The 223,955-nt window shown below is 65.2% G+C and carries 227 protein-coding genes, 2 tRNA genes, 3 pseudogenes, 1 riboswitch and 3 other annotated features (1 of these 236 cut by a window edge); of the genes and pseudogenes, 138 read left to right on the forward strand and 94 right to left on the reverse strand.

Features of this window, described 5'->3' with window-relative positions; all coding sequences use genetic code 11:
• On the reverse strand, positions 1–860 hold the 5' portion of the coding sequence (locus EJO69_RS10095) for a M3 family metallopeptidase (RefSeq protein ID WP_126041509.1). It extends 1,168 nt beyond the left edge of the window; 860 of the gene's 2,028 nt are visible here — the first part of the coding sequence; the start codon lies at positions 858–860; its stop codon lies off the left edge, out of view.
• 534 nt (positions 861–1,394) lie between these two features.
• Here EJO69_RS10095 and EJO69_RS10100 point away from each other — a divergent pair.
• Together EJO69_RS10100 and EJO69_RS10105 are read left to right on the forward strand one after the other, a co-directional pair.
• Positions 1,395–1,874, forward strand: coding sequence for a hypothetical protein (locus EJO69_RS10100; RefSeq protein ID WP_126041511.1), 480 nt, complete (start codon positions 1,395–1,397; stop codon positions 1,872–1,874).
• A gap of 133 nt (positions 1,875–2,007) precedes the next feature.
• Positions 2,008–2,337, forward strand: coding sequence for a hypothetical protein (locus EJO69_RS10105; RefSeq protein ID WP_126041513.1), 330 nt, complete (start codon positions 2,008–2,010; stop codon positions 2,335–2,337).
• Here the strand turns inward: EJO69_RS10105 and EJO69_RS10110 are convergent.
• On the reverse strand, positions 2,312–3,385 hold the full coding sequence (locus tag EJO69_RS10110) for an IS110 family RNA-guided transposase (RefSeq protein ID WP_126042269.1): 1,074 nt from the start codon (positions 3,383–3,385) through the stop codon (positions 2,312–2,314). The genes EJO69_RS10105 and EJO69_RS10110 overlap by 26 nt on opposite strands.
• 303 nt (positions 3,386–3,688) lie before the next feature.
• Here EJO69_RS10110 and EJO69_RS10115 point away from each other — a divergent pair, with 303 nt between their 5' ends.
• On the forward strand, positions 3,689–3,943 hold the full coding sequence (locus EJO69_RS10115; protein WP_126041515.1) for a hypothetical protein: 255 nt from the start codon (positions 3,689–3,691) through the stop codon (positions 3,941–3,943).
• Positions 3,944–3,980: 37 nt separating this feature from the next.
• On the opposite strand, the gene EJO69_RS10120 is transcribed toward EJO69_RS10115, so the two are convergent.
• Positions 3,981–4,706, reverse strand: a complete 726-nt coding sequence (locus EJO69_RS10120) for a hypothetical protein (protein ID WP_126041517.1) — start codon at positions 4,704–4,706, stop codon at positions 3,981–3,983.
• A 247-nt stretch (positions 4,707–4,953) separates the two neighbouring features.
• Positions 4,954–5,069, forward strand: a riboswitch (SAM riboswitch).
• 116 nt (positions 5,070–5,185) lie between these two features.
• On the opposite strand from EJO69_RS10120, the gene EJO69_RS10125 reads away from it, so the two are divergent.
• Entirely contained in the window at positions 5,186–5,473 is a 288-nt protein-coding gene (locus EJO69_RS10125; RefSeq protein ID WP_126041519.1) for a hypothetical protein, read from the forward strand.
• A gap of 257 nt (positions 5,474–5,730) precedes the next feature.
• Positions 5,731–6,171, forward strand: a complete 441-nt coding sequence (locus EJO69_RS10130; protein WP_126041521.1) for a DUF421 domain-containing protein — start codon at positions 5,731–5,733, stop codon at positions 6,169–6,171.
• 80 nt (positions 6,172–6,251) lie between these two features.
• On the opposite strand, the gene EJO69_RS12470 is transcribed toward EJO69_RS10130, so the two are convergent.
• Together EJO69_RS12470 and EJO69_RS10140 are read right to left on the reverse strand one after the other, a co-directional pair.
• Entirely contained in the window at positions 6,252–7,811 is a 1,560-nt protein-coding gene (locus EJO69_RS12470) for an FAD-dependent oxidoreductase (RefSeq protein WP_211331426.1), read from the reverse strand.
• Positions 7,808–8,986 (reverse strand): zinc-dependent alcohol dehydrogenase, encoded by a 1,179-nt coding sequence (locus EJO69_RS10140; protein ID WP_126041523.1) that lies wholly within the window; start codon positions 8,984–8,986, stop codon positions 7,808–7,810. The genes EJO69_RS12470 and EJO69_RS10140 overlap by 4 nt, the downstream gene beginning before the upstream one ends.
• Positions 8,987–9,352: 366 nt before the next feature.
• Here EJO69_RS10140 and EJO69_RS10145 point away from each other — a divergent pair, with 366 nt between their 5' ends.
• A complete protein-coding gene (locus EJO69_RS10145; protein ID WP_211331427.1) occupies positions 9,353–10,186 on the forward strand; it encodes a Cof-type HAD-IIB family hydrolase in 834 nt (277 codons plus the stop codon).
• Between the two features lie 147 nt (positions 10,187–10,333).
• On the opposite strand, the gene EJO69_RS10150 is transcribed toward EJO69_RS10145, so the two are convergent.
• On the reverse strand, positions 10,334–10,990 hold the full coding sequence (locus EJO69_RS10150; RefSeq protein ID WP_126041525.1) for a DUF4352 domain-containing protein: 657 nt from the start codon (positions 10,988–10,990) through the stop codon (positions 10,334–10,336).
• Positions 10,991–11,129: 139 nt separating this feature from the next.
• Between EJO69_RS10150 and EJO69_RS10155 the strand changes: the two genes are divergently transcribed.
• Both EJO69_RS10155 and EJO69_RS10160 read left to right on the forward strand, forming a co-directional pair.
• Positions 11,130–12,368: a sensor histidine kinase gene (locus EJO69_RS10155; RefSeq protein ID WP_164519944.1), complete on the forward strand. Its 1,239-nt coding sequence runs from the start codon at positions 11,130–11,132 to the stop codon at positions 12,366–12,368.
• 12 nt (positions 12,369–12,380) lie between these two features.
• The gene (locus EJO69_RS10160; protein ID WP_126041529.1) at positions 12,381–13,052 is read left to right on the forward strand and encodes a response regulator; all 672 of its coding nucleotides are present in this window, start codon (positions 12,381–12,383) and stop codon (positions 13,050–13,052) included.
• Between the two features lie 26 nt (positions 13,053–13,078).
• Here EJO69_RS10160 and EJO69_RS10165 read toward each other — a convergent pair whose 3' ends face one another.
• A complete protein-coding gene (locus EJO69_RS10165) occupies positions 13,079–13,435 on the reverse strand; it encodes a hypothetical protein (protein WP_126041531.1) in 357 nt (118 codons plus the stop codon).
• 146 nt (positions 13,436–13,581) lie between these two features.
• On the opposite strand from EJO69_RS10165, the gene EJO69_RS10170 reads away from it, so the two are divergent.
• Positions 13,582–14,628, forward strand: a complete 1,047-nt coding sequence (locus EJO69_RS10170; RefSeq protein ID WP_126041533.1) for an aldo/keto reductase — start codon at positions 13,582–13,584, stop codon at positions 14,626–14,628.
• 37 nt (positions 14,629–14,665) lie between these two features.
• Here EJO69_RS10170 and EJO69_RS10175 read toward each other — a convergent pair whose 3' ends face one another.
• Both EJO69_RS10175 and EJO69_RS10180 read right to left on the reverse strand, forming a co-directional pair.
• Entirely contained in the window at positions 14,666–15,877 is a 1,212-nt protein-coding gene (locus EJO69_RS10175) for a winged helix-turn-helix domain-containing protein (RefSeq protein ID WP_126041535.1), read from the reverse strand.
• A gap of 61 nt (positions 15,878–15,938) precedes the next feature.
• Positions 15,939–16,727 (reverse strand): trimeric intracellular cation channel family protein, encoded by a 789-nt coding sequence (locus EJO69_RS10180; protein ID WP_126041537.1) that lies wholly within the window; start codon positions 16,725–16,727, stop codon positions 15,939–15,941.
• Between the two features lie 568 nt (positions 16,728–17,295).
• On the opposite strand from EJO69_RS10180, the gene EJO69_RS10185 reads away from it, so the two are divergent.
• From EJO69_RS10185 to poxB, 9 genes are all read left to right on the forward strand, one after another.
• Positions 17,296–18,354, forward strand: a complete 1,059-nt coding sequence (locus EJO69_RS10185) for a YeeE/YedE family protein (protein WP_126041539.1) — start codon at positions 17,296–17,298, stop codon at positions 18,352–18,354.
• Between the two features lie 65 nt (positions 18,355–18,419).
• Positions 18,420–18,710, forward strand: coding sequence for a sulfurtransferase TusA family protein (locus EJO69_RS10190; RefSeq protein ID WP_211331428.1), 291 nt, complete (start codon positions 18,420–18,422; stop codon positions 18,708–18,710).
• 199 nt (positions 18,711–18,909) lie between these two features.
• Positions 18,910–19,950, forward strand: a complete 1,041-nt coding sequence (gene mvk, locus EJO69_RS10195) for a mevalonate kinase (RefSeq protein ID WP_126041541.1) — start codon at positions 18,910–18,912, stop codon at positions 19,948–19,950.
• Positions 19,947–20,921 carry a diphosphomevalonate decarboxylase gene (gene mvaD, locus EJO69_RS10200; RefSeq protein WP_170163117.1) on the forward strand — a complete coding sequence of 325 codons (975 nt, stop codon included), beginning with the start codon at positions 19,947–19,949 and terminating at the stop codon, positions 20,919–20,921. The genes mvk and mvaD overlap by 4 nt, the downstream gene beginning before the upstream one ends.
• A complete protein-coding gene (locus tag EJO69_RS10205; RefSeq protein ID WP_126041545.1) occupies positions 20,918–21,946 on the forward strand; it encodes a phosphomevalonate kinase in 1,029 nt (342 codons plus the stop codon). Before mvaD ends, EJO69_RS10205 begins: the two co-directional genes overlap by 4 nt.
• Positions 21,943–23,037 carry a type 2 isopentenyl-diphosphate Delta-isomerase gene (gene fni, locus EJO69_RS10210; protein ID WP_126041548.1) on the forward strand — a complete coding sequence of 365 codons (1,095 nt, stop codon included), beginning with the start codon at positions 21,943–21,945 and terminating at the stop codon, positions 23,035–23,037. The genes EJO69_RS10205 and fni overlap by 4 nt, the downstream gene beginning before the upstream one ends.
• Positions 23,034–24,119: a hydroxymethylglutaryl-CoA reductase gene (locus EJO69_RS10215; RefSeq protein ID WP_126041550.1), complete on the forward strand. Its 1,086-nt coding sequence runs from the start codon at positions 23,034–23,036 to the stop codon at positions 24,117–24,119. The genes fni and EJO69_RS10215 overlap by 4 nt, the downstream gene beginning before the upstream one ends.
• Complete coding sequence (locus EJO69_RS10220; RefSeq protein WP_126041552.1) at positions 24,116–25,267, forward strand: hydroxymethylglutaryl-CoA synthase; 1,152 nt, start codon at positions 24,116–24,118, stop codon at positions 25,265–25,267. Before EJO69_RS10215 ends, EJO69_RS10220 begins: the two co-directional genes overlap by 4 nt.
• A 234-nt stretch (positions 25,268–25,501) precedes the next feature.
• On the forward strand, positions 25,502–27,214 hold the full coding sequence (gene poxB, locus EJO69_RS10225; protein WP_126041553.1) for a ubiquinone-dependent pyruvate dehydrogenase: 1,713 nt from the start codon (positions 25,502–25,504) through the stop codon (positions 27,212–27,214).
• Positions 27,215–27,220: 6 nt separating this feature from the next.
• Here poxB and EJO69_RS10230 read toward each other — a convergent pair whose 3' ends face one another.
• Complete coding sequence (locus EJO69_RS10230; protein WP_126041555.1) at positions 27,221–28,189, reverse strand: NAD-dependent epimerase/dehydratase family protein; 969 nt, start codon at positions 28,187–28,189, stop codon at positions 27,221–27,223.
• A 468-nt stretch (positions 28,190–28,657) separates the two neighbouring features.
• Here EJO69_RS10230 and EJO69_RS10235 point away from each other — a divergent pair, with 468 nt between their 5' ends.
• Positions 28,658–29,539: an SDR family oxidoreductase gene (locus tag EJO69_RS10235; protein ID WP_126041557.1), complete on the forward strand. Its 882-nt coding sequence runs from the start codon at positions 28,658–28,660 to the stop codon at positions 29,537–29,539.
• Between the two features lie 118 nt (positions 29,540–29,657).
• Here the strand turns inward: EJO69_RS10235 and EJO69_RS10240 are convergent, their stop codons facing one another.
• The 3 genes from EJO69_RS10240 to EJO69_RS10250 all read right to left on the reverse strand — a co-directional run bounded on the left by EJO69_RS10240 (position 29,658) and on the right by EJO69_RS10250 (position 33,277).
• Positions 29,658–31,181 (reverse strand): xylulokinase, encoded by a 1,524-nt coding sequence (locus EJO69_RS10240; RefSeq protein WP_126041559.1) that lies wholly within the window; start codon positions 31,179–31,181, stop codon positions 29,658–29,660.
• 1 nt (position 31,182) lies between these two features.
• Complete coding sequence (gene deoC / locus EJO69_RS10245; RefSeq protein ID WP_126041561.1) at positions 31,183–31,878, reverse strand: deoxyribose-phosphate aldolase; 696 nt, start codon at positions 31,876–31,878, stop codon at positions 31,183–31,185.
• Positions 31,879–32,077: 199 nt separating this feature from the next.
• Positions 32,078–33,277, reverse strand: a complete 1,200-nt coding sequence (locus tag EJO69_RS10250; protein ID WP_126041563.1) for an AI-2E family transporter — start codon at positions 33,275–33,277, stop codon at positions 32,078–32,080.
• Between the two features lie 184 nt (positions 33,278–33,461).
• On the opposite strand from EJO69_RS10250, the gene EJO69_RS10255 reads away from it, so the two are divergent.
• The 5 genes from EJO69_RS10255 to EJO69_RS10275 all read left to right on the forward strand — a co-directional run bounded on the left by EJO69_RS10255 (position 33,462) and on the right by EJO69_RS10275 (position 39,204).
• Positions 33,462–34,379: a VOC family protein gene (locus tag EJO69_RS10255; RefSeq protein WP_126041565.1), complete on the forward strand. Its 918-nt coding sequence runs from the start codon at positions 33,462–33,464 to the stop codon at positions 34,377–34,379.
• Between the two features lie 370 nt (positions 34,380–34,749).
• On the forward strand, positions 34,750–35,973 hold the full coding sequence (locus EJO69_RS10260) for an arginine deiminase (RefSeq protein WP_126041567.1): 1,224 nt from the start codon (positions 34,750–34,752) through the stop codon (positions 35,971–35,973).
• A 35-nt stretch (positions 35,974–36,008) separates the two neighbouring features.
• On the forward strand, positions 36,009–37,013 hold the full coding sequence (gene argF / locus EJO69_RS10265; RefSeq protein WP_126041569.1) for an ornithine carbamoyltransferase: 1,005 nt from the start codon (positions 36,009–36,011) through the stop codon (positions 37,011–37,013).
• Position 37,014: 1 nt separating this feature from the next.
• Complete coding sequence (gene arcC / locus EJO69_RS10270) at positions 37,015–37,977, forward strand: carbamate kinase (protein WP_126041571.1); 963 nt, start codon at positions 37,015–37,017, stop codon at positions 37,975–37,977.
• 99 nt (positions 37,978–38,076) lie between these two features.
• Positions 38,077–39,204, forward strand: a complete 1,128-nt coding sequence (locus EJO69_RS10275) for a serine/threonine protein kinase (protein WP_126041573.1) — start codon at positions 38,077–38,079, stop codon at positions 39,202–39,204.
• Between the two features lie 271 nt (positions 39,205–39,475).
• On the opposite strand, the gene EJO69_RS10280 is transcribed toward EJO69_RS10275, so the two are convergent.
• The 4 genes from EJO69_RS10280 to arc are packed head-to-tail and all read right to left on the reverse strand — an operon-like array spanning position 39,476 to position 44,194.
• Complete coding sequence (locus EJO69_RS10280) at positions 39,476–40,870, reverse strand: proteasome accessory factor PafA2 family protein (protein ID WP_126041574.1); 1,395 nt, start codon at positions 40,868–40,870, stop codon at positions 39,476–39,478.
• On the reverse strand, positions 40,867–41,049 hold the full coding sequence (locus EJO69_RS10285; protein WP_126041576.1) for a ubiquitin-like protein Pup: 183 nt from the start codon (positions 41,047–41,049) through the stop codon (positions 40,867–40,869). Before EJO69_RS10285 ends, EJO69_RS10280 begins: the two co-directional genes overlap by 4 nt.
• Positions 41,046–42,647, reverse strand: a complete 1,602-nt coding sequence (dop, locus tag EJO69_RS10290) for a depupylase/deamidase Dop (RefSeq protein ID WP_126041578.1) — start codon at positions 42,645–42,647, stop codon at positions 41,046–41,048. Before dop ends, EJO69_RS10285 begins: the two co-directional genes overlap by 4 nt.
• Positions 42,644–44,194 carry a proteasome ATPase gene (arc, locus tag EJO69_RS10295; RefSeq protein WP_164519945.1) on the reverse strand — a complete coding sequence of 517 codons (1,551 nt, stop codon included), beginning with the start codon at positions 44,192–44,194 and terminating at the stop codon, positions 42,644–42,646. Before arc ends, dop begins: the two co-directional genes overlap by 4 nt.
• Positions 44,195–44,428: 234 nt before the next feature.
• On the opposite strand from arc, the gene EJO69_RS10300 reads away from it, so the two are divergent.
• Positions 44,429–45,013, forward strand: a complete 585-nt coding sequence (locus tag EJO69_RS10300; RefSeq protein WP_126041583.1) for a TetR/AcrR family transcriptional regulator — start codon at positions 44,429–44,431, stop codon at positions 45,011–45,013.
• Between the two features lie 148 nt (positions 45,014–45,161).
• Here the strand turns inward: EJO69_RS10300 and EJO69_RS10305 are convergent, their stop codons facing one another.
• A complete protein-coding gene (locus EJO69_RS10305; protein WP_126041586.1) occupies positions 45,162–45,809 on the reverse strand; it encodes an SDR family oxidoreductase in 648 nt (215 codons plus the stop codon).
• Between the two features lie 178 nt (positions 45,810–45,987).
• Here EJO69_RS10305 and EJO69_RS10310 point away from each other — a divergent pair, with 178 nt between their 5' ends.
• Together EJO69_RS10310 and EJO69_RS10315 are read left to right on the forward strand one after the other, a co-directional pair.
• Positions 45,988–47,163, forward strand: coding sequence for a glycosyltransferase (locus EJO69_RS10310; protein WP_126041588.1), 1,176 nt, complete (start codon positions 45,988–45,990; stop codon positions 47,161–47,163).
• Positions 47,160–47,918 carry a PIG-L family deacetylase gene (locus tag EJO69_RS10315; protein WP_164519946.1) on the forward strand — a complete coding sequence of 253 codons (759 nt, stop codon included), beginning with the start codon at positions 47,160–47,162 and terminating at the stop codon, positions 47,916–47,918. The genes EJO69_RS10310 and EJO69_RS10315 overlap by 4 nt, the downstream gene beginning before the upstream one ends.
• Positions 47,919–48,089: 171 nt before the next feature.
• On the opposite strand, the gene brnQ is transcribed toward EJO69_RS10315, so the two are convergent.
• From brnQ to EJO69_RS10330, 3 genes are all read right to left on the reverse strand, one after another.
• Positions 48,090–49,469 (reverse strand): branched-chain amino acid transport system II carrier protein, encoded by a 1,380-nt coding sequence (gene brnQ, locus EJO69_RS10320; protein WP_245993627.1) that lies wholly within the window; start codon positions 49,467–49,469, stop codon positions 48,090–48,092.
• 112 nt (positions 49,470–49,581) lie between these two features.
• Entirely contained in the window at positions 49,582–50,685 is a 1,104-nt protein-coding gene (locus EJO69_RS10325) for a cytochrome P450 (protein WP_126041594.1), read from the reverse strand.
• Between the two features lie 17 nt (positions 50,686–50,702).
• On the reverse strand, positions 50,703–50,957 hold the full coding sequence (locus EJO69_RS10330; RefSeq protein ID WP_126041596.1) for a DUF2249 domain-containing protein: 255 nt from the start codon (positions 50,955–50,957) through the stop codon (positions 50,703–50,705).
• Positions 50,958–51,087: 130 nt separating this feature from the next.
• Here EJO69_RS10330 and EJO69_RS10335 point away from each other — a divergent pair, with 130 nt between their 5' ends.
• The 4 genes from EJO69_RS10335 to EJO69_RS10350 all read left to right on the forward strand — a co-directional run bounded on the left by EJO69_RS10335 (position 51,088) and on the right by EJO69_RS10350 (position 55,292).
• Entirely contained in the window at positions 51,088–52,299 is a 1,212-nt protein-coding gene (locus EJO69_RS10335) for an amidohydrolase (RefSeq protein WP_126041598.1), read from the forward strand.
• A 126-nt stretch (positions 52,300–52,425) separates the two neighbouring features.
• Positions 52,426–52,854 carry a VOC family protein gene (locus EJO69_RS10340; protein ID WP_211331429.1) on the forward strand — a complete coding sequence of 143 codons (429 nt, stop codon included), beginning with the start codon at positions 52,426–52,428 and terminating at the stop codon, positions 52,852–52,854.
• A gap of 61 nt (positions 52,855–52,915) precedes the next feature.
• A complete protein-coding gene (locus tag EJO69_RS10345; RefSeq protein WP_164519947.1) occupies positions 52,916–54,448 on the forward strand; it encodes a succinic semialdehyde dehydrogenase in 1,533 nt (510 codons plus the stop codon).
• Between the two features lies 1 nt (position 54,449).
• Positions 54,450–55,292, forward strand: a complete 843-nt coding sequence (locus EJO69_RS10350) for an SDR family oxidoreductase (RefSeq protein ID WP_126041603.1) — start codon at positions 54,450–54,452, stop codon at positions 55,290–55,292.
• A gap of 185 nt (positions 55,293–55,477) precedes the next feature.
• Here the strand turns inward: EJO69_RS10350 and EJO69_RS10355 are convergent, their stop codons facing one another.
• Positions 55,478–57,442 carry a dolichyl-phosphate-mannose--protein mannosyltransferase gene (locus EJO69_RS10355; RefSeq protein ID WP_164519948.1) on the reverse strand — a complete coding sequence of 655 codons (1,965 nt, stop codon included), beginning with the start codon at positions 57,440–57,442 and terminating at the stop codon, positions 55,478–55,480.
• A 57-nt stretch (positions 57,443–57,499) separates the two neighbouring features.
• Here EJO69_RS10355 and rsmI point away from each other — a divergent pair, with 57 nt between their 5' ends.
• Entirely contained in the window at positions 57,500–58,339 is an 840-nt protein-coding gene (rsmI, locus tag EJO69_RS10360; RefSeq protein ID WP_245993629.1) for a 16S rRNA (cytidine(1402)-2'-O)-methyltransferase, read from the forward strand.
• Between the two features lie 225 nt (positions 58,340–58,564).
• Here rsmI and EJO69_RS10365 read toward each other — a convergent pair whose 3' ends face one another.
• Both EJO69_RS10365 and EJO69_RS10370 read right to left on the reverse strand, forming a co-directional pair.
• Positions 58,565–59,059 (reverse strand): hypothetical protein, encoded by a 495-nt coding sequence (locus EJO69_RS10365; RefSeq protein ID WP_211331431.1) that lies wholly within the window; start codon positions 59,057–59,059, stop codon positions 58,565–58,567.
• A gap of 201 nt (positions 59,060–59,260) precedes the next feature.
• Positions 59,261–59,884 (reverse strand): isochorismatase family protein, encoded by a 624-nt coding sequence (locus tag EJO69_RS10370; protein ID WP_126042532.1) that lies wholly within the window; start codon positions 59,882–59,884, stop codon positions 59,261–59,263.
• Between the two features lie 89 nt (positions 59,885–59,973).
• Here EJO69_RS10370 and metG point away from each other — a divergent pair, with 89 nt between their 5' ends.
• From metG to rsmA, 4 genes are all read left to right on the forward strand, one after another.
• Positions 59,974–61,764 carry a methionine--tRNA ligase gene (gene metG / locus EJO69_RS10375; protein WP_126041609.1) on the forward strand — a complete coding sequence of 597 codons (1,791 nt, stop codon included), beginning with the start codon at positions 59,974–59,976 and terminating at the stop codon, positions 61,762–61,764.
• Positions 61,761–62,696 carry a TatD family hydrolase gene (locus EJO69_RS10380; protein ID WP_126041611.1) on the forward strand — a complete coding sequence of 312 codons (936 nt, stop codon included), beginning with the start codon at positions 61,761–61,763 and terminating at the stop codon, positions 62,694–62,696. The genes metG and EJO69_RS10380 overlap by 4 nt, the downstream gene beginning before the upstream one ends.
• 160 nt (positions 62,697–62,856) lie before the next feature.
• On the forward strand, positions 62,857–63,933 hold the full coding sequence (locus EJO69_RS10385) for a resuscitation-promoting factor (RefSeq protein WP_126041613.1): 1,077 nt from the start codon (positions 62,857–62,859) through the stop codon (positions 63,931–63,933).
• Positions 63,920–64,783: a 16S rRNA (adenine(1518)-N(6)/adenine(1519)-N(6))-dimethyltransferase RsmA gene (rsmA, locus tag EJO69_RS10390; protein WP_211331570.1), complete on the forward strand. Its 864-nt coding sequence runs from the start codon at positions 63,920–63,922 to the stop codon at positions 64,781–64,783. The genes EJO69_RS10385 and rsmA overlap by 14 nt, the downstream gene beginning before the upstream one ends.
• Positions 64,784–64,793: 10 nt before the next feature.
• On the opposite strand, the gene EJO69_RS10395 is transcribed toward rsmA, so the two are convergent.
• Positions 64,794–65,114, reverse strand: a complete 321-nt coding sequence (locus tag EJO69_RS10395) for a hypothetical protein (RefSeq protein ID WP_126041617.1) — start codon at positions 65,112–65,114, stop codon at positions 64,794–64,796.
• Positions 65,115–65,152: 38 nt separating this feature from the next.
• Between EJO69_RS10395 and EJO69_RS12805 the strand changes: the two are divergent.
• The 3 genes and pseudogenes from EJO69_RS12805 to EJO69_RS10405 all read left to right on the forward strand — a co-directional run.
• Positions 65,153–65,263, forward strand: a pseudogene (locus tag EJO69_RS12805) (GHMP family kinase ATP-binding protein); the annotation flags it as partial.
• Positions 65,264–65,341: 78 nt separating this feature from the next.
• The gene (locus EJO69_RS10400) at positions 65,342–65,728 is read left to right on the forward strand and encodes a hypothetical protein (RefSeq protein ID WP_126041618.1); all 387 of its coding nucleotides are present in this window, start codon (positions 65,342–65,344) and stop codon (positions 65,726–65,728) included.
• On the forward strand, positions 65,728–67,530 hold the full coding sequence (locus EJO69_RS10405) for an ABC-F family ATP-binding cassette domain-containing protein (RefSeq protein WP_126041620.1): 1,803 nt from the start codon (positions 65,728–65,730) through the stop codon (positions 67,528–67,530). Before EJO69_RS10400 ends, EJO69_RS10405 begins: the two co-directional genes overlap by 1 nt.
• Before the next feature lie 4 nt (positions 67,531–67,534).
• Here EJO69_RS10405 and EJO69_RS10410 read toward each other — a convergent pair whose 3' ends face one another.
• From EJO69_RS10410 to EJO69_RS10420, 3 genes are read right to left on the reverse strand one after another with little or no spacing between them, the layout of a single operon-like run.
• Positions 67,535–68,638, reverse strand: coding sequence for a PQQ-binding-like beta-propeller repeat protein (locus EJO69_RS10410; protein WP_126041622.1), 1,104 nt, complete (start codon positions 68,636–68,638; stop codon positions 67,535–67,537).
• On the reverse strand, positions 68,635–69,570 hold the full coding sequence (locus tag EJO69_RS10415; RefSeq protein ID WP_126041624.1) for a cytochrome c biogenesis CcdA family protein: 936 nt from the start codon (positions 69,568–69,570) through the stop codon (positions 68,635–68,637). The genes EJO69_RS10410 and EJO69_RS10415 overlap by 4 nt, the downstream gene beginning before the upstream one ends.
• A gap of 2 nt (positions 69,571–69,572) precedes the next feature.
• On the reverse strand, positions 69,573–70,283 hold the full coding sequence (locus EJO69_RS10420; RefSeq protein WP_126041625.1) for a DsbA family protein: 711 nt from the start codon (positions 70,281–70,283) through the stop codon (positions 69,573–69,575).
• 76 nt (positions 70,284–70,359) lie between these two features.
• Here EJO69_RS10420 and EJO69_RS10425 point away from each other — a divergent pair, with 76 nt between their 5' ends.
• From EJO69_RS10425 to EJO69_RS10445, 5 genes are all read left to right on the forward strand, one after another.
• Positions 70,360–70,860, forward strand: coding sequence for a hypothetical protein (locus tag EJO69_RS10425; RefSeq protein ID WP_126041627.1), 501 nt, complete (start codon positions 70,360–70,362; stop codon positions 70,858–70,860).
• Positions 70,857–71,228 carry a BlaI/MecI/CopY family transcriptional regulator gene (locus tag EJO69_RS10430; protein ID WP_126041629.1) on the forward strand — a complete coding sequence of 124 codons (372 nt, stop codon included), beginning with the start codon at positions 70,857–70,859 and terminating at the stop codon, positions 71,226–71,228. Before EJO69_RS10425 ends, EJO69_RS10430 begins: the two co-directional genes overlap by 4 nt.
• A complete protein-coding gene (locus EJO69_RS10435; RefSeq protein WP_126041631.1) occupies positions 71,225–72,184 on the forward strand; it encodes a M56 family metallopeptidase in 960 nt (319 codons plus the stop codon). Before EJO69_RS10430 ends, EJO69_RS10435 begins: the two co-directional genes overlap by 4 nt.
• Before the next feature lie 31 nt (positions 72,185–72,215).
• Entirely contained in the window at positions 72,216–73,073 is an 858-nt protein-coding gene (locus EJO69_RS10440; RefSeq protein ID WP_126041633.1) for a GDSL-type esterase/lipase family protein, read from the forward strand.
• A 63-nt stretch (positions 73,074–73,136) separates the two neighbouring features.
• Positions 73,137–73,655, forward strand: a complete 519-nt coding sequence (locus EJO69_RS10445) for a MarR family winged helix-turn-helix transcriptional regulator (protein WP_126041634.1) — start codon at positions 73,137–73,139, stop codon at positions 73,653–73,655.
• A gap of 132 nt (positions 73,656–73,787) precedes the next feature.
• Here the strand turns inward: EJO69_RS10445 and EJO69_RS10450 are convergent, their stop codons facing one another.
• From EJO69_RS10450 to EJO69_RS10460, 3 genes are all read right to left on the reverse strand, one after another.
• On the reverse strand, positions 73,788–74,978 hold the full coding sequence (locus tag EJO69_RS10450; RefSeq protein WP_126041636.1) for an ABC transporter permease: 1,191 nt from the start codon (positions 74,976–74,978) through the stop codon (positions 73,788–73,790).
• Positions 74,975–75,892 carry an ABC transporter ATP-binding protein gene (locus EJO69_RS10455; protein WP_126041638.1) on the reverse strand — a complete coding sequence of 306 codons (918 nt, stop codon included), beginning with the start codon at positions 75,890–75,892 and terminating at the stop codon, positions 74,975–74,977. Before EJO69_RS10455 ends, EJO69_RS10450 begins: the two co-directional genes overlap by 4 nt.
• A gap of 170 nt (positions 75,893–76,062) precedes the next feature.
• Positions 76,063–76,758, reverse strand: a complete 696-nt coding sequence (locus EJO69_RS10460; RefSeq protein ID WP_245993631.1) for a TetR/AcrR family transcriptional regulator — start codon at positions 76,756–76,758, stop codon at positions 76,063–76,065.
• A gap of 78 nt (positions 76,759–76,836) precedes the next feature.
• On the opposite strand from EJO69_RS10460, the gene EJO69_RS10465 reads away from it, so the two are divergent.
• From EJO69_RS10465 to EJO69_RS10515, 11 genes are all read left to right on the forward strand, one after another.
• Positions 76,837–76,910, forward strand: a tRNA-Gln gene (locus EJO69_RS10465).
• Between the two features lie 69 nt (positions 76,911–76,979).
• Entirely contained in the window at positions 76,980–77,978 is a 999-nt protein-coding gene (locus EJO69_RS10470; protein WP_211331560.1) for an NTP transferase domain-containing protein, read from the forward strand.
• Positions 77,975–78,955 carry a ribose-phosphate diphosphokinase gene (locus EJO69_RS10475; protein WP_126041641.1) on the forward strand — a complete coding sequence of 327 codons (981 nt, stop codon included), beginning with the start codon at positions 77,975–77,977 and terminating at the stop codon, positions 78,953–78,955. The genes EJO69_RS10470 and EJO69_RS10475 overlap by 4 nt, the downstream gene beginning before the upstream one ends.
• A gap of 248 nt (positions 78,956–79,203) precedes the next feature.
• A complete protein-coding gene (locus EJO69_RS10480) occupies positions 79,204–79,824 on the forward strand; it encodes a 50S ribosomal protein L25/general stress protein Ctc (RefSeq protein WP_126041643.1) in 621 nt (206 codons plus the stop codon).
• A gap of 51 nt (positions 79,825–79,875) precedes the next feature.
• On the forward strand, positions 79,876–80,454 hold the full coding sequence (gene pth / locus EJO69_RS10485) for an aminoacyl-tRNA hydrolase (protein ID WP_126041645.1): 579 nt from the start codon (positions 79,876–79,878) through the stop codon (positions 80,452–80,454).
• The gene (mfd, locus tag EJO69_RS10490; RefSeq protein ID WP_126041647.1) at positions 80,454–84,020 is read left to right on the forward strand and encodes a transcription-repair coupling factor; all 3,567 of its coding nucleotides are present in this window, start codon (positions 80,454–80,456) and stop codon (positions 84,018–84,020) included. The genes pth and mfd overlap by 1 nt, the downstream gene beginning before the upstream one ends.
• A gap of 49 nt (positions 84,021–84,069) precedes the next feature.
• Positions 84,070–84,582, forward strand: coding sequence for a hypothetical protein (locus EJO69_RS10495; protein ID WP_126041649.1), 513 nt, complete (start codon positions 84,070–84,072; stop codon positions 84,580–84,582).
• A gap of 156 nt (positions 84,583–84,738) precedes the next feature.
• Entirely contained in the window at positions 84,739–86,019 is a 1,281-nt protein-coding gene (eno, locus tag EJO69_RS10500; protein ID WP_126041651.1) for a phosphopyruvate hydratase, read from the forward strand.
• A gap of 111 nt (positions 86,020–86,130) precedes the next feature.
• A complete protein-coding gene (locus EJO69_RS10505; RefSeq protein ID WP_126041653.1) occupies positions 86,131–86,730 on the forward strand; it encodes an FtsB family cell division protein in 600 nt (199 codons plus the stop codon).
• Positions 86,727–87,230 carry a DUF501 domain-containing protein gene (locus tag EJO69_RS10510; RefSeq protein WP_245993635.1) on the forward strand — a complete coding sequence of 168 codons (504 nt, stop codon included), beginning with the start codon at positions 86,727–86,729 and terminating at the stop codon, positions 87,228–87,230. Before EJO69_RS10505 ends, EJO69_RS10510 begins: the two co-directional genes overlap by 4 nt.
• A gap of 146 nt (positions 87,231–87,376) precedes the next feature.
• Positions 87,377–88,318 carry a Ppx/GppA phosphatase family protein gene (locus EJO69_RS10515; RefSeq protein ID WP_126041655.1) on the forward strand — a complete coding sequence of 314 codons (942 nt, stop codon included), beginning with the start codon at positions 87,377–87,379 and terminating at the stop codon, positions 88,316–88,318.
• 77 nt (positions 88,319–88,395) lie between these two features.
• Here EJO69_RS10515 and nhaA read toward each other — a convergent pair whose 3' ends face one another.
• Complete coding sequence (gene nhaA / locus EJO69_RS10520) at positions 88,396–89,730, reverse strand: Na+/H+ antiporter NhaA (RefSeq protein ID WP_245993636.1); 1,335 nt, start codon at positions 89,728–89,730, stop codon at positions 88,396–88,398.
• A 106-nt stretch (positions 89,731–89,836) separates the two neighbouring features.
• Between nhaA and EJO69_RS10525 the strand changes: the two genes are divergently transcribed.
• Positions 89,837–89,910: transfer RNA gene (locus tag EJO69_RS10525), tRNA-Leu, on the forward strand.
• A gap of 9 nt (positions 89,911–89,919) precedes the next feature.
• Here the strand turns inward: EJO69_RS10525 and EJO69_RS10530 are convergent.
• The 3 genes from EJO69_RS10530 to EJO69_RS10540 all read right to left on the reverse strand — a co-directional run bounded on the left by EJO69_RS10530 (position 89,920) and on the right by EJO69_RS10540 (position 92,402).
• On the reverse strand, positions 89,920–90,582 hold the full coding sequence (locus EJO69_RS10530; protein ID WP_126041659.1) for a DUF1801 domain-containing protein: 663 nt from the start codon (positions 90,580–90,582) through the stop codon (positions 89,920–89,922).
• 105 nt (positions 90,583–90,687) lie between these two features.
• Positions 90,688–91,881 carry a Dyp-type peroxidase gene (locus EJO69_RS10535; RefSeq protein ID WP_126041661.1) on the reverse strand — a complete coding sequence of 398 codons (1,194 nt, stop codon included), beginning with the start codon at positions 91,879–91,881 and terminating at the stop codon, positions 90,688–90,690.
• On the reverse strand, positions 91,878–92,402 hold the full coding sequence (locus EJO69_RS10540) for a copper chaperone PCu(A)C (protein WP_211331432.1): 525 nt from the start codon (positions 92,400–92,402) through the stop codon (positions 91,878–91,880). Before EJO69_RS10540 ends, EJO69_RS10535 begins: the two co-directional genes overlap by 4 nt.
• A gap of 308 nt (positions 92,403–92,710) precedes the next feature.
• Between EJO69_RS10540 and mbhE the strand changes: the two genes are divergently transcribed.
• The 7 genes from mbhE (at position 92,711) to EJO69_RS10575 (ending at position 99,407) form a co-directional block, all read left to right on the forward strand.
• A complete protein-coding gene (gene mbhE / locus EJO69_RS10545) occupies positions 92,711–95,485 on the forward strand; it encodes a hydrogen gas-evolving membrane-bound hydrogenase subunit E (RefSeq protein ID WP_126041663.1) in 2,775 nt (924 codons plus the stop codon).
• On the forward strand, positions 95,482–95,829 hold the full coding sequence (locus tag EJO69_RS10550; RefSeq protein WP_126041664.1) for a sodium:proton antiporter: 348 nt from the start codon (positions 95,482–95,484) through the stop codon (positions 95,827–95,829). Before mbhE ends, EJO69_RS10550 begins: the two co-directional genes overlap by 4 nt.
• Complete coding sequence (locus tag EJO69_RS10555) at positions 95,826–97,337, forward strand: monovalent cation/H+ antiporter subunit D family protein (protein ID WP_126041666.1); 1,512 nt, start codon at positions 95,826–95,828, stop codon at positions 97,335–97,337. Before EJO69_RS10550 ends, EJO69_RS10555 begins: the two co-directional genes overlap by 4 nt.
• A complete protein-coding gene (locus EJO69_RS10560; protein WP_126041668.1) occupies positions 97,334–97,702 on the forward strand; it encodes a Na+/H+ antiporter subunit E in 369 nt (122 codons plus the stop codon). The genes EJO69_RS10555 and EJO69_RS10560 overlap by 4 nt, the downstream gene beginning before the upstream one ends.
• A complete protein-coding gene (locus EJO69_RS10565) occupies positions 97,689–97,946 on the forward strand; it encodes a monovalent cation/H+ antiporter complex subunit F (protein WP_126041670.1) in 258 nt (85 codons plus the stop codon). The genes EJO69_RS10560 and EJO69_RS10565 overlap by 14 nt, the downstream gene beginning before the upstream one ends.
• Positions 97,943–98,266 (forward strand): cation:proton antiporter, encoded by a 324-nt coding sequence (locus EJO69_RS10570; RefSeq protein WP_126041672.1) that lies wholly within the window; start codon positions 97,943–97,945, stop codon positions 98,264–98,266. The genes EJO69_RS10565 and EJO69_RS10570 overlap by 4 nt, the downstream gene beginning before the upstream one ends.
• 199 nt (positions 98,267–98,465) lie before the next feature.
• On the forward strand, positions 98,466–99,407 hold the full coding sequence (locus EJO69_RS10575) for a Bax inhibitor-1/YccA family protein (protein WP_126041674.1): 942 nt from the start codon (positions 98,466–98,468) through the stop codon (positions 99,405–99,407).
• An 80-nt stretch (positions 99,408–99,487) separates the two neighbouring features.
• On the opposite strand, the gene EJO69_RS10580 is transcribed toward EJO69_RS10575, so the two are convergent.
• On the reverse strand, positions 99,488–99,892 hold the full coding sequence (locus tag EJO69_RS10580) for an FKBP-type peptidyl-prolyl cis-trans isomerase (protein WP_126041676.1): 405 nt from the start codon (positions 99,890–99,892) through the stop codon (positions 99,488–99,490).
• Positions 99,893–100,119: 227 nt separating this feature from the next.
• Complete coding sequence (gene msrA / locus EJO69_RS10585) at positions 100,120–100,764, reverse strand: peptide-methionine (S)-S-oxide reductase MsrA (RefSeq protein WP_126041678.1); 645 nt, start codon at positions 100,762–100,764, stop codon at positions 100,120–100,122.
• 147 nt (positions 100,765–100,911) lie between these two features.
• On the opposite strand from msrA, the gene EJO69_RS10590 reads away from it, so the two are divergent.
• Together EJO69_RS10590 and EJO69_RS10595 are read left to right on the forward strand one after the other, a co-directional pair.
• Positions 100,912–102,264: an AI-2E family transporter gene (locus tag EJO69_RS10590; protein ID WP_126041680.1), complete on the forward strand. Its 1,353-nt coding sequence runs from the start codon at positions 100,912–100,914 to the stop codon at positions 102,262–102,264.
• A gap of 10 nt (positions 102,265–102,274) precedes the next feature.
• A complete protein-coding gene (locus tag EJO69_RS10595; RefSeq protein WP_126041682.1) occupies positions 102,275–103,216 on the forward strand; it encodes a DUF1648 domain-containing protein in 942 nt (313 codons plus the stop codon).
• A 34-nt stretch (positions 103,217–103,250) separates the two neighbouring features.
• Here the strand turns inward: EJO69_RS10595 and EJO69_RS10600 are convergent, their stop codons facing one another.
• The 3 genes from EJO69_RS10600 to sqr are packed head-to-tail and all read right to left on the reverse strand — an operon-like array spanning position 103,251 to position 105,449.
• Positions 103,251–103,871: a DsrE/DsrF/DrsH-like family protein gene (locus EJO69_RS10600; protein WP_126041684.1), complete on the reverse strand. Its 621-nt coding sequence runs from the start codon at positions 103,869–103,871 to the stop codon at positions 103,251–103,253.
• Positions 103,872–103,892: 21 nt separating this feature from the next.
• Positions 103,893–104,207 (reverse strand): TusE/DsrC/DsvC family sulfur relay protein, encoded by a 315-nt coding sequence (locus tag EJO69_RS12620; RefSeq protein ID WP_126041686.1) that lies wholly within the window; start codon positions 104,205–104,207, stop codon positions 103,893–103,895.
• A 6-nt stretch (positions 104,208–104,213) separates the two neighbouring features.
• The gene (sqr, locus tag EJO69_RS10610; RefSeq protein WP_126041688.1) at positions 104,214–105,449 is read right to left on the reverse strand and encodes a type III sulfide quinone reductase, selenoprotein subtype; all 1,236 of its coding nucleotides are present in this window, start codon (positions 105,447–105,449) and stop codon (positions 104,214–104,216) included.
• 145 nt (positions 105,450–105,594) lie between these two features.
• On the opposite strand from sqr, the gene EJO69_RS10615 reads away from it, so the two are divergent.
• Entirely contained in the window at positions 105,595–105,906 is a 312-nt protein-coding gene (locus EJO69_RS10615) for a YqfO family protein (RefSeq protein ID WP_126041690.1), read from the forward strand.
• A gap of 145 nt (positions 105,907–106,051) precedes the next feature.
• Here EJO69_RS10615 and greA read toward each other — a convergent pair whose 3' ends face one another.
• The 3 genes from greA to EJO69_RS10630 form a co-directional block, all read right to left on the reverse strand.
• On the reverse strand, positions 106,052–106,534 hold the full coding sequence (greA, locus tag EJO69_RS10620) for a transcription elongation factor GreA (RefSeq protein ID WP_126041692.1): 483 nt from the start codon (positions 106,532–106,534) through the stop codon (positions 106,052–106,054).
• Between the two features lie 50 nt (positions 106,535–106,584).
• Positions 106,585–107,697, reverse strand: a complete 1,113-nt coding sequence (locus EJO69_RS10625; RefSeq protein WP_126037883.1) for an IS1249 family transposase — start codon at positions 107,695–107,697, stop codon at positions 106,585–106,587.
• A gap of 286 nt (positions 107,698–107,983) precedes the next feature.
• Entirely contained in the window at positions 107,984–108,376 is a 393-nt protein-coding gene (locus EJO69_RS10630; RefSeq protein WP_126041694.1) for a DUF4307 domain-containing protein, read from the reverse strand.
• Between the two features lie 91 nt (positions 108,377–108,467).
• Between EJO69_RS10630 and mca the strand changes: the two genes are divergently transcribed.
• Positions 108,468–109,331 (forward strand): mycothiol conjugate amidase Mca, encoded by an 864-nt coding sequence (gene mca, locus EJO69_RS10635; protein WP_245993638.1) that lies wholly within the window; start codon positions 108,468–108,470, stop codon positions 109,329–109,331.
• Positions 109,328–109,618, forward strand: coding sequence for a hypothetical protein (locus tag EJO69_RS10640; RefSeq protein ID WP_126041698.1), 291 nt, complete (start codon positions 109,328–109,330; stop codon positions 109,616–109,618). Before mca ends, EJO69_RS10640 begins: the two co-directional genes overlap by 4 nt.
• Here the strand turns inward: EJO69_RS10640 and EJO69_RS10645 are convergent.
• Entirely contained in the window at positions 109,547–110,800 is a 1,254-nt protein-coding gene (locus EJO69_RS10645) for a PPK2 family polyphosphate kinase (RefSeq protein ID WP_211331433.1), read from the reverse strand. The two genes, EJO69_RS10640 and EJO69_RS10645, sit on opposite strands and share 72 nt — an antisense overlap.
• 106 nt (positions 110,801–110,906) lie before the next feature.
• Positions 110,907–111,617: a PAQR family membrane homeostasis protein TrhA gene (gene trhA / locus EJO69_RS10650; protein ID WP_245993640.1), complete on the reverse strand. Its 711-nt coding sequence runs from the start codon at positions 111,615–111,617 to the stop codon at positions 110,907–110,909.
• Between the two features lie 63 nt (positions 111,618–111,680).
• On the opposite strand from trhA, the gene EJO69_RS10655 reads away from it, so the two are divergent.
• A complete protein-coding gene (locus EJO69_RS10655; RefSeq protein WP_126041701.1) occupies positions 111,681–112,442 on the forward strand; it encodes an isoprenyl transferase in 762 nt (253 codons plus the stop codon).
• 103 nt (positions 112,443–112,545) lie between these two features.
• Here EJO69_RS10655 and EJO69_RS10660 read toward each other — a convergent pair whose 3' ends face one another.
• The 3 genes from EJO69_RS10660 to xseA are packed head-to-tail and all read right to left on the reverse strand — an operon-like array spanning position 112,546 to position 114,978.
• The gene (locus tag EJO69_RS10660) at positions 112,546–113,493 is read right to left on the reverse strand and encodes a PfkB family carbohydrate kinase (protein ID WP_245993861.1); all 948 of its coding nucleotides are present in this window, start codon (positions 113,491–113,493) and stop codon (positions 112,546–112,548) included.
• 5 nt (positions 113,494–113,498) lie between these two features.
• The gene (locus tag EJO69_RS10665; protein ID WP_126041705.1) at positions 113,499–113,732 is read right to left on the reverse strand and encodes an exodeoxyribonuclease VII small subunit; all 234 of its coding nucleotides are present in this window, start codon (positions 113,730–113,732) and stop codon (positions 113,499–113,501) included.
• On the reverse strand, positions 113,713–114,978 hold the full coding sequence (gene xseA / locus EJO69_RS10670) for an exodeoxyribonuclease VII large subunit (RefSeq protein ID WP_126041707.1): 1,266 nt from the start codon (positions 114,976–114,978) through the stop codon (positions 113,713–113,715). The genes EJO69_RS10665 and xseA overlap by 20 nt, the downstream gene beginning before the upstream one ends.
• A 238-nt stretch (positions 114,979–115,216) precedes the next feature.
• Here xseA and EJO69_RS10675 point away from each other — a divergent pair, with 238 nt between their 5' ends.
• Positions 115,217–116,248, forward strand: coding sequence for a 4-hydroxy-3-methylbut-2-enyl diphosphate reductase (locus tag EJO69_RS10675; protein WP_245993863.1), 1,032 nt, complete (start codon positions 115,217–115,219; stop codon positions 116,246–116,248).
• Between the two features lie 3 nt (positions 116,249–116,251).
• Here the strand turns inward: EJO69_RS10675 and EJO69_RS10680 are convergent, their stop codons facing one another.
• A complete protein-coding gene (locus tag EJO69_RS10680; protein ID WP_126041710.1) occupies positions 116,252–117,412 on the reverse strand; it encodes a DNA recombination protein RmuC in 1,161 nt (386 codons plus the stop codon).
• 144 nt (positions 117,413–117,556) lie between these two features.
• On the opposite strand from EJO69_RS10680, the gene ychF reads away from it, so the two are divergent.
• The 5 genes from ychF to EJO69_RS10705 all read left to right on the forward strand — a co-directional run bounded on the left by ychF (position 117,557) and on the right by EJO69_RS10705 (position 122,828).
• Positions 117,557–118,654 (forward strand): redox-regulated ATPase YchF, encoded by a 1,098-nt coding sequence (ychF, locus tag EJO69_RS10685; RefSeq protein ID WP_126041712.1) that lies wholly within the window; start codon positions 117,557–117,559, stop codon positions 118,652–118,654.
• Complete coding sequence (locus EJO69_RS10690) at positions 118,651–119,535, forward strand: DUF6414 family protein (protein WP_126041714.1); 885 nt, start codon at positions 118,651–118,653, stop codon at positions 119,533–119,535. The genes ychF and EJO69_RS10690 overlap by 4 nt, the downstream gene beginning before the upstream one ends.
• 35 nt (positions 119,536–119,570) lie before the next feature.
• A protein-coding gene (locus tag EJO69_RS10695; protein WP_126042319.1) for an IS3 family transposase occupies positions 119,571–120,835 on the forward strand; the annotation gives its coding sequence in 2 pieces (ribosomal slippage) (positions 119,571–119,874 and positions 119,874–120,835; 1,266 coding nt in all).
• Positions 119,870–120,004, forward strand: a sequence feature (AL1L pseudoknot). Its footprint overlaps the gene before it by 135 nt.
• 71 nt (positions 120,836–120,906) lie before the next feature.
• A complete protein-coding gene (locus EJO69_RS10700; RefSeq protein ID WP_245993642.1) occupies positions 120,907–121,545 on the forward strand; it encodes an N-6 DNA methylase in 639 nt (212 codons plus the stop codon).
• Positions 121,542–122,828 carry an Eco57I restriction-modification methylase domain-containing protein gene (locus tag EJO69_RS10705; protein WP_126041718.1) on the forward strand — a complete coding sequence of 429 codons (1,287 nt, stop codon included), beginning with the start codon at positions 121,542–121,544 and terminating at the stop codon, positions 122,826–122,828. The genes EJO69_RS10700 and EJO69_RS10705 overlap by 4 nt, the downstream gene beginning before the upstream one ends.
• Here EJO69_RS10705 and EJO69_RS10710 read toward each other — a convergent pair.
• A pseudogene (locus tag EJO69_RS10710) lies at positions 122,818–123,813 on the reverse strand (IS256 family transposase); the annotation flags it as partial. The gene EJO69_RS10705 and the pseudogene EJO69_RS10710 sit on opposite strands and share 11 nt — an antisense overlap.
• A 57-nt stretch (positions 123,814–123,870) precedes the next feature.
• Here EJO69_RS10710 and istA (EJO69_RS10715) point away from each other — a divergent pair.
• Both istA (EJO69_RS10715) and istB (EJO69_RS10720) read left to right on the forward strand, forming a co-directional pair.
• On the forward strand, positions 123,871–125,076 hold the full coding sequence (istA, locus tag EJO69_RS10715) for an IS21 family transposase (RefSeq protein ID WP_126038218.1): 1,206 nt from the start codon (positions 123,871–123,873) through the stop codon (positions 125,074–125,076).
• Positions 125,077–125,826, forward strand: coding sequence for an IS21-like element helper ATPase IstB (istB, locus tag EJO69_RS10720; protein ID WP_126038216.1), 750 nt, complete (start codon positions 125,077–125,079; stop codon positions 125,824–125,826).
• A 54-nt stretch (positions 125,827–125,880) separates the two neighbouring features.
• On the opposite strand, the pseudogene EJO69_RS10725 reads toward istB (EJO69_RS10720), so the two are convergent.
• Positions 125,881–126,192 (reverse strand): annotated as a pseudogene (locus EJO69_RS10725) (transposase); the annotation flags it as partial.
• A gap of 166 nt (positions 126,193–126,358) precedes the next feature.
• Positions 126,359–127,623 (reverse strand): IS3 family transposase gene (locus tag EJO69_RS10730; RefSeq protein WP_126042319.1). Its coding sequence is split into 2 segments (ribosomal slippage): positions 126,359–127,320 and positions 127,320–127,623, totalling 1,266 coding nucleotides; the frame shifts between segments, so codons are not numbered across the junction.
• Positions 127,190–127,324, reverse strand: a sequence feature (AL1L pseudoknot). It overlaps the preceding gene by 135 nt.
• Before the next feature lie 467 nt (positions 127,624–128,090).
• Here EJO69_RS10730 and EJO69_RS10735 point away from each other — a divergent pair.
• From EJO69_RS10735 to EJO69_RS12385, 10 genes are all read left to right on the forward strand, one after another.
• Positions 128,091–128,972, forward strand: coding sequence for a GIY-YIG nuclease family protein (locus EJO69_RS10735; protein WP_211331434.1), 882 nt, complete (start codon positions 128,091–128,093; stop codon positions 128,970–128,972).
• Positions 128,973–129,076: 104 nt separating this feature from the next.
• On the forward strand, positions 129,077–130,636 hold the full coding sequence (gene istA, locus EJO69_RS10740) for an IS21 family transposase (RefSeq protein WP_126038612.1): 1,560 nt from the start codon (positions 129,077–129,079) through the stop codon (positions 130,634–130,636).
• On the forward strand, positions 130,633–131,382 hold the full coding sequence (locus tag EJO69_RS10745) for an ATP-binding protein (protein ID WP_126038609.1): 750 nt from the start codon (positions 130,633–130,635) through the stop codon (positions 131,380–131,382). Before istA (EJO69_RS10740) ends, EJO69_RS10745 begins: the two co-directional genes overlap by 4 nt.
• Positions 131,383–131,649: 267 nt before the next feature.
• Positions 131,650–133,227: a hypothetical protein gene (locus tag EJO69_RS10750; RefSeq protein WP_245993643.1), complete on the forward strand. Its 1,578-nt coding sequence runs from the start codon at positions 131,650–131,652 to the stop codon at positions 133,225–133,227.
• The gene (locus tag EJO69_RS10755; RefSeq protein WP_126041720.1) at positions 133,211–133,477 is read left to right on the forward strand and encodes a hypothetical protein; all 267 of its coding nucleotides are present in this window, start codon (positions 133,211–133,213) and stop codon (positions 133,475–133,477) included. The genes EJO69_RS10750 and EJO69_RS10755 overlap by 17 nt, the downstream gene beginning before the upstream one ends.
• Positions 133,478–133,553: 76 nt before the next feature.
• Positions 133,554–133,904, forward strand: coding sequence for a zinc ribbon domain-containing protein YjdM (locus tag EJO69_RS10760; RefSeq protein ID WP_126041721.1), 351 nt, complete (start codon positions 133,554–133,556; stop codon positions 133,902–133,904).
• A gap of 360 nt (positions 133,905–134,264) precedes the next feature.
• Positions 134,265–134,360 (forward strand): DUF933 domain-containing protein, encoded by a 96-nt coding sequence (locus EJO69_RS12810; protein WP_281272842.1) that lies wholly within the window; start codon positions 134,265–134,267, stop codon positions 134,358–134,360.
• 33 nt (positions 134,361–134,393) lie between these two features.
• On the forward strand, positions 134,394–134,675 hold the full coding sequence (locus tag EJO69_RS10770) for a type II toxin-antitoxin system RelE/ParE family toxin (protein ID WP_126041723.1): 282 nt from the start codon (positions 134,394–134,396) through the stop codon (positions 134,673–134,675).
• Positions 134,650–134,970, forward strand: coding sequence for a HigA family addiction module antitoxin (locus EJO69_RS10775; protein ID WP_126041725.1), 321 nt, complete (start codon positions 134,650–134,652; stop codon positions 134,968–134,970). The genes EJO69_RS10770 and EJO69_RS10775 overlap by 26 nt, the downstream gene beginning before the upstream one ends.
• Positions 134,967–135,134: a hypothetical protein gene (locus EJO69_RS12385; protein ID WP_164519949.1), complete on the forward strand. Its 168-nt coding sequence runs from the start codon at positions 134,967–134,969 to the stop codon at positions 135,132–135,134. The genes EJO69_RS10775 and EJO69_RS12385 overlap by 4 nt, the downstream gene beginning before the upstream one ends.
• A 197-nt stretch (positions 135,135–135,331) precedes the next feature.
• On the opposite strand, the gene EJO69_RS10780 is transcribed toward EJO69_RS12385, so the two are convergent.
• On the reverse strand, positions 135,332–136,306 hold the full coding sequence (locus tag EJO69_RS10780) for an IS481 family transposase (protein ID WP_126041727.1): 975 nt from the start codon (positions 136,304–136,306) through the stop codon (positions 135,332–135,334).
• Positions 136,307–136,655: 349 nt separating this feature from the next.
• On the opposite strand from EJO69_RS10780, the gene EJO69_RS10785 reads away from it, so the two are divergent.
• The 7 genes from EJO69_RS10785 (at position 136,656) to EJO69_RS10815 (ending at position 142,382) form a co-directional block, all read left to right on the forward strand.
• Positions 136,656–137,920 (forward strand): IS3 family transposase gene (locus tag EJO69_RS10785; RefSeq protein WP_126042319.1). Its coding sequence is split into 2 segments (ribosomal slippage): positions 136,656–136,959 and positions 136,959–137,920, totalling 1,266 coding nucleotides; the frame shifts between segments, so codons are not numbered across the junction.
• Positions 136,955–137,089, forward strand: a sequence feature (AL1L pseudoknot). It overlaps the preceding gene by 135 nt.
• Before the next feature lie 120 nt (positions 137,921–138,040).
• On the forward strand, positions 138,041–138,718 hold the full coding sequence (locus tag EJO69_RS10790; RefSeq protein WP_126041729.1) for an aminotransferase class IV: 678 nt from the start codon (positions 138,041–138,043) through the stop codon (positions 138,716–138,718).
• A complete protein-coding gene (locus EJO69_RS10795; protein ID WP_164519950.1) occupies positions 138,715–140,586 on the forward strand; it encodes a chorismate-binding protein in 1,872 nt (623 codons plus the stop codon). The genes EJO69_RS10790 and EJO69_RS10795 overlap by 4 nt, the downstream gene beginning before the upstream one ends.
• A 142-nt stretch (positions 140,587–140,728) precedes the next feature.
• On the forward strand, positions 140,729–140,980 hold the full coding sequence (locus EJO69_RS10800) for a type II toxin-antitoxin system Phd/YefM family antitoxin (protein WP_126041733.1): 252 nt from the start codon (positions 140,729–140,731) through the stop codon (positions 140,978–140,980).
• Positions 140,981–141,235 (forward strand): Txe/YoeB family addiction module toxin, encoded by a 255-nt coding sequence (locus EJO69_RS10805; protein ID WP_126041735.1) that lies wholly within the window; start codon positions 140,981–140,983, stop codon positions 141,233–141,235.
• A 147-nt stretch (positions 141,236–141,382) separates the two neighbouring features.
• On the forward strand, positions 141,383–141,823 hold the full coding sequence (locus EJO69_RS10810; RefSeq protein WP_126041736.1) for a YtoQ family protein: 441 nt from the start codon (positions 141,383–141,385) through the stop codon (positions 141,821–141,823).
• A gap of 199 nt (positions 141,824–142,022) precedes the next feature.
• Positions 142,023–142,382, forward strand: a complete 360-nt coding sequence (locus EJO69_RS10815; RefSeq protein WP_126041738.1) for a VOC family protein — start codon at positions 142,023–142,025, stop codon at positions 142,380–142,382.
• 35 nt (positions 142,383–142,417) lie between these two features.
• On the opposite strand, the gene EJO69_RS10820 is transcribed toward EJO69_RS10815, so the two are convergent.
• On the reverse strand, positions 142,418–143,770 hold the full coding sequence (locus EJO69_RS10820) for a dihydrolipoyl dehydrogenase family protein (RefSeq protein WP_126041740.1): 1,353 nt from the start codon (positions 143,768–143,770) through the stop codon (positions 142,418–142,420).
• Between the two features lie 302 nt (positions 143,771–144,072).
• Here EJO69_RS10820 and EJO69_RS10825 point away from each other — a divergent pair, with 302 nt between their 5' ends.
• Positions 144,073–144,843, forward strand: coding sequence for an isocitrate lyase/PEP mutase family protein (locus tag EJO69_RS10825; RefSeq protein WP_126041742.1), 771 nt, complete (start codon positions 144,073–144,075; stop codon positions 144,841–144,843).
• Positions 144,844–144,902: 59 nt separating this feature from the next.
• Here EJO69_RS10825 and EJO69_RS10830 read toward each other — a convergent pair whose 3' ends face one another.
• Positions 144,903–145,244 (reverse strand): cupin domain-containing protein, encoded by a 342-nt coding sequence (locus tag EJO69_RS10830; RefSeq protein ID WP_126041743.1) that lies wholly within the window; start codon positions 145,242–145,244, stop codon positions 144,903–144,905.
• A gap of 200 nt (positions 145,245–145,444) precedes the next feature.
• Between EJO69_RS10830 and EJO69_RS10835 the strand changes: the two genes are divergently transcribed.
• Positions 145,445–145,984 carry a DUF421 domain-containing protein gene (locus EJO69_RS10835; protein WP_126041745.1) on the forward strand — a complete coding sequence of 180 codons (540 nt, stop codon included), beginning with the start codon at positions 145,445–145,447 and terminating at the stop codon, positions 145,982–145,984.
• Positions 145,985–146,088: 104 nt separating this feature from the next.
• Here the strand turns inward: EJO69_RS10835 and arsM are convergent, their stop codons facing one another.
• Complete coding sequence (arsM, locus tag EJO69_RS10840; RefSeq protein WP_126041747.1) at positions 146,089–146,907, reverse strand: arsenite methyltransferase; 819 nt, start codon at positions 146,905–146,907, stop codon at positions 146,089–146,091.
• 80 nt (positions 146,908–146,987) lie between these two features.
• Here arsM and EJO69_RS10845 point away from each other — a divergent pair, with 80 nt between their 5' ends.
• The 3 genes from EJO69_RS10845 to EJO69_RS10855 all read left to right on the forward strand — a co-directional run bounded on the left by EJO69_RS10845 (position 146,988) and on the right by EJO69_RS10855 (position 148,890).
• Positions 146,988–147,341: an ArsR/SmtB family transcription factor gene (locus EJO69_RS10845; protein WP_126041748.1), complete on the forward strand. Its 354-nt coding sequence runs from the start codon at positions 146,988–146,990 to the stop codon at positions 147,339–147,341.
• A 172-nt stretch (positions 147,342–147,513) separates the two neighbouring features.
• Positions 147,514–148,281, forward strand: coding sequence for a heliorhodopsin HeR (gene heR / locus EJO69_RS10850; protein ID WP_126041750.1), 768 nt, complete (start codon positions 147,514–147,516; stop codon positions 148,279–148,281).
• Positions 148,282–148,425: 144 nt separating this feature from the next.
• Complete coding sequence (locus tag EJO69_RS10855; RefSeq protein ID WP_126041752.1) at positions 148,426–148,890, forward strand: ParB N-terminal domain-containing protein; 465 nt, start codon at positions 148,426–148,428, stop codon at positions 148,888–148,890.
• 125 nt (positions 148,891–149,015) lie between these two features.
• On the opposite strand, the gene EJO69_RS10860 is transcribed toward EJO69_RS10855, so the two are convergent.
• A complete protein-coding gene (locus EJO69_RS10860) occupies positions 149,016–149,744 on the reverse strand; it encodes a calcium:cation antiporter (protein ID WP_126041754.1) in 729 nt (242 codons plus the stop codon).
• Positions 149,745–149,899: 155 nt separating this feature from the next.
• Here EJO69_RS10860 and EJO69_RS10865 point away from each other — a divergent pair, with 155 nt between their 5' ends.
• Positions 149,900–151,180 (forward strand): IS256 family transposase, encoded by a 1,281-nt coding sequence (locus tag EJO69_RS10865; RefSeq protein ID WP_126042320.1) that lies wholly within the window; start codon positions 149,900–149,902, stop codon positions 151,178–151,180.
• On the opposite strand, the gene EJO69_RS10870 is transcribed toward EJO69_RS10865, so the two are convergent.
• Positions 151,170–151,553: a calcium:cation antiporter gene (locus EJO69_RS10870; RefSeq protein ID WP_126041756.1), complete on the reverse strand. Its 384-nt coding sequence runs from the start codon at positions 151,551–151,553 to the stop codon at positions 151,170–151,172. The genes EJO69_RS10865 and EJO69_RS10870 overlap by 11 nt on opposite strands.
• 149 nt (positions 151,554–151,702) lie before the next feature.
• Positions 151,703–152,191: a GNAT family N-acetyltransferase gene (locus EJO69_RS10875; RefSeq protein WP_126041758.1), complete on the reverse strand. Its 489-nt coding sequence runs from the start codon at positions 152,189–152,191 to the stop codon at positions 151,703–151,705.
• Between the two features lie 122 nt (positions 152,192–152,313).
• Here EJO69_RS10875 and EJO69_RS10880 point away from each other — a divergent pair, with 122 nt between their 5' ends.
• The 5 genes from EJO69_RS10880 to EJO69_RS10900 all read left to right on the forward strand — a co-directional run bounded on the left by EJO69_RS10880 (position 152,314) and on the right by EJO69_RS10900 (position 155,854).
• Positions 152,314–152,685, forward strand: a complete 372-nt coding sequence (locus EJO69_RS10880; RefSeq protein WP_126041760.1) for a carboxymuconolactone decarboxylase family protein — start codon at positions 152,314–152,316, stop codon at positions 152,683–152,685.
• 172 nt (positions 152,686–152,857) lie between these two features.
• On the forward strand, positions 152,858–154,078 hold the full coding sequence (locus EJO69_RS10885; RefSeq protein ID WP_126041762.1) for a cobalamin-independent methionine synthase II family protein: 1,221 nt from the start codon (positions 152,858–152,860) through the stop codon (positions 154,076–154,078).
• Between the two features lie 150 nt (positions 154,079–154,228).
• Complete coding sequence (locus EJO69_RS10890; RefSeq protein WP_126041764.1) at positions 154,229–154,510, forward strand: type II toxin-antitoxin system Phd/YefM family antitoxin; 282 nt, start codon at positions 154,229–154,231, stop codon at positions 154,508–154,510.
• Between the two features lie 2 nt (positions 154,511–154,512).
• On the forward strand, positions 154,513–154,914 hold the full coding sequence (locus tag EJO69_RS10895; RefSeq protein ID WP_211331435.1) for a type II toxin-antitoxin system VapC family toxin: 402 nt from the start codon (positions 154,513–154,515) through the stop codon (positions 154,912–154,914).
• A 112-nt stretch (positions 154,915–155,026) separates the two neighbouring features.
• Entirely contained in the window at positions 155,027–155,854 is an 828-nt protein-coding gene (locus tag EJO69_RS10900; protein WP_126041766.1) for a PhzF family phenazine biosynthesis protein, read from the forward strand.
• A 40-nt stretch (positions 155,855–155,894) separates the two neighbouring features.
• Here the strand turns inward: EJO69_RS10900 and EJO69_RS10905 are convergent, their stop codons facing one another.
• Both EJO69_RS10905 and EJO69_RS10910 read right to left on the reverse strand, forming a co-directional pair.
• Positions 155,895–157,175 carry an exonuclease domain-containing protein gene (locus EJO69_RS10905; RefSeq protein WP_126041768.1) on the reverse strand — a complete coding sequence of 427 codons (1,281 nt, stop codon included), beginning with the start codon at positions 157,173–157,175 and terminating at the stop codon, positions 155,895–155,897.
• Between the two features lie 151 nt (positions 157,176–157,326).
• Positions 157,327–157,680 carry a type 2 periplasmic-binding domain-containing protein gene (locus EJO69_RS10910; RefSeq protein WP_126041770.1) on the reverse strand — a complete coding sequence of 118 codons (354 nt, stop codon included), beginning with the start codon at positions 157,678–157,680 and terminating at the stop codon, positions 157,327–157,329.
• Here EJO69_RS10910 and EJO69_RS10915 point away from each other — a divergent pair, their 5' ends adjacent.
• The gene (locus EJO69_RS10915) at positions 157,681–158,304 is read left to right on the forward strand and encodes a glycerol-3-phosphate dehydrogenase C-terminal domain-containing protein (protein WP_126041772.1); all 624 of its coding nucleotides are present in this window, start codon (positions 157,681–157,683) and stop codon (positions 158,302–158,304) included. It abuts the gene before it with no gap.
• Positions 158,305–158,448: 144 nt separating this feature from the next.
• Here EJO69_RS10915 and EJO69_RS12480 read toward each other — a convergent pair whose 3' ends face one another.
• Both EJO69_RS12480 and EJO69_RS10920 read right to left on the reverse strand, forming a co-directional pair.
• Positions 158,449–158,610: a hypothetical protein gene (locus EJO69_RS12480; protein WP_211331436.1), complete on the reverse strand. Its 162-nt coding sequence runs from the start codon at positions 158,608–158,610 to the stop codon at positions 158,449–158,451.
• The gene (locus tag EJO69_RS10920; protein WP_211331437.1) at positions 158,607–159,152 is read right to left on the reverse strand and encodes an MBL fold metallo-hydrolase; all 546 of its coding nucleotides are present in this window, start codon (positions 159,150–159,152) and stop codon (positions 158,607–158,609) included. Before EJO69_RS10920 ends, EJO69_RS12480 begins: the two co-directional genes overlap by 4 nt.
• 71 nt (positions 159,153–159,223) lie before the next feature.
• Between EJO69_RS10920 and EJO69_RS10925 the strand changes: the two genes are divergently transcribed.
• Positions 159,224–159,772, forward strand: coding sequence for a TetR/AcrR family transcriptional regulator (locus EJO69_RS10925; RefSeq protein ID WP_126041774.1), 549 nt, complete (start codon positions 159,224–159,226; stop codon positions 159,770–159,772).
• A gap of 33 nt (positions 159,773–159,805) precedes the next feature.
• On the opposite strand, the gene EJO69_RS10930 is transcribed toward EJO69_RS10925, so the two are convergent.
• Positions 159,806–161,035, reverse strand: coding sequence for an NAD(P)/FAD-dependent oxidoreductase (locus tag EJO69_RS10930; RefSeq protein WP_164519951.1), 1,230 nt, complete (start codon positions 161,033–161,035; stop codon positions 159,806–159,808).
• 165 nt (positions 161,036–161,200) lie between these two features.
• Here EJO69_RS10930 and EJO69_RS10935 point away from each other — a divergent pair, with 165 nt between their 5' ends.
• The 3 genes from EJO69_RS10935 to EJO69_RS10945 are packed head-to-tail and all read left to right on the forward strand — an operon-like array spanning position 161,201 to position 165,012.
• Positions 161,201–162,850 (forward strand): ABC1 kinase family protein, encoded by a 1,650-nt coding sequence (locus tag EJO69_RS10935; RefSeq protein ID WP_126041778.1) that lies wholly within the window; start codon positions 161,201–161,203, stop codon positions 162,848–162,850.
• Between the two features lie 36 nt (positions 162,851–162,886).
• A complete protein-coding gene (locus tag EJO69_RS10940; protein ID WP_164519952.1) occupies positions 162,887–163,612 on the forward strand; it encodes a CPBP family intramembrane glutamic endopeptidase in 726 nt (241 codons plus the stop codon).
• The gene (locus EJO69_RS10945) at positions 163,606–165,012 is read left to right on the forward strand and encodes a tryptophan-rich sensory protein (RefSeq protein ID WP_126041782.1); all 1,407 of its coding nucleotides are present in this window, start codon (positions 163,606–163,608) and stop codon (positions 165,010–165,012) included. Before EJO69_RS10940 ends, EJO69_RS10945 begins: the two co-directional genes overlap by 7 nt.
• A 54-nt stretch (positions 165,013–165,066) precedes the next feature.
• Here the strand turns inward: EJO69_RS10945 and mcrC are convergent, their stop codons facing one another.
• A complete protein-coding gene (mcrC, locus tag EJO69_RS10950; RefSeq protein ID WP_211331438.1) occupies positions 165,067–166,179 on the reverse strand; it encodes a 5-methylcytosine-specific restriction endonuclease system specificity protein McrC in 1,113 nt (370 codons plus the stop codon).
• On the reverse strand, positions 166,146–167,801 hold the full coding sequence (locus EJO69_RS10955; RefSeq protein ID WP_126041783.1) for an McrB family protein: 1,656 nt from the start codon (positions 167,799–167,801) through the stop codon (positions 166,146–166,148). Before EJO69_RS10955 ends, mcrC begins: the two co-directional genes overlap by 34 nt.
• Positions 167,802–168,322: 521 nt before the next feature.
• Here EJO69_RS10955 and EJO69_RS12815 point away from each other — a divergent pair.
• From EJO69_RS12815 to EJO69_RS12820, 5 genes are all read left to right on the forward strand, one after another.
• Positions 168,323–168,547 carry a helix-turn-helix domain-containing protein gene (locus tag EJO69_RS12815; protein ID WP_126041785.1) on the forward strand — a complete coding sequence of 75 codons (225 nt, stop codon included), beginning with the start codon at positions 168,323–168,325 and terminating at the stop codon, positions 168,545–168,547.
• A 64-nt stretch (positions 168,548–168,611) separates the two neighbouring features.
• Entirely contained in the window at positions 168,612–169,817 is a 1,206-nt protein-coding gene (istA, locus tag EJO69_RS10965) for an IS21 family transposase (protein WP_126038218.1), read from the forward strand.
• Positions 169,818–170,567 carry an IS21-like element helper ATPase IstB gene (gene istB, locus EJO69_RS10970; RefSeq protein ID WP_126038216.1) on the forward strand — a complete coding sequence of 250 codons (750 nt, stop codon included), beginning with the start codon at positions 169,818–169,820 and terminating at the stop codon, positions 170,565–170,567.
• A 475-nt stretch (positions 170,568–171,042) separates the two neighbouring features.
• Positions 171,043–171,396, forward strand: a complete 354-nt coding sequence (locus EJO69_RS10980; protein ID WP_028708018.1) for a DsrE family protein — start codon at positions 171,043–171,045, stop codon at positions 171,394–171,396.
• 32 nt (positions 171,397–171,428) lie between these two features.
• Positions 171,429–171,743 carry an epoxide hydrolase N-terminal domain-containing protein gene (locus EJO69_RS12820; RefSeq protein ID WP_425454747.1) on the forward strand — a complete coding sequence of 105 codons (315 nt, stop codon included), beginning with the start codon at positions 171,429–171,431 and terminating at the stop codon, positions 171,741–171,743.
• Between the two features lie 563 nt (positions 171,744–172,306).
• Here the strand turns inward: EJO69_RS12820 and EJO69_RS10990 are convergent.
• Positions 172,307–172,978, reverse strand: coding sequence for a PIG-L deacetylase family protein (locus EJO69_RS10990; protein WP_126041789.1), 672 nt, complete (start codon positions 172,976–172,978; stop codon positions 172,307–172,309).
• 121 nt (positions 172,979–173,099) lie between these two features.
• Entirely contained in the window at positions 173,100–174,926 is a 1,827-nt protein-coding gene (locus EJO69_RS10995) for a BCCT family transporter (RefSeq protein ID WP_126041791.1), read from the reverse strand.
• A 162-nt stretch (positions 174,927–175,088) separates the two neighbouring features.
• On the opposite strand from EJO69_RS10995, the gene EJO69_RS11000 reads away from it, so the two are divergent.
• The 6 genes from EJO69_RS11000 to EJO69_RS11025 all read left to right on the forward strand — a co-directional run bounded on the left by EJO69_RS11000 (position 175,089) and on the right by EJO69_RS11025 (position 179,448).
• Positions 175,089–175,622: a GNAT family N-acetyltransferase gene (locus EJO69_RS11000; RefSeq protein WP_211331439.1), complete on the forward strand. Its 534-nt coding sequence runs from the start codon at positions 175,089–175,091 to the stop codon at positions 175,620–175,622.
• Entirely contained in the window at positions 175,615–175,932 is a 318-nt protein-coding gene (locus tag EJO69_RS11005; RefSeq protein WP_126041793.1) for a YchJ family protein, read from the forward strand. Before EJO69_RS11000 ends, EJO69_RS11005 begins: the two co-directional genes overlap by 8 nt.
• Positions 175,933–175,992: 60 nt before the next feature.
• Positions 175,993–176,565 carry a nitroreductase family protein gene (locus tag EJO69_RS11010; RefSeq protein ID WP_126041795.1) on the forward strand — a complete coding sequence of 191 codons (573 nt, stop codon included), beginning with the start codon at positions 175,993–175,995 and terminating at the stop codon, positions 176,563–176,565.
• 149 nt (positions 176,566–176,714) lie between these two features.
• Positions 176,715–177,305: a dihydrofolate reductase family protein gene (locus EJO69_RS11015; RefSeq protein WP_126041796.1), complete on the forward strand. Its 591-nt coding sequence runs from the start codon at positions 176,715–176,717 to the stop codon at positions 177,303–177,305.
• 106 nt (positions 177,306–177,411) lie between these two features.
• Positions 177,412–178,413, forward strand: coding sequence for a serine hydrolase domain-containing protein (locus EJO69_RS11020; RefSeq protein ID WP_126041798.1), 1,002 nt, complete (start codon positions 177,412–177,414; stop codon positions 178,411–178,413).
• 96 nt (positions 178,414–178,509) lie between these two features.
• Positions 178,510–179,448 carry a serine hydrolase domain-containing protein gene (locus EJO69_RS11025; protein WP_126041800.1) on the forward strand — a complete coding sequence of 313 codons (939 nt, stop codon included), beginning with the start codon at positions 178,510–178,512 and terminating at the stop codon, positions 179,446–179,448.
• 99 nt (positions 179,449–179,547) lie between these two features.
• Here the strand turns inward: EJO69_RS11025 and EJO69_RS11030 are convergent, their stop codons facing one another.
• The 4 genes from EJO69_RS11030 to EJO69_RS11045 all read right to left on the reverse strand — a co-directional run bounded on the left by EJO69_RS11030 (position 179,548) and on the right by EJO69_RS11045 (position 183,732).
• Positions 179,548–181,119, reverse strand: coding sequence for an FGGY-family carbohydrate kinase (locus tag EJO69_RS11030; protein ID WP_126041802.1), 1,572 nt, complete (start codon positions 181,117–181,119; stop codon positions 179,548–179,550).
• A 206-nt stretch (positions 181,120–181,325) separates the two neighbouring features.
• Positions 181,326–181,775: an OsmC family protein gene (locus tag EJO69_RS11035; RefSeq protein ID WP_126041804.1), complete on the reverse strand. Its 450-nt coding sequence runs from the start codon at positions 181,773–181,775 to the stop codon at positions 181,326–181,328.
• A gap of 118 nt (positions 181,776–181,893) precedes the next feature.
• A complete protein-coding gene (locus EJO69_RS11040; RefSeq protein WP_126041806.1) occupies positions 181,894–182,199 on the reverse strand; it encodes a hypothetical protein in 306 nt (101 codons plus the stop codon).
• 129 nt (positions 182,200–182,328) lie between these two features.
• Positions 182,329–183,732, reverse strand: coding sequence for a Na+/H+ antiporter family protein (locus EJO69_RS11045; protein ID WP_126041808.1), 1,404 nt, complete (start codon positions 183,730–183,732; stop codon positions 182,329–182,331).
• 280 nt (positions 183,733–184,012) lie between these two features.
• Between EJO69_RS11045 and EJO69_RS11050 the strand changes: the two genes are divergently transcribed.
• Complete coding sequence (locus tag EJO69_RS11050) at positions 184,013–184,609, forward strand: methyltransferase family protein (protein WP_245993646.1); 597 nt, start codon at positions 184,013–184,015, stop codon at positions 184,607–184,609.
• 97 nt (positions 184,610–184,706) lie between these two features.
• Positions 184,707–185,021, forward strand: coding sequence for a hypothetical protein (locus EJO69_RS11055; RefSeq protein ID WP_126041810.1), 315 nt, complete (start codon positions 184,707–184,709; stop codon positions 185,019–185,021).
• A gap of 10 nt (positions 185,022–185,031) precedes the next feature.
• On the opposite strand, the gene EJO69_RS11060 is transcribed toward EJO69_RS11055, so the two are convergent.
• The 6 genes from EJO69_RS11060 to EJO69_RS11085 all read right to left on the reverse strand — a co-directional run bounded on the left by EJO69_RS11060 (position 185,032) and on the right by EJO69_RS11085 (position 190,672).
• The gene (locus tag EJO69_RS11060; RefSeq protein ID WP_211331440.1) at positions 185,032–186,006 is read right to left on the reverse strand and encodes a tocopherol cyclase family protein; all 975 of its coding nucleotides are present in this window, start codon (positions 186,004–186,006) and stop codon (positions 185,032–185,034) included.
• A gap of 255 nt (positions 186,007–186,261) precedes the next feature.
• Complete coding sequence (locus tag EJO69_RS11065; protein WP_126042551.1) at positions 186,262–187,527, reverse strand: RidA family protein; 1,266 nt, start codon at positions 187,525–187,527, stop codon at positions 186,262–186,264.
• A 254-nt stretch (positions 187,528–187,781) separates the two neighbouring features.
• Positions 187,782–188,432, reverse strand: coding sequence for an NADPH-dependent F420 reductase (locus EJO69_RS11070; RefSeq protein ID WP_211331442.1), 651 nt, complete (start codon positions 188,430–188,432; stop codon positions 187,782–187,784).
• 104 nt (positions 188,433–188,536) lie between these two features.
• Positions 188,537–189,013 (reverse strand): GNAT family N-acetyltransferase, encoded by a 477-nt coding sequence (locus tag EJO69_RS11075; RefSeq protein ID WP_126041816.1) that lies wholly within the window; start codon positions 189,011–189,013, stop codon positions 188,537–188,539.
• A gap of 122 nt (positions 189,014–189,135) precedes the next feature.
• Positions 189,136–190,167 carry a pirin family protein gene (locus EJO69_RS11080; protein ID WP_126041818.1) on the reverse strand — a complete coding sequence of 344 codons (1,032 nt, stop codon included), beginning with the start codon at positions 190,165–190,167 and terminating at the stop codon, positions 189,136–189,138.
• Between the two features lie 43 nt (positions 190,168–190,210).
• Positions 190,211–190,672 carry an SRPBCC family protein gene (locus tag EJO69_RS11085; protein ID WP_126041820.1) on the reverse strand — a complete coding sequence of 154 codons (462 nt, stop codon included), beginning with the start codon at positions 190,670–190,672 and terminating at the stop codon, positions 190,211–190,213.
• 152 nt (positions 190,673–190,824) lie between these two features.
• Between EJO69_RS11085 and EJO69_RS11090 the strand changes: the two genes are divergently transcribed.
• Complete coding sequence (locus tag EJO69_RS11090; protein ID WP_126041822.1) at positions 190,825–192,216, forward strand: NAD-dependent malic enzyme; 1,392 nt, start codon at positions 190,825–190,827, stop codon at positions 192,214–192,216.
• A gap of 110 nt (positions 192,217–192,326) precedes the next feature.
• On the forward strand, positions 192,327–193,025 hold the full coding sequence (locus EJO69_RS11095) for a hypothetical protein (protein WP_211331443.1): 699 nt from the start codon (positions 192,327–192,329) through the stop codon (positions 193,023–193,025).
• On the opposite strand, the gene EJO69_RS11100 is transcribed toward EJO69_RS11095, so the two are convergent.
• Positions 193,013–193,678 carry a hypothetical protein gene (locus tag EJO69_RS11100; RefSeq protein ID WP_126041824.1) on the reverse strand — a complete coding sequence of 222 codons (666 nt, stop codon included), beginning with the start codon at positions 193,676–193,678 and terminating at the stop codon, positions 193,013–193,015. The two genes, EJO69_RS11095 and EJO69_RS11100, sit on opposite strands and share 13 nt — an antisense overlap.
• 128 nt (positions 193,679–193,806) lie before the next feature.
• Here EJO69_RS11100 and EJO69_RS11105 point away from each other — a divergent pair, with 128 nt between their 5' ends.
• From EJO69_RS11105 to EJO69_RS11120, 4 genes are all read left to right on the forward strand, one after another.
• The gene (locus EJO69_RS11105) at positions 193,807–194,331 is read left to right on the forward strand and encodes a DinB family protein (protein ID WP_126041826.1); all 525 of its coding nucleotides are present in this window, start codon (positions 193,807–193,809) and stop codon (positions 194,329–194,331) included.
• Positions 194,332–194,467: 136 nt separating this feature from the next.
• On the forward strand, positions 194,468–196,630 hold the full coding sequence (nrdD, locus tag EJO69_RS11110) for an anaerobic ribonucleoside-triphosphate reductase (protein ID WP_126041828.1): 2,163 nt from the start codon (positions 194,468–194,470) through the stop codon (positions 196,628–196,630).
• On the forward strand, positions 196,621–197,253 hold the full coding sequence (nrdG, locus tag EJO69_RS11115; RefSeq protein ID WP_211331444.1) for an anaerobic ribonucleoside-triphosphate reductase activating protein: 633 nt from the start codon (positions 196,621–196,623) through the stop codon (positions 197,251–197,253). Before nrdD ends, nrdG begins: the two co-directional genes overlap by 10 nt.
• 124 nt (positions 197,254–197,377) lie before the next feature.
• Positions 197,378–198,172, forward strand: coding sequence for a lysoplasmalogenase (locus EJO69_RS11120; RefSeq protein ID WP_164519954.1), 795 nt, complete (start codon positions 197,378–197,380; stop codon positions 198,170–198,172).
• An 85-nt stretch (positions 198,173–198,257) separates the two neighbouring features.
• Here the strand turns inward: EJO69_RS11120 and EJO69_RS11125 are convergent, their stop codons facing one another.
• From EJO69_RS11125 to EJO69_RS11145, 5 genes are all read right to left on the reverse strand, one after another.
• Positions 198,258–200,165, reverse strand: coding sequence for a heavy metal translocating P-type ATPase (locus EJO69_RS11125; RefSeq protein ID WP_126041832.1), 1,908 nt, complete (start codon positions 200,163–200,165; stop codon positions 198,258–198,260).
• A 221-nt stretch (positions 200,166–200,386) separates the two neighbouring features.
• Positions 200,387–201,028, reverse strand: a complete 642-nt coding sequence (locus tag EJO69_RS11130) for an NAD(P)-dependent oxidoreductase (protein WP_126041834.1) — start codon at positions 201,026–201,028, stop codon at positions 200,387–200,389.
• Positions 201,029–201,112: 84 nt separating this feature from the next.
• Positions 201,113–201,589 carry a VOC family protein gene (locus EJO69_RS11135; protein ID WP_126041836.1) on the reverse strand — a complete coding sequence of 159 codons (477 nt, stop codon included), beginning with the start codon at positions 201,587–201,589 and terminating at the stop codon, positions 201,113–201,115.
• 13 nt (positions 201,590–201,602) lie between these two features.
• Positions 201,603–202,103: a phosphoribosyltransferase gene (locus EJO69_RS11140; protein WP_126041837.1), complete on the reverse strand. Its 501-nt coding sequence runs from the start codon at positions 202,101–202,103 to the stop codon at positions 201,603–201,605.
• A gap of 69 nt (positions 202,104–202,172) precedes the next feature.
• Entirely contained in the window at positions 202,173–203,132 is a 960-nt protein-coding gene (locus EJO69_RS11145; RefSeq protein WP_126041839.1) for a diaminopimelate dehydrogenase, read from the reverse strand.
• A 190-nt stretch (positions 203,133–203,322) separates the two neighbouring features.
• On the opposite strand from EJO69_RS11145, the gene EJO69_RS11150 reads away from it, so the two are divergent.
• The 3 genes from EJO69_RS11150 (at position 203,323) to EJO69_RS11160 (ending at position 205,398) form a co-directional block, all read left to right on the forward strand.
• Positions 203,323–204,360, forward strand: coding sequence for an Atu2307/SP_0267 family LLM class monooxygenase (locus EJO69_RS11150; RefSeq protein WP_126041841.1), 1,038 nt, complete (start codon positions 203,323–203,325; stop codon positions 204,358–204,360).
• A gap of 73 nt (positions 204,361–204,433) precedes the next feature.
• On the forward strand, positions 204,434–205,078 hold the full coding sequence (locus tag EJO69_RS11155) for a PepSY domain-containing protein (RefSeq protein WP_126041843.1): 645 nt from the start codon (positions 204,434–204,436) through the stop codon (positions 205,076–205,078).
• Positions 205,078–205,398, forward strand: coding sequence for a GNAT family N-acetyltransferase (locus tag EJO69_RS11160; protein WP_126041845.1), 321 nt, complete (start codon positions 205,078–205,080; stop codon positions 205,396–205,398). The genes EJO69_RS11155 and EJO69_RS11160 overlap by 1 nt, the downstream gene beginning before the upstream one ends.
• Before the next feature lie 27 nt (positions 205,399–205,425).
• On the opposite strand, the gene EJO69_RS11165 is transcribed toward EJO69_RS11160, so the two are convergent.
• Together EJO69_RS11165 and gndA are read right to left on the reverse strand one after the other, a co-directional pair.
• On the reverse strand, positions 205,426–206,049 hold the full coding sequence (locus tag EJO69_RS11165; protein WP_126041847.1) for a DNA-3-methyladenine glycosylase I: 624 nt from the start codon (positions 206,047–206,049) through the stop codon (positions 205,426–205,428).
• A gap of 86 nt (positions 206,050–206,135) precedes the next feature.
• On the reverse strand, positions 206,136–207,572 hold the full coding sequence (gndA, locus tag EJO69_RS11170) for an NADP-dependent phosphogluconate dehydrogenase (protein WP_126041849.1): 1,437 nt from the start codon (positions 207,570–207,572) through the stop codon (positions 206,136–206,138).
• Between the two features lie 183 nt (positions 207,573–207,755).
• Here gndA and EJO69_RS11175 point away from each other — a divergent pair, with 183 nt between their 5' ends.
• Positions 207,756–208,433 carry a hypothetical protein gene (locus EJO69_RS11175; protein ID WP_126041851.1) on the forward strand — a complete coding sequence of 226 codons (678 nt, stop codon included), beginning with the start codon at positions 207,756–207,758 and terminating at the stop codon, positions 208,431–208,433.
• A 51-nt stretch (positions 208,434–208,484) separates the two neighbouring features.
• On the opposite strand, the gene EJO69_RS11180 is transcribed toward EJO69_RS11175, so the two are convergent.
• From EJO69_RS11180 to EJO69_RS11205, 6 genes are all read right to left on the reverse strand, one after another.
• Positions 208,485–210,695, reverse strand: coding sequence for an NADP-dependent isocitrate dehydrogenase (locus tag EJO69_RS11180; protein WP_126041853.1), 2,211 nt, complete (start codon positions 210,693–210,695; stop codon positions 208,485–208,487).
• Between the two features lie 132 nt (positions 210,696–210,827).
• Positions 210,828–211,898, reverse strand: a complete 1,071-nt coding sequence (locus EJO69_RS11185; protein WP_126041854.1) for a DUF808 domain-containing protein — start codon at positions 211,896–211,898, stop codon at positions 210,828–210,830.
• A 145-nt stretch (positions 211,899–212,043) separates the two neighbouring features.
• Complete coding sequence (locus tag EJO69_RS11190; protein ID WP_126041856.1) at positions 212,044–212,928, reverse strand: patatin-like phospholipase family protein; 885 nt, start codon at positions 212,926–212,928, stop codon at positions 212,044–212,046.
• Positions 212,929–212,986: 58 nt separating this feature from the next.
• On the reverse strand, positions 212,987–213,814 hold the full coding sequence (locus tag EJO69_RS12390) for a pseudouridine synthase (RefSeq protein ID WP_164519955.1): 828 nt from the start codon (positions 213,812–213,814) through the stop codon (positions 212,987–212,989).
• Positions 213,801–216,392, reverse strand: coding sequence for an AAA family ATPase (locus tag EJO69_RS11200; protein ID WP_126041860.1), 2,592 nt, complete (start codon positions 216,390–216,392; stop codon positions 213,801–213,803). The genes EJO69_RS12390 and EJO69_RS11200 overlap by 14 nt, the downstream gene beginning before the upstream one ends.
• Positions 216,389–217,519: a metallophosphoesterase family protein gene (locus EJO69_RS11205; protein WP_126041862.1), complete on the reverse strand. Its 1,131-nt coding sequence runs from the start codon at positions 217,517–217,519 to the stop codon at positions 216,389–216,391. The genes EJO69_RS11200 and EJO69_RS11205 overlap by 4 nt, the downstream gene beginning before the upstream one ends.
• A gap of 100 nt (positions 217,520–217,619) precedes the next feature.
• Here EJO69_RS11205 and tpx point away from each other — a divergent pair, with 100 nt between their 5' ends.
• Complete coding sequence (gene tpx, locus EJO69_RS11210) at positions 217,620–218,120, forward strand: thiol peroxidase (protein WP_126041864.1); 501 nt, start codon at positions 217,620–217,622, stop codon at positions 218,118–218,120.
• Positions 218,121–218,217: 97 nt separating this feature from the next.
• Positions 218,218–219,219 carry a patatin-like phospholipase family protein gene (locus tag EJO69_RS11215; protein WP_126041866.1) on the forward strand — a complete coding sequence of 334 codons (1,002 nt, stop codon included), beginning with the start codon at positions 218,218–218,220 and terminating at the stop codon, positions 219,217–219,219.
• Positions 219,220–219,322: 103 nt separating this feature from the next.
• On the opposite strand, the gene zupT is transcribed toward EJO69_RS11215, so the two are convergent.
• The gene (zupT, locus tag EJO69_RS11220; protein WP_126041868.1) at positions 219,323–220,126 is read right to left on the reverse strand and encodes a zinc transporter ZupT; all 804 of its coding nucleotides are present in this window, start codon (positions 220,124–220,126) and stop codon (positions 219,323–219,325) included.
• A gap of 111 nt (positions 220,127–220,237) precedes the next feature.
• Between zupT and EJO69_RS11225 the strand changes: the two genes are divergently transcribed.
• Both EJO69_RS11225 and EJO69_RS11230 read left to right on the forward strand, forming a co-directional pair.
• Positions 220,238–221,089, forward strand: coding sequence for a ketopantoate reductase family protein (locus EJO69_RS11225; RefSeq protein WP_126041870.1), 852 nt, complete (start codon positions 220,238–220,240; stop codon positions 221,087–221,089).
• Complete coding sequence (locus EJO69_RS11230; RefSeq protein WP_126041872.1) at positions 221,086–221,673, forward strand: GNAT family N-acetyltransferase; 588 nt, start codon at positions 221,086–221,088, stop codon at positions 221,671–221,673. The genes EJO69_RS11225 and EJO69_RS11230 overlap by 4 nt, the downstream gene beginning before the upstream one ends.
• Positions 221,674–221,758: 85 nt before the next feature.
• Here EJO69_RS11230 and EJO69_RS11235 read toward each other — a convergent pair whose 3' ends face one another.
• The gene (locus EJO69_RS11235; protein WP_126041874.1) at positions 221,759–222,301 is read right to left on the reverse strand and encodes a YceI family protein; all 543 of its coding nucleotides are present in this window, start codon (positions 222,299–222,301) and stop codon (positions 221,759–221,761) included.
• Between the two features lie 216 nt (positions 222,302–222,517).
• Between EJO69_RS11235 and EJO69_RS11240 the strand changes: the two genes are divergently transcribed.
• Positions 222,518–223,753 carry a M18 family aminopeptidase gene (locus tag EJO69_RS11240; RefSeq protein ID WP_126041876.1) on the forward strand — a complete coding sequence of 412 codons (1,236 nt, stop codon included), beginning with the start codon at positions 222,518–222,520 and terminating at the stop codon, positions 223,751–223,753.
• The last annotated feature ends 202 nt before the right edge of the window (positions 223,754–223,955 follow it).

Below are 223,955 nucleotides of genomic sequence, written 5' to 3' on the forward strand. Positions count from 1 at the left end.
ATGATGTTCTGAGAGTCGCCCGCCATGCCCTTCATCGCCACCACCTGGGCGTGATGGGGCTGGCCGAGGAGGGCGGCACGTTCGGCCCGCAGCTTGGCGATATCGACGACCAGCTGACGGGAGTCGGACGATTCGAAGTCGCCAAGGCCGCGCCTCGTCGACGCATCGAGGAGTGCCCGCCGGGTGGCGGGATTCGTGAGCTCCGCCTGGAGAGGCTGGTTGGTGAAATTGAGGAGACGAATGCGGAATGTGCCGTCCTCCTGCTCAAAGCTCGCGATCTGCTCGTCGCTCAGCCCTGCCAGTTCGTCGCGCGAGTCAACGATGAGCGCGTTGTCTTCCATCGCCTTCGTGGCGCGCTGGCTGAAAAGGATCTCGAGGCTCGACAGCTGGGAGTCGATCGCCTTCAGCTTCGCCTGTTCCGTCTCGGACAGGTCGATGCCCTTGAGGCGGAACTTCTTGAGAGTGTCCTCGACGAAGTAACGCGTCTCCTCATCAGCCTCGCTCAGGTCGACTGCCTCGAAGCGCTCGAACATGCGACGGTCGAGCCAGAAGGCATTTGTGTGCGCAGAGAGCTCCGGGCCGAGTGTGGCTTGGATCTGCTCGAGCTCGAGGCCGCCCATCGACGAGAAGAGCGTGAATGCCGGGGCGAGCGCGCGATTGATGACGTCGTTCGACTTGTCGACAGCCACGACGGTGTTCTCAACCGTGGCGGGCTCAGGGTTGGTCGCAATCCGCTCCCACTGCGCCCGCTGATCTTCCATGGCCGAGCGGGCCGCGGGGAGGATGTGCTCGGGCTTGATCGCAGCCCAGTTGGGCACTCCGTATGGAAGGGCAGAGGGGGTGAGGAGAGGATTCGTCATGCATCGATGCTAGGCCAGACTGCGCGGGTAGAGGCAACTCGGCGCTCCAGGTTTGGTCCCGGCGAGGTGCCGGGGGGCCGAATCATGCAGCTTCCTCCGCATGGGCTTGGCGCAGCCAGCACACATTCTGTCCGACCTGCCTGCTCTACTAGTAGATAGGGAGCAAATCGCTCCGCGGCAGGACACGAGTCCTGCCGAACTCGCGTCACCACCGCGCCTCTGAGAAATCGGCCGCTCCGCCATGCCAGCTGGATTGAGCCGTTGCAGAGGACATCTAAGTCGCTCGCTGCCTCCCGCCATGGAACCGGCGATCTGCAGCGCGCTATACCCATCTCGTTCGGGCTCCGCCGGCTTCGGCCGTTCGGGCCCCGTCGGCCGTCTTGTGGCGGTCAACCTTCACGCCTAGATACCACTCCAAATTCTTACTCAGTCACCGACAGCAGGGTGGCAGCTCCGCAGAGCTGCCACCCTGCACCTCTCTCAACCCTCGGCCCGGGTCCCCACCCGGGCTTTCACCTACCCAAGGAAGATGTCATGTTTGAGGACGACCGCGCCGATGAGCGCGACATGCAGGACCAGAATGAGTGCCAGCCGGAGCCTGGCGAGAGCGCTGAGTGCGAGCGGCAGTCGGCGGTTCGGCTTCCACGCGAGATCGCTTACGACAGCGGCATCGACCACTGCCTGCTCCAGGGCGGCGCCCACAGCACGAGTATCGAGCAGATCCAGAAGGCGCTCGCCGGGGAGTGGGAGACCGTCATCATCGCCCGGTGGGAATGGGAGCACATCGAGTTCGCCGACAGCAATGGCTTTCGGAGGCTCTGGAGCCACAGTCCGGGCATGCTGGAGGGTCTGGTCCAGGGGGTGACCATGGGTCACGATGTTCAGTGGTCTGCCGAGCATGAGCTGCTGAAGCTGGAGATCGGAGATCTCGCCTACTTTGTAGGGCTGAGCGAGGGCCCTATCACGCCCTGCGAACGGCCTGTCGAGCCCTCCGAATCGGCCGGGGCCGCGTAGCACCTCGAGTCGCGCTTTCCTGTCCAAGGACTACGCTGTCTCTCACCCCAACCGGGGTGCATCTCCTTCGCATCGGTTCAGACGGCCGAGCTCAGCCGTCTGAACCGACGCGATGATCTGAAGGATGGGGATCATGAAACCGATTGCGCGAGACCGGCCTCCTCAGCCGCCCGCCTCGATGTTCGATGACGTCGCCCACGACAGCGATCATCCGTGGCGCAGGTGGGCTCGCATCGGTGTGCTGTCGGGCTTCGTCCTCATCGTGCTCGCCGGTCTCGTCGGCCTGTTCGACCTCGGAGGCAGTAAGCAGGCCGAGCTGGGGGAGACGCGGGTGGACGTCGACTTCCCGATGTCGACCAGGGCGGGCATGGATCTCAGGGTCGCTGTCGCGATCACGAGCGATGAGCCGCTGCCCGACACGGACGCCCTTCTAAGTGTCAAGCAGCAATCTGCGTCTGATTGATTACCTGGGTTCTGGTTTTGAGCGCGTAGAACATTTCCCGTGCGAGGTATCGTTTCACGCACCTGAGGGCTTCCATTTTGGAGTGCCCTTCGGAGAGTTTCTTCGCCACATAGTCCTGGGTTCTCGGGTCGGTTCTGAGTCTGCCGATCGCGATGATGTGCAGGGCAGAGTTGGCTTGCCGGTCACCACCCCTGTTGAGCCGGTGACGGTGTGTTTTGCCTGATGATGCCGGGATCGGGCTCGCCCCACACAATGCTGCGAACGCGGCTTCTGAAGTCAGCCGGTCGGGGTTGTCTCCCGCAGTGATCAGCAGCTGAGCTGCAGACTCATAGCCGACCGCTGGTTTTTTGATGAGGTCTGGGGCGAGATGATCAACAATGTTTTTGATCATGACATCAAGATCAGCGATCTCATCAGTGAGTTCCAGGTACCTACGTGCAAGGGATTTCAAAGCGATCTTGTACGCGCCAGTGACATCGCGATACTTCGTGAGATCTGGTCGCCATGCGGCTAGGGTGCGGATGAGTTTCATGCGAGTCAGGGTGCGCAGCTGGTCACGGAGTTCGTCTGGTGCTGACACGATGTTCATGCGGATCATCTGTAACGCGACTCGTCTGGCAGCGACCGCAGTTTTACGGGACACTTTCAACACCCGTAGGGATTCAACCAGCCCGTCACGGGTTTTCGGGGTCACGGCACGCACCCGGGCATAGGCTGCGTGAGCAGCATTCTCTGCATCGAGGGTGTCGTCTTTGCCTTTGCGCCTTCGGAGGGCTTGGTCGGGGCCGGTGACTTCGAGTACTTCGATATCTTGTGCGTGGAGGTAGCGCAACAGGCCCGCCCCATAGGTGCCGGTGCATTCCACCCCGATCCTGGCGATCTGTCCGAAGGAGCGTAACCAGTGCACGAGCAGCTTGTACCCATGCCTGGTCGTAGGAAAGAATTCGGTTGCGAGTACCCGGTCGTGCTGATCAACTACCGCAGCAACATGCAGGTCTTTGTGGGTGTCTACGCCACCAACGACAGTGATGAAAGGTTGTGAGGTCATGAGGTTTCTCCAATCGATGTGCATTGTTTGTGGTGCTTTCGTATCGACCGGTAACCTGGACAAGACAGTAAAGAGAAAAGGTGTTCAGGCCCTTCTTGAGTCACATGATCACGGCGAGGCGAAAGCCTCGCCGTGAGTGTTCTCGAATGGTCGACAGGTCCGGGGAAAGACACGCTGGTCGATCAGAGTGTGAGTCAGAACCTTTCGGGAACACTCACGGCACCTGACCGACTGTTCAGGGGTCGATCGCTGTGTGGGTCAAACCATTCGAGAAGATCAGGCACTTCTATTCTTACTATCCGAATGGAGATCGACCGAGAGTATCTCGCGATGTTCGAGGATCTGCTCTTCGTCCCGGAGGCTCTCGATCAGTCAGCACTCGACAACGAGATCATGCGCCTCGAGTACGAGGTGCCTGACGGGATAAGCGAGGTCTATCTGACGATCGAGGGCCGTGCCGGCGATCAGTGGGAGCCGAGGACCGAGGGGACTCTCCGCCTCTATGTATCCGACGGGTCAGAGACCTCGATCGACATCGCGACATGGCGGCTGCCCTGATGGAGAACGTTCCGCATGGGGGAACCGCGTTAGCTCTCTAGGTTGCGCGTTTCCGGAGAGCGGGTCCACGAGGCTCAGAGCTCAGCTGCCACAGCTTTCCGCCAACAAGCACCGCGAACACCGACCACGGCAGGAGAGACAGCAGGGCGACGACGAGGCCAGCCGTGCCGAAGTTTGACGGGATCGCCATGAGCACCGCGGCCGCACCGCCCCACAGCGCAGTCGCACGGCTGAATACTCCGCTCTGATAAACGAGGACGCTGAAGATCAGCAGGGCTGCGAAGTTGAGGAGGTAGTAGATGTCGAAGGCCGTGCCAGTCCATGTGGCCAGCATTCCCTCTCCCGTTGCAAGAAGTGCGACTTGGTGAGCCGGCTCTGCCTGAACGTAGAGGTTCGACAGCTCGAGCATCTCGACTGGCCGGAGCGACGCCATGTACGCCGCCATCCCCAAGCCGCCCACCGATAGAGCGATAGTCACAGCGGAGCGGCTGTCGGGCCACAGCACGACTCCGAGCGCGAGGTAGAGGAGGAGGGTCAGAAGGTTGCTGAGCGGATAGAGGACATCGAGAGCAATCAATCCGCGGAGCGGATTCTCCTGAAGGAGGGTGAACAGCTCGCGCGCTGTGTCGGGCGGCGGCCACACGAAATACAGTGCGATCTGAAGGATGATGAGTATGACGCTGGCGATGGCGGCCCATGCTCCTGTTCTGAGGAGGCCGGACCACTGCCGGATGTCAGCGGGAGGGGAATCGGTCGTGTTCATTGCCGCGCCTTCCGAAGGCCGTCGCGTTTCAGTGGAGCGCGTCGCAATATCTTCGCACCCCTGCTCGCCAATGTAGTCCTCCTAATCGGACTACCGCAGGGGACCTCTGGCCCCACATCGCGCACGCCTAAGAAACGGACCTTCATCAAGGCCTCTGCTTCTGTCAGGGCGTCGGGAACGGCGATGAGGTGGGCAGCGATCCCGATCGCAGATTTTTGTCCGAGGTGATCTCTACTGTGGGAGGCACGATCAAGAAGTTCGACGTCAAGCCTCTCAGCTCGTCGACTGGCAACCGCGTATCGCACACGGTGCCACTGAGGGAAGATCGGCCCCCGAGCGATCGCTCGGGTGGAAGCAAGCGATATAAGGACATGTCCATGACGGAGTTCAGCCCCCACACTGGGGACCCCATTCAGCCCCATCCCGAGAACATGACATCACCGGAACAGCGGTGCATTGATCATTCGTGGGGCCACACCATGCACTTCATTCGGGCACGGCTCTGCCGGGAGGGCGGCGACCGGGTACCGGCACGTATTCTCAAAGTCGATGGTCACTACATTGAGTTCGCGACCGATGCAGGGACCTTCCGCAGGTGGAACCACAGCCCGTTTGAACTCCAGAAGAAGACCGATTTCGCTCTAATCGATCCGGAGCTGCCTGTGCTGTGGTCGCCGAAGTACCGGATGCTCACGATCGAACACCCTCGGTTCCGCGATCTCATTGGACTGGACGAGGGCGACGTGACGCCCTGCCATTTCATCTGACTGAAGTGGCTGTGCTCTGCCTGCTGCAGCTCAATAGGCAGGGCACAGTTGCGATGGCTGTGTGCGACGTCCTGCTGCTCCTCGGCTCTCAACGCGAAGGCCAGTCACGGCAGGGCTATGCTGTACGTCACGTCCTGGCGCCGCCCGAATCTCTCTTAGCGGCTCACGACAGGTCGTGGCGGCGGTGGGCGAAGATCGGCGTACTCGTCCTCGCCGGCGGCAAAGAGACGGACCTTTGAGACACGGAGGCTGGCCTGATGGATATCGTCCTGCGCGCGGGAATCGCGTTCATTCTTCTCTGGTTGCTGACGAAGGCAACGGGTCGGGCCACGCTCGGCGAGCTGAGCTCCTTCGACCTCCTCATCTTCATCACGATGGGGGATCTCATCCAGCAGGGAATCACGGGCGAGGACCGCACCCTCACGGGTGGTCTCATGGCCGTGGCGACCTTCGCGATCCTCGCGGTCCTGTTCAACTTCGTCGTCACAAGGTGGCCGAAGGCCAGCCGCGCCATCGAAGGGCCACCGATCATCCTTGTCGCCGACGGCAAGGCCCGCACCAATGCCATGCGGCACCAACGCGTCTCCGTCACCGAGATCCTCAGTGCCGCCCGTCAGTCGGGCTTCGAGAGGCTCGAGGACATCCGCCTCGCCGTGCTCGAACAGGACGGCAAGATCTCGTTCTTCGCCCGTGAGTAATCGAAGGGCTCCTGACCGGGAAAAGCCAGACAGCACAAAGGCGGCCCGGCCCGTCACCGGGCCGGGCCGCAACTACGTGCTCAGAGCCTCTCGAGGTCCGTCGTTGCTGGGCCCTCGATGAGCGTGCCATCGGCTTCGAAGCGCGAGCCGTGCAGCGGGCAGTCCCACGACTTCTCCGCATCGTTCCACGCGAGGATCCCCTTCATGTGCGGGCACACGAGGCTGACGCGGCAGGGCACTCCGTCGACGATCGATTCGCCGACGGGCGTTCTGCCAACGTGGCCGGTCCGCGGCGCGCCAGCCTCGGCCTCGACCCTCGTCGAATCGACTGACGCGCTGCCATCCGCCGCCACTCCAGGTGTGGAGGGGTGGGCGGCGGACCCTGCTGGCTCTTCGCTCAAATCTGACTTCACCGCCTTGAGCGCGGCCTTCGCCTGCGTCTTCGGCATGTCAGAGAGTGTCTTGACAGCTCCCTTGACGGTTCCGAGTGTGCCGGGCGTGCCGAAGATGTGCGGGTCGGGCCTGCCGAGGACGATGTCGACGACCTGCTGTGCGGCCGCGGGAGCACTTGTCAGCCCCCACTTGCTGTAGCCGCCCGCGAAGTGGACGCGTCCCTCGCCCCACGGCATGGTCTTTGCCATGGGAACCATCGTGGCCGGGTGGTAGTCCTGCGCGGACCATGAGTGCGTGAGTGTCGCGCCGGGGAAGTGCTTCTCGGTCCACTCCGCGATCTCATCGAGCTGCGCCTGGGTGCTGTCGGGCATGCCGGTGCGGTGCCCGTTCCCGCCGACAAGAAGGTAGCGGGTGCCCTCGACCTGCGCTGTGCGCAGGGAGCGGGTCGGCGATTCGACGGAGATGAGCATCCCATCCGGTGCCGGTCCGTCGTACTCGAACGAGCACAGGTAGGAGCGCTGCGGTGAAAGCTCGACCGTTGTCTTGCCCTTGTCGAGGATCGGCGTCGCCGTGGCCAGGACGACGTGATCGCCGGTGACGATGCCGTCCGGCGTCTCGACCTCGATGCGGCGATCGGTGGAGTCGTAGTCGAGGCTGACGACCCGGCACCTGTCGACGATCGTGCCGCCCGCAGCGTCGAGCGCCCCCGCGAGACCCTCGAGAAGATCAACCGGGTTGAGCTGGAGCTGGTCCTGCAGCTCGACGGCGCTGTAGACGCTGAACGGGGCGATGATCGTGTCGTGGAGGACCGTCGACAGGCCGAGCTCCCGGGCGATCTCGTGTTCCTTGACGACATCCTTGACGCCCTTCTCACTGCGCGCGAAGGTCCACGCGCTCGGGCGCTGGACGTCGATGCCCTGCTGATCGCAGAACTCGATGAGCCAGTTGAGGCCCTTTCGGTTACCGGCAAGGTAGTCGCCCGCCAGTGTCTTGTCGGCGATCGTCGAGATCTGTGAGAGCCGGTTGCCCTGGAGGAGGGTCGCCTTCGCGGTCGTCGCGCCACTGGCGCCCGCCCCCACGGTTCGGGACTCGATGACGAGGGTGCTCTGGCCCTCGCGGGCGAGGAGCAGGGCTGTCATGAGGCCGGTGAAACCGGCTCCGACGACGACCGTGTCGTAGTGCGCGGCGGGCGTGAGCCGCTCGGTCGGGTAGCTGCGCTCCTGCGCTCGCCACAGTGAGGTGCTCATGATCGCGGATCCAGGACGACTTTGATGCAGCCGTCCTCCTTCTTCTGGAACTTTTCATACATGGCGGGAGCCTCCACGAGCGGGACGCGGTGGGTGACGAGATCCTCGGTGCCGAGCGGGTCGTCGGGGTCCTCGACGAGCGGGAGGAGCTCATCGATCCACGAGTGGACGTTGGCCTGGCCCATGCGGAGCTGAATCTGCTTGTCGAACATCGTGAGCATCGGCATCGGGTCCATCTCACCCCCGTAGACGCCGCTGAGGGAGATGGTCCCGCCGCGGCGGACGAGGTCGATGGCACCGTAGAGCGCGGCGAGGCGATCGACGCCTGCCTTCTCCATCATCTTCCGCCCCACGACATCGGGAAGGGCCCCGACTGCCTGGTGCGCCGCCCACCCGACGGGGGAGCCGTGCGACTCCATGCCGACGGCGTCGACGACTGCATCCGGCCCGCGACCCTCCGTCAGGTCGCGGATCTCATCGTTGATCTCCTTCGAGTAGTCGAAGGTTGCGATGCCGTGGCGCTCGGCCATGGCCCTGCGCTCGGGCACGGGGTCGATCGCGAAGACATTGGCGCCGCGGTGGGCTCCGATCCTCGCCGCCATTTGGCCGATCGGGCCGAGACCGTAGACCGCGAGAGTGTCGCCCTCCTTGACATCGGCATAGACCACTCCCTGCCAGGCGGTGGGGATGACGTCGCTGAGGAAGAGATAGCGGTGGTCGTCGAGATCATCGCCGACCGTGATCGCGCCGAAGTCCGCATGCGGGACGCGGAGGTACTCGGCCTGAGCTCCGGGGACCGAGCCGTAGAGCCGCGAGTAGCCGAACAGTGCTGCGCCCGAGCCGTACTTGCGGACCTGCGTCGTCTCGCACTGGGTGACGAGGCCTCTCTCGCACATCCAGCACGCCCCGCAGGCGATGGGGAAGGGAACGACGATGCGCTGGCCGACGGACAGACCCGAGTCCGGCCCCGCCTCAACGACGCGGCCCATGGGTTCGTGACCGATGATGTCGCCCTTGTCCATGAACGGTCCGAGAACCTCGTAGAGATGGAGGTCGGATCCGCAGATCGCTGTTGATGTCACCTCGACGATCGCGTCGGTCGGCTCCTCGAGAATAGGATCCGGGACGTCCTCGACGCTGACCTGTCTTTTTCCCTGCCAGGTAAGAGCTTTCACTGCATCTCCTCTTCCCGAAGCTCCAAGGACTGGTCCTGGAGCTCCGAATTGGACTGGCCCTCATCTTCACGCCGACCCATGTGGCGCACAACTCATGAGAGCTGGTAGGGGAGGGTTGCGCGCACCATTCTCCGGACACGCCCCCAGGCGCGGCCCTCTAGTCGTTCCCCTGAAAGCCGCGCCAGGTCAACGCTCCAGGGCTGGCCCGGAGACTCGAGCAGCACGGATTCGTCGATTCTCACGACTGCGAGCACGTCCAGGCTTGCTCCAGGTCCGATGGAGGCTCCGCCCCGAGACGAAGGTCCTGATTCGGGTCGGTCGGGGATACTGGGGGAGGCCGTGCAACTTAACAGGAGTGAAGAAGACGTGAAGGCAGAGCTGTGGTCGACGATCGAATCGGGTAGCCACGATGTCAGGCTGGTCGTGTGCGACATGGATGGAACGCTGCTGGACGACAAGGGGGCCGTACCGGAAACGTTCTGGTCCCTCGTCGATGAGATGGACAGGCGCGGCATCGTCTTCGCGCCAGCCAGTGGCCGGCAGTACGCGACGCTCGCGCGGATGTTCGAGGCCCACGATTCGGTCCGCACCTTCATCGCCGACAACGGCACGAAGGTCATCCAGGATGGAGAGGCTGTCTCCCTCACGCCGATCGAGCGGGACACCGCCGTGCGCGTCATCGACGATGTGCGCCGGGCGACCCACCGGGATCTCGGCCTCGTCGTCGGCGGTGCCGAGCGAGCCTACGTCGAGCGGAAGGACGATCGCTTCGTCAACGAGGCGGCCCGCTACAACATCGACCTCGAGATCGTCGATGACCTCAAGGACGTCGACGATCATTTCCTCAAGATGGCGACGTTCGACTTCGACGGCGTCGAGGGCATCGTCGATGACGTGTTCCCGGGTGATTGGGACGGTGCCCAGGTCGTCGTCTCCGCGACCCACTGGATCGATGTCATGTCGAACCGCGCCAACAAGGGTACCGCTGTCGTCGATCTGCAGAAGCATCTCGACGTCACCCCCGCCCAGACGGTCGTCTTCGGCGACTTCCTCAACGATCTCGAGATGATCCAGCAGGCCGAGCTGTCCTTCGCCATGGAGAATGCCCACCAGGGCATCCTCGACGCCGCCCGCTACATTGCGCCGAGCAACAGTGAGCACGGTGTCGTCACCGTGCTCAAGCACATGCTCAACCTCTGAGGAACAGCCGGCAGTAAAGAAGGCGAACCAAGAACGAAGCAGCGCCCGACCATCGGTCGGGCGCTGCCCCCGCTCAAGAATGCGGCGAGCGGGGCTGGGGGATGACTGCGGCGCGAAGAGAGGCTCTACTGATCGCGCCGCGGCCACCTAGTTGAGGGAGACGACGATCGGGTCCCCGAAGAACTCGTCCGAGTCGAGCTCGAGGGCCACCGGGCTCGCATCGGCCGGGATGTCGAACAGGAGCACGCCGTCCATGGAGACGCCGGGGTTGATCTTCTCGAAGCTGAACGTGTTGTCGTCGAGGTAGATCGAGTCGCTCGAGGTTGAATGCTTGCGGCCCTGCTCGTCGACGAGCACCTGGTCGCTGTCGAAGAAGTACTCCGCCTCATTCGAGGTGTTGAGGACCGTGACGCGAACGAGGACGAACTGCCCCGACGGCTCGGCATTGAGGTACTCGCTGCCGACAGCGGCCACTGATGCCTCGACTCCGTGGACTGTCACGTCGAAGTTGCCGGTATTGACTGTTGATCCAATGCCCGCGGAGGGTGCCGACTCGTCGGCGGGCTCCTCGGCGGCCTCGTCTTCCGCCGGCTCCTCCTCGACGGCGTTCTCTGCCTCTGCCGCCCCATCATCCGCGCCAGCATCAACAGCCGGTGCCGTTGTCCTGGTCTCGGCCGCGGAGTCGTCTCCGCCGCCGAAGGCGGTGGCGAGGAATCCGATGACGACGAGGACGAGAAGTGCGGTGAGGATCTTGTGCCGGGCGAACCAGCTCTTCTGCTTCTCGACGGTGGGTGCGCTTGCCATGGTGTCTCCTAGTTGTTCGGCTGGCTTTCTGCTCTTCAGGCTAGGAGGGGGCTGCCGGGATGCGGATCGGCCGATCGGTCAGTCTCTGCCAACCGATCGGATGATCATGGTCCGGAGCGGGCCGACCTATCATTCCCTTATGGATAGAGGAACGTGGACGAGCCGCAGCCGCTCGGCTCTTCGGCAGTGGGCGATCACTGTGAGCGCCGCCTTCGTCGTCCTCCTCAGCGTAGGAACAGCGCTCGGGGCCATGACCGAAGCCGACGTGCCCGGGTGGGCGGAGGGCCTCATCTATGGGTATGGGCTCCTCTCCCTCGCCGCCGGCGTCTGGTGCGTCCGCCTCATCCACACCCGTGACCGCGACATCCGTCGATCCACCCTCCTGCTCGGGGTGCTGCAGACTGCCCTACCGGTCGGCCCGGTCATGGGATTCGCGCTGCCCCGCTTCATCCGGACCCAGCCGGAGAGGGAGGCCGCCACTGCCTCAGCCCTCTACGGAGCCAGCCTCATCCTCGTCCTGTGGCGGGACATGCTCGGGCAGACGACGGGCACCTCGATGGTGCGGACCTTCGCGGGCGGGGAGTCCGACCAGGCTGTGACCGTCGGGCCGCTCAGCCTCATCACGATCTACCTCCTCACCCTCCTCATCCCCATCGGCATCGGCCTCTACCAACGCTCGAAGGAGCGTCTCGCGGGCGCCGAGGAGGAGCTGGCGGCAACCGGGCAGACGGCCGCCGACATGTCGACCCGGCTCAGCCGCAAGGAGGAGCGGGAGATGATCGCCCGCGAAATCCACGACAGGATCGGACATCGGCTCTCACTTGTCGCGCTCTATGCGGGTGGGCTGGAGATGACGGGGGAGGATGCGGAGGTCAACGGCCGCCTGCGCCAGGTCCGCCGCTCCGCGCAGGAGGCGATCGACGACCTCCAGGACCTCATCCGGATCATGCGGGACCCGACCAGCGGCGAGTTCGTCCCCGAGTCGCATTCCCTTGCCGACCTCGCGGAGGTCATCGAGAGCGTGCTCGGCGCAGGACACCAGGTGAGCTCGACGGTCATGATCGACGATCCGGCCTCCGCGCCGGAGCTGCTGACCAGCGCCGCCTTCCGCATCGTCCAAGAGCTGCTGACGAACTCCATCAAGCACGCCCCGAACTCCCCGGTCAGGGTCAGGGTCGTCGGCGGCCCAGGGGAGGGGCTGTCGATCACCGTTGTCAACGGCATCGAACATGATGCTGGGGCGAGCGCACGGGCGGGCGGGCTCGTCGGCGTCCAGGAGCGCGCCGAGGCGCTGGGCGGCTGGACGGAGGTCGCCCGCGACGCGGGCGAATTCAGGGTCCGGGCCTGGATGCCATGGGGGTCGGACACCGCCCGCTGATAGCATCCTTCCATGATGGAAGAGCCGCCGATCAGGGTCCTCGTGGTCGATGATCACCCCATCGTCATCAACGGACTGACTCAGGTCATCGAAGGCGGCGGCAAGGGTCGAATCATCGTCAGCGGCACAGCCGCCAATGGTCTTGAGGCCATCGACGCCGTCAAGCGGGATCGACCCGACGTCGTCCTCATGGACATCGACATGCCGAAGCTCGATGGCATCGAGGCGACGAGGCGGATCATGCAGATGTCGGACCCGCCCGAGGTCATTGTCATCACCGCACTCGATCACGACGATCAGTCACTGCGTGCCGGCGCCGCCGGGGCGAGCGGCTTCCTCCTCAAGTCGGAGGACCCCCAGCGCCTGGCCGCCGCCATCGAGGACGTCTTCCGTGGCAACGGTGCGCTCTCGCCGCGGATTGCCAAACAGATGCTGATCAGCCTCGGGCGGGCCTCCGCCAACTCTGCCGTTCGCGAGGCTCGCCAGTTGTGCGCCCAGCTGACCGAGCGTGAGCAGGATGTGGCTGGCCTCGTTGCCGAGGGTCTCGGCAACCGGGAAATCGGCGAGCGTCTTTTCCTGTCCGAATCGACGGTCAAGACGCACCTATCCGGCATTCAGCAGAAGTTCGGGGTCGACAACCGCGTGCTCGTCGCCGTCACCTTCACCCTCGCGCGGCTCGCCTGACGGGCGAGGCGCTCGCGGTCCTCTCGCTATTCGGTGTCGTCCGTCGATCTGTGCCGGTCGCGCCTGCTCTCCTCGATCCTGCGCTCGAGGTGCCAGCGCGTGATCTGGGCGAGCAGCCATCCCGTATCGCTGTAGGCACCTACATACCTGCCCGAGACTTTCTCGACCCAGGCGCCGTCCTCGCTGCCGTAGATCGTGTAGACCCAGGCCTCCTCGTCGTGGCTGAAGACGAATGCCGAGGACGACTCGGTGGTGTGGATGAGAGAGAACTCCATCCCCCGCTCATCTGCCTCTCGCCACAGGTCCGGGAATCGCAGCCAATATTTTTCTATGGCCCTCGGAAAAGCGAGGAACTCACCATCGAAACCAAGAAACGTGTCCATTGACCTCCTGAAATGGTCCCTCCATCCTAGTGGCGGCGCCTGGCAGAAAATGGCGGGGAATGGCCGCTTGCACGGCATGAGGGCGCAGTCATGACGAACCTCGCGGTGTTCCAGCGACGCCTGAAACCATGTGCGAACATGAGGGCATGATTCCGTTCTCACCGTCACCTGACCGCTACAACGAGATCCCGTTCCGGCCCTGCGGGGAATCGGGCCTGCAGCTGCCCGCCATCGCCCTCGGCCTCTGGCACAACTTCGGCGATGATCGCCCGTTCCAGACTCAGCGCGATATCGTCCGCCGCGCCTTCGATCTGGGCGTATTCCACTTCGATCTCGCCAACAACTACGGCCCGCCCGCGGGCAGTGCCGAGGAGAACTTCGGCCGGATCCTCCAGAAGGACCTCCTGCCGTTCCGGCACGAGCTCATCCTCTCGACGAAGGCCGGCTGGAACATGTGGGAGGGGCCGCACGGCTTCGGCGGCTCCCGCAAGTACCTCCTCACGTCCCTCGATGAGTCCCTCAAGCGGCTCGGCACCGACCACGTCGATATCTTCTACCACCACCGGCCCGACCCGGATACGCCGGTCGAGGAGTCGATGCTGGCGCTCCACCACGCCGTGACGTCTGGCAGGGCGCTCTACGCCGGCATCTCCTCCTACTCGGCCGAGGCGACGAAGGAGGCCGCCGCGATCATGCGCGATCTCGGCACCCCGCTCGTCATTCACCAGCCCTCCTATTCGATGCTCAACCGGTGGATCGAAGAGGGCAGTCCGTCCCTCCTCGAGGCGGCGGCGGATGAGGGGATGGGAGTCATCGGGTTCTCGGCGCTCGCCCAGGGCCTGCTCACCGAGAAATACCTCGATGGTGTCCCCGAGGATTCACGGCTCGCGTCCGGCAAGGTCAGCAGGAAGTTCTTCACCGACGAGGTCCTCGGCCATGTCCGCGCCCTCACCGACATCGCCGATGGTCGCGGGCAGACCCTGGCTCAGATGGCGATCGCCTGGGTCCTCCGGGACCAGGGGAGGGCGTCGCTGACGACCGCCCTCATCGGCGCCTCCTCGGTCGGCCAGCTCGAGGACTCCGTCAAGGCCGTTGAGAACCTCGACTTCACGGATGAGGAGCTCGCCGCCATTGACGAGCATGCCGTCGAGTCCGGCATCAACCAGTGGTGGGGCGCCACCGCGTCGCGTTAGAGAATCGGGGTTGGCCGGCGGTTCCGGCCAACCCCTCCTACATGAGCGCCCTCAGTCCCGCCATCGCGTCCCCCGGCCCGTCCGTGGCCTCGATAGTGGTGGCGCCGAGCCAGCCCGCGAGCCGCTGAATCTCGCCCGCCAGCGCCCGGTCCGTTTCAAGACCCTTGCCGTTCGGCTCATACCAGGCTCCCTGCACGAGGAGTCTCGAGCCCTTCCGATCGAGTGATAGGTCCACTCGCGCGGGGATCGTCCCGTTGTGGAGGAGCGGCAGCGAGTAGTAGCCGCGGGTCCGCTTCGGGGCGGGCGTGTAGATCCCGATCCGGTAGTCGAGGTCGAAGAGTGCGTGGGCGCGCCTGCGCTCGAAGATGAGGGGGTCGAAGGGCGAGAGGAGGGTCGTGCCGTGCACCGCACGGGGGATCCTCGCCCCCGCATCCATGACCGCGTCCTTCATCCCCTCCACCTCGACCGGGACTGCCCGTCCCTCGGCGACCAGGTCGGCCAGGACGGGACGCACCTTCCCGATCGGCAGGCGAAAGAAGTCGGCGATTCCCGCAGGAGTGCCGATCCCGACCTTCGTCAGGGAGATCTCGGTGAGCTCGCGGATCGCAGTCTCCCGATCCGGCGGTTCGCCCGCCGCGCTCGCCGGAAGCATCCGCTCGCGGGCGCCGTAGATCCGGTGGAAGTGGTGGGTTCGGCCAGCGCTTGCGAGGATGTCGTGATCGAAGAGGTTCTCGAGCATGACCTTGACGGCGCTCCGCGACCAGTCGAACCCGGTGGCGAGGCCGACGAGGTCCGCCTCCTCGGGGGTGAGGTCCTGCGTCGCGAGCCAGGCGCCGACCTGCTGGGCGGTCGCGGTCCTCGTCCTCAGGTGGGCGGTGATCCGCTGCGCGAGCCGGTCGGCGCCGGGATGATCCTCGATGCCATCGCCCGACCAGCGCCGCCGGAAGCCGGCAAGCAGCCGGTGGGTGCCGGGCGGAACGAAGCAGGCCTCATGGCCCCACTGCTCGAAGACGAGGCGGGGAGGCTTCGAGCCGGCCTCGTCGAGGAGGCTCGTCTCGTAGGGTCCGTGCCGTGAATAGAGGGGGAGATAGTGGGCACGGACGAGGACGTTGACCGTGTCGATCTGCAGCACCCCCATCTTCCGCACCATGGCGGCGATGTCGGCGCGGGTGACCGCCGGGGTCTGGCGGTCGAGGCGCTGAGCGCGCACGGCAAGATTGCGGGCCTGTGTCTGGCTGAGTCGGCGCATGGATCCCTTTCCTCCGGAGTCCACGCTAGCGGGTGCGGCCTGTCTGTGCGCCGTTGACGCGTCAGTCCTTCGGCGACTCCGCCGAGAGCGGGCTGTCGGCCGATTCCGCGGCAGGAGCGTCGCCGCGCGCGGCCTTCTTGGCCCTGCGGCGCTTCGCGAACGGGTTGGACAGGCCGTAGCTGCGACGTGTCGACGTCCTCGGGAAGTGCCAGATCTTGTTCCGCTCGAGGCGCGGCGGCTGGTTCTCCTGGTAGTCGAAGACGGGCAGGCTCCACTTGAAGTAGATGGCGAGGATGCGGACGAAGAAGACGGTGAGAAGGGTCGTGATGACGGTGATGTCCTCGGAGATGCCGAGTTCCTTGAAGCCGAGGTAGACGATGACGCCGAGCGGGACGACGGAGGCGTACAGCTCCTTGTGGAAGACGAGCGGGATCCGGTTGCAGAGGAGGTCGCGGAGGATGCCGCCCATGACGCCGGTGATGAGGCCGGCGACGAGTGCGACGACGAAGCCGTATCCCATCTCGAGCGCAATGCGGATGCCGAACACCGTGAAGACGGCCAGGCCCACCGAGTCGAGGACGAGGAAGAGGACTCGGAAGTACTTCATGAGGGGCGAGGTGAGGACGGTGATGATCGCCGCGACCGTGACGATGACGAGATAGTGCGGGTTCTCGACCCACACGAGGGGGTAATGCCCGAGCAGCATGTCGCGCACCGAGCCGCCGCCGAGCGCCGTCACGCAGGCGACCATCGTGACGCCGAACATGTCCATCTTCTGTCGGCCCGCCGCGAGGGCGCCGGTCATCGCCTCGGCGGTGATTCCAATGATGAAGAGGACAGTGAGCAGCATGCGATCCCTGAAGATGAAAGGAGAGGACCGTCGATGGGCGGCCCTATCCAGTGTATGGAGCGCAGGGGCGCGCTTCCAGAGATGCGGAGCACGCTGACGGCGCTGCCGGGGGCCGCCGACCTGCGGCGTTCCGGCGGCTCGTATCCTTCGTGCCCTGCCTTGCCCTGTCCGCATACGCCCTGGCAGTGGGAGAGCGACATAGTTCAAGTCCGACATGTCGGACAGTGAGATTGCTTGCTCGTGCGGGTGGATGTTGATACCTTCACAGCATCGCTCATCTGCGATCAATCGAACTCGAGGACAAACTATGGTGTCATTCCTCCGCATCCACGCCGCTGCTGCCGCTGAGCAGGCCGCGTGTATGTGTTGTTCGATCTGCTGCCGAATGATCTGACAGCTCGACCGCGCTCCTGAGAGCGCCGGATCTTCGGCCCAGCTGTTCACGCTGGGGCCGACCTGTGCCCGCGTGACGCCTGCCGTGACGGCGCTTCTCTCTGCCCTCTGAGGGCTCAACGACGGCTCATCCATGGCCTCGCCCTACCCAAAAACACCCAAAGAAGAGAGAACTATGCTCATCTCCGGCCTCATCCTCGGCCTTATCCTCGGATTCATCTTCCAACGCGGACGCTTCTGCGTGACCGGCGCCTTCCGTGATGTGTGGATCAGCGGATCGACCCGCTGGCTCACAGCCTTCCTCGTTGCGATCGCCATCCAGGCCGTCCTCGTCAACGCGATGATCGCGGGCGGTCTCATCAGCCCCGGCATCCCCACCCTTGCGCTCGCGGCCGTCGTCGGCGGCTCGTTCCTGTTCGGCCTCGGCATCGTCCTCGCGGGCGGATGCGCGACGGGCACGTACTACCGCTCCGGCGAGGGCCTCATCGGCTCGTGGATCGCGCTCGGCTTCTACGCCTTCACGGCCGCGGTCATGAAGTACGGCTTCGGCGCCGATTTCACGGCGAGCCAGCGCAATGAGACGCAGGATGCGACGACGATCCATGGGACGCTCGGCGTCTCGGTCTGGGTCCTCGTCCTTGGCTTTGTCGCCCTCGTCGGCTACCTCCTCATCAACCAGGCACGCCGCGCCAGGACCCCGCTCGCGACACTGCCGCCGACGAGGACCGGACTCGCGCACGTCCTCTTCGAGAAGAAGTGGACACCGAACTTCACGGCGGTTCTCCTCGGACTCTTCGCCGCGCTCGCCTACCCGCTGTCGCAGGCGACGGGCCGGAACGCCGGCCTCGGCATCACCACCCCGTCGGCGAACATCGTCCAGTTCCTCATGACAGGCGACGGGGCACTCATCGACTGGGGCGTCCTCTTCGTCCTCGGCCTCATCCCCGGCTCCTACATCGCCGCGAAGGCCTCAGGGGAGTTCAGGCTCCGTGCGCCGGACGCGCGGACGACGGTGCGCGCCACCTACGGTGGCATCCTCATGGGGGTCGGCGCCTCCCTCGCCGGCGGCTGCACGATCGGCAACTCGCTCGTCCAGACCGCGCTCTTCTCCTGGCAGGGCTGGATCGCGCTCCTCTTCACCTTCCTCGGGGTCGGTGCCGGAGTGAAGCTGTTCATCAGCACTCACCGCCGCCCCGGAGCAGAGGCGGTCGCCATCTCCTCCGCCACCGTCTGACCCCATCCCTCCACATCAGAACGCACCCACACCAACCCAGCAGCACGCTGAAAGAGAGACAGACCATGGGATTCCTCAAACTGCCGAAGCCGATTCCGCCCGCGCCCGCCCCGATCGAGACAGGGCCGGGGGTGAAGTACCTCCTCGACACGCTCGGCCAGGTGTGCCCCTTCCCCCTCGTCGAGGCGAAGAGGGCCATCACACCCCTCAAGAGCGGCGACGAGCTGCAGATCGACTTCGACTGCACCCAGGCGACCGACTCCATCCCCGCGTGGGCGGCCGATAACGGGCACGAGGTGACCGACTTCCGCCAGCTCGACGAGGCCTCCTGGACCATCACGGTCAAGAAGGCGTAGCGTATCGAGGCAGGGGCGGGCGGCCGAATGGCCGCCCGCCCCTGCCTCCTGCCGCCGCTCAACATCACATGTGGGGTGGGTTACCCAGCTGAGAGCGAAGCCCGTAGTCGGGCTAGGGTCTTTTGTGTAACTTTGAGTGATTACACATCGAGCAGAGCGAGCCGGCGGGTCCAGGCCAGTCGGGTTGCGTGAAGTGAGCATGCACCTACCTGATTCGAACGACGTCAACGTCGAGATCGCGCCGGCGGCAGAATCTGCCCTCGGCGGCGAGCCGTCCCTTCGCCACCTTCTCCGTTCGCCCGCGCATGGCGGGCTCGGCAGCGCCCACGGCAAGGCCATCCTCATGGGCGAGCATTCGGTCGTCTACGGGGCCCCCGCCATCGCCCTCCCGCTCGTCGACCTCCAGACGACGGCGAGCGTCCGCGAGGCGGACCACGGGTCGATCAGCTCCGATCTCTACACGGGCCCCCTCGAGGGCGCGCCCGCGAGACTCCAGCCCGTCATCACCGCCCTCCGCGCCACGGTCGACCGCGTCGGCCTCAGCTTCGACAGCTTCGAGATCGTCATCTCCTCGACCATCCCGCTCGAGCGCGGGCTCGGCTCCTCCGCTGCCGTGGCCGCCGCCATGGTGCGGGCCGTGAGCAATGCCGCCGGTGTAGCACTTTCCCCCGAGGAGACCTTCGAGCTCGTCCAGGTTGCCGAGCATGTCGCCCACGGCACGTCCTCGGGCCTCGATGCTCATGCCGTCCGCTCGCTCTCGCCGCTCCGCTTCCAGGCGGGCATCCCCACCCCGGTGCGGGTGGGTGCACCCATGGCCTTCGTCATCGCCGACTCCGGCACCTCCGGCTCCACCTCGGCCGCCGTCGGCGGTGTGCGGATGCTCAGGAAGACCCGGCCCGCCCTCGTCGAGGGGATCATCGAGTCCCTCGCCGGCCTTGCCGAGTCCGCCATCGCCGCACTCGGTGCGGGAGATGCCAATGCACTCGGTGCAACCATGCTCTCCGGCCACGAGCACCTCGCCCGACTCGGCGTCTCCGCCCCCGCGCTCGATGCCCTCGTGGCCGCCGCCGCGGACGGCGGCGCCTACGGCGCGAAGCTGACCGGCTCGGGGCTGGGGGGATGCGTGCTCGCGCTCGTCGATCCGGATCAAGCCGATGCCGTCAGCGACGCGATGATGGCGGCCGGCGCCGCCCAGACACTGAGGACGACCCTTCCGGGCGGACAGAAGGAGACTGCGTGACCACTGCTCGTGCCTACCCGAACATTGCCCTCGTCAAGTACTGGGGCAAGGCCGACGAGACCCTCATCCTGCCCGCTGCCGGGTCGCTGTCGATGACACTTGACGATTATCCGACGACGACGACGGTCACCCTCGACGACGGGGAGGACGAATTCCGGCTCAACGGCGAGGAGCAGCTCGGCCGGTCGGCCGACCGCGTGACCGCCTTCCTCGAGCTCGTCCGCGGCCACGCCCGCGTCGCGGGCCTCGACACGGCCCACTACTCGGCCCGCGTCGTCTCCGTCAATGAGGGCCCGACGGCGGCCGGCATGGCCTCCTCCGCCTCCGGCTTCGCCGCGCTCGCGGTCGCCGCCAGCGCCGCCTACGGGCTCGACCTCGACACGAAGGAGCTCAGCCGGCTCGCCCGTCGCGGATCGGGTTCCGCCAGCCGTTCCCTCATCGACCGCTTCGCCGTGTGGCACGCCGGGGACGATGAGGATTCCTTCGCCGAGCAGATCGATGCTCCGGACATGGCGATGATCTCCGTGCCGGTCTCGACCGGTAAGAAGGCCGTCTCCTCAAGGAACGGCATGGTCGCCACCCAGGAGACGTCCCCGTTCTATGACGCGTGGGTGTCCTCGACGGAGGTCACGCTGCGCGAGATGATCGCCGCCTGCGCGGCGGGCGACGTCACGAGGATCGGCGAGCTGTCTGAGAACCACGCGATTCGGATGCACGCGGTCATCGCCGCCTCCCAGCCCTCGATCCGCTACCTCACCCCCGCGTCAATCGCGGTCTTCGATGAGATCGCCGCCCTTCGGGCCGAGGGCATCGAAGCCTATGCGACGGCGGATGCGGGGCCGAACGTCTTCGCGATCACGCGCCCCGAGCTCGCAGAGACCGTCTCGGCCAGGCTCGCGCCGCTCGCGACCGGTGAGGCCAAGATCCTCGGGCCCGGCCCCGGTGCCCGCCTGATCGGGGACGGCGAGTGATCACAACCCGCGCCCCGGGCAAGCTCTACATCGCCGGCGAGTACGCCGTGGTCGAGCCCGGGCATCCCGCCATCCTCGTCGCCGTCGACCGCCACATCACGGTCACCCTCACAGAGTCCGACGGCGTGGGGTGCATCGCCTCCTCCGGCAGGCGCACGGTCACGTGGCACCGCGAGGCGGACGGCACCATGGTGATGAAGCGCCACAGCTACGTCACCCGCGCCATCGAGGTTGTCGACCGGCTGCGTGCCGAGCGCGGGATCCCACCGCTCACCTTCGATCTCACGATCGACTCGGAGCTCGAGGAGGGCGGGCGGAAGCTCGGCCTCGGCTCCTCCGCCGCTGTCGTCGTCGCCGTCATCGAGGCGGTGACCGAGCTGTATGGTCTCGGGCTGTCCCCGATCGACCGCATCAAGCTCGCGATCCTCGCGACCGTCGCGCGGTCACCGCGTGCCTCTGGCGGCGACATCGCCGCCTCGACCCTCGGCGGCTGGATCCTCTACCGCTCGCCCGACCGCGCCGTGCTCGCACGTGAGCGGACGGTGACGGCGGCGATGGAGTCCGCCGGCTGGCAGGGATTCGACGTGCGCGCCCTTCCGGCGCCGACCCTTGACCTCATGGTCGGCTGGACCGGCACCCCGGCCTCGACACAGTCCCTCGTCGACGCGGTCGAGCAGGCGGGACCTGCCGACTTCGACGCGTTCCTCGCCGACTCTGACCGAATCGTCCACTCGCTCGCCGGCGCACTCGAGTCTGGGGATCACGCCGGCGTGCAGAGCGCCGTGCGTGAGGCTCGTCAGAACCTGGCTCGGCTCCAGGAGTCAACCGGCATTGCCATCGAGACCGATCGCCTCGCAGCGCTGTGCGACATCGCGGTGGCCCACGGCGCCGCCGCGAAGCCGTCCGGCGCGGGTGGCGGTGACTGCGGCATCGCCCTCGGCACCTTCGATCGGGGTCTGCTGTCGGAGTGGGAGTCCGCGGGCATCGTGCCGCTGGATCTGCATGTACAGGAGGGAGCCGCATGAGCGCGGACCGCAAGGACGACCACATCCGCCTCGCCGCGGGGCAGCAGGATGATCCTGTGCGCCGCCGCGGCTATGACGACGTCGAGATCATCCACCATGCCCTGGCCGGGATCGACCGCGATCGCGTCGACCTCAGCGTGGCCGTGGGCCCGTGGACCTTCCCGGCACCGTTCTACATCAACGGGATGACGGGCGGGACGGACACGGCGCTCGCGATCAACCGCGCTCTCGCCGCGGCCGCGGCCCGCACGGGTATCCCCATGGCCTCCGGCTCGGTCGGCATCGCCCTCGACCACCCCGAGGCGGCGAGCAGCTTCACCGTCATCCGCGACGAGAATCCGACCGGCCTTGTCTTCGCCAACATCGGTGCGGGCAGGAGTGTCGATGACGCGAAGCGGGCGGTCGACCTGCTCAGCGCTGACGGCCTCCAGCTCCACCTCAACTCGGTCCAGGAGACGGTCATGCCCGAGGGCTCTCGCGAGTTCTCCTCGTGGCTCGGGCTGATCGAGGACATCGTCGCCGGCCTCGACGTGCCCGTCATCGTCAAAGAGGTCGGCTTCGGCCTCTCGGCCGCGACCCTCGGCCGGCTGAGGGACGCGGGCGTGCGGATCGCCGATGTCGCGGGCTCGGGCGGAACCGACTTCGCGAAGATCGAGAACGATCGTCGCGGCGGCGGTCATGACGACTACTCCTACCTCAACGGGTACGGCAGCTCGGCGGTCCAGTGCCTGCTCGATGCGCGGACGGAGGACTTCGTCGGCCCTGACTCGGCCCCTGATTTCACCGTCCTCGCCTCCGGGGGTGTGCGCCACCCCTTCGACGTCGTCAAGGCCCTTGCGCTCGGTGCGCGGGCCGTCGGCGTCGCCGGCACCTTCCTCAAAGTCGCCCTCGACGAGGGCCCGGATGGGATGGTCACCGCCCTCGAGACCTGGCAGGCCAGGCTCGGGGAGATGATGGCGATGCTGGGGGCGCAGACCCCCGGCGCACTGGAACACACCGATCTATTGATCCGTGGCGAGTCCGGGGAGTTCGCGCGGCTGCGCGGCCTCGATCCGGCCACGCTCGCCGTGCGAAGCCGGGAGGCGAGATGAGCACCTATTCGGAGACGACAGTCACGGCGATCCCGACCCGCTGGGTTGGGCCCATCCGGTTCTCCGGGGCGGTCAACGGGGAGTTCGACGTCCCCCTCGCCACCTACGAGACCCCGCTGTGGCCGTCGGTGGGCCGCGGTGCCAAGGTATCCCGCCAGGTCGAGGACGGCATCGTCGCCACCGTCGTGGGGGATTGGATGACGCGCTCGGTCCTCTTCACGGCGGCGAGCGCCGCCGACGCCCACCGGGCCTCCCTCGTCATCCAGAGCCGCTTCGATGATCTCCAGGAGGTCGTCGCCCGCGGCTCGCGCTTCGCGAAGCTCGTTGAGATCCACCCCGAGATCGTCGGAAGCCTGCTCTTCATCCGTTTCGCCTACACGACCGGGGACGCGTCCGGCCACAACATGGCGACGGCCGCCTCGGATGCTCTCATGACCGAGATCATCTCGTGGGGCCTCGGGCTCGGCTACGGCTCGATCTCGGGTAACTTCTGCTCGGACAAGAAGGCGACCGCCGTCAACGGGGTGCTCGGCCGCGGCCGCAGCGTCCAGGCCGACATCCTCATCCCCCACGACATCGTCGCCGCGACCCTCAAGACGTCCGCGGAGCGGGTGACCGAGCTCGTCGTCCGCAAGAACTATGTCGGCTCGACCATCGCGGGCGCGCTGCGCTCCGCGAACGCGCACTTCGCAAACATGCTCCTCGCGTTCTACCTGGCGACGGGTCAGGATGCGGCGAACATCGTCGAGGGCTCCCAGGGCTTCACCTACGCCGAGAACCGCCCCGAGGGGCTCTACTTCGGATGTTCACTCCCGCACCTCATCGTCGGCACGGTCGGCAACGGCAAGCACCTCGCCCACGTCAATGAGGCGATGGAGAGGCTCGGCCTGCGCGAGGAGCGCGAGCCGGGCGAGAACAGCAGGCGCCTCGCCGCCCTCATCGCCGGCACCGTCCTCTGCGGCGAACTGTCCCTGCTGGCAGCACAGACCAACCCGGGCGAGCTCATGGCCGCCCACGTGTCCCTTGAACGGGGCGCGGACCACAGCTCCGCACGGAGCTCGATGGAAGGAGATCCGTCATGAGCATCGGCATCCACGACCTCGATGTCGCGACAGCCCACTACGTCCTCGACCTGGACGAGATGGCCCGCGCGCTCGGCGTCGACCCCGCCAAGTACGAGAAGGGGCTCGGCCAGGACGAGTTTTCCGTGCCCGCCCCCGACGAGGACATCGTGACGATGGCGGCGGAGGCCGCCTCGCGCGTGCTGAGCCGCAACGACCCGTCGAAGATCCGCTCGGTCCTTTTTGCGACCGAGACCGGCATCGACCAGTCGAAGGCCGCGGGCGTCTTCGTCCACGGACTGCTCGGATTGCCGAACACCGTCCGCACCGTCGAGTTCAAGCAGGCCTGCTACTCGGGCACGGCCGCCCTCCAGGCCGCCGTCAACCAGGTGGCCCGCTACCCCGAGGACCAGGTCCTCGTCATCGCCTCCGATGTTGCCCGCTACGCGGTCGACTCCGGAGGTGAGCCCACGCAGGGCGCGGGCGCGGTCGCGATGCTCATCACGGCCAACCCGAACCTCGTCGTCATCGAGCCCGGCTCGGGCGTCTACACGTCCGATGTCAATGACTTCTGGCGCCCCAACGACTCCTCGACCCCTTTCGTCGAGGGGAAGCTGTCCCTCGACGCGTACATGGATGCGAACGTCGGGGCGTGGGACGATCTCGCCGCCCAGCGCGGCCTCGCCGTCACCGACATCGACCGCTTCATGCACCACCAGCCGTTCACGAAGATGGCGAGGAAGGCCCATGCCCGGCTCGCCGAGCACACGGGCGTCGCGCTGGGAGATGACCTCATCGAGGACTCGATGGCCTACAACCGCCGCATCGGCAACTCCTACACGGCCTCCCTCTACTTCGGTCTCGCAGCCCAGCTGCACGCGGAGGGCGACCTCGCCGGCAAGCGCCTCGGACTCTTCTCCTACGGGTCCGGATCTGTCGCGGAGTTCTTCACCGCCGTGGTCCAGGACGGCTACTCCGACCACATCCACCCCGAGAACGTGGCCGCGTCCCTCGACCGCCGCGTCCCGCTCACCTTCGAGCAGTACCGGGAGCTGCACGCCGGCTACATCGGCGAGTCCGACAACGTCGAGACGCCCGTCGTCACGAAGGCGCCGTTCCGGTTCACCGGCATCGTCGACCGTGTCCGCCAGTACGAGGCCCGCGGCTGATCTGCTGAACCTCCCTGAGCCCCGGCCCCACGGCCGGGGCTCAGCTGTCCCCGCAGGGCAGCCGCATGCGTGCCCGAGTCGATCGAGGTGTGCTGGAGTACTCAACCGCCTCCGCAGGCCCCGGGTGGTGCCCTTCCTTGGAGTTGCATGGACGGGGTTGGCGCTGAGCGGCTCAGTGCTGTCTTTCCGCTGGTCAACGCCCTAGGTTGGGTGGTCCAGGATGAAGGAGAGAACATGGCGACCATTGCAGAGTTCATCGTCGAGACTCTGTCGACGAGCGGAGTGGAGCGCGTGTATGGACTGTCGGGAGACTCGCTCAACGGTTTCACCGACGCTGTCAGGCAGAGCGGGCTCGACTGGGTCCATGTGCGTCACGAGGAGGCCGCGGCCTTCGCGGCGTCGGCGGAGGCGGCGATGACGGGGGAGATCGCGGTGTGCGCAGGTTCCTGCGGCCCCGGCAACCTTCACCTCATCAACGGCCTCTATGACGCTCAGCGATCCCGGGTGCCGGTCCTTGCGCTCGCGGCCCACATCCCGTCCTCCGAGATCGGCTCCGGCTACTTCCAGGAGACCCACCCGCAGGCGATCTTCGCCGAGTGCAGCGTCTACGTCGAACACGTGTCGAGCGCGGAGCAGATGCCGAGGCTGTTGCGCATCGCCATGCGCGAGGCGCTGACGAAGCGCGGCGTCGCTGTGCTCGTCATCTCCGGCGATCTTCTCCTCACCGAGATCGAGGCTGAGGCCGAGGAGATCAGGCACCAGCAGTCCCTCCTCTACCCGGACTCGAGCAGCCTCGCCCGTGCGGCCGAGGCGCTCAACGCGGGGGAGAGGGTGACGATCCTGGCCGGCGCGGGGGCCGCGGGCGCCCACGACGAGCTGATCGCGGCTGCGGAGCGCCTCAAGGCGCCGGTCGTTCACGCTCTGCGCGGCAAGGAGAACGTCGAGTACGACAACCCGCATGACGTGGGGATGAGCGGGCTCATCGGCTTCGAATCCGGGTACCACGCGCTCCACGAGGCGGACACCCTCCTTATGCTCGGCACCGACTTCCCCTACACGCAGTTCTATCCGGAACACGCGACGATCATCCAAGTCGACATCCGCGGCGAACAGATCGGTCGGCGCACGCGGGTCGACATTCCCCTCGTCGGTGGAGTGAAGGAGACCCTCGATGTCCTCCTGCCGCATGTCGAGCAGAAGCGTTCGAGAAAACACCTCGATGCGATGCTCGAACTCTACGAGAGCTCACGGGAGGGGCTCGACGACCTGACGAAGCACTCCCGCAGGACGATCCACCCGCAGCGCCTCACCCGCCTGATCGATGAGGCGGCGGCCGACGATGCGGTATTCATCCCCGACGTCGGCTCACCGGTCGTCATGGCCTGTCGGTACGTGACGACGAACGGCAGGCGCAGGCTCATCGGCTCCTTCACCCACGGTTCGATGGCGAACGCCCTGCCGCAGGCCATCGGCGTCCAGGCCTCCCACCCCGAGCGCCAGGTCATTGCACTCGCTGGCGACGGCGGGCTGGCGATGCTCCTCGGCGAGCTGCTCACCGTGCGCCAGTTGGACTTGCCGATCAAGATCGTCGTCTACAACAATTCGTCGCTCAATTTCGTTGAACTGGAGATGAAGGCGGCCGGTGTCGTCAATTACGCGACTGAGCTCGAGAACCCTCGTTTCTCCGACCTTGCCGAGGCCATCGGTATCACCGGCATCCGCGTCGACCGACCGAAGGATCTCGAGAAGGCGGTGACGGAGTTCATGGCGACCGACGGGCCCGCCCTGCTCGATGTCGTCACCGAGCGGCAGGAGCTCACCCTGCCGCCGTCGATCGAGGCGGAGCAGGTCAAGGGCTTCAGCGCCTATGCGGTCAAGACGGTGCTCGACGGCCGGGGCGGGGAGCTCATCGACCTCGCCAAGGCGAACGCCCGCCAGCTGTTCTGACCGCCGTCAGTCGAGATGACCGAGCCGGCGAAGCACGGCGAGCTCGTCGGTGCGCGAGAGGAATCCGTCAACTGGGATGCTCGTGGTGAGCGTGTCACGCGCGGTCTCGGTGAGGGGGCGCGTCGTGAGGCCCCGCTCGCGGGCCGGGCGAAGATCCCTGTTCATCATGTGCTCGAGCTCGGGGACCGGGATCCATAGGGGGAGTGCGCGCTCGCCCATCCAGAAGCCGATCTCTTCTTGTTCCAGCACCTGAGGGTCGAGCCAGACGGGGGTCGGGTCGCCGTCGGTGATGGTGGCGATCTCGCTGAGGAAGCGCTCGCGCGGCATCGGCTCTCCGATCGCCTCCCAGATCCCGATGTCGCCGCTGTCGGCGAGGCGGACGATCCACTCGGCAAGGTCGCGCACATCGATCCACTGCACCGGATCCTCCGGCGGGGTGGGCGCGATGTACGGCAGGCCGTCGGCCGCCGCCTCCGCGAGCCGGACTGGCCAATACGTGAACCTCCCCGTGGGGTCGCCGGGACCGACGATGAGGCCGGGTCGAATGATGGCATGGTCGGGGGCCCGCTGCTCGATGAGGCGCTCACAGGCCGCCTTGAGCCCCGGGTAGTCGTCGGGGCCGCCCTGACTGACCGGCTCGGCCGTCTTTGTGTCGGCCGGCGTGCCCATGGGCGCCGTCATCGTCGGGTAGATGCTGACGGACGAGATGTAGATCCACCGCGCGTGCGGGAACAGGCCGAGGGCGTCCCCGACTCTCGTCGGATTGCTGGAGATGTCGAGAACGACATCGGGTGCGTGCTCGAGCAGCTCGAAGGGCGGTGTGCCGGCGCGGTCCCATGTGATGAAGGTGGCGCCCTCCGGGGCGCTACCCGTGACGCCGCGGGCAGCACAGGTCACCTCGTGACCGTGCCGGATGAAGGCGCGGGCGGCCTCCCCGGAGAGGAATCCGGTCCCGCCGAGGACGAGGATCTCCATATCGCGCCGCCTTTCGTCAATGCTGAACAGAGTGGGTAGCTGTGCAGAGTGGATAACGGAGGGGTCCCGGGCGCCGGTGCGTCGACACCGTCACCCGGGACCCCTGAAGCTTCTGCCGCCCGGCTCCGCTGAATCAGTCTTCGCGGTCGGCCTCTGCCTCCGAGGTGGTCTCGCCCTCCTCGGGCTCCTCCTGTGAGGCGACCTTCTCGAGTTCGACATCGTCCTCGCGCTTGGCGTGTTTACCGCTCATGATTCCTCCTGACCGGGCGAATGATCGCCCTCGTGAACGTACCGACAACGGTAGGCGGCAGATCCGTGCTCCACAAGCCGAGAGCGGCGCGTTCCCAGCGATATCCGAGGGTTCACGCTCAGCGTATAGAAAAGCGCCAAAGAACTCCGCCAGCGTTGTCGTCGATCGTGTGATCTTTGTAGGCTCGATCACATCCGTTCGATAGAAAGCAGGTAATCATGACATTGAATGATCCGCGCAACTATTTCCGGAAGGTCGACCCGCCGGAGCAGACCCAGGAGCATCCGGGCCTCGACCGCGATCTCGAACCGCAGGCCGACATCGGCCTCGACTCCTACGTCGGCAACGGGCGGCTGTCCGGCCGCAGGGCCCTCATCACCGGCGGCGATTCCGGCATCGGCGCCGCCGTCGCCATCGCCTACGCCCGCGAGGGCGCCGATGTCGCGATCTCCTATCTGCCTGAGGAACAGGTCGACGCCGACCGGGTGCTCGAGGCGATCCGGGCCGAGGGCAGGAAGGCCGTGGCCCTGCCGGGCGACCTCATCGAGCTCGACCAGTGTCGCCACATCGTCGAGGAGACGGTCCGGGAGCTCGGCGGTCTCGACATCCTCGTCAACAATGCGAGCCGCCAGATCTGGCACGATGGCATCGAGAACATCTCGGATGAGGACTTTGACCTCACGATGAAGTCGAATATCTACGCGTCCTACCGCGTGACGAAGGCGGCGCTTGAGCACATGCAGCCGGGATCCTCGATCATCTTCACCTCTTCGATCCAGGCCTACCAGCCCTCGGACACGCTGCTCGACTACGCGATCACAAAGGCGGGGATGAACAACCTCTCGAAGGGACTCGCCCAAGAGCTCGCGCCAAAGGGCATTCGTGTCAACGCGGTCGCGCCGGGCCCGATCTGGACGCCGCTCCAGCCGAGCCACGGCCAGCCGATGGAGAAGCTCACGTCCTTCGGCCAGGACACCCCGCTCGGCCGCGCCGGGCATCCCGTCGAGCTCGCGGGGGCCTACGTCTTCCTCGCCTCGGACGAATCGTCCTACGTGGCGGGCGAGACCCTCGGTGTCACGGGAGGCAAGCCCACCCCGTAGTGGGCGGAACACTCTGCGGGACCAGCGTCCCAGGGAACGATCCGGTGGAAACAGCCTCGATGAGGACGTGAAAAGTGGTGGCCGCCCATAGTGGGCGGCCACCGCGTCTGTGACAGGGTTAGAACAGCCTGCCGTCCAGTGCCTCGTAGGACTCGACGAAGCGCTCGAAGGATGCCTCGTACTCGGCGGCCTTCGAGGTGTCCGGCTCGTAGCGGCCCGAGACCTTGACGGCGCGCTCGGCGGCCTCCTCGCAGGAGTCGTAGACGCCGACGCCGACGCCCGCGTACATCGCGGCGCCGAGGCAGCCCGCCTGGTCGTTGGCGAGGATCTCGATCGGGTGGCCGAGCGAGTCCGCGAGCATCTGGCTCCAGAACGGCGACTTCGCCGCGCCGCCGACGAGGCGGATCGTGTCGATGTCGATGCCGGCGGCCTTCTGGGCGTTGATGATGTCCTTCATCTCGAAGCAGATGCCCTCGAGCACGGCACGGACAACGTCGGACTTATTCGTCGACAGTGAGAAGCCGAAGAGATTCCCGCGAGCATCGGCGTTCTGGCGGGCGCCGGAGGCGCCTGCCAGGTACGGAAGGAACGTGACGCCGTTGGCGCCGATGGGGGAGCGGGAGGCCTGGCGGGTCATCATGTCGTACGGATCGATTCCGACAACGCGGCCCGCGGAGGTCTCGAGATCGCCGAACGTGTCGCGGTACCACCGGAACGCCGAGGCGGACGTGTTTGAGAACGCCTCGATGGTCCAGTTGCCCATGCCGTGGTTCGGCTTGACGACAAGCTTGCGCTGCGGATCGCGGCGGGACTCGTCCATGACGACGTAGCAGGAGCCGAAGGTTCCCATGACCATGACCGTGTCGCCGCCCTTGACGGCGCCGCCGCCGAACGTCGAGCAGTTCTGGTCGTGGCCGCCGATCGCGAGCGGCACCCCATCCGGCAGGCCCGCACGCAGGGCGATGTCACCGGTGATGCTGCCGACGATCTGGCCGGGCTGGGTTGAGATCTTCGCGCGCTTCTCGATGGGCAGGCCCACGAGATCGTGGACTCCCTTCGACCACTCGAGGGTGTCGACGTCGAGCATGCCCTCGCGGGACGCGGAGGACAGGTCCGTCCAGTACTCCTCGGCACCCCAGAGCTTGAGCAGGTACTCCTGCTCGGAGAGGAGCCAGCGCGCCCGCTCGAAGTTCTCTGGCTCGTTGTCGCGCAGCCAGGCCCACTTCGGAGCGGCAGAGTTCGTGCCGAGCGGGTCGCCCGTCTCGCGGTAGAACTTCTCGGCGCCGTAGGCCTCGCGCAGCTTGGGGATGTAGGGGGCGCCGCGCAGATCCTGCCAGGAGAGGAAGTCGCGCATGAGGAAGCCATCCTCATCCAGCATTGTGAGCAGCGGGGCCTGCGAGGAGAAGGCGAGGCTCGCGATCTTCGTCCGATCGATTCCCGACTTGTTGATGGCGACGCGGCAGGATTCGACGAGCGGCGGAATGATGTCGTCGTAGGACTGCTCAATCCAGCCCGGCTTCGGGAAGAGCGTCGGGTACTCCCGATAGTCTTCGCCGAGCGGGTTGCCGTCGAGGTCGAACACGACGGTCTTGCATCCAGTGGTGCCGGCGTCGATGCCGACAAGGTACTTCTCTTCTGACATGTCAGATTCCATTCTCGAGGTAGTCGGCATACTGCGCGACGAGCTTGGCGGCGGACCTGGTGCCGATGAGGGACACGCCCATCTTCTCGATGAGCCACAGCGAGGCCGGCATGGTGAAGGTGCGGGGCACGCCCGACACCTTGAGCTTGGTTGTCGGATTGGTGATGTTGTCGCGCATGATCTTCACCTGAGCCTCGGTGGGGAAGCCCTGCGATCCGGTCGAGGTCTTGACGTAGTCGATCCCGGCATCGCTGCACAGGCGGGTGAGTCGGGCGATCTCCTCATCGGTGAGGTAGCAGACCTCGAAGATGAGCTTGGAGATCGCGCGGCCCTCGCAGCGCTCGACGAGGCCGTCGAGCTCGCGGACCGTCAGCGCGTCGTTCCCGTCGCGGAACTCGCCGATGTTGAGCACCATGTCGACAGCGGTTGCACCCAGCTCGAGACCTTCCTCGATCTCGGCGAACTTCATCGCAGTCGACGTGCATCCGTAGGGGAATGAGATGGCGGTGCCGACGCGGACGTCGGATCCGGCCAGTTCCTCGGCGACGACGGGCGTCCAGTAGGAGTTCGTGTAGCAGGCGGCCACGTTGGCCTCGCGTGCGGCACGGGCGTGCTCGCGGATGTCCTGCTCGGTTGAGCTCTGCAGATGCAGTGCCATATCGAAATGTTTTGCGTATTCCGCAACGGTCAGTGTCATTCGTCCTCTCCTTTGAAGATCGCTCGCCACGCGAGCGCAGACACCACGACCATACAAGTCTAGACAGGATGTTATCAATAGGCAGAAAGTCCCGCATCGACGGGTTGGGGCCCCGACCGCAGCGAGGTGATCGTGCGGGTGCGGGTGGATGGGATCTGTCCAGATCGGTGCGGTGGCAACGATTCGGCTCGTCACTCGACTATGACTCGAGGAGCTCCTCTTTGTCGACATGCGGCAGCGTCTCCCGCGGCGGATCCTGCCTGCGCAGCACCTTATAGACGGCCCAGAGGACCGAGAGGATCGGAATGGCGACGATCGCGCCGAGGAGCCCCGCGAGGAACGTGCCGGCCGCGACGCCCAGGGCGATGATTGTCGGGTGGAGGGACACCTGCCTGCCCATGATGAGTGGCTGGAGGACATTCCCCTCCAGCTGGCCGATGAGGGCGATTCCGACAAGGACGATGAGCGCGATGACGATGCCGTTGGCGGCGAGTGCGACGATCGTCGCGATGACCATCGCTGCGGGCGCTCCGAAGAGCGGAATAAAGGTGCCGATGACGACGAGGACGGCGAGGGGTGCGGCGAGTGGCACGCCGAGGGCGATGAGCAGAATAAACGCGAGCGCGCCATTGATGAGGGCGATGATGATCGTCCCCCGTGCGTAGCCCGAGAAGGCGAGCCAGCCCGCCATGGCCGCCCGGTGGGTGGTGTCGCGGTGCCGGTCGGGGAGTTCGTTGAGGAACCAGAGCCACATCTGGGCGCCCGACAGGAGGAAGAAGACGGTGACGAGCGCGGCGAGCGAGAGGATCATGATGCCGAAGCCGATCGACGAGGCGCTCGACATGACCTGCGAGGTGATCTCGCCGGTGTTCTCCTGGAGCCAGGCGATACCGTCGTCGATCGTGTCGGAGATCCACTGTCGTGACTCCTCGGAGCTCACGCTCCACGGCAGAGGATTGTTCTCCGCCAGCTCGAGGATCGAGTCGATGCCGTCGCTGAACTGTGAGGCGAGGTCCTCCCATTCGCTGCGGACGGAGATGACGACGAAGGTGACGAGGCCTGCGAAGGCACCGATGACGAGCAGAAGGCTGACGACCATCGCCAGCGCTCGCGGCAGCCAGCGCGCGAGCAGGTCGGTGATCGGCCTCAGCACCGACGTGGCGACGAGTGCGAGGAACACCGTGACGAAGATGAAGTCGACGTTCGCGGTCGCGAAGACGATGAATGAGATGAGAATGATGATCCCGATGAGGTACCAGGATCCGAGGCCGAACTTCGCGAGAATCGGGGGGATCCCCACGGAGGTGCCCGGCAGGGGATTGTGTGGCGCCCTCGGCTCGACGCGTGGCGGCGGTGGCGCGATCGGTGTCGTCTTCTGCCGTCGTGTGAACAGGTTCATGGCGGCCTCCTTGCGGCCATCCTAGAGTCCGCGCCGATCGGTGGGAAACGCGGGCGGAGCTGTGTTGCGTTGATGGGACCCGTCGAGCAGGTCGTGACCCGTGCCTCACAGCACTTGCGGTTACAACTAATTACTCCTAGGCTGTAAATAGTTGAAATCGAAATCAATTAAAGGAGTAGGCAGAATGGTGAATGGAGAAGTCGCAGAGCGCGTCATCAATCCCGCGGCTGGGATGGATGCCGTCACCCTCCGCGTGGGGGATCTCGAACTCATGTCCTCCTACTACGAGAACGCGATTGCGCTCGTGCCGATCGAGGAGAAGTCTCGCGGCGGCGAGGTTCACCGCGTTCTCGGCCGCGCGGGCGTCCCGCTTATGAGGCTCGTCGCGACACCGGGGCTCCCGGCGGGCGACCCTCGGCAGGCTGGCATGTTCCACACCGCCTTCCTCTTCGAGAACCGTGCGTCGCTCGCGGCGACCGTCTACCGTGCAGCGCGTGATGCCCGCGGTCAGTATGTGGGGTCGGGCGATCACCTCGTGTCCGAGGCGTTCTATTTCACCGACCCCGAGGGCAACGGTATCGAGCTGTACGTCGACCGTCCGCGGGATCAGTGGACGTGGAAAGACGGGCAGGTCGAGATGGCGACGCTCTACATCGACCCGAATAAGTTCCTGCAGGACAACCTCAACCAGGAGTCCGTCGATGCGGCGCCCGTCACCGCCGGCATCATCGGTCACGTCCACCTCCAGGTCGGAGACATCCCGACGGCGCGCAGGTTCTACATCGATGGCATCGGATTTGACCCGACCTCGTCGCTCGGCGATCAGGCCGTCTTCGCGTCGGCCGGTGGCTATCACCATCACGTCGCCATGAATACCTGGAACAGCCGCGGCGCGGGCCCGCGCGCCGCGAGCCTCGGGCTCGGCAACGTCGCGATCATCGTCCCCGGTCGCGAGGACCTCGACGCATTCGTGGCGCGTCTGTCGGCGCAGGGCATCTCCCATTCCGACAACGGCACGTCGGTCGTCGCCGCGGATCCGTGGAACACCCAGGTGAGCGTCTCGCTCCCGGGGGTCTCTGTCGACGAGCTGCTCCTGCGATAGTCCAGTCAGGTTGACGCCCCAGCGCAATGCGCTGGGGCGTCGTCGTGCATGCAGCGACAGGAGTGGTGTTGTCGCCGCGGAGGGGTGATCCGAACGCGCATCCGCCCCGTGGCAGATGTAACGGATGTGCGCCCATGCCTGCAACAATGTGCGGATGGAGTTGTCAGGGTCGTTCACGAGGCGTGCTAATGTCCGAATTTCGGCTGATTCTCAAGGGAAAGTGATGATTGCGCACCAGGCTGGTCGGCAGGTTGAGAAAAAGTGCGGCAGGTTACGTTAAGTACGCTAGTACTAACGTCCTAGTACTGCCGTACTATTTTGGGCAATACTGGCGGTGCGCCATCAGATCTCAACGACGAGAGGATCCCCGATGACATTCCGTGTCGCATCAGAAGTGGGAAAACTGCGGCAGGTTATAGTCCACCGCCCCGGACGGGAAATGGACCGTCTGACCCCGACCAACAAGGACGAGCTGCTCTTCGACGACGTGCTCTGGACCCAGCAGGCGCAGGCCGAGCACGACGTGTTCACGGCGGCGATGCGCGACGAGGGAGCCGAGGTGCTCTACCTCCGGGAGCTGCTCGCCGAAGCGCTCGAAATCCCTGAGGCCCGGCACTATGTCAGCGACGAGACCTTCGAGGAGCGCTGGTACGGAGTGACCGGCACCCAGATCATGCGGGAGTACGCTGACAGCCTCTCGGCCGCGGATCTCGCCGAACTGGTCATCGCCGGCGTCACGAAGACGGAGCTCATCGAGCTCACGGGCAAGCTGGACTCGGCCTACCTCGCACGCGCAGAGAACGACTTCATGGTCCTCCGCTGCCTGCCGAACCACTTCTTCACCCGTGACCCCTCCTGCTGGATCTTCGACGGAGTCTCGATCAACTCGATGCAGAAGGTCGCCCGCATGCGCGAGACGATCAACCTCGAGGCCATCTACCGGTGGCACCCGATGTTCCGCAACGAGGGATTCAAGAAGTGGTCGGGCGGCCTTGCCGACCGGGCCGCCACTGTGGAGGGCGGCGATGTCGAGGTCATCGGCAACGGGGCCGTCGCGATCGGCATCTCCGAGCGCACGACAGCGGCCGGCTTCGAAAGGCTCGCCCGCAGCCTCCTGTGGAACAGCGAGGCGACGCGCGTCATCGGCTTCCTCATGAAGGAGGAGCGGGCGCAGATGCACCTCGACACCGTCATGACGATGGTCAACGAGAACACGTTCCTCAAGTACAAGCACCTCGGCATGCTCCCCTCGGTCACCGTGACGAAGGGCTCCCGCCCTGGCGACATCGAGGTCGCGAACGCCCCCGGCGAGGATATGCACAAGGTTCTCGCCGACGCGCTCGACGTTCCCGAAGTCCGCATCCTCACGACGCCGGAGGACGACTTCGCGGCCGAGCGCGGGCAGTGGAATGATGCGTGCAATGTGCTTGCGATTGAGCCCAACGTCGTCGTCGCCTACGACCGCAATGTCGAGGCGAACGCGTACCTTGAATCCGAGGGCGTCCGGGTCATCCCGGTTCCCGGAGCAGAACTCGGCCGCGGTCGAGGCGGGCCTCGCTGCATGAGCTGCCCGACCGTACGCGACGACATCTAGACATACCAACCACACCATCGAAAGGACAAAGCCTCATGGCCGTCAACCTCAAGGGCAGGTCATTCCTCAAGGAAATCGACTTCACTCAAGAAGAGTGGATGTACCTGCTTGACCTGGCCGCTGAACTCAAGGCGGCGAAGAAGAACGGTACCGAGACCCAGTACCTCAAGGGCAAGAACATCGCCCTCATCTTTGAGAAGACCTCGACGAGGACCCGCTGCGCGTTCGAAGTCGGCGCCTACGACCAGGGTGCGAACATCACGTACCTCGACCCGAGCGGCTCGCAGATGGGCCACAAGGAGTCGGTGGAGGACACCGCCCGCGTGCTCGGCCGCTTCTACGACGGAATCGAGTTCCGCGGCCACAAGCAGGAGCATGTCGACACTCTCGCCAAGCTCGCCGGCGTCCCCGTGTGGAACGGCCTGACCGATGACTGGCACCCCACCCAGACGCTCGCCGATCAGCTGACGATGCACGAGGCCTCGGGCAAGCCCTACAACGAGATCACGGTCGCGTTCGTCGGGGACACCCGCAACAACGTGGCGAACTCCCTCCTCGTCGGCGGTGCTCTCATCGGCATGAACGTCAAGATGGTCGGCCCGAAGGAGCTCGAGACGATCCCCGAGGTTCGCGAGATCGCGGCCAAGCTGGCGGAGAAGTCGGGTTCGGAGATCACGTACGAGAACGATCCCAAGAAGGGCGTCGAAGGCGCCGATTTCATCTACACCGACATCTGGGTCTCCATGGGCGAGCCGGCTGAGGTGTGGGATGCGCGGATCGAGCAGCTCAGCCCCTACCAGGTCAACAAGGAGCTCCTCGCCGCCACCGGCAAGGACGCGAAGTTCCTCCACTGCCTCCCGGCGTTCCACGACACGAACACCAAGGTCGGCCAGGACATCTTCGAGAAGACCGGCATGGGCAACGGGCTCGAGGTGACGAACGACGTCTTCGAGTCGGACGCATCGCTCGTCTTCGACGAGGCCGAGAACCGCATGCACACGATCAAGGCCGTCATGGTCGCGACCCTCGGGGAGATGTGAGATGAGGATTGTTGCAGCTCTCGGTGGCAACGCTCTTCTCGAGCGCGGCCAGAAGCCGGACGCTGCCCCGCAGATCGAGAACGTGAGGAAGGCTGTCGACTCCCTCGGGCTGCTGGCAGATGACCACGAGCTCGTCCTCACGCACGGCAACGGCCCTCAGGTCGGCGTTCTCGCCCTCCAGTCGGCTAACGACGACACGCTGTCCGAGCCCTATCCCTTCGACACGCTCGGTGCGATGACGCAGGGCATGATCGGGTACTGGATGCTTCAGGCACTCCAGAACAGGCTGCCCGATCGTCCTGTCGCATCGATCATCAACCAGACCCTGGTCCTCGCCGGCGACCCGGCCTTCGACAACCCGACGAAGTTCGTCGGAGCGGTGTACACCGAGGACGAGGCGAAGGTCTTCGAGCGGGAGCGCGGCTGGGTCATGCGCGAGGACGGCAAGTACTGGCGTCGCGTGGTCGCCTCCCCGATGCCGCAGCGGATCATCGAGACGCGGATCATCCGCACGCTCGTCGACACGGGTGCTGTGGTGGTCTGCTCGGGCGGCGGCGGCATCCCCGTCATCCGCGATGAGAAGGGCAACCGCGTCGGCATCGAGGCCGTCATCGACAAGGACCTGACGGGCTCAGTCCTCGCCGAAGCTCTCGACGCGGACATGTTCATGATCCTCACGGACGTGCCCGCGGTGCTCGACAACTACGGAACCCCGGAGGAGACCGAGATCCGCTCGGCCACCCCGGCGATGATGCGGTCGAAGGGATTCGCCGCGGGGTCGATGGGTCCCAAGGTCGAAGCTGCATGCCGCTTCGTCGAACTGACCGGCAACGTCGCGGCCATCGGCCGCCTCGAGGATGCCGTGAAGATCATCAACGGTGAGGCGGGCACGCTCATCACGCCCGGAGGCTTCTACGGCGGAATCGTCGACGGCCGGCCGAGCACATTCACAACAGACAACTGAAAACTTCTGGCCGGGGGGAGACTCCCTCCGACCGGGCGGGAGAGATCCCGCGAAGAAGCTAGCACCGACAATGGTGTTGAGACTAGGAGATGAAGGACCATGACAAAAATTGTCAACTCATGGAACGACTTCGATCCGCTGAAGCGGGTCATCGTCGGCAAGGCTGATTTCTCGGTCATCCCCGATGAGGAGCCGGCAACCTCGGAGAAGGTGCCCGTCGATTCGGAGATGCGCGGAATGTGGGGCCCCCGCCCCACCGAGACCGTCGAGAAGGCCAATGAGGCGCTCGATCGCCTGGCGAAGGAGCTCGAGAGCCGCGGCGTCATCGTCGACCGCCCGACCCCGATCCAGTGGAACCAGGCCATGATCACCCCGGACTTCCGTGCACAGTCCGGCATGACCCAGATGCCTCCCCGCGACATCCTGCTCACCATGGGCAACGAGATCATGGCGTCGGCGAACTCCTTCCGCTGCCGCTACTTCGAGTACCTCGCATACTGGCCGCTCATGAACCAGTACTTCGAGGAGGATCCGGAGTTCCTCTGGACGCAGGCTCCCCGCCCGCGCCTCACCGACAAGTCGTACAAGCACAACTACTACGATGAGAAGATCTCGATCGAGGAGCGCCTCGAGCGCACCGCGAACCTGGACTTCGTCACGACCGAGGTAGAGCCCATGTGGGACGCGGCCGACGTGCTGCGCCTCGGCAAGGACCTCTTCATCCAGCACGGTCTCACGACCAACCGCAAGGCCATGGAGTGGTTCAAGCGCTACTACCCGGAGCACCGCGTCCACGCGGTCAACTTCCCCGGTGACCCCTACCCGATCCACATCGACGCGACCTTCGTGCCGCTCCGCCCGGGACTCATCATCAACAACCCCGAGCGCCGTCTGCCCGAAGCACAGCGGAAGATCTTCGAAGCCAACGATTGGCAGATCGTCGACGCGGCCCAGCCGGCTCACACCGAGCCGCCGCCCCTGTGCTACTCCTCGGTGTGGCTCTCGATGAACTGCCTCGTCCTCGATCACAAGAACGTGATCGTTGAGGCCTCCGAGGTCAACCAGCTGGAGCAGATGGAGAAGCTCGGCATGAACCCGATTCCGGTTGATTTCCGTGACGCCTACGCATTCGGCGGCGGTCTCCACTGCTCGACTGCCGACGTGTACCGCGAAGGCAGCATGGAGGACTACTTCCCGAATCAGGTCGACGACCCGACTCTCGTCTGACATGAAGGGTGAGGCGGGGTGGACCCCGCCTCACCCTCTGGCCGGGACCTGAACCGTGTGGGGCGAGGTCCCGGCCGCCAGACCTTTGAAAGATCGATGATCGAGTTATTCCAGTTCGATAACGCTAATCCACGAAATGCCGGGCACGAACGAGGTCGACAACGAAAACCCTCGAGACCTTGTCCGCCCGGCGTACGGTTGTGAGCCACCATTGTCAGTCCGCACGGGGCGTCTAGGTGTCGGTTTGCGCCCCAGAATGCTTGGGGCTGGTTCAGACGAGCGGTCCAAGACCTGCCTTGAGGCGAGCCAGCGCACTGCGGTTCTGCGGCGGCAGGGCTCTCATCGTCTCGATGAGCGCATCCACCCGCCCATCCTCCGACGCGTTCGCGTCCATGAGGTCGATCTGCGGGTGGGGCGGGGAGTCGAGCCGGACATGCGTCCACGAGACCGACGTCGACAGCTCGAGCCGGTCGGCCTCCGCGATGAACTGACCTCGAACGGCTGCCCGGGTGTCGGCCGGCGGTGTGTGGCAAGCCTTCTCGATCTCGACGTCCTCCACGAGACGCGTCATGTTGCCCGACCTCCGCAGGCGCTCGGCGAGCCCCCGGTCGCGATCGATGTCGTGGTAGGCGAGATCGATGCGGGCGATCACAGGGGAGGAGAGTGGGACACCGTACCGGGCGGCCGCCTGGTCGAGAAGGGCGCGCTTGCACAGCCAATCGATTGACCGGGAGATGCTCCCGTGGTCACCGGCTCGGAGCCGTTCGAGGGTGAAGCGGACGTCCGCGAGATCGGCCTGGCCCGCACAGCGCCGGAGCACCTCCTCCTGCATCGCCAGAGCCGTCATCGTCGTCCCACTCGCCAGCGACACGGGTGCCTTCGGCCCGAGTCGGGACGTGTCGTGGAGTGCGGTGATCGGATCGGCGAGCTCCAGATCGGCGAGCGATCCCCCGTCCTCGAGGAAGTCGAGGACGGCGGCGGTCAGCCGCAGCTTCATCTCCGTCGCCGTGTCGGCGATGTTGGAGTCCCCGTAGGTGACCTGAAGACGGCCGAAACGGCTCGCATCGGCGTGTGCCTCCTCGCGGGTGACGATGAGGGGGCGGCTCCGTGTCGGATCGGGGGACATGACGGACTGGATGTGGAACGCACGTCGAGAGAGGACGTGGACCCCGTCGGCGACGCCACCGACACCGGTGAGGATGGGGCGCGTCGCGAGGAAAGAGATGAATCCGGGGTCGAGTGCCTCGATCGTCGATCGGGCGACCTGATAGTTCTCGTGGCACCCGAAGGTTGCGTCGGCGGAGTCGGTGTTCGTCTTGAGAATATGGAGGCGGATGTTCTGCCCGGCGAGCCGCTCATTCGCCGCTGTCAGGAGATCGCGCAGCATGGCCTCGCCGGCGCGGTCCTGGAGGACCGCATCGCGCGGCGATGCGCATTCGGCCGTCGCGTACTCAGGGTGTGACCCGAGGTCGACGTAGAGGCGGCCCCCGTTGCTCAGATACCGGTTCGTCGACCGGCTGTGAGCCCGCGTGCCGCGGAACAGTTCGGTGACGGACTCGGCGGGCGTGAGCGGGGCCGAATCCTCGCCGGGGACCGATTCGATGCGATCGGCGACGATCGCGTATTCAGTCTCGAGACCAAGGATGCGGGGAGGATGCCCCGTCACTGGCCGCCCTCCTGAATGAAGCCCTTGACGAACTCGACGACGTTCTCCTCGAGGATGTCGTCGATCTCGTCGAGGACGGAGCTGAAGTCCTGGCCTGCGGCGGACGGCGGCAGGGGGGCCGGTGCGTCGCCCTCAGGCGCGTCCCCGTCGTGGCGGCGGAAGCTCTGATTCTCTGTCATGGTTGCCCTTTCGCGTAGACGTCGGGGTCGGCGAGGATGTTCTGCCCCGCGCTCTCGACGAGGGTGAGGATGTCCTCCACGGTCGAGCACTCGCCCATTCGATCCTCGAGGTGGGCGAGGCACCCGGCGATTGGGCTCGTCATAGGGATGCGGATGAGCCGGCCGCCGTCGAGCTCGACGACGATGGAGTGCCAGGAGGCTGAATAGACCTGCTCGGGGAACCGCCGGATGAGCTCGCCCCTGAACCAGGCCCTGGTCCCGGCAGGTGGAGTGAACTCGGCTTCCTTAATCCATTCGTCCGCCTCGAGGGTCTCGAATACGCCCCTCTCCATGAGCCGCTCCGGCATCGATCTGCCGGAGCGGATGTCGCTCCACTGCAGGTCCATGGCCGCGAGCTCTGGAGCGTCCCACGCCAGCCCGTCCCGCTCGCGACGGGCCTCGAGGAGGGCCAGCTTGGTCGCCCACTCCACGTCACCGACGGTCTTGCGCCAGTTGTCCGAGAGAAGCCCGATCGTGTCCCTCCATCTGTCGAGGATGTCGAGCGTCTCCACGTCGGGGCGGTAGCCGTTGATCTGTTGGTCGACCAGGGCCTGAGCGGTTTGCTGGTAGACGCTCTGGATCTCCAGCGCCGTCATCCGTCTGCCGTCCGCCAACTCGAGCGCCTCGGTCAGCGAGAGGTCGCGCGAGACGGCCCGGACCGCGGCGACGGGATCGGTGAGTCGCAGGCTCTTCCACTCCTCGGGCAGGCCGGACGTCTCCAGCACCCAGAGGAGCAGGGACGTCATGCCGAGCTTGAGGAGGGTGTTCGAGGGGACGCAGTTCGCGTCACCCGTGATGACGTGGAGTCGCCTGTGGAGGTGGGGCTCGGCGTGCGGCTCGTCCCTCGTGTTGACGATGGGGCGGCTGTAGGTTGTGTGCGGGCCGACGATCGTCTCGATGTAGTCGGCGCGCTGTGAGAGTTGGAAGCCCGCCTCCTCCGAGGCGGGACCGATGCCGACCCGGCCGGCGCCGACGAGAACGGGGCGGGTGACGAGGAAGGGGACGAGTGCCTCGACGATGTCATCGAACGGCACCGACCTCGAGGTCAGGTAGTTCTCGTGGCAGCCGTATGCGGCGCCCTTGCCGTCGACGTTGTTCTTGTAGACGACGGCGCCGGAGCCGGTCTCCTCCTGCAGTCTGTCCATAGCGCGGCGCATGATGAGCTCGCCGGCACGGTCGTAGATGACAGCCTGGCGGGGGCTGATGCATTCGGGCGACGCATACTCGGGATGCCCGTGGTCGACATAGAATCGCGCGCCATTGTGGAGCACCTTCGTTGTGCCCCGCTGCCAGGAGCGCTCCTGGGCCGTGAGGCTGGCGACCTGGTGGACCCTGTTCCTGTCTGCAATGTGCCTGCGGTCGACGATGGGATTGCGCGTATCGAGCATCGGCATCTCACCTGCCAAGTCCCACGCGACATCGTCGACGAACCCGAGGTCGCCCACGGCGTGGGAGTAGGCGGCGATGAGGTCGAGCGAGATCTCCTCGGCCGTGTGGGTTCCCGCGGGATCGACGATGCCGTATTCAGTCTCGATCCCCATGATTCGTCGGACAGTCATTGTTTCCTCAGCAGGTGAACGCGGGTGATCCGCTGGCCGCGGCGCCCGATGAGGCGCTCCCAGTCCTCGAGTGTCCCAGCCGAGTGGAGGCTCGCGTTCTCGCTGACCTCATCCTCGACCGCGACCGTCATGTGCCGTCGGGAGAGGCCGCCAGGCAGGCCCGCCAGCTGGTCTTTGATCGACAGCTTCTTCGCCCGGTCGACGATGTTGGCGAGCATCGCGCCGGAGGCGAAGTCGTGGGCGTAGAGGATCTCGGTGTCGCCCGAGTCGAAGGTGACCTCGACCTGGGCCGCATCCTCGTCTCGGACATAGAGCCTCTCGACGACGGTGCGGATGAGGGTGTCGACGGCGCTCTCGCGCGATCCGGCGCGCTCGACCTCGCCGCGGTCGAGCGGAAGATCGGGAACGAGGTATTTCGCGAGGATGTCGGCGGCTCCCTGCCTGGTCGGGCGGGAGATGCGGATCTTGACGTCGAGCCGGCCCGGACGGACGATCGCCGGATCGATCATGTCCTCCCGGTTCGTCGCACCGATGACGATGACGTTGTCGAGCTCTTCGACCCCATCGATCTCGGCGAGCAGCTGGGGGACGATGGTCGTCTCGACGTCGGAGGAACGGCCGGTGCCGCGGGTGCGGAACAGTGAGTCCATCTCGTCGAAGAAGACGATGACCGGCATCCCGCCCTTGGCGCGCTGCCGGGCACGGGAGAAGATCTTGCGGATCTGTCGCTCCGTCTCGCCGACGTATTTCGTCAGCAGCTCGGGGCCCTTGACGGAGATGAAGAAGGAGCGGGCCTCGACATCGCCCGTCGTCGCTGCCGCTGTCCGCGCCAGCGAGGTTGCCACCGCCTTGGCGATGAGTGTCTTCCCGCATCCGGGCGGACCGTAGAGGAGGATCCCCTTCGGGGCGCGGAGGCGGTGAGCCCGATAGTGGCTGGGGAACAGGAACGGGACCTCGATGGAATCCCGGATTGACGCGATCTCGTCGGTGAGGCCGCCGACGTCCTCGTAGTCGACGTCGGGCACCTCCTCGAGCATGAGCTCCTCGGTATCCTCGCGCTCGACCCGCTCATAGGCGAAGCCGCCGCGGACGTCGGCGCGGACGATGTCTCCGGGACGGACCTTGGGCTTGCCGGCGGCGCTGATGAGGCTCTCGGCGAGGCGCAGGACCTTCTCGTCCTCGTCCCGCACCCGCACCGTCACCCTCGCGTCATCGAGGAAGTCCGTCACCATGACGAGGTCGCCGACATCGTCGAAGCTCTCGCTGGAGATGACGCACATGTGCTCGTTGAGCACGACCTCCCGGCCGGGAGAGAGACAGGCGAGTGGGACCGTCTGGGCGACCGAGCAGCGGAGCTTGCGGCCGCTGACGATGGCATCGACCGTCCGTGCCGTCCTATTGACGGCGGCGATGACGCCGAAAGTATTGGGTGTCTCCGTCAGCTGGCGCACCTGGTCGTGGACGGCCGCGAGCTCCTGGCGCGCGGCGCGCAGCGCAGACGCGAGACGATCGTTATTCCGTGCGAGCGTCTGATAATCGGGCGACACGTCATGATGGCGAGCGTCAACCGGATATTCTTCGTCTTGTGGGCCAGTCGAGAGATCTTCCATGCGTCGTCCTTGACTCCATTCTGATTTCTAGCACGACAGTACCATTCTTGTGTTACCCTCGACCTGGGACTTTAGGGAACCGATGGGAAGACGCTTGGATCAGAGCGTCCGGTGTGCATGAGTGCTCCGGCAGCCACTGCCGTGCCATCGACGTGAAGTGAGTAGGACGACATGACGACGCCAAGTCTGACGAAAGGTGAGCAGAGGCAGCGGGACCTTGTCCGCGCGGCGGCCGAGATCCTCCGCGAGGAGGGCCCTGGAGCTGTTTCCCACCGCAAGGTCGCGGCGCGGGCCTCTGCCTCGCTGTCCGCGACGACGTATTATTTCACGGGCCTCGACGATCTTCTCGGACAAGCCGCCTCGCTGAATTTCAACGGGTGGATCGAGCGCGCGGCCCGTGTCGCGGCCGAGCTCGAGAACCGCGAGCCGCCGACGAGCATGGACGATGCGGTCGAGATCGTCCTCAAGTCCTGTCTGCCCTCTGATGCGCCCCTCGAGAACCACTACCTCCAGCTGACGGCTGCCGCCGAGTACCCCGCGGTTCGCAAGGTCTACGACGACAACAGGTCGGCTCTTGACGACGCGATCGGAACCGTCCTCGCGTGGATGGGGTCGAGGCTGTCGGCGCGACTCGTCCTCGCCGTCGTCGATGGGGCGGCCGTTGAGGCCCTATCCGAGGGTCGAGATATCCGTGAGACGGCACGAGCTCTCGTTCGCGAGCTCTTCGTCAGCATGGGGGAGTTCGCGGCCGACTAGAGGCCCGCGGCGGACCCGTTCCCCGCCATCGCGAAACGGGCCCTCCAACTATGGTGCCGAACCTCGCCTGTGATGTCCAACTCACACCGCAGGCGCGTCGGGACCAGACGGTCGTGTCCACGCGGCAGAGCGTCGGTGACGAGACCCGTCAGGAGAAGACGTCGGCGATGGGCGTGTCCCCGTCGATGAATCCGATCGTCCTGCCGATCGAGGCCGGTGAGTCCAACGCGGCGGCGATGGCGAGTGCGACGTTGCCGCGTGAGGTGTCGGTTGACCCGGTGGCGCCGCCCTCGATGACCGTGATCCGCCCGGTCGGCTCCTCGAGGGTGAGGCTGCCCGGGCCGAGGATCGTGTAGTCGAGTCCCGAACCGCGCAGGTGCTCATCGGCCTCCGCCTTCGACTGGGCATAGGTGTAGAACGGCTCCGATTCTGGGATGCCGTGATCAAGGCGCGAGTTCAGGTACGACACCATGACGTAGCGGGAGACGCCCGCCTCCTTGGCTGCGTCCATCGACCGTGTCGCGGCCTCGAGGTCGACCGCCCTCGTCCGGGCAGGGTTTCCGCCGCCGGCGCCGGCCGACCAGATGATGGCGTCATGCCCTCGCATCGCCTCAACGAGATCCTCCCTGTCGGCGGTCTCGACGTCGAGGACGAGCGGGGTCGCGCCAGTCCTCTCGACATCGGCCGCGTGGTCCGGGTTGCGGATGATGGAGGTGACGGTATGGCCGTCCCCGACGAGAATCGTCGAGGCCAGCAGGGCAACCCTGCCGTGCCCTCCGAAGATCAGGTGCTTCATGTGTTCTCCTTCGTCAGCGTGGAACCAACCCTAAGAGGCAGTGGCGGCCGTCTCGAGCGATTCATCTGTCAGCCAAGACCGGCGAGATTTCGGCGGCATTGTGGGCCTCTAATGTGGGGGAACGTTATATTGGGTGTCACTGCTGGCGGCCTGGCCGGCTGACTCTTTGGGAGGCTGCATGCCCGCTCTGCGGATCGCGCTCACTGTCCTGCATACGTCCCCGGTCCTCCAGCCGGGTATGGGGGAGGCGGGCGGGCTCAACGTCTATCTCCTCAACACCGCCCAGCACCTTGCTGCCGACGGCCACGACGTCACTCTCATCACCCGCAGAGACAGCCCTGAGCTCCCGGACTCCGTCGAGCTCGGCCCTCATCTGCGCCTCGTCTACCTGTCGGCAGGACCGGAGCATCCCCTGGCGAAGGCCGATTCGGAGCAGCTGATCGAGCCGTTCACGGCGGCGCTCGACGCATGGTGGGAGCCGGTCGATATCATCCACTCCCATCACTGGTTCGCGGGAGCGGCCGCGATCCCGGTCGCCAAGAAGAGGGGCGTCCCCCACATCCAGAGCTACCACTCCGTCGCGGCGCCGGTCGGTGAGGACTGGGGTGCGGGCGAACAGCCCGAGTCGCCCGGGAGGCCCGTCGGGGAGAGGTTCATCGCCCGCGAGTCCGACCGCATCGTCGCTGTCAGCCGCTTCGAGGCGGACACGATCATTGCCCGCTACGGAGCCGATCCCGAGCGCTTCTCGATCGTCCACCCCGCTGTCGATGCTGAGACTTTCCATCCCGCCCCACTCGATCCGACGTCCTACGTCGTCTTCGCGGCGCGGCTCCAGCCGCTCAAGGGCGTCGACCTCGCGATCAGGGCGCTTGCGGAGATCCCGGAGGCGAAGCGCCCTCGCCTCGTCATCGCCGGGGAGCCCGCCTCCGACTTCCCCGGATACACAGAGCAGGTGCGTGCCCTCGTCGCCGATCTCGGCCTCGAGTCCTTCATCGACTACCGGGGCTCGATGGGCAGGGATGAGCTGGCGCGGCTGCTCGCCGGGGCCCGCATGCTCCTCAACCCGAGCCATTCCGAGACATACGGGATGATCAACGTCGAGGCCGCCGCCTGCGGCACCCCGGTCGTCGCCTCACATGTGGGCGGAATGGTCGATTCCGTCCGCGATGGCGAGAGCGGCTACCTCATCCCCTCGCGGGATCCCGTGCAATGGGCGAGCGCCATGGAGAGAATTCTCGACGACCCCACGCTGCGCGAACGGCTCGGCCGTTCGGCCCGGGAGTTCGCGCTCAGTCGGGGATGGCGGGAAGCCGCCCGCGAATTGGCCGACGTCTACCGAGGGGAAATGTCATGAGCCCGATCGAGAACCTCGGCGAGCGAGCACTCTTCGTCCACGCCCACCCCGACGACGAGACCCTGTCCACCGGCTCCCTCATCGCAGCCTGCGCCCACCGCGGCATCGAGGCCCACGTTGTCACGTGCACGCGCGGCGAGCGCGGTGAAGCCGTCACCGGCGTCGTCCCCGCCGGCATCACCCGCAAGGAGCTCACCGAGTTCCGGGAGCGGGAGCTCGCGCTCGCAGTCAGTGTCCTCGGCGTGGCCGGGCATCACTGGCTCGGCCAGGCCCCCGCCCGGGCGGTTGGCCGGGACGACCGCAGGTACAGCGACTCGGGCATGGTGTGGCTTTCAGAGGGCGTTGCGGGCCCCGCCGGCCATGACGATGATTCGATGTTCACGGCGGCGAGCCTCGACGAGGCCACGGGTGATCTTGCCGCTCTCATCCGCGCCATCCGCCCGACCTCGGTCATCTCCTATGACGACGCGGGCACGTACGGGCACCCGGACCACGTCCAGGCCCACCGGGTCGCGGCCCGGGCCGCCCGCGACGAGGACATCCCCTTCTTCGAGATCGCGTCCGACCCGCGGGACCCCGGCTTCGAGGCAATCGAGCTCCACGAGCACCTCGATATCGTGCTCGATGCGCTCTCGAAGTATCGCAGCCAGCTGACGATCTATCCGGACCACATCGAGCATGTGGGCGGCCAGCGTCAGGAGTTCTCCACGGCGGTTGGCATCAGGCGCGCCGAGACGGAGGGTGGCCGAGCATAGGAGCCTGGCGGACGCGGAGCCGGTACTGGATCGCAGTCGCCTGCTCCGGCTCGGCGGTCGTCTGTCTGTCCGACATCGCGGCCGACGACTGCCGGCATGTCGCGCCCGGTCGTCGGTTCAGGCGGGCAGGCGCATCCTCACGAGCACACGCTCACATGTGCTGACAGGCGTCTATTTGTAGATGAGGACCGGCAGTTCATCCCCGCCCTTGACGGGCCGGAGCCTGCCCTGGGAGAGGTCGAGGAGGATCCCGATGGCGGCGGCCACAAGGGCTGGGACCACCCAGGCCATGTTGACCGATCCGGCGGGCAGCAGGTCGAGCCAGTCCCGCAGGCCCTCGAACACGGGGATCTGCGTCGCCCACAGTGCCTCGGGGATGGCGACGATCGCAGCGGTCCACGCCGACAGGCGGTAGGTCCAGTGGAGCCTGCCCGGCGTCACCACATCGAGCAGGGCGATGGCGATGATGCAGATGGCGATGGGGTAGAGCAGCTGGTTGACGGGGGTGACGATCTCGAGGATCGTCTCCAGTCCCAGGTTGGCGAGGCTGAGCGCGACGAAGGTCTGGACGAGGACGAGAGTCGGGTGCGTGAGCTTGGGGAACAGCTTGCGGAAATACTGGGACGAGGCGCCGATGAGGCCGATCGCGGTCGTCAGGCAGGCGAGGATCGCAACTGCTGAGAACACCGCCTGGCCGACTGGGCCGAGCGCCTCGGAGGCGGCGTACGCCAGTCCAGCCGCTCCGTCGGTCAATCCCTGACCGGCGACCCGTGTGCCGACGGCGGCGAGACCGAGGTAGACGATCGCGAGGCCGATGCCGGCCGTGCCCGCCGCGAGTGTTGACCTCCAGATCAGCCTGCGCCGCGAGGTGAAGCCGGCCCGGGCGAGGGCGGAGAGGATGACGCCCGAGAACACGAGCGAGGCGATCGCGTCCATCGTGTAGTAGCCCTGGAGAAGCCCAGCCGGGAGGGGATCGCTCGCATAGTCCTCCGCCGGAGGAACGCTCACCGGGTCCATCGTCACCAGAGCCGTGACGATGAGGATGGCGAGCACGATGAGGAGCGCCGGGGTCAGGTACGTGCCGAGCCGGTCGACGAGCCTGCCGGGGTTGAGGGCGATGATGCCGACGGCGGCGAAGAAGATGACGGTGTAGATGAAGAGGTCGGCCTGGGTGGTCTCGCCGCCCGCCCCTCCCGCCAGGATCGGCGCGGCCGCCATCTCGAAGCTCACCGTCGCGACCCGGGGGATCGCGTAGAGCATGCCGGTCGACAGGAAGATCGCGATCGTGAAGACGAGGCTCGGATACGTGCCGATGCGGGAGGCGATCCCGTCGTGCTCACCGCGCCGCTGCGTCGATGCGGCGATCATGCCGAGCACGGGCAGGGCGACGCCGGTGAGGAGGAAGCCGATGATGACGGGGGTGACATTCTCCCCGGCTGTCATGCCGATCATCGCGGGGAAGATGAGGTTTCCGGCGCCGAAGTACATGGCGAAGAGCGCGAGTCCGGTGACGAGGATCGCGACTGGTTTGGACTGTCTCTCGGGCATCATGTCCTCCACGTGTCGAGGTGATGTTACCGCCGCTGACCCCGCCCCTGACAGGGGCGGGGTCACAGTGAGAGAAGCTTCGCCGGGGCGCGATGGCGATGCGCCCCCGGCCTGCCTAGGGGCGCCGGGGGACTCGCCGGACCGGGACGGAGGAGTATCCGCCCGCGGGTGCCTCTTCGCGGGCCGCGACACCGTTGAGCGTCAGATCTCCGCCGCGCAGGAGCGCGACGAGCGCTGCCCGCAGCTCAAGAGTCGACAGCGTCCGGCCCGGGCACACGTGCGGGCCCGCCCCGTAGACGAGGTTGCGCGGCGCGTTGCCCACCGGGTCGTACGCGTCCGGATCGCCGAATGCGCGGGGATCGCGGTTGGCCGCCGTCCAGTGAATATGGACGAGCGAGTCGGCCGGAATGTCCTGACCGGCGAGCGTGACATCTGCCGTCGTCCTGCGCCGGTTGGTGAGGAACGGATCGTCGATGCGGAGGATCTCGTCGAGCGCCATGTCGAGCGCCCGCGTGCCCCCCTCCTCGTCGGAGCGGCGAAGGTCGCCTGCGATCGCGTGGTGGGTCGCGAGGAAGTGGGCGACGATCCCGATCGAGTACGTGATCGATCCGAGATCGCCCGCGGTCCAGTTGCGCAGGATCGAGACGATCTCGGCGGGTGTCAGCGGCCGCTGTGCGCCGTCCTCCTCGACCGTGTCGGCCATGAGTGCCGCTGTCGCGGCGCCCGGAGTATCGGCGACGATTCGGCGGACGATCGATTCGAACTGCTCGGCGACGGCCGCGGTGCGGGCGTACACGCCGGATCGCGTGGCCGCCTGATTCTCGGAGATCCACGCGAGCAGCTCATCCTCGTACGACTCATCCCAGCCCAGCCAGCTGCTCTGGCATCGGACGGCGACGAGGCTGCCGAAGACGTTGGCGTCGAAGCTGTCGCCCATCGTCGCGTCCACGTCGAGGGCGATCCGCTCGAACTCGGGATAGAGCGGACGGATCGCGTCATCGGAGAGGTGTCGGTCGATGACGGCGCGGAAGCGGCGGTGCTCGTCGCCGTCCATCCCATTCGGGACGCTCAGGTGGCGCGAGACTCGGCTCGAGAAGGTGGCGGGATCCTCGGCGACGCGGCGAGCCTCCTCGTTGCCCCAGACTGTCCACGAACCGCTGTCGTGGGAGACGGGGCAGCGAGCGAGGCTGCGATCGCCGAGCGTTCTGGCGTCAGTCATGCGTGAAGGTGAATCCCTCAGCCTTCGCGGCAGATCCGGACGACCCACTCGGACGGGCCGTCCTGGACGACCTCGTGGCCGAACTCGCCCTCGAGGTCCTGCATCTCACCCAGGAGGGGGTTCGGCATGTGGGGTGCCTTGAGGAGGAGGGTGCCCTTGACGGGCAGGGCCGAGATCGCGCCGAGGATCGCGGGGTGGCGCACCGAGTGCGGGATCGTCGTGACGTCGAGGGTCTCTTCGAGCAGGTTGCTGTGGTTGCACTGGCAGGCCATGGTGATTCTCCTTGAGGGTGATAAGAAAAGAACACCATTAATTTAACACGAGAAAAACGGGTTTTAATAAACCCTGGGGTGAATGACGCCTCACCGCGGCTTAGACTCAAGCAGATCGAAGGAGTGTGGAATGGCGGTTGATGACGTGATCGATGCCCTCAGTGAGGGTCGGGACGCCCGGGTCGAGCTCTACAAGGAGCTGCACCGGTCGCCGGAGCTGTCGATGGCCGAGTACGGGACGGCTGATCGCATCGAGCAGGAGCTGACGAGGCTCGGCCTCGAGCCGGTCCGCATCGGCGAGACCGGGGTCCTCGCGATCATCGACAACGGCGAGGGGCCCGTCGTCGCCATGCGCGCCGACATCGATGGCCTGCCGGTCGCCGAAGCCTCGGGCGCGGACTATGCGTCGACCGCGACCGCCGTCCTCGACGGCGAGACGGTGCCGACGATGCACGCCTGCGGTCACGACGTCCACATCGTCAGCCTCCTCGGCGCGATCGAGGCGCTGCTCGCGCGCGGCGATGCGTGGAGCGGCACCTTCGTCGCCGTCTTCCAGCCGGGCGAGGAGACCGCGGAGGGCGCTCGGAGCATGGTGGCCGCCGGCCTCGTCGATGCCATGCCGCAGCCGGATGTCTTCCTCGGCCAGCACGTCATGCCGACGATCCCGCTCGGGACGGTCGCCGCCCGCTCGGGCCCGTTCATGAGCGCCGCCGCCTCGATCCGGATCACCGTCCACGGCCGGGGCACGCACGGGTCGATGCCCGACGCCGGCATCGACCCCATTGTCCTCGCCTCGTCGATCGTCCTGCGGCTCCAGACGATCGTCGCCCGCGAGATCGCGCCGTCGCAGACCGCCGTCGTCACGGTCGGGTCGATCCGGGCCGGATCGAAGTCGAATATCATCCCCGACTCGGCGACCCTGCTCGTCAATACGCGGGCCTTCGACGCGGACGTGGCCGCACACCTCCACTCCGCCATCGAGCGCATCGTCCGCGCCGAATGCGCGGCATCGCGCTCCCCGAAGGAGCCGGAGATCGAGTATTACGACCACTTTCCCCTCACGGTCAACGATGAGGCTGTGACAGAGAAGGTGCGCCGGTCCTTCGATGAGCACTTCGGCGAGCACCATGTGCCGGTCGGGGCGATGGCAGGCTCGGAGGACTTCTCGATCCTCCCCGCGGCGTTCAACGCGCCCTCCTGCTTCTGGGTGCTCGGCGGCTTCGCCGACCCGGCGACGGCCCCCGGCAACCATTCCCCGGCCTTCCTCCCCGAACTGGAGTCGCTGGACGTGGGCGCGAGGGCCATTCTCGTCGCATCCGCGCCCTGGCTCATGCGCTCCTGATCACCCGGACGGAGGTCCCGGTCAAGCGCCTCATCTGGACGCATCCTCTCCGTTAGGCGCGCACGGCGGGACACGTCGGGTCCGTCCGGACTACCGCAGGGCCGCCCGTGCCGCTAGCGTGTGGTCATGGAGATACAGGTGACGTTCGACGCGAAGGACCCGAGACGGCTGGCTGACTTCTGGGCCTACGTACTCCACTACCGGAGGGACGATCCCCCGGAGGGGTTCGCGACGTGGGAGGAGTTCGCAACCGCCCACGGCATCCCCGAGGACGAGTGGGAGAACCAGGACGCGATCATCCCCCGGGACGGCACCGGGCCGCGGATCTACTTCCAGCGGGTCCCCGAGCCGAAGACGGCAAAGAACCGCGTCCATCTCGACGTCCCCGTCGCGCCGACAATGACGGGCGAGCCCTTTATGTCCGTCCTCGAAGCGCGGGCCGATGAACTCGAATCCTGGGGCGCAACGAGGCTGCGGCGCCACGAGCCGACGTCGATGAACCGAGGATGGATCGTCATGGCGGATCCGGAGGGCAACGAGTTCTGCCTCGTCTAGGATTTCTGCCCGATGCGGGGGGCGGTTGAGTACTGTGGGGAGAGCTCAAAGGAGGGCCTCCGTGACACGACTCGACGACGCCATCGGCACGCTGCTCGGCACACCCGACGCCTGGATCACCACTCGCGCTGAGCGGCCCCGCGCCGACGTGATCTCGCCCCTCGATGGGAGCACCGTCTCGTCCTATCCCATCTGCGAGCCGGAGGACGTCCGTCACGCGCTCGGCCTCGCCCGCCGGGCGCAGGCCTCCTGGTCGGCGACTCCGCCACGGGAGCGGGCCGCCGTCCTCGCCCGGCTCGCCCGACACATCTGGGACTGGGAGAAGGAGCTGCTCGACCTCATCCAGGGTGAGAACGGCAAGGTCCGCTCACATGCCTTCGAGGAGCTCAGTGACGTGGCGACGACGGCCTCGCACTATGCGAAGCACGCGCCGCGGCTCCTGGGGCCTGAGCGGGTACCCGGAGCCGTGCCCCTCCTGTCCCGCACGACCGTTCACCACCATCCCGTCGGCATCGTCGCCGTCATCTCGCCGTGGAACTACCCGCTCACGCTCGCGATCTCGGACGCGGTGGCTGCGCTTGCGGCCGGCAACGCGGTCGTCGTCAAACCCGACTCGAATGCGGTCCTCTGCGCGCTCGCCGCGAAGGCGCTTCTCGAGAGGGCGGGCCTGCCGGCTGACCTGTTCCAGGTTGTCCCCGGGCCCGGATCGGTCCTCGGCCCGCCGCTCATTGAAGGCTCCGACTACCTCATGTTCACGGGATCGTCGGCAACGGGTCGGATCCTCGCGAAGCAGGCGGGTGAGCAGCTCATCGGCTTCTCCGCCGAGCTCGGCGGGAAGAACCCGCTCATCGTCCTCGCGGACGCGCCGATGAGGAGGGCCGTCAAGGGCGCAGTCAAGGCCGTCATCTCCAACTCCGGCCAGCTCTGCATCTCCACCGAGCGCATCTATATCGAAGAGACCGTCTGGGACAGGTTCGTTCCGGCGTTCGTTCGGGCGATGAGGAATGTACGGGTCGGTGCGGATTATGCGTGGGCGACGGACATGGGCCCCCTCATCTCCGCGGACCAGCTGGCGGTCGTGACCGAGCACGTGGAGGATGCGAGAGCGAAGGGCGCCACCGTGCTCGCCGGCGGCCAGGCCCTTCCCCACATCGCTCCCCACGCCTACGCGCCGACGGTGCTGACCGATGTCACAGACAACATGATCGTCGCCCGCAGCGAGACGTTCGGACCGGTTGTCTCTCTGTACCGGGTGCGGGATGCCGAGGACGCCATCGCCCGCGCGAACGACAGTGAGTACGGGCTCAAGGCGTCGATCTGGACGAAACCGTCCCGAGGCCAGAAGCTCGGTGCGAGGCTCGAGGCCGGCATCGTCAGCGTCAACGACGGCTACGTCGTGGCCTGGGGGTCGATGCATGCGCCGATGGGCGGGATGAAGGCGTCCGGCATCGGCCGCAGGCACGGCGAGCAGGGCCTGCTCAAGTACACGGAGCCGCAGACAGTGGCGACCTCCCTCATCCACCCGATCCAGGCCCCGCCGCTCGTCGGTGAACGGGCGTGGGCGAGGGTGATGAAGGCTTTTGTGAGGAGATAACATGCGCACACCAATCGCAGGGGCCGTCGTCCTCATCACCGGGGGTGCCTCCGGGATCGGCAGGGAGATGGCGATTGGCGCGGCCAATCGCGGCGCCACACAGGTCATCATCTGGGACATCGACGTCGACGGTGGGGAGGAGGTTGTCCGCGAGATCCGCTCCTTCGGCGGAAGGGTCGCCGCCTACCGCGTCGACCTCACGGACCCGTCCGATGTGGCGGCCGTCGGTGGGCGGACGCTCGCGGATCACGGCAGGGTCGATGTTCTCCTCAACAACGCCGGCATCGTCACCGGGAAGACCTTCCTCGAGCTCACCGAGGAGGAGATCGCCCGCACGTTCGACCTCAACGTCCTTGCGCTCTACCGGGTCATCAGGATCTTCCTCCCGGGGATGATCGATCGGGGGAGGGGCTCGATCACGACGATCGCGTCCGCGGCGGGGCTCGTCGGAGTCTCGCAGCAGACCGACTATTCGGCCTCGAAGTTCGCAGCCACAGGTTTCATGGAGTCCCTGCGCGCTGAGCTCCGCCACCAGGGCACCCCGCTCCACACCCTCATCGTCCAGCCCTACTACGTCGACACCGGCATGTTCGACGGGGTGAGGACGCGCTTCCCGCGGCTCCTGCCGATTCTCGACGTCGACGAGGTCGCCGCGGCGATCCTCGATGCCATCGAGGCGGGCCGACAATCCCTTGTCATGCCGCGCTTCGCGGGCGCGATCAGGCTGGCGAAGATCCTGCCCGTCCCCATCCTCGACCGCGTCCTCGACCTTTTCGGCATCAACGCGACGATGGACGGCTTCACGGGCCGGGGGAAGCACTCGCGCCCGGCCGAGCAGGACTGACCCCAACACCATGCGCTGCGGGAGCAATGACGGCGAGCCCGCGCACGCCCGCGGAGAACTGGGCTGCCGCCGGGCCGGTGTCCTGCCCGGTCATGGGCGGTGCTGACCGGCTGCTTAATCGCGGCCGTCTGTCTGCTTAAGCGCGGCCGTCCACCGCACGCCTTGGCGTGTGGCCGCGTGCCGGCTCAGGACCAGCCCGGCAGCCAGATGTGGAGTTTCCAGAACTCGTAGGGGATCGTCATTCCCGTCCACAGCGGCCACCAGAGGATTGCGAAGGCGATGACGAATCCGTAGGTGAGGGAGAAGATGAGAGAGGCACGCTTCGAGCCGAGGTGGAGCTCGTAGCTGAGGGCCTCGGGTCCGCCCATCGTCGCCACCGCCCGTTCGATCGGGTCCGGCTCGACCGACGCGGAGTCCTCATGATCCAGATCGGGTTCGTCGAGATAAGGCGAATCCTCGGGGTCCGACGGGGAGGGTGCGGTCCGAGCGGCTGCGGTGCCGGCCTCCATCGCCGCCGGCTCCGAGGAGATGGCACTCTGCGCGGCGTGCGCATGCGTCGACGGGTCTTCCGTCCGCTCCTCATCCGGGCTGATCGTCAGCGTCCAATCCTCTGCGCCGCGCTTCTTCAGCCGGCGTGCGGCCGCTCTGCGGACCGCCGTGAGATTCGGTGGGGTCAGCGTATCCGTCGCCCAGGCGAGGCCGAAGACGAGGGCAAGGACGACGAACGGGAGGAAGGCGACCGAGTAGAACTGGTAGATCGTGCGGCCGATGTAGCCGTACCACGGCAGATAGGTTGCCCCATAGCCGGCGACGATCGCCCAGGCGCGCCAATCACTCTTCACAATCGCGTACCAGAGGACGACGATGAGGGAGGCGGCGGCCAGCCACCATACGGCTGGGTTGCCGATGGAGGAGATGGCCTGGACGCAGCGCTCCGCGCCGCAGTCCTGGACGAGCTTCTCCTCCGGCGGCCAATAGAAGTTGACCGGCCGCAGCTGGAGGAGCCAATCCCAGGGCTGGGACATGTACGTGTGCTCGGAGTCGAGCCCCGTGTGGAAGCCCCACATCTGCCGGTGGTAGGAGATGAACTCGGCGATCGTGTCCCCGAACTGCTCGAAGGGGACCTCCTCGCCGATCGTTCTCCTCATCTCCGCCCAGCCCCGCCGGTAGCCGCGCGGGTCGAGGAACCACGAGAGCCAGGCGAGGAGATAGGTGGGGATGGCGATGGGGACGAGATTGACGAAGGCCGGAGCGCCGCCGGTGAGGACCCCGGAGGTGAACCACCGCCTGACTCCGATGGCCCTCTTCGCGGCGGTGTCCCAGACGAAGACGAGGATCCCGAAGACGGCGAGGGCATAGATCGCCGACCATTTCACTCCGCAGCCGAGGCCGATGAGAACACCGGCGGCAAGCAGCCAGGGCCGGAACAGGATGATGGGGCCGAGGGCCGCCAGTGGGCGGCCCTCCCGGTCAACGGGCCCGTGCGCCACCCGCCTGGCGAGGCGGCGGCGGGTCCAGTCCCGATCGTGGAGGACCGCCCAGAATCCGGCGAGGACGAAGACCGCCAGGAGCGAGTCGAGGATCCCCGTGCGGGAGAGGACGATGCCGACGCCGTCGAGGGCCATGAACGCACCGGCCGCGAAGGCGAGGGGGACGGAGCGGAACAGGTGGAGGGCGATGCGGGTGATGAGGATGACGGAGATGATGCCGGCGAGTGCTGTGGCGAATCTCCAACCGAAGCCGTTGTCGGTGCCGAAGAGCGCCTGTCCGAAGCCGATGAGCCACTTGCCGAGGGGAGGATGGACGACGTAGTCACCGATGGTGTCGGCCGCCGCATCCAAACCCTGGACGAACATCTCGTCGGCGTCCGACCCCACCCAGTCGCGCTCGTAGCCGTAGGTGATGAGGGAGTAGCCGCCCTTGACGTAGTAGGTCTCGTCGAACACCATCTGGTGCGGATGGGTGAGGCCCGTCAGGCGGGTGACGGCGGCGAGGAGGGCGGCGATCGCCGTGACGATCCAGCCCCACAGGCGGATCTGGGCGGGCAGTGTCGAGACGAGTCCGAGCCGGCCGCGGAGCTCGATCTCCCACGCCGCCGATTCACGTTCGCTGAGCTCGCGGGTCTTCGGGCCGCTGTCCTGGTCGATCACATGACGAGTGTACGGGCGGGGATGACGGGGCGGTGCACCATGGGAGATAGTGGGAGCGTGAGCGACGGAAAGATCTACCTGGCAGCGACCCCCATCGGCGACCCGAACGATGCGACGCCGCGGCTGCGCACCCTGCTGGAGACGGCGGATGTCATCGGCGCCGAGGACACGCGTCGGCTCCTCAACCTCGCCGGGCGGATCGGCGTCACCCCGGCGGGACGGATCCTCGCCTTCCACGACCACAACGAGGCGGAGCGGACCGGTGAGCTGCTCGACGCGGCCCGGGCCGGGCAGACCGTGCTCGTCGTCTCGGACGCGGGGATGCCGACGGTGTCCGATCCGGGGTACCGCCTCGTCCGCCGCGCCCACGACGAGAACGTGCCCGTCACCGTCGTTCCCGGCGCCTCGGCGGTCCTCACCGCCCTCGCGATCTCAGGCCTCGCCACCGATCGCTTCAGCTTCGAGGGGTTCGCACCCCGCAAGGATGGCGAGCGCTCACGCGTATTCGCCGAGCTTGCCCGGGAGAGGCGGACGATGGTGTTCTTCGATTCTCCGCACCGAACGGCCGACACTCTCGCGGCTATGGCCGAGCACTTCGGTGAGGACCGCGAGGCGGCCGTCTGCCGGGAGCTGACGAAGACCTACGAAGAGGTGAAGAGAGGACCGCTCGGGGAGCTGGCCGGATGGGCGCAGGAGGGCGTGCGCGGCGAGATCACCCTCGTCGTCAGCGGCGCGGTCGATGCCGAGCCGAGTGCCGATGACTTCGTCGCCGAGGTCAATATGCTCGCCGATTCAGGCATGCGCCTCAAGGCTGCCGCCGCGTACGTGTCCGAGCGGACAGGGGTGCGCAAGAAGGAGCTGTACGAGGCGGCCCTCAGGGTGAGGGACGAGGAATAACGGCCCTTCAGTCCCATCAGTGCTGGCAGGAGCCGTCTTCTGTGGTCAAGTCGATAGGGATATTCCGTGGAAACAGCCAAATTTATGAAGCGGCGCCAAAGTCCATCAAGTTAGACTGAGCGGGCTCGATACGTCGAGCATGTTCCCTGCACGGTGTGGCCCAGCGGCAGGGAACCGGTGGGGAGCATGCCTGGCATGCTCCCCACTGCTCGCGTTGAGGTGGACCTATGCGTGGCCGCTCGGGGTGGCGGAGCGTGAGGGACGCAGGGAGCGGACCAGATCGACTGCGCTCACGTCATGCGGCTTCGTCGACAGGTAGGCGAGCCCTGCGGCCATGATCGGGTTCGGTAGGGTCCACACGCCCAGGGGAGTTATGAGGAGAAGGAAGGCCGCTCCGCCGAGGAGCCCCAGGGCCGCGCGGCGCCCCGTCGACAGCATGAGGAGACCGAGCAGGATCTCGACGATGCCGGCAAGGATCCCCACCAGCTGCGGCGCGCGGGCGACGATGTCGGTGAAGATCCATTCGTAGAAACGCAGCAGGGGAGCATCCTCCCCGAGGCCGACGAAGAGATCGGGGCTGACGAGCGCCAGCGCCCGATTGACCGCCACCGCCATGATGATGAAGAAGATCCCGGCGAACATACGGGCCGCGGTCGGCTTCCACAGGGCGAGGGCGAGAAAGAGTAGACAGAAGACAAGCCAGGGAATCATCTGCTCCATCGTGACTCCTTCACTATGTGGAGCATGGTGTCGGAGCGACGGCGTCGTCCGTTCGCGAGGCGCGCTGACACGCACCCGATCACCTCAGGCTATTCCTGTACGCAGACCTCTGACCAGGGCCGATAGGCCCGGCTGGACATGGTTCACTGGTCGGCAGAGTCATCGCCGACGAGACCCCGCCGGCGATGGAGGGGAGCTCTGTCAGAGCCAGGCGTTCTTCGACTCGAGCTGGATGATGCCGGCGCCGTCCATGATCGTGCGCGCCTTCTCACCGAGCTCCTCGCTCACGGGGGCAGTGAGGTCGGAGAAGACCCTGACCTCCTCGACAAACGAGCGGGCATCGAGCGCCGTGTCCTTGACACAGTGCGACTCGGCGAGGCCGACGACGTCGACGGAGGTGATCTCGTAGTCCTTGAGGATGTCCTGGAGCATGCGGCCGTCCTCGGTCGTGCCCTCGAAACCCGAGTACGCCGCTGCGTACTGGCCCTTCTTCACCGACTCGTCGGGCAGGGCGGAGACTGCGGGATGCAGCTCGGCCTCCTCGGTGCCGGCGACGCCGTGCGGCGGCCACGTGTCGACATAATCAGGCTCATCCGAGAAATGGTCGCCGGGCTCGATGTGCCAGTCCTGGGTGGAGATGACGACCCCGTAGTTCCCGCGGCTGGTCTCGACGAACTCGGCGATCCTCCGCGCGACGGCGTTGCCGCCCTCGACGGCGAGCGCGCCGCCCTCGCAGAAGGTGGGCTGAACGTCGACCATGATGAGGGCCCGGTGCGGCTTGACGAGTAGCTCGGCCAGCGTCTCTTCGGGCTCATTGCCTTCCATGAATGTGTCGCTCATGCCGCAATCCTAACGGAGCGTGATGTTCGCGGCGAGATTCCTCCCTGAGCGCACGAAGCATTAACCTTAGTGTTATGTCTCGAGTGCTCTCCGCTGTCGCCTGGCCCTACGCCAACGGCCCCCGCCATATCGGCCACGTCGCCGGGTTCGGGGTGCCGTCCGATGTCTTCTCCCGCTACATGCGCATGGTGGGGCACGACGTCCTCATGGTGTCGGGGACCGATGAGCATGGCACCCCCATCCTCGTCGCCGCCGAGCAGGAGGGGATCGAGCCGAAGGCGCTCGCGGATCGAAACAACCGGATCATCGTCGAGGACCTCGTCGCCCTCGGCCTGTCGTACGACCTCTTCACCCGGACGACGACCCGGAACCACTACGCCGTCGTCCAGTCGATGTTCGAGACCGTGCGGGACAACGGCTACATGCTCGTCGAGACGACGTCGGGTGCCGTCTCCCCAAGCACGGGCCGCACGCTGCCCGACCGCTACATTGAGGGCACGTGCCCGCATTGCGGCTATGACGGGGCCCGCGGCGACCAGTGCGACAACTGCGGCGTCCAGCTCGACCCGGTCGAGCTCATCGACCCCCGGTCGAAGGTCAATGGCGAGACCCCCGAGTTCGTCGAGACGGACCACTACTTCCTCGACCTGCCCGCGCTGGCCGGCGAGCTGTCGCGCTGGCTCGACCAGCGTGAGGGATCAGGCCTGTGGCGTCCCAACGTCATCAAGTTCTCCCAGCACATCCTCGACGAGATCCGCCCGCGGGCGATGACCCGCGACATCGACTGGGGCATCCCCGTCCCCGGCTGGGAGGACAAGCCGAACAAGCGGCTCTACGTGTGGTTCGACGCGGTGGTCGGCTACCTGTCCGCCTCGATCGAGTGGGCCCGCCGCATCGGCGAGCCGGAGCGCTGGCGCGACTGGTGGAACGACCCGGAGGCCCTCTCCTACTACTTCATGGGCAAGGACAACATCGTCTTCCACAGCCAGATCTGGCCGGCGGAGATGCTCGGCTACAACGGCCGGGGAGATAAGGGTGGGGAGCCCGGCACGTTCGGCGAGCTCAACCTGCCGACCCAGGTCGTCGCCTCCGAGTTTCTCACGATGGAGGGGAAGAAGTTCTCCTCCTCGAAGAAGATCGTCATCTACGTCCGGGACGTGCTCGCCCGGTACCAGCCCGATGCGCTGCGCTACTTCATCTCGATCGCCGGCCCCGAGACATCCGACTCGGACTTCACGTGGGCCGAGTTCGTGCGCCGCAACAACTCCGAGTTGGTCGCCGGCTGGGGCAACCTCGTCAACCGGACTGCGGCGATGATCGCAAAGAACTTCGGCGAGATCCCCGAGGCGGGACCGCTCGAGGATATTGACCGCGAGCTCCTCGACGAGGTCGAGGCCGGCTTCGAGCGGGTCGGTTCCCTCATCGAAAACCACCACCAGCGCTCGGCGCTCGCCGAGGTCATGCGGATCATCGGCGTCGCCAACTCGTATGTGTCCCGGACCGAGCCGTTCAAGCTCAAGGCACCGGAGGAGCGGGAGCGGCTCGCGACGATCCTCAACACGCTCATTCAGGCCGTCTCCGATCTCAACACGATGATGTCGGTCTTCCTTCCGCACTCCTCGAACGCGATCGATCTCATCCTCGGCGGGGCGGGCGATCTCGCGCCCATGCCCCGCATTGACGAGGCCGAGGATCTGGACGGGGGAGATCCGTACCCGATCATCACCGGCGACTACACGGACCTGCGCCCGTGGTCGCGAATTACTGTCATCGCCGGCACCCCGATCGAGAAGCCGAGCCCCGTCTTCGTCAAGCTCGACCCCGAGGTCGTCGACGAGGAGCTCGCCCGCCTCGCAGACGCGTGAGTAAGAAGAAGGGACGCTCCGCGCTCCCTCCGATCCCGGAGCCGCTCCCCATCCCGGTCATCGACAACCACACGCACGTGGGCACCGACCGGCCGGGGCAGGTGCAGAACCTCGACGACGATGGCAACCCCGGCCATCCTCTCCTCATCGAGGGGCAGCTGCGGGCGATGAGGCAGGCGGGGGTCAGCCGCGCCATCACCGTCGGCTGCGAGGTCCCGGACCTGCGCGACGTCATCGACCTCGCCCGCGCCCACCCGGAATTCTCGGCCGCGATCGCCATCCACCCGAACGAGGCACCCATGCACGCCGGGGTTGTCGAGATCGCGCCCGATGGTCTTGAACCCCAGGTCGAGGACCACCATCGGCAGTACGATCTGGACGAGGCGATCGACATGGTGGCCGACCTTGCCCGCGAGCCCGAGATCGTTGCCATCGGCGAGACGGGACTCGACTACTTCCGGACGGGCGATGCGGGCAGGAGCGCCCAGCAGGAGTCCTTCCGCGCCCACATCCGGCTGGCGAAGGAGCTCGGCCTGCCCCTGCAGATCCACGATCGCGAGGCGCACGAGGACACCGTGCGGATCCTCCTCGAGGACGGGGCGCCCGAACGGACTGTCTTCCACTGCTTCTCAGGCGACCGGCATCTGGCCGAGATCCTCGCGGAGAACGGCTGGTACGCCTCCTTCGCCGGGACCGTCACCTTTCCCCGGAATGGGGGCCTGCGGGAGGCGCTGAGAGCCCTCCCCGCCGAGCTCATCCTCGTCGAGACCGATGCCCCCTACCTGACCGCGCACCCGCATCGGGGCCGCCCCAACGCTCCCTACCTCGTCACTCTCACAGTGCGGGCCATGGCAGAGATCCGCGGTGTGCCGCTCGACACAGTGTGCGAGGAGCTGGTCGAAGCGACTGAAATGGCGTATTTCCGCCGTTGACCTGGGTTTTCGGCCAGTCGGTCCGTCGTGGCCGTGCGGTGCTCCTGTGTGCAGGCGCGGATTGGGGCTGGCGCACTAGATCACGTTTTGATTACAATCGAGCAACATTTGATTACACTCGGTCAAGTATTCGACACAGACAGACTGACGAGGTTACTTCATGGGACGTCACTCCCGCAGACCAGACCAGGCTCCCGCCATTGTCCAGGCCCCGGAGGGCAGCGCCTTCCGGGCGAAGGCCGCATGGTCGACCGAATCCCCAGCTATCCCGATGAGCTCCCGTCGCTACGGCGCGGTCGCAGCTCTCGCCGCCGCCACCGCGCTCTCCGCCGTCGCCGTCTCGACGGAATCGACTGCCCCTGCCTATGCCGTCGCCGGCGCCTTCGGCGCACCTCTCCAGATCGTTACGGATCTCCCGGACCTCAGCCGTGCCTTCACGGTCGAGGTCGACGGTGAGACCCAGGAGGTCACGACCACGGCCGAGACCTGGGGCCGTGCCCTGTCCGAGGCCGGCATTCGCGTTGGCCACGATGATCGCGTCAACGTCGATCTCGCGAGCGCCGTCGAGGATGGTGCTGCTGTCACGATCGAGCGCGTGTCCTACGAGACTGTCGTCGACGAGCAGGTCGATGAGTTCGAGACCATCCGCCGTGAGGACCCGACCCTCGAGAAGGGCACCGAGACGGTGACGACAGAGGGGCGCAGCGGCGTCACCCGCGTCACCCATCGCGTCACCCTCGTCAACGGCGAGGAGGAGTCCCGCGAGCAGACCATCGTCGTCCGCAAGGCCGACAGGGTCGATGAGGTCATCTCCGTCGGCACGAAGGAGCCCGAGGCCGCTCCGGAGCCCGCACCCGCCCCCGCAACCGAGGCTCCGGCCCCTGCCGCAGCCGCGGCACCCGCGCCCGCCCCGGCACAGCCGGTCGTCGTCAGCGCAGGCGGCGCCAAGGGCATCGCCCAGCAGATGGTCGCCGGCAAGGGCTGGTCGAACTCGGAGTTCCAGTGCCTCGAGACGCTCTGGGAGCGCGAGTCGAACTGGAACCACCTCGCCCAGAACCCGTCCTCGGGCGCCTACGGCATCCCGCAGGCCCTCCCGGGCGGCAAGATGGCATCGCACGGCGCCGACTGGCGCACGAACCCCGCCACCCAGATCGCGTGGGGCCTCGACTACATCCAGGGCCGCTACGGCACGCCCTGCGGTGCACTCAACCACTCGTACGCGCGTGGCTGGTACTGACCTTCTCACCCCGAGCGACATCCGGGAGCTGAGCAGCGGGCTCGGCATACGCCCCACAAAGACGCTCGGACAGAACTTTGTCGGCGATGGGGGCACGGTCCGCAGGATCGTGTCCCACGCCGGTGTCTCCGAGGGCGATCACGTCCTCGAGATCGGGCCCGGACTCGGCTCGCTCACGCTCGCCCTTCTCGAGGCGGGCGCGTACGTGTCTGCGGTCGAGATCGATCCGGTGCTCGCGGCGGCCCTTCCGGAGACGGTCAACGCACGCCATGACCGCCCCGAGCGGTTCGCTGTCGCCCAGTTCGACGCGCTCAAGCTGGCCCACCACGAGCTCGCGGTCCCGCCCGCCCTCGGCTATTTCATGCCGACGTTCCTCGTGGCGAACCTGCCGTACAACGTTGCCGTGCCCGCGCTCCTCACGGCACTCGAGCTCCTGCCCTCCCTCAAGGTCATCGACGTCATGGTCCAGCTCGAGGTGGCGGAGCGGCTCGCCGCGCCGCCGGGATCACGTGTCTATGGCGTCCCCTCGGTGAAGACGGCGTGGTACGCGGAGGCGACCCGTGGCCCCCTCATCTCCCGCAGCGTGTTCTGGCCGGTCCCCAACGTCGACTCAGCACTGGTCCGCTTCGAGAGGCGACCGGCCCCGGATGCGGAGAGGTCAGAGGTCTTCGCGATCATCGATGCCGCCTTCTCGCAGCGCCGCAAGACCCTCCGGCAGGCGCTGGCAGGGTGGGCGGGCAGTCCGGCCCGTGCCGAGGAGATTCTGCGCGCCGCCGACATCGACCCGAGCCGACGCGGTGAGACGCTGACGATCGAGGACTTCGTCGCCATCGCGCACGCGCGGGTCTGAGTCGAAGACCTCAGCCAGCCGCGATCGTGCGGATGTGGGGCCTGAAACGGCGTATCCTTGCGTCGTGCATATCGTCTACGCTCAGGCCCCCGCGAAGATCAATCTGGCTCTCCGAGTGGGCGGTGCGCGCCCCGACGGATTCCACCCCCTGCAGACGGTGTTCTGCGCGCTGGACCTGTGGGATGAGATCGTCGTCGAGGCGGCCGAGGACCTGTCTCTGACGATCACCGGAATCGAGCTTGAGATCGATGACGACAACCTGGCGCTCAGGGCGGCACGCGCCCTCCAGCGGCACACGGGCACCGGCCGCGGCGCCCGCATCGCCATCCATAAGGGCATCCCCGTCGCGGGCGGCCTGGCCGGGGGAGTGCAGATGCGGCGGGCACCCTCGTTGCCCTCAATGCTCTGTGGGACCTCAATCTGCCGCCGTCGGAGCTGCATGCCCTCGCCGCCGACCTCGGATCCGATGTTCCGTTCCTCCTCAGGGGAGGGCTCGCGCTCGGCACCTCCCGGGGGGAGGACCTCGAGCCGATCACGCCGGGGGCCTTCCAGTCGTGGGTGCTCGTGCTCGATGACGAGGGTCTGTCGACCCCGGCGGTGTTCCGCCGTTACGACGAGCTCCACCCCGAGCCGCACGATCCGGCCCCGGTCGAGGAGCTCATCAACGCGCTCGGCTCACAGGTCCTCGGTGACCTGTCCGGGCTCTTCGTCAACGACCTCGCCGAGCCCGCCTTCACGCTCCGGACCGACCTCGCGGAGCGCTTCAATCGGCTGGATGGGGCGGGCATTGCCACGGTCCTTTCAGGTTCCGGGCCTACGATCGGTGTGCTGTGCGAGAGCGTGGAGGCGGCCGATGCTCTCGCGGGGCAGCTGTCGAAGGAAGGCCTGCGCGCGGTGAGGGCCGACGGCCCGGTCGCCGGCGCACATATCGTGAGGAGCAGCTGATGGCGCACCTGCTGTCGATGGAGGATGTCGGAATCACTCTCGGGTCCCGCCCGATCCTCGGCGATATCACCCTGGGATTGGATGACGGCGCGAGGGTCGGCGTGGTCGGTCCGAACGGCGGCGGCAAGTCGACCCTTCTCCGGCTCATCACAGGCGAGCTCGAGGCCGATAACGGTCGGGTGACCCGCACCGGCGGGCTGCGTGCAGCAGTCCTCTCGCAGCGGGACGAGCTGGCCGACACGACGGTGCGCGCCGCGATCCACGGCACAGCCTCCGAACACGAATGGGCATCAGAGCGGGCGATCCGCGAGCTCCACGCCGGCCTCATCCCCGATGTCGATCTCGACCGGGGTGTCAACGAGCTCTCCGGTGGTCAGCGGCGCAGGGTTGCGCTCTGCTCCGTCCTGACGGCCGACGCCGACCTCATCATCCTCGACGAGCCGACGAACCACCTCGACGTCGACGGTGTCGACTACCTCCACCGCTATCTCACCGAGCGCTTCTCCCGCGGCCGAGGCGCGCTCGTCACGGTCACCCATGATCGCTGGTTCCTCGACGCCGTCTGTGAGCGCATGTGGGAGGTCGTGCCCGGGAACGACGGGGCCGGTGGCCGCAGCCCCCAGCCCGGCCGGGTCGAGCAGTACGAGGGCGGCTACGCCGCCTACGTGCTCGCACGCGCCGAGCGTGAGCGCCAGCGCACCCAGGCGGAATCGAAGCGGGCCAACCTCCTGCGCAAGGAGCTGGCCTGGCTGCGTCGGGGAGCGCCCGCACGGACCTCGAAGCCGAAGTTCCGGATCGAGGCCGCCAATGAGCTCATCGCCGACGAGCCGGCGCCCCGCGACCGGGTCGAGCTGACGAAGATGGCGACGGCCCGGCTGGGCAAGGACGTCATCGACCTCGAGGACGTGTCATTCTCCTACGGCGAGCGGTCGATCCTCGAGGGAACGACCCTGCGGCTCGGCCCCGGGGAGCGGCTCGGCATCGTCGGCGCCAACGGGTCGGGCAAGTCCACCCTGCTCGGCCTCATCGCCGGCAGGCTCCAGCCGACGGGCGGGCGCGTCAAGCGCGGCAAGACCGTCCAGCTCGCCGAGCTGTCGCAGCACACGTCCGAATTGGATGCGGTGGGCGACATGAGGGTCGTCGAATCGGTCAGCTCGATCGCCACCTCCATCGACGTCGGTGGAAAGGAGATGACGGCGAGCCAGCTCGTCGAGCGTCTAGGCTTCACCCGGGAGCGGGCGTGGACCGAGGTGAGCCGCCTGTCCGGCGGCGAGCGGCGCCGCCTCCAGCTCATCAGGCTCCTCATGGCGAGCCCGAACGTCCTCCTCATGGACGAGCCGACGAACGACCTCGACACCGATACGCTGTCGGCGATCGAGGACCTGCTCGACGACTGGCCGGGCACCCTCGTCGTCATCTCCCATGACCGGTACCTGCTCGAGAGGATCACCGACCATCAGGTTGCGGTCATGGAGGGGCAGGTGCGTCACCTGCCGGGCGGGATCGACGAGTACCTGACGCTCCGGGCCGCCCAGGAGGTCATCGACGACATCGTCGAGAGCGGGCCCGAGCCGACCGTCTCTGATGCTGCGATTGCCCGGACCGCGAGGAAGACGATGGCGAGGGTCGAGCGGCAGCTCACCCGCGAGCGTGAGGCGCTCGCCAAGATCCAGGACGAGCAGGTTGTCGCCGCGCTCGACTTCGAGCGCCTCGCGAAGCTCACCGATGAGGCTGCCCGCATCCAGCAGCGCATCGACGACCTCGAAGAGGAGTGGCTGTGGGCGGCCGAGCAGGCCGACTGAGTGCCTAGGGAGCGGGTGCCTCCGAGGGCTGCTCGGGAACGGCGGCGAGCAGATAGCCGCCATCAGGCCCGAAAAGCAGCGCTGCACCCTGGGGCGTGACGTGGGCGGGAACGAGGACCGTCCCCTCACCGTCCGCATAATAGGCCTGAGCAATCGCCCCGGTCAGGACGTTGTGGACCCTGATCGCATCCCCCTCGCGCAGGTAGGCGAAGATACCGCCCACGCTGACCAGCTCCGTCTCGGGGCCAACGGTGATCGACCAGAGGGCCTCTCCCTCGCCGTAGGCATGGAGCGCCGATGCATCGCGGACGACGAGCGTGCCGGTCGCGGGATCGACGCCCGCGCTCTGAGCCGACTCGGCGACGGTCTGTCCAGTTGCGACGTCGATGATGCGACCACGGTCGCCCTCCCTCAGCAGGGCGTACTCGCCGTCCATCCCCACCCACTCGGTGCTCGTCGGCTCGCCGGCGTCGACCGACCACAGAGTCGTGCCCGACGGGTCGACTGCACTGAGCACCTCCTCCTCTGCGGCGAGCAGGGTGCCGGAGTACTCGGCGAGGTAGGGTCCGGTGATCATGGTGCCGTCGTCGGGGTCGAGGGTGAAGCGCTCGCCCTCATCGGAGAAGATGAGCCCCGGCCCCTCGAAGGAACCAGGAACATCGACCGGCCCCCAGAGGCTCTCACCCGTCCGCAGGTCATAGGCCTGCGCCGAGAGGCTGGTCGACTCCCCGTCATCGAGCAGGACAGCCACGGGCATGCCGTCGCTCGTCGACGTCACGGCGAAGTCGGTGAAGGAGGAGGGTCGCTGCGTTGACCAGAGAACCTCGCCGAATATCGTCATCGCCTCGAAGGTGAGAACGTCATCCAGGCTGGCGGAGAGATAGATGCCGTCCGCGAACTGCGGCGGCAGATCCCACCCCGGGTCCAGCACCTCGAGTCCGTCGAGGGCGATCGGCACGTTCATGTCCGAGGTGTCGACGATGGTCGGCTCGGCATGCTCCGTCTTCACCTCTCGATCGATGTCAGGCTGTGAGCCGCAGGCGGCGAGGAGCAGGGCGCCTGCGGCTACCAGTGCAGCGCCCCTCCGATGCGGAGTGCGAGAAGTCACGGTATCTCCCTCGGTGTGATGATGTTGCCGCCCGGTTGAGGCGTCGTGCCGCCGAACGGCGGGTGGTCGCCCTCCCCGGCGGACTGCGATGGCTCTGGTTCAGTCGGCGCGGCCGGGGTCCGGCGCGCGTACCAGATGGCGGTGATGAGGGCGGCGACCGCGACGATGGCGGCGATGTCGACGATGGGATTCGAGAGGAATCCCGCGCCCTCCTGGAGGTTGGCCTGGGTTGAGGCCGAGACGACCTCCGGCATGCCCACCAGTCCGTTGGTGGCCCAGAAGAGCACGCCGGTGGCGGTGATCAGCGCACCGGTCAGGACCGAGGTCGTGTGGAACCGGAAGCCCGCCACTGTGAAGCCCCGCCCGCGGAGCAGAGAGCGGCCGCGCCCGCCCAGCGGGCGCCAGAGGGCGACGATGAGGAGAAGGGGGACCACCATGCCGGCGCCGTAGACGGCCAGAAGGAGACCGGCCGTCACACTGTCGCCGCTCGCCGCGGCGACGGTGAGCACCGCGCCGAGGATGGGGCCGGCACAGAACCCGGCGACCCCGCTCGTCGTCCCCAGCAGGAAGGTCTTGACCAACCCGGTGGCGGATGCCGCGCGGCCACGGGCCGCGGACTGCCCGGGGAGGATCGACGACGGGTCGAACCCGAGACCGAAGATCTGGGCGATTCCGAGCGTAATGAGGAGCAGCGAGGAGACGGTGATCAGCTCGGTCCTGTGCGTGAGGAACAGCGACCCGAAGGCGCCCGCCCCGACGCCGAGCGGCACGAGGATGATGAGCAGGCCGCCGTAGAACACGCCCGCGTGGAGCAGGAGCCGCGGCCCCGAACCGACCGTCGAGGCGAAGAACGAGGGCAGCAGAAGCGCAGCGCACGGTGAGAGCAGGGCGAGGATTCCGCCGAGGAAGGCGGTGACGAAGCCGACGTCCACGGCTACTCCGCGAGGGCCGTGTCGACCGCGCCCGTGAACACCTCGGTCGGCTGGGCTCCGACGACCGGCTGTCCGTTGATGAAGAACACGGGTGTGGAGTACACGCCGAGGTCGATGCCGAGCTGCTGGTTCTCGGCCACCGCTCGGGCAGTCTCCGGTGAGGACAGATCCTCGGTGAACTGCGCGACGTCAAGGCCGAGTTCGCCGGCGACACCGGTCAGTGCAGCCTCGGTCAGGTCGGAGGAGACCTGCCCATCGACGAACAGGGCGTCGTGGAACTCCCAGAACGCGCCCTGCTGCCCGGCTGCGTGCGCCGCGAGGGCGGCCCGCTCGGAATCCTCGCCGAAGACCGTGAGGTCCCGCCATTCGATTCTGAGCTCGCCCGCGTCGACATAGTCGAGCATGCTCGGCAGGGTCTGCTCGGTCCACCGAGCGCAGAACGGGCACTGGTAGTCAGAGAAGGCGACCATGACGACTGGCGCGTCGACCGGGCCGATCGCCAGCGGGTCGCCCTCCTGTCGTCGCTCGGCCGTCGAGTAGTCGGGTGTTGAGGGCCCCTGGACCTGGGTCGGGGCGGAGACCCTCGCCACTCCGGAGGCGTCGGATTCCTCGCCCCCGCCGCGCGCGAGAACGGCGACGATGAGTGCGGCGGCGATGATGAGAATGGCGAGGGGGACGAGCACAGCAGGCCGCGCGGCAGTCCGGTTGGGCATGGGGTCTCCGTTCGGTTGACGACTATCCAGCATAGTCAACTATCGACGATAGTCGAGAGTGTGACAGAATCACAGCATGACGCCTGCAGATCAGCTCCTAGCACATCGCGGAACGGGCAGCCCGGTGGTAACCGCCCTGCGGGGGTGGACCGGCCGGCAGGTCGCGGTGGCGGCCGCTGCCAGCATCGCCATCGCGCTTGTCATCGGAATCGCGACCGTTCTCATTCCCAATCCGATCTTCGGTCGAGACATACCGCCCGTCTGGTGGAACTACCCGGTCTGGATCCTCACCTCGATCCTCTCCGGCATGCTCCTCGCCACGTACATCGCTGGCGAGGACGACGGATCGCCGAGGACCCGTCGGTTCGGAATAGTCGGCACCGCCCTCGCGTGGTTCGCTGTGGGCTGTCCCGTCTGCAACAAGATCGCACTCCTCGCCCTCGGCTACTCGGGCGCCATCACCTGGTTCGCTCCGCTCCAGCCCGTCCTCGCCATCGGCGCGCTCGCCCTCACCGGCATCGCCCTCGTGTGGCGCCTGCGCGGGCAGGTCGCCTGCCGGACGGGAGTCGGGCGATGACTGAGTTCGAGGAGCCGATCCGCCTCGGCGCGCTGGAGGCGCAGGTCATGGACGTCCTGTGGGACGTGGGGCCGGGCACCGTTCGCGACATCATCTCCCACATCGCCTCCAATCCTGCCTACACGACGATCGCGACCGTCCTCGCCAATCTCGACCGGAAGGGAATGGTCGAGATCTCCCGCTCGAGGCGGTCGACGACGTACTCGGCTGGCATGAGCCGCGCCGAATACGAGGCGAATCAGATGGCGTGCGTGCTGCGAGGCAGCCGCGACCGAGCCTCGTCGATCCTCCATTTCGTCGAGTCGATGTCGGAGACAGACAGAGTCCTGCTGCGCGACTTCCTCACGTCGAAGGCGGCTGAGCGGTGAGCGTGGTGGCGCTCGCCTCGGCTTTCGCGCTCGCGGTCGTCCTCGCCGCGATTGTCGGACCGCTGCTGCTGCGCCGCTCGGCACCGCTGCTCGTCCGACTGCCGCGCCTCGCAATCGCCGTGCTCGCCGGCACGATCCTCCTGTGGCCGGCCGCGCTGCTGAGCATCGGTCCCCTCGCCGCGTGGCTCCTGTCCGGGCCGACGATTCTCCCCGAGGGCGCCGCCGAGGTCTGCCAGCGCTGCATCAGCGCAGCCAACCCCTTCGGCGCAGAGATCGGGTCGGGTCCCGTTCCGTCGATCCTCCTTCTTGCGCTGCCGGCCGCCGCCGCAGTGGTGCTCGGGGCGGCGGTCGCGGTACGGCTCCGATCGAACGTGGGGGAGCTGGTGAAAGCCGCAGAGAGCGTGAGCGGCCAGAGCCGGGTCATTGCCGGACACAGGGTGACGGTGGTGGCGGACGATCGACTGCTGGCCTACTCCCTTCCCGGCGCCCGCGGCGGGATCGTGCTATCGACCGGGGCACTCGCGGCTCTCGAGCGGGCGGAGTTGGCCGCAGTGCTCGCGCACGAGCGTGCCCACGTGAGGCAGCGCCACCACTGGGTCATGGCCCTCACCGACTCCATCTCAACCGTCCTCACCGCCGTGCCCCTCATCCGGGAGGCCAGGCGCATGCTTCCTGCCTATCTCGAGATCGCCGCAGACCGGGCGGCACAGAAGGCCGCGGGGACGACCGCCGTAGTCAGCGCCCTCCTCACGCTCGGCGAGCGCAGCGCGGTCAGAGAGGGTGCGCTGCACATGGCGGGTCCGGAGCGTGTGCGCCAGCTGGTCGCCCCGGCCCGCGGCCGGGCAGGGGCCCTGCCGACCGCGGTCATGATCTCGCTCGTCGTGGTTCTCGCCGCCGTGACGGCGCTTGTGTTCGCGCCCTACTCCGCCGCGCTCGCGGTGGGATGTGCCCTATGACGGACACCATCCACGCCCGGGGGCAGGGCTCATGAGCGTCGTCGCGGGGCTGATCATGGCCGGGTTGCTTCTCGCCCAGGGAGCCCAGGTCGATGCAGTCGCCATCGGCGACTCCTACTCCTCCGGCCACGGCGCAGGGCAGTACAGCGACGAGCTGTGCCTCCGCTCCGAACAGGCATCGATCGAACGTGTTGCGGACTTCTTCGGCGGCACGGCCGTCAACGCGGCCTGCAGCGGCGCGAAGGTCGCCGACCTGACCGAGCCCCGCATCATCTCCCAGACGCGGGCCGACGGTACGGAGTGCGCGACAGACATGACGGGGGCGACTGCGACGCTCGAGGATGGCATCTGCACCATCACCCTCGACCCGCAGATCGAGGCAGCCGCCGGTGCGACCGACGTGTTCATCATGATCGGCGGCAACGATATCGGCTTCCTCCCGATCGCAGGCGCCTGCCTTTTCCAGGGAAACCCAGAGCAGTGCGAGATCGCCGTCGACAGCGCACGGCAGTCGGTCGGCACCGTCATTGACAGGCAGCGTGATGCCCTCATCGCCCTGCGGGAGATCGCCCCGCAGGCCCGCCTCCACCTCGTGCCCTACCCCCGACTCATCGAGGGAGGGCCCGCGGGGGAGATCCCGGTCGATGCGGCCGGGTTCCAGCAGGAGTGGGAGGACAGTCTGCGCGAGCTGGCGGCTGAGATGTCGGCCGAGATCGGCGACGTCTATTACGTCGAGACGCTCACTCCGATCTGGGAGGGGCATGGCCTGGGCGCGGCCAACAGCTGGATCCACACGGATGGCAGCATCCGCGACCTGCTCCACCCCACGGACGCGGGATGGCGGGCGGGCGGCTCGGCCCTCATCGCCCACCTCGGCCTCGTCCTGTGACAGCGGTCTGCGGCCATAGTCTTTGACGCGCGAATAAATCTCGATATCGAGTATTCTTTCGCTATGAGTACGGGGGAGTACCGATCCGATGAGGTCGATGAGATTGTCGCGGCGTGGCGGCGAGAGCGTGGTGACCTCGATTCGTCGCCGCTCGAGATCTTCTCCCGCCTGCTCCGCCTCAACCGCCACCTCGAGAAATTCCGGAGGGAGGCCTTTGCCGCCCACGGGCTCGACGTATGGGAGTTCGAGATGCTGTCGCTCCTGCGCAGGCAGGGGGAGCCGTTCCAGGCCCAGCCCTCGCAGTTCATGAACCAGCTCCTCGTCCCCTCAGGGACCCTCACCCACCGCATCAACTCGATGGTCGAGCGCGGGCATGCGAAACGGCTGCAGGACGAGCGGGACCGTCGCATCAAGTACGTTCAGGCGACCGATCTCGGCATCGCCAAGTCTGACCGGGCGATGGAGGACCTGCTCCGCAGCGAGGCGGCGATGCTCGCCCACATCTCCGACGAGGACAAGGCCACCGTCAGCCGGATTCTTCGGGAGATGCTGCTCCCGTTCAGCGGGGCGGACGACCGATAGATCTGCTGCACTCCGAGTGAACGATCGGCAGCCGATCAGACGGAGACATAACAGGCGCCTCCCCGGTCGGGGAGGCGCCTCGTCTGTCACCTGCGTGGCGGGGTGTCATCACCTGCTTCGCAGGGTCTGTCATCACCTACTTCGGAGGGCGTCCTTGAGCTTCATGCGCGTTCCTGTGTGGAGGATTGAGCGCTCGTAGATCTTTCCTGCGAGGGCGGCGAGGATTGGGATGGCGGCGAGACAGATGGCGATGGCGATGACGACGTCCATGACCGGCACATCGGTGAAGGCCGCCCTGACTGGGAGGACGAACGGGCTGAAGAACGGAACGAATCCTACGATCTGGGTGACGGTCGAGTCCGGGTTCTCGGGTACGTAGAACATCGCGAAGTAGAACGGGATGAGGGACAGGAACACCATCGGGCCGGTGATCGCGCCGATGTCCTCCTGCCGGGAGACGGTCGCGGCGAGGCCGCCCGTGACGGAGGCATAGATGATGTAGCCGAGCAGCACCCAGACGATGAGCATGGGGATGTAGCGGCCGATGTTGATCTCGGGCAGGAGACCCGCGATCGCGGCCGCCGCGACCATCGCCAGGACATAGGTGGCGACCATGGCGAGGATGGCGGCGCCGATGCCGAGGAACTTGCCGAGCAGCAGATTCCGGGGCTTGATCGTCGCGAGGAGGATCTCGACGACGCGGCTCGACTTCTCCTCGACGACGCCGGTGGCGAGCATGGCGATGCCGAAGGCGATGACACCGTAGACGATCGCGGCCGTCAGGGTGCCGACCGTGAAGAGCACAGGATCGAACTCGGTGCCGCCGACGATCTCGGGCATGATCTGCTGCGCCTCGCTCATCGCCTCGAGCACGCCGGGTGCGGCCTCGTCGCCGAGCTGATCGCTGACGACGACGGTGGTCGCGGCCGATTGGGTGATCGATGTGATGACGTCGAGATTCTCCGCGCCCTCGAGCGCGAAGATCTGGGGGCTCTGGGGAGTGCCGTCGATGAGGGCGCTGACGTCCTCGTTCTCCTCGAGGACCGTCTCGGGGTCGCCGTCGAGGGGGACAACGGTGAGACCGGCGGCGCTCAGGGTGTCGGACAGCGGCATCGCCGTCTCGGTCACGCCGACGGTCGCGTCCAGCTCCACCACATCGGTGGCCGAACCCCCGCCCTCGACCCCCTCATCGTCCAGCAGGAAGCGACCGAGGACGCCAGCGGCGAGGATGAGGATGGTGAGGACGATCGTTGAGATGATGAGGGACTTCGAGCGCAGCTGGGCCTGGAGCTCGCGGCGCGCCACAAGAATCGTCGAGTTCATCGGGTCTCCTTCGACTGGGTGGTGACAACGCCGCGGAACAGCTCTTCAAGGTGCGGCCTGCGGCGATAGAACTCGTAGACAGGGCCGTGGGCGAGGGCAGATTTGAGGATCTGCTGCTCATCGAAATCCGGTCGCGGTGCCACCAGCCTTCGCAGCACCCGTTCGCCCCGCTGCTCCTGCAGCGCGGTTGCCAGCCCAAGATGCTCGAAGGAGGCGGTCGATCCGGCGTCGGTGACGATCTCGTACTCCGGCTGGTCGGTCTGCCGCAGCTCGTCGATCTCGCCGACGGTCACCATGGCGCCCTCGGAGATGATGCCGACGCGGTCGCAGAGATTCTCGACCAGGCTGAGCTGGTGCGAGGAGAAGATGACGGGCACGCCCTCGCGGGTCTTCTCCCGCAGGACATCGCTCATGACGTCGACGGCGACCGGGTCGAGGCCGGAGAACGGCTCATCGAGGACCATGATCGTCGGATCCGAGACGAGGGCCGCGGCGAGCTGGACGCGCTGCTGGTTGCCGAGCGACAGGGTCTGGACCAGGTCGTCCCGGCGGTGGGCGATGTCGAGCTTTTCGGTCCACCGCTCCATGGCATCCGCCGCCTCATCGGCGGAGAGTCCGTGGAGCCGGGCCAGATAGATGAGCTGCTCGCCGACCTTCATCCGCGGGTACAGCCCGCGCTCCTCGGGCATGTAACCGATGTCGCGCCGGATGTCGTGGTCGAGCGGCTGGCCCTGCCAGGTGACGCGGCCGGAATCGGCGGCGAGCACGCCGAGGATGATGCGCATGGCGGTGGTCTTGCCCGCGCCGTTCGAGCCGACGAATCCGAACAGCTCACCGGGGTTGACGTGGAAGGACAGCCCGTTGAGGGCGGTGACAGAGCCGTACGATTTGTACAGTTCCTCGATCGAGAGCATGAAGCACCTTCAGGGTGAGAGGGTCATTGTGACGAGCGCGGTTCACTGTGACCTGCGCGATTGCCACGAATAATCTATCCCACGGCGAAAATGGATTCAGCACACAGCAGTGATCGTGGCGCCCCTCACACGACCGTCTCGGTCGAATGCGCGTCAGCCGGCCGCGATTCTCAGCTGCTCCGCGGGTTGAGCCTCTCGTCCGTATCCGGCGTGCCGATCGGCTTCGGGTCGAGTTCGAGGCGGTGGAGGCCGTTCCACAGGAGATTGACGGTGTGGGCCGCGATCTCCTCCTTCGAGCGCGGCTGGACGGGCTCGCCCGCGTCGGCGGCCTCGCGCTCGGCGATCCACCAGATGCCGACCTGGGCGACGGCTCCGCCGAGGAGCTGCCCGTAGACGGGAAGGCTCAGCGGGTCGAAGCCCTGGCGCTCGAACAGGGCGGCCATGAGGACCGTCAGGTGCTCGGTCACCTCGCCGATGACGGGGGAGAAGACACCGGTCGATACGCCTGCCGGCGACTGGTGGGCGAGAAGGCGGTAGCCGTCCGGGTTCGTCTCGAGATAGTCGAGGAGGCCGACAATGGTGAGCTCGAGGGCCTTGCGCGGGGAGGACGCCTGCGGGAGGGACTCGGTGAGCATGGAGACGAGCAGGTTGATCTCCCGGTCGACGATGACCTGGTAGAGACCCTCCTTGCCGCCGAAGTGCTCGTAGAGGACAGGCTTCGACACCCCGGCCGCCTGGGTGATCTCCTCGATCGAGGTCGCGTCGTAGCCGCGTTGGGCGAAGCTGGCGCGGGCGATGCCGATGAGCTGGAGCCTCCGCTCGGACCGGGACATGCGCACTTTCCTCGCGGGAACCTGATCATTCATGTGACCAGTATTCCACGCGGAACCGGCCAGAGGCTTTGGCTCGCCCCCGTCCCAGCTGGCAGACTGAAGGGTGTGCGTTCCGCCCTGGTGTAATGGCAGCACAGAGGCCTTTGAAGCCTTTAGTTCAGGTTCGAACCCTGAGGGCGGAGCCACAGATCGGGATCCGGCGCACAGAGTCGGCATTCCCACGTAGTGTTGGGATCGTGATGAGAGAGACGACCATGCCCCGCCCGACGGTCATTGTTCTGGCCGCGGGTGCGGGGACACGGATGAAATCTGCAACCCCGAAAGTCCTGCATGACGTGTGCGGACGATCCCTCGTCGGCCACGTTCTTCACGCCGCCTCGGCGGTTGACCCAGACCGCCTCGTCGTCGTCGTGCGCCACGAGCGCGACCTCGTCGCGGCCCACATCTCCGCCATCGCCCCGCACGCCATCATCGCCGACCAGGATGAGGTGCCGGGAACCGGTCGGGCCGTCTGGTGCGGCCTGCAGGCGCTCCCCGAGGATCTCGAGGGACCCGTTCTTGTGACGGCCGCCGACACCCCGCTCCTCGACGGCGACACCCTTGTTGCCCTCATGGCTGCGCACACGGGCAACGACATCACCGTCCTCACGACCCACGTTCCCGACCCGACCGGTTACGGCCGGATCGTCCGGGACGAGAACGGCATCATCTCCTCGATCGTCGAGCATCGCGACGCGACGCCGGAGCAGCTCGAGATCGACGAGATCAACTCCTCCATGTACGTCTTCGACGCCGCGATTCTGCGGAGCATGCTCGGCGGCCTCGGTACGGACAACGCCCAGGGGGAGATGTACCTGACGGACGTCATCTCCGGCGGCTACGGCCAGGGCCTGCGGATCGGCTCCTATATCGGCGATCCGCTGTGCGTCGAAGGGGTCAACGACCGTGTCCAGCTCGCCAATCTCCGCGCCATCATGAACCGGCGCCTGCTTGAGGACGCGATGCGGGCGGGTACGACGGTCGAAGACCCGTCCTCGACCTGGGTCGAAGTCGGCGTCACCTTCGAACCCGATTCACTCGTTCGGCCCGGCAGCTACCTCACCGGCACCACGTCCATCGCCTCCGGCGCGGCGATCGGACCCCACGTCTATCTCGACTCCGTCGAGGTCGGCCCCGGGGTCGACGTCTCATTCGCGCGCCACGCACACACTTCTCTCTCAGTCGACGCTACGCAGAAGGACGGACAGTCATGACCGGTATCCACTCCACCGGAGCCAAGCACCTCGTCATATCCAGTGGACGATCGCATTCAGCGCTCGCGTCCGAGGTGGCGGACTACCTCGAGATCGACCTCCTCCCGACGACGATCTATGACTTCGCCAACGGCGAGATTTACGTCCGGTTCGAGGAGTCGGTGCGCGGGGCAGACGCCTTCATCATCCAGACGCACACCCCGCCGGTGAACAAGTGGCTCATGGAGAGCCTCATCATGGTCGATGCCCTCAAGAGGGCCTCCGCCAAGCGCATCACCGTCGTCGCACCGTTCTACCCCTACGCCCGCCAGGATAAGAAGCACAAGGGTCGCGAGCCGATCTCGGCCCGCCTCGTCTCGGACCTGTTCAAGCAGGCCGGCGCGGACAGGATCATGAGCGTCGACCTGCATGCCGCCCAGACCCAGGGCTTCTTCGATGGCCCGGTCGACCACCTGTGGGCCATGCCCACCCTTGTTGAATATGTCCGCACGAGGATCGACCCGCAGAAGACCGCGGTCGTCTCGCCCGACGCCGGCCGCATTCGTGTCGCCGAGCAGTGGGCGGACCGCCTCGGCGGCACCCCCCTTGCCTTCGTCCACAAGACCCGCGACATCTCCCGCCCCAACCAGGCGGTCGCGAACCGCGTCGTCGGTGACGTCGCGGGCCGCACCTGCGTCCTCGTCGATGACCTCATCGATACCGGCGGGACGATCTGCGAAGCGGTCCGTGTCCTCCTGGAGGCAGGCGCGGCGGACGTCATCGTCGCCGCCACCCACGGCGTCCTGTCGGACCCGGCGGTCAAGCGCCTCGCCGAGTCCGGTGCCCGCGAAGTCGTCGTCACCGACACGGTCCCGATCGAGCGGGAGAAGCGTTTCAAGGAGCTGACGGTCCTGCCGATCGCGCCGGTTCTGGGTCGAGCGATCCATGAGGTCTTCGACGACGGATCGGTCACGAGCCTATTCGAGGGCGCGCACTAGGAGCGCTGTTCCTGCGGGCCGGACGGTTCGTTCCAGTCGGCGGGGGAGTCCTCACCCTGGTGAGTATGTGAGTGAGAGGGGCCATAGGCCCCTCTCTTCGCACGTCCGAGAGTCTGCGCTAGGATATGTGAGTTGCCTCGGCGAGGGAGGCGGTTCTGCCGCACTCCGTTATCGACGCGGTCCAAGTGTCACCCGGCACGTGGCCTACGAGGCTCATGCACGAAAGTGCCGATATAGAAGGAGACACTATGGTTGAATCCGTCAAGCTGACGAACACCGTCCGCGAAGATTTCGGCAAGGGCGCCGCACGTCGCCTCCGCCGCGCAGGTCAGATCCCCGCCGTCGTCTACGGACACGGCGCCGAGACCACTCACATCGCACTGGATGCGCACGAGACGTTCCTCGCCGTGCGCTACAACCAGAACGCCCTCGTCACCGTCACGATCAACGGTACGGACCAGCTGGCCCTCGTGAGGGACATCCAGCGCCACCCGATGACGTGGGACATCGAGCACGTCGACCTCATCGGCGTCCGCGCCGGTGAGCAGGTCGAGGTCACCGTCCCGATCACCGTCGTCGGCGAGCCCGCCCCCGGAACCGCCGTCACGACGGATCTTCTCACCGTCACGATCCTCGCCGACGCGACGATGATCCCCGAGTCGATCGAGGTCGATGTCGAGGGCAAGCCCGCGGGCACGCAGTTCCGCATCGCCGACCTCCCGCTCGGCGAGGGTGTCTCGACGGAGATGGATCCCGAGGACCTCGTTGTCTCGGTCATCGTCCCGCAGGGCGATACCGCTCTCGAGGAGGCCGACGCTGAGGCAGCCGAGGCCGCCGCAGCCGAGGGCGCCGCAGAGGACACTGAGTAATTGAACAGAGGAGCGCCCGGGCCACGCCCGGGCGCTCTTCATGGGAGTGGTATGAGAGCAGTAGTTGGACTCGGCAACCCGGGCCCGAAGTACGCGAATACACGGCACAACGTCGGTCACATGGTGATCGACGAGCTCGTGCGCCGCGCCGGCGGGAAGCTGACGGCACACCGCTCTCGCACCTTCCTCATGACGGGTCGGATGACGGCCGCCCCCATCGACGAGGGCGGCTTCGTCCTCGCGGTGTGCGACAGCTACATGAACGTCTCCGGCGGGCCCGTCAACGCACTGCTCAAATACTTCAAGATTGAGCCGTCGGAGCTCCTCGTCATCCACGATGATCTCGACCTGCCCGCCCACACGCTTCGCCTCAAGGACGGCGGCGGCGAGGGCGGGCACAACGGCCTCAAGTCGATCACGAACGCGATCGGGACGAAGAACTACCAGCGGCTGCGGATCGGTCTCGGGCGACCGCCCGGCTCGCAGGATGCTGCCGACTTCGTGCTGAGCCCCCTCAAGGGCGCAGCCCAGACCGAGTACCAGGTGACCGTCGCAAAGGCGGCCGACGCAGTCGATGACGTGCTGACGATGGGCTTCGTCGCCGCCCAGGCACGCCTGCACGCGGGCTGATGGAAGCCGTCCTCGGCAGGCTCCGCAACGAGCCGACACTCTCCGAGCTCCCGCTCTCCCGGGATAAGCGCCTTGATGTGGCCATGCCACTCGGCCTCATCCCCGGTGCCCTCGCCCTGCTCGCGAAGGACGGGGACCGCCCGACGGTCGTCGTCACCCCGACCGGTCGGGACGGCGACGAGCTGTTGGGCGCCCTCGCGGCGTACCTGCCCCGCGAGGAGCTCGACATCCTCCCCTCGTGGGAGACGCTCCCGCACGAGCGACTGTCGCCCCGCGCCGACACCGTCGCGACAAGGCTGTCCGTCATGCGGCGGCTCGCCCACCCTGAGGAGTTCGGCAGGCTCTCTGTCCTTATCGTCCCCATCAGGTCTCTCCTGCAGCCCGTCGTCAAGGGCCTGGGTGACATGGTGCCCGTCCGCGTCCGCACGGGCGAGGAGATGGAGCTCGAAGCACTGGCGACCGCGCTCGTCGACGCCGCCTACGTCCGTGTCGATATGGTCGAGTCGAGGGGACAGTTCGCGATCCGCGGCGGCATCCTCGACGTCTTCCCCCCGACGGAACCGCACCCGCTGCGCGTCGAGTTCTTCGGCGATGAGATCGACGAGATCAGGTCCTTCTCGGTTGCCGACCAGCGCTCACTCGAGGTCGTCGACGAGGTCTATGCGCCGCCCTGCCGGGAGATCCTCATCGATGAGGCCGTCCGCGAGCGTGCCCGCCGGGCTGCAGACAGCCTGCCGGGTGCCCGGGACATGCTCGAGAAGATCGCGCAGGGCATCGCCGTCGAGGGGATGGAATCGCTCGCGCCCGTCCTCACCGAGGGCATGCACCCGATCCACGAGCTCTTCGACCCCGCCTCACGCGTCGTCGTCGTCCAGCCCGAGCGGGTCTTCTCCCGCAGCCAGGATCTTGTCGCGACGACGGAGGAGTTCCTGGCGGCCGCGTGGTCGTCGGCCGCCGCCGGCGGCGACGTCCCCCTCACCGTCTCGGACGCGTCCTTCCTCGAGATCGAGGATGTCGGGCGGGCGATTCGGGGCCGGGGTATGGCGTGGTGGAGCTTCGGCGGCTTCACCGGTGATCAGGAGCTCGACAGCACGAAGCGGGCTGTCGAGGCGCAGGAGCCGAAGCCGTTCCACGGCGACGTTGATGCCGCGCTGAGTGAGATGGGGATGCTGGCCGCGCAGGGCTGGTGGCCGACCATCGTCGTCGAGGGCGGCGGCCTCGGCCGCCGCATCGCCTCCGAGCTCAATAAGCAGGATATTCCGGCTGAGTTCGTCACCGAGCTCGAGGAGATCCCCGGCGTCGTGACGATCACGGCGGCCCCGATCTCGACCGGCTTCATCATCCCCGGCGTCAGGCTCGCCGTCCTTGCGGCCTCGGATATCACCGGCCGCGGCGGCTCCTCGACGAAGGACATGAGGAAGATGCCGTCGCGCAGGCGCGCGACCGTCGATCCGCTTCAGCTCAAGCCCGGTGACTACATTGTCCACGACCGTCACGGTGTGGGCCGCTTCCTGCGGATGGACTCGCGTCCGATCGACGGCACCGATGGTGCGATGCGCGAGTACCTCGTTGTCGAATATGCGCCCTCGAAGCGTGGCATGCCCGGCGATCAGCTGTGGATCCCGACGGACTCCCTCGATCTCGTGTCCCGCTACTCCGGTTCCGAGGCGCCCCAGGTGTCGAAGATGGGCGGGGCGGACTGGGCCAAGGCGAAGGCGAAGGCCCGGAAGGCGACCGAGCAGATCGCGGGCGAGCTCGTCCGCCTCTACGCGACGAGGAAGGCGACGAAGGGTTTCCAGTTCTCGCCGGACACCCCGTGGCAGCGCGAGCTCGAGGATGCGTTTGCGTATGTCGAGACGCCCGACCAGCTCGTCACGATCGACGAGGTCAAGCGGGACATGGAATCCCCGACCCCGATGGATCGGCTCATCTCCGGCGATGTCGGCTACGGAAAGACCGAGATCGCGATCCGGGCCGCCTTCAAGGCCGTCCAGGACTCGAAGCAGGTCGCCGTCCTCGTGCCGACCACACTGCTCGTCTCTCAGCACCTCGAGACCTTCCAAGAGCGCTACGCGGGATTCCCGGTCACGGTGGCGGGACTGTCCCGCTTCCAGTCCGAGGAGGAATCCGAGAAGGTCAAGGCCGGGATCAAGGATGGCTCGATCGATGTCGTCGTCGGCACCCACCGGCTGCTGACCGGCTCGATCTCCTTCAAGGACCTCGGCCTTGTCATCATCGACGAGGAGCAGCGCTTCGGCGTCGAGCACAAGGAGACCCTCACCCAGCTTCGCGCGAACGTCGACGTCCTGTCGATGTCGGCCACCCCGATCCCGAGGACGTTGGAGATGGCGGTGACAGGCATCCGCGAGATGTCGACACTGGCGACTCCGCCTGAGGAGCGCCACCCCATCCTCACCTACGTGGGCCCCTACGAGGAGAAGCAGGTCAGCGCCGCGATCCGCAGGGAGCTCCTGCGCGACGGGCAGGTCTTCTACGTCCACAACCGGGTCCAGTCGATTCGGGCCCAGGCGAAGAAGGTTGAGGAGCTCGTCCCCGAGGCCCGCGTCGCGGTCGCCCACGGCAAGATGAGCGAGAAGCAGCTCGAGACCGTCATCCAACAGTTCTGGGACCGCGAGGTCGACGTGCTCGTCTGCACGACGATCATTGAGACGGGCCTCGACATCTCCAACGCCAACACCCTCATCGTCGACAACGCCGAGCGCCTCGGACTGTCCCAGCTCCATCAGCTGCGCGGCAGGGTCGGGCGCGGCCGCGAACGCGCCTACGCCTACTTCCTCTACCCGCCGGACAAGGCGATGACGGAGACCGCGGTGGCCCGCCTGCGGACCATCTCCTCGCACACCCAGCTCGGCTCCGGCATCCAGGTCGCCATGAAGGACCTCGAGATCCGCGGGGCGGGCAACCTCCTCGGCGGGGAGCAGTCCGGCCACATCGCCGGAGTCGGCTTCGACCTGTACGTGCGGATGATCGCCGAACAGGTGGAGGCCATGCAGGCGATGCTGACCGGCGGCCGGAAGGACGAGCCCGAGCCGCCGCCCATCAAGCTCGATCTGCCGATCGAGGCGACCGTGCCCGACTCGTACGTGCCGCAGGAGGGCCTGCGCCTCGACATCTACTCGAAGGTCGCCAACTCCTCGACCGAGGAGGAGCGCGACCAGATCCGCGCCGAGCTCGTCGACCGGTATGGTCCGATCCCGCCCGCGGTTGAGCGCATGTTCCTCGTCGCCCAGATCCGGGAGACGATGCGGGCTGCAAAGCTCGAGGATGCGGTCGTCCAGGGCGAGTACCTGCGGCTCTACCCGGTCGCCCTGCCCGATTCGAGGCAGATGAGGCTCAAGCGCCTCCATCCCCGCGCCGTCGTGAAGCCTGCCGTGCGCTCCGTCCTCGTCCCCCTGCCGGTCACGGGCAAAGGCAGGCTCGGCTCAGCTCCCGAGCCGGTCATGAACGAGGACTTCGGCGACTGGTTCGCGGACCTCATGAGGGCCGTGTTCCTGCCCGACGCGGAGGGCCGGGGTGGCAACAGCCCCGACGCCGCGGTCGGCTGACACCATCTCGAGGGCCTATCATGGCCTCAGTCGAAAACTTGGAGGAACAGTGAAGAAGCTCGTCGCACTCGCCGCAGCAGGCCTGCTCATGGCCGGATGCTCGACGGATCCGTCAACGGCCGCGACCGTCAACGGCTCGGAGATCAGCATCGACGATCTCGCGCAGGTCCAGGCGGACTTCCGTGAGCAGGGCGTCAACACCCTGGCGGACGGCGTGCTCAACATGATGATCAATGGCGAGATCGCCAACGACGTCATCGCGAGTGAGGGACTGGAGATGACGGGCGAGGGCCGCGAGGCCGTGTTCGGTCAGCTCGGTCTCAACCCGGCAGGCGACTACTCGGAGCCGACGGACGCGATGATCGACTTCCTCGCCTTCACCCTCCTGACCGACGCGGGGCTGTACACCCCAGACGACATCCGCCCGGTGCTCGATGCGCTCGGCGAGGCCGACGTCGAGGTCAATCCGCGCTTCGGTGAATGGGATGCGGAGAACTTCGCGATCGCACGCCCGGATCGCAGCTACCTCACCTCGGAGGAGACGACCGGCTTCGGTTTCTGAGGCGGTTCAGCACGCCACGACCGCTGGCGTGCACTTTCGTTCACGCTTCGGTGAATTTGGCCTCTTGGATGACAAGTCCCGGGTGAAAACCGGGCGGGCGGGACTAGACTGGGCGGTGGTTAAACGACCGCATCTCTACCCTATGAAGGAGTCCCAGTGGCCATTATTGAGGCACTGAACGCCCGTGAAATTCTTGATTCCCGCGGCAACCCGACCGTCGAGGTCGAGGTTCAGCTGGACGACGGCATCTACGCCGTCGCACAGGTCCCGTCCGGCGCGTCCACCGGCGCCTTCGAGGCCGTCGAGCTCCGTGATGGAGACAAGGGCCGTTACCTCGGCAAGGGTGTCGAGGAGGCCGTCAACGCCGTCATCGAGATCATCGAGCCTGAGGTCGTTGGCCTGGAGGCCGATGAGCAGCGCGTCCTCGACCAGACGATGATCGACCTGGATGGCACCCCGAACAAGGGCAAGCTCGGCGCGAACGCCATCCTCGGCGTCTCCCTCGCCGTGGCGAAGGCCGCCGCTGAGTCGGCCGGTCTTCCGCTCTACCGCTACCTCGGCGGCCCGAACGCGCACGTTCTGCCCGTCCCGATGATGAACATCCTCAACGGCGGCTCGCACGCCGACTCGAACGTCGACATCCAGGAGTTCATGATCGCTCCCGTCGGCGCACCGACCTTCAAGGAGTCCCTCCGCTGGGGCGCCGAGGTCTACCACGCCCTCAAGGCAGTCCTCAAGGAGCGCGGCCTCAGCACCGGCCTCGGCGACGAGGGCGGCTTCGCCCCGAACCTCGAGTCCAACGCTGCCGCTCTCGACCTCATCGTTGAGGCCATCGGCAAGGCCGGCCTCGAGCCCGGCAAGGACATCGCCCTCGCCCTCGACGTCGCCGCGACCGAGTTCTTCACGGACGGCAAGTACACCTTCGAAGGTGGCCAGAAGACCGCCGACGAGATGATCGCCTACTACGAGAAGCTCGTGGCCGATTACCCCCTCGTCTCCATCGAGGACCCGCTGTCCGAGGATGAGTGGGCCGACTGGTCCGCCATGACCGCCCAGGTCGGCAACCGCGTCCAGATCGTCGGCGACGACCTGTTCGTCACCAACCCCGAGCGTCTCGCCCGCGGCATCAAGGAGAAGTCGGCGAACGCCCTCCTCGTCAAGGTCAACCAGATCGGCTCGCTCACCGAGACGTTCGACGCAGTCGATGCCGCACACCGTGCGGGCTTCAAGTCGATGACCTCGCACCGCTCCGGCGAGACCGAGGATACGACGATCGCGGACCTCGCGGTCGCCACGAACTCCGGCCAGATCAAGACCGGCGCCCCGGCGCGCGGCGAGCGCGTCAACAAGTACAACCAGCTCCTGCGCATCGAGTACAGCCTCGGCGACGCAGCGGCCTACGCAGGCCACGGCGCCTTCCCGCGCGCGTCCTTCTGATCGCGTCTGAGGACGACATAGTTCGACGGCACGTGTAGAAGACACGGTCGGCCGACGACACAGAGACCGGCCCTGCAGGACATCCTGCGGGGCCGGTCTACTATTGACCATATGAATTCTCGACGCCCAGGCTCGTCCCGCGGCCCGACACGGCCGGGTGCGATCAGACGCACCCAGAGGAGTTCGGAGACGCCGCCGGCCGTCGAGGAGGAGCCGCGCCTCAAGAAGGAGCGCACGCGTCGGTCGCTCGTCATCGGTGCGGACAGGCCGCGGGCGTTCTCGCTGCGCCTCCTCGCGATCGTCCTGACGGCGATGCTGGCCGTCATCATCATCGCCCCGACGCTGTCGAACTACCTCGACCAGCAGCAGCGCCTCCGGGAGCTCAACACCTCGGTTGAGGAGGCCCGCGCCCGGGTCCGCACCCTCGAGGCTGAGGTCATCCTCTGGAATGATGACGACTACGTCCGCGCCCAGGCGCGCGAGCGGCTCGGCTACGTCAAGCCGGGGGAGGTGCTCTACGTCGTCAACGACCCCGAGGAGGGGACTCCCGAGGATCATCGCCGGGCGTTGGAGATGGAGCTCGAATACAACCGCAGGGCGGCAACGCCCTGGTTCACGACCATGTGGGATTCGCTCTCGGTGACGGGATACAGCGACAGAGATGCGGCCGAATCGGCCGACGAATCAGACCAGGAAGAGGGCACGGAGTGACCGTCTCAGATAAGGACATCGCCTCGCTCGAGCGGCAGCTGGGGCGTGTGCCCCGTGGCGTCATCGCCATCGCCGCACGCTGCGGCTGCGGGGAGCCGACCGTCGTCGAGACGGCCCCCCGCCTCGAGGACGGCACGCCGTTCCCGACTCTCTACTACCTGACCCACCCCCAGATCGTCCTCGAGGTGTCTCGCCTCGAAGGCAGCCACATCATGGCCGAGCTGACGGAGCGTCTCGAGACCGACGAGCAGCTCGCCGAGCAGTACCGCGCCGCCCACGAGGATTACCTCGCCCGCCGCCGTACCCACGGCATTGTCGATGAGATCGAGGGAGTCTCGGCCGGCGGCATGCCGAACCGCGTCAAGTGCCTCCATGCCCTCGTCGGCCACAGCCTCGCAGTCGGTCCCGGCATCAACCCCATCGGCGACCTCGCACTCGACATGATCGAGTGGACGGTCGAGGGCTGCACATGCAGCCGAGACGAGGCCCCGTCCTCCTAGACAGGACCGGCGGGACAGGCGCGTCGACCGGGACGCTACGCGGGCGGCAGGCCGGCGAGGCGGCCGCCGTGCAGATTCCTGCCGCCTCAGAGAAATGTCACCGTTTGGGACTCGAAACCGCCTCCGGTTCGTGGCAGTCTTGAACGGTGAAAGTTGCGGGAATCGACTGCGGAACGAACTCTATCCGCCTCCTCATCGCCGACATCGAACCGGGCAGGCCGCTGCGGGACCTTGAGCGGACGATGCAGATCGTCAGGCTCGGCCAGGGCGTCGACCGGACGGGCAGATTCGCGGAGGATGCGCTGGAGCGCACCTTCGCCTCGGCCGAATACTATGCGGAGCTGTGCCGCCAGCATGAGGTCGAGGACATCAGGTTCGTCGCCACCTCGGCCACGCGCGACGCGGAGAACCGCGATGTCTTCATCACCGGCATCGAGCAGCGCCTCGGCGTGACCCCCCAGGTCATCTCCGGCCAGCGTGAGGCCCAGCTGTCCTTCGCGGGGGCCACCTCCGTCATCGACGCCACCGATCCTGTCGCCGTCGTCGACCTGGGCGGAGGGTCGACCGAGATCGTCGTCGGCACTGCCGCGGAGGGTGTCACCGGCTCGTACTCGATGAACATCGGCTGTGTACGGATGCAGGAGCGGCACTTCACAGCCGACCCGCCCACGCCTGAGCAGATCGAATCGGCCCGCCGCGACATTCGGGCCGCCCTCGACCAGGCCCTCGAGCGGGTTGATATCTCCCGGGCGACGAACGTCGTCGGCCTCGCCGGCACCGTGACAACTTTGACGGCTCGAGCTCTCGGACTCTCCACCTATGACCCCGCCGCCATTGATGGCGCCCGCCTCACGCTCGACCAGGTGTACGAAGCCTGTGACTGGCTCATGACAGCAGGCAGGGATGAGCGGGCAGCCGAGGGCTACATGCATCCGGGCCGGATCGACGTCATCGCGGCGGGGGCGCTCGTCTGGTCCGAGGTGGTGAGGCGATGCGCGGAGGAGATGCCGGGACTCACCTCCGTGACGGCCTCCGAGCACGACATCCTCGACGGCATCGCCCTGTGGGCGGCCGGCCTCATCGCCTAGTACCGCAGCCTTCCCTCGCAGAGCGGGACACGGTTTACAGATAGAACCATGGATCGCTATATTCGGTGCTCGTCGGGTTAGTCACGCGGCTCGTCGATGTTGGGCCTGCCGTCGAGACGGATCTCGTCGTCGGTCGCGTCGCCGTCCTCGTCGATGTCGATGTTCGGGCGGCCGTCGAGGCGGATCTTGTCTTCGGTGGCGTCGTGGAGAGGTGCCGGTCCGCGGCTGCGGCTGTGGGCCCGCATCCGCAGGGCGATTGCGCCGAGGACGGCGGCGATGACGGAGCCGAGGATGACGGCGATGCGAGCAAAGCCCGCGTACGGATGGTCCGGCTCGAAGGAGAGTGAGGCGATAAGGAGGGACACGGTGAAGCCGACCCCGGAGACGAGAGAGACGGCTGCGATGTCGGCAAGGTAGAGGTGCTTGCCGAGCTTCAGCCCGAAGACCTTCGTGATGAGGGCGGTGCCGCCCCAGATTCCGAGGAACTTGCCCAGTGGCAGAGCAAGGAAGATACCGATGGCGACGGGGTTCGTCAGCATCGCGACGAAGCCGCCGGAGTCGACGATATTCACGCCGGCCGCAAAGAACGCGAAGATCGGCAGGACGATGCCGGCGGACCAGAACTCGAACCGCTCACCGAAGTGCTCTGTCAGCGGCCTGTCCTCGCCGGCCCGCGCGAGGGCCGGGACGCTGAGTCCCATGAGCACGCCGGCGATCGTGGCGTGGATGCCGGCGGAGTGCATGGCGGCCCAGGCGATAATCGCGAGCGGCCAGAGCAGCCACCAGGAGGTGAGGCCCCGGCGGAGCAGCACGGCGAAGATGGCGATGGCGGCGAAGGAGGCGGCGAGCCAGGGAAGCGAGATGTGATCGGTGAAGAAGACGGCGATGATCGTGATGCCGAGGAGGTCGTCGACGACCGCGAGGGTGAGGAGGAAGATCCGGGCGGCGGTGGGCAGTCCTTTTCCGAAGAGCCCGAGCACCGCGAGCGCGAAGGCGATATCCGTCGCCACGGGGATCGCCCATCCGTCATAGACTCCCGAGCCGGAGATCGCGATGATCGAGACGTAGACGAGCACGGGCCCTGCCATGCCGCAGACGGCCGCGATCATGGGGACGAGCGCCTGGCGCATGTCTCGCAGGCTTCCCGTCACGAACTCAGTCTTGAGCTCGAGTCCGACGACGAAGAAGAAGATGGCGAGGAGACCGTCCGACGCCCACGAGGAGATCGACAGGTCGAGGTGGAGGGACGAGGGCCCGACGATTGTGTTCGACAGGGTCGCGTAACCCTCCCGCAGCGGCGAATTGGCCCAGATAAGGGCAATGGCGGCTCCGAGCAGAAGGATCCCGCCGGCGAAGGTCTCCGAATGCAGCTTGTCTCGATACCATGCGACCGGGTTTGTGGCCGTGCTCAATGCGCTCTCCATTCTGGTACTGATGTCATCTCACTCTAGATCTCTTCGGTCCCACTGGGCCGCAGATTCCAGGAACGGAGCACTCGTTGGGCATAATGTCCATGTTGCCCCCGTAGCCCAATCGGCAGAGGCAGTCGACTTAAAATCGACTCAGTGAGGGTTCGAGTCCCTCCGGGGGTACGAGTTGATTCAGCAGGCTGTGGGATCGGATTCCCAGCAGTGTTGGACGAGCTCGGCGAGGACGTCGAGGTCGATGTCCTCCAGCCTGTTGACGTACACGCAGCTGACGGCTCGCATGTGCTTGCCGAGCCTGGCGAGGAGCTCATCGCTGCGCGGCGACGACTGGAGCCCATAGAGGCTGATCGACGCCTTCCGAGGGCTGAAGCCCAGATGGAAGGTATCGCCCTCCCGGCCAGTCGCATACCGATAGTGCACCTGGCCGTAGCCGACCATGCTCGGCCCCCACATGACGGGCTCCTCCCCGGTCACCGCTGTGAAGATCTCCAGCAGTGTTCTGCCCTGCTCGATCCTCGCAGGCCAGGGGAGCGACGCGATCCAGTCGGCTGGGCTCTCACCTGTCGGGGCCGTCTTGATGTCGGGAGCGCTCTGGCCAGTGGCCCCGCGGGTATAAACCGGCTCCTTCGCCTGCGGTATCGCCCCCGTCAGGCCCATGCCCCTCTCCTGCAGCGCGGCATGCACGCGGAGCAGCCCCGCCCTGCCGGCGCCGTGGAGCGAAAGAAGGTCGGCGAAGTCCGCTCCATCGAGCGACTCCAGGTCGGTGTAGCCCGCGCCGGCAACGGCATCACGCAGCGGCCTCGACAGTCCAGGTAGTGATTCCAGTGGCGTTCCCATAGGTCACAAACTAGCGCAGGCCGCGCACGCCGTCACCAGGATCGACGAGCGTCGTCAGTCCGACGCCGTGACGGCCACTGAATCGGCTCCGGAGAGGCGAACCGGTCAGGACAGGAGCGTCTCGCCGATGTAGCCGCCCTCCGCGCATCCCGGCGGGATCGCGAACACGGCCGAGCCGATCGGCTCGGTCCATTGGTTGAGCAGGTCGAGTTCCGCGAGCCGCGTCTGGATCGGCACGTATTGCCTGTCGACGTCGGCCTGGAACGACGTGAAGATCTGTCCCGCGTTCGACACGTCGCTGCTCGGCGGGGTGTCATCGTAGTTGTAGGCGCGCCGAAAGATCCGCTCCTCGGGATTGTCGGATCGTGCGCGGCGCATGTGGGCATACTCGGCGATGACGGGCAGGCCAAGACTCGTCACGGCTTCGAAGTCGGGTTCGTCGTGCTCGTTCGTGCCGGTGAGCGGGGCACCGCTGTCCTGGAAGCGGCCCACGGACTGTTCACGGCCGGGCCGATCGACCTCATCCCATGTCTCGAGGTTCATGTCGATGCGGCGGATGACGATGCTCGTGCCGTTCGCGAGCCAGCCGTCCGTCGACCATACGAGCCTGTTGAACTCGTCCGTGCCGGGCCGAGGGTTGACGGTCCCATCCAGCTGGCCGAAGAGGTTCCGCATCGTCGCGTTCTCCGGCATCGAACCCGCCGCCCGGCGGAATCCCTTCTGGAGCCAGCGCAGCGACGCGAAGCTCCGCGTGTCCTTGAGGATCATGCGGGCTGCGTGCGAGACGGTGACGGGATCATCGGCGGCGATCTGGATGAGGAGGTCGCCCTCGCTCCAGGCGGGGTCGAGGTTGTCGATCTCGAAGGCGGGAAGCGGGCCGAGCCAGTTCGGGACCGCCGCCGGGTCGGCTCTCCGCACGAACTCCCGGCCGAAGCCGAACGTGATGGTGAGCCGCGCGGGGACGAGGGCGAGCTCAGGCTCGGAGTCGGCCAGTGCCGGCCGGCCGGCAGTCAGCCTCTCGGCGTCGTCCGTCAGGAGCCTCATGAGCTTCCTCAGCCCGTCACGGTCGACCCCATCCTTGAGGTCGAACGCATAGAAGGAGCCGTACGCCTGCGGGATCATGGCGATCCCCGCCTGGTGGGCCCCATGGAAGGGTATGGTCTGCTCGCCCTGGGTGGCCTGCTCGGATTGGGATGCGACGGCGCGGTCGATGCCGATGGCCGCCACGGCGCCCAATCCTGCACCCGCTCCGAGGAGAAGACCCCGCCGGGTCAGGGCCCCGTCACTCTGCTCGCTCATTCGCTGTCGTGGTAGCTCTCGTTCGCGCCGGCGTACTCCTTCGCCGTCGCCTCAAACGTGAACGTGTCCCCGCTGTCGAGCGTTGCGGCAAACGTGATGACATCGCCGGGTTCGATCGGCTGGATCAGTCCCATGAGCATGAGATGGTTGCCGCCGGGTTCGAGGAGAAGCTCCCCGCCGGCCTCGATAGAGAACCCGCCGGACATCTCCTGCATGATCATCTGCCCGTCCTCGCCCATGACGGTCTCATGGAGTTCGACGCGGTCCGCCGCCGTCGACGTGACGGAGGTGATCGCAATGGGCTCGTCACCGTCGTAGGAGAGCGTTCCGAACGCGCTCGTCATCGCCTCGTCCGAGGCCTTGACCCAGGCATCCCCAATCGAGATCTCTGCCGAGGGAGCGTCAGGCTCCTCATCCGAGCAGGCCGCCAGGGCTATGAGTGCCGCAGCTGCGACAGCCGCACCACGCGTATACGTCCGCATCATTTCTTCTTTCGCGATCGTCGATCGGAGGAACTCCATTGTCCCGCCGTCCTTGCACAATTCAGCATACACAAGGCCTTGAAGGCGACGTTTGACGCGGTATGACTGTGTTCGATAACCGGGCTGTGGGCGTGGGACTGATGCTCGTTCGCTGAGCGTTGAATCGTCGCGTCTCGGTGTCCAGCTTCTGTACTCTGCTGAGACGTGGCCCGACCGGCGTACCGGCCGGGGTTGGAGAGCGTTCTTCTCCTGTCCTGCCTGATCGCCGTGTGACCAGCGAGGAGAACGACCGTGCGTGAACGACAGCGTCCCCCCGCCGACTCGCCGTGCGCAGGCGGGGGAGCCGCATGAGTCTTGTCCTCATCCTCGCCGCCACCTGGGCGCTCGTCGCACTCACGCCTCTCCTGTCTCGGTTCCTCGGCCGGGCCGTCGGCTGGCCGCTCGCCGCCGGTCTTCTCGCCGTCGCCGCACTCCTTGCCGCGCGCCGACCGGAGGGTGACATCACCGAGGCCGTGCAGTGGATCCCGGCCCTTGACGTCGCGTTCGGGCTGCGGCTGAACGGACTCGGGTTCCTCTTCGCGGGACTGGTCCTCATCATCGGCGCGATCGTCCTCATCTACTCCGCGAGCTATAAGTCGGCGAGGGCCACGGGTTTCTTCACGACAATGATGGCGTTCGCGGCGGCCATGCTCACCCTCGTTCTCGCCGATGATCTCGTCGTCCTCTTCGTCGCCTGGGAGCTCACGACGATCGCGTCGTTCCTGCTGATCCTCGGCTCTGGCGAGAGCGGCCGGAGGCCGGCGACCCGCACCCTTCTCGTGACGGCAGTGGGAGGTCAGGCTCTGCTCGCCGCGGTCATCCTCATTGCCGTGAGGACCGGCACGACGGAGCTGACCGCAGCGCTGGGGCACGATGCCTGGAATGACACCGGGTTCACCTCTGCGGTGGCGGTGCTGATCGCGGTCGCGGCGATGACGAAGTCGGCGCAGTTCCCGTTCCACTCATGGTTGCCCGATGCCATGGTGGCGCCCGCCCCGGTGAGTGCTTACCTCCATGCCGCCGCCATGGTCAAAGCCGGCATCTTCCTCCTCATGGTGTTCTCACCCGCCGTCTCGGCAGCCGTCGTGTGGCCGATCCTCCTCATCACCGTCGGCGTCATCACCACCATCATGGGAGCGGTCTTCGCGCTGCGGACGAAGGACATCAAGCAGCTCTTCGCCTACTCAACCGTGAGCCAGCTCGGCCTGCTCGTCGCCGTCATCGGGATCGGCACGCCGCTTGCGATGAAGGCGGCGTCGATCCACGTCCTCGCCCACGGGCTGTTCAAGGCCGCCGGGTTCATGGCCGTCGGGCTGATCGAGAAACGTGCCGGCACGCGCGATGTGCGGGAGCTGCGGGGACTGCGTCGGTCCATGCCCTGGGACACGGCCATGCTGGTTCTCGCCGCTGCCTCGATGGCGGGTCTGCCGCCCCTCCTCGGCTTCATCTCGAAGGAGGCGATCCTCGATGCCATGATCTCCGCGCCGTTTGGGTTGGGATGGATCGCCGCGGCCGGCGTCGTCCTCGGTGCGGCCCTCACCGTCGCCTACTCCCTGCGCCTCGTCCTGCCACTCCTCACCGGCAGGCCGTTCGCGGTCGCCCCGTGGAGGGAGACCTGGCCGATGTCGGGCGCCGTCACCGTCACAGCGTCGGCAGGCCTCCTCCTCGGACTCGTCGTGCCCGTACTCGATCGGCTCGTCGTCCCTGCTGCGGCCGAGGCGGCCCGTGTCCCCGCGTCAAAGGTGCCCGGACTGGCGCTCTGGCATGGCATTGGACCGCCGCTCCTCGCATCGGTACTCGCCATCGCGGTCGGAGCCGTCATCGCCGTCCTCTACCTCCGCTCGGAGCACGCAGAGGCCGATGCGGAGGAGCGCGCGTTCACCGCGGTCGGCGCAGTGCAGGCGACGCTCGATAGCATCATCGCGGCCGGCAGGCGGGTCGGTGACCTGACCCGGTCCGACACTCCCGCCGGGAACCTCGCCGTCCCTCTCGTCCTCATCGCCGCATCCGCCTTCGCCCTTCCCGGCCTATGGCGGGGAATGCCGGAGCACGTCGCTGACATCCAGCTGGTCGACAGTCTGCTCCTGGCGATGACGGGCCTCGGCACCTTCGCCATGATGAGGGCCCGGTCGAGGCTGGCCGCGCTCGTCCTGCTGACCGTCGTCGGCTTCGCCTTGGTCCTCTGGTTCTTCGCTCTCGGGGCCTCCGATGTGGCTCTGACCCAGCTGCTCGTCGAGATTCTCACTGTTGTCGTCATCGTTCTCGTCCTCAAGCGCCTGCCGCGCGAATTCGACCGGGAGTCGCGTCGCCGTCGGGCCGTAGCCGTGCCCATCGCGCTTCTGAGCGGCGTGGCGGCCACAGCCGCGGTCCTCACCTTCTCAGGTCACCGGGATCTGGCCGAGGCCGGCCGCTTCTTCCTCGAGGAGGCCGAGGGCCTGACCGGCGGCACGAACGTCGTCAATACGATTCTCGTCGACTTCAGGGCGCTCGATACGCTTGGTGAGCTGGTCGTCCTCGCGCTCACCGCCGTCGCGATTGTCGCTCTGCTCGACGCCCGGCCGCTCGCGAGCCGGAGGATCACCCCTGTTGCGACGAGTGTTGTCGAGGACCCGCAGAGGAATGCGCTGTTCATGCGCGACAGCGGCTGGATCCTCATCCCGCTCATGGGAATCATCTCCGTCTATGCGCTGATGCGGGGCCACAATGCGCCGGGCGGCGGCTTCATCTCCGCGCTCATCGGTGCCGCCGCGATCATTCTCATCTACCTCGCCTCCCACAATGATCGGGTTCCCTCACTCGAGCGCCCCTACCTCGCGATCTCGGGAGCGGGCATCCTCATCGCCGTCGTCATGGGCCTGGTGGGACTGGCCGAGGGCGCTTTCCTCAATCCCATCCACGGCGAGGTCCTCGGTGTCCACGTGTCGACCGCGATCATCTTCGATGTCGGTGTCTACCTCGCGGTCTTCGGCGTCATTCTCACCGCGATCAACAGGCTCGGCATGACCAGGACAGGCGAGGTGACGCCCGCCGTCATCGTGGAGCCGCCCGCCGAGTCCGTCGCGAACCAGGAGGGTCCCCGATGATGCTCGCTCTCACCGTCGGCGTCCTCATCGCCGGCGCAGCCTTCCTCCTCCTGCAGCAGGATCGATTCCGAGTCATCCTCGGCTTCATCCTGCTTTCCCACGGCGTCAACCTGGCGATCATCAGCTCGGGCGGCAGTGACCGGCGTGACGAGGCGCTCGTCAGCGGCCCCGATATCGCGACCACCGCAGATCCCCTCCCGCAGGCCTTCGTCCTCACCGCGATCGTCATCGCATTCGCGATCACGATCTACCTCATCGTCCTCGCGGTGACGGGGGACGATGACGACACGACGACCGAGTCGCACGTGGGACCGGATGCCGACCGGGCCGAGGAGGCGCCGTGATCGACCAACTCCTCACCATGTTCGTCGCCCTGCCTCTGTTGGGGGCCGGGATCAGCGCCGTGCTCTCACGCCGGCCGCGGGCGACGCTCACGCTGCTCATCTCGGTGTTGGTACTCAACGCCGTGGGCGGGATCCTCCTCGTCTCGGGCACGGCGGGCGGCGAGGTCTATGCGCCGCGTGTGGGCGACTGGCCGGCCGGGATCTCCATCCCCTTCATCCTCGATGCGTTCTCGGCGCTCATGATCATGGTCTCCGGTGGTCTCATCCTCATCGCCGTCGTTTTCGCCCTCCTGTCGGGCACGGGCAGGCACCGGCTGTTCCCGACCCTCATCTTCGCGCTGACCGCGGGTGTCAACGGCGCCCTGTTGACAGGTGACCTGTTCAACCTCTTCATCTTCATCGAGGTCATGCTCATCCCCTCCTACGGGCTGCTTGTGCTGGCGAGGAGGGACAAGGGGACGTCCCGCTCGGTGACGGGATCCCGGATCTACGTCTCGTTCAACCTCTTCGCCTCGAGCCTTCTCCTGGCAGGGATCGGGTTCGTCTACGGGACAGCGGGAAGCGTCCACCTCGGTGAGCTCGCGGGCGCCGCGCAGGAGTCCCCGCACGTCGCGGCGGCCACGGCGCTGTGCCTGGCGGCGCTGTCGATGAAGGCGGCGGTCGTGCCCGTCCACGGCTGGCTCTCCCGCTCGTACCCGACAACATCGCCGGCGATGACGGCGCTGTTCTCGGCACTCCACACGAAGATCGCCATCTACGGGATCTACCGGCTCTACGCCGTCGTCTACGACGGGGACACGAGGCACCTGTGGATCGGGATCGTCGTCTTCAGTGCGACGATGCTCGTCGGCGTTCTCGGCGCCGTGGGTGAGGACCGGATGCGATCGATCCTTGCCTTCCACATGGTGAGCCAGATCGGCTACATCCTCATCGGCCTCGCCCTGTTCACGCCGCTGGGCCTCGCCGCCGGCATCTTCTACCTCATTCACAACATGATCGTGAAGATGTCGCTCTTCCTCAGTGCCGGTGCGATTGAGAGCAGATTCGGGACGGACCGCCTCGACGATCTGCGCGGTCGGATCGGCCGGGAGCCCGTTCTCGCTGTCGCCTTCGGCGTCGCAGCCTTCTCGCTCGCGGGACTGCCGCCGTTCTCCGGCTTCGCGGCGAAGCTCTCCCTCGTGTGGGCCGCTGTCGACCAGGCACAGTGGGCCGTCGTCGCCATCGCCCTCGTCACGAGCCTCCTCACCCTCATGTCGATGCTCAAGATCTTCAACGCGGTCTTCGCACCGACATTCACCGGCGCCGACCCACAGGAGCCGCTGGGCGATGGGGGAGCCGCAGTCCGCGTCTATCGGCCCACGTCTCTCGGCCTCGCAGCCCCCGCCGTCGTCCTGGCGGCCGCCACGCTCGTCCTGGGCCTCGGTGCCCAGGCGCTCCTCGGGCTGGCCGAGGTGGCGGCTGACGGGCTCGTCGATACCACCCGCTATGTAGAGGCGCTGATGCGATGATCCTCGACCTTCTCACGCTCCTGCCCCGGCTCGTCTGGTTCACCCTGTGGTTCATCCAGCAGATCTTCCGCTCAGCGGGCCGCACCATCCTCCACGTCATCATGCCGACCGACAGGTCGACGCCCCGCGTCGTCCGCCTCCACCTCGGTGACATCGGCAGCGTCCACGCGGCAGTCACGTCGATCCTCATCACCATCACGCCCGGAACAGTCGTTCTCGGGGTTGTGGGCGAGGATGACGATGTCACGCTCCTCATCCACACCCTCTACTACGCCGATGCCGACGAGGCTCACCGTGACCTCATCCAGGTCGACCGACGAATGATGAAAGCCGTTCGCGTGGGAGGTGCCGATGCTCGTCATTGATCTGGCCATTGTGGTCATCAGCGCAACGATCCTTCTGGCGGTGTGGCGGATCCGAACCAGCTCCATCCCCGCCGACCAGGTGATCGCGGCCGACCTCCTGACGTTCAGCGTTGTCGCGCTCATCGCCCTCATCGGCGTGCGCTCCGCGCGGATCGGCACCTTCGACCTCATCGTCATCGCCACCCTCGTCGCGTTCCTCGCGGCCGTGTCTCTGTCGCGTGCCATGACGGGAGGGAGAAGATGATGGGCATCATCGGACAGATCCTCGTCGGCCTCGGCGCCGGCATCTTCCTCCTTGCGGGCGTCGGGCTCTTCCGGTTCAAGGATCCCTACTCTCGCATCTCCGCAGTCGCAACGGCCTCGGGCGTCGGCCTCGTCCTCGTGACAGCGGGAGTTCTCCTCATCAACCCGGAGCCGGGGAACATCGTCAAAGGGATCATCGCGATCATCCTTCAGCTCATCACGGCGTCGATCGCCTCGATCGTCATCGCCCGTTCGACGCTGATATCCGGCTATCCCTTCAGTGAGAACACCGATACCGAGGAGCTCGAGGACTTTGGATAGGGGAGGGTGAGGCCTCCGCTCCGGATGGCAGAGAGAGGTGGCCGCGCGCAGGGCGTGTGGCGCGCGTCACCGCCAAACTGAAGACCGGCTGAATCGCTCGTACGCCCAGGCAGGAATCGGGACACTGTGTCTGGTTAGGCTTTGTCCGTTTGTATAGACTGCAACCAGTGTCCCAAGAGAGTGTGGAGGAATTGCGAAGATGAGCAATCCTATTATGTCGCGCAACCCGTACTTCACGGAGCAGCGCACCCCCGCCGGCTACCCGGCGATGCCGGGTTACCAGCCCGGCCGCGGCGACCAGCCGCAGCAGCCCGGCATCCAGCAGGCCTATGGTCAGCAGGGCTACGATCAGCAGGCGTACGGCCAGCAGCCCTTCGGCCAGCAGGACCAGCGCTACGACGCACCGGTCTTCGGTGATCGTGCGGCGAACGGCGAGCCCGCGCTGACCTATGACGACATCATGATGAAGACGGGCATCCTCCTCGGTGTCACCGTCCTCACCGGCATCCTCTCCTGGATGCTGTTCGTCCCCGACAACACGGCGGCAGCCAATTTCGGTACGGCCTTCACGATCGCGATCGTCGCGTCGCTCGCGGCCTTCGGAGTCGGCCTCGTCATGGCGTTCAAGCGCCAGCTCGGCCCCGGCCTCACCATCTCCTATGCCGCCCTCCAGGGTGTCGCGCTCGGCACCCTGACCGGCGTTCTTGAGCTCATGTACGAGGGCATCGCCCTTCAGGCCGTTCTCGCAACCGCCTCGGTTGTGGCGGTCGCCTGGTTCCTCCACACGTCCGGTCTCGTTCGGACGACCCCCAAGGGTATGAAGATCGTCCTCACGATCATGATCGCCGCGATCGTCTTCTCGCTCGCCAACCTCTTCCTGTCCTGGACCGGCGTCATCGATGCCCCCTGGGGCATGAGGTCGGCTGAGGTCATGGGCATTCCCCTCGGCGTCATCCTCGGCGTCGTCATGATCGTCGTTGCCTCCTACATGCTCATCAACGACTTCGAGGTCGCGAAGATCGCCGTCGCCAACCGTGCGCCGAGGTCGTTCGCCTGGACTGCCGCCATCGGCATCGTCATGACGATCCTGTGGATCTACCTCGAGGTCCTGCGCCTCATCGCCATCCTCAACCAGGATTGATCACGCAGTCCCGATAGGGACAGAAGAATGCGGCCCGGTTCAATCTGAACCGGGCCGCATTCGTCGTGGTCGAGACGTCGTCACTTCACCCCGACGATGTCGACGACGAAGACGAGGGTATCGGTGCCACCGATGCCGGCCTGGGGCACGCCGCGCGCGCCGTAGCCCTTCTCTGGCGGGATGGAGATGAGGACGCGCGAGCCGACGGTCTTGCCGACGAGCGCCTCGTCCCATCCGGCGATGACAGTGCCGACTCCGATCGGGAAGCTCGTGGTGCTGCCGCGCTTGTAGGAGGAGTCGAAGAGTCCGCCGTTCCAGATCTGGCCGTGGTAGTTCACCTCGATCTGGCGACCGCGGTTGACGACCGGTCCGGTGCCCTCCTCGAGGACGGAGATGTGGAGGCCGGCGGGAGCCTGGTCCGTCGGGAATTCCAGGACGGGCTCGTCGCCGAAGGAGCCGGTGGCCGTGGGTAGTTCGACTGCCATGGTGAACCTTTCTATCGAAATGCTGACCGGTTCAGTCTGGCACACCTCGCGTCCTCCACTCCGGCTTGGGTGCAGCAGATCCGCCCTCGGCGAGATCCGTGAGGCGGCGGAGCTGTGCGCCCGCCGGCCGACCCGAGACTGCCGCCTGTACGAGGCCGCGTCCGGCGGCGTCCAGTCCCGGACACGAATGAGCGGCACCCGTCTGGGTGCCGCTCAGGTATCGAGTCTCAGGCCACCGGGCAGGCCAGCCCCGTCCGAGCATGACAGTTGTAGCCGCCCGGGTTCTTGTCGAGGTACTGCTGATGATCGTCCTCGGCGTAGTAGAAGGTCTGGCCGGGCTCGTGCACCTCGGTGACGATCGCGTCCCTGCCGGCCTCGTCGAGGACGGTCTGATAGAGGTCGCGGATCTTGAGGGCCGTCTCGTACTGCTCGTCGGTGGTGGCGAAGACGGCGGAGCGGTACTGGGTGCCGCGGTCGTTGCCCTGCCTGTTGAGCGTCGTCGGGTCGTGCGATTCGAAGAAGGCCTGGAGGATCTGGGCGTAGGAGATCTTCTCCGGGTCGAAGACGACTCGGACGGTTTCGGTATGCCCGGTGAGTCCGGTGCACACCTCCATGTACGTGGGGTTCTTTGTGTAGCCGCCCATGAAACCGACGGCCGTCGTCTCGGCACCGAGCTCCCAGAAGATTTTCTCAGCGCCCCAGTAGCAGCCGAGCGCGAGGTAGGCCTCCTCCTGACCCTCCGCCGGCGGTGCATCGATCGCGGTGCCGAGGACGGTGTGCGGGCGGGGGTGGGGGAGGACCGGGATGTCGCGGCCGCGCAGCGCGGTATCGGCCGTGACGACAGGCGGCCTGCTGAACTGTAGAAAACCCATGTCTGAATTGTCTACCCCACGACCGTGCGGTTCAAGGGGTCTCGCCCGACGGTGAAATCATTCGCCGCAGGGTGCTTGAACCGTTCTCGCGCTGAGGAAAGCCGATCGGCGACCTAGACTGGTGACCAGTGCGACCGAGAGGAAGTTATGTCACCGTCACCTGAGGACGAGAAGCGATCGATCAGGCAGCGAGCCAGCGACCGGAGGGAGCGGCTCGCGCAGGGTCCAGTCGTACGGACCGATGAGGCCTACCAGGAGCGGATGAGGGGTCGGGAGCAGAGGGAGGAATCGGCCGTACCCGGTGCGCTGCGAATCGCCGCAAGCTGGTCCTGGCGTCTCATCCTCGTCGGCGTCGCCGCCTACTTCATCGGCCAGTTCCTCACGTTCTTCTCGACGATCCTGCTTGCGATCCTCGTCGCTATGCTCCTCACGGTCCTCATGGAGCCGATCCTCGGCTTCTACCGGTCGAGGCTGCGGATGCCGAGGACGCTCGCGGCCGCGGTTGCTCTCATCACCTTCCTCCTCATCGTCGTCGGGCTTGTCGGCGGTGCCGGCGCTTCGATCATCGGGGGCTTCGCCAACCTCTCGGACAAGGCCTCGGACGGTTTCGATCAGCTCCTCGCCTGGCTTGCGGACAGCCCTCTCGGGATTGGCTCCGACCAGCTTCAGCAGTATGTCGACCGCGCGCAGGAGCAGCTCGGCGACAACGCCGGTAACATCGCCGGCGGCGTGCTGAGCGCGACCGGCTCGCTCGTCTCCTTCTTCACCGGCCTCATCCTCGCGCTGTTCACGATGTTCTTCCTCATGCGGGATGGTCGGAGCATGTGGTTCTTCGTCGTCCGCATGTTCCCCGAGCGGGCTCGTCGCGACGTCAACGAGTCCGGGATCCGGGCCTGGTACACGCTCGGTGCCTACACCCGGACGCAGATCCAGGTCGCCGCCATCGACGCCGTCGGCATCGCCGCCGTCGCCGCAGCACTCGGAGTATCGCTCTGGTTCCCCATCGGCGTGCTCGTCTTCGTCGGCTCCTTCGTCCCCATCGTCGGTGCGTTCGTCACCGGTGCGATCGCGACCCTCGTCGCGCTGGTCGATCAGGGTCCGACTGACGCGATCCTCATGCTCGTCGGTGTGCTTGCCGTCCAGCAGATCGAAGGCAATGTTCTGCAGCCCTACCTCCAGGGGAACAATCTGTCGCTCCATCCGGTCGTCGTCGTCGTCGCCGTCACCGCCGGCTCGATCCTCGCAGGAATCTTCGGCGCGCTCTTCGCCGTCCCGTTCGTCGCCGCCCTCAACGTCGTCATCAACTACCTGGTCGGTCGCGACATGTATCCGGAGATGAACTACGACCCGAATAGGCGCGGCGGCCCACCCGAGGCGTTCGACGAGTACGTTCGATCGGGCGAGGAGATGTTCGCGAAGAAGGCCGAGGCCGCCGAGGCCAAGCGGATTCCCGGCTCCGAGCCTGCTCCCGACGGGCCGCGCGAGTCCGAGGAAGTCTGAGCGAGCGATAGTGGCACACGAGACCCGGCGGTGGGCCGCGGCTGGCGCACTCCTCATCATGCCGGCAGCATTCATGATCCTGTGGATCATGTGGGGAGCGGATCTGCCGGATCGGGTGCCGACCCACTTCGACGCCTCCGGAACGGCCGACCAATTCGTCGCCGCGGTCACCTACACGGTGACAGTCGCCGTTGTCCTGGCAATCGCCACCATCCTCGGTCTCATCGCCATCGCCGCGTCTTGGACGGGCGAACGGTTCTGGCTCGCGGGCGCGGGGATGATGCAGGGGATACTCGTCTCCGCATGGCTCGTTTCGGCCGTCGTTGCCCGCACCGGCACCGAGGATCTCGGCGGTTGGGTCGCCCTCATTCTCGTCAGCGCAGCCTGGGGAGCCGTCCCCGCGTTCATCCATCCCCAGGGCCGGCCTCGGCGCATGCACGCATCCGACGGCGCTGCGGTGCCTTCGGACCCAGCGGTTCCCGCCGAACCGTGGAGCGACACCGTCACCTCGCCCCTCATTGCAGCGATCGCGGTCATGACCGCCGTCGTTCTGGCGGTCATGCTCATCCTCATTCCGGGCGAGGGCGCCGTCATGCTCATCGCCGCCCTCCTCCTCGCGCCCGTCATCCTCATCCTCGTCGGGCTCGCCAAGTACCGGGTATCCATCGACGAACGTGGCCTGCGGATCAGCTCCGTCTACGTGGGATTCCCGCTCCGCACCTTCCCGCTCGAGGACATCGCACGCGCGTCGGCAGGTGAGCTCGTTCCCGCGCAATGGGGAGGATGGGGCTGGCGCTTCCTCCCGGGACGCTCCGCCATCGTCATCCGCCGAGGGCCCGCCCTCATGATCGAGCGGGCCAGCGGCTCCGAGTTCGCGGTCTCGCTGCCGTCAGCGGACGACGCCGCACCGGTCCTCCGCGCCTACATGGCGGGACGCGTGAGCGGCGCGTAGGCCCTGTCGGCCTGTCCGTGAGCGTGGAGCCGGCTCAGACGAAGACGACCTGGGCGCCCTCGGCGATCTCGATGAAGTCGGCCGCGCTGATGACGCCCTCGACGCCCTCGTGGAGGTCGGCTTCGAGCAGCTTCATCATGTCGAACGTGAGGCGGCACGCGTACATGTGTGCGCCCGAGGCCTGCAGGAGATCGAGGAAGTCGGGGATCGTGGGGATCTCCAAATCCTCCATCTGCTGATTCATCATTCGCGTGGCGAAGCTCGTCATGCCGGGGATATTGCCGAGAGCCTGCGGCATCGACACATGCTCAAGTCCCGGCTTGATCCTGCCGAGTGCCGGCATGTGCATGGCCGTGTTGCCCGACAGCGTGAACTTGAGGCTGTCGTAGGTCTTCGTGTTGATGATGTCGAGGCCCCAGAAGGTGAAGAAGATATGGACTTCGACGCCCTCGCCGAGCGCGGCGTTGCCCATGATGAGGGCCGGGTACGCCATGTCCAGGTTGCCCTTGGAGCAGATGAAGGCCATCTTCCGCGGCCCGCCGGTTGAGGCCGGACCGATGTAGTCGGTGCGTGCCTCGCTCGTCGGGGCGGCACTCCGGGTCGTGGCGCCGAAGTCGGGGATGATGAAGCCCTCGGGGATGGGGGTGGTGCTCATGTGTTTCTCCTCCTCGGCTGCTCAGACGCACCCGACGGGCTTGGGAAGGCCCGCCAGCCATGCCATCTTCTTCGCGGGCTTGCCGGGGTATAGCGCGAAGAGAGTCTTGATATCGAAGCCGCCGACGGTCTGCATGCGGCGCAGGGTGGGCGTGACGCCCGTGACGGCCGAGTCCTCCCGCATGAAGCGGAGGGTCGCCAGGTGCTGCTCGGTCAGCTCGATCCCGATCAGTGAGGCGAGGTCGGATGCAAGCTCCTCGCTCCACTCATCGCGGCGGGTCAGGAATCCCTCCTGATCCACCTCGAACGTCCAGTCGTTCAGGGTATTGGTGGGCATCGACGTCTACTCCTTCGGCTTGTGCTTGCCAGCCATCGTCATGTGGCTTGAGATGGGGATCGGGCGGCCAGGAAGCAGCATCTGCCAATAGATCTGCTCGAAGGCGAGCTTGCCCAGATGGTTGAGCCGCGTCGGCTTGAGGAGGCGCAGAGGTCCGGCATACGGCACCGGGAAGGTGCCCAACAGGGGCTCGGTCTCGTAGTTGAAGTCGAGCAGGAGGGCCTGGCCGCGGCCGGACTCGACGAAGCAGTTGGCGTGCCCATCGAATGCGTTCGGCAGTGGCCGATCCTCGATCGCGGCGAGGAAGTTGTCGATGAACTCCTCGGTGGCGAAGTGTGCAACGGAGCCCGCCTTTGATGTCGGAATATCGCTCGCGTCGCCGAGGACGAAGATTCTGTCATCGTCCAGTGCGCGCAGCGTGTGCTTGTCGACTGGCACGAAGCCGGCGTCGTTCCCCAGGCCGGAGTCCATGATGAACTGCTGTCCGACGTTCGGGGGCACGGTGACGAGAAGATCGAAGGGGAGCTCACGGCCGTCGTAGGAGACGAGCCGCTGGCTGTCATTGTCGATCCTTTCAACCGCGAAATCTGCTGCGAGGCGGATGCTGCGATCCCTGAGGAGACCGCCGAGCTCCTTGGAGGCGACAGGCTTGGTGAAGGCGCCATCGAGCGGCGTGACATAGGTGATGTCGACCTTGTGCCTGATCCCCTTCTTGCGGAAGTGGTCCTCGACAAGGAAGGCGAACTCGAGCGGCGCCACCGGGCACTTGATCGGCATCTCAGAGATATGGACGAGGATTCGTCCACCCGTGAAGTCCGCAAGGGCCTTCTTCAGCGCGACCGATCCCTCGAGGGTGTAGAACTCGTGGACCCTGTCCCGCCACAGCGCACCATCGGCCATCCCCTCGACGAGGGACGGATCAGGGCGTGTGCCGGAGGCGATGATGAGCCAGTCGTAGGCGAGCAGGCGCCCGCCGATCAGCTCAACCTCGCGGCGCTCGCGGTGGATCAGGGAGACTCCGGCCTCGACGAACTCGATTCCGGCATGCAGCATGCTGCGTCGGCTCTTCTTCACCCGTTCAGGTTTCATCCAGAACGGAATGAAGAGGTAGCCCGGCTGATAGTGGTGCTCGTCGTCCCGGTCGACGACGGTGATCGACCAGGATTCATCGAGAGCGCCACGCAGGTGATTCGCGGCCATTGTTCCGGCCGTTCCGGCTCCCAGGATCAGGACTCTGTTCATGGTTCAAAAATACCCCCATGGGTATCATGCCGTAAATGAAATTGGGAGTGACCTGGAACACATATTAGAAGCGGGGATCGCGCTTGCGCCCCTCGGCTGGCAGGACGGGGATCCCAGTGGGAGACTGTCGTCGAAAGGAGCTCCCATGGCCTCAGATGTTCTTGTTTTCTTCGTTCCCGCGGATGACACGTCGGATGTCATCGAATCCGTGTGCGCGGTTGGCGCCGGGAAGGTCGGCGACTATGTGGAGTGTGCTTTCATTGCGCCCGGCATCGGACAGTTCCGGCCGGTTGGCGACGCGGATCCAGCGATCGGTGAGGTCGGTGGGTTGACGAGGGTCGAGGAGAACCGCGTCGAGATTATGTTTCCCCGCGACATTCGCGACCGTGTACTCACGGCGCTCATGGAGGCTCACCCGTACGAGGAGCCGGTCTTCCACATCATCCGCAACGACTGACTCGAAGGGCTGGCGTCGCGCCCGCTCCCCGGCGCGAGCCCCACTCCCACCACCGCACGAGGCAGTGCTGCGGGCGTGTCCGACGGCGAGGTGCGTCTGGATATGAAAAGTCGGGAGCGCCGCAGCGCTCCCGACTCACCATCGCTCAGCGAAGTGCTTCGAGCCCGAGAATCTTGACGGAGATGTCCTTGCCATTCGGAGCCTTGTAGGACCGCTCCTCGCCGACAGTCGCACCCATGATCGAGGCGCCCAACGGGGCCGCCTCGGGGTAGACGTTGATATTGAGGTCGGCGGCCGCCTGGCGGGAGCCGAGCAGGAACTTCTGCTCCTTGCCGTTGATCTCAGCCGTGACGACGACGCCGGGGCCGACCTTCGAGGTGTCGACGTCGCCTTCGCCCACCTGGGCGTGGCGGAGAAGATACTGGAGCTCGACGATCCGGCCCTCCATCTTCGACTGCTCTTCGCGTGCGGCCTGGTAGCCGCCGTTCTCGCGCAGATCGCCTTCGGAGCGGGCGGCTTCAATGCGTTCGGCAACTTCCTCGCGACCGCGTGTTTCGAGGTCGCGAAGCTCCGCGGACAGGCGGTCGAAGCTTTCCTGCGACAGCCACGTAGTCTGCGATTCAGCCATAGTGGGCTTATAGGACATAACGTGTTGCTGGTGGGGTTGGAGGTTCGGGGTCAGTAGTCCTGTTGGAAGGGGCTGCTGTGGTGGAGGTCGGTCCAGTTGACGGCAGTGCCCCACCGGTTGATCTCGTGTTGGGCATGGGCTCGGTGATCTGCGGCGGTGAACAGCGCAGTGATCTGCTGATCGGTTGGCGTGGCGGTAAGGATCTGCGCTGGCGTCAAGGGATATTCGGTGCGTGCGTACAGCCACCAGCACACGGACTTGATCTGGTGGGTCAGTCCCATTCCGCGGTGGTGGCGCAGCAGGTCACGGATACGACTGTTGAGCCCTTCGATCCGATTCGTCGTCGCGGGCACATCCAGGCCCGCGAGGTCCTCGCGCAGGTAGGTGAACAGGGTGCCACGCCGGGCGAGAGTGTTCAGCGAGTTCTTCGCTCGCACGAGCCGGTCATGGGTGTTGACATAGCTGCCGTCGGGCAGACGCGTCTTCTGCGCGAGGAAGCCCTTCCACCGGGCGTTCCACGCCGTGAGCTCGACCAGCCAGGCCAGGGATTCCTCGCGGGTGCGGATCGCCAACAGGCCCCTGGCGAGCTCATAGAGCTCCACTCCGGCCTGGGTACGCGGCCGGCTGGTGGTGTAGCGCTTGACCACGCTGAACGCGTGGAACGTGCAGCGCTGAACGTGGGTGGTGGGCCACTGCTGGGCAAGGGCCGAGACAATGCCGCTGCCCCCGTCGCACACGACCACATCAGGGGCGGCAATCCGGGAGAACAGTGCCGCCCACGCGTCCGTGCGCTCGGTGCGGGCCACGTACCAGCCCACTACGTGCGTGGGCGTGCACGCGATCAGGATCGCGGCCCGCCGGTGCAGATAGATCGCGTCCACGAACACGACCGGGTGAACCTCGTCCACCAGTGGCGATAACGGCCACAGGCTCCAGAACGGGGCGAATCGTCGTCGGGCCTGCCGTCCACCTCCGGGCAGGTCGAGGTAGGTGCCCGTGCCGGTGACAAACCTCAAGAACGCAGCGAAATCACGGGCCCGCGTGTCGAGTCGTCTTGTGCCTGTGGCCGAGCAGGCCTTGCATCGGAAACGTTGTCGGCCTGAGGCGGTTTTGCCGTGACGGATCATGACCCGGCCGCACAAGCCGCATGAAGGATTGCCCATCCCTCAATTCAAACCGACTCCGACACCGACCTTTCCGCATCACACCAGGCAAAAATGGGTCTTCCAGCAACACGAAATGTCCAACCAAGAACTCAGGCCAAACCGACTCCGAGCACCGAAAACCGCGCCACCACAACGAAAAACCCGGATCCCAGCAACACGAAATGTCCTATAAGCCCCATAGTGGTCTCCTTGGATGGGTAAAAAAGATGCCGCGCTGACGCGGCCTAAAGGCATATGATACCAGGCAACGGCATCCTGTCACCTGGGAACGCCGTGGATGCGACTACTTGACGACTGCGCAGTATTCGATCGATCCGGCCGCGGCGCGCTCGGAGGTCTGGAGCATGAGGACATCCGAGACGGAATCCTCCTCCATCGTCCACGTCCATGTCTTCGCGCCGATCTGGGCGAAGTTGTCGTTGACCGCCGTCGCCGAGCATTCGAGCTCGAGGCCTTCCCGGCCATGGACGGTGTACGTGATCCGAACCTCGGAGTCGGAGACGGGCGTGTGGCCGGTGTTGACGAGCTGAATCGTCGGATCACGGCCGATGAGCTGGGAGGCGCCGATGATCGCTGCAATGAGAACCGCCAGCGCAACGAGAAGATATCCGATTCTTCTGGAAGGATGTCGATCCAAGCCGTAGCGGTCGCGCAGCTCGGGAGGGATGTCCGTCATGCGTTTACGCCTTTCGAAAAGAGATTGGTGTTGCCGTCGAGTATCTCAGTACTATCTGAGAACAGCATACTTGTGGAGGGATGAGAGATCAGTGACGCGTGAACCACGACTGATGGCCGTCCATGCCCATCCGGACGACGAGTCGTCGAAGGGCGCGGCAACCATGGCGCACTACGCCACGATCGGCCGGGTCCGGGTTGTCACCTGCACCGGGGGCGAGCGGGGCTCGATCCTCAACCCTCGGCTTGTGGGCCGGACCGACATCGAAGAGAACATGCCCGCCATTCGCCAGCAGGAGATGACGGCCGCGGCCGAGGCCCTCGGCATCGAGCACACGTGGCTCGGCTTCGTCGATTCTGGCCTCCCCGAAGGGGAGCCGCTGCCCCCGCTTCCCGATGACTGCTTCGCCTCGATCCCGCTCGAAGAGCCGGTCGGGAGGCTCGTCGCCGAGATCCGGGAGTTCAAGCCCCAGGTGCTCACCACGTACAACGAGCTCGGTGGGTATCCGCACCCCGACCACATCCGCGTGCACGAGGTCTCGATGGCCGCGGTCGAAGCGGCATCCGACCCCACCAGGTTCCCCGAGGCCGGCGATCCCTGGACAGTGTCGAAGGTCTACTACGACGTCTCCTTCAGCCCCGACCGGATCCAGGCCTTCCACGAGGTCCTCATCGCCGAAGGCCTGGAATCTCCGTTCGCGGAGTGGATGGAACGCCGCGGCAAGACCCCGACCCGCAGGGTCGACGCACGGCTCGAGGTGAGCGAATTCTTCCCGCAGCGCGACCAGGCACTGCTCGCACACGCCACCCAGATCGACCCGGACGGATTCTTCATGGCCGTCCCGAGGGACATCGAAGCACGGGTCTGGCCGTGGGAGGAGTTCGAGCTCGCCCACTCCGTCGTCGGGTATCCCGACGAAATTGAGACCGACCTGTTCGCACGGATCGAGGAATGATGTTCCCCTTCACGACGCCCAGCCCGTCGCCGACCGACATTCCGACGGAGCCCTGGGAGGCGACCCCCGGCGTTGAGGGCTTTCTCCTTGGATTCTTCTTCCTTGGAATCGTGCTCGCATTCCTCATGTGGGCGATGAACCGACAGCTGCGGCGCATCAAGCACTCAGCCGCTGCCGAGCAGCGGCGCGCCGCCGAAGCCCAGCGAGCGAAAGAGTCAACCGCCCCGCGGCCCGAGAAGGCCGCTGAGGAGCCTCCGGCAGAGCCCGGGAACCCCACGGACTCGTAGCGGGAGCCGGTCACTTCTTCGACTTCTTGGCCTTCTTCGACTTAGCCTTGCGCTTCTTCTTCGATGACTTCTTTGACTTCTTCGACGGCTCGTCGCTGACCTGCTGAGTCTCCTTCGGCTCTGCCGCGCCCTGGGTGTTGCCGTTCGGTGCCTGAGGAATGCCCACGCCCGGCCCCCATTGCCATTGATCGACGGGGCGCGGTGGCCGTTGTCGCGGTGGCGAAGCTCTGCGACGCGGGCCTTCTCTGCGAGGAAGTCGCCGTGCTCGGCCTTCGCATCCTTGAGCTGCTCTTCAACCGCTTCGACGAGGTCGTCGACGAGTGCCGGATCGACCGTCTCGAGCAGGCGACGGCGCTGAACCTCGGGCTTCCAGCGGGGCTTGGGCCACTGCGGGTCGATGTCGATGAGGGCCTGGGTGAGAAGTTCGGTGACTGCTACTCGTGCGTACCACTTCTTGTCGCCTGGAATGACGTACCACGGGGCGTGCTCGGTTGAGGTCAGCCGGAACACATCCTGGTAGGCCTCCTGGTAGTCATCCCATTTCGCTCGCGTATCGAGGTCGCTCGGGCTGAGCTTCCAGCGCTTGTCGGGGCGCTCGATCCGCTCGAGGAGGCGGCCCGCCTGCTCCTCCTTCGAGTGCATGAGCGCGATCTTGATGATGGTGGTGCCCGAGTCGACGATCTCCTTCTCGAAGGCGTTGATCTCGTCGTAGCGCTCGCGCCACACCTCCTCCTCGACGAGCCCTTCGACCCGGACGACGAGGACGTCTTCGTAGTGGGAGCGGTCGAAGACGCCGATCTTGCCGGGCTGGGGGAGCTTCTTTTTGATGCGCCACAGGTAATGGTTGGCGAGCTCCTCCTCGGTCGGCGCGACGAAGCTTGCGAGTGCGACGCCCTGCGGGTCGACCATGCCCATGACGTGGCGGACGATGCCGCCCTTGCCCGCCGTGTCGAGGCCCTGAAGGATGAGGAGAACGGAGCGGGTGCCGCCGTGCCTGCTGTGTGCGAAGAGCCGCTCCTGCAGCTCGCTCAGCAGATCGGCACGCTCATCGAGCCGGGCCTTGCCGTCCGACTTCGAGCCGGTGAAGCCTGGGGTGCTCGATCGGTCGAGTGCCGCGAGGTCGAAGTCGCTGCCTGCCCGGAGCGCCAGGTGGGGGCTCGTCTCCCACAGTTGATTCGCCACAATGTGCTCCCGCCGTCGATATGTCAGATCTGTTCGAGCATAACGGATTGAGAGCGGCGTCACATGGAGACGGGCGTAACCTTCGGATTGACGAGAGCCCTGTGCCTCAGTGCGACCCGTACGCGAGTGCGATGGCGATGGCGTGGCACGCATAGGCGAGGACCGTGCACAGGTGGAAGAACTCGTGGAATCCGAAATGGCGGGGCCACGGGTTGGGCCACTTCGTCGCGTAGAAGACCGCACCGATTGTATAGATGACACCGCCGCCGGCGATGAGGAGCACGATCGCGGGGGTGCCGGCCTGCCAGATGTCGGGCAGGTACCAGACCGCCACCCATCCGACGACGACGTAGAGGCTGACGTACAGCCAGCGGGGGAAGTCCACCCACGACATGTGCATGGCCGAGCCGATGATCGCACCGCCCCAGACGATCGACAGGATGATGGCGAGAGTGCTGCCCTCGAGCAGTGAGAGGGTGATCGGCGTGTAGGTGCCGGCGATGAGGACGAAGATGTTCGCGTGGTCGATCTTCCGCATGATGCCGAGCACCTTCGGCGACCAGTTGCCGAGGTGATAGAGCGCCGAGAAGCCGAACAGCAGGAGCGAGGCGACGAGGAAGACGACCGCGCCCACGACCTCGGACGGGGTCTCTGAGACGGCGATGAGAACGAGGCAGAAGGCCACCGCAAGAGGTGTCGCGATGAGGTGAAGGACCCCTCGTCCAGCGGGCTTGCCAGCCCGTTCTCTGCGCTCGCGGTACCCGAGTCGGGCGGCATCGTCGCCGATGGCGGTGCTCATGTCATGGATCGAACTCATGGTTGGAAGCCTACTCGGAACTTTCGGCGGTAATCTATGTGTAGCCGCTGAAGGAGCCGCCCAGTGTCGATGAAAGACGCCATCTATCAGCTCTACGAGAATCGTGTGTCGAGATCTCTGGAGCGCAGCCGACTGCCCCGCCATGTGGGCGTCATCCTCGACGGCAATCGCCGATGGGCGAGGATGATCGGTGAGAGCGCGGCCCACGGGCACCGCGCGGGCGCCGACAAGATCAGTGAGTTCCTCACGTGGTGCGATGAGGCGGGGATCGAGCTCGTCACCCTGTGGCTGCTCTCAACCGAGAACATGTCGCGCGACGAATCGGAGATCAAGGAGCTCGTCGACATCATTGTCTCGACGGTTGAGCGTCTCGCCCACGTCGGCCATTGGCGCCTTCACCACGTCGGCGATCTCAAGGTCCTCGATGAGGAGAACCGGGAACGGCTCCTCAAGGCCATCGACTTCACGAAGGACAGTGACGGACCCCTCGTCAACGTCGCGGTCGGCTACAGCGGACGCTCGGAGATCACGGAGGCCGTGCGTGCCCTCATCCTCCAGAAGGCTGGGGAGGGAATGACCCCGCAGGAGATCGCCGACACAGTGTGCGACGAGGAGATCGAGGCTCATCTCTACACCCGCGGTCAGCCCGACCCCGACCTCGTCATCAGGACGTCGGGGGAGCAGCGCCTGTCGGGTTTCATGCCCTGGCAGACCGTCCACTCCGAGTACTACTTCTGCGAAGCGTATTGGCCTGATTTCCGCCGCACGGACTTCCTGCGGGCGCTGAGGTCGTACGAGATGCGCGATCGCAGGCACGGCAGGTAGCGCGGCAAGCAGCCGGGACGAGGCTCCGATGTGCCGAGATCGACGATGGAATCAGACCGTTGGGTCGGAGACCTACGCTCAATCGACTGAGAATGGCGAGCGTCTAGACCTCGACGACCGAGAATGAGGACACGAAGCTGAGCAGCTCGTCCTTCGTCGGTGGGACGGCGCCGCGCCGGGAGACCGCGACCGCACCTCCGGCATTCGCATAGCCCGCGATCGAACGGAGCTGACGCTCCGAGAGCATTCGGCGTGACTCTGCGGTGCCCTCGCCGAGCATGCTCGTCCTGCCCAGGGCATCGATGAGGGCGGACATGAACGCGTCGCCCGCACCCACCCGGTCGACGACGTCGACCTTCGGGGTCTTTGACTGGACACGGATATTCTCCGTCGCAACAACGGCGCCGTTCTCCCCGCCGGTCAAGGCGACGATCTGCGGACCCATGCTCAACCACTTGGTGATGACGGCGCTTTCGGACATACCCGGGTACATGCGCTGGATGTCGTCCCTCGACGCTTTCACCACATCCGAGAGTGCGATAAACTCCTCCGTGCGGGCCAGGACCTCATCATGCGGGCCGAGACCGTCCCTGAAGTTCGGATCGTAGGTGATGGTCGCGACCTGAGAGAGGGCATCGATCCAGGCACGGATCGTGTCGGGGGCGAGATGGACGGCAAGAGAGCCGGTGCGGAACGTGTGGGGTGAGAGCTTGATGAGGTGAGCAGCCGCGTCCGTCCCGGGGGCCGGCGGCATCGGCGGGTTGAAGTGCAGGTCGAATTCGTAGGTTGCCGTGCCGTCGGGATGCACGTGCGCGCGGGCGATCGATGTGGGGGAGTCGCTCGTCGAGCCCGGCCAGAGTACGACGCCCGACCGCTCGAGGGTCGATGCGAGCATGTCGGCGCGGGGTCCAGTGCCCAGATCCGTGGCGAAGTGGACGCGCCGGCCGAGCAGGCCCAATCCGCGGGCGACATTGAAGGCGGAGCCGCCCGGAAGTTCGACTGGACCATCCTCCGTCTCGAAGATGTCGACGAGAGCCTCGCCGACAACCATGGTCGTCACTGCTCCTCCTCAGACGCTGGTCGGCCCAGCTGAGCCGACTGCAGGCGCACACGAGCCCCATCGAGCCACTGCTGGCAGCGGCGGGCGAGTGCCTCGCCCCGCTCCCAGGCGGCGATGGACTCCTCGAGGGTACCGGTGCCCTGCTCGAGTGCGGCGACGATGTCGACGAGCTGTCGCCGGGCCTCTTCGTAGCTCAGGCCGGCAATATCGTCATGATTCTTCTCGGTCATCACCGCTCCTTGCTGCTGTCACTGTCAGTTCGAGTCGACCCGCCGCGAGCAGCGCCTCGAGGTGGGTGCCGACCTCGACGTCATCCGCACTGCGTACAACGGCGTCCGGGGTCCGCAGGACAGCGTACCCACGGTCCAGGACCGCCTGTGGGGAGAGGGAGCGCAGATGCCGGCGCAGGGCATCGAGCGCGCTCCCCGCATCGAAAAGGCCCCGCTCGACGAGTTCGGTCAGCCGTGCTGCCGTCCGGGTGAGCTCCTCTTCCCGTGTCTCAACAAGGGTGAGGGGGTAGGCGAGGACGGGCCGGGTGAGGACGGTATCGAGGTCGGACTGTGCCTGGGTGAGGCGCCGGTCGATCGCCATGCGGCCCCGCTTGAGGCCTTCTTGGAGAATACGCCGCTCCTCTTGGACATCGGGAACGATCCGCTTCGCCGCATCGGTCGGTGTTGACGCGCGGTAGTCCGCCGCATCATCGACGATCGGGCGGTCACCCTCGTGGCCGATCGCGGTCACGACAGGAGTGCGGGCGGCGACGACTGCACGGACGAGTCCCTCGTCGGAGAAGGGGAGAAGGTCTTCGACAGACCCGCCGCCGCGGGCGATGACGATGACATCGACGTCTTCCATGGCATCGAGCTCGGCCAGCGCCGCCATCACCTGACCGGCACTCGCGGGGCCCTGGACCTTGACCTCGCGCATCTCGAAGTCGACCTCGGGCCAGCGCGCCTGCGCATTGACGATGACATCGTCCTTCGCCTTCGCGTTCGAGCCGCAGATGAGGCCGATGCGGCGTGGCAGGAAGGGCAGGGGCAGCTTGCGGGAGGGAGCGAACAGCCCCTCCTCGCCGAGCCGCCTGCGGAGCATCTCAAGGCGGGCAAGCACATCGCCGACGCCGGCGAAGCGGATCTCGGCGACCTGAAGGGAGAGCGAGCCGTTGCCGACCCAGAAGTCCGGCTTGACGCGGAGGACGACGCGGGAGCCCTCCGCGAATTCGGCCGGGATGATGTTCGACCAGGCCTTGCAGTTGATCGAGAACTGCTCATCGAGGTCGCGGAGGGTGAAGAACTGTGCGCGCGAGCTTCCCCGCGGCGTGAACTGGAGGACCTCGCCCTCGACCCACATGGGAGACATACGGCCGACGTACTCGGCGATCTTCTTCGAGAGCAGGCGGAGGGGCCACGGCCGGTCCGCAGTCGTCTCAGCGGCCAGCTGCGGCAGATCAGGGGGGATGATCACCTGCGAGCTCATGCTCGGTATTTTCGCATGCAGAAATGCACGAAAACGCCTAATAGGTCCTACGCCACTGGGATTCCGCCCCAAATCTCTCGGATAGCTGAAGGGCTGGGCGCGGACCGAGTTCACAGTGTATTCGGGCATTTCAGACAGCTGTGCCTGCCGCCGTGAGAGGGGCATCATGGCCTCCCCGCGGCCGCTCGCGTACCCTGTCACTGTGAGCACCTCTACACCACCTGTCTCCCTCGCCGGCATCTCCGCCTTCCCGGGCGAGGTGTCGTCCACGCCGAGCCCGGACGGCAAGAAGGTCCTCCTCGCGGCCCCCCGTGGCTATTGCGCGGGCGTCGACCGCGCGGTCGACGCTGTCGAGAAGGCGCTCGAGCTCTATGGAGCCCCTGTCTACGTCCGCAAGGAGATCGTCCACAACAGGTTCGTTGTCGAGACCCTGAGCGCTCGCGGCGCGATATTCGTCGACGAGACCGACGAGGTGCCCGAGGGTGCACGCGTTGTCTTCTCCGCTCACGGCGTCTCGCCCGCCGTCCATGCGGCCGCCGCCACCCGCAGCCTCCAGACGATCGACGCGACATGCCCGCTCGTCACGAAGGTCCACAAGGAGGCCGTCCGCTTCGCGGCCGACGACTACGAGATCCTCCTCATCGGCCACGACGGCCACGAAGAGGTTGAGGGAACCTACGGTGAGGCCCCCGACCACATCCAGATCGTCAACGGTCCGGAAGAGGTTGCGGCCCTCGAGGTGAAGAACCCCGACCGGCTCATCTGGCTCTCCCAGACGACGCTGTCCGTCGACGAGACGATGGAGACGGTCAACCTTCTGCGCGAACGCTTCCCCAACCTTCAGGATCCGCCCTCGGATGACATCTGCTACGCGACCCAGAACCGCCAGGGCGCGGTCAAGGAGATGGCACCGGGCTCTGATGTCGTCATCGTCGTCGGCTCCGCCAACTCCTCGAACTCCGTCCGCCTCGTCGAGGTCGCCCTTGAATACGGGGCCCGCGCGGCCTACCGCGTCGACAAGGCGGACCAGGTCGACCTGGCCTGGCTGGAGGGAGCCAGGACTGTCGGCCTCACCTCCGGCGCCTCAGTCCCGGAGATCCTCGTCCGTGACGTTCTGCAGCTTCTCGCCGACCAGGGTTACACCGAGGTCCAGACGATCACGACCGCGGTCGAGAACGTCGCCTTCTCGCTGCCGAAGAACCTGCGCGGCGATCTCAAGGCCGCGGGCCGCCTCGAGGAGGCGCCCCGCAGGGCTCGTCGCCAGGCCTGATCTCTAGTCCGCGACGAGTTCGCTGCGCGTGATCGTGCGCACCTGGGCCGCCTCATAATCCAGCTCCTTGACGTCGAGCCCGTCGCTGGAGAGGGAGTCGAAGCCGCGCGCGGTGACGAGCAGGCGGTTCTCGAGGGTGCCGATCGACGAATTGTAGGCCTTGACCGCGCCCGAAAGACGAGTGCCGAGCACCGTGAGGTGCTTGGAGAGATCCCCCAGACGCTGAACAAGCTCACGGCCGAGGGCCAGAACTTCAGCTGCCTCGTCGGTCACGCGTGAACTCGACCAGGTGGCGGCCACGGCCCGCAGGAGGGCGAGCAGCGAGGACGGCGAGGTGATGGCGACGCCGAGTCGTGCCGCCTCATCGAGCAGGCCGGGATTCGTCCGGACAGCCTCCGATAGGAGGGACTCGGACGGCATGAACATGACGGTGAGCTGGGGTGAATGCTCGAACTGGGCCGGGTAGTTCCGCTTCGCGAGAGCCAGCACGTGGGCGCGCACGGCCTTCGCATGTTCGGCCAGCAGCTGGTCCCGGCGGGCGCGTTCGCCTGGATCATCGGCGGAGATCTCAGCAGCCTCGAGGTAGGCCGTCAGCGGCACCTTCGAGTCGACCGCGAGCGTGCCATCCCCGGGAAGGTGGACGAGCATGTCGGGCCGCTGCCTGCCGCCGCTCGCCGATTCGACGCTCGCCTGGGTCTCGAAGTGGACGTGGGGGAGCATCCCGGCTGCGGTGACGATCCGCTCCAGCTCAGCCTCGCCCCACGACCCGCGGGCGCTCGTCGACGTCAGTGCGCTGCGCAGCGAGCTCGTCACCTCGTAGAGATCCTTCGACGCCTCGTGTGCGGTCGACAGCTGCTGGTGGAGGCGAGCGGAGGCGGCTGCCTGCGACTTCTCGAGCTCCCCGACCTTCGACGTCATCGTGGCGAGGTTGGAGGTGATGGGAGCGAGGGCCCGGAGGACGGCCTGGTCGGCCTGCGACTTCTCGATGAGCGAGTCATTCTCCTCCTCGAGCCGCCCCGCACGCGCCTCCAGGCGCGCCATCTCCAGACGCGCATCGGCCTGTGCGGCGCGTACGCGCGATGTGCCGGCGAGCCAGCCGAGTGCGGCGCCCACGGCGAGGAAGAGCAGAAGGGCGAGTAGGGCGAGGGGGATTGAGATCTCCATGGGTCCACTGTGCCAAAGGTTTCGGGCAGATCCGCGAAGTGGAATCGGCCCTGTGGGGCATAGTCCTCGGCCGTTCTCTCGGCCGCTGACCTGTGAGCAGTCACGTACCCGGCCGACAGCGGTGATCGACTAGACTGATCTACCGTGGCATTGACTATTGGTATCGCCGGACTTCCTAATGTCGGCAAATCGACCCTGTTCAACGCGCTGACCCGCGCGACCGTCCTCGCGGCGAACTATCCGTTCGCAACGATCGAGCCGAACATCGGTGTCGTCCCGCTGCCCGATGAGCGCCTGCAGGTCCTCTCCGAGATCTTCGATGCTCGCAAGATCATCCCGGCGACCGTCTCCTTCGTCGACATCGCCGGCATCGTCCGCGGCGCCTCCGAAGGGGAGGGCCTAGGTAACCAGTTCCTCGCCAACATCCGCGAGGCGGATGCGATCTGCCAGGTGACCCGTGCGTTCTCGGACCCCGACGTCACCCACGTCGACGGCAGGGTCGACCCCGCCTCCGACATCGAGACCATCACGACGGAGCTTCTGCTGGCCGACATGCAGACGCTCGAGAAGCAGATCGCCCGCCTCGAGAAAGAGGTGAAGGGCAAGAAGGCGCCGAAGGAATACCTCGACACCGCCCAAGAGGCGCTCACAGTTCTTGAAGAGGGCACGACCATCAACTCGGTCATGGACCGCTTCGACCCGGAGATCATCCGGTCTTTCCAGCTCATGACCGCCAAGCCCTTCATTTACGTATTCAATACGGACGATGATGGCCTGGCCGATGAGGCGATGCAGGCGGAGCTGCGCGAGCTCGTCGCCCCCAATGAGGCGATCTTCCTCGACGCCAAGTTCGAGGCCGAGCTCGTCGAGCTCACTGAGGAAGAGGCGCAGGAGATGCTCGAATCCACCGGTCAGGAGGAATCGGGCCTCAACAAGCTCGCACGCGTCGGCTTCGACACCCTCGGACTGCAGACCTACCTCACCGCTGGTGAGAAGGAGACTCGCGCCTGGACCATCAAGAAGGGCTGGACCGCCCCGCAGGCGGCCGGGGTCATCCACACCGACTTTGAGCGCGGCTTCATCAAGGCCGAGATCGTCTCGTACGACGATCTGGTCGAGCTCGGCGGCATGCAGCAGGCCAAGGCCGCGGGCAAGGTCCGCATGGAGGGCAAGGACTACGTCATGCAGGATGGCGACGTCGTGGAGTTCCGCAGCGGACTACAGTCTGGGAGTAAGAAATGACGATATATCAGAAACCTAAGAAACGTGCCCACAAGGGTTTCTTCTACCTCAATGATGAGGTAGTTATCAATTCGCTGTCTGCCTTGGAATCAGGGAAAGTTGACGAAATCGTCTCGAAGACAGTGGTTGCGAGAGAAGGTGGATTCAGCGGCGAACTCAAAGGAGGCGTGCCAGGTATTGGTGCTTCGGTGGGTGGAGGGAAAAAGGCAACCTCTGAAGTCGAAGAGGAGATGGTTAGAACACGTACCAGATTCTCGATATTCGATGCATGGTATGCCCTCCTTCAGCAAGAAAAGGCCATTGGCACCTTTGAAGGATGGGGGACTGAAGCTTTGGCCGGTGTTTCGGCTGGAGATACGGTGGAATTAAGGGCAGGTCTTTCGTTGGGTCCCCTGCAGACCGTCATGAGACTGTTCCTATGGTTTGCCGACCAAGCTGCGAAGCCAGGTACCGCGTTCTCACAAAAGGGTGAAGAAGCTAAAGCGACAAAACAGGGTGCCCAAATGATGCGGACGTTAATGGGTATTGATAATGGCGTAGAAGACGAAATTCCCTTAGTGGCTGTTCCCCTAGGAGACGAAGGCCCCCAGGTGATTCTGGGGATCTCTCCGAAGTGGATGATCGGAAAGTTGGGTCAGTTGGGTGGAGACTTTGGGATTGTGGCGCAGGTCGCCAGAGTAATTCCAAGAGATGAAGAGTATCCAATACTTCGCCTTACTAAAGATGTAACACCCACCCCTATGGAAATCGATACCCTTAAAACAGTGGTATCTGGCTACATTGCTCCGGCAAAGGAACTCGGAGTCGAGGTTGACCCAGAAGAGTCTGTTGTAAAAGGGCCAGCACTGGTCTTAAACCCAATTGAATCGCTCTGGGTTTGATGGAGATTCCTGAGCTTGGAAACAAGGATGGAATAATGTCAGTTATGAACAATCCCGGACGCGCCTCGCAGCGGCGGTATTCACCAGAGGAAAAGGCGGCAGCGGTGCGCATGGTGCGCGCCTTACGTAAAGAGCTGGGCACGAAGAACGGCACGGTCAAAAGAGTTGCCGATCAGCTCGGATACGGCCCAGAATCGGTACGCACCTGGGTGCGTCAGGCCGATATCGACGATGGCCACCTCCCTGGTGTGAGCACTGATGAGGCCCGCCGTCTGCTCGAGCTTGAGCAGGAGAACCGCGAGCTGCGCCGGGCCAACGAGATCCTCAAACGCGCAGCGTCTTTCTTCGGGGCGGAACTCGACCGCCAACACAAGAAATAGTGGCCTTCATCGACTTAAATAGGGACGATATTGTGGCCGGGCGCCGTCTTGGAGTCGAGTCCATCTGCAGGGTATTGCAGGTGGCTCCAAGCACGTACTACGCCGCGAAGAAACGTGGCCCCTCTGCTCGTGCGATCCGGGACGCGGAGCTGATTCCCCAGCTGTTTGAGCTGTGGGAAGCGAACTACAGCGTCTATGGAGTGCGGAAGCTGTGGAAGGCTGCACGCCGTGCGGGAATCGATATCGGCCGCGATCAGACCGCCCGTCTTATGCGAGCAGCAGGGATCGAAGGGGCACGACGGACCAAGAAAGTCCGAACCACTCACCGTGATGCGACTGTCCCTCGGCATCCTGACTTGGTCGACCGTGATTTCACCGCCACAGGCCCGAATCAGCTGTGGGTCACCGATCTGACATTCGTTGCCACCTGGGCCGGGATCGCGTATGTGTGCTTCATCATCGACGTCTACTCCCGCATGATCGTCGGCTGGCGAGTCGCCTCGCATATGCGCACACCCATGGTCCTCGATGCGATCGAGATGGCCCGCTGGTCGCGCGGGACTCACCTGCCCGGGCTTCGGTGTCACAGCGATGCAGGCAGTCAATTTACGTCCATTCGCTACGGCGAGAGACTAGCGGAGATCGGCGCTGTTCCCTCGATCGGTACTGTTGGCGATAGCTACGACAACGCTCTGGCTGAGACGGTTAACGGATACTACAAGACCGAGCTCGTGCGCGGGCCGGCACATCCGGGTCCGTGGAAGACGATCGAGGATCTAGAACTGGCCACCCTGGGCTGGGTCCACTGGCACAACACTGAACGCCTTCACGGCTACCTCGGAGACGTACCACCGATCGAGTTCGAGAACACCCACTACACTGCTACCAGCACCCCCAACGTGCTGATCGGAATCAAATAAAAAGAGCCTCCATCAAACCCAGAGCGATTCAAATCGCGATTTATCGTTGAAGATTTTGTAGGGGGTGAATAGTGGCAACTGAACCTGAGCGCTTAGTGAAGTCCAAGCAGCGTGTTGCTGACCACGGCGAAGTGTTCACTCCTGCCTGGATGGTTGAAGACATGTTGAACCTGGTGAAGGACGAGTCTGAGCGCATAGACTCCCGTTTCTTAGAACCCGCCTGCGGATCGGGAAACTTCCTAATTCCCGTATTGAAACGAAAGCTTGCGACAGTTCAAGGACGCTACGGTAATAGTGATTTTGAGAAGAAGCACTACGCACTACTCGCACTGATGTCAATCTACGGCGTTGAGTTGCTCCCCGACAACGTTGCTGACTGCCGGGCCAACATGATTGAGGTATTTTCGAGTTACCTCCAGTTGAGTTCTGAAGATATGTTTTACAAAGCCGCTGAGTATGTTCTAACTAACAATATTGTTAACGGTGACGCAATGACGATGCGCAACAGCGTGGGCGACGCCATTATGTTCCCGGAGTGGGGATACTTGGGGAGAGGGAAGTTTCAACGTCGAGACTTCCGGTTTGATACGTTGGCGCAGCGCAGCGCTTTCGGGGAGGAAGATACGTTGTTCGCAAACCTTGGCAAGCAAGAGCTATTCACCCCGTCTAAAACCTACCCGCCCTTGACTGTTGCGGACCTAGCGTTATGACAGTCCAAACATCTTTTTCGATCAGAGGTAGAAACCCCGATGTTTTGACGTGCATCGCCAACCTTTCTAATGACGAGGTATTCACGCCACCTGAGTTAGCTAACCAGATGCTTGACATGGTTGCGGAGGCATGGGCTGGGGCTCACGACGGCGAGAATATTTGGGAAAATCCAACGGTCCGTTTTCTCGATCCGGTTACTAAATCTGGCGTCTTTTTGCGTGAGATTACCAGTCGTTTGACCACGGGGTTAGTCGATCAGATTCCTGACCTGCAAGAGCGGGTGGATCATATTCTCGCCGAGCAGGTTTTTGGTATCGCTATCACGCACCTAACGAGCTTGCTTAGTAGAAGAAGTCTCTACTGCTCAAAGTATGCGAATAGTAAGCACTCAATTGCTACGTCCTTTGATGATCCGGACGGAAATATCTGGTTTGAACGTTTGGAACACACTTTTGAAGGTGGTAATGAGTGGATCTATGCCACTGATTCAGACGGTAACCAGATTGAAAAACGGATTAACGGAAAGTGCAAGTTTTGCGGCGCGCCCCAGAAGATATTTGACCGAGACGATGCCCTGGAAACCCACGCCTATGCGCTTTTACACGCCCAAGACATTAAGACTCGGGTTGCTGAGTTGTTTGGAGAAGACATGCAGTTCGATGTGATAATTGGGAACCCTCCGTATCAAATGACAGGGGGAGCTGGAGGCTCTAGCGACTCTTCTATCTACCATCTCTTTGTGGAACAAGCTCAGAAACTAGAACCAAGGTTCCTATCCATGGTTATTCCTTCGCGTTGGATGGCGGGTGGAAGGGGATTGGGTGATTTTCGCCAGGAAGTTTTGACCAGCAGAAAGTTGAAAGAGTTAGTTGACTGGGGAGACTCCACCGAGGCATTTCCGGGAGTCTCAATTAAGGGAGGCATCTGCTATTTTCTGTGGGAAAAGGACTATGAGGGGCCTTGCGATGTGACGCGCGTTAGCGGTGGCAAGGAATTTCATCAGGGGCCGAGGGACTTGGGTGAGTTCGACGTGTTTATTCGGGATGAACGTGCCCTCAGTATCCTTCGCAAGATATTGCCGGACATGACTGAGCCTGTTTCGACGCTAGTCTCCGGCGACACACCTTTCGGTATCGCGACAAACTTTGGTGATTTCCATACCTCGAAACGTGATGGTGATCTGCTTCTCCACCGTATTGAGAAAGGCAAACGCTCGACGGCTTATGTGAACGGTCAAGTCCTTTGGTGTGGTGTAACTTTTCGGGGTTGGGTTAGGCGGTGAGGAAGAGTTCCTGGCCGGGATGGTGATCGGTTTGCCCGGTGGGGGCGTTGAGGGTGTGGATGAGTTTTCGCATGGAGACCTCGGAGAAGTAGCGCCGTTCGGCGTAGAGCCATTCTTCGTGCTGTTCTTGAAGGACAGCTCCGACGAGGCGGGTGACACTGGCAGGGTCGGGGAAGATCTGGACCACGTCAGCACGACGTTTGATTTCCCGATTCAACCGCTCGATCGGGTTGTTAGACCAGATCTTCTTCCAATGCTCTTGAGGCATGTCAGCAAATGCTGTCAGCTCTGCTTCGGCCTGTTCGAGCATGGCTGCTACCTCGGGAAACGAGCCAGATAGACCGTCAATGACGGTGCGGTATTGAGCTCTGACAGCCTGCGCGGTGGTCTGAGCAAAGATCGTTGAGACCAGGGCGTTGACAGGCTTGGAACGGGCTGAGCCGACTCGTTGGGTGATGTTACGGGCGAAGTGGACCCGGCACCGCTGCCAAGCCGCTCCAGGCAGGATCGCTTTGACTGCGGCTTTCAACCCCGCATGAGCATCCGAGGTCACTACCGCCACCCCGAGCGGATCAGCGCTTGTGGCGACTTTCAGGCCGCGCTCTCGCAGGGAGCGGAGGAACTCAGTCCAAAAATCGGTGGTCTCAGAATCACCCAGTGCCATCCCCAGGATCTCGCGCTTACCCTCACCGCTGACGCCGGTGGCTACGACAAGTGCTTGAGAGACGACTCGGTTACGTACACGCACGTCGAGATAGGTCGCATCCAGGAACAGGTAGGGGAACCAGGTGTGATCCAAGGGCCGGCCCAGGAACTGGCTCACGCCCTCGTCAATGTCAGCACAGATACGCGAGACGGTTGATTTTGAGATACCGGTGTCGTTGCCCAGGGCTTTGATCAGGTGATCAACCTTGCGGGTGGAGACACCATCGATCCATGCCTGGCAGATCACTGCATAAAGCTGTCGGCGGCAGTTGAAAAGTGAGCAGTTTCGGCATTTGAAAAGTGAGCACTTCGATTAACGATGTGGAGTGTGATTTCAATGCACGATTGGGAAAAGATCCGGGTGCTTGCCCGCGAGGGTGTACCGAAGGCTCGTATTGCTGCTGAGCTGGGTATCTCACGCAATACGGTGGATCGGGCGGTGAAGTCTGATCAGCCGCCGCGTTATGTCCGCACGAGGACACCGACGAAGTTTGGGGAGTATGAGGCCCGGATACGGTGGCTGCTGGAGGAGTGTCCGACGATGCCGGCCTCGGTGATCGGCGAGCGGGTGGGCTGGCCTTACTCGGAGAGGGCCTTGCGGCAGAATGTGGCACGGATCCGTCCTGAGTATGCGCCACGACGTCTCGATCCTGCGGACCGGTTGGAGTGGGAGATCGGGGATGTGGCTCAGTGTGACCTGTGGTTCCCCAATGTTGATATCCCGATCGGGAACGGCAAGACGGCACGCTTCCCTGTGCTGACGATGATCCTGGCCTGGTCAAAGTATCCCGTTGCCTTGATGATCCCGAGCCGGCAACGCCCGGACCTGCTGTTGGGCATGTGGGACGGGATCAGCACCTTTGGCAGGGTTCCTCGACGCCTATTGTGGGACAACGAGGCCGGAATCGGACGATACGGCAAGCTCGGGCAGGAAGTCGCGGAGTTCTGTGGAACCCTCGGAGTGAAGCTCGTCCAAGCCAAACCCTATGACCCGGAGACCAAGGGCGTGGTCGAACGGTTCAACTCCTACCTGGAAACCTCGTTCCTGCCCGGGCGGACGTTCGCCAGTCCCAAGGATTTCAATGCTCAACTCGCCGGCTGGCTCGAGGTGATCCGAGGGAAGAAACCACGAGGGAAAGACCAAACTCGGGGCCAGGGCCTGACCGTCGAGCTCGAGCATATGGGTGCGTTGCCGCCGGTTGATCCCGCAGCGAGGTGGACTGTGCAGACGCGGTTGGGACGTGACTACTACATCGAGATCGGCGCGAACGCCTACAGTGTTGACCCCAGGTGGATCGGGCACCGCATCGACGTCACCATGGACCTGTCGACGGTCCAAGTCAGTACGGGCGGGAAGGTCATCACGACTCATGAGCGTCTTTGGGGCAGCGGCGGTCAGGTGACCGACCCTGACCACGTGGAGACCGCTCGGAAGCTGCGTGCGACCTTTCAGCAGCGCCAGGGCCTGCCCGGCTACGGAGTGACGGTCCAGGGCGGGGACCTGGCAGTATATGACCAGATCTTTGACATCGAGGTGGCCTAAATGGAGGCGATCAAAGACGTCACGTACTACACGAGTGCGTTGAAAGCACCACGTATTCAAGCTTCTTTCGCTCGCCTGGCTGACACTGGGCGGGCACAGGGCTGGACGTTCGAGGAGTACTTAGCCGCGGTTTTGGAAGCCGAGGTCACCGCCCGGGAAGCATCTGGGGCCGAGATACGACGGAAACGAGCACACTTCCCGTCCATGAAGACGATTGAGGACTTCACCTTCGATCACCAGCCCCACCTGCGCTCAGACGTTCAAGCAGCATCACGCTCGACCTGGATCCACAACGCGGAGAACATGATCCTTCTCGGCCCACCAGGCACCGGGAAGACTCACATATCGATCGGGCTCGGCATTGCCGCGACCAGGGCCGGAATCCCGGTCCTGTTCGACACCGCAGCCGGCTGGATCCAGTCGCTCACTGCCGCTCACAACAAGGGAGACCTGACGAAAGAGCTGCGGCGTATTCGCCGCTACAAGCTCATCATCATCGACGAGCTCGGCTACCTCCCCATCGAGCCAGAAGCCGCGAACCTGTTCTTCCAGCTCATCTCGGACCGATACGAGCAATCATCCATCCTGATCACCTCAAACCTCGCTTTCGGGTCCTGGTCCACGATCTTCCACGACGAGACGATTGCGACAGCCATCATCGACCGGCTCGTCCACCACGCCCAAGTCCTGACCACGAAAGGAACCTCCTACCGGATCAGACACCGACAAGAACAAGGAACTGTAAACTAAAACCGCTCAGTTTTCGATCGCCGGAAATGCACCAAATTCAACTGCCGCCGACAAAAGCGCTTTATCTACCCGACGGCGCGGGGACAGCAGCGCCGGGAAGAAAGAGCCCTGACGCAGCTTAGGGATCTGTAGATCAACCTCCCCCGCCGGGGTGGCAAGAGTCTTGGGCCGGGTGCCGTTACGGTGAGTGACCCGGTCAGGGGTGCGTTCGTGAGGGCCAGCGCCGATCTTGACGGTGGCTTCAGCATCGATGAGATCTTGAAGGCCGGCCTGGAGCAGGCGGCGGAAGACATCGTTGTGAGCAAGATCAGGGTCGGTGAGGACTTCAGAAATCAGGGTCGTCAGGGCAGACTGGTGGTGAGTCATCGTGGGATGTCGCTTTCTTGTATCTTGGTCGAACATTTGAGTCTCCCACGATGACTCCCAACAATCTTCACCATCACCGTTGCTGGCAACCCCGCAGGAATTTACACCACACTAAGGGACTCACCCTATGTGAACTGAATCGCTCTGGGTTTGATGGAGGCTCTTTTTATTTGATTCCGATCAGCACGTTGGGGGTGCTGGTAGCAGTGTAGTGGGTGTTCTCGAACTCGATCGGTGGTACGTCTCCGAGGTAGCCGTGAAGGCGTTCAGTGTTGTGCCAGTGGACCCAGCCCAGGGTGGCCAGTTCTAGATCCTCGATCGTCTTCCACGGACCCGGATGTGCCGGCCCGCGCACGAGCTCGGTCTTGTAGTATCCGTTAACCGTCTCAGCCAGAGCGTTGTCGTAGCTATCGCCAACAGTACCGATCGAGGGAACAGCGCCGATCTCCGCTAGTCTCTCGCCGTAGCGAATGGACGTAAATTGACTGCCTGCATCGCTGTGACACCGAAGCCCGGGCAGGTGAGTCCCGCGCGACCAGCGGGCCATCTCGATCGCATCGAGGACCATGGGTGTGCGCATATGCGAGGCGACTCGCCAGCCGACGATCATGCGGGAGTAGACGTCGATGATGAAGCACACATACGCGATCCCGGCCCAGGTGGCAACGAATGTCAGATCGGTGACCCACAGCTGATTCGGGCCTGTGGCGGTGAAATCACGGTCGACCAAGTCAGGATGCCGAGGGACAGTCGCATCACGGTGAGTGGTTCGGACTTTCTTGGTCCGTCGTGCCCCTTCGATCCCTGCTGCTCGCATAAGACGGGCGGTCTGATCGCGGCCGATATCGATTCCCGCACGGCGTGCAGCCTTCCACAGCTTCCGCACTCCATAGACGCTGTAGTTCGCTTCCCACAGCTCAAACAGCTGGGGAATCAGCTCCGCGTCCCGGATCGCACGAGCAGAGGGGCCACGTTTCTTCGCGGCGTAGTACGTGCTTGGAGCCACCTGCAATACCCTGCAGATGGACTCGACTCCAAGACGGCGCCCGGCCACAATATCGTCCCTATTTAAGTCGATGAAGGCCACTATTTCTTGTGTTGGCGGTCGAGTTCCGCCCCGAAGAAAGACGCTGCGCGTTTGAGGATCTCGTTGGCCCGGCGCAGCTCGCGGTTCTCCTGCTCAAGCTCGAGCAGACGGCGGGCCTCATCAGTGCTCACACCAGGGAGGTGGCCATCGTCGATATCGGCCTGACGCACCCAGGTGCGTACCGATTCTGGGCCGTATCCGAGCTGATCGGCAACTCTTTTGACCGTGCCGTTCTTCGTGCCCAGCTCTTTACGTAAGGCGCGCACCATGCGCACCGCTGCCGCCTTTTCCTCTGGTGAATACCGCCGCTGCGAGGCGCGTCCGGGATTGTTCATAACTGACATTATTCCATCCTTGTTTCCAAGCTCAGGAATCTCCATCAAACCCAGAGCGATTCAAACCGCTCATTGGTGAGAAAAAACACCGGTGCTATTGATGCCTGGAAAGTGTTGAGCCCCAAGGCATATGGTGCAGGTGAGTCAGTGCCACATCAGATTCTTGGCCAGGTAATTGTTAGCCAACCAGGAACGGTATGTACACAGACTTATCTTGTTACTGGACCATTCTCGTCGCAAGAAGAATCGGAAAGCTATGCGTCCTACTATAGAACGCGTTTGTTCCGCTTCCTCGTGTCTTTGAGGAAGATCACTCAAGATGCGATGAGGTCTGTGTACTCTTGGGTGCCTGTGTTGACGTGGGATCGAATTTGGACAGATTCGGATCTCTATGAGAAGTACGGGCTAGATGAATCTGAAATTGAGTACATCGAATCAGTAATTCGCCCCATGGATTCGACCGATTAGGCACACCCATGTCGAAACTCATTGAAGAGATTCTTCCTCTCAAACCAGAAGCCCGATTGCGGATCTATGCTTACTCGATAGATGCACCCAGTCATGATGGGTTGATCAAGGTTGGTCAGACTACCCGCGACGTTAAGAAACGCGTCGAAGAGCAAACAAAAACTGCCGGGATCAAACCAACGATTCTTCTTGATGTTCCTGCTGAGCGGGAGGATGGTACCCCCTTTACTGACTTTCAGGTTCGTGCTCAACTGTCGGCAAAAGGATTTGAGAACACCCAACTAGAGTGGATGCGGTGCACTCTGGCTGACGTGCAAACAGCAATCACTGAGCTCCGCACCGGGCAAAAACTTTCTGGCACGCACCATGAGACCTTCCCCATGCGTGCCGAGCAGGCAGAAGCGGTGCGCAAAACCCATGCCTACTACAACTCAGTGTGGCAAGAAGATATGCATGCGGTTCCACGTTTCCTATGGAACGCAAAGATGCGGTTTGGAAAGACCTTCACCTCATATCAGTTGGCAAAGAAGATGGGCGCCACCCGTGTACTAGTTATGACTTTCAAACCTGCGGTCGAGGATGCCTGGCAAACTGACCTAGAAACGCACGCCGACTTTGATGGTTGGCAGTACATGAGTAAACAGTCCGGAGCTAACCCGGATGAAGTTGCCAGGAATAAACCTCTGGTGTATTTCGGATCCTTCCAAGATCTTTTGGGCCGTGACAAAGCCGGGAACATCAAAAGTAAGAACCAGTGGCTACATGAAATCAACTGGGATTTAGTTGTTTTCGATGAATACCACTTTGGGGCTTGGCGGGAAACCGCTAAAGTGAATATTCGTGGTTGTGGGAGCCACTCGTGGTGCCTTCCAGAGCCAGTCCACGTCTAGGCCGATGGTGTCGGTGAGAGCCGTTTATGGCGTGTTGGAGAGCCGCCCTGGTTAGGCTCCTTCCGTCGCGTGGATCGGTCGCGCGACGAAAGGAGCATGTACCCATGGTACGAAAGATTAAGTCGAAGCTGATTTTAGAGCTTCGTTCCCAGGGACAATCAGGCCGCGCGATCGCGGCCGCCCACGGGATGTCACGTAATAGCATCGCCCAAGTATTTGAAGCCGCCGACCGCGAAGGCCTGTCGTATGACGACATAGCCGAGGTACCCGAAGCGGAGGTTTATGCGCGGCTGTTTCCCGGACGTGGAGAACACACCAGCGTCTATGTCCAACCGGATTGGACCCGCGTGCACCGCGAACTTGCCAGGGTCGGGGTGACATTGAAACTGTTGCACAGCGAGTATGTCGACCTCGTGAAAGACGAGGGCGGTCTGGCGATGAGTTATGACAGGTTCTGCCGACGATATCAACATCATGTCCACCTCACCGGGGTCGCCTCACGGGTAGGGCATAAGGCCGGACAAGCAGTGGAAGTGGACTGGGCTGGCCCCACCATGACATTGACAAATCCCGTCACTGGCGCGGAGCAGAAGGTCTATCTGTTTATCGCTTGCCTGCCGTTCTCACGGTACGCGTTTGTCGAACCCTGCGCAGATATGACACAGACTTCCTGGTTGAACGCTCATGTAGCGATGTTCGATTACTTCGGCGGCAGCGTCCCGCGGATCGTCTGTGACAACCTGAAAACCGGTGTCATCACCAGGCCCCGGGAGGGCGAGATCGTCTTGAATGATTCCTACCGTGAGCTCGCCGGCCACTACTTGGCAGCCGTGCTCCCCGCCCGGGTGGGAAAACCGAAAGACAAAGCGAGCGTGGAGAACACGGTCTGGCACGTGGCCACGAGAATCAACGCCAAGCTCAGAGAGCATTCCTTCGCTTCTCTTGCGCAGCTGCGCCAAGCAATCCGCGCTGAGCTCGAAACTTATAATGCTGAACCGTTTCAGAAGCGTGCAGGCTCTCGCGCGAGTGTCTTCCGCACCGAGGAGGAGCCCCTGCTGCGGCCTTTGCCAGCAGTGGCTTATGAGATTGCTACCTGGGTCTATGGCCGTAAAGTCGCCAAGAACTCTCATGTGGTGTGGCAGAAGAACTCCTACTCCGTGCCGTACCCCAATATCGGTAAAACGGTTGACCTGCGGATCACACCGACGATGGTGGAGATCTACGACGGTCATGATCGGCTCACCAGTCACGTCCGCGTCCCCACCGGGACCAGCGGGGTATACCGCACGCATGACGGTGACCTGCCCGGCGGGAAGGGCTATCAGCCCTGGGACGAGCACCGCGTCCGTGACTGGGCCACCAGGATCGGAGCCAACACGCTCACGGTCGTTGATCGGATCTTTGCTGCTGTCCCAGTCACCGAGCAGGGCCTGGACCCCGCGCTGGCAGTCCTGCGCCTATCGAGGCGATTTACTGCCGGTCGGGTCGAGGCCGCCTGCAAGATTGCCTTGGAGGCCAATATTCGCTCCCCACGCTATAGCCACGTGCGCCCGATCCTCGATACCGGACAAGACAAAACCGGAACTGCCGCCCCTTCTTCTCAAAGTGAGGGTGGGGGCTATGTTCGCGGGGCGGCCTACTATGGCGGAGGCCGATCTAAATGACGATGCTCGATACTGAAACGAAGAACAAAATGCGCGACATGGGAGCCGAACCTCTGCTCGATGCCCTGAGCGCTCTTGACGACGGGCTCACGCTGGGGCTGTCGTTTGAGGAGAAGCTCAAGCTTGCTGTTGATGACGCCCACGCCGTGTTCACTCACGCGAAGATCCAAGGCCTCAAGCGCCGCTCAGGAGTGCGCTACCCCGACGCGGACCTGCGTAGGGTCGATATGCTCACCGAACGCGGACTGGACCAGGCCATGCTGGCTCAGCTGGGAACTTGCCGGTTCATCGAGTTGCACCACAACATCGTCTTCCAAGGCTTCACCGGATCGGGCAAGTCTTATCTTGGCTCCGCCCTTGCCAACCAAGCCTGCCAACACCGGATCCGCGCCAACTATGTACGGATGCCGGACCTGGAAGAGCTCATCAGCGTCGCAGCCGATAAGCCCCACGGGAAGACACAGCTGCTCAAGAAGCTGAGTAACTTCACTCTGCTTGTGATCGATGAATGGCTCCTCGACCCACCTGATGAAGCGCTTCAGAGCTTCCTCCTGGAGCTGCTCGAGCGTCGCTATGACGCAGCCTCAACAGTGTTCTGCACGCAGTATCCGAAAAAGGACTGGCACACCCGCCTCGGCGGCAGCGTCCATGCTGATGCGATCATGGATCGCATCGTTCACAACACGACGTGGATCGAGACCGGGACCTTCAACATGAGAGAACACCAAGCACAAATAATGCTCTAAACATGCGCGTGAGAGCCGGTGGCTCCCAACAACGCCAGTCACTGGCTCTCACGCGCGCCATAGCCGGCTCCCCGACACACGAACAGGTGGCTCTAAACAGGCCGGATACTCACTAAAGAACTCTTCGAAGGAGAAGATGATTCCCAGATCAAGGCTGAAACGAAGCTCGTTTACAACCCGGAGCTTGATGCCTACCATGAAGAATTTGAAGAACTCGCTGAGGATGAAACGCAGTTTCTTCCGATAACAACACGCGCGTACCTCTATTTGTCTGGCACACCTTTCAAAGCTCTGGCTACCGGGGAATTCATTGAAGAACAGATTTTTAACTGGACCTATACCGATGAGCAACGGGCTAAAGAGAATTTTGCCAAGAAATATCCGGAGAAGCTAAACCCATACGGCGCGCTGCCGCAGATGCGGTTGCTCACCTATCAGATGCCGGATGAACTGCTAGCGATTGCTAGTTCTGGCGAGTTCGATGAGTTTGATCTGAACGCCTTCTTCGCAGCCACCGATATTGCTGATAAGGCCGAGTTCAAACACAAAAATGATGTGCAGAAGTGGCTAGATATTATTCGCGGTGCCTATGCCCCAACGCAGGTAGATAACCTAAAACTTGGTGCGCAACGACCACCGTTCCCGTACTCAGATGTGCGACTGCTGCCTCACATGCAACACTCCTTCTGGTTCTTGCCTAGCGTGGCTTCCTGCCATGCGATGGCGAACCTGCTGGCAGAGAAACAGAATGCTTTCTTCCATAAATACAAAGTTCTGACCGTAGCCGGAACCGGCGCCGGGATTGGTCTAGACGCCCTGCCGCCAGTTCGTAAAGCAATCGGTAGCGGTCACGAATCAGGCAGCATCACGCTTTCCTGTGGAAAGCTGACTACCGGCGTCACCGTGCCGCAATGGTCTTCCATCTTGATGCTTCGTAACCTCAAATCTCCAGAGACGTATTTCCAAGCGGCCTTCCGCGTGCAATCACCATGGAGTCAGAAAAACCCCAACGGCGACAATCCCAACGAGGAAGAGATATACAAGCCGGTTGCGTTCGTTTTCGATTTCGCGCCAACCCGTGCTCTGCGTCAGCTGTCTGATTATGGAATAGGGTTGAGCCCTAACGAATCGAACCCTGAAAAGGCTGTGGAAGATTTGGTGTCCTTCCTGCCAGTTCTTGCGTATGACGGATCTCGCATGGTGCAGATCGATGCGGGTGGAATCCTCGACATGGCTATGGCTGGTACAAGTGCAACGCTTCTAGCTCGCAAGTGGGAATCGGCTTTATTGGTGAACGTGGATAATGACACGTTGCGCCGGATTCTCGACAACGAGGAAGCACTGCGCGCAGTAATGAATATCGAAGGATTCCGTTCCCTTGGTGACAACGTCATTGAAACGGTTATCAACAAGAGCGAAAAGGTTAAAGAAACTAAGAAGAGCAAAGGCGAAGACCTCACTCCAGCGGAGAAGAAAGAGCTTTCGGCAGAAGAAAAAGAGTACAAGTCTAAGCGGAAGCAGATTCAAGAGAAACTGATCAAGTTCGCTACCCGCATCCCTGCCTTCATGTATCTCACTGACTTCCGTGAGAACACCTTGCAAGATGTGATCACCAAGATCGAAGCCGAGCTTTTCAAGGTGGTTACCGGGCTGTCTGTTGAAGATTTTAACCTTCTTGTCTCGCTAAACGTGTTCAACTCTAGTCACATGAATCAAGCGGTGTTTGCATTCCGACGCTATGAAGACGCTTCACTTTCCTACACCGGAATCGATTCCCACCAAGGGCTCACTCACATTGGACTTTATGACACTGTGGTTGCGAAAGAGGATGACAGTTGGTCTTGACTGGAAGACATTCTATGTAGGAGTTCCGCAGTGGAGAATTGCTAGCGGCATGATCCATGGTAATAAACAACTCGCGTTCATGCTCCTCGAAATAAAAGATGACACCGAAGGCAACTCGGTTGCTTATATCCATCTCGGTAGGTTTGCAGACATGCTAGAAAGTGCGACTGTTCTCCTTGAAGAATACTTTGCTGCTTTCGTGGATAAGACAGGTCAAGCCGAAGTCGTTGCGGGGGTAGTGGAGAGATAATGAACTGTCAGTAGTGTTTGTTGGCTCGCGTTTTTAGATGCGTATCGACTGCGGAACTCGGTCGAATTCCGCTTCAATGTCTGACTCGCTTCCCAAGTGCCCTGAGTGCAGCGAGGCGTTCACCTACGAGCAGGGGTCTCTCTTCGTGTGCCCCATGTGCGGCCACGAGTGGTCGGCCGAAATAGAGCCTGACCCAGCAGCCGTCATCCGTGACTCCGTCGGCAACGTGCTCGAAGACGGCGACACCGTGATCATCGCCAAGGACCTCAAGGTCAAAGGCGCGGGCGGCGGTGTCCTCAAGGTCGGCACCAAAGTTCGCGGAATTCGACTGATCGACGATGGCGTTGCAGACCACGACATCGACGCGACGGTCCCCGGTTTCGGCAGGATGCAACTCAAGTCGAGTGTCGTGAAGAAGGTGCTCTGACGTAGGAGTTGGGGCGGGGCGACGACGCTCCTCATGTGACGTCGCCCTGAGCTGGCTGTCAGTACTCTCGGCCGACGACGGTTGTGCCGTCACGTTCGAGCCGGACGTGACACGCGCTCCGAGGTGGAGGAGACGCTCGAATCGATCGGTCAGGGGAAAGCAGACCTCGACAAGCTGGCTCGCGGCGGCTCGATACCGTCGGACTGACGACATACCTCACCGTCGTTGAGGAGACTCGCAATAAGACCAGCATGAAGGGCTGGACTGCCTCGCAGGCGGCGGCGTCATCCACAACGACTTCGAGCGCGCCTCCACCAAGACCGAGAGCGTCTCGTTTGATGATCTGGCGCGCTGGGCGGAATGCGGCAGGCCAAGGCTGTCGGCCAGTTCCGCATGGAGGGCAGGGACTGCGTCATGCGAGACGGCGACGTCACGGAGTTTCAGTTTAACGTCTAGCGTTAATGACGTTGTCCGTTATACACTGGTGTCGTGATCAGATCATTCGGGAGTAGGGATACCGAGCGCATCTGGCACGAGCAGTACGTCAAGCGCGTCGACCGGACGGTACAGCGGGCGACCCTGCGGAAACTCGAAATGATCCATGCGGCGAGCGACGTCGAGGACCTCCGAATCCCACCCGGGAACCGGCTGGAGCGACTGGTCGGTGACCGGCGTGGGCAGCACAGTATCCGCGTGAACGCGCAGTGGCGTCTCTGCTTCGTCTGGAGAGATGGAGGTGCGGAAGATGTCGAACTCGTCGACTACCACTGAGACCGACCTGATCGAGCCGATTCACCCCGGTGAGATCCTGATGGAGGACTTCATCGAGGGCTTCGGTGTCACGCAGAACAAGCTGGCGGTCTCCATCGGTGTACCGCCGCGTCGGATCAACGAGATCGTTCACGGCAAGCGAGGCATCTCGGCTGACACGGCGATCCGCTTGGCGAGGTACTTCGGGACGTCCGAGGAGTTCTGGATGAATCTGCAGTCCAACTATGAGCTGCGCAGGGAGCGCCGCGCTCTGCGCGACCAGGTGGAGGCGATCGCCCCGCTGCAGACCGCATGACGGCGGGATCTCACGTCGCGCTGCGCCAGCTCCTGGCTTCTGCCGCACCGACGGTGCAGGTGACATTCGGCTCCGGGTCCGCCATGTTCCGCCAACGTGACGTGACGACGCTCGAGGATGCTGAGCGCTGCCTCGCGCATCTCGTCGACGCGGAGTCGGCGTAACAGGTGAATGTCGTGCGCCACTGGGGACGGCCCCTACGGGGAGTTGGAGCGGGTCGAGCGTCGAGATCCGCCCGAGGAAATGGCACGAAGCACGAGACGCGTCAGACGGCTCGCTCCCCACGTTCGCAGAGAAATAGCGAACGTGGCTGGCGTGGATACACGCCTAGCCGCCGACGTCAAAGAGAAACGTGCTGCTCCTAGATGTACTGACCTCGACCGTTGTTGATTCGGTTGATTGGTGGGATTCCGGCGATGCCGAGGTGGGGTCTGTCTAGGTTGTAGTAATCGAGCCAGGACTGCAAGTGCGCGGTGCGTTGGGTGTTGGAGTCCCAGGGTCTGGCGTACGCCCATTCACCAGCCAGGGTTCGGTTGAACCGCTCGACTTTGCCGTTGGTCCATGGACAGTGGGGCTTGATGAACTTCTGTCTGATGCCATGAGCGTCGATCACGCCACGAAACGCCGCGGACTTGCGGTATGCGAACGCGTTGTCCGTGATCACCCGTTCAACACGCACTCCCAATCGGGCGTAGAACGCGATCGCACGCTGCAAGACTCCGGCAGCGGTGCAGCCTTTCTCATCGTCGTGGATCTCCGCATAGGCGACCCGGGAGTGATCATCGATCACGGCATGAATGTAGTCATATCCCAGGCCGCGCCTGCCACTCGGGCGCGCTCCGCGACCGTGGACTCGCCAGCCGCCACCGTCGGGGATCCGGCCAAGTTTCTTCACATCCATATGGATCAGTGATCCTGGGTAGTCGTGCTCGTAACGCTGAGCCGAGCGGCGCCGGGCCCGGATCACGGTCCCCGTCACCGGGTCCAGCTCGCGCAGCAGCGGGGCCTGATGACGACGCAACACCCGTCCCACGGTCGAGGCGTGCATGCCAAGCTGACCGGCGATGAACACCGGCCCGCGACGCGTGAAATGACGCAGGATCCGCACCCGAGTCTCCACGCACCCGCCCGTGCGTCGAGGGTGGGAACGGGCCACGCTGGAGCGGTCCTGCAGTCCCGCCAGGCCAGCCTCGCGGAAGCGGCGCCACCACCGCCATGCCGTCGTTCGAGAGACACCCATCTCGGCAGCGACGTGCGCAACAGCACGCCCCGATTGAATACGCCGAACCATAATCAGTCTTCCGGCCGGAGCCAGACGGGCATTAGCGTGGGACATAAGAGACCTCCGTGAGTACGAGTAGGGGAACTAGACAGCTCCAACTCGACTACGGAGGTCTCCCTCAAGTCAACAACGCTCCGGGTCAGTACACCTAGAGCTTGACGTCACCAATCCCGTGCCATCTGAGTCCATCGTCCGACGCTTCGACACGATTATTCGCTGCAGGGGACGCGCTGGTGCAGAGATGCCTTGGCGCCGGACAGGGCATGACGCGTCATAATAATGTTGCGTCCGAGCGTCGCAGATTCGCGGCGCACCCCCTGTCATCCACTTCGTTTCACGCGCCGCTGTTTGAATCGCTCTGGGTTTGATGGAGATTCCTGAGCTTGGAAACAAGGATGGAATAATGTCAGTTATGAACAATCCCGGACGCGCCTCGCAGCGGCGGTATTCACCAGAGGAAAAGGCGGCAGCGGTGCGCATGGTGCGCGCCTTACGTAAAGAGCTGGGCACGAAGAACGGCACGGTCAAAAGAGTTGCCGATCAGCTCGGATACGGCCCAGAATCGGTACGCACCTGGGTGCGTCAGGCCGATATCGACGATGGCCACCTCCCTGGTGTGAGCACTGATGAGGCCCGCCGTCTGCTCGAGCTTGAGCAGGAGAACCGCGAGCTGCGCCGGGCCAACGAGATCCTCAAACGCGCAGCGTCTTTCTTCGGGGCGGAACTCGACCGCCAACACAAGAAATAGTGGCCTTCATCGACTTAAATAGGGACGATATTGTGGCCGGGCGCCGTCTTGGAGTCGAGTCCATCTGCAGGGTATTGCAGGTGGCTCCAAGCACGTACTACGCCGCGAAGAAACGTGGCCCCTCTGCTCGTGCGATCCGGGACGCGGAGCTGATTCCCCAGCTGTTTGAGCTGTGGGAAGCGAACTACAGCGTCTATGGAGTGCGGAAGCTGTGGAAGGCTGCACGCCGTGCGGGAATCGATATCGGCCGCGATCAGACCGCCCGTCTTATGCGAGCAGCAGGGATCGAAGGGGCACGACGGACCAAGAAAGTCCGAACCACTCACCGTGATGCGACTGTCCCTCGGCATCCTGACTTGGTCGACCGTGATTTCACCGCCACAGGCCCGAATCAGCTGTGGGTCACCGATCTGACATTCGTTGCCACCTGGGCCGGGATCGCGTATGTGTGCTTCATCATCGACGTCTACTCCCGCATGATCGTCGGCTGGCGAGTCGCCTCGCATATGCGCACACCCATGGTCCTCGATGCGATCGAGATGGCCCGCTGGTCGCGCGGGACTCACCTGCCCGGGCTTCGGTGTCACAGCGATGCAGGCAGTCAATTTACGTCCATTCGCTACGGCGAGAGACTAGCGGAGATCGGCGCTGTTCCCTCGATCGGTACTGTTGGCGATAGCTACGACAACGCTCTGGCTGAGACGGTTAACGGATACTACAAGACCGAGCTCGTGCGCGGGCCGGCACATCCGGGTCCGTGGAAGACGATCGAGGATCTAGAACTGGCCACCCTGGGCTGGGTCCACTGGCACAACACTGAACGCCTTCACGGCTACCTCGGAGACGTACCACCGATCGAGTTCGAGAACACCCACTACACTGCTACCAGCACCCCCAACGTGCTGATCGGAATCAAATAAAAAGAGCCTCCATCAAACCCAGAGCGATTCAGTTACCCAGGATTGTCCATGTTCCGAAACTGGAATTGGAACATCTACGGCCGGACTTGATGAACGAACCTGCTCCGTTAGACTGTGCCGGTGCTCCGCGAAAACCTCGTCATCGACTCGTTCCTTGCCGTCGATGGTCGCGCCACGCGACCCGACCTTCATCGGCAGCGCTTCGAGCGGTCTGTGCGCGAACTGCTGGGAGCGGAGCTTGCCGAGCAGGTGCCCAGCACCTTCGTTGACATGGCAGGCGCACTGCAATCAGGTCGCCGGTTCCCGCGGCTCGAGGCACGTGCGGATGGCATCACCTGGATCGACCGCCCCGCACCCGAGCAGGGCCTCGTCCTCCACGTGACTGACACTGTCGAGGATGCCCGCCGGCATCCCTCCCACAAGGGCGCCGATCTCGACTGGCTGCAGGCGCAGGCGTCGGGAGCCCACCTTCTTCTCGTTCGAGGAGAGCTCGTCGTCGAGACGCACACGGCCGCGGTCATGATCGTCCGCGATGGGCAGGGGTTCGTTCCCGACCAGCCGCGGATCTGCTCGACCACCGAGGACTGGTTCGCAGACAGCATCGCACCGGTTGTCCGTGTCGACATGACCCGCGACGACCTCGCCCAGGCATCGCGCCAGGGTCAGGCATTCGCGCTGAACGCGCTTCACGGTCCTCGGGCGCTCCAGCTCGGTGAAGCACCGGTGCCCCAGCACGCCCTCGACCAGGCCGGAGCCTGGCGTCAGCAATGGCTAGAGGAAGCGACCCCACTGACATGATGCGACTGCTGCTCATCGACTTCCACGATTCGAACACCCAGATCCTCGCGGATCTCGTCTTCCGCGTGCTCGGGGTCCGGCCCATCGTGCTCGCCTACGACGATCCGTCCCTCGATGAGGGGGCGATGGCGGGCGCCGATGGCATCCTCCTCGCAACCGGTCCAGGACGGCCGGGCGATGCGGCCGACGTGGGGCGCGTGCCGGACCTCGTCGCAGGCTGCGACAGACCTGTCCTTGGCATCGGCCTGGGTCACCAGATTCTCGCGGGTCTGTGTGGGGCCCGGATCGTCCCGATCGAGCCGCGCCTCGGCGTGGTATCGCGCCTGCATGTTCCTCATGGCAGAGCGGATGACCACACCATCGTCGTCGACGGACAGCAGGTCGTCGGCAGCCATTCGTCGGCAGTGCGCGAGCCAACGGAGCGGATGGTGGTCGATGCGGTGAGTGACGACCATATCCAGGCCTTCCACGCGATCGATCGACCATGGTGGGGCCTCCAGTTCAACCCCGAGTCCGCCCTCACTGAGGGCGGCGTTGAGAACATCCGAGCCTGGGCCCGTGCCGCAGGGCTCCTGCCGCATGCTCCGGCGAGGCGCACGCTTCTGTCGCAGGAAGTGCCGATGCCGGACCTCTCCCGTGCGGCTCGCCTCATGGTGGGCGACGGCCCGTTCTTCTGGCTGGATGAGGCGCGCCCCGCGCACGACGGGCCGGGCTGGTCCTACCTCGGACTGGGCGGCGAGGTCGTGTGGCCGGATGAGGGCGTGAATGTGCTCGATGTACTCCGCCGCTCCGCCTGGCAGGGCGCGGGTGGGCCGGATGCGCCGTTCACCGGCGGCTGGGTCGGCGTGTCGGGCTACGAGCCGGACACGGCACTGTGGATGAGCGCCCGGCGCTGGGTGGCCGTCGACCACGAGCGAGAGCGGGCCTGGCTGGTCGCCTGCGAGGAGCCGGGCGCGCAGGAGTGGCTCGACCGGACCGCCGCGGCGCTGAGCGCGCCGGTCGACGATGTGATCGTGACTGTCGATGCTGGACTGCTGGCCGCGGTGCGCTCACTGCCAGACCACCGGCGTGACGATGACGACTCATATCGCGCCAAGGTCGAGCAGGCTCACGAGCACCTGCGGGCGGGCACCAGCTTCGAGGTCTGTCTCACGACCACGGCTGAGGTCGCGCACGATGCCAGCCGCGAGGAGCTGCTCGAGCTCTACCTGCTGCAGCGCCGCACGAACCCAGCACCCTACGCGGCCTTCCTCGCCTGCGATGACACGACCATCATGAGCTCCTCACCCGAACGCTTCCTCCGAGTGCGCGATGGCGAGGTGGAGTCGAGGCCCATCAAGGGCACGCTGCCTCGAGGGGAGACGCCGGAGGCTGATGCCGCGCTGCGCACGAGGCTTGAGACAGATCCGAAGCTTCGTTCGGAACTCGTCATGATCGTCGACCTGCTGCGCAATGATCTGGCCAAGGTCTGCGTGCCCGGTTCGGTCGCGTGCCCCGAGCCCGTCCGGGTCGACAGCTTCGCCACCGTCCATCAGCTGGCTGGTGTGGTGACGGGGCTGCTTGGCGCTGGCGTCGATATCGTCGACCTGCTGCGCGCGGCCTTCCCGGGCGGGTCGATGACCGGCGCTCCCAAACACCGCACGATGGAGATCCTCGCCGATCTCGAGTCGGGGCCGCGCGGCTACTACTCGGGGGCACTCGGCTGGATCAGCGGGGATCGGGACGCGGAGCTGTCCGTCGTCATTCGCACGCTGATCCACGACGACGGGGTGCTCTCAGTGGGTGCCGGAGGGGCGGTTGTGCCGGACTCGACCCCGCAGGGCGAACTCGACGAGATGCTGCTGAAGATGTCGGCGGCGCTGCCCTGAGGCCATGGCCAGCCCGGCGGGGCCATCCGCTGCGACATCGTCCCCGCTATTGGTGTCGACCGTCTGATCCTCCGCGACCATTCCCTCTCGAGATTATCTGGCTCGTACCGTAATGTGGTACGTGAATGGAGTGGAGGTTGATATGTCCATGAGTGCAAGCGAGGCGCGCAAGACGCTGTTCCCGCTGATCGAGCGTGTGAACGACAATCACGAGGCGGTCGAGATCGTCTCTCGCAAGGGTAATGCCGTGCTCATGCCTGCGGATGAGTATGTGTCATGGCAGGAGACTGCCTATCTATTTCGATCACCGGCCAATGCCCGCCGGCTGCTCGATGCCTACGAGCGTGCTCGAGCTGGCGAGACCGAGGTTCACGAGCTCGATCGGGAGGAGTGAGTGCGCCTGGTCTGGGATCGGCATGGCTGGGCGGACTATGTTTATTGGCAGTCCGCCGACCGTCGGATTCTCAAGCGGATCAACACGCTGATCGACGCCTGCCTGCGAGATCCATTTGAGGGGATCGGCAAGCCGGAGCAGCTCAAGTACGGTGCGCAGGGTGCGTGGTCGCGCCGCATCACCGACGAGCACCGTTTGGTGTATATCGTCATCGATGGCGATCTGATCATCCTCCAAGCGCGGTATCACTATTGAACGACCAGATCTTTCTGCTCTCGGGGCGGGCACGTCACATGGGATGGCGCGCTCATCAGCTCCCAGATGAGCCGCTCGCGTGTCTCGCCGCAGGCTGAGAGGATGGTGGGGTAGTCAGAGCAGACCCTCGACAGGAGTTGAAGTGCCATGAGTTTCACCGTCTATCTGTCCGGCGAGATCCACACCGACTGGCGTGAGGAGATCAAGCGCGGTGCGGAAGCCGCGGGACTGGACATCACCTTCACCGCGCCGGTGACAGACCATGCCGCGAGCGACGCGGCCGGCGATCACCTCGGCGAGACCGAATCCGGGTTCTGGCGCGACCACCAGTCGGCTAAGGTCAACGCCATTCGCACGCGCACCCTCATCGAGAAGAGCGACCTCGTCGTCATCCGCTTCGGTGACCAGTACAAGCAGTGGAACGCGGCCTTCGACGCCGGCTACTGCGCCGCACTCGGCACTCCCTATGTGACACTGCATGCGGAGGGCATCGTCCACCCCCTCAAAGAGGTGGATGCCGGGGCGCAGGCCTGGTGCAGGACCACCGACCAGGTGGTCGAGACACTCCGGTACGTGCTCAAGGCCTAGCAGGTCGAGCAGAGCGCCCGCGAGTCGCGGGCGCTCCCGCATACTGCCGCGCGGCTATGGGTGGCGTGTTCCCTCGATAGTCATGGACACTTGCCAGGCTCGAAACCGCCCACTCGCGACGAACCGAAGTATCGCCGCCGAGCGGTATCTTCTAACCGACCGTCCGGCGTAGGATGCTGTCCACATTGGAGGTGCTGTCATGAGTCAACCTGGTCACCACGAGATCGGCTACATCGAGTTCGGAGGCACGGATCTGGAAGCGGCCCGCAGGTTCTACGAGTCTGCGTTCAATTGGGAGTTCAACGACTACGGACCGGAATACTGCGGGATCAAGTCGCCCGACGGTGAGGGCGAGATCGGCGGGCTCAGCGCCGGCTCCGAGCCCAGCAGCGGCGGCCCGCTCGTCCTTCTTCATTCCACCGACCTGGAGGCGTCGCAAACAGCCGTGGAGAACGCCGGTGGGACTATCGTCGCCGGGCCCTATGACTATCCGGGCGGTCGGCGATTCGAGTTCACCGATCCGAGCGGAAATCGGCTCGGCGTTTACTCGCCTCAGTGACTGGCCGCCGATGAGCGTGCCGGTCGGCGAGTCGGTCAGAGCATCGACCCGAGATCCGATCCGACGCTCGGGTAGGCCGCGACGAGGTTCGAGACCTCATCGACCGTCAGGCCGAGCCGCATGGCCAGGGCGATGATGTTGACGACCTCGGCGTACTCGGGCCCGAGCATGTGCGCGCCGAGGATGCGGCGGGTCTCGCGGTCGACGATGATCTTTGTGGCGGCCACAGTCTCTCCAAGCCTGTAGTTGGAGAACCATTCGCTCGTGTCGTTGTATCGGACATCGACGTCCAGGCCCTGTTCGCGCGCCTCCTCCTCGAGCATGCCGACGCGGACAAGCTCGGGGATGGTGAAGACTGCCGTCGGGATCCCCGTGAAGTCCGGAGCCTCCCGGGTTCCCTTGAGCATATTGCGGGCGGCGACCCCGCCCTCCATGGACGCCACCGGTGTGAGAGGCATGCCCGGCGATGCCGCGGCGTCACCCGCGGCATAGACGGCCGGGTTGCTCACGCTCTGAAGATGCTCGGAGACGGTCACGCCGGCCTTCGAGTGTTCGACCGAGGCTGCCTCCAGGTTGAGGTCGGCCAGGTCGGGTTCCCTCCCCGCCCCGTGGACGACGAGATCGACCTCAAGCGTGGACTCCTTCCCGTCCTTCTCCGTCACAACCGCGAAGCCTGACCCGGTGGGAACGATGGAGTTGATGGCGGTGCCGGTGCGGATGTCGATCCCGAGGTCCGTCGAGCGGGTCCGGAGTAGGTCCACCAGGTCGGGATCGAACCCCTTGAGCAGCCGGGGACCATGCGTGGCGATCGTGACATCGCTGCCCACACGGGCTGCGATGTGGGCGAACTCGAAGGAGATGAAGCCGCCGCCGACGAACAGGATCCGCTTCGGAAGCTCCTCGAGCTCCATGAACGGCGTGCTGTCGATCATGTGCTCACTGCCCTCGAACGGCATCGACTTCGGGCGGGCGCCGGTGGCGATGAGGACGTGCGAGGCCGTGAGAGTGTCACCGTCGACTGTCAGGCGATCCGGGGCCGTGAACGAGGCACGCCCATGGAGCGTCGTCACCCCAGCCGATTCGAGGCCCTCCTCGATCTTGTCGGACATCGGCTCCGTAAAGCCGCGCTTGTGTGCCATGAGCGCCGGCCAATCGACGCGCAGCGTGCCGGGATCGATGCCCTTGCTGGTCAGGAGGGATGCGCTGTCGATGATCTCCGCTCCTCGGCGGAGGATCTTCTTCGGATCGCAGCCGCGCAGGACACAGGTGCCGCCGAAGGGGAGGTTATCGACGACGGCGACTCGCCAGCCCTCCTTCGCGCATGCGTGTGCCGCTGTCGTCCCGGCTGTTCCGCTGCCGATGACGATGAGGTCATAGTGCGTTGTCATGGGCCTGTCCTGTTCCGCAAGTAGGAGACGTCGGGTGATATCGGGGTACTCGTGGTGTCCGTAGGTCGACGGAATGGCCATCGTCCGGGGCGGCGTCTGTGGCCGTCGAGGGCCGCTGGGCCGTGTCGGTCGGACTCGTGGGCGAGCGAAGGAATGTGACGCATACTATACCGGAGGGGCGCCGGTCGGCAGTCTCTGTGGATCCTGAAGGCAGTAACCGGTCAGGCTGGGGAGCGAGGCCCGTCCACTGGTCTGCTGTCCGTGAGCCGCCTAGGGTGAAGTCGAAACCTGAGGAGGAACCCATGCCAACAATCGAAGAGCGCGCACGCAACCTTGCCGACCAGCACGAATCCGGAGATCTCGTCATCCTGCCGACCGCGTGGGATACGTGGAGTGCCCGCGTCGCCGCCGACGCAGGCTTCACAGGACTGACGATCGGGAGCCATCCGGTGGCCGATGCGATCGGCAGCGCCGATGGCGAGCAGATGGACTTCGATGAGTACCTGGGAGTTATCGAGCGCATCGTCCGCTCCGTTGACGTCCCCGTCAGTGCCGACGTCGAATCGGGCTACGGACTGCCTGGCGGTGATCTCATCAACCGCCTCATCGAGGTCGGCGCGGTCGGTGCGAACATCGAAGATGTCGTGCACCGCGAGGGCCGGCGCGTCCGCGATCGGGCGGAGCACGCCGAGTACATCGCCGCCGCCCGCGAGGCCGCCGTCAGTGCCGGCATCCCGTTCGTCATCAACGGCCGGACGGATGCGATGAAGCTCGGCGATGTCTTCGAGGATCCGCTTGAGGAGGCCGCGGAGCGGATGAGGCTCATGGAGCAGGCGGGTGCCCGCTCGGTCTACCCGGTCGGACTCCGAACTGCCGACGAGGTCAGGCAGCTTGTCGGGGCAGTTTCGGTCCCGGTCAACGTCACCGCTCATCCGGTGGAGATGCATGGGGCGGGTGATGTGGCGACGCTCCGCGAACTGGGAGCCCGCCGCGTCTCCTTCGGTCCGAAGTGGCAGGCCTGGCTCGGCGAGGTCTCGGCGAAGCAGTTCGAGAACTGGACGGCCGAGATCTGAATCGATGGGAGGGCGAGCCGGCCGGGCCGTCGTGGCACGATCTGAGGCGCGTCCCTGCGTCACTCCGGTCCAACAGCGGTCTCGGACTGCTGGCCTGCGGCTTCTCCCTTCAGCTCGACGAAGATCGTGTGGGTCGGTGTCGAGCCGATGTTGTGACCGGAGTGCCGCTGGGCAGGAAGCCACACGGCCTTCCCGGCGGGAAGCGAGACGTCCAGTTCCCGATCTCCGGAGGTCAGACGCCGGTCGAATGAGGAAAGCGTGATCATGACGCTGTTCGGATGGGAGTGCGGGGTGGTCTGCGTTCCTGGGGTGTCGGTGTACTCCAGGACGCGAACGAGCTCGTTCTCCCACAGCACCCGGTAGTGATCGGGATTCGTTGTTGTCGGATCGTCGTCAACCATGGCAGAACGCTACGCCGCGGGCAGTCGACCCACCAGGGAGCGATTGTGTCAGCGCGACTGGGATGATTCTCCGCTGGAGCGGCGCTGACTGACTGTCTTAGGTTGGACGCTGTCGGTGACGGACGTCCTGTCGAAAGCCGGCGGAGCCAACCTCACCCGCGTACAGTCATCGGCACGTCGATATCAGAAGGGAACGGCCCATGTTCTTCGACTCCTGGTCAGACCTCACCCGAATACTCATCGTTGGCGTCCTCACCTACGCGGGAGTGGTGCTTATCCTCCGCGTCACAGGCAAGAGGACACTCTCACAGCTCAACGCCTTCGACTTCATCGTGACCGTCGCCCTCGGGTCGATGATGGCGACGATCATGCTGTCGACCGACATCTCGCTCAGTGAGGGTCTGGTGGCGCTCGGCCTGCTCGCGGGCCTTCAGGTCGCCGTCGCGTTCGTGAATTCACGCGTGTCGTGGGCGCGCGCTGTTCTCACGTCGAAACCTGCCCTGCTCGTGCAGGACGGCGTGGTCCTCACCGAGACGGTGAAGAAGCACCGATTGAGCGAATCCGCGCTGCGCCAGTCCATCCGCATGGCAGGGCTGGGCGGACTGGACCAGGTCGGCGCGGTCGTGCTCGAAACAAACGGCACCCTCAGCGTCGTGCCCTCCGAGAGCATGGGTGATCGGTGGGCGATCTCAGATATCACTGGTGTGGACGGGCAGGGCCGCCAGGCTAAGCACCTGTAAGTCGGCGGACTCCCGCGCCGAGGTGTCGAGTCGGGCGGGTCGGTGCCGCGTCACCAACCGCGAACGCACGAATTGGGGAATACGAGGCCGGACGTGTCCTCGGCTCACGAGGGCTTGACGGCGCGGATGAGAGCGCCGTGCATGCCGGGCGCCACCTCGTGGGTGAACGTCACCTCCGCCTCTGCGAATCCTGCCTCGGCCAGCCCGTCGAGATACTCCGAGCGGGAGAGCGCGCCGGCGATGCAGCCGACATAGGAGCCGCGCTCGGTGCGATCGGCGGGGCTGAGGTGATCCTCCGCGACGTCGGAGATGCCGATGCGCCCGCCGCGCTTGAGGACGCGGAACATCTGCGCGAGGACAGCCGGCTTGTCGGTCGAGAGGTTGATGACGCAGTTGGAGATGATGGCGTCGACTGCGTGATCGGGCAGTGGGAGGTCTTCGATCGTGCCCTTGAGGAACTCGACGTTCGTCGCACCGGCCTTCGCTCGGTTCGACTCGGCGAGCTCGAGCATTTCGTCCGTCATGTCGACGCCGTAGACGAAACCGGTGGGACCCACGCGGCGTGCTGAGAGGAGGACGTCGATGCCGCCACCGGAGCCGAGATCCAAGACCGTCTCTCCCTCGCGCAGCTCCGCGACCACCATCGGGTTGCCGCATCCGAGCGACGCGAGCACCGCCTCGGCGGGTAGCTCATCGTGCTCGGCACTCGAGTAGAGAGACGCACCGAATCCGGCATCGATCGACGGGACGTCTGCCAGCACGGACGTCGTCCCGCTGTCGCAGCACGTGGATTCGGCGGGCCCGCAGCACCCTGACGAGTCCGCTGAGCTGAGCGGGATGTTCTTTCCGCGCGTCGCCGCGGTGGCGGCCGCAGCGTAGTTCCGACGAACCTGTTCGCGCAGGTCATGAGCGGTGTCGGCCATGATGTCTCCTATTGATGAGCGTCAATGTGAGAGTAAAGCATGTATCGATGAGCGTCAATATGTAGGGTAGGATGTCATCCATGACGACGCGCACCGACCTTCCCCTGTCCCCGGCAACGGCGGAGCCCTGCTGTGCGGCGGCCTTCGGGGATGCTCTCGACGAGGGGAGCGCCCGCGAGCTTGCGTCGGTATTCAAGGCATTGAGTGACCCGAATCGGGTGCGGCTCATCTTCCTCATCGCTGCCGCCGATGGCGCCGGTGCCTGCATCTGCGATCTCACCGAGCCCGTGGGTCTCAGCCAGCCCACGGTCTCGCACCATATGAGAGTCCTCGTCGAGGCGGGCCTCGTCACCCGTGAGCAGCGGGGGAGATGGGCGCACTTCCTCCTCGAGGAGAGTGCCTTTGCGTCGCTGCGGGAGGCGCTCAGCTTCTGATGCGCGAACGGACGAAGAGTGCGGCTTGATCTGGACGGGAGCAGAAGGCGCCGCGACGGTCGCGCGTCGCGGCGCGTCCACGCCAGTGGCGGACTCTGATCGATTTCTGGTCCGTTTCGTGTCTTCTCGCCCGTAGACTCGATCCACAATCGGCCCTGCGAACGGAGCTTCCATGTCAGAGAAGACAGGCGCCCGCTACAGCGGGTTGCGCAGATACAACATCATCGCCGCGGTCGTCCACGCGGCTCAGGCAGTCGCGGTGGTGCTCCTCGCGACCGACTTCACCCTGCCGGTGACGGCCACCTATCTCGAGGGGCCTCCAGGAACCCCGCCAGGGGATTCCGTCCTTCTGTGGGATCTGTCGACCCCGATGCTGATCGCGCTGTTCCTCGCGCTCTCGGCGGTGTTCCACGTCATCGTCTCCTCGCCGCCGTTCTTTGCGCGATACAGGGCGGGCCTCGAGCAGGGGCATAACTACTTCCGCTGGGTCGAGTACTCCCTGTCGAGCTCGCTCATGATCGTCATCATCGCCCAGCTCGTCGGCATCTCCGACGTCGTGGCACTGCTGGCGCTGTTCGGCGTCAACGCATCGATGATTCTGTTCGGCTGGCTCCAGGAGCGCTATCACACGCCGGGCGACGGCGGATGGCTGCCCTTCATCTTCGGATGCTTCGCCGGAGTCATTCCCTGGATCGGCGTCGTCATCTACACGATCGCCCCGGGCTCGACGACAGGCGCAGAGCCGCCAGGCTTCGTCTACGGGATCATCGTCTCGCTGTTCCTGTTCTTCAACGTCTTCGCCATCGTTCAGTGGCTCCAGTACCGGCCGGTCGGCAGGTTCCGCGACTACCTCGTGGGGGAGAGGCTCTACATCACCCTCAGCCTCACGGCGAAGTCGGCACTCGCCTGGCAGATCTTCGCGGGGACCCTCGCGGGCTGAGCCGAGCGCGCGCCGGTGATCGGGCCGAACACTGCTGCTCTATCTCTCGGCGGCTCGAGCCGAGCGACAGAGCAGCAGTCATGTGAACCAAGAGGTCACGGGAGTGGGCCCGATGACGCCGGGCGATGCGTACACTCTGTCGTTATGACGGGCCCCCAACCGGAGAAGACTGACGATGGTCGATGGATCATTGTCAGCGGTCGCCGCTGGCGCGCCACCGATCCCGCGATTCCGGAAGGGCTCAAGGACGAGCTTGTGCATGAGCTCATGCGGGCGAGGCGTGCGATCAAGAGCGGCGACCTCACCGCCCGAGCCCGCGTTCACGCGGCGAAGGTGGCGCTGGGCGAGCGCGGTGAACCCTGGTGGGAGCCCACTGACGAGGGGCGGCGCGCCCGAGCTCTGGCCGCGACCAGCACGCTGCTGAGGGAGCGACGAGGCGAGCCGGTGCACGCCGACGAGGTCGCCCGGGTGGTTGGCGGAGACGGTTGGCAGGACATCTTGGCAATCGTCGAGAGCGTCTTTCGGGACCAGCACTCCAATGAGAAGTGGGTCCTCCAGGAGGACGATGCGGGGCTCAGCGTAACGGCCGGGCCGGGCTTCGAGACCTGATGCGGCACCCGGGTCTGGATCCGAGGGCACGAAGTCACGCGATGCCGCGGTGGAAGGTCGTGGAACCGCCTAAGCGTGTCGAGGTGAGGTGCCGAGCCACATCTGAGCGCAGTCGCTCCACGTGCTCAGGAGAAGACGCTGACCAGGTACATGACTGATACCCCCAGGAGGACGACCGCATGGACGGTGGTTGCTCTCTTCGCTCCGAGTATCGAGAGGGAGATGAAGGCGAGAATCGCCAGGAATGCGATGTTGGTCGCCGACTCGGCGAAGACGATGTGCTGGCCGGTGAAGAGCCCGATCGTGAGCACCGTTGGAATGGTGAGGCCGACGACCGACACCATGGCCCCGTGGGTGAGGTTGGAGACCCGCTGAATCTCCCCGAACCAGGCCGCCCGGAGAGTCGTCAGGCCTTCGGGCAGCATGACAATGGTCGTGATGAGGAGGCCGGACAGCGCAACAGGTGCGGATGTGCGGGCGAGAACGGTGTCGAGCAGCCCCGCCATGTCATGGCTGAGGAGGACGATGGCGGCCGCCGTGAGGAAGAGGATGAGACCGTGGAGCCACGCCGGACTGGTGCTCGGCGTCTCCTGCTCGACTCTCAGCGCGGACACCTCTTGGAAGTCGCGTGCGCGGGCGCCTATCTGCTGCCAGAGGAAGAAGCCGTAGGCGGCTGAGGTGACGAGGATGACGAGGATGGCCTGACCGGTTGTGTAGGCGCCGTCGACGCCGATGAAGCCGGGCAGGACGAAGGCGATCGACCCGAGGGCGATGAGCATGGTCAGATAGGACGACAGGCCAGCTCGGTTGAACTGGAGTGGCCCGTGCCGGAGTGTTCCGATCAGCAGCCCCACGCCGAGGAACAGGCCGGGGAAGAGGACTGGGGTGAGTCCCTTAGTGTGGTGTAAATTCCTGCGGGGCTGCCAGCAACGGTGATGGTGAAGATTGTTGGGAGTCATCGTGGGAGACTCAAATGTTCGACCAAGATACAAGAAAGCGACATCCCACGATGACTCACCACCAGTCTGCCCTGACGACCCTGATTTCTGAAGTCCTCACCGACCCTGATCTTGCTCACAACGATGTCTTCCGCCGCCTGCTCCAGGCCGGCCTTCAAGATCTCATCGATGCTGAAGCCACCGTCAAGATCGGCGCTGGCCCTCACGAACGCACCCCTGACCGGGTCACTCACCGCAACGGCACCCGGCCCAAGACTCTTGCCACCCCGGCGGGGGAGGTTGATCTACAGATCCCTAAGCTGCGTCAGGGCTCTTTCTTCCCGGCGCTGCTGTCCCCGCGCCGTCGGGTAGATAAAGCGCTTTATGCAGTGATCTGCCAGGCATGGATCGATGGTGTCTCCACCCGCAAGGTTGATCACCTGATCAAAGCCCTGGGCAACGACACCGGTATCTCAAAATCAACCGTCTCGCGTATCTGTGCTGACATTGACGAGGGCGTGAGCCAGTTCCTGGGCCGGCCCTTGGATCACACCTGGTTCCCCTACCTGTTCCTGGATGCGACCTATCTCGACGTGCGTGTACGTAACCGAGTCGTCTCTCAAGCACTTGTCGTAGCCACCGGCGTCAGCGGTGAGGGTAAGCGCGAGATCCTGGGGATGGCACTGGGTGATTCTGAGACCACCGATTTTTGGACTGAGTTCCTCCGCTCCCTGCGAGAGCGCGGCCTGAAAGTCGCCACAAGCGCTGATCCGCTCGGGGTGGCGGTAGTGACCTCGGATGCTCATGCGGGGTTGAAAGCCGCAGTCAAAGCGATCCTGCCTGGAGCGGCTTGGCAGCGGTGCCGGGTCCACTTCGCCCGTAACATCACCCAACGAGTCGGCTCAGCCCGTTCCAAGCCTGTCAACGCCCTGGTCTCAACGATCTTTGCTCAGACCACCGCGCAGGCTGTCAGAGCTCAATACCGCACCGTCATTGACGGTCTATCTGGCTCGTTTCCCGAGGTAGCAGCCATGCTCGAACAGGCCGAAGCAGAGCTGACAGCATTTGCTGACATGCCTCAAGAGCATTGGAAGAAGATCTGGTCTAACAACCCGATCGAGCGGTTGAATCGGGAAATCAAACGTCGTGTTGACGTGGTCCAGATCTTCCCCGACCCTGCCAGTGTCACCCGCCTCGTCGGAGCTGTCCTTCAAGAACAGCACGAAGAATGGCTCTACGCCGAACGGCGCTACTTCTCCGAGGTCTCCATGCGAAAACTCATCCACACCCTCAATGCCCCCACCGGGCAAACCGATCACCATCCCGGCCAGGAACTCTTCCTCACCGCCTAACCCAACCCCGAAAAGTTACACCACACCAAAGGACTTGACCGAGGACTGCCGCCGCCATCGTCGCATCCCGCGCAACCGTTTCGTTGTCCCCGGGGCCGAAGAGGACGGCTCCGATGAGGGCTACTTCGATCGTGACGATCGACAGGGTGAGAACAAGGGTGCCGTAGGGATCGCCGAGCCGGCGAGCCAGCTCCTCGGCATGGCCGAGGACCCCGAACGCGCAGACGACAATAACCGCCACGATGGCGATGAGCCAGGCGACCGACGCCGCCAGGGACTGCGATGGGTTGGGGGCGATGATGGCGAGGGCGGCCACGCCGGACCAGCCAAGTACGAGGGGACCGAGCGAGCGAGCAGTGATGGCCGAAGTCATCGATGTTCCTTCTCCAGGGCCGTCCCTGAATGAGAACTCATCGCTTCGCGGGTCGTCCCGTGAAGGTGCGCAGCAGAGGGCTGGCACTGCCGAGAGTAGCACGGGCCGCAGGCTCTGCGCTGTGAGCTCGGCCCCGCGATCCGTCCGGTCTATCTCCTGACGAGACGGAGGACCATGACACCGTCCTCCTCCCGACCGGGAACGTCCGTGAAGCCCTCGGAGAGATAGAGGTCCTTCGCGGGGTTGTCCTTCTCGACCGACAGGCTCAGCCGCTCGAACTCGAATATCGCCGCCTGCACGATCAAGGCTCGAAGGAGTGTGCGGCCGACGCCTCGTCGACGTGCGGTGGGCGTGACCCACAGGCTCAGTTCGGGGACCGCTGGATTGAGGAAGCCATAGCCCGGGTCCGACTCCGGAAGAAGAACCGCCCACGCAACGCCGAGGATGTCGCTCTGCTCGGCGACGATCCCGAAGTCGCCCCGGCCCGACTCGAGATGCGTGTAGTGGGCGAACTCCGGCCGCTCGCGAACATCGTCGATCGTGAATCGGGGGCCGCACCAGTTCACGTTGCCGAGAGTCGCGGCCTCGAGAAGCGCCGTCTCGTCGTGGCGCAGGGGGCGCAGGCGTGGACTTTTCACTGCGCGATCTTACCCCGTCCACTGCGGGCCATGCCGGTGCCCGGCCCCGGCCGGACACGACGAAGTGGCGCCGCAGGCTCGACTGTTAGCATGGCCGGGACCTGTACTTTAAGGAGTCTGCCGTGGAATTGAGCATGTCGAAGGGCAACGAGTTCGTCGAGGCCACCCAATCGCCCGAAGGGGCCGCGGCCTGGAAGCGGCAGTTGGATGACTTCGCACCCGGCGCCTCGGACTGGGTCGTCGGCGCGGTTTTCGGCGGCACCTACCAGCGCGAGGGTCTCGAGCTGCGCGACAGGCAGATGCTCAACATGGCGGCGCTCGCGGCGATGGGCGGTGTCGAGCCCCAGCTGACGGGCCACATCAAGACCGCAGTCGACGTGGCCGGCATGTCCGAGTCCGAGGTCGCCGAGTGCTTCATCCACCTCATGCCCTACATCGGGGTGCCGAAGACACTGGCGGCGATGCGCTGCATGAAGGCCGCCCTCGAGGGCTGAGCCGCTGCGCCTGTCGGACCGGTTCCTGGGCACCTGCGCATCGCGGTGTCCCACGGTTGAACGCCGTGGTCCTGAGCGCGCTCGCTCACCTTCGTGGCCCGCCAAATGGACCGAACCTGGTTTCTCGCCCCAGCCGCTTAGGCTGGGGCTTTCGATTGAAAGGGAAAATAAGATGGCTGAGACAATTCGGACAACCCACGTGGGATCGCTGCCGCGCCCGACCGCCCTTATCGAGGAGAACATTGCTCTCCAGAAGGGAGAGCTCGACCGCGGGGAGTTCGACCAGCGTCTCCAGTCGCACATCAACGACGTCGTCGCGCAGCAGCTCGAGGCTGGCATCGACCTCGTCAACGACGGTGAGTACGGTAAGCCGATGGTCGAAGAGATCGAGCCGACCGCCTGGGTGTACTACGCCTGGCACCGATTCGACGGGCTCGGCTTCGCCGAGCACCGGGATGGCGTCATGCCGAACCCGAACGAGGTTCCCGGCAAGTATGATGAGCCGGAGCTCACGACCTACGCGAACCGTCGCGACTACTCGGCCTTCAAGGACGCCTACCTTTCCGACCCCTACAACGCGGGGATCATGGCGGCGCTTGACAACCCGACCGCCCCCGCCATCGTCAAAGAGGTCACCTACATCGGGCAGGATGCTGTCCGCGCCGATGCTGAGGGTCTGCGCAGTGCGCTCGCGGCGGCCGGCGCCGAGGGTCGCGGCTTCATCTCCTCGATCTCGCCCGGCATGCTCTCCTCCATGGGCAACGCCCACTACGAGTCCCGCCACGACGCCGGCATGGCGCTCGCCGCTGAGCTCAACAAGGAGTACCGGGCGATTGTCGATGCCGGTCACACGCTCCAGATCGACGCTCCTGACCTGGCGGACTCGTGGGATCAGATGAACCCCGCGCCGTCGGTTGAGGAGTACCTCAAGTACGTCCGCCACTCCGTCGAGGAGATCAACGAGTCCATCAAGGGCATCGATCGCGACAAGGTCCGCATCCACATCTGCTGGGGTTCCTGGCACGGTCCGCACACGACCGACATCCCCTTCGATGACATCGTCGACACCGTCTTCGAGGCCAACGCGGGAGCGTTCTCCTTCGAGGCGGCGAACCCGCGCCACGCGTGGGAGTGGAAGATCTGGAAGAATCGCACGCTGCCGAAGGGTGTCAAGCTCATCCCCGGCGTCATCTCCCACAACACGAACATCGTTGAGCATCCCGAAACCGTCGCCCAGTCGATCATCCGCTTCGCGGAGCTCGTCGGACCCGAGAACGTCATAGCCTCAACCGACTGCGGCCTCGGCGGCCGCCTGCACTCCCAGCTCGCCTGGGCCAAGCTGCGGGCCCTCGGCGAGGGTGCGCAGCTGGCCGAGAAGTACATGGGTCTCTGAGCTGAGATAGTTCCGAACTGAGGGAGCGGTGGCGCCAGCCACCGCTCCCCTTCCGAATGGTGCTCGTGAACCGGCGTCGGTCCGGGTGCTGGAGGTTCTCGTCGATGGTTGAGCATTCCTTTTGCGTAGCACGAGTGCTACATTTGATTTATGGAGAACGACGAATCTGTCATCGAAACGCTGTCCCAGCGTGAACTGCGCAACGAGTCTGCACGCGTGCTGCGTGCGGTCACAAGCGGACAATCCTTTGTGCTGACCAATAGGGGTGCCCCTGTCGCAAAAATCGTTCCTCTTTCGAATCAGGAGCCCGGCTTATCGATCACGCGTCCGGCCAGGCGCAGAGGAGGCTGGGCTGAACTTGGAATCGAACGCAGGAATCATGGCGAGTCGCTCTCCGCGATACTCGAGGATCTGCGCGGAGACAGGCTGTGAGTGTGATTGTCTACGTCGATACCTCTGCGATGGGCGCGCTGTTGATCGACCAGCCGGAGAGCGAAGCGCTCGTGCATTGGCTCGACAATTCGGACGCCTATCTGGTCTCCAGTGATCTCCTTGAAACCGAGCTGCGGCGGCTCGCGGTTCGGGAAGATCTTGATCAATCTGATGTGACCCGGCTTCTCGAGGGTATTTCTCTCGCCTCACTCGATAGAGCTGCTTTCCGAAGCGCCGGAGTCTTGCCGCTGCCGTATCTTCGCACCCTTGACGCGCTCCATCTCGAAGCTGCGATACGACTCGATGCGGCAATGCTCCTGACATACGACCACCGGCTCACTCAGGCTGCACGTGCAATAGGACTTGAGATTGTAGCCCCCAGGTCTGAAGGGAATCCGGCGTAACGCATGGCTCGGATGTAGAAGACGCCTATCTTGAGTATGTGCGTGCCATGCAGTTGGATCGGTGCGGGCGGGCTGTGCGCTCTGTCGGCAGGCAACGCCGGAAAGGTGACACGTGAGAATTCCACTTGTTCAGATCGATGCGTTCGCTGACTCGCTGTTCGAAGGGAACCCGGCGGCAGTGATGCCGCTCGATCGGTGGCTTCCGGATGACGTCCTGCAGAAGCTCGCTCTCGAGAATAACCTCTCGGAAACCGCGTTCCTCGTCCGCCGCCAGGACGATGGGGAAGTGCCGCCGAACCCCGATGCCCCGGCGTATGAGCTCAGGTGGTTCACGCCGGCGATCGAGGTCGATCTCTGTGGGCACGCGACTCTTGCCGCCTCCTCCTATCTGTTCGACGACGTGCATAACGACGCGGAGACTGTTCAGTTCTCGACGCGAAGCGGCTGGCTCACGGTGGCGCGGTCCGATGATGGCCCGTTGACGATGGACTTTCCTGCTGAACCGCCGGTCAGGACGGAGATCGACCCCATCATCGCCCGCGCCCTCGGGGCTGACGTCCTCGAGGCGCACCGGGCAACCGATCTCATCTACATCCTCAAGGACGCTGAAACGGTTCGGAATCTGACGCCGGATAGGAACGTGCTGGCGTCGCTGCCGGTGCGCGGTGTGGCGGTCACCGCATCCGGGGAGGGCACAGGTTTTAATTTCGTCTCCCGGTGGTTCGGCGCCCAAGCCGGCATCCCAGAAGACCCCGTCACAGGCTCGGCGCACTGCCAGCTGGCGCCGCTGTGGGCGGAGCGTTTGGGCAGGACTGAGATGACAGCCCGCCAGGTGTCGCCGCGAGGGGGAACGGTGGCGGTTCGCCTCGCGGGCGATCGCGTCTTTCTCTCGGGCCGCTGCGTCCGTTATCTGGAGGGCACTGTCGTTCTGCCCGACTGACGTCAGCCACAATCGCTCGGATAGGCGGAGGCTGCAGTATTCAGAAGAGCGTTGCCGTCACGGGCTCTTCACAGTCGATCGCCGAGTCGACTGCCATCTCGCCGATGATCGGGATGCCGTACTGTCTCGCCTTCCTGGCCTTGCCCGACAGGGAGTCGGGGTCACCGGCGATGAGGACCTTCGTGGACTTGGCGATGCCAGCCACCTGAATCCCGCGAGCAGTGAAGTAGTCCTCCCAGTAGGCCTGGGTCTGCGCGACCGGGCCCGTCACGCAGACCCGGTCGCCCGGTCGAAGCGTGATCGAGGGCAGTGCCGACCGCACGTGAGGGGCGGACATGGTGATCGGCGCTGATCGCTGACAATCCCCAAGGTCGACTCCGAGGAGGTCCGACACCGATGTGATCACGGCGCTCTCGTGGCTCGTGACGATGCCATCGGCCTCCGCCGCGTGGATGAGGAGATGGACGTAGTCGGCGTGCAGACTCCTGAGAGCCCCTGCAGATAGGTCATGCGTTCGAGCGAACTGGAGCAGCTGACCCTGCTCCATCTGCGACAGATAGTTGTCGAGCAGGACATTGTCGAGGAGGGCGAAGTACTCAGCGGCTATCGCGTCATCGGGGTTTGCGCGATGCCCGATCGCCTGACCGATCCACGCGCCGCCGGACAGGGTCTCCTGCGCCTCAGCCACCGCCTGGCGTGAGCGCAGCCCGTCACGAGTGTAGTGCGGGTTGTGGATTCGGTAGCCGCAGAACGCACTGCTCTGGGTCACGACATCTGTCCACTCGGGATGGTCGCGGGCGTTGTCATGCTGGAGGAAAGCCTGGAGGACCTGCGCGGTTGCGAGAGCATCCGAGAGCGCGCTGTGGGCGTTCGCGTTCGTCACCCCCAGCGCATCACACACATCGGTGAGCCGGCATCGCGAAAGGCCGAGCGCGCGCTTGGCGATCGTCATCGTGTCGAGAAAGGGGATCTGCGAGTCATCGAGGCGTCCGGCCGCCGCAAGCTCGCACTGGGCGAAGGTGGCATCGAACTTCGCATTATGCCCAACGAAGACGTTGCCGGACAGCTCGAGGGCGAAGAGGTCGGCGATGTCCTGGAAGGTGGGGGCTCCGACGACGTCCTTGGCACTGATGCCGTGGATGTGGGAGGCGCCGACGTGACGCATGGGATTGATGAGTGTCTCCCACGAGTCGACGATCCTCCCCTCGGAATCGAGCCGGACGACGCCGATCTCGACGATGCGGTCGCCCTTTCGATGGGAGAAGCCTGTCGTTTCGAAGTCGACAACGGTATAGCCGCGCACGTGATCACCAGAGTCCATTGGGGGAGGTATGAGTCAATCATAGGTGCGCGGGACGAAGGCCGGGCCTCAAACTCACATCGGAGCGCGTGCCGCGTCCACGCGGGTGGCACGAGCCGCCCTGCGCACACCGTCTGGCCGGACCCGGGTGATGGTGGGTGCCCGTCGCTGTTCAGTGAAGCGTGTCGGCCGTCGCGAGGATCCGCTGCTCGAGCGCGGCATCCTCCGCATCGGCCCGATCCTGGTTTCCGACGAGGGCGGTGAGGGTGAGTGAGTTGAGGACGGCGCGCAGTTCCGGCCGATCCGAGCGGGCGACGATGACGGCGCGTGAGAAGTCACGAAGGACGTCGACCGCCTCCGGGCGCTGGAGCTCGGTCGCCCGCAGTCCGGCGAGGCTGACGGGGACGGGGGACTTGGTCATGCGCCAGACCCCCGCATCGACGTATCCCGCGAGCACATAGGGATCCAGTATCTGCTCAACGTCGCCAACAAGGCGATCCCCTCCGCCCACCTCACGACCGACCACGTGGTCGGTGCCTGGGCGGGGCTGCGACCGCTGGTCGCGCCCGCCCCGGGAGAGTCTGTCGGAAACACCTCTCTCGAGCACGCGATCGTCGAGGGGCCAACGGGGATGCTCACCATCTCCGGGGGCAAGCTGACCTCGAGCAGGCTCATGGCCAAGCAGTTCGTCGATCGCGCTGTGAAGAAGAACCGCTTCGCGGCATCCACGACCCCGAGGCTCGTGCCGATCTCCGGTGCGAACATGAGGCAGGCCGAGGCGACCCGCCGCAGCGCGATCAGGTACGGCGTGCCGGAGGGCGTCGCTGCCGCCTGGGTCCACCGCTACGGCTCGAATGCTGAGAAGATCTTCTCGATCTGGCAGGCCGAAGCGGATGCCAGGGACGTGATCGGACCACGCGGGTTGACGGCGGCGGAGGTCCGCTACTGCGTGCGTGAGGAGATGTGCCTGACTCTCGAGGACCTCCTCATTCGCCGCACCTCGCTCTTCTTCTGGGATGAGGAGGGCGGCCTCGGCACGGTCGATCGGATCGCCGGTGTCATGGGCGGTGAGCTGGAGTGGGACGAAGAGCGGAAGGTGGCCGAGGTCGAGCGCTACCGATCAACTGTGACCGCGCACCGTTTCCACTGATCGAGTGCGTGGGAAGTCAGCGCTGCCCCTGCCGCTGTTCGGCAGCTCTGCGGTCGAACCTGCCCCGTGACCGGCGAGACGGTGGCGTCGCCCCACTCGAGGACGGCTTCAATGACGGCAGAGGCTCGTCGTTGTGGGCCGGTGTCAGCCCGCGACTATCGCCTCGACGGTCGCCTGTGGGGATCCGTGCCAGGGGGCACCGTGCCCTGGCAGCACCCAGGATGCGGGGATCTGCGCGAGGCGGGCGAGCGAGGCTTCCGCCTCCTGAGGAGCGTCGGTGAAGGGCGCCGGCTGAGCGCCGGTCACTCCGGGACGTGTCGGGTCGTCAGGGCGTCGCCGACGAAGACGGCATCGACAGTGGGAAGGTGAATGGCGACGCTGCCGGGCGAGTGCCCCGGCATGCCAACAATCACGGGCTTGCCCGGCAGGTCGAGGACGTCGCCGTCCGCGATCTCGACAACCTCCTTCACGTGCGTCGTGCGGAGAGCAGACTTCCGTGCGGCATAGGCGAAGAAGCCGAGCGTCGGCCTGAGGCGCATGGGGCCCATGGAGGTCTTCGGCTTTTCGCCCGTCTGCGCGCGGTCGGCGTCGGCTGAGTGGATGTAGATCGGCACCCCTGCTTCTCTCCTCAGCCGCTCGGCGAAACCGAGATGGTCGCTGTCCCCGTGGGTGAGGATGAGGCCGCGGATGTCGGACAGAGGCCGGTCGATCTCCTCCAGCTCCCGCTGCAGATCGCTCCAGTGCCCGGGCAGGCCCGCATCGATGAGCGTGATTCCGTCCGGCAGGTCGACGAGGTAGGACGCAACGATGTCGTTGCCGAGGCGGTGAAGGTGGGGTGCAAGCTTCATGATGACTCCTTCGGGTACGATGGCTACGATAAGTAGCCGTGATGGCTAATGTCAATAGCCGAGGAGGATCGGTGGCGGCACCTGCGCGCACCTCGAACGAAGAAGTCATCTCTGCGGCCCGCGCCGTCCTTGAATCGGCCGGACCGGTGGGACTGACCATGCAGGCGGTCGCGAGGCGCGTCGGCGTGCGAGCGCCGTCGCTATACAAGCGGTTCCAGGATCGCGAGGCCCTCCTCGGTGCCGTCGTCTCCGCCGCCATCGACGAGCTGACCGCCAGTCTCGAGGCCGCCGCGCCAGATCTTCGGCTCCTCGCTGGCGCCTTCCGACGTTTCGCTCACGACAATCCGGAGGCGTTCCGCCTGATCTTCACCCCGTACGCTCCCCAGGACGCCCTCGAGCGATCGGCGGGCCCGGTTCTGGAGTGCACCGCGTCCCTCGTCGGCGAAGAGCATGCGCTCGAGGCCGCGCGGCTCCTCACCGCATGGGCGACGGGGTTCGTCCACATGGAGCTCGCGGGAGCCTTCCGGCTTGGAGGAGAGGTTGACGAGGCGTTCGAGTACGGCCTCCAGCATCTCATCGCCGGACTCGTTCAATCCGATCCAGGTCGCCGCGCAGTCTGACCGGTTCGCTGGGGAGCGGCGATTCCGACAGCCTCAGCGGCCGGACGACTCGACCTCGCCCGCCACTCGCACGCCCGCATCGAGAGCACCCTCGATGGAGGGGCTTGTCCGATGATCACCGGCGAGGAATACTCGTCCGCTGATCTGCGATTTCTGGGCCGAAGAGCCAGCCGGGTAATCGGGCAGCGAGTGCGGGACGTCATCGCGGGCGAGAAGAGTCAGCTCCCCGGCCTCCATCCCCCAGATCCTCGCGGTGTGCTCTCGTGCCTTGTGGTCGCTCACGTGCTCGGCCTTGAGCAGGCCCGAGGCCTGGATCAGCGGCGTGCCATCGGGGGAGTAGCTCGGGGCCACGTTCGTCAGGACCGCCGTATTGAGGATGGGGCCTGATCGAGTGCCATCGACGGCGATGAAGGGCTTGTCGGTGGGGGCGCGATCGGCTGTGAACCACCACGTGGTCAGTCCGTGCGTGGGGATCTGCTCGCGGCCAGTCAGGTCGCCGACGGCCTCGGGGCCGACGGCGACGATGAGGGAATCTGCCGTCATCGTCTCGCCCTGTGCTGAGACGGTCACCTGGGCGAGATCCTCAGAATAGGAGTTGACCGGTGCGTCGGTGCGGATCTCGACGCCCGCACGGCGCGCCTTCGCGGCGAGCTGCTTCGGCAGGGCCTGGATGCCGCGCGAGGGGAGGCTGGGGCGGCCGAGCGCGAACATCGTGAAGAGGAACCGGACGTAGTCGGCCGACGTCGACAGATCATCGGTGGCAACAACGCCCGCGAGGAAGGGCTCGAGCACCTGCGTGCGCAGGGGGCCATGAATACCGGCCGCGTCCCAGGCCTCGCCGATGGGGAGGTCCGCCTTCGAGCGCTCGATCGTCGACCTGCCGAACCATGCGGCGAGGGCGGCGATCTCTGACCTGTCAACGAGATCGCTCCTGAGCGTGCCGGGCAGGTGCTGGGGGTGGCGGGCCGGGTGGGCGAGCAGGTCCAAGCCCTTCTCGGTCCGGACCATGACGCCGGACCCGAACGCGTGCAGGTCGAGTGCATCGACATCGACGTATTTCTTCACGCCCGGGTACGAGGGGTTGAGGAGCTGGAAGCCGCGGTCGATGAGGAAGCCGTCAACCTCACGGGTGCGCTGCCGGCCGCCGACTGCGCTCTCCTTCTCGAGGACGAGGACGCTCCGTCCGGACTCGGCGGACCTCCAGGCCGCCATGAGCCCCGAGAGGCCAGCACCGATGATGATCGTGTCGTAGTGATTCGCCATGATTCCTCCGTCAGCAGCTGTCCCCGCCATCCTACGGCCGTCGATGGGGTGCGGCAGGAGCATTCGGCCTCTGCAGCCGTTGCGCGAATGGGCCGGACAGACTTTTGGGGACAGGGATGCCGCCGTTCCGGCGTCCTCCCAGGCGCGCTCCGCTAGTGTGGTGGAATGGCTCGACACCTGCATCGATACCGAGAGATCGCCACAGTCCTGACCCGCCACGGGCTCTATGCCACCGCCGTCCAGGCCGGCTTGGGCCGATGGGTACCCGCTCCGGTCGCGGAGGGGGTGGACGAGACGTCCGACGGTCCTGAGCTGCTCGTCAGCGCCTTTGAGGAGCTCGGCGCCGCATTCGTCAAACTCGGCCAGCTGATCTCCACCCGCCCCGACATCTTCCCCGAGGAATACTGCGACGCCTTCGCGAAGCTCACCGATTCGAGCGCCCCCGTCCCATTCGAGGAGCTTGAGGCAGTCATCGAGGCGGACCTCGGTGTGAGCGTTGACGAGGCGTACGCCTGGTTCGACCGCGTCCCCGTCGCTGCCGCCTCAATCGGCCAGGTCCACCGGGCACGGCTCCGCGACGGTCGCAGTGTGGTCGTCAAGATCCGCAGGCCCGGGGTGGCCGCCGAGGTCCATGAGGACCTCGACATCCTCCGCACCCTCGCAGGCAGGCTGGTCCGGAGCTCCCAGACGTTGGCTGATATGGACTTCACCCGACTTGTCGATCAGTTCTCCGCCTCCCTGCGTGCCGAGCTCGACTACGTCGTCGAGGCGCGAGCCTGTGAAGAGATCGGAGCGAGCTTCGAGGGCGACCCGGCGGTTCACATCCCCTGGATCGACTGGGAGAACACGACGGCGCGTGTGCTGACCATGGAGGAGCTCTCCGGGGTCCGGATCGATGACCTCGAGGCTCTCGATGCGGCCGGTATCGACCGGCCCGTGCTTGCGCGGCAGATCGCCGACATGTTTATGAGCATGGTTTTCGAGGATGGTGTCTTTCACGCGGACCCGCACGCGGGCAACCTCTTCATCGAGGATGATGGAACGATCGGCATGATCGACTTCGGATCAGTCGGCCGGATCAACGAGGCCATGCGGCGCAGGTTCGCCACCATGGTCCTCGCCTTCACGAAGAACAACCCGGACGCGATCACGCGGGGGCTGCTCGAGATCGCACCCGCGCACGGGTCCCTCGACCGCGCCCTGTTGCGCCGTGACGTCGCGGGGATGACGGACAGACTGGACGGAAGCACCCTGGCCGAGATTCGGGTCGATGAGCTCGGCAGTGAGCTCTTCGCGATCGTGCGCCGCCACCGGCTGTCGCTGCCTCCGGAGCTCGTCCAGCTCTTCCGCATGCTCATCATCGCCGACGGTCTCGGTAGGAAGATCGACCCCGAGTTCGATATCAACGAGGCCTTGGCGCCACTGACTGAGCGCCTCATCGAGGAGCGTATGGACCCGTTCGCGTGGGCGGGACGGCTCAAGGATGTCGCGGTCTCTGCCGCCGAGTTCGGCATCGACCTGCCCGATTTCACGCGGAAGCTGGTCGACCGGATCGACAGCGGCACGCTCGACGTCCACATCCGCGCGAGTGAGCTCGATCCACTGATCGCTCGGCTCGAGCGCACGGGGGACCGGCTCGTCGCCGCCCTTCTCGTTGCCTCGATGGTCACCGGCGGCACGAACGTCCTCGTCGCGTACAGGGATCAGCTGGGTAAACTCGTCGGCCCGGCGATAGCCGCCGGCGGAGCGGTGCTCACCGGCGGCAGCGCCTACATCGCCTGGTCCAGCCGGCCCCGCCGGCGCCTGCCCCGATGACTTCTTGCGCAACTGCGGCGGTGGGTGAATGAGACCGTGTACGCAGAAGTGAAGGCCTTCCTCCGCGCCTCCCTCATCGATCGGGTGAGGGCGCGCAGGGAGGTGCCGGAGCACCAGGTGCGCCGGCGGCGCATCATCGTCGCCGCCACCTTCATCCTCGGCGCCGTCGGTCTCGGGGCGGCGCTCACGATCGAGCCCGGCGAGCCTCTCTTCTACGTGGCGACACTGGGTGTCGCCGTCCTCTGGATCATCGGCGCCTTCACCTCCGGCCCCCTCCACCTGGGGCGTTCGCGGACGAGGGCGGGAACGGCTGATGGGCGGGCGGCGCTCCAGGGCTTCATCCTCGGCGGGACCCTACTCGTCGTCTTCCTGCTCGGGGCCATGGTCGTCGGCCAGGTTGATGTCCTGCGCGGGCCGGTGGATGACCTCATGGAGCATGCTCTCTACGGAAGCCTCCCCATCGTCGCCCTCGTCACCCTCATCAGCGGCATCTGTGAAGAGCTGTTCTTCCGGGGCGCGGTCTACGCGGCCATGCCCCGCCGGTGGGAGATTGTCGGGTCCACTCTCATCTACGGCCTGTCGACGGTCTTCGCGGGCGTCCCGCTCCTCACCTTCGCCGCCCTCAGCCTCGGCCTGCTCACCGCCGCCCAGCGCCGGGTGACAGGCGGGGTGCTCGGCCCTATTGTGAGCCATGTAACATGGTCGCTCGGCATGCTGTTCCTTCTGCCGCATGCTCTCTCGATTGGAGACCTCCTATGGTGACTACTCACGGCCGGGCCCTGGTGACCGGAGCAAGCGGCTTCATCGGCGCCCAACTGGTCCCCGCGCTCCTCGAGGAGGGGTGGACTGTCCGAGTCTTCGCCCGCACGCCGAGCAGGCTCGATGATGCGTGGCGGGACAGGGTCGAGGTCGTCCAGGGTGACGCCACCGAGGAGTCAGACCTGCGGAAGGCGCTTGCGGACGTCGATGTCGCCTACTATCTCCTGCACTCGATGGACGGCAAGGGTGACTTCGTCGAAAGGGACAAGGCCCTTGCCCAGTCCTTCGCGACTGTGGCGAAGGACGCCGGCGTCAACAGGATTATCTACATGGGTGGCCTCCACGACGAGAATGCGGAGCTTGCCGCTCACATGGCGTCGAGGGCTGAAGTGGGCACGATCCTCCTCTCCTCCGGCGTGCCCACGACCATCCTCCAGGCCGGGGTCGTGCTCGGGGAGGGATCCGCGTCCTTCCAGATGCTCCGCCACCTGACCGAGCGGCTCCCGGTCGCCATCGCTCCCCGCTGGGTGACGAACCGTGTCCAGCCCATCGACATCGACGACGTCATCCATTACCTCGTCCGAGCGGCCGAGCTGCCGCCCGAGGACTCGGGCCCGCTCGACATCGGCATGGAGGAGGTCTTCGTCTACCGAGACATGATGCGGCGCTACGCGAAGGTCACCGGCCTGTCCCGCAGATTCATGGCGACCGTCCCCATCCTCACCCCGGATCTGGCGAGCCGCTGGGTCGGCGGCGTCACGCCGGTCTCATCCGGTGTGGCCAGGCCCCTCGTCGGCTCCCTCATCCACGATGCAGTCAAAGGAATGGGGAATGCCCGGGATGCCTCCGAGGTGCTTGGTGACCCGGAAGGCGGACTCATCGGCTTCGACGAATCCGTCCGCAGGCACACGGCGGATACTGACCCGAAGAGAGTCGGACGGATCTTCCGCAGGGTCGCGCTCGCGGTCGGGGCAACCGCAGCGCTCGGGAGCGTCCTGACAAAGCCCGACAGTGCCTGGTACGAAAGCCTGAAGAAGCCGTCCTGGCAACCGCCCGCGGCCGCGTTTCCGATCGTGTGGACCTCGCTGTACGGAGTCATCACCGTCGCCTCAACGATGGCGATCGCCGAGCAGATTGAGAATGGTGACGAGGATGAGGCCCGTTCTTATGCTCGGGCACTCGGCGTCAACCTGGCGTTGAACGCCGGCTGGTCGGGAATCTTCTTCAGGAGCCACTCACCTGAGCTCAGCTCAGCTGCCGCTGGCCTGTTGACCGCGAGCAGTGCGGACCTGGCCCGCAGGGCCAGCAAGGCGCGTCCCCAGCTCGGCATCCTGCTCAGCCCCTACGCCGCCTGGTGCGGCTTTGCCACGGCACTTAGTACGGCCATCGCCCGCAAGAACTGAGACAGAAGACGGTCCGCCGACGGGTGGTTCTGTTGGTTACAGCGGGGTGGTTCGCTAAGCAGTCGCCAGAGCCGCGAACTCGGCAGGCGCTCTTACCTCGTCGGCGATGCCGTCGAGTCTGTGCCGCAGGATTTCCCATGGAGCGCTGAGGTCGAGGGTCTGGGCCGCGAGATGAGTTCCCTGGATCGTGACGTCGAGGTCCGGCAATTGTGACCTGGATGTCTGGGCGTAGAGGAGTAAGGCGCCGACTGTGCCACTCTGTTCAATATCGGCATTCTTTGCGTACGCGAACATCTGGTAGAGATGCGCGGAGCGCACCGTCCCCTTCCCGAACTGGCCCGTCTGTTGCGCCTCGGTGTAGTACTTTGCGTCGATGATGAGGGTGCGGCGCCCGCTCCGAAGCATGACATCCGTCCTCATCTCCGGGAGCTGCGACGCGTTGTACGAAGCTGCATGGTCGAGGTCCCAGGGGACTTTGCGGGCGGCGGGGGAGAGCTCAGAGTGGTGGTGCTTGAAGTACTCGAGCAGGAATCGTTCGTAGAGGCGACTCATCTCTTCATCAGCAACCCACGACCTCAGCTTGAGGTCGCCGGACTGCTGGGTGGCGAGCAGCCCGCGGACGACGAGCTCGCAGACGCCGAGCAGGAGCCGATACGTGGCATTGGCGCGGTGGTAGGTCAGCGTGCTCCACCTGATCTCCGAGGGGCCAATGTGAGTGACCTCCTCGAGGTAGGGCAGGAGCCGGCGCAGGCCATCACGACGATCTCGGTCGACGTCACCATGGCGGATGAGAAGGATGACGACCGATTTGAGTGCCCGGTTGTGCGGAGTGTCAACTACATATTCATCGAACTCGCACACGAGCCTGCCACGCAGAGTCGAGCGGGAAGCTGCCGTCGTCGCGATATCAATCCGTCCGCGAACCGTCGCCAGCTCCTCGCTCCGCATCCGATAGTCGCGATGGAGACCGCGCTTGACCTGTGACCCGACACCGCGCAGAAGTATCTCGGCAAACAGGTCGTGGATGCGGGTGAAGGACTCGCCTCCAACCTGCTGGACCCCGTCGCTCTTGATCGCCCGGAACGCGTACGCCAGCATGTAGTACACGTTCCTGATGAGGATCGGGTTCTCTGTCATGTAAGGGCGCTCCGCAGAGCGTTCGCCCACTCGTTCGCCTTCGCATCCTCGTCGAACCAGTACTCCTCCAGCAGAGGAATCAGCTCGTCTACGACGACCGAGAAGAGCCAATCCTCGTCGTCAGCATCCGACGTTTGCGGCTTGATGAGGTAGCTGTGCCCAATCTTGAAGCCTGGGCCCAGTCCCGGGTCGTCCCCGATTTCGCTGTTGAGTTTGACGACGGTCTCGACGAGCACATCCAAGGCAGGGCTGCCGACACTCTCTTTCCAGGCTTTGAAGCCTTCCGAATCGAATGCGGGAGTCATTGTGAAGAATCCGAAGCGCCTGCGCAGCGCGTAGTCGATGACGGCAAGACTGCGATCGGCGGTGTTCATCATCCCGATGATGTGAACGTTGGGAGGGACGGTGAAGTCCTCCTTCTTATAGAGGAGGCGCAGTTTCCTGCCGCGCTTGTCTGCTTCGATGAGCATGAGCAGCTCGCCAAAGATCTTTGAGATGTTGCCGCGGTTGATCTCATCAATGATGAAGAAGTACGGCCGGCTCGGATCGTCCGCCCGAGCCTCCTCGCAGAACTGGTAGAAGGGCCCTTCCTCGAGGGAGAATCCGCCATCTTCCGTGGGGCGATATCCCATGATGAAGTCCTCATACGAGTAGCTCTGGTGGAACTGGACCATCTGGATTCGGTCGTTGTCCCTCTCGCCCATGATCGAGTGGGCAAGCCTTCGAGCCGCGAAGGTTTTTCCGACACCCGGCGGCCCTGCGAGGATGATGTTCTTCTTTCTCAGAAGGAGTGAGCGAAGCCGGTCGTAATCACTATCTGATATGTAAACGTCCTCGAGGAAATCCTCGCGTGTATACGTCGGCAATGGTTCTGTCGTCGACGGCGCTTCTGCTGGGAGGCCGTCTGTGAAGAGCGCCTCGAGTCTGTCGATCTCGTCTCGCTTATCGGAGATATCGGTCAGGGTCTTGAGTGGTGCAGAGTCGGAAAGCGGCCATGATCCCTTATGAGTCCAGTTGACTGAACGGACGTGGCGGTAAGATTCCCGGTCCGGTTCGTAGCGTGCATCAGACGTTACTTCGCCGCGGCCGACGATCTCTTGTCGGCCCCTCTTCGCGTACACGATGTCGCCAATACGCATCTCCTGCTGGAACTGCCATACCGCCAACGCATCGTGCTTGGCAGAGGAGCCCGAACCGTCCCCTGCCAGAATCTGGCGGATGGCCTCCTGGCTCTCGTACTCTGTGGGATCACCGAGCTCGTCCCATCCGATCGCCATCAGCTCGTTCGACGAGAACTCATCCCATTTGGAAGCCTGACGTCCAGGCGAATACATCCAGTACCTGCGAGATCTCGGCTCGTCCGTCCACTCCGGATCGGCCGTCGGCGCCGGAGGGTCCCAGACCTCTCGAATGCCTGGAGCCCAGAAGGTGAATTCACCGGAGATCTCCTCCGCGAGAACCGCACGGATGTTGAACAGATCTCGGTCTATTGCATCAGGGCCATCTCCGGTCGCGCCACCGATACGGTTCGCCAGAGCCTGACGAATTTTCTTCTTCTTCTCCGCGGATGAGATCGCTTCGAAGGTATCGGGGCAGGCGAGGAACTGGAGGACGTTCCTTATGTCGGAACGGTCCTTGCCCGACTCGAGCATGACCCTCTGAAGCTCCCATGGTGAGAGGAGAGCTCCTAACTAGATCCGTCCTTAGGAGTCTCTCTTTCGCCGGGCCCCGGCGTCAGCACGGGACCCGGGTAGATTTATATTTAGATAGAGGTTTTCTGTTGACCCCGACTTTCCCCCTCCAGGTCAACGAAAGATGACAGTTCAGCAGGCCTCTAGCTACCCCCGAATATGTGATAGGTTCCCCCGGAATAGTGATAGGTTCCCCCGGAATAGTGATAGGTCTGGGGGTGTCGGATCTCTTCCTGCAAGGAGTGTCCGGTCCCCAGCTCCGCCTCTAGCTACCCCCGAATATGTGATTGAGCAGCAGAGGAAGGTTCATCCCGGATGTGGGCCTGTCCCTCTACCGGTCTGACCGGACACAAAAACGCGGGCTTATCGCACGGAGCGAACCCAAAAAAGACGAAGCCGCGCACTGTACGCACCCTAAGAAGGGCAGACAGTGAAAGCGCGCCTCTGCCTCCTCCAGGCCGGTCCTGTGTGAGAGTAGGGCCATGAGTGGACCTGTCTTTAACGTGCAACAAGCAGCGGAGGCCGCGGGGGTCTCCCGCTCCACCATCTACAGGCACCTTGAGACACTCATGGAACACGGTGCGACACGTGATGAGACAGGGACCCGTATCCCCTTCTCGGCGCTAATCGGCGCGGGTTTAGCCTCCAACACCTCCCCAGCGGAGTCGTCTCATGAGACAGCCCCTGCGACTGTCGGCGGCAGTTGAAAAGTGAGCAGTTTCGGCATTTGAAAAGTGAGCACTTCGATTAACGATGTGGAGTGTGATTTCAATGCACGATTGGGAAAAGATCCGGGTGCTTGCCCGCGAGGGTGTACCGAAGGCTCGTATTGCTGCTGAGCTGGGTATCTCACGCAATACGGTGGATCGGGCGGTGAAGTCTGATCAGCCGCCGCGTTATGTCCGCACGAGGACACCGACGAAGTTTGGGGAGTATGAGGCCCGGATACGGTGGCTGCTGGAGGAGTGTCCGACGATGCCGGCCTCGGTGATCGGCGAGCGGGTGGGCTGGCCTTACTCGGAGAGGGCCTTGCGGCAGAATGTGGCACGGATCCGTCCTGAGTATGCGCCACGACGTCTCGATCCTGCGGACCGGTTGGAGTGGGAGATCGGGGATGTGGCTCAGTGTGACCTGTGGTTCCCCAATGTTGATATCCCGATCGGGAACGGCAAGACGGCACGCTTCCCTGTGCTGACGATGATCCTGGCCTGGTCAAAGTATCCCGTTGCCTTGATGATCCCGAGCCGGCAACGCCCGGACCTGCTGTTGGGCATGTGGGACGGGATCAGCACCTTTGGCAGGGTTCCTCGACGCCTATTGTGGGACAACGAGGCCGGAATCGGACGATACGGCAAGCTCGGGCAGGAAGTCGCGGAGTTCTGTGGAACCCTCGGAGTGAAGCTCGTCCAAGCCAAACCCTATGACCCGGAGACCAAGGGCGTGGTCGAACGGTTCAACTCCTACCTGGAAACCTCGTTCCTGCCCGGGCGGACGTTCGCCAGTCCCAAGGATTTCAATGCTCAACTCGCCGGCTGGCTCGAGGTGATCCGAGGGAAGAAACCACGAGGGAAAGACCAAACTCGGGGCCAGGGCCTGACCGTCGAGCTCGAGCATATGGGTGCGTTGCCGCCGGTTGATCCCGCAGCGAGGTGGACTGTGCAGACGCGGTTGGGACGTGACTACTACATCGAGATCGGCGCGAACGCCTACAGTGTTGACCCCAGGTGGATCGGGCACCGCATCGACGTCACCATGGACCTGTCGACGGTCCAAGTCAGTACGGGCGGGAAGGTCATCACGACTCATGAGCGTCTTTGGGGCAGCGGCGGTCAGGTGACCGACCCTGACCACGTGGAGACCGCTCGGAAGCTGCGTGCGACCTTTCAGCAGCGCCAGGGCCTGCCCGGCTACGGAGTGACGGTCCAGGGCGGGGACCTGGCAGTATATGACCAGATCTTTGACATCGAGGTGGCCTAAATGGAGGCGATCAAAGACGTCACGTACTACACGAGTGCGTTGAAAGCACCACGTATTCAAGCTTCTTTCGCTCGCCTGGCTGACACTGGGCGGGCACAGGGCTGGACGTTCGAGGAGTACTTAGCCGCGGTTTTGGAAGCCGAGGTCACCGCCCGGGAAGCATCTGGGGCCGAGATACGACGGAAACGAGCACACTTCCCGTCCATGAAGACGATTGAGGACTTCACCTTCGATCACCAGCCCCACCTGCGCTCAGACGTTCAAGCAGCATCACGCTCGACCTGGATCCACAACGCGGAGAACATGATCCTTCTCGGCCCACCAGGCACCGGGAAGACTCACATATCGATCGGGCTCGGCATTGCCGCGACCAGGGCCGGAATCCCGGTCCTGTTCGACACCGCAGCCGGCTGGATCCAGTCGCTCACTGCCGCTCACAACAAGGGAGACCTGACGAAAGAGCTGCGGCGTATTCGCCGCTACAAGCTCATCATCATCGACGAGCTCGGCTACCTCCCCATCGAGCCAGAAGCCGCGAACCTGTTCTTCCAGCTCATCTCGGACCGATACGAGCAATCATCCATCCTGATCACCTCAAACCTCGCTTTCGGGTCCTGGTCCACGATCTTCCACGACGAGACGATTGCGACAGCCATCATCGACCGGCTCGTCCACCACGCCCAAGTCCTGACCACGAAAGGAACCTCCTACCGGATCAGACACCGACAAGAACAAGGAACTGTAAACTAAAACCGCTCAGTTTTCGATCGCCGGAAATGCACCAAATTCAACTGCCGCCGACAGCGACACGTGAGACAAGGAATGCGACACGTCCTGCGACAGGTGAGACAGCCGCTGAGCGGGCGCTGCGAGAGCGTCTGCGGGAGGCGGAGGACCGTATCCGCGAGCTCCCGGCACACCGCCGCGACGTCCTGCCCGTCGGCGAGCATCCTGTCGGCCTGCCCGAGCTTGCGGACGACCTGCTCCGGGGTGTGACGCTTCCTGCTGTTCGTCATGAACTGACCAGTCTTCCTGCCCGCGACCGCGGGCAACAGGACAACTCTCATAGCGACTGGACCCAAGAAATGGGGTCAGCCCACTCCCGCGCGCAGCATTCAAATCATCTGCTGACATCGATTGTTAGGCACATATGTGCAGAGTTGTTGTGCAACGACGCGTGTGTACGCAAAGCTGTTCCCAGCTCGACCTGTAGGAGGAATGAGGAATGATGAACGAAAACAGCGATTCGCTGGTCTTCGTGCTCCAGCACAAGAACGACCGCTTCGACCCGATGCCATTCAGCATCGCTCGGAGCTGGACAGAGGATCTGGGCGCCGACATCGCGCTGTACGTGATGTATGACGCGCTGGAACTGATCAAGAAGGACGCAGTCGAGGGCGCGCCCGATATTCGGGAAAGCTTGGACGCACTACTCGCTGCCGGCGTGTCCATCTATGCATGCGGGTTCTGCTCTCGTGCTTGCGAGCTGTCGACCGACGACTATTACCCCGGTATCCAGGTCGCCAACCGGCAGATTTTCCACGGCCTCATGTCTGACCGTCGTCCGCTCTACTGGTGACCGCGGTGAGTCCCACGCCGTTCGAGATCGCCGTGCCAGACGAGGTACTTGACGACCTCCACAAGCGGCTCGCCAACACTCGATTTCCCGCGTCGATAGAAGGTGCTGGATGGTCCTACGGCACCGATGTCGGGTATCTCCAGAGTCTGGTCGACTACTGGCGCACCGATTTCAATTGGCGTGAAGCCGAGCGGCGTCTGAACGAACTCCCGCAGTATCGCGCGCGGATCCAGGACGTCGACCTCCACTTTGTCCACGTCCCTGGAAAGGGACCGGCTCCGACGCCGCTGTTCCAGTGGATCATGAACGTCGCGGCCCACGTGAGGTGCAGCCACAGGCCACCGTAATATCCCTGACTGCCCTTCAGCCCTGCCCGTCCTGCGGGACGGGCCGTCCAGTCGAGCATCTTGTCCGGGATCGTGACAGGGCTGTCCAGGTTTGCGAGCACCTGCTTGAGATTCGTCAAACGGGTTTCTGGTCGGCTATTGCTCAGCACGTATTCGCGCAGGAAGACGAGCTCGGCCGCAAGCAGTACAGTCTCTCTCTTTGCTCCACTGAGCTGGATGTCGAGCTTGTCCCATTGCCCCATGCTCTTTCCGTGAATAGGGTCGTCCCCGACCCGGGCGCGAAGCTCCGCCCCGGCCTCAGCGGTCCAGATCGTCGCAGAGGGGTCGATCACCGAACGGCCGTCTCCGAGCATGTGGTCGAAGATCTCGCGCACGTCGCGTGCGAGTGCGACGTCTGCGCTCGGCCGAGAATCCTGAACTGCCTGGTATTTGTCGTCACTGACTTCAGTCATGCCAACATTGTGACAGCCGCAGCAGGCGCTTGCTGAAGATGGGGTGAACGCCCGTCAAGAATGAGCATCGCGCCCGACGGCCTCCTTGAGATCGACCTGGCCGAGTCATCCTCAGGGTCGGCGCAGCCAGATGAGGTGCTCCTCGTCGCCCTGAAGCTCGAGCCTGCGCCACAGCACACTGCCCGGCACTGCCTGACTCGCGTGCTTGGCGATGGCGCGGTCTTGCGCCTGTCGGTCCACCTGGATGACGACGTCACCCGAGTCTCTGCTGCAGGCAAAGGGCGCGCCAGTCTCGGCTCGCAGCGCCGCGACCACGGCATCCGGCAGCGTCCATGCGAGCACCGGAAGGTCAAGCTCCTCTCCCGCGGTGAGGGCGGACTGTGTTGCTGCGATGTGGTCGGGGTGGCCGGTGATGCCGAGGGGATCGAACGTGAGAAGTGCGTCGGCGCCGGTCTCCCGGGCCGTGGCCACGACGCGCGCACGCAACTCTGCTGCGTCACTGTCGGCCAGGCCGCCGTCGGGGTAGTCGAGAAGGAGTGTCGATGCGGCTCCGAGCTCATGGGCCGCAGCGCTCAGCTCCTCTGCGCGAATGGCGGCAAGATCGGGCGCTGCTCCCAAAGTCGAGGCCTCGCCCTGGGTGAAGCACAGGATGTCGACGGCGGTGCCCTGCCTCGCCAGGGCGTCGATGATGGCTCCGAGGCCGAAGGACTCGTCGTCGGGGTGGGCGACCACGACGAGCACACGGGTCCACGAAGGCAGGTGGTCTGTGTCGGTTACGCTCATGACTCCATCATACCCCAGGGGGTATTGACGTACCCGGCTTTTGCCCGTTCTATCTGCCCGATTGGGTCTGGAAAGCCGAATGGTGCCCCGATTGCTCTCGGGGCACCAACCGCAGCCGTTCTCAGCTTCGGTCGACGGTGGTCTCCGGGTCGGGGCTGGTATCCGGCTCCGCGGTGTCGTCGATCTCGCCGGTCACGATGAGGTCGCCCTCCACCTTGACGTCACCGGGCAGCCGCCAGGCGCCGTCCTCGTGCTCCCAATAGGGCTCCTCGACGGGGTTGCCCTCCTCGTCATAGCCGGGCGCGGGCTGGTTCTCGCCCTTCTCGAGGGACTCAGCGTCGAACGTCCTGTCCCAGTACCTCGTTCGAGGGGCGGGCACCGCGGCGGCGTCCTCTGACATTGCCTTGACGAGGGCCCACATCATGAAGAACTCGATGAGGAAGAAGGGGAGGGCGACGATGATGACGACCTCCTGGATGGCGGCGATGCCGGACTCGGGCGCGATGAGGATGAGGGCGGCCGTGACCGCGCCGATCCCGATGGCCCAGCCGACCCGGTAGATCGTGGGGGCCACGTTCTCCTCACCGGTCGAGAACATGTCCATGACGAGTGCCGCGGAGTCGATCGAGGTGATGAAGAAGATGATGATGATGAGAAGGGCAATGGGCCCGACGATGGCATAGAGCGGGTACTGCTCGAGAAGGCTGAACAGCGCCATCTCCGTATTCCCGTTCTCGACGACCGGGCCGGTGAGGACCCCAGGGTTGTCGAGCTCGATCTCGAGGGCTGCGCGGCCGAAGATCGAGAACCAGATGAGGATGAAGGCGGAGATGAGGCCGAGGACGCCGCCGATGAAGCCGCGGACGGTGCGGCCTCGGGAGATGCGGGCGATGAACATGCCGACGAACGGTCCCCAGCAGATCGTCCACGCCCAGTAGAACGCGGTCCATGTCGCGTGGAATCCGGGATTCTCGTTGTAGCTGTCGACCCAGAACATGAGCTCAGGCAGCGACGAGGCGTAGATCCCGAACGATTCCACGGACTGGTTGAGAAGGGTGAGAGTCGGGCCTGCGAGGAGGACAAACGCCATGAGTCCCACCGCCAACGCGACATTGATGTTCGAGAGGAGCTTGATGCCTCGGTCGAGGCCGGTGCCGACCGAGATGCAGGCGGCGACCGTGATGACGAGAATGATCGCGAGGTGCATGCTCGAGGCGATCGGCACTCCCCACAGGATGTTCATGCCCGCGTTGATCTGGAGCACGCCGAGGCCGACCGAGACGGCGATGCCGAACGTTGTGCCGATGATGGCGATCGCGTCGATGAGCTTGCCGGGCCACTCATACACCTTGCCCTTGAGCAGGGGGCTGAAGACGGATGACAGCCGCTCGGGCATCTTCCTCTTGTAGATGAAGTAGCCGAGGGCGAGGCCAGGCAACGCGAAGACGACCCACATGTGGGCCGCGAAGTGGTAGTACGTGAACTCGAATGCCTGCTCGATCGCCTCCTGCGACATCGGCTCGAGCCCGCCGCGGGGCGGATTGTAGGCGTGGTGAAGCGGCTCTGCCGCTCCCCAGAACATGAGCGTCGCGCCGAGGCCCGCCGCGAAGAGCATGCCGAACCATACGGGTGTAGAGTACTCCGGCTCATCGTCATCATCGCCGAGCTTGAGCTTGCCGAAGGGCGAGACGAAGATGATGATGAGGAAGACGAAGATCGCCGAAACTCCGCCGATGTAGAGCCAGGCGAAGTTGTCCATGAGGCTGCCCGAGACAGTGCCGTAGAGGTTGCGTGCGCCCTCCCCAAACGCAAGGGTTCCTGCGACGAAGACGGCGATGAAGCCGACTGCGGTCAAGAAGATGAGGGGGTCTGTCTGGAGTCCGAAGAGGCGCCTCTCGGGGCGCCGCGGTTCGGCGGACTCTGGTGCTGTCGTCGGTTCGTTGGTCATTATTCCTCGAATTCGAGCGTTCACGTGTCAGAGAACGCCTACCTTAGGCAGAATCGGTGGAAGAAGTGAAAGTGGCGCCGGGCATAGTGTGTCGCTTTTTCGTGCATTCTGCGGCGGGAAAAGTCAGCTGACGGTGTGCCTTATCCCTGAGACACTGGAGCCATGGCAGCAGATGAACGAAGCATGGGCCGCCTGCGGGCTGCGATCGACAGGCACGTTCCCGAGGATCTTGCGCGGCTCCTGGAGACTGTTCCCGAATGGTTCGGCCAGCCGCAGGCGAACGCCGCCTACGTTGAGGCTGCGCGGGTGAAGGAGACGTGGACGGTGCGTGATGAGGGCGGCACCGTGGTCGGTGTGACACTCGTCGATCGGCACTTCCCGCACGTCCTCGACATCCACCTCATCGTCGTCGACCGGGCGGCGCACGGGAGGGGGATCGGCACCGCGATGCTCGACGCGATCGAAGCAGATGCGCGGGCGAGTGGGGTCGTGCTCCTCGAAGTCAAAACCCTGGGCCCCTCCGATCCGGACCCGGCCTACGCCAGAACCCGTCGGTTCTATGAGAGTCGGGGCTTTCTGCCGCTCGAGGAGACGAACCTGTGGGGTGAGGACGACCCGTGTCTCATCATGGTCAAGCCGCTGTGTCCCCGAGGTGGCAGAGTGGAGCGCGTGGGAGAGGAGTACGCCGATGGATGACTGGCCGCAGACGGCCGAAGCGCTCATGCGATCGCGATTCGCCGCCTTCAAGGTGGGCGATGCTGAATGGGTGCGCGCGACGTGGCACGAATCGACAAGACCCACTGATCTCGACCTGACCGACAACCCGACGTGGCGCGGGCTGCAGATCATTGATGTCGTGGATGGTGGTCCCGAGGACGACACCGGCATTGTCGAGTTCCGGGCTACCTACCTCGACTCGGGCGCCATCGGTGTCCTCCATGAACGGTCCCGCTTCATCAAGGACGGCGGCCGCTGGTTCTACATCGATGGGCAGATCGAGCCCTGACGCGCACCAGTGTGGCCCCAGCCATAGCGCTGGATCACACGATGTCCGAGGATGGATGATATGAAGTTCTTCTCTGACCCGGTACTCGACTCGATGGCCGCACGGCGGTCAGTCTCGAAAGTCGGGCCCGAAACGCCGTCGGACGCGGAACTGCTCGAGCTCCTCGCGGCCGTGACGCCGGTGGCTGATCACAAGGCGCTCCGGCCCTGGCGCCTCCTTCTTCTTCGTGGAAACAATCGGATGAAGCTCGCCCACGCCCTCGATGCGGCGCAGGGGATTGAGCGCGAGCCGGGGGAGTACAACCCGAAGCCCTTCCGCGCCGAGCTCCTCATCGCCATCGTCGCCAGCCCCAAACCCCATCCTGCGGTCCCTGAATGGGAGCAGCACGCGACTGCCGCTGGGGCGGGCCACCTGCTCGAACTCGCCCTGTGGCGGGCAGGATGGGGCGTCATGTGGCGGACGGGCCTGTTCGCCAACAGTCCCGAGGTGCGCGCCGCCCATGGCCTGGAGGACCACGAGCTGCTCATGGGCTGGCTCTATGTCGGCAGCATCGATGAGGCCTTCCGCCGACGGATCGACGCGTCGAAGCGGCCCAGCCTCGACCCGCACCAGTTCATCGGGAAGATGCCGTAGCAATTGGTGGTGGAGAGGGGAGCGATCCTCCTTCGACCGGAATATCGTCGGCACGTCGCTCCACTGACCGCTCGGGCCGCCGCTCGGCCGCACTCTTCCTTCTGACGTGCTCGGTTGGCATACTGACTCCCACTGAGGCAGGGGGCCGCATGGGCAGGCTGATCTATTCGATGCTCACATCGCTGGACGGGTTCGTCGCGGACGAGGCCGGGGATTTCGGATGGGCGGAGCCGGACGAGGAGGTTCTCGAGACCGTCAACGAATGGACCGCACCCATCGGTACCTATCTCTACGGCCGGCGGATGTACGAGCTCATGACGGTGTGGGAGACCGATCCCGCCGTCCGAGGCTGGTCTGCGGGCTCGGCCGCTTTCGCCGACATCTGGACCGCGGCTGACAAGATCGTCTATTCGCGCACCCTCGACCATGTGCCGACCACCCGCACGAAGCTCATCCGCGAGTTCGACCCCGACGCCATCCGGGCGCTGAAGAATGAGTCCGACATCGACATCGACATCAGCGGGCCGACTCTCGCCGGGGAGGCCTTCCGTCACGGCCTCGTCGATGAAGTTCGCCTGCTCATCCAACCGGTCCTCATCGGAGCCGGACTGCCCGTGTTCCAAGGTCCGCGCGTTGATCTTCACCTCGTCGGCGAGCGCCGATTCGCGAGTGGCACGGTGGCCGTCCATTACGAGGTCGACCGGGCAGGCCGGCCAGCGGAATCGGCGGGGCCGCACTGAGCGGCAGCCTCCGACAGAAGCAGGGCCTCGCGATCAACTCGGCGAGCGGACCATCGGCTTCCCGGGTAGCCTGACTGGTCGAGCCCCTTGAGTGTGAGGAGATAGCGTGACAGCCTTTGCCGACATTATCGACGCCGCCGAGGAGGCGAACTTCTCGGGGGTCGTCACGATCGACCGAGCGGGTGCGAGGCTCTTCGAGCACTGCCGCGGCTTCGCCCATCGTGCCCATCGCATCCCCATCACCCCCGCCACGAGGTTCGGCATCGCCAGCGGGAGCAAGGGCTTCACAGCGCTCGCGGTCATGAGGCTCGTCGAGGACGGTGCGCTCGCGCTTGATGAGCCTGTGCGGCCCGTTCTCGGCGGCAGCGTACCGAGGATCGACGATGCGATCACTCTTCACCACCTGCTCACCCACTCCTCGGGGATCGAGGACTACCTCGATGAATCGGAGGATTGGGATCCGTCCGACTACGTCATGACGGTGCCGGTACATACCCTGACGACAGCGGAGGCGTTCCTGCCGATGCTCGAGGGAATCGGTCAGGCGACGGCGCCGGGGGAACGTTTCGAATACTCCAACGCAGGCTTCATCCTCCTCGCCCTCATCCTCGAACGGACGGTGGGCAAACCGTTTCACGCGATCATCGACAGACTTGTCCTTCGGCCAGCGGGCATGACCGACACCGGTTATCTCCGGCTCGATGACCTGCCGGCGGACGCGGCGCTGGGCTACCTCGGCGAGGAGGGCAATCGAGTCAACACCCTCCACCTGCCGGTGCTCGGCAACGGCGACGGCGGCGCCTTCACGACCGCGGCTGATCTCCACGCCTTCTGGCGGGCCCTCGTCGACGGGCGGATCGTCTCTCGAGAGACGGTGGACCGCATGACGGAGCCCTCGTGGGATGTGCCGGAGGAGGGCAAGAGCTACGGCATGGGGTTCTGGCTTGAGGCCGACGGCCCCGGCCGCATCCTCGAGGGGTTGGATGCGGGGGCGTCTTTCCGCTCGACGCACGACCCCGATTCGCAGACCACGGTAAGCGTCCTCGGAAATACCGCGGAGGGTGCGTGGCCCGTCATCGCCGCGGCGGGGAGAGTCCCCCTCTCCTAGGCGCTCGCAGCCTCGTGGGCCGTGTGGACCTATCCCAGTGCTGTCGCCGAACCCACTAGGCTGGCTGTGGAGTCTTTGCCAACAGTAGGGAGAATCATGGATCGTCAGCAGTTTGATGGCCTCGTCAATCTTTTCGAGTCGGCTGTGGATGGTGACGGCGACCGCCTCAACATGCACTACCTGCTCATCAAGCAGGGCGAGAGGGAATTCTTCCACGCCTTCAACGGCAGGACCGAGCCCTCGGATATCCGCTCCCTGTCGAAGACGGTCATGGCCCTCATTCTCGGCACCATCATTGAGAGCCGGGACGGCTTCAACGAGGACACCCCCGTATGGCCGATCCTTGAACCGCTGTGCACGCTGAGCCGGGAGGAGAACCGGGAGAAGCTCGAGCGGGTGAAGATCAAGCATCTGATGAACCACACGATCGGCTTCGACAAGATCCTCATGATGAGGGGTGACATCGGCGACATGGACCCGGCCGACTACGTCGACTACATCGTCAACGAGCCGATCGTCCACGAACCCGGCATGCACTATCTTTATTCGAACGCCGGCTTCTACCTGCTATCGGTGCTGCTGCAGGAGATGCTCGGTGAGGATCTGCAGGACTATGCCGACCGGGTGCTCTTCGGCCCCCTCGGCATCACCGACTACCGGTGGGAGCGCTACGGGAAGTACCTGGCTGGCGCAACGCGCCTGTGGCTCGACCCGCATGACATCCTCAAGCTCGGTGAGGTCCTCCTCCACGGTGGTCAGGGCATCGTCTCCCCGCAGTGGATCGAGCGGATGAAGCAGTTCACCGACTTCACGCCGGGCGTCGACACCCCGACCAACCCGCTCTTCCGCCGCTGGGCCTACGGCTCGAGCCTCTGGCTCAGCAACAGGAACGGCATCTTCTTCGGGCACGGCACCGACGGGCAGACCCTCGCCATCATCCCCGACCGCGAGGCCATCGTCATCACGACCGCCCACCAGGTTGACGTCGTCCGGCTCGAGGAGCTCGTCGACAAGGCTGTCGCCCTGCTCTACTGACGCAGTGCGGCCGGCTCTGAAGCCGGCCGCACCTTTATCAATTGGAGTTCGACCCAGTTATTTACTGGAGTTCCACCCAGTCACCTCCTGGAGTCCGACTCAGTCGGTGCCACTGTGGCGGGCGGTCACCTCGGCGAGATCGTTGTAGACCCCGTTGTCGGCCCACGCGAGAAACGCCTTCTCGAAGACGTTGAAGAAGTCCGTGTAGACGGCGTGCGCCTCCATGTTCGGCTCGATGAACCCGTGGGTGTGGACCATGGCGTCGACCGCGGAGTCGATGTCGGTGAGCTCACCGGCGCCGACGGCGCCGAGGATCGCAGCGCCGAGCACCGCACATTCCGACACCTTGAGGCGCTCGACGGGCCTGCCGTAGATATCGGCCTGCATCTGGCTCCAGAAGAGCGACTTGGCGCCGCCGCCGGATAGCCGGATCGTATCGAACGGGCGGCCGAGCGCACCCTCCATCGACTCCACCGCCATCCGCAGCTCGTAGATGACGCCCTCGAGGACCGCGCGGGCAGCGTGGTGGCGGGAGTGGATCTGGGTGAGGCCGAGCATGCCGCCACGAGCGTGGTCAACGAAGTGGGGGTTGGCTTGGGAGTTGAAGAACGGGAAGAACAGCAGGCCGTCGCTGCCGATCGGGGCCTGGGAGGCCTCGAGGGTGATGAGGTCATACGGGCTGAGGTCGAGGGCCTTGGCGGCTTCGACCTCGGGCTGCCCATAGGTGTCTCGCCACCAGCGGAGGACGACGCCGGCGGCGTGCGCGGTTCCCTCCATATCCCAGCGATGGGGGATGGCGTGGGCGCCGAAGGAGACGCCACTCGTCATGTTCTCCGCCATGTCCGGCGCCTCGTCGAGCTGCGCGACCATGACGGCCGCGGTGCCGAGCGAGAGCTCTGCCATGCCGGCCTTCGTCACGCCTGATCCGACGGCCGCGCACTGCTGATCGCCGCCGCCCGGGCTGAGCACCGTGCCCTCGGCGAAGCCGGTGGCAGCCGCGCCCTCGGCGGATACGACACCGACCTTGCGGAGTTCGTGGACGATCGGGGGCATCATGTCGAGGTCGAGCCCGGCGCGCTCGAACAGCTCGGGGGCGTACTCGAGGGTCTTGATGTCGAACATGCCGTTGTAGTTGAGCGCGGATGGGTTGGCGAAGAGCTCGGTCGACCCCAGGTTGTGGAGGATCCATTCCTGACCGTTGAGGAACTTCCACGTCTTGCCATAGATCTCCGGACGGTTCTCCTTCAGCCACTTGAGCTTCGGGTAGACCCACAGGCTCGACGGGTTGAGCCCCGTGATCGAGTAGTAGCCGTCGTCGCCGAATTCATCGATGATCCACTGGGTCTCCTTCGTCGCCCGGCCGTCCGACCAGACGATGGCGTCGCTCAGCGGCTGCCAGTTCTCGTCGACGGGCACGAAGGAGCCGCGCTGGGAGGAGACGCCGATCGAGACGATCTGCGTGAGATCCCCCTTGAACCTGCTCGTCGCCTGCTTCGCGGCCGTGCACAGGCCCTCCCACAGCTCGTGCATGTCCTGATCCACCCATCCCGGGTGCGGGTGCTTCGTCCGATATTCGGCGTAGCCGCTGCTCATGATGGTGCCGTCACGATCGAAGATCATGACCGTCGTGCCGGTTGTGCCAGCGTCGATGCCGGCGAAGTACTTCTCCATGTATGTTCCCCTCGGGTTCGCGAAAACCGGCCGCGACAATGCGGCCGGATGATTTTGTTGTGACGCGAAACTCAGTCGTTGAGTTGTCTTCGACTATACCTTGGTCTGTGTGAGACAGCTATCAGCGGGCGAGTTCAGCAGGGTTGTCGGGTGATGGTGGAGCCCCCGGCTCAGCGCCGAGGGCCCCGCGATGATGGTGGTGTGGCTCAGGCGCGCACGGGGAGCGCGAGTTCGTGGGTGGAGGAGGCAGGGTTGCTGAGCGTGTCCTGCACGGGGCAGTGGGTCTCGACGAACTCGAGGAACGCCTCGATCTCCTCCGGCGTGTTGTCCGCGTCGATGTGGAACGTCGTGTGGATCGCCGAGAAGCCGATCTTCGCGGCTGGATTCTTGCCGAGGAATCCGTCGGGGTCGAGCGTGCCGCTGCACTCGACAGAGACGTCGTTGAGGTTGATGCCCTGGGCCCGGGAGAACGCCCGGACGACGATGCACTTGCAGGCGCCGAGGGCGCCCAGTAGGGCCTCGACGGGGTTCATGCCCGTATTTGTCCCGCCCAGCTCGAGCGGTTCATCCAGCGTGAACGACATATCCCGCGCCGTCACGGTGGTCGCGAGGTTGACGGGGGCGGAGGCGACGGCGGTGAACGTGGTATCAGCCATTGATACACTCCCTTCGTGAGGTGTGACTCAAGTCTAATGAGCCGCCAGGCCGCACCCCTGGGCCGTAGGGCCTCACGGTTATCGCGCGTCGGCCTATGACGACGCCAGTCGCCGACCGCTATGTCGGCCAGAGGAAGATGAGGAGTGCCGCGGCGAGGAACGAGAGGATCGCGAGGCTGAGGCCGACGATCGCCCAGGGTCTTCCCGTTCCGCGCAGGGCTGCTTCACCAGTCGCTCCGGCGCCGATGATACCGATCGGCATGAGCCACACCCCGGCGATCCGTGCCCACTCGGGCACTGCGATCGACGTGGCGGTGATGAGCAGCAGCCAGAGGAAGTCGAGCAGGGACAAGACTCCGAGGCCGACCGACGTGAGGGCGAGGCGGCGCTGACGAGTGTCCCGCTCATGCTCCGATGGGTTCATCTCGCACCTCCCGGCGTGCTCCGACGTGAGAGAAGTCTTGCGCCGCTGGGGCGCCGCGTCAATGGACGAAGATCCGGAACGAGAATGGGTCGGTCACCGATGGTGACCGACCCATTTCGCGAAGGGAGCCTAAAGGACGAGTGATGCCACCCAGGCGAAGAGGAGCATGCCGATGTTGCAGTGCAGGAACGTGGGGATGACCGAGTCGCGGATGTGGTCGTGGCGGCCGTCCGCGTTGAGGCCGGAGGTGACGCCGAGCGAGATCGTCGAGGCCGGCGATCCGGCATCGCCCAGCGCGGCTGCCGCGCCGAGCAGGCAGATCGTGGCGAGCGGGCTGAACCCGAGCTCGAGTGCGAGCGGGATGTAGATCGGCGCGAGGATCGGCACGGACGCGAACGAGTCGCCAAAGCCGATCGTGATGAAGAGGCCGATGAAGAGCATGAGGAACGCGCCGAACGCCATGTTGCCGCCGACGAAGTCGGCGGTGGCGGCGATGAGGGGCTCGATGTCGCCCGTTTGGGCGAGCAGGCCCGCGAATCCGGATGCGACGGTGATGATGACGGCGATCTGCGCCATCATGAGCATGCCGCTCGTGAACACGTCGTCCTGGTCGTTCCAGCGGAAGATGCCGCCGATGCTCAGCAGGATGAATCCGACCATCGCTCCGACGAGGAGCGAGTCGAAGGCGATCTGGAAGAACAGGGCTGCGGCGAGGCCGAGGACTGTCATGACCAGCGGGAAGGGGCGCAGCTTGGCGGGGGCCTCTGCCGTGGCCGTCGCAAGCGCCGAGCCGGCCGCGGGCTCACGGTAATCCCGGGGCGCGCGGTAGGTGACGAGGACGGCGACGATCATGCCCGCGACGAGGCCCATGACGGGCCAGAACATGGCCTTCGGCGCCATCTCCGCCGTCGCGGAGAGCCCGAAGGGCTCGCCGAACTGGTTGACGTTGGCGAGCAGGATCTCGTTGAGGTAGATCGCTCCGAACCCGGTCGGCAGGAGCAGGTAGGCCGCGCTCATCGAGCAGGCGAGGACGCACGCGACCGCGCGACGGTCGACGCGCAGGCGGTTGAGCACGCCGAGCAGCGGCGGGATGAGGATCGGGATGAAGGCGATGTGGACGGGGATGAGGTTCTGCGACAGGAGGGAGGCGACGATGAAGATTCCGAAGAGCGACCACTTGACGCCCTTGGCTGTTGCCGCCTCGTCGGTGCCGACCCTGTTCGTGATCCACCGGGCGAACACCTCGATGAGGCCGCTGCGGGAGAGTGCGACGGCCAGGGCGCCGACCATGATGTACGTGAGACCGACCTGCGCGCCGACGAGAAGGTTGTCGTTGAACGCGGCGAGAGAGCCCTCCATGCCCATGCCTGCCTGCAGTCCGCCCAGGAGTGCGGCGGCGATGAGGGCGACCGTGACGGGGACCTTGATGAGGCAGAGGGCCACCATGACGACGATCGCCAGGACCACGGCGTTGATCGATGTGCCGGTGAGCTCAAGCAGTCCGTAGACAGCGGCGAGCCCGGCGATCGTCATGACCGAATGGCGCGGAAAGACCTCTTTCCACTGGATATGATCTGACGAAGTGATGGGCGATTGCGTTGATGTCGTGCTCATGTCTAGCCCCCTTTCGCCCGTATCGTAACCGCCGATGCTCTATGCCACCCCGTCGCGCCACGTTATGGATACGTGATCTTGCGCAAGCCCCGTTTTCTCTGGCGATGATCGTCTCCGACTGGCAGTGTTGCGTCAGGACGTGCGGGTGGTGGGTGCGCACCGTTCGTTCGTGTTGTGCATCCCAGTGAGCGAGGTGGTCATGGACGGCGATCGACGAGGGGCAGCGCGCGGCGCGCCTGGGATGGCGAAGGATCTGCTCAGGGCTGGCGCATGGATTGTCGTCGAAGGCACGGCGAGCCACATCAAGCGCAACCATCCGGATGGTGCGGCGCGGGGCGGACGGGTGCCGCCCGCTGTCTGGGGCGCCGTGGCTTTCGGGATGCAGATCGCAGTGGGCGGGGCTGTTCCACTGACCCGCCTGCGAGCCCTTGCGGCCAGTGCGGCGGCCGGCGCCTCCGGCTGGCTCATGTTCGGCTCGGTGCTCCGGTTCTACCGGCAGTCGACGACGATCGACCCGCTTACTCTTAGGCCGGAGTCGCTCGTCGATTCCGGGCCCAACCGGCTCACGCGCAATCCCATGTACCTCGGCATCGCAGGCACGCTGCTCGCCCATGCGATCGCCCGGGGTTCGGTGAGGGCGCTCGTCCCTGTGGCCCTCTTCGTTGTGGTGATCGACCGTCTCCAGATCGCGCCCGAGGAATCCGCCATGCGGGAGAGGTTCGGCGCTGAGTACGACCGGTACGTGGAGCGGACGCCTCGATGGCTGGGGCTGAGGAGCCTGCGCGCCCGGTTGTGACGGATCCCAGCGCCCCGGTAGGGCCGATTCGCGCGCAGCTCTGAGCTGGCGTGGGCGTACCCCAGCCTGCTCAGCCATGGAAGGATGGAGAGGGACGATGGGGGCTTCAATGGTGACCAGGGATGACATCCGCGAGGCGCGGTTGAGGGCGGCGCAGTCACATGCTGCGCTGCTCGGAGACAGAAGCGCGTGCGTCATGGCGAAGAACGGGACGTCCTTCCCTGCGGGCAAGTACTGGGAGGGGCAGACGGCCGCCCTTGGCGAGCTCATGCGATCGCCGGGCGATGATCTTGGTGTCGAGGCCGCCCGCCTTCGGGAGGTGTGGCGTGCGCGGCCCGTCCCCGGAGACCCGAGGGAAGCCGAGAGCTACCGGGCTGGTGGGCTGGATGCGCTCGCGGCGTTCGCCGACTGAGCCGCGCCGATCATTCGCCGGTGCGGGCTGTAGGGGCGTCCGTGCGCGCCGGGTCGAGGCCCCTCCGCAGGAGCTCGTCCCGTGCCCGGTCGAGCCCGCCGTGCTCGAGCGCGGCGAGCGAGGTCGTGCCCGACCAGATGTGCCTGCCGAATCGGTGAACGGAGATCTGGAGATCGCCGACGAGGTGCTCGAGATCGCCTGCAATGTTGCGGCGTTCGCTCGGCAGCGGCACCGGCAGGACGAATGCCTGGTTGAGGGGTGCTGAGGCTCTGACCTCGACGCGCCATCCGTAGCCGCGCCCGGTCAGATGCCAGGACTCATCCTCTGTCGTCGTCACCACGGGGCTGATGCCCGGATTGCCGAGCCTGAGGACCTGCCCGCCGGGCAGTCGGACAACAAGGGCGGTCACCTCGGTCCTCAGAGGACCGCTCGTGACGATGCCGCCGGCGAAGGCGACGCACGCATCGGACTCCTCGAAGCCCTGGGCCTGCCCCCACCACCACGCCTCGGGGAATCCCTCCCTGCCCCAGTTCTTCTCACCGTAGACCTGCGCGTTGTCGAACTCCCATGTCTCTCCGCCGAGAACGGCGATGCCGCTGGCGCGGCCCCCGAGCATCCATGGATGCCAGTACTGATTGAGTGCGGGGATCATCTGGAAGACGCTCGAACCGCCCAGCCCTGCGTGCGGCCAGTCGGCCCGGTCCTCGACGCGCAGCTCAAGGCGCGCATCCGGCCCCAGGTCCACCGTGAGGTGATTCGCGTCCCCGCGGAAGGCAGGCGCGCGACCGTCGGTGCCTCCCGCGACTCCGAGGCACGAGGGGTCGGCCCATGCGCCATCGAGCGCAGCGGTGCGGAGGAACCCGTTGGGCCAGGATGCGAGGCCGATCGTGGCCCACGGGCCATTGGGCCCCTGGTTGACTCCGCAGAGGGCAATGATGACCCGTCCGGTATGAGGCTCAGTGATCCGCCAGAAATAGCCCTCCATGGCGACGCCGCGATGCGCGGCGGTTGGATTGCCGAACGGAAGGTCGGCCCCTGTCGATCTGTACCGTCTGATCATCCCCATGCGTCAGTGAAACATAGAGACCGTGCACGGCGATAGGGCTGGGCTCGACCCGGCGCTCCTACTCGTGATGGTTGAGGCTCTGGACTTGAGAAAGCCACGTCGGTCGAGATGCCGGGTGACGGGGCGGTGCCCGCCTCGAGGAGGCGGGCACCGCTGGGTCGAGCATGGTGTGGATCAGATCCTCGGCGGCGTGCCCTCCGCATTGGAGACGATCGCGTCCATCTGCACCCGGGCCCCGAGCGGGAGCGCGGTGACGCCGACAGTGCGGCGAGCCGGAGTGCCGTTCGGGAAGTACGCCGCATACACCGCCTCCACGTCGTCCATGTCATCGAGGTCGGTGAGGAAGAGGTTGACCTTGACGACGTCGGCCAGGGAATGGTCGATGCTCTCGACAATGGCCTTCATGCTGGCGAGGCAGCGCTCGGCCTGCTCGGCGGCGCCCCCGTCGACGAGTTCTCCGGTGGCCGGGTCGACGGGCAGGAGTGCGGAGAGGTTGTTGTAGTGGGAGAAGGCGACCGTCTGGGTCGACAGCGGGTTCTTCGGTGCGTCGTCGGTGTTTCTGGCCCAGATGACGATGCCGTGGCGATCCTCGACCTCCTGCGGAGGGGTGCCATCGCCGTGGGAGACGACGGCTTCAACCTGGACGAGCGCACCCATCGGCGCCCTCGCCTCGACGACGGTCCGTGCGGGCAGGTAACCGACCGAACGGGCGATCGCGGAGTCGGGGAAGAACGTCGAGTACACCTTGTCGAAGACCTCAAGGTCCGAGAGATCGGCGAGGAAGACGGTGACCTTGACGATGTCGTCGAGGGGGACGTCGATGCCCTCGAGGATCGCCTTGACGTTCCTCAGGCACTGCGCGGCCTGTTCCGTCACACCACCCACGACGAGGTCACCCGTGGCGGGGTCGTTGGGGAGCTGGGCCGAGAGGTGGTTGTAATGAGAGAAGGCGACCGTCTGCGTCGACAGTGCACTGACCGGCGCGTTCGCCGTGTCGTGGGTGACCTTGACGAGGTCTCCCGCCTGCGGGGCGTCCGGGATCGTCCCCTCGCCGTTCGAGAGAACGGCCTCGACCTGGATCATCGCGCCCATCGGCAGCGCATCGACGACAACCGAGGTCCGGGCGGGAACGTAGTCCGTGAAGACGGTCGTGTACACGTCATTGAATGTCCCGAGGTCGGCCGGGTCGGTGAGGAAGACGCCGAGGCGCACCACATCCTCCATCGTGTGACCGATGCTCTCGACCACCGTGCGGATGTTCGTCAGGCACTGCTCGGCCTGCTCCCTGACTCCGCCCTCGACGAGCTCGCCGGTGGCGGGGTCGATGGGGAGCTGGGCCGACAGGTTGTTGTAGTGGGAGAAGGCCACGGTCTGCGAGGAGCTGCTGTTCCGCGGGGCGCTCTCGGTGTTCCTGGCCAATACTTCGTTGTATCCGGTCATGCTCACTATTCCTTTGTGGCCGTGGAGGCCTGGCTGGTCGACGAGGGTTGATCGACTCACGCTGCGGTGCGACGGTGCCCCGCGCGTCGGTAGTCGACCTCGCCAGAATACCGCCGCCCACACCGAAAAGTAGTACGTACGTCCTAAATAGTCACAACCCGCGGTGAAAGTCCTGGTGAGAGCCGGAGAATTCGCGTCCTGCAATGCGGGATCACAGTCATGTGGGGGGGCGAAAAGAGGGGTGCGCCGCCTGCTCAGGCGCTCACCTTTGCTGCGGCGAGCAGGCTCCTCATCTGCTCCGCAGTATGTGCGCCCTTAAAGATCTCCGAGCCTGGTTCGAAGGCGCGGCTCGCTGCGAGTCGGTCCGCGACGACCGGGTCGTAGCCGAGGCGGTCGATGAAGGCGGCGACGAGCGTCGCGGCGTCGGCGTGGTCGCTGGCGACGGCCAGCGCCCGTCGCCTCGGGTCGCCCGCGGGGCGGCCATGCACCTCCATGTCGTGATAGCCGATGTGATTGAGGGATTTGACGACCTTCGCACCGACAAGGTGGTCCTGGACGACCTCGCTGCTGGTCCGCGGATCACTCTCGAAGTCAGGGAGCTCACCGTCGATCGCCGCCCAATAGTTCATGGCATCGATGACGGTTCTGCCGTCGAACAGCCTGGCGTCCAGAGTGCGATACCTGTGGAGGGGGATGGCGATGAGAGTGAGGTCCGCGTCGGCGGCCTCCGCGGCGGTGACGGCCTGCGCGCCGGGGACAACGATCTCGGTGATGAGGCGGATGTTCTCAGGCGGCTTCGACGTGGCGATCTTCACGGAGAGGCCGGACTTGAGGGCCTGCCGCGCGACGGCCGTCCCCACGCGGCCGGCGCCCATGATGCCAATGGTCTGCAGGGGAGATGTCACGCTGGTCCTCACTCGTGGTCGATGAACTCCCATCCACCATATAGTTGATTATTCAACTTATCAACCATGGGTGTCCCGCGCGGGGATCTCCTCTGTCGGTTGGTCTATCGCCCGTGGGGCATGTCCCGCGGCTGGGTCGAGCGGACGCCGACGATCTCGTCGAAGAGGATCTCGCCGGTCGGCACGAAGCCGCACCTCAGGTAAAAGCCCTCCGGGCCGTTGACTCCCGGGACCCACATGACCGTCATCTCCTCGCATCCACGGCTGCGCGCCTCCCGGGCGACCTCTTCGACGGCGAAGTAGCCCGCGCCCAGGCCCTGGCTGTCGGCCGCGATGTTGAGCCGCCAGATCCCGCAGCGGAAGGCCTTGATCTCGTTGTCGGGATCGAAGTTCGCCATGACGAAGCCGACGACGCTGTCGCCGCTGTAGATCGCCCGCGGCCACGCGGTCGGATTGACGTACGCCTCGGCGATCGAGTGGACGACCGGAGCGACGTACCTCTCCTGTCCTGGCCTCATCTCCATGTGCACAAGTTCCCGCAGATTGTCAGCGGTCACCGGGCGGAGCTGGAATTCGGTCATTCCTGAACGCTAACAGCGCCGTGGCGGTCGTGCCAGGGCAGATCATTACAGTCACATATCGATCGCACGGGTGTGGCGGCCCCTCATGGCCGGGCGGAATCCCTTCCGCTGCGCAGCCCCCGTCAGCGCTGCTGCGTGCGGGGTTTGATGCGCACGTTGGGCAGGGCGGGCGCCGGGAGTGGATCTGGCCTGTCTGCCGGGAATATTCCGAAGCGCGGGGAGGCCGCCCCGTCGAACCAGCGGTCCGGGATCTGGGCATCCCCGTCCGGTGCTCCGATCTCGCTCTGCCAGGCCCTCCGGTACTCGACGATCTCGTCATGGCTTCGGCCGACGAAGTTCCACCACATGACAATCCGCTCCTCGAAGGGTGGCCCGCCGATGGCGATGATCCTCGTGGGGGAGTCGCCGGCGGTGAGGGCGATGCTGGTCGACCCGGGTGGGATGTAGGCGAGCTCATCCCGCCCGACGCTCTGGTCGCATCCGGAGATATGGATTGTCAGCTGACTGGAGTCGAGGAGGATCCCGTGCTCGAAGCGGGGATCGACGTCGAGGGTGACTGTCTGTCCGGGGTCGATGACGACCTGTGCTGCCATCGCCTCGACCCTGGTATCGATGGGAGAGGTGACGCCGGCGAGGGAGCCGATGTAGGTGAGGACCGTGCCGCCAGGCACGGCGACCGGCTGGGCGACGTAGTGCTGGGAGCCCGGCTGTGACCCGCGAACGGCATCGGGCAGCGCGTACCAGAGCTGAACGCCGTGGAGGACCGAGGTGTCGTCCGTCGAGAATTCGGAGTGGGAGATCCCCGAGCCCGCGATCATGAGGTTGACCTCGGACGGGCGCACGATGTTCGCGAACCCGCTTGTGTCAATGTGCTCGATCGTGCCCTCGAAGAGGAGCGTGACGGTCGCAAGTCCCGTGTGGGGGTGGCGCGGCACGGCCATGCCGCCCGTCGCCGCGACGTCGTCGGGGCCGTAATGGTCGAGGAAGCACCAGGGGCCGATGAGTGAGCGCTTGCGCTGGGGGAGGGTCCTGCGCACCGTCATCGCGCGCGGCCCGCCCAGCGGCACATCGCGCGCCGTGATGATGTCGATGAGGGAGGGGTCGCCGACGAACGCGCACTCATACTCGGCGGGGTTGATCTCCGGATTCGTCATGGCAACCATCGTCTCAGGTCGGACCTGACCAGGTGAGGAGCTTTCACCGGCGGCCGATGGTCGACGCGACCGTCATGAGCATCGACATCGGCAGGGGAGTGTCGAGCAGGTGCCCCTCGAGGTATATGAGGTGGGCGAGCCAGCCGTCTCGGTAGGAATCCGCCAGGTCGCCGAGCCCACTGTGGTTGAGATGGAGGAGCGTGCCGGTGTCCTGCGGTTCGATTCGCCACTCGACGCGAGAGTAGGGCTCGTCGGGGAACGTCCACGAGTAGGCGAGCGCGAGGCCCGGTTCGAAGATCTCTACGGTCGAGGAGCACGGATAGCCCTGCCCGTGGTCGATGGTGAAGGTCGAGTTGGGGGCGATCTCGCCGTCGATGAGCTCGCCCAGCCAACGGTGCAGTCCGCGAGCCGACGAGAGTCCATCCCAGGCGTGGGCGGGCGCGACGGTGAGGGACCAGGTCACGTCCACCCGGTCGTCATCTGCAGAGACTGTGACGAGCGGCATAGCCTCACCCTAGCGTGCGATGCTGGCCAGGACACCCGGTGTGGGAGGGATGGGCGGAGTGCCACCGCCATTCTGTGGGACGGCATCCCGGTGACGCCGCTCGCAGGTAGTACGGTGATGGTGATCCCATTCACGCTCATCGAGGAGTTGTTGTGGCGCTTCCCAGTCCAGGTCATTCGGTCACCTTCCGCGTTCATACCCCGCCGTCATTCAGTGCGACATCCGATCTCGCCAGTGCCATTGCCCGCACCGGAGCGGCGATCACAGCGCTCGATGTCATCGAGTCGACCGGCGAGCACATGTGCATCGACATCACGGCCAACACCCGCGGCCAGGCCCATGTCGAGTCGATCTCGACGATGATCAGGCATCGTGAGGGCACAGAGCTGCGGCGGGTCTCGGACCGGACGTTCCTCATGCACGTGGGCGGAAAGATCGAGACCACGTCAAAGGTGTCACTGCGGAACCGCGACGACCTGTCCCGGGCCTACACGCCGGGTGTGGCCCGCGTGTGCATGGCCATCGCCGAGGATAGGAGCGAGGCGCGCCGCCTCACGATCAAGGGCAACACCGTCGCCGTCGTCACCGACGGGACGGCCGTCCTCGGCCTTGGTGACATCGGCCCGGAGGCGGCGATGCCGGTCATGGAGGGCAAGGCGATCCTCTTCAAGAAATTCGCCGACGTCAACGCGTGGCCGGTCGCCCTCGACACGAAAGACACCGAGGAGATCATTGCGATCTGCAAGGCCATCGCCCCCGCCTACGGCGGGATCAACCTCGAGGACATCGCCGCGCCGCGGTGCTTCGAGATCGAGGCCCGCCTCCGTGAGGAGCTCGACATCCCGGTGTTCCACGACGACCAGCACGGCACCGCAATCGTCACCCAGGCCGCCCTCGTCAACGCGCTCAAGGTCGTCGGTAAGGACATCGCCGACGTCAGGATCGTCATCTCCGGCGTCGGTGCGGCCGGGTTCGCCATCATCCGCCTCCTCCTCGCCTCGGGCGCGAAGCACATCCGGGCCGCGGGCCGCGGCGGTGTCATCGAACGGGGGACGACCTACGGGGAGGCCCACCGCACCTGGATCGCCGAGCACACGAACGAGGAGGAATTCTCCGGCACCCTCAAGAAGGCTGTCGTCGGCGCGGACGTCTTCATCGGAGTCTCGGCCCCGAACGTTCTCGGCGAGGAGGACGTGGCAGCGATGAACGAGGGCGCGATCGTCTTCGCCATGGCGAACCCCGATCCCGAGATCGATCCGGAGCTGGCCTCGAAGCACGCCGCCATCGTCGCCACCGGCCGCTCCGACTACCCCAACCAGATCAACAACGTGCTGGTCTTCCCGGGCTTCTTCAGGGGACTGCTCGACTCGGGCGCGACCGACGTCTCGGATGACATGATGCTGGCGGCCGCCGAGGCGATCGCCTCCTGCATCGACGAGGACGAGCTGCACCCCGGGTTCCTCATCCCCTCCGTGTTCGACCCGAAGGTCTCACCGCGCGTGGCCGAGGCAGTGAAGAAGGCGGCCAAGGCCGAGCAGAGGTGAGCGGCGGGGAGGCCCTCGGCGGGTCCTCCCCGTGCCCTCGGCGCCCCGCCATATCCCGACCTCGGGCCGGAGCGTAGGCACTTCGGCCCAGATTAAACACAGGACTCGCAGTGACAATGGGCGGAACGACGCTGCCGACGATGGGATGGTCAATGATCCGCCGATTTCGCCACATTGCCGCACTGCTCGCCGCTACACTCATGCTCGGTGCCTGCTCAAGCGGCTCCGACGACCCGTTCGTCCAGGAGTACGAGAGCCTCAACGGCGAGGAGGCCCGTGGCGGCAGGGCGTACCTCGAGCTCGACATCCGCGACGAGCACCGCTTCCGTCCCTCGAGTGAGGACGAGATTCGGAACCTGCTTGACGACGGCGACGGCGCCATCTACTTCGGTTTCCCGGAGTGCCCGTGGTGCCGCAGCGCCGTGGGGCCGATGGACGAGGCGGCCGAGGCCGTCAACCTCGACGAGATCCACTACCTCAATGTGTCGGAGATAAGGGACCAGAAGTCCGTCAACGCATCGGGTGACGTCATCGTCACCGACGAGGGAACCGACTTCTACGGGTTCCTCCTCGACGAGCTCGGCGACTTCGCCCCCGAGTATCCCGACGTGCCCGGCGAACGCCGCATCCTCGTCCCGCTCGTCGCCATCGTCGTCGGCGGGGAGATCGTCGACTCCCACCTTGGCACGGTCGAATCACAGACCGACCCGTACGAGGGCATGACGGACGAGCAGCGCACAGAGCTCATCGACCTCTACAGGGAGAAGTTCAGCCAGATCCCCGGATGCGGCGAGTTTTACTGCGAGTGAGGTGGGCGGGATTCCGGAGCGCTTGACCTCTGGCCGCTCGCCAGCCGCCGGATCGTCCTCAGCATCTTCCACGACATGACCGCGCTCATCACGCTCGTCGCGCCGAGCATCCGCTCCGTCCTCCGATCCCCGGCCCAGTAGCGCTCGCGGAGATGAAGACGCGTCGCCGGGCGCCCGTCTGTCGTCGTCGCGGTCAGGTAGAAGCCCCACGTCGCGTCGAAGGCGATGCTCGGATCTGGGTGGGTGCCGCCCTCCGACGTGACGACGAGACGTTCGCCGGGAACGACCTCTGCGACTCGCAGGCTCATCTCCGGCGCGAGGGGGAACGGGTCGCCAACGTCGATGTTCTGCCACTCCGGGTGGATGGTGTCGGCATTCCTGATCTCGCAGCCGATGAGGTTCTCGAGGACCTCGAACGAGTAGAAGCCTGCTCTGTGCTGGCCGAGCTGAGCGATCCAGGGCCACACCGCCTCGGGCGGTGCGGGGACTGTGATGGCGCGATCGTTCTGCACGACTGCCTCCAGCAGCTCATCGCCGGGAAGCGGCAGGGCGGCCTCCGCCTCAGTGGCTCCGACCCTCGAGCGGCGCGCCACCAGCGCGGCTGAGCCAAGGGTAATTGCGGCACCCGCGAGGACGACGGTTCTGTACTTCATGATTCCTCCTGAGGCCACGCTCCCAGCGAGGCTGAGGATGTGCAAGGGACCGAGGTACCACTGGTCAACGATCGGTGCGCTGGGGGCAACCTCCCCCGTGCGGGCGACGACTTTGGAAGGATGGGCCTATGGACGAGCCGCGACCAGCAGATTCCGATACCCGCGACTGGACCTTCGTCATCGACGAGGGCTGTGCGCAGTGCGGTTATGTGCCGCACGAGCCGACCGCGACAGTGGCGCGGCTGCGAGACCTGCCGGGGCGGTGGGCGGCCGTGCTGCAGCGCCCCGGTGCTGCAGCACGGCCGTCGGAGGGTGTGTGGTCGCCGGTCGAATACGCGTGTCATTCGAGGGACCTGCTGCGAGTCCTCGGCGAGCGGGTCGCCCTCATGCTTGACCAGGACGAGCCGACCTTCTCCGACTACGACGGCGAGGCCGAAGCGGTGCGGGGTAGATTCTGGGCGGCGGATCCAGCCGCGGTGGCCGAGGAGATTCGCCGCGGGGTGGAGGAGGCCTCGTCCGTCTACGAAAGGGTTGGACCCTCCGACTGGGAGCGGCGCGGGCTTCGAGGTGATGGGAGGGTGTTCACGATCGTTGGGCTCAGCCGGTTCCTTGTCCACGACCTTGAGCATCACCTCCACGACGTCGGCGCCTGACCTCGGACAATGCATCTGCCCGGCTCGATCAGTGGCTGTCACCACAGTCGCGAAGGCCTCAGAACGCAGAAGAAATTACACGCCTGTAAGCCCCGCTGATACTATATGTAGTGTCTGAAATTGAAAGGGGCACTACATGTCGTTGCTGTCGGAGAATGAAGTCACCACCTCGGTCATGAAGCGCGACGGGCGGACGGTGCGCTTCGACGCGACGAAGATCTATCGCGCGATCAGTGCTGCACTCGCCGGCTGTGGCATCGAGGATCCTGGTTTCACCGAGGCCGCGACAGCCGATGTGGTGGAGATGCTCGAGGGCCAGATTCTCGACATCCCCACGATACAGCGTGCGGTTGAGGACCGTCTCATGCGGTCCGACTACCCCGAGGTCGCCCGCGCCTACATCGAGTACCGCCACGACAGGGACGTCGAGCGGGAGAGGGCGATGGACCTCCAGCACTCGGTCGGCCGTCTCCTTCGCAGGGATCGGGCTGTCGTCAACGAGAACGCCAATAAGGACGCGACCGTCTTCAACACGCAGCGCGACCTGACGGCGGGCTCGGTCGCGAAGGCCTATGCGCTCAAGGACATGCTGCCCCCGCATGTCGCCAATGCTCATATCAAGGGCGACATCCACTTCCACGATCTCGACTACAACCCCTTCCAGCCGATGACGAACTGCTGCCTCATCGACATCCCCTCGATGCTGAGCGGCGGCTTCCAGATCGGCAATGCACGGGTCGAGTCCCCGCGCTCGATCAACACCGCAACCGCACAGATCGCCCAGATCATCGCGAACGTCGCATCGAGCCAGTACGGCGGATGCTCGGTCGACCGCACGGACGAGGTCCTCGCCCCCTACGCCCGCATCAACTACGAGAAGCACCTCGCCGAGGCCGAGACGTGGGTCGCCGAGGAGCTCCGCGAGGACTACGCCATGGCGAAGACCCGCAAGGACATCTACGACGCGATGCAGTCGCTCGAGTACGAGATCAACACCCTCTACTCCTCGAACGGACAGACGCCATTCGTCACCCTTGGCTTCGGGCTGGGGGAGGGCGTGTTCGAGCGCGAGATCCAGAAGGCGATCCTCCAGGTCCGCATCGGCGGCATCGGCAAGGAGAAGCACACGGCGATCTTTCCGAAGCTCGTCTTCGGCCTGCGCCGCGGCGTCAACCTCGAACCGTCCGACCCGAATTACGACATCAAGCAGCTCGCCCTCGAGTGCTCAACGAAGCGCATGTATCCCGACGTTATCTCCTACGACAGGCTGACGGAGATCGAGGGCGACTACAAGGTGCCCATGGGCTGCCGCTCATTCCTGCCGAAGTGGGTCGATCCGGCGACGGGCGAGGCTGTCAATGCCGGGCGCAACAATCTCGGCGTCGTCACCCTCAACATCCCCCGCATCGCCATCGAGGCCCGCGGTGACAGAGATAGGTTCTGGACGATCCTCGCGGAGCGGATGGAGATCCTCAAGGATGCCCTCCTCTTCAGGATTCGCCGGTGTGAGGAGGCCGTGCCGGAGAATGCGCCGATCCTCTACAAGCACGGCGCGCTCGGCCGGCCCAAGGAGAAGGACGCGACGACCGTGACGGAATTCTTCCGCAACCATCGCGCGACCGCCTCGATCGGCTACATCGGGCTCTATGAGGCCGCCACGAGCTTCTACGGTCCCGACTGGGAGGGTGACCGGGAGGCGAAGGAGTTCACGCTCGACATCGTCCGCACCCTCAACCGATACGCGGATGAGTGGCGTGCCGAGCACCCGTACTGGTTCTCCGTCTACGCGACACCGTCCGAGTCTCTGACCGACCGGTTCTGCCGACTCGATCGGGAGAAGTTCGGCGACATCGCCGATATCACCGATAAGGACTACTACACGAACTCGTACCACTACGACGTCCGCAAGAAGGTGACCCCCTTCGAGAAGCTCGACTTTGAGGCGGAATACCCGCAGTACTCGAAGGGCGGCTTCATCCACTACTGCGAGTACCCGAAGCTCACCCACAACACGAAGGCCCTCGAGACCGTGTGGGACTATGCGTACGACCGGGTCGCCTATCTCGGGACGAACACGCCGATCGACAAGTGCTACGAGTGCGGGTTCGAGGGCGAGTTCTCGCCGACCGATGAGGGCTTCGCCTGCCCCGACTGCGGCAACGAGGACCCGAAGACCTGCGACGTCGTCAAGCGCACGTGCGGCTACCTCGGCAACCCGCAGCGCCGCCCCATGGTCCACGGCAGGCATGCCGAGATCGCCAGCCGCGTCAAGCATATGGACGAGCAGCCGTGCCAGTGACGGACGCGGACGGCATCACCCAGCCGAGGCCCGGCGAGTGGGACGGTCGCGTCCTCTCCGCCGGGCACACGGCCGACTACAAGCCGTTCACCTTCGTCGACGGGGAGGGCGTGCGCTGCTCCCTCTACGTCTCTGGATGCCCGTTCTCATGCCCCGGCTGCTACAACGCGGCGGCGCAGTCCTTCCGGTACGGAACCCCCTACACGGACGAGCTCGAGGATCGGATCCTCGGAGATCTTGCCCAGCCCTACGTCGCGGGCCTGTCGCTTCTCGGTGGAGAGCCGATGCTCGCCACCCCGATCCTGCTGCCGCTCGTCCGGCGAGTGCGGGCCGCCTTCGGGGACGAGAAGTCGATCTGGATCTGGTCCGGATACACCTACGAACAGCTCCTCGGTGAGCCCCCCGACAAGAGGGAGCTTCTCGAGCACTGCGACGTCCTCGTCGACGGCCCTTTCATCCAGCGTCTCTACCACCACGACCTTGCCTTCCGCGGCTCATCCAACCAGCGGATCATCGATCTTCCGGCGTCCCGGCGGGCAGGGACGGCCGCCCTCTGGCAGAGCGGCCGGCGTGACACGGAGGACTCCGTCCCCTTCCTCGCTCCGGCACCGCCGCGCTCCTGACCGCCGGGCAGTACTACCCCGCCAACCTGGGAGAACGCCGGGAAACGACGAGAAGAATGGTGTAAACTCTCCGCTAAGGTCGCGGTCGTCTGATTGCGGTCGCCGCACATCGAATCGGATGCCTATGAGAGCAACAGCAGTCCCCTCGAACATTGCGGCAACATCTGCCCTTCTCGTCGTCACGGTCGTCAACCTGACCGGGCAGATCTTCACCCCGCTGTCGTTCGTCACCCAGGTGAGCCAGGCGCTCATCGTGCCCGCACTTGCGGCCATGATGATCACGGCCACGGCGCCACCTCGCAGCAGGATCGTAAAACTGGGGCTGGTCGCCCTCCTCTTCTCATGGGTCGGGGATTCGCTGCCGCTCCTGTTGTCGGGCAGCGCGGCCCTGCTCGCCATGATGGGTGCCTTCGCTGTCGCGCAGATGTTCTACATCTTCGCCTTCCGCCCCTATCGGCGGCGGTCCATCCTGACGAAACCGATCCTCGTTCTGCCCTACCTCACGATCGTCGGCGTCATCCTCGCCCTCTCCTTCGAGGGTGCGGGACTCCTCTTCATCCCCGTCGTCATCTACGCCGTCCTCACGGTCGTCATGGCCGTCGTCGCCACGGGTATGGGACCGGCTGGCGCAGCCGGCGGGGTTCTCTTCCTCCTCATGAGCTCCCTCGTCTCACTGCGCGCCTTCACCGACCTCGCACTCCCGGGCGGTGCCTTCATCATCATGGCCGCCTACGTCGTCAGCCAGGTCCTGCTCCTCCAGGCGATTCTCCGCCAGGAGGAGCTCAACATGCCGCGTGCGGTGTTCCAGACGGGTCCTGACGCGACGAGGGAATCGCATCTCGACGCGTCACAGCCCGCCCACATGCCACCGGCCCCGATGCCACAGCCTGTCCACAGGCCCCAGGACACCCAGGTCTAGCCTCACCCAGGTCTAGCCTCACCCAGAACCTAGACGAGAAGAGGAAGCCCGCAGACGCGGGCTTCCTCCTTTAGGTGCGGTTCCCTCAGACGACCGCAGGTTCGGGCTGGCGGTTCTCGACTCGTGCGGCGCTGTGCTGCTCTGGCCTCTTCATGAGCCGCATGGCGTTGACGATGACGATGAGGACGGATGCCTCGTGGACGAGCATGCCGATCGCCATGGTCACCCCACCCGCGAAGACTCCTGCGAGGAGCGCACCGACGGTGATGAGGGCGACCGCGATGTTCTGCTTCATGACGGCGACGGTCCTCTTCGCGAGGCCGATCGCCTCGGGCAGCCTGAGCAGGTCGTCGGCCATGAGCGCGATATCAGCCGTCTCGATGGCGACGTCCGTACCGGCGGCGCCCATGGCGACCCCGATGTCGGCCGTGGCAAGGGCAGGTGCGTCGTTGACGCCGTCGCCCACCATTGCCACCGTGTAGCCCTGCTTCTGCAGGTCCTCGATTGCGGTGAGCTTGTCCTCCGGAAGGAGGCCGGCCCTCACGTCGTCGATGCCGGTCTGGGCGGCGATCGCACGGGCGACGAGCGGTGCGTCGCCCGTCAGCATGACGACCCGCTTGACGCCTGCGCGATGGAGGGCGTTGACCATCGCCTTCGCATCTTCACGCACCCGATCCGCGACGGCGATGACGCCGAGCACGTGGCCGTTGACGGCGACGATCATGGGCGTCTTCCCCTCCGAGGCCAACCGATCGGCCGCCTCGGAGACCTCGCCGAGGTCGGTCAGCCCCTCCTGTTCGAGCAGGGCGACGTTGCCGACGAGGATGCGGCCGCCCGCATTCTCGGCGATGATGCCCTTGCCCGCGACGGGCTCAGTCGAGTCCGGGAAGCCCGGGCTGGCGAGCCCCTCGGCGGCGGCCGCCTCAAGGACGGGCGTGGCGAGCGGGTGCTCGGAGCCTGCCTCGGCGATGGCGGCCCAGCGGAGGACCTCGGCCCGGGAGGAGCCTCCGAGCGTGATGACGTCGGTGAGGACGGGCCTGCCCTCGGTCAGCGTGCCGGTCTTGTCGAGCGCGACCGCGTCGATCTTCGCCGAATTCTCAAGGAACTCACCACCCTTGATGAGGATGCCGTCCTTCGCTGCGCGGCCGATGCCGGCGACGATGGCGACGGGGATCGAGATGACGAGCGCCCCGGGGCAGCCGATGACGAGCAGGGTCAGAGCAAGCGTGATGTTGCCGGTGATGAGCCCAAAGACGACGGCGAGGATGATGATCGCGGGCGTGTACCACTGTGAGAAGCGGTCGATGAACGCCTGGGTCTTCGCCTTCGCCTCGGCGGCCTCTTCGACACGGGTGATGATCTTCGCCAGCGTCGTATCGGCGCCGACGCCCGTCGCCTCCACCTGCAGCAGGCCGCCGGTGGAGATGGTGCCTGCGAAGACCTGGTCGCCCGGACCCTTCGAGGCGGGGATGGATTCGCCGGTGATCGAGGCCTGATCAAGTGCCCCGGTGCCTGCGATGACGACGCCGTCGACCGGCGCCTTCGACCCGTTCTTGATAACAACCGTTTCACCCGCCTTGACCGTATACGCGGGAACCTCGACCTGTTCGCCGTCCCGCATGACGACGGCAATGTCGGGTGCGACCTCGATGAGGTCGGAGAGTGCCGATCGCGTCTTATTCATCGTCCTCGCCTCAAGCGCATGCCCGAAGGAGAAGAGGAAGGTGACGGCGGCCGCCTCCCAGTAGTTGCCGATGACGATGGCGCCGATCGCCGCGACGGAGACGAGGAGGTCGATGGCGATGCTGCCGACGCGCAGGGCCTGGATGGCCTTCTTGAGGATGGGCAGTCCGGCGATGATGGCGGCGGCCACCATGAAGATGTTGCCCCACGTTTCGCTGCCCACCAGCTCAGCCGTCCACGAGGCGATGATGGCGAGTCCTGCCATGGCGGGGTTCGCCCAGGGCCCCCGCAGTCGCATACCGATGTTCATGTTCAAGTCCTTCTCTAGGTGATGACTTGAATCTACGATCGGCAGCAGAAACGCTCCATGACCGGCGTCAATCACCGCCGAAACTCGCTCGGAGTCACGCCGTTCGGCAATTCAGCTCTTCGAGCGCACGGGAGGCCGGCGCCTGCGGGCAGTACGGAGCCGGTGCGGCCATGTGGCGCGGTCATGAGTCGGGAGGGGCCGAAGCCCCTCCCGATCGACTGCTACTCGTCCCCGACCGTGAAGCGGGTTCGGCTGTGTGACGGGTTCTCCAGCTCGTCGAGGATGGCAACAGCCATGGTCCCTGTCGACGTATGCGACTTCCCATCGGAGGACTTCATGATCTCATCCGTGCCGAGGACGGGGGTGGTGGCATGGCCATCATAGAAGAGTGCCTGCGGAGAGACGCCCACCCAGTCCGCGTCGGTCACTCCCTCGAGCAGGGTGAGCTGCTCGAGCTGGAAGGCAGGGATCGCGATCCACTGGTCGGAGTCCTCTTCGAGCTTGATGTCCTCGATGAAGCGGTGGCGGTCCTCCCCGGCGTAGAGCGAGCCGGCGCCGAGGATGAAGACGAGGCGAGGCCGCCCGGAGTGGGCGATGGAGACGAGATGCTTCGTCAGGTCGACATGTTTGCCTGCCTCGGGCGGGATGAAGCCCGTCGCGTTGACGAGGACGTCGAAGGCCTCGATGTCGGACTGGTCGAGCTCGAAGCCGTTCTTCTCGAGCACGGCGACGTCGCTGCCGAGCACGCCGCGGGCCCGTGCGCGGCTGCGGACGATCGCGGTCGTGTCGTGGCCCCGTCGCAGGGCCTCTCTGTAGATCGCGGAGCCGGCTTTGCCGCCCGCCCCGATGATTCCGATGCGCATGATGCTCCTTCCCGTTTGACCCTGATAGTAGTCGCGGCCGGTGCCGCCGGGTGGAGAAAAGTCACCTCGGGGAGGAGGAGCCGGTCAGTCGCCGAAGGCTGCGCGTTCGATCGCGGCCACGTCGAGCCTTCTCATCTCGAGCATGGCCTCTCCGGCGCGGCGGGCCACGTCAGCGTCCGGGTGGGCGAGGAGTTCACCGAGCCTGCGTGGGACAACCTGCCAGGACAGGCCATACCGGTCCTTCAGCCATCCGCAGACGGACTCCTCTCCACCCTCGGTCAGCGCATCCCAATAGTGGTCGACCTCGGCCTGGTCGGCGCAGTCGATCTGGAGGGAGACAGCCTCGGAGAATGCGAAGTCGGGCCCGCCATTGAGCCCCGTGATCCGGTGCCCGTCGAGCTCGAACTCGACGGTGAGGATCTCGCCGGCCTTCTGGCTGGGATTATCCATGGGGGAGCGCTGGATCTCGAGGATGCGGGAATTGGGGAAGATGCTGCAGTAGAACTCTGCCGCCTCCAGTGCGGTCTTATCGAACCAGAGGCACGGGGTGATGCTCGGCATGGCGAGCCCCCTTTCACTCAGATGTCACGGGTGGCTCTGCTGACCAGGGGAAGACGATCCACTGGTCGGTGCGCCGCCAGACGTAGTCGGGGTCGACCACCGACTGCGGCTTGCCGTAGATGACGGCGGATCGCACGTTACCGCCATGCTGCTTGAGGATGTCGATGACGAGCGCGAGGGTGCGCCCTGAGTCCGCCACGTCGTCGACGACGAGGAGGCTCTTTCCCTTGAGGTTGTCGGTGTCAAGGAGGGGTGCGAGAAGGATCGGGTCGGGCAGTGTCTCGTGCACGTCGGTGTAGAACTCGACGTTGATGGCGTCGGAGAGCTTGACTCCGAGCGAGTAGGAGAGGGCGCCGGCGGGAAGGAGTCCCCCGCGCGCGACGGCGATGATGACCTCCGGTCTGAAACCCGAGTCTGCGATGATCTGGGCGAGCTCACGAGAGGCGCTGCCGAAGCCCTCCCAGGTGAGAATCTCCTTCGAGTCCAGGTCCGTTGAATCCGCGTGGTAGGCCATCCCTCTCCTTCTGGTTGTGAAGATGATGCTACCCCGCCGTGGGCACGGCGGGGTAGCGGGGTGGGTGGATCAGACGTCGCGTGCGAGGAGCTCCTCGAGCGGTTCGGGCGCCAGGAGATAGGGCGGGATCTCCAGCACGCTGAAGGCTCCCGACAGGCCGGATTCCCGGAGGCGGTGGGCCGCGCGGCCGTAGGCAACCTGGACTGCCGCCGTGAAGTCGGGGTTCGAGTCGAGGGTGAGTGAGAACTCGACCGTTGCGCGGGACTCGCCGAGCTCGCCGGAGGTGATGACGTGACCGCCGTGGGGCAGTCCCTGGTGGTCACGGGCGAACTCGTCATCTGTGATGAAGTGGACTTCGACCTCGTACCCGACGAAGTAGTCGGGCATCGTGATGATCTCGTCGCGGATGCGATCATGCTCCGACTCGTCCGCGACGATCCAGCACTGGCGGAGGTGAGCGGTATGGCCCGTCACATCGTGACCGTTGCCCTCACGCGCGGCGCTGATCGCGTCCTCCCGCGGGATCGTGTACTGGACGGCCCTCCTCACGCCGTCGATGCGGCGCAGTGCATCCGAGTGTCCCTGGGAGACGCCCTTACCCCAGAAGGTGTTCTGCTGGTAGGTCGGGAAGAGCGAGGATGCGATGGTGCGGTTGAGGGAGAAGAGTCCCGGATCCCAACCCGTGGCGACGACCGCGATGTTATCGCCGCTCGCGGCCGCCTCGTCCATCTCCATGTAATGGGCAGGGATCTTCGCGTGATTGTCGTACGTGTCGACCGTGGTGAACGTCCTCGCGAAGGCGGCTGCCTGGGCGGGGATGTCCGTCGCACTGCCGAGGCACAGGTAGAGGACGTCGATCTGATCGGCGTAGGAGTCGATGTCGGCGACCGGGTAGACCGGGGTGTCCGTGTCGAGCTCGGTCCTACGGGAGAAGATGCCGACGAGCTCCATATCCGGCTGGTGGCGAATGCTGTTCTCGACGCCTCTTCCGAGATTCCCGTATCCAACGATGGCTGTTCTGATTGACATTAGAGTCCTTCCCGAGCGGTCTTCGTTCGGTTAAGGGTAAAGGGGAGGCATGCCTCAAGTCGAGAACAGATTTTCAACTTCCCAGTATTTAGGACAAAGGTCCGCAGATCTTCAGTCCGCGCATCGTCCGGGAATATAGTTTCGATTTCAACTGTTGATAGGGTTGATACCCAATCGAGAGAAGGACAGCATGGCGCACGTCGAATTCGGACTCAACACTTTCGGAGATATGACCGTCGATGCGGAGGGGAACCCGAAGAGTTCCGCCCAGGTCATCACGGACGTCGTCGAGGAGGCGGTCCTGGCCGATTCCCTCGGCATCGACGCCATCGGTCTCGGCGAGCACCATCGTGACGACTATGCGATTTCGGCACCCGACATGATCCTTGCCGCCATCGCCTCCCGAACCGAGCGCATCAAACTCGGCACAGCCGTCACCGTCCTGTCCTCCGATGATCCGCTGCGCGTCTTCGAGCGCTTTGCCACCCTCGACGCCGTGAGCGGCGGACGCGCCGAAGTCGTCGTCGGCAGGGGCTCCTTCACCGAATCCTTCCCGCTGTTCGGCTACACGATGTCCGACTACAACGTGCTCTTCGAGGAGAAATTCGAGATCCTCTCACTCGCCCTCAAGGAGCGCCCGATCCGCTGGTCGGGATCCCACAGGCTTCCCATCGAGGGCGCCATGCTCATGCCGAAGACCGAGAACGGCCTGTCCGCCTGGGTCGGCGTGGGCGGCTCGCCCGAATCCGTCATCCGCTCCGTGCAGCGCGGCATTCCCATGATGCTCGCCGTCATCGGCGGTGCACCCGCTCGTTTTCGCCCCTTCGTCGACCTGTACGAACGCGCCCAGAAGGAGTTCGGTGTCGAGACGCCGATGCCGCTCGGCATGCACTCACCCGGCCACGTCGCAGAGACGGATGAGCAGGCCCGCGCCGAGCTGTGGGAGCCGTTCCGGGCCAACCGCATCCGCATCGGCCGTGAGCGCGGCTGGGGCGACCCGACGTACGAGAGCTTCGTCGAGGAGATCGAGCACGGCGCCCTGTTCGTCGGTTCGCCCGAGACCGTCGCCCAGAAGATCTACGAGACGGTCCGCACTCTCGACCTCGATCGCTTCGACTTCAAGTACGCGAACGGTCCCATGCCCCACGAGCAGCTCATGACCTCCCTCAACCTTTACGGGTCGGCGGTACTCCCGCGCGTGCGGGAGATGCTGTCCAGAGCGTCCTGACCTCCCTCCCACGGTCCTCACAGGAGATTTTGGAAGACTCGCCCGAAGCACCACCGCGAGAAAGGCTGGGCACATGAAGACCAGGACACTTGGACTCGCAGCGGCGCTCGCGCTCACGCTCGCCGCCTGCGCTGAGGGTGATGACGACGTCGCCTCCGTGACGGCGGGCCCCACCCCGACAGAGATCAGCTCACCAGGCTCGGCCGCCGGCAACGAAACCGATGGCGGCACTGGCGACGCCGCGGATGACACGACGGATGACGAATCCGACGATCGAGCGCGGCCCGATGAGGGCATCGACCTCAACGGATACGAATTTGAGGTGTCGCTCGACGATGCCCTCGAGATCGCCCGCTCCGAATCCGGGGCGGAAGACCCGTACAAAGTGGCGATGGAGTGGTCGGATGGCGCCTGGCAGTGGGAGATCGACCTCACGGCGGATGGTCAGGAATGGGAGTTCGAGATCGATGCCACGACAGGCGAGATCCGCGACTTCGAGTCAGACAGCGAGAGCGACGCCGAGACGCCGCTCGACCTGGACTCCGTCATCGGACACCACGAGGCCATGGAGACCGCGGTCGTCGAACGCCCGGGTCGGGTGACCGACTGGGAGCTCAAGCGGGACGATGGGCGCCAGGTGTACGAGGTCGAGATCGACGACGAAACCGAAGTGAAGATCGACGCCGATACCGGCGAGATCATGGAGGTGGATGACTGATGACAGAGACGCAGAACAACACAGAGACAAGGAAAAACGAGGAGCGATCCCGCTATGAGGTCCTCGTCGATGGGGAGGCCGCCGGGTATATCGACTATCGCCTCAACGGGAACTCGATCACGGCGATCCACACCTGGGTCGGTGAAGATTTCCGGGGGATGGGGCTCGCACGGCGACTTGCGACCGAGCTTCTCGAGGATGCTCGGAGGACTGGTCGTAACGTCCTGCCGCAGTGCGGCTACGTCGCCTCCTTCATCGAGAGGAACGAGGAGTACCTCGACCTCGTCCCTGCCGAGAGGCGCAGCGAATTCGGACTGTAGGTGCCGGTGGGGGCAGAGGCCCTGCCCTCACCTCCTTGCAGACTCGAGCACCTCGGCGACGGCGTGCTCGACGGACTCCCGCCGCCAGGATCCGACCGGGTGATCGTTGACGATCCCGATCGCCTGCATCATCGCGTACGAGGTGACCGGCCCCAGGTGGAGGAAGCCCCGCGATTTCAGGTCCTTGGCCAGCGCAGTCGATTCGGGTGACTGGCTGGGCTGGTCCCGCTCCGCCATCACCTCATGGGTCGCTGGGCGGTAGGACCAGACGAGGGCGGGAAGGCCCGCCTCGATGTCGCCGCGCCGGGCCAAGGCGGGCTCGCCGCGAAGCTCGAGGGTGGCACGGGCATTGTTGACGGTCGAGATGATCTTCCGGCGGTTGCGGATGATCGACGCGTCCGCCAGAAGTCGGTCGATGTCCCTGGAATCGAAGCCGGCGATCGCATCGGGATCGAACCCGGCGAAGGCAGTGCGGAACGCCTCCCTTCGCTTGAGGATGGTCGTCCACGACAGGCCTGACTGGAACACTTCAAGAGTGAGCCGCTCGAACACGCCGATCTCCGTCGTGACCGGCATGCCCCATTCCGTGTCGTAATAGTCGCGCTCGATGTCGCTGCGCTCCGCCCAGCCCGGGCGCGTGAGGTTCTCCATAGGGTCAGGCTAAACCCCCAGAACGAGCCCGCGCCCGCCATCCACATGGGGACGCGGGCGCGGGCTGGCACTGCGGGACGCTCTGCTCAGTCCCAGCGGGACTCGGTGCGGTCGCCCGACCACTCGGTGTGGTAGACGCCCTCATTGTCGACACGAAGGTAGGTGTGGGCGCCGAAGAAGTCGCGCTGCCCCTGGATGAGGGCGGCGGGAAGCCTGTCGGCGCGGACCCCGTCGAAGTACGCAAGCGACGAGGAGAACGCGGGCAGCGGGATAGCCGTCAGCGCGCCGCGCGAGACGATCTGGCGGAGCGAGGGGATGCAGGCGTTGATCTTCGGCGCGAAGTGCTCATCTGCCATGAGCAGCGGCAGGTCAGGGTTGGCGCGGTAGGCATCGGTGATGTCGTTGAGGAAGATCGCCCGGATGATGCAGCCGGCACGCCAGATCTTCGCGAGCTCGCCCTTGTCGATCTCCCAGCCGTAGAAGTCGGCCGCGGCCTGGATGAGGTCGAATCCCTGCGAGTAGGCGACGATCTTCGACGCGTAGAGCGCCTGACGAACCTGCTCGATGAACTCGTCGCGATCCTCAACCTCGATGCTGAGCGCGTGCGACTCGAGCGGAGCCGAGGCGCCGCGCTGGAGCGGGGAGGAGGACAGTCCGCGAGCGAAGGTCGCCTCGCCGATGCCGGTGACGGGCACTCCGAGCTCGAGGGCGGTCTGGACGGTCCATGCGCCCGTGCCCTTCTGGCTCGCAGCATCGACGATAACGTCGACGAGCGGCTTGCCGGTCTCCGCGTCGTACTGGCGGAGCACCTCGGCGGTGATCTCGATGAGATACGAGTTGAGCTCGGTCTCCATCCAGCTCTCGAAGATGTCGGCGATCTGTTCGGGGGTGTCGCCCAGACCCTTCCGCAGCAGGTCGTAGGCCTCGGCGATCAGCTGCATGTCCGCGTACTCGATGCCGTTGTGGACCATTTTGACGAAGTGGCCGGCGCCGTCCGCCCCGATGTAGGTGCAGCACGGCTCGCCATCGACGTGGGCCGAGATCTTCTCGAGCATGGGACCGACCCGCTCGTACGACTCGGGTGTGCCGCCCGGCATGATCGACGGACCCTCGAGGGCTCCCTCTTCACCGCCGGAGATGCCGGCGCCGACGAAGTGGAGGCCGCGGGCCTGGATCGCCGCTTCGCGGCGGATCGTGTCCTTGAAGTGGGCGTTGCCGCAGTCGACGATGATGTCGCCCTCCTCCATGTGCTCCGCCAGCTGGTCGATGACGGCATCCGTCGGCGCACCGGCCTGGACGAGGATGATGGCGACGCGGGGGCGTGACAGCGATGCGACGAAGTCGGCGATGTCCGACGAGGGGATGAACGTGCCCTCATGGCCGTGATCCGCCATGAGCTTCTCGGTGCGGCTGTAGCTTCGGTTGTAGACGGCGACCGAATATCCATGGCTCACGAGGTTCCGGGCGAGATTCGCTCCCATCACCGCCAGTCCGACAACTCCGATGTCTGCAGTCTCGCTCATGATCTCTCCTTCTTCCGGGTCGCTCCCGGATCGCTACGTCGATCTTCCCACTTCTTCGCATGACCTGTGAACTGGGAGCCCGCTCCGTTCAGGATGCGGGGAGGGGCCGTCACTCATCCGTCCGTTCTCCACCCGCTTCCCGATCGCCAACATCGGCGGTGGCCGCCATCATAGGATGTCGCTATGGAGGTCGTCTCAGTGCGAACCCCCGGCTCCACGCTTGCGGCGCTGGAGATCCGGGTCGACTTCAGCATGGTCGAACGCCGGGCACAGACGATCGGTGCCGGACTGTCTCTCGCTGTCGCCTCGGCGGGCACGGAGGTCCTCTTCTCCGATCGACCCTCGCAGGAGGCCGAGGCGACGGTCGTCATCAAGGATGACTCGCGCCTCCTCGACCTCGTCGATCGGTCATTCGCCGTCGGCACAGCCCGATTCGACGGGGTCGAGATCGACGAATTCGGACTCTGGGCGCTGCCCACCCAGCACGGCGTCGTCCAGGTCGGCGACGTTCTCCGCCTCATTCCCGAGCGGTCGGACGAGGCGAGGGGTCCGTTCCCGCGCGTCCCCGACGGACTGCCCGACGCGCCCGAGAACGTGGAGAAGCGGTTCAGCCCGCGCTACGAGGAGCGTGCCGAACGGCTCTGGCGGGCGATCGCCGAACTCGGATGCAGGCCCTCGCTGGAGTGGGCGGGCAGCGAGGATGGCGAGGCGATTGTCGGCCGCGGGAAGGACGATCGAGTCCTCATCGTCATCGACCTCGAGGACGTCGACCAGCAGCAGACGATCGACCGGCTCCACGGCAGCGGTCAACTCCACAGCTGGCTCTCCGAGACCCTGAAACATGATCCTCTCGACACATGAATGTGGGACCGGCGCGAGTGCGCCGGTCCCACAGAGCTGATCGACAGCTCTCTACCGGAGCGGGTCGATGATCGCGTTGAGCGTCGCCGAGGGCCGCATGACGGCCGCCGTCTTCTCCGCGTCGGGGCGGTAGTACCCGCCGAGATCGACCGGGCTTCCCTGGATCTCCGCGAGTTCGCGGGCGATGGCATCCTCGTTCTCCTCGAGTGCATCTGCGACGGGGGAGAAGACGGCCGCGAGGTCGGCGTCCTCGACCTGATCGGCGAGGGCGCGTGACCAGTACAGAGCCAGATAGAAGTGGCTGCCGCGATTATCGATCTCACCGACACGGCGGGACGGCGAGCGTCCCTCGTCGAGGAGACGCTCCGTGGCGGCATCCAGCGCATCGGCGAGGATGCGGGGGCGCTCCGTGCCCTCGGTCCGCGCCTGGTGGCGGAGGGACTCGGCAAGGGCGAGGAACTCGCCGAGGGAGTCCCAGCGCAGGTGGTTCTCCTCCTGCAGCTGCTGGACGTGCTTCGGCGCGGATCCGCCCGCGCCGGTCTCGAAGAGGCCGCCGCCGTTCATGAGCGGAACGACCGACAGCATCTTCGCGGACGTTCCGAGTTCGAGGATCGGGAACAGATCCGTGAGGTAGTCGCGCAGGACATTGCCGGTCACCGAAATCGTGTCCTCGCCGCGGCGCAGACGATCGACCGTCGCCTGGGTGGCCTCAACCGGGGAGAGGATCTTGAGGTCGAGGCCATCCGTCTCCTCGTCCTGGAGGTAGGTGCGGACCTTCTCGATGAGGGCGCGGTCGTGCGAGCGCTCAGGGTCGAGCCAGAAGATCGCCGGCATTCCCGAGATCCGTGCACGGCGGACGGCAAGGGAGACCCAGTCGCGGATCGGCGCATCCTTCGTCTGGCAGGCGCGGAAGATATCGCCCGCGGCGACCGGCAGGGCGAGCAGCACGTCGCCTGCGGCATTGCGAACTTCGACGGTCCCGGCCGCCGACATCTCGAATGTCTTGTCGTGCGAGCCGTACTCCTCGGCCTTCTGTGCCATGAGGCCGACGTTCGGGACCGTGCCCATTGTCGTCGGATCGAAGGCGCCGTTCGTCCGGCAGTCCGCGATAACGGTTGAGTACACCCCGGCGTAGGAGGAGTCGGGGATGACGGCGAGCGTATCCGCCTCCTTGCCGTCGGGCCCCCACATGTGGCCGGAGCTGCGGATCATCGCCGGCATCGAGGCGTCGACGATGACGTCCGAGGGGACGTGGAGGTTGGTGATGCCGCGGTCGGAGTCGACCATCGCGAGGGCGGGGCCGCCCGCCATCTCCTCATCGAAGGAGCGGCGAATCTCCTCACCGTTCTCGAGGCGCGCCAGCCCGTCGAAGATGACGGCGAGCCCGTTGTCCGCCGTCAGGCCCGCTCGGTCGAGATCCGGGCCGTACTCGGCAAAGGTGCGGGGGAAGAAGGCGCGAACGACGTGGCCGAAGATGATCGGGTCGGACACCTTCATCATCGTCGCCTTGAGGTGCACGGAGAAGAGAACACCCTTTTCCTTCGCGGCGTTGACCTGCCCGACGAGGAACCGGTCGAGGGCCGCGGCGGACATGATGGTCGCGTCGATGACCTCGCCGCTGAGGACGCGGATCGAGTCGCGCAGGACAGTCTCGCCGGAGTCGCCGACGTGGACGATCGAGAGAACGTCGTCGGAGTCCATGACGACCGTCTGCTCGTTCGAGCGGAAGTCATCGCCCGCCATCGTCGCCACCTCGGTCGTCGAGTCGGCGGACCATGCGCCCATGGAATGGGGGTGGCGGCGGGTGTAGTTCTTGATGACCTGGGGCGCGCGCCTGTCGGAGTTTCCCTCACGCAGGACCGGGTTGACGGCCGAGCCCTTGACCGAGTCGTAGCGGGCCCTGATGTCCCGCTCCTCATCCGTCACCGGATTGTCGGGGTAGTCCGGGACGGCGATGCCCGCGGCCTGGAGCTCCTCGATCGCTGCCTTGAGCTGCGGCATGGAGGCGGAGATGTTCGGCAGTTTGATGATGTTGGCCTCGGGCGTCTTCGCCAGCTCGCCGAGCTCAGCCAGAGCATCCGCCTGGCGCTGCTCCTCGGGCAGGTGATCCGAGAGCGCCGCGATGATGCGGCCGGCCAGGGAGATATCTCGGGTCTCGACCGCCACATCCGCCTGTGCGGCGAACGCCTGGAGTATGGGAAGGAACGATTCCGTTGCCAGCATCGGTGCTTCATCGGTGTACGTGTAGATCATGGGCGACATGCGCGGGGCCCTCCTCGTAGAGAATGGTTCCTCACCACAATATCCAAGACCGCCTCGAACCACTGACACATCGCCGCCCAGAGGCTGTGCGGCGCCTCCGTTCCCGCTTCGGCTGTGGAGCGCGGGTGAGGATCAACGCGGGTCCGGCTCGGTCTCGGCAGGCCCCCGTGCGACAGTGCCGCCACCAACCTCGTCCGACGGTTCCGCTGAACTGGATGCATCGGCACCGGTCGCCGGGGTGGCCGGTGCTGTCGTCTTCTCAATCTTCTTGGCGCGTCCGATCCGGACGAGGATCGGATGGACGACGGCGAGGACAATGAGGCCCCACAGTAGGCCGAAGAGGAGAGAGACGATCGTGTCGACGAGCCACGCGAGCACGCCGCCGACCGTGGCCACGCCCTCGACTCGGGCGGCGAGGCTGTGGATCATATCGTAGATCGGGTCGAACCCGAGCTCGTGGATCCCGTTGAGAACAATGTGTCCGCCGACCCACAGCATGGCAAAGGTGCCGATGATCGTGATCGCGTTCATGACCTTCGGCATCGCATTGACGAGGCCGATGCCGATCCTCTTCGCCGTCCCGGAGTCCCGCTCGGCGAGTCTGAGGCCCGCGTCGTCCATCTTCACCAGGAGGCCGACCGCTCCGTAGACGGCGATGGTGATGAGGATGGCGACGACGATGAGGATGGCGGTCCGGACCCAGAATGACTCGTCGATGACCTGGTCGAGGGAGATGACCATGATCTCGGCGGAGAGGACGAAGTCGGTGATGATCGCGCTGCGGACGATCTGATTCTCCGCATCCCTGCCGTGGAGGACCGCCGGCTCCTCCTTCTCGGCATGCTTGCCGCGCACCTTCTCGTACACCTTCTCGGCGCCCTCGTAGCAGAGGTAGGTGCCGCCGAGCATGAGCAGGGGAGTGAGCACCCAGGGCAGGAACTGGGAGAGGAGGAGGATGACGGGCAGGATGAAGACCAGCTTGTTCCTGATCGATCCAGTCGCGATGCGCCGGATCATCGGCAGCTCCCGGTCCGGCTTGACGCCGTCCAGGTACTGCGGGGTCACCGCCGCGTCGTCGATGACGACGCCCGCGGCCTTGGCGCTCGCCTTCATCGCGCCTGCCGCGACATCGTCGACCGACGCCGCGGCCAGACGAGCGAGGGCCGCCACGTCATCGAGAAGTGCAACGAGTCCACCAGCCATCGCCAGCCGTCCTTTCTCTGCCGGTCGCGGCAGATAGCGCCAACTATCTCACGCCGGAACCGATCCCGCTCCCCATGGATATGCGACTCATTCGACCGGGGCGTGGATGCTGCGGGCGCGGCGACAGACCAGAGCCGCAGCACTGTCACAGGCCGAGGAACTCCCGCCACAGGGGCGCTTCGCGCCGCGATTGAGCGAGTCCCGCCGCGTAGGCGGCACTCAGCTTCGCCACGTTCTTCTCTGTTGACGTCACCGTCAGGTGCTCGGGGAAGAAGAGGACGGCACGGCCCTGCTTCTCGAGGTCGAGGAGCCGCTCCTTCGTCGCGTTGTAGCGATCCGCGCGGGTGATGAGGGCGTCGGCGATGGCGGGGTACCTGCGGAAGATCCGCTCGAACAGCCGCGGGTTCCTCGGCGGTGTCTTCCAGTAGCTGCGCGGCTGGGTGAGGATGACGAGGAACTTCTCGAAGCCATCGGCCTCCGCCGCGTCGAGGGCGACGCCGCCCGAGGTGCCGATGGCGCCGTCCACCCATTCCTCGTCGCCGATCGTGACGACCGGCATGAGCCCCGGCATCGTCGACGACGCCTGGACGCGGTTCATGATGTCGGCCAGTGTGGCCAGGTCCTCCCGCGTCCAATAGACCGTCTCTCCGGTCACCGCATTGAAACCGCCGATCCGAATCCGCGCCGGGTTCGCCTCATACGTCGCCATGTCGAACGGCAGGGCCTCATCCGGTCCCGAGGTCTGCTGGTAGATGTAGTTGGCGTTGAACAGCCCCTGCCCACGCAGGAGCGTCCTCATTCCGCCGAAGTTGGGATCCGAGGCGAACTCGGTGAAGGACAGGCGCGCCCGTCCCGGGTCGCGTGAGAGGTAGTTGATCGCGTTCGATGAGCCGGCGGAGATCCCGGCGACCCAGTCGATGAAGATCTCGCTGTCGAGCAGAGTGGCGATCGTCGCCGAGGTGTACGAGGCCCTCATGCCCCCACCCTCGAAGATCAGAGCTGTATCGGTCACGTTGCTGTGCAAAGACATGTTCTCCTCCGAGGACAGGATACGCGTCGTGCTCGATCGATGGTCCTGACAGTGGACGTCAGTCGGCGGGGAGGGCGAGCGACCGTCGGGAGCGGGCGACGACGGGCGTGCCATCGACCGGATCGGTGAATTCCAGGCCGAGCGCCAGGAGTTCGATCCGGTCGGGGAAGCTCTCGCCCGGTCCGTAGAGCGTGTCGCCAAGGATGGGGATGTCGAGGGCGGCGGCATGCGCGCGGATCTGGTGCATCTGCCCCGTCAGCGGCCGCGCCTCGTAGTGCGCCCACTCGCCGCGGGACTCGATCATGCGGAACTCGGTCATGGCGTTGGGCTCGCCGGGGACCTCGGTGACCGATGTCCGGCGCTGGACGAGTCGTGAGGAGCGGATGGGCGGGATGGCTCTCAGGGGAGCGATGAAGCGGTAGGTCTTCTCGACCCGGCGCCGTTCGAAGAGCGACTGATATACCCCGCGGAAGCGCGGGTGGCGGACGAGGAGCATGAGACCCGCGGTGGCCCGGTCGAGGCGGTGCGCGCATGCGACGTCGTCGCCGAACTGTCGGCGCGCCTGGACGAGCACCGATCGGGCGACAAAAGCGCCCTGGGGTGTGGCGGCGATCCCGTGCGGCTTGTCGATGATGAGGAGGCGGTCGGTCTCGAGGATGACGGGCAGGTCGATGTCGGCCTCGTCCGGGACCGGACGGTGGACGAAGGCGCGCGACTCACCGAGCAGCCCCGCGTCGCCGCGGTCGAGGGCGGCCCGGACCGCGGCGAGCGAGATATCGGCGCCCTTCTCGGACAGTGCCATCCACAGCCGCTCCTCAATGCTCGGCCCCGGCGGCAGAGCGATGATGACGGGATGGACGCCCCGGCGGGGCTCAGATCCGGACACGGGCCGCGCTGTCCAGGCCCGCGAACCGGTCCTCATTCGCCGTGAAGATGATGATCTGGCCGACCCCGTCGGCCGAGCCGATCGCGTCGACGATGCGGCGGAGCCGCGTCCGGTCCGAGTAGCCGAGCGTGTCGTCGAAGAGGATCGGGACAGCATCATCGGGCGAGACGAGGGAGGCTGTGGCGAGCCGGATGAGGATCGACATCTGCTCCTTCGCCCCCGTCGACAGGCTCTCGAAGGGAATCGTCGTTCCCCCCATCGACCTGCTGACCACCTCAAGCTGGTCGGAGACGTCGACGTCGAAGCTCGGGTCCTGGTACGTGGCCCGGCCCAGGTCGCGCAGGGCTGATCGGAAGGGCTCGATGTACCGCCGGTGCGTCTCCTTCTGGTGCCGCGCGAGGACCTCTTCGAGCAGCCGTGCCGCCTCGGCTCGAGCCAGGATCGAATCACGCTCGGCGACGGCCTGCTGAAGCTCGTGCTCAGCCCTGTCATGGGCGGACTGGATGCCATCCCTGTTCTTCGCATCGAGGATTCCGAGAGTGACCCCGTGCTCGTGCCGGACGTCCCCGAGTATCTTCTGCAGACCCTCGACGTGCTTGACCTGGAGCTCATAATCGGTGAGGACGGCGGCGCCGCCCGATTCATCGAGCAGACGCTTCGCCTTCGCGACGTCCGACTGGGCCGCCGTCAGCGCAGCGGTGCTCTCAGCCAGGGCCTTCTCGAGGTCCTCATCGGAGCACCGGGATCGCGCGTCCGCGAGATCCTCGGTGGCGCGTGTGGTGACGATCTGCTGGTTCTTGACCTGGCCCTCCGTCTCGGCGAGCCGCGTTCGGAGCAGATCGGCCTCGCGCAGGTGGGAGTCGAGTACCGCGTCGGCTGTCTCCCGTTCGACCTCCAGCTGCTCCTGGCGGGCGACGAGGGCATCGATGTCGCCCTCGACGGCCTCCTCACCGCGCTCAAGCGAGGCGAGGAGGCGCGACAGCTCGTCACGGATGACGCTCTCTTCCCTGCCCTCAAGCCGGTCCGTGCGGCGATCCTTGAGACGGACGATCTCCGCCGCCGTCTCCTCACACCTGCGGATCGCCTCCTTGAGTTCGGAGGTCGATTCGACGCCCGCGTCGGCGAGGATCTCCCGGCGCTCCTCGCGAAGGCGATCGATGTCTCGCCTGCTGCCGCCTGCGGCGATGTCAGGGGTGACGGTGAATCTCAGCTGGCCGGGGATCTCGATGACGAGCTCGTCGAGAATCGCCTGCTCGAACGCCTCGGGCCCGAGGATCTGCTCCGCGCCGTCGAGGAGGATGGCCTCGGGGTTGCCGAGGGATTCGACGCGGACGCGAGCGGCGCCCGCGTTCGCCGTGGCCTCGGCGATTGCGATGCTCTGCTCGAGCTCGACGACCCGGTCGAGGACCGTGCCGTCGACCGGGACGCTGCCCGCCTCGAGTTCGGCGATCTCTTTCGTCAGCCGGTCGCAGTCGTCGAGCTGGCCCTGGAGCCGCTCGACGGCGGTCTTCGTGCGGCTCTGCTCCTCGAAGCGCCGGGCGGAGGCGAGGGACTTCTTCACGTCCGTCAACTCGGACTTCAGCCGGGTGATCGTGTCGCGAGTGTCGCTCACCGACTCCTCGAGCGGAGCAAGTGATTCCTTCGCGGAGGCCTCGGCTGCGAGAAGCTCGGCGAGGGCGCTGCCGGCATTCTCCGCGGCGACGACGAGTGCCTCTCGGGCGGCCAGCTGGGCCTTCGCGTCATCGCAGTCCCGCTGGGCGGTCTCGACCGTTCGTGTCGCCGCCTCGAGAGCCGATTGATTCGCCCGCGCCGACTCCGCCTGGGCGGCAAGACCACCCAGGTCGCGGCGCTGCCCATCAAGCACAGCCTGCTGATCGTCGATATCTGCTTCGAGGGCGACGAGGGTCGTGACGAGGTCGGACAGCTCCTCGAGTGCGTCCTTCGCCTCCGCGAGCCGCTTCTCGGCGGCCGTCACCCGCTCCACGGCTGCCTTAGTCGACCTGCTGAAATCGCCCCGCTTCGGCTGGTAGTACCTGTCGGCCTCCGCGGTGACGCGCTCCATGAGGGGGCCGCTCGACCCGTCATCGATCGTCCCACCGGCCTGCGCCTCGAGAGCCCGCTGGAGGGCGCTGCATGAGCTCAGGGGGCTCTGGTCGAGGGCGCTCGCCTGCATGAGACGCGAGGCCTCCCACAGCTGGCTGTCAAGGCTGCCCCACAGCTCGTCGGCCGCCAGGTGCGCCTCATCGGCGACCAGGGTCTGTCCGGCGCGGGGTCCCTCGAGGAACGCGAGAACCGTCTCCGGCTTCGTCAGCCAGCGCTTGCGATAGGACACGCGTTCGTTGCCGATGATGAACTCGGCCTCGACCTCGGGGCCCGCCTCGGTTCGATAGGGCTGGGCCCGATTGATCTCCTCGCGCCGCGAGGTCGCCTTGTGCTTGATGAGGAAGTCGAAGGCGTCGACCAGGGAGGTCTTTCCGGCCTCGTTCCGGCCGGCGACGACGGTGATGCCATCGCTGAAGCTCACCTCCTCGGCGTCGATACCGCGGAAATCCTTGACCCGCAGGGAGAGGAGCCTCATCGGGCACCTCCCAGCCGGTAGAGGAGCCTCAGCGCATCGTTCGCGCTCTGGCTGCCGCCCTCGGCGAGCTCCCGCAGCTCCGCCATCGCATCGGCCGCGAAGCCCGACAGTCCGAGTGCATCCTCGTCCGATTCGTCGGGGATGATGACGAGCTCCAACTTCTTTCTCTCCCACGGGAAGATCGCGGCGAAGATCTGCTGCTGGTCGTCGAGCAGTCTGTCGAGCTCTGCGGCGGCGGCCATGGACAGTGTCCCCGACAGCTCCGTGCGGACGATAGCCCGGTCCTTCTGCCAGACGGCGGCGAGGTCCTCCCGCAGCAGGTCGAGATCCGCCGAGGAGGTGAGCTCCCGCGTGAGCTCCGTGTGGAGCCAGGTGCCGACCTCGCGGCGCTCTGCGCGTGCCCTGCCATCCTCGATCCTCACCGAGAGCACGGTGCCCCGCGTTGACTCCCGGAAGCTCGTCGACTCGTGGGCACCCGAATAGTTGACCGCTCCGGTGACCTCGTCGATCCAGCAGATGTGGCGATCGCCGAGAGCCACATAGTCGACGAGCCCGTCTGTGACGGCCTGACGGAGGGCACCGGTATCAACCGTCTTCGTCGAGTCCCGGTCAGGGTCGAGTTCATCGAGCATCCCGTGGCCGACGAGGATGCGGGTCTTCTCGGTCGGCTCAAGAGTGTCGAGGATGCCGGTGACCGGATCCCGACCCGGATCCTTCGATCGCCACGGAACGGCGACGATCTCGACGTCGCGGGAGACCTCGAACGGTCCCTCTCCGTCGAGGACGGTGACGCTGTCGGGCAGGCTGTCGGTGAGGTCGCGCCTCGTCCAGATCGAGCCGGGGCCGAGCGGATCGTGATTGCCGGGCAGGAGGAAGATGGGACGGCCGATCTCTGCCATCGCCTCGCACGCACGGCCGATATCCCGGCGCGACAGGTTGGGAGTCTCGAAGACATCGCCGGCGACGACGATGAACTGAGCATCCTCGCGCTCGGCCAGGTCGCCGATGGTCCTGATGGTCGCAACCCGGTCGCCCGTGAACCGGGCCTGAGCCTCATCGCTCAGGTACCTGCGGGTCATGCCGAGCTGCCAGTCGGCCGAATGGATGAACGTGACGGGTTCCCTCATGCCACCCACTGTACGATCCGAGTCGGGCAGAAGAGGCACGGCCGTTCGCCGTCTGGGAAAGCTGTCGAGGACTGGCCGCGGCTCGGCCGACAATGGCGAGATGGATATCATCTATCGCGGTCAGACGGTTCAGACGGTGGGCGCCCTGCCCGAGGTGGGCTCACAGGCCCCCGAGTTCTCCCTGGTCGGCCCCGACCTCGAGGACATCGCCTCCGCAGACTTCGCGGGGCGCCGCCTTGTCCTCAATATCTTCCCCTCGATCGACACGGGGGTGTGCGCGACGGCCGCGAGGAGGTTCAACCAGATCGCGGACGACCTGCCGAACACGACAGTCATCTGCGTGTCACGTGACCTGCCCTTCGCCCTCAACCGGTTCTGTGCGGTCGAGGGGATCGAGAACGTCGTCACCGCCTCCGCCTTCCGGTCCACCTTCGGCGAGGACTACGGTGTCGCCATGGCGAACGGGCCGATCGAGACGCTGCTGTCCCGTTCGGTCGTCGTCATCGACGAGGAGGGCACAGTCGTCTACACCGAGCAGGTCTCCAACACATCCGATGAACCGGACTATGAGAGGGCCGCGCAGGCCGTCATGGACGCGTGAGCGACACGTCGCAGAACCGCCCCCCCCGCATCCGGCGATCCTCACCCGGAGGACCGGTGGCCCGAGTAGCGTGGGGGCACGAGCTGATGGGGGAGTCATGAGAATTGCGCTGGTCCTCGGATCCGGCGGCGCACGCGGATATGCGCACATCGGGGTCATCGAGGAGATCAAGAGACGCGGCCACGAGATCGCCGCGATCTCCGGGACGTCGATGGGCTCGATCATCGGCGGACTCGAGGCCGCGGGCAGGCTCGACGAGTTCACCGACTGGGCAACGGGGCTGACGCAGCTCGATGTGCTGCGCCTCTACGATCTTGCGCTCTCCCAGCCCGGCATCATCAAAGCCGATCGCATCTTCGGCGCGATCGGCGAGATCCTCGATCATGTCAACATCGAGGATCTCCCCATTCCGTTCACGGCCGTCGCGACCGACATCGTCAACCACCGGGAGGTCTGGTTCCAGCGGGGCTCGCTGGAGATGGCGATGAGGGCATCGAGCGCACTGCCGACCTTCATCACCCCCGTCGTCATCAACGGCAGGATCCTCGCCGACGGCGGGCTGCTCAACCCCGTGCCGGTCGAGCCGACAACGGCCGTCCCCTCGGACCTCACCGTTGCCGTCTCGCTGGCGGGCCGGCCCAACAGGGTCAGACCCGTTTCGGTCGCCATCGACTCAGACGACGAGGATCGGGAAACCCTGGCAGAGCGTCTGCGCCGAGGCATGTCAGGGCTCATCGACGTGGGCCTGTTCAAGCGGGGCGAGGAGCGGCTCAAGGAGGGCGAATCCGCCGATGGCGTCGAGCCGGCGCCGAACGGCGTCGAGCCCACGTCTACGGAGTCTGCGGATCCGGGCGAGGCGACGCCTCTCTATGAGATCGGCAGACTGCCCCAGGATCTCAACACGATGAGCGTCGTCAACATGTCGCTCGAGACGATGCAGGCCCTCATCGAGCGGTACCGGGCAGCAGCCCACCCTGCGAACGTCACCATCACCATCCCCGCCTCAGTGAGCGGCACACTCGATTTCCACAAGGCGGCCGAGGTCATCGAAGTCGGGCGGCGTCTGGCCGCCGAGGCGTTCGACGAGGCTGAGATCTGACGGGTCCCTCAGCGACACGGGCGTCCGCTCAGAGGGATGAGGTGTGGACACGTGTCGGGACGCGGCTGTGGCGACCCGCCCGCCGAGGCACACCTCCGTGGGTTCACATCATGAGGAGGAGGGACAGCGCCATGACTCCCATCCCCGCCACCATCGAGTAGATTGCGATGTGGTGCTTGCCGAACTCCTCGGCTGAGGGGAGGAGCTCATCGACGCTGATGAAGATCATGATGCCGGCGACCGCGGCGAGTGACATTCCCATGAGCGTGTCCGACACGAAGGTCGTGAGGACGAGGAAGCCGACGAGGGCGCCGAGCGGCTCGGCGAGGCCGGAGGCCGCCGTCAGCCAGAATGCTTTCCGACGGCTGCCGGTGGCATAGAAGATCGGGACGGAGACCGCGATCCCCTCGGGGATATTGTGCAGGCCGATGGCGATGGCGATGGGGATGCCGACCTCGGGGTCGTTGACGGTCGACAGGAACGTCGCGAAGCCCTCCGGGAAGTTGTGGATGGCGATGGCGGTTGCGGTCAGGAGGCCCATCCGCATGAGCCGCGCCCGCTGCTTGACGTCGATGCCGGTCGTCGCATTGGTGATCTCGTGCGGGTTCATCTCCGACGGCACGACCTTGTCGATGAAGGCGATGAGGGCGATCCCGCCGAAGAAGCCGAGGACCGTCACCCACGTGCCCATCCGGTCCCCGAGGTCCGCGGTCAGAGCATCCTGCGCCTTCGGGAAGATCTCGATCATCGACACGTAGATCATGACTCCGGCCGAGAAGCCGAGCATCGATGACAGGAAGCCGGCCGACTGTCTGCGCGAGAAGAAGGCGATGAAGCCGCCGATGGCGGTGGACAGTCCCGCGGCGGTCGTGATCGCGAACGCGAAGAGAATATTTCCCGAATCCATTGAACACCTCTCGAGAATCCACCCTAAGGTTTCGGATAACCGAAATTGTAGGACTTTCGTGGCAGAAGGGGAATTTCATCGCCCTCGTCGACCGGCAGTAGGCTGGGAATCGTGCTCAGCATCATTGGCCCCGGCGGGGTCGGCGGCGTCCTCGCCGTCATCGCGAAGAACAGTGGAATAGACGTCGAGGTGGTCGCGAGGCCCGAGACTGCCGCGCTCATCAACGAGCGCGGGCTCGAGCTGACCTCAGTCCACCACGGAGACTCGCTGGTCAGCGTCCCAGCACGCACCGAACCGAGCCCCGGATCCTCGATCATCCTCGCCACGAAGTCGTACTCCCTGCCCGAGATCACCGACAGCGTGGCGCGCTCGCGGCCGGCGGAGATCCTCGCCCTGTTCAACGGCGTCGCCCACGTCGATCGGGTCCACGAGCTCCCGGCGCCGCGGATCACCTGCGGCTCGATCAAAATCGTCGCCGAGCGGATCGCACCGGGCCGGCTCATTCATCACTCCGCCTTCACGATCGTCGATGTCGAGGAGGCTGCGGCGGACTGGCAGGTGACCGCCATGCTGAGGCGGAGCGGGGTCCAGGTCGAGGTCGGGGGAGGGGAGATGGAGGTGCTGTGGCGCAAGCTCCGCTTCCTCGCGCCGATGGCGCTGCTCACGGCATCGACCGGCAGGCCGCTCGGCCCCGCCCTCGACGGGGGCGATGCCCTTATCGCCGAGGTCGCCGCGATCGCCTCCGCATCGGGGCTGGCGACGGCGCCCGAACAGATCAGAGCCAACCTGGCAAAGGTTGCCCCCGACTCATCGTCGTCCCTGGCGCGAGACGTCGAGGCGGGGAACAGAACAGAGCTCGACGCCCTCGGCCACGATCTCATCCGCAGGGCGAGAGCGGCCGGCATTCCCGTCCCCGCACTGGAGGCGGCAGTGAATCGAATTGAAGCAAGGATGATGTCATGATGATCAGCCCCGCGAGGGAGAGCGACCTCGCAACCATTGCGGACCACCTCGGGAGGACGTTCGCCGCAGATCCCTCGATCGGCTGGATCCTACGCAGGACGGCTGACCCCGTCGCGCTGACGACCGCGTATTACAGAATCGTCGTCGAAGGGGTTCACAGGATCGGCCACATCGATGTCGCGCGTGAGGGCGACGCGTATCTCGGGTGCGCTGTCTGGCTGCCGCCCGGGGCCGATCTTCCGGCGCCCTCACCGGCTCAGGCGCTGTCGCTTCTGCGGCAGGCCAAGGGAGCATGGGTTCCGCTCGTGCGCTATCTCGCGGCGACGAGCAGGGTGCGCCTGCCTTTCCCAGCGTGGTACCTCGCCGTCATCGCCGTCGATGACTCCGCCCGAGGGAAGGGCGTCGGCTCGGCTCTGCTCGACGCGGGGCTTGAGCGGTGCGGGACAGACCCGATCAGGCTCGAGGCGACGTCGGCGCGCTCCGCCAAGCTCTACGAGTCCCGGGGCTTCATCCACCTCGGCGATCTCACGACGCCGGCTCCCACGCCGGAGCACTACATGTGGCGCCCGCGCCTCGACGGCTGAACCGGCTGGCGCCCCGAGAGCGAGTGCGCGGTCAGAATAGGACGATGCCCGGCAGGTGACTGCCGGGCATCGGACGTTCAGGCGTTCAGGCGGCCTTGATGGCCGAGATCTCGAACTCGAGGGTGATCTTCTCCGAGACGAGGAGGCCGCCGGTCTTGAGCGGGACATCGAAGTCGATGTTCCAGTCCTTGCGGTTGACGACGACGGAGCCCTCGAGGCCGACGCGCTCGTTGCCGAACGGGTCCTCTGCGACGCCCATGTAGTCGAAGTCGATGGTGACGGGCTTCGTGGTGCCCTTGATCGTGAGGTCGCCGGTCACGACCAGCGAGTCGCCGGAGGCGGCAATGTCGGTGGACTCGAAGGTGATCTCCGGGTGGTTCTCAACGTCGAAGAAGTCTCCGCCGCGAACGTGGTTGTCGCGGTCCTCGTTGCGGGTGTCGATCGAGTCTGCCTTGATCGTGACGGTGATCTTCGCGTTCTCAAGGTTCTCGCCGGTCGTTGCCGTGCCCTCGAAGTCGGAGAAGCGGCCGCGGACCTTGGTCACCATGGCGTGACGGGCGACGAAGCCGAGCTGCGTGTGCGAGGGGTCGAGGGTGTAGGTGCCGGAGAGCGTGTTGAGAGTTGTCATGCGAGTGTCCTTCGATGTTGGGGATCTGGTGGGCGGTTGTCTGCCGCGCTGGTACCCAGTCTGACACGGGATGGTTGAAACTTCAACCGTTTCGAATTCAACGATGTGGTGAGCCTCGTCACGCCGGGTTTGGAGCGGTGGCAGACGGTCTGTCGCGCGGGCGTGCAGCGGGGGCGGGGCCGGTGTGATGACCGGCCCTCCGGTACCGTTGGGGGCATGGACCGCTATGCCTCTTTCATCTCAGCAAGCCCCTCCTCCTTCCACGCCGCGCGCGAGGTCGCCCGGCGGCTCGAGGGCGCCGGATATCGCAGACAGAAGGAGACGGAGCCCTGGCGCGCCTCCCCCGGGGGGCACGTCATGGTCCGCGACGGCGCCGTCATCGCCTGGTGGGTCCCGGAGAAGATGGACGACCTGCGCTTCTCGATCGTCGGTGCGCACACCGATTCGCCGACCTTCAAGGTGAAGCCCACGCCGCAGTCCGAGGTTGAGGGCTATGGACAGGTCAACGTCGAGACCTATGGTGGCCTGCTCGGGAACTCGTGGCTCAACAGGGACCTGGCGCTCGCCGGGCGTGTCGTCACCGAGTCGGGGGAGCACCTTGTCAACACCGGACCGATCATGGTGATCCCGCAGCTCGCGATCCACCTCGACCGCTCCGCGCGGGACGGGGTCGATCTCAACAGGCAGCAGCACCTTCACCCGATCTTCTCGGTGGGAGGCGGGGACCTGCTCGCCCACGTCGCCGAATCGGCCGGCGTGGAAGAGCCGATCCTCGGATTCGACCTGGTCGCGGCGGATACTCAGGCACCCGAGCGGATCGGTCCCGCGGGTGAGTTCTTCGCCGCGGGCAGGCAGGACAACCTCCTCTCCGTCCACGCGGCGCTGGAGGCGCTCGAGCAGCTCTCGGCGACGAACGGCTCCGTCGCCGTGCTCGCCGCCTTCGACCACGAGGAGATCGGCTCCGGGACCCCGACCGGGGCGGCCGGTCCCATCCTCGAGACAGTCCTGCGGCGGACGGCCGCGGCGCTGGGAGCGGAGACGGAGGATGAGATTCAGCAGGCCTTCGCGCGCTCGTCGTGCCTGAGCGCCGACTGCGGTCACGCCGTCCACCCCAACTACGCCGACAAGCACGATCCCGCGCACCGCCCCGTGCTCGGGGGCGGGCCCCTCCTCAAGCACAACGCCAACCAGGCGTACATGACGGATGGCTGGGGCACCGCGCTCTGGAGCAGGGTGCTCGGCCACGCCGGTGTCGCGGGCCAGGACTTCGTCTCGCGCAATGACGTGCCCTGTGGCTCGACGATCGGGCCGCTCACTGCGACGCGGCTCGGCATCAGGACGCTCGATGTGGGCGCGCCGCTGCTGTCGATGCATTCAATCCGCGAGCTCAGCCACGTGGACGACATCGAGGCGATGGCGAAGGCCATCGCGGCCTATTGGGAGATCGCCTAGACCATCTGGACATGCGGGGGCGCGCCGGGCATGCGCCTCCGCATCGCCGTACGTGCGCGTCAGGACGCCGACGGTGCGGCGGGTGTGCGCCGATTCGCGTGCACTGAGAACTCCGTGGGCACCGATGTGGTCATGGTCGATATGACTCTGGCAGGGGCAGTTCGTGGCGGTTGGCGGGGCCCTCAGGTTCGGACGCCGGGCG

The sequence above is a fragment of the Flaviflexus salsibiostraticola genome (genome assembly GCF_003952265.1).
In the GTDB taxonomy this organism is placed as follows: domain Bacteria; phylum Actinomycetota; class Actinomycetes; order Actinomycetales; family Actinomycetaceae; genus Flaviflexus; species Flaviflexus salsibiostraticola.

Bases quoted from the DNA above. Each gene is read 5' to 3' on its own strand.
- EJO69_RS11100 (WP_126041824.1), bottom strand. From the start codon at position 193,678: ATGAAGTACAGAACCGTCGTCCTCGCGGGTGCCGCAATTACCCTTGGC.
- EJO69_RS10775 (WP_126041725.1), top strand. From the start codon at position 134,650: ATGTCGAACTCGTCGACTACCACTGAGACCGACCTGATCGAGCCGATT.
- EJO69_RS10935 (WP_126041778.1), top strand. From the start codon at position 161,201: ATGGCTCGACACCTGCATCGATACCGAGAGATCGCCACAGTCCTGACC.
- EJO69_RS10885 (WP_126041762.1), top strand. From the start codon at position 152,858: ATGGCTGAGACAATTCGGACAACCCACGTGGGATCGCTGCCGCGCCCG.
- mvk (WP_126041541.1), top strand. From the start codon at position 18,910: ATGCACCTACCTGATTCGAACGACGTCAACGTCGAGATCGCGCCGGCG.
- EJO69_RS11015 (WP_126041796.1), top strand. From the start codon at position 176,715: ATGGGCAGGCTGATCTATTCGATGCTCACATCGCTGGACGGGTTCGTC.
- EJO69_RS11155 (WP_126041843.1), top strand. From the start codon at position 204,434: ATGAAGACCAGGACACTTGGACTCGCAGCGGCGCTCGCGCTCACGCTC.
- EJO69_RS11160 (WP_126041845.1), top strand. From the start codon at position 205,078: ATGACAGAGACGCAGAACAACACAGAGACAAGGAAAAACGAGGAGCGA.
- fni (WP_126041548.1), top strand. From the start codon at position 21,943: ATGAGCGCGGACCGCAAGGACGACCACATCCGCCTCGCCGCGGGGCAG.
- EJO69_RS11175 (WP_126041851.1), top strand. From the start codon at position 207,756: ATGGAGGTCGTCTCAGTGCGAACCCCCGGCTCCACGCTTGCGGCGCTG.
- EJO69_RS10855 (WP_126041752.1), top strand. From the start codon at position 148,426: ATGACGGGCCCCCAACCGGAGAAGACTGACGATGGTCGATGGATCATT.
- EJO69_RS10250 (WP_126041563.1), bottom strand. From the start codon at position 33,277: ATGAACCTGTTCACACGACGGCAGAAGACGACACCGATCGCGCCACCG.
- EJO69_RS10235 (WP_126041557.1), top strand. From the start codon at position 28,658: ATGACATTGAATGATCCGCGCAACTATTTCCGGAAGGTCGACCCGCCG.
- EJO69_RS10475 (WP_126041641.1), top strand. From the start codon at position 77,975: ATGACCGGTATCCACTCCACCGGAGCCAAGCACCTCGTCATATCCAGT.
- EJO69_RS11135 (WP_126041836.1), bottom strand. From the start codon at position 201,589: ATGCCGAGCATCACCCCGTGCCTCTGGTTCGATAAGACCGCACTGGAG.
- deoC (WP_126041561.1), bottom strand. From the start codon at position 31,878: ATGACACTGACCGTTGCGGAATACGCAAAACATTTCGATATGGCACTG.
- EJO69_RS11030 (WP_126041802.1), bottom strand. From the start codon at position 181,119: ATGGAGAAGTACTTCGCCGGCATCGACGCTGGCACAACCGGCACGACG.
- EJO69_RS10230 (WP_126041555.1), bottom strand. From the start codon at position 28,189: ATGGAGATCCTCGTCCTCGGCGGGACCGGATTCCTCTCCGGGGAGGCC.
- EJO69_RS10930 (WP_164519951.1), bottom strand. From the start codon at position 161,035: ATGGCGAATCACTACGACACGATCATCATCGGTGCTGGCCTCTCGGGG.
- EJO69_RS10795 (WP_164519950.1), top strand. From the start codon at position 138,715: ATGATGCGACTGCTGCTCATCGACTTCCACGATTCGAACACCCAGATC.
- mbhE (WP_126041663.1), top strand. From the start codon at position 92,711: ATGAGTCTTGTCCTCATCCTCGCCGCCACCTGGGCGCTCGTCGCACTC.
- EJO69_RS10505 (WP_126041653.1), top strand. From the start codon at position 86,131: ATGAATTCTCGACGCCCAGGCTCGTCCCGCGGCCCGACACGGCCGGGT.
- EJO69_RS11000 (WP_211331439.1), top strand. From the start codon at position 175,089: ATGGCAGCAGATGAACGAAGCATGGGCCGCCTGCGGGCTGCGATCGAC.
- EJO69_RS11035 (WP_126041804.1), bottom strand. From the start codon at position 181,775: ATGGCTGATACCACGTTCACCGCCGTCGCCTCCGCCCCCGTCAACCTC.
- EJO69_RS11180 (WP_126041853.1), bottom strand. From the start codon at position 210,695: ATGTCGCCCATGATCTACACGTACACCGATGAAGCACCGATGCTGGCA.
- EJO69_RS10150 (WP_126041525.1), bottom strand. From the start codon at position 10,990: ATGGCAAGCGCACCCACCGTCGAGAAGCAGAAGAGCTGGTTCGCCCGG.
- EJO69_RS10370 (WP_126042532.1), bottom strand. From the start codon at position 59,884: ATGGAAGGCAATGAGCCCGAAGAGACGCTGGCCGAGCTACTCGTCAAG.
- EJO69_RS10945 (WP_126041782.1), top strand. From the start codon at position 163,606: ATGGTGACTACTCACGGCCGGGCCCTGGTGACCGGAGCAAGCGGCTTC.
- arcC (WP_126041571.1), top strand. From the start codon at position 37,015: ATGAGGATTGTTGCAGCTCTCGGTGGCAACGCTCTTCTCGAGCGCGGC.
- EJO69_RS11150 (WP_126041841.1), top strand. From the start codon at position 203,323: ATGGCGCACGTCGAATTCGGACTCAACACTTTCGGAGATATGACCGTC.
- EJO69_RS10560 (WP_126041668.1), top strand. From the start codon at position 97,334: ATGATCCTCGACCTTCTCACGCTCCTGCCCCGGCTCGTCTGGTTCACC.
- istA (WP_126038612.1), top strand. From the start codon at position 129,077: ATGGTACGAAAGATTAAGTCGAAGCTGATTTTAGAGCTTCGTTCCCAG.
- EJO69_RS10905 (WP_126041768.1), bottom strand. From the start codon at position 157,175: ATGGACTCTGGTGATCACGTGCGCGGCTATACCGTTGTCGACTTCGAA.
- EJO69_RS11060 (WP_211331440.1), bottom strand. From the start codon at position 186,006: ATGGAGGGCTATTTCTGGCGGATCACTGAGCCTCATACCGGACGGGTC.
- EJO69_RS10385 (WP_126041613.1), top strand. From the start codon at position 62,857: ATGGGACGTCACTCCCGCAGACCAGACCAGGCTCCCGCCATTGTCCAG.
- EJO69_RS10865 (WP_126042320.1), top strand. From the start codon at position 149,900: ATGACTCACCACCAGTCTGCCCTGACGACCCTGATTTCTGAAGTCCTC.
- EJO69_RS11190 (WP_126041856.1), bottom strand. From the start codon at position 212,928: ATGTCTTTGCACAGCAACGTGACCGATACAGCTCTGATCTTCGAGGGT.
- EJO69_RS10275 (WP_126041573.1), top strand. From the start codon at position 38,077: ATGACAAAAATTGTCAACTCATGGAACGACTTCGATCCGCTGAAGCGG.
- EJO69_RS10395 (WP_126041617.1), bottom strand. From the start codon at position 65,114: ATGGATGGCGATGCGGGCGCCGCGGCCGGTGCCCGTGTGCCGCTGGAG.
- EJO69_RS10705 (WP_126041718.1), top strand. From the start codon at position 121,542: ATGACAGTCCAAACATCTTTTTCGATCAGAGGTAGAAACCCCGATGTT.
- EJO69_RS10180 (WP_126041537.1), bottom strand. From the start codon at position 16,727: ATGCTGCTCACTGTCCTCTTCATCATTGGAATCACCGCCGAGGCGATG.
- EJO69_RS10175 (WP_126041535.1), bottom strand. From the start codon at position 15,877: ATGCGCCGACTCAGCCAGACACAGGCCCGCAATCTTGCCGTGCGCGCT.
- EJO69_RS11010 (WP_126041795.1), top strand. From the start codon at position 175,993: ATGAAGTTCTTCTCTGACCCGGTACTCGACTCGATGGCCGCACGGCGG.
- EJO69_RS10440 (WP_126041633.1), top strand. From the start codon at position 72,216: ATGAGCGTCGTCGCGGGGCTGATCATGGCCGGGTTGCTTCTCGCCCAG.
- EJO69_RS10665 (WP_126041705.1), bottom strand. From the start codon at position 113,732: ATGACCGAGAAGAATCATGACGATATTGCCGGCCTGAGCTACGAAGAG.
- EJO69_RS10680 (WP_126041710.1), bottom strand. From the start codon at position 117,412: ATGGAGATCTCAATCCCCCTCGCCCTACTCGCCCTTCTGCTCTTCCTC.
- EJO69_RS10980 (WP_028708018.1), top strand. From the start codon at position 171,043: ATGATGAACGAAAACAGCGATTCGCTGGTCTTCGTGCTCCAGCACAAG.
- EJO69_RS12810 (WP_281272842.1), top strand. From the start codon at position 134,265: ATGCGGCAGGCCAAGGCTGTCGGCCAGTTCCGCATGGAGGGCAGGGAC.
- EJO69_RS10625 (WP_126037883.1), bottom strand. From the start codon at position 107,697: ATGGGCAATCCTTCATGCGGCTTGTGCGGCCGGGTCATGATCCGTCAC.
- EJO69_RS10745 (WP_126038609.1), top strand. From the start codon at position 130,633: ATGACGATGCTCGATACTGAAACGAAGAACAAAATGCGCGACATGGGA.
- EJO69_RS10820 (WP_126041740.1), bottom strand. From the start codon at position 143,770: ATGACAACGCACTATGACCTCATCGTCATCGGCAGCGGAACAGCCGGG.
- EJO69_RS11125 (WP_126041832.1), bottom strand. From the start codon at position 200,165: ATGAACATCGGTATGCGACTGCGGGGGCCCTGGGCGAACCCCGCCATG.
- EJO69_RS10125 (WP_126041519.1), top strand. From the start codon at position 5,186: ATGCACTTCATTCGGGCACGGCTCTGCCGGGAGGGCGGCGACCGGGTA.
- EJO69_RS11200 (WP_126041860.1), bottom strand. From the start codon at position 216,392: ATGAGGCTCCTCTCCCTGCGGGTCAAGGATTTCCGCGGTATCGACGCC.
- EJO69_RS11050 (WP_245993646.1), top strand. From the start codon at position 184,013: ATGGACGGCGATCGACGAGGGGCAGCGCGCGGCGCGCCTGGGATGGCG.
- EJO69_RS11085 (WP_126041820.1), bottom strand. From the start codon at position 190,672: ATGCCGCTCGTCACAGTCTCTGCAGATGACGACCGGGTGGACGTGACC.
- EJO69_RS10800 (WP_126041733.1), top strand. From the start codon at position 140,729: ATGTCCATGAGTGCAAGCGAGGCGCGCAAGACGCTGTTCCCGCTGATC.
- EJO69_RS10990 (WP_126041789.1), bottom strand. From the start codon at position 172,978: ATGAGCGTAACCGACACAGACCACCTGCCTTCGTGGACCCGTGTGCTC.
- brnQ (WP_245993627.1), bottom strand. From the start codon at position 49,469: ATGATGCCCGAGAGACAGTCCAAACCAGTCGCGATCCTCGTCACCGGA.
- tpx (WP_126041864.1), top strand. From the start codon at position 217,620: ATGGATATCATCTATCGCGGTCAGACGGTTCAGACGGTGGGCGCCCTG.
- EJO69_RS10550 (WP_126041664.1), top strand. From the start codon at position 95,482: ATGATGCTCGCTCTCACCGTCGGCGTCCTCATCGCCGGCGCAGCCTTC.
- EJO69_RS12385 (WP_164519949.1), top strand. From the start codon at position 134,967: ATGACGGCGGGATCTCACGTCGCGCTGCGCCAGCTCCTGGCTTCTGCC.
- EJO69_RS12620 (WP_126041686.1), bottom strand. From the start codon at position 104,207: ATGCCCACCAATACCCTGAACGACTGGACGTTCGAGGTGGATCAGGAG.
- EJO69_RS10310 (WP_126041588.1), top strand. From the start codon at position 45,988: ATGCCCGCTCTGCGGATCGCGCTCACTGTCCTGCATACGTCCCCGGTC.
- EJO69_RS10130 (WP_126041521.1), top strand. From the start codon at position 5,731: ATGGATATCGTCCTGCGCGCGGGAATCGCGTTCATTCTTCTCTGGTTG.
- EJO69_RS11235 (WP_126041874.1), bottom strand. From the start codon at position 222,301: ATGACAACTCTCAACACGCTCTCCGGCACCTACACCCTCGACCCCTCG.
- EJO69_RS10830 (WP_126041743.1), bottom strand. From the start codon at position 145,244: ATGGTTGACGACGATCCGACAACAACGAATCCCGATCACTACCGGGTG.
- EJO69_RS10430 (WP_126041629.1), top strand. From the start codon at position 70,857: ATGACTGAGTTCGAGGAGCCGATCCGCCTCGGCGCGCTGGAGGCGCAG.
- EJO69_RS10220 (WP_126041552.1), top strand. From the start codon at position 24,116: ATGAGCATCGGCATCCACGACCTCGATGTCGCGACAGCCCACTACGTC.
- greA (WP_126041692.1), bottom strand. From the start codon at position 106,534: ATGGCTGAATCGCAGACTACGTGGCTGTCGCAGGAAAGCTTCGACCGC.
- EJO69_RS10240 (WP_126041559.1), bottom strand. From the start codon at position 31,181: ATGTCAGAAGAGAAGTACCTTGTCGGCATCGACGCCGGCACCACTGGA.
- EJO69_RS10920 (WP_211331437.1), bottom strand. From the start codon at position 159,152: ATGAAGCTTGCACCCCACCTTCACCGCCTCGGCAACGACATCGTTGCG.
- EJO69_RS10120 (WP_126041517.1), bottom strand. From the start codon at position 4,706: ATGAACACGACCGATTCCCCTCCCGCTGACATCCGGCAGTGGTCCGGC.
- EJO69_RS10735 (WP_211331434.1), top strand. From the start codon at position 128,091: ATGTCGAAACTCATTGAAGAGATTCTTCCTCTCAAACCAGAAGCCCGA.
- EJO69_RS10630 (WP_126041694.1), bottom strand. From the start codon at position 108,376: ATGACGGACATCCCTCCCGAGCTGCGCGACCGCTACGGCTTGGATCGA.
- EJO69_RS10580 (WP_126041676.1), bottom strand. From the start codon at position 99,892: ATGGCAGTCGAACTACCCACGGCCACCGGCTCCTTCGGCGACGAGCCC.
- EJO69_RS10890 (WP_126041764.1), top strand. From the start codon at position 154,229: ATGGAGAACGACGAATCTGTCATCGAAACGCTGTCCCAGCGTGAACTG.
- argF (WP_126041569.1), top strand. From the start codon at position 36,009: ATGGCCGTCAACCTCAAGGGCAGGTCATTCCTCAAGGAAATCGACTTC.
- EJO69_RS10315 (WP_164519946.1), top strand. From the start codon at position 47,160: ATGAGCCCGATCGAGAACCTCGGCGAGCGAGCACTCTTCGTCCACGCC.
- metG (WP_126041609.1), top strand. From the start codon at position 59,974: ATGTCTCGAGTGCTCTCCGCTGTCGCCTGGCCCTACGCCAACGGCCCC.
- EJO69_RS10300 (WP_126041583.1), top strand. From the start codon at position 44,429: ATGACGACGCCAAGTCTGACGAAAGGTGAGCAGAGGCAGCGGGACCTT.
- EJO69_RS10215 (WP_126041550.1), top strand. From the start codon at position 23,034: ATGAGCACCTATTCGGAGACGACAGTCACGGCGATCCCGACCCGCTGG.
- EJO69_RS10365 (WP_211331431.1), bottom strand. From the start codon at position 59,059: ATGGAGCAGATGATTCCCTGGCTTGTCTTCTGTCTACTCTTTCTCGCC.
- EJO69_RS10995 (WP_126041791.1), bottom strand. From the start codon at position 174,926: ATGACCAACGAACCGACGACAGCACCAGAGTCCGCCGAACCGCGGCGC.
- dop (WP_126041578.1), bottom strand. From the start codon at position 42,647: ATGACTGTCCGACGAATCATGGGGATCGAGACTGAATACGGCATCGTC.
- EJO69_RS10640 (WP_126041698.1), top strand. From the start codon at position 109,328: ATGATGTTCCCCTTCACGACGCCCAGCCCGTCGCCGACCGACATTCCG.
- EJO69_RS11005 (WP_126041793.1), top strand. From the start codon at position 175,615: ATGGATGACTGGCCGCAGACGGCCGAAGCGCTCATGCGATCGCGATTC.
- trhA (WP_245993640.1), bottom strand. From the start codon at position 111,617: ATGAGTTCGATCCATGACATGAGCACCGCCATCGGCGACGATGCCGCC.
- EJO69_RS10105 (WP_126041513.1), top strand. From the start codon at position 2,008: ATGAAACCGATTGCGCGAGACCGGCCTCCTCAGCCGCCCGCCTCGATG.
- EJO69_RS10405 (WP_126041620.1), top strand. From the start codon at position 65,728: ATGGCGCACCTGCTGTCGATGGAGGATGTCGGAATCACTCTCGGGTCC.
- EJO69_RS10110 (WP_126042269.1), bottom strand. From the start codon at position 3,385: ATGACCTCACAACCTTTCATCACTGTCGTTGGTGGCGTAGACACCCAC.
- EJO69_RS10160 (WP_126041529.1), top strand. From the start codon at position 12,381: ATGATGGAAGAGCCGCCGATCAGGGTCCTCGTGGTCGATGATCACCCC.
- EJO69_RS10305 (WP_126041586.1), bottom strand. From the start codon at position 45,809: ATGAAGCACCTGATCTTCGGAGGGCACGGCAGGGTTGCCCTGCTGGCC.
- EJO69_RS10575 (WP_126041674.1), top strand. From the start codon at position 98,466: ATGAGCAATCCTATTATGTCGCGCAACCCGTACTTCACGGAGCAGCGC.
- EJO69_RS12815 (WP_126041785.1), top strand. From the start codon at position 168,323: ATGAGTGGACCTGTCTTTAACGTGCAACAAGCAGCGGAGGCCGCGGGG.
- sqr (WP_126041688.1), bottom strand. From the start codon at position 105,449: ATGAACAGAGTCCTGATCCTGGGAGCCGGAACGGCCGGAACAATGGCC.
- EJO69_RS10255 (WP_126041565.1), top strand. From the start codon at position 33,462: ATGGTGAATGGAGAAGTCGCAGAGCGCGTCATCAATCCCGCGGCTGGG.
- xseA (WP_126041707.1), bottom strand. From the start codon at position 114,978: ATGAGCTCGCAGGTGATCATCCCCCCTGATCTGCCGCAGCTGGCCGCT.
- EJO69_RS10870 (WP_126041756.1), bottom strand. From the start codon at position 151,553: ATGACTTCGGCCATCACTGCTCGCTCGCTCGGTCCCCTCGTACTTGGC.
- poxB (WP_126041553.1), top strand. From the start codon at position 25,502: ATGGCGACCATTGCAGAGTTCATCGTCGAGACTCTGTCGACGAGCGGA.
- istA (WP_126038218.1), top strand. From the start codon at position 168,612: ATGCACGATTGGGAAAAGATCCGGGTGCTTGCCCGCGAGGGTGTACCG.
- istA (WP_126038218.1), top strand. From the start codon at position 123,871: ATGCACGATTGGGAAAAGATCCGGGTGCTTGCCCGCGAGGGTGTACCG.
- EJO69_RS10455 (WP_126041638.1), bottom strand. From the start codon at position 75,892: ATGCTCTCGATCGAGGAACTGTACAAATCGTACGGCTCTGTCACCGCC.
- EJO69_RS10420 (WP_126041625.1), bottom strand. From the start codon at position 70,283: ATGCCCAACCGGACTGCCGCGCGGCCTGCTGTGCTCGTCCCCCTCGCC.
- EJO69_RS10780 (WP_126041727.1), bottom strand. From the start codon at position 136,306: ATGTCCCACGCTAATGCCCGTCTGGCTCCGGCCGGAAGACTGATTATG.
- mfd (WP_126041647.1), top strand. From the start codon at position 80,454: ATGGAAGCCGTCCTCGGCAGGCTCCGCAACGAGCCGACACTCTCCGAG.
- EJO69_RS10330 (WP_126041596.1), bottom strand. From the start codon at position 50,957: ATGGCCTGCCAGTGCAACCACAGCAACCTGCTCGAAGAGACCCTCGAC.
- EJO69_RS10425 (WP_126041627.1), top strand. From the start codon at position 70,360: ATGACGCCTGCAGATCAGCTCCTAGCACATCGCGGAACGGGCAGCCCG.
- EJO69_RS10600 (WP_126041684.1), bottom strand. From the start codon at position 103,871: ATGAGCACCACCCCCATCCCCGAGGGCTTCATCATCCCCGACTTCGGC.
- EJO69_RS11025 (WP_126041800.1), top strand. From the start codon at position 178,510: ATGGATCGTCAGCAGTTTGATGGCCTCGTCAATCTTTTCGAGTCGGCT.
- EJO69_RS10835 (WP_126041745.1), top strand. From the start codon at position 145,445: ATGTTCTTCGACTCCTGGTCAGACCTCACCCGAATACTCATCGTTGGC.
- EJO69_RS10325 (WP_126041594.1), bottom strand. From the start codon at position 50,685: ATGACTGACGCCAGAACGCTCGGCGATCGCAGCCTCGCTCGCTGCCCC.
- EJO69_RS11065 (WP_126042551.1), bottom strand. From the start codon at position 187,527: ATGACCGGATACAACGAAGTATTGGCCAGGAACACCGAGAGCGCCCCG.
- EJO69_RS10690 (WP_126041714.1), top strand. From the start codon at position 118,651: ATGACGATATATCAGAAACCTAAGAAACGTGCCCACAAGGGTTTCTTC.
- EJO69_RS11140 (WP_126041837.1), bottom strand. From the start codon at position 202,103: ATGGCCTACCACGCGGATTCAACGGACCTGGACTCGAAGGAGATTCTC.
- EJO69_RS10845 (WP_126041748.1), top strand. From the start codon at position 146,988: ATGACGACGCGCACCGACCTTCCCCTGTCCCCGGCAACGGCGGAGCCC.
- EJO69_RS10825 (WP_126041742.1), top strand. From the start codon at position 144,073: ATGCCAACAATCGAAGAGCGCGCACGCAACCTTGCCGACCAGCACGAA.
- EJO69_RS11120 (WP_164519954.1), top strand. From the start codon at position 197,378: ATGAGAGCAACAGCAGTCCCCTCGAACATTGCGGCAACATCTGCCCTT.
- EJO69_RS10260 (WP_126041567.1), top strand. From the start codon at position 34,750: ATGACATTCCGTGTCGCATCAGAAGTGGGAAAACTGCGGCAGGTTATA.
- EJO69_RS11055 (WP_126041810.1), top strand. From the start codon at position 184,707: ATGGGGGCTTCAATGGTGACCAGGGATGACATCCGCGAGGCGCGGTTG.
- EJO69_RS11040 (WP_126041806.1), bottom strand. From the start codon at position 182,199: ATGAACCCATCGGAGCATGAGCGGGACACTCGTCAGCGCCGCCTCGCC.
- EJO69_RS10460 (WP_245993631.1), bottom strand. From the start codon at position 76,758: ATGAATGATCAGGTTCCCGCGAGGAAAGTGCGCATGTCCCGGTCCGAG.
- EJO69_RS10590 (WP_126041680.1), top strand. From the start codon at position 100,912: ATGTCACCGTCACCTGAGGACGAGAAGCGATCGATCAGGCAGCGAGCC.
- EJO69_RS10335 (WP_126041598.1), top strand. From the start codon at position 51,088: ATGGCGGTTGATGACGTGATCGATGCCCTCAGTGAGGGTCGGGACGCC.
- EJO69_RS10955 (WP_126041783.1), bottom strand. From the start codon at position 167,801: ATGCTCGAGTCGGGCAAGGACCGTTCCGACATAAGGAACGTCCTCCAG.
- EJO69_RS11230 (WP_126041872.1), top strand. From the start codon at position 221,086: ATGATGATCAGCCCCGCGAGGGAGAGCGACCTCGCAACCATTGCGGAC.
- EJO69_RS10190 (WP_211331428.1), top strand. From the start codon at position 18,420: ATGGGATTCCTCAAACTGCCGAAGCCGATTCCGCCCGCGCCCGCCCCG.
- EJO69_RS10450 (WP_126041636.1), bottom strand. From the start codon at position 74,978: ATGAACTCGACGATTCTTGTGGCGCGCCGCGAGCTCCAGGCCCAGCTG.
- gndA (WP_126041849.1), bottom strand. From the start codon at position 207,572: ATGAGCGAGACTGCAGACATCGGAGTTGTCGGACTGGCGGTGATGGGA.
- EJO69_RS10470 (WP_211331560.1), top strand. From the start codon at position 76,980: ATGCCCCGCCCGACGGTCATTGTTCTGGCCGCGGGTGCGGGGACACGG.
- arsM (WP_126041747.1), bottom strand. From the start codon at position 146,907: ATGGCCGACACCGCTCATGACCTGCGCGAACAGGTTCGTCGGAACTAC.
- EJO69_RS10565 (WP_126041670.1), top strand. From the start codon at position 97,689: ATGCTCGTCATTGATCTGGCCATTGTGGTCATCAGCGCAACGATCCTT.
- nrdD (WP_126041828.1), top strand. From the start codon at position 194,468: ATGTCGTTGCTGTCGGAGAATGAAGTCACCACCTCGGTCATGAAGCGC.
- heR (WP_126041750.1), top strand. From the start codon at position 147,514: ATGTCAGAGAAGACAGGCGCCCGCTACAGCGGGTTGCGCAGATACAAC.
- EJO69_RS10755 (WP_126041720.1), top strand. From the start codon at position 133,211: ATGACAGTTGGTCTTGACTGGAAGACATTCTATGTAGGAGTTCCGCAG.
- EJO69_RS10535 (WP_126041661.1), bottom strand. From the start codon at position 91,881: ATGAGCGAGCAGAGTGACGGGGCCCTGACCCGGCGGGGTCTTCTCCTC.
- EJO69_RS10185 (WP_126041539.1), top strand. From the start codon at position 17,296: ATGCTCATCTCCGGCCTCATCCTCGGCCTTATCCTCGGATTCATCTTC.
- EJO69_RS10115 (WP_126041515.1), top strand. From the start codon at position 3,689: ATGGAGATCGACCGAGAGTATCTCGCGATGTTCGAGGATCTGCTCTTC.
- msrA (WP_126041678.1), bottom strand. From the start codon at position 100,764: ATGGGTTTTCTACAGTTCAGCAGGCCGCCTGTCGTCACGGCCGATACC.
- EJO69_RS10660 (WP_245993861.1), bottom strand. From the start codon at position 113,493: ATGGTTGTCGGCGAGGCTCTCGTCGACATCTTCGAGACGGAGGATGGT.
- zupT (WP_126041868.1), bottom strand. From the start codon at position 220,126: ATGGATTCGGGAAATATTCTCTTCGCGTTCGCGATCACGACCGCCGCG.
- EJO69_RS11145 (WP_126041839.1), bottom strand. From the start codon at position 203,132: ATGTCAATCAGAACAGCCATCGTTGGATACGGGAATCTCGGAAGAGGC.
- istB (WP_126038216.1), top strand. From the start codon at position 169,818: ATGGAGGCGATCAAAGACGTCACGTACTACACGAGTGCGTTGAAAGCA.
- EJO69_RS11130 (WP_126041834.1), bottom strand. From the start codon at position 201,028: ATGCGCATCGGAATCATCGGGGCGGGCGGCAAAGCCGGCTCCGCGATC.
- EJO69_RS10100 (WP_126041511.1), top strand. From the start codon at position 1,395: ATGTTTGAGGACGACCGCGCCGATGAGCGCGACATGCAGGACCAGAAT.
- EJO69_RS10815 (WP_126041738.1), top strand. From the start codon at position 142,023: ATGAGTCAACCTGGTCACCACGAGATCGGCTACATCGAGTTCGGAGGC.
- EJO69_RS11205 (WP_126041862.1), bottom strand. From the start codon at position 217,519: ATGAGGGAACCCGTCACGTTCATCCATTCGGCCGACTGGCAGCTCGGC.
- EJO69_RS10540 (WP_211331432.1), bottom strand. From the start codon at position 92,402: ATGGAGTTCCTCCGATCGACGATCGCGAAAGAAGAAATGATGCGGACG.
- EJO69_RS10155 (WP_164519944.1), top strand. From the start codon at position 11,130: ATGGATAGAGGAACGTGGACGAGCCGCAGCCGCTCGGCTCTTCGGCAG.
- EJO69_RS10340 (WP_211331429.1), top strand. From the start codon at position 52,426: ATGGAGATACAGGTGACGTTCGACGCGAAGGACCCGAGACGGCTGGCT.
- EJO69_RS11080 (WP_126041818.1), bottom strand. From the start codon at position 190,167: ATGACGAATCCGGAGATCAACCCCGCCGAGTATGAGTGCGCGTTCGTC.
- EJO69_RS10570 (WP_126041672.1), top strand. From the start codon at position 97,943: ATGATGGGCATCATCGGACAGATCCTCGTCGGCCTCGGCGCCGGCATC.
- EJO69_RS10760 (WP_126041721.1), top strand. From the start codon at position 133,554: ATGTCTGACTCGCTTCCCAAGTGCCCTGAGTGCAGCGAGGCGTTCACC.
- EJO69_RS10810 (WP_126041736.1), top strand. From the start codon at position 141,383: ATGAGTTTCACCGTCTATCTGTCCGGCGAGATCCACACCGACTGGCGT.
- EJO69_RS10480 (WP_126041643.1), top strand. From the start codon at position 79,204: ATGGTTGAATCCGTCAAGCTGACGAACACCGTCCGCGAAGATTTCGGC.
- EJO69_RS10615 (WP_126041690.1), top strand. From the start codon at position 105,595: ATGGCCTCAGATGTTCTTGTTTTCTTCGTTCCCGCGGATGACACGTCG.
- EJO69_RS11075 (WP_126041816.1), bottom strand. From the start codon at position 189,013: ATGACCGAATTCCAGCTCCGCCCGGTGACCGCTGACAATCTGCGGGAA.
- EJO69_RS11165 (WP_126041847.1), bottom strand. From the start codon at position 206,049: ATGGAGAACCTCACGCGCCCGGGCTGGGCGGAGCGCAGCGACATCGAG.
- EJO69_RS10165 (WP_126041531.1), bottom strand. From the start codon at position 13,435: ATGGACACGTTTCTTGGTTTCGATGGTGAGTTCCTCGCTTTTCCGAGG.
- EJO69_RS11185 (WP_126041854.1), bottom strand. From the start codon at position 211,898: ATGGCTGGTGGACTCGTTGCACTTCTCGATGACGTGGCGGCCCTCGCT.
- EJO69_RS10445 (WP_126041634.1), top strand. From the start codon at position 73,137: ATGAGTACGGGGGAGTACCGATCCGATGAGGTCGATGAGATTGTCGCG.
- pth (WP_126041645.1), top strand. From the start codon at position 79,876: ATGAGAGCAGTAGTTGGACTCGGCAACCCGGGCCCGAAGTACGCGAAT.
- EJO69_RS11215 (WP_126041866.1), top strand. From the start codon at position 218,218: ATGAGAATTGCGCTGGTCCTCGGATCCGGCGGCGCACGCGGATATGCG.
- EJO69_RS11045 (WP_126041808.1), bottom strand. From the start codon at position 183,732: ATGACGATCGCCGGGCTCGCCGCTGTCTACGGACTGCTTGAGCTCACC.
- EJO69_RS10285 (WP_126041576.1), bottom strand. From the start codon at position 41,049: ATGACAGAGAATCAGAGCTTCCGCCGCCACGACGGGGACGCGCCTGAG.
- istB (WP_126038216.1), top strand. From the start codon at position 125,077: ATGGAGGCGATCAAAGACGTCACGTACTACACGAGTGCGTTGAAAGCA.
- EJO69_RS11105 (WP_126041826.1), top strand. From the start codon at position 193,807: ATGGACGAGCCGCGACCAGCAGATTCCGATACCCGCGACTGGACCTTC.
- EJO69_RS11240 (WP_126041876.1), top strand. From the start codon at position 222,518: ATGGACCGCTATGCCTCTTTCATCTCAGCAAGCCCCTCCTCCTTCCAC.
- EJO69_RS10530 (WP_126041659.1), bottom strand. From the start codon at position 90,582: ATGGGAACGCCACTGGAATCACTACCTGGACTGTCGAGGCCGCTGCGT.
- EJO69_RS12470 (WP_211331426.1), bottom strand. From the start codon at position 7,811: ATGAGCACCTCACTGTGGCGAGCGCAGGAGCGCAGCTACCCGACCGAG.
- EJO69_RS10350 (WP_126041603.1), top strand. From the start codon at position 54,450: ATGCGCACACCAATCGCAGGGGCCGTCGTCCTCATCACCGGGGGTGCC.
- EJO69_RS10170 (WP_126041533.1), top strand. From the start codon at position 13,582: ATGATTCCGTTCTCACCGTCACCTGACCGCTACAACGAGATCCCGTTC.